This window comes from Bacillus sp. BR3(2024), assembly GCF_039134555.1.
Lineage (GTDB): Bacteria > Bacillota > Bacilli > Bacillales > Bacillaceae_G > Bacillus_A > Bacillus_A cereus.
The window spans coordinates 2,004,487-2,235,172 of record NZ_CP152433.1; the positions used below are offsets into that span (position 1 = coordinate 2,004,487).

Consider the following 230,686-nt stretch of genomic DNA (forward strand, 5'->3'; position numbering starts at 1 on the left):
GCTGTAATTCAAGAAATGGATGCAGTAGCAATCCTAACAAATATTCCGGATACGTTTGGAGCTTAATATCCAGGCGTATTTTTTATGAGAATAAACCCTTTGTTGTTAGGGTTTTGAATGTATACTTTTTTATTATTTTCTTGTTTTTAATAGAAAACGAGATAGAACCAATAAAATCAACAATACGAATGTAAACTTTCATGTAATAGTTTACATTCGTGAAAGGGGTGTTAATTATGAAAGTAGTTATGCTGCGATACGGCGGCACTTACACCGCTTATGGACAAAAGTTTAAGAATGGCCAAGAAGAAACAGTTGCAAATGAAAAAGCTGATTACCTTGTAAGCACTGGACATTTTGAACTTGTAAAATAAGTCGATAAGAAGGAGAAAGAAACATAATGGATATTACCTTGCAGGACATTAAAGACCGCGTAAATGTGCAAAAGATGCCTGATACAGTAATTCAAGAACTAATAGATTACTATGCAGTTATTACTAGAAAGTATTTAAGAGTTAAGCCGGAGAATCCAATGAAAGAAGTCATTCAAACAAGTAAACTAGCGTGGCTTTCTTTTCCTGCTGAATCTATAGCAAAAGTAACTCATGTTAGTTCGAAACAAGATATGACCGATTCTATTACTGTAAATGGGCGGATTGTTTATGGTTTATCCGAAAATCAGTTATATGAATTCGAATATAAGATACAAGATTATGATGATCTGCAGGTACTTATGAAGAAATGTATTATTGATTTGGTTGTTTCTGCAGTAGTTCGTGCTAACTTACAACGAAAAGGTATGAAGACATCGGAGAGTATTGGGGATTATTCGTACCAGATTAGCCCAGAAACGCTAGATGAACCAGCTACAAACAATAAGATACTCAATGGTTTAAAAGGCTTTAGAGCAAGAGTTAAGCCGGTGATGGCCACATGAACGAAATGTATTTCGATGATGGTGGAATGGATGATTTATATATTCATGAGGTAGTTGTAAAACGAAAAAAGAAAAAGAAGCAATCTGCTGGTAACTATGCAGAAGTACCAGAGGACGTTTACGAGAAGATGATTTGCCGTGTAACTACTAATTCTGCTACTGATAATGAGAGATTTAAGCGTGATAAACAGAATTTCGATACAACCTTTAAGATATATGCACCTGCTTCTTACATAATTAAACCCAATGATCTAATTCATTTCAAAAATGAAGATGTGGGTGTTGATTATACATTTGAAGTAAAAGGAGAGCCGCGTAATCCTGCATTTATGAATCATCACATTGAAATTTATTGCGAAAAGGTATGATTCTATATGGCGAATTCAGTAGAAATTGAGTACTTAAGTAATATGGAGCAAGTAAAGACGCATATTAACGCTATGTGTGTTGAAAAAGTCACAGCAGCATCTATTCATTTACAAAATCAAGTTAAGAAGAACCTCACAGGCAGCCGTAGCGGTAAGCAATACAAAATACCTCATACGAGTCGTAAATATACTGCTTCTAAACCAGGTGAAGCTCCTGCTGTTCGTACCGGTGACTTGTTAAATTCGATTAAATACAATGTTAAACGGTCACAATCAGAGGTATTGGGTGCAGTAGGGAGCGATTTGAAAAAAGCAATATGGCTTGAAACTGGTACAAGTCATATGGAAGCCCGTCCATTCCTATTAAAAGCGTTTGAAAAAGAACGTAGAGAACTTAAAAGAATGATGGGAGGGTAATACATGTCTAACGCTATTGCAGCTATTAGAATGCTTGTAGAGAACGATGAAATAATAAAAGATAATCTATCAGAGTATGGTGAAGGCGAGGACAAAGGGCCTGCTCTTTCATTCCAAACTGCACAAGATGATATGGAAATGCCTTATGTAGTGATGAGAATTGAAGCAGATAATCCGGATGATGTTGAAATTATAGATCGTATGATTCTAAATTTCGATGTGTATTGTGATAATGGGGATTATGATAAGGCAAAGTTAATTGCTACACGTATTGAGAAGTTACTAGATAGAGAAGTTGGTTTAAAAGATGATGGGATACTTTCTATACATCGTGCAGGTAAACTGCCGGTACCAGATGAAGACCCATCTATCATTCATATAAATGCAAAATTCCTTGTTCGAACATTTCGAACGGACTTGTATTAGGAGGTAGAACAAATGGCTTGGAAATTGATTAACGGTGTCCGCGAAGGCACGACTGATAATTTTGTTATCGGTCCCGGTGTTATTTACAAAAATTTTAAAAGCATAAAAGAATTAGGCGAAATGGTTGGAGCGACTACCGGCGGAACAAAAGTCGGTTTTGATCGTGAATATTATGATGCAGATATTGATGGTGTCCTTGGTCATTTAGTGCGCGGTAAATGGCTTTTAAAAGATGTACCGCACGTTGAGGTTACATTAGTTGAATTTACAAAAGAAAACCTACAGTTGGCTTTACCTGGGATGACGGTAGATAGCACTACAGAAGAGGATTACGATATTATGAAACCTTCAAATGATATTCCAGATTCAAATTACCATGATATCGCACTAATCGGTATGATTTCGGGTAGTGAATTACCTGTTATTTTCGTAATTCGCAATGCAATGGTAGTCTCATCTATTGAAGTAGATCTAAAAGATGGTAAAGGAACGGTTGGTTTGAAATGTAAATTTATCGGTCATTACAGTGAATCTGCACCATCTACGCCACCGTATGAAATTTATGTACCAAAGAAAAAGAAAACTGCAGCAACTAAAGCGCCGGCTACCGCATAAATGGTAGTCGGTTTTCTATTACATAAAACAAGCTAAATGCTAAAAGGAGGGCACGAAATGAAATCTATTTTAGAAAAAATGATGAATACGGGTACAGAAATCACGATTTTAGGGGAGAAAATATTGATGCGTCGCTTAAATGTAACTGATGTTTGGCGGTTCGCTAAGATTATTTCTAAAGTTGGACGCCATGCAATAGCTGATTTTGCAGATTTCGGTAAAGCTAAAAATGAAATGGATGAACTAACAAAAGCTGCAGAGTCTCTTCCAGAAGAAGAAAAAAACGTTCAGTTAGCTGCACTTAAAGAACAACAAAAACAAAAAGGTTTAGAGTTTGCTTTACGTGTACTAACAATGATCCCGGCTTGTGAAGATGATTTCACAGAGTTCTTTGCAAGTTTACTAAAAGCTAAGAAAGAGGAATTTTGCCAACTCCCTCCCGAAGCAATGGTTTCTGTTATTCAAGGATTACTGGAAAGTGAAGACTTAATGACTTTTTTCAACCAAGTGCAGGGGCTAGTGAAAGTTCAGAGCGAGAAATGGAACCAACCAGCAGCAGCGCCAATCCTAGCGTAAATGAAGACTCAGATGAATATTTAGAGGAAGCAGAACAAAATATGTTACGTGCTTTCGACAAGATACAAAAACGATATGGATGGACAGATGATTATGTCTTATCAATACCGTATTCGCGTTTAATGGACCTGTTTTCTCTAATTGCACGAGAAGAGCAGCAAGAAGAACTAAATGAGTGGAAGAAGATGGCGTTCATTGGTTTTCAAACTCGTCAACTTGAAGAAGGTACTACTTTTAATGATTATCTTCAAGCCTTTGGACTAACTGACACCCAGGACAATAAAGAGTCTTCTTATGAAATGGGTGAAGTATGGACGAAAGATGAGTGTGAAGCACATGTTGAGCAGATTATGGCTCAATTCCAGGAAGACGACGATGAAGAATAAAATGGTTATCGGCCCCAGAAGGGGGTGCGTAAATGTTAGCTGAAATGTTCCAACTGTTCGGAACGATTGGTATTAAAGCAGAAGGCGCTTATAAAGATTTACAACAGTTTGAAGATCGAGTACAAAAGACTGCAAATGGAATGCATGATAAATTCCAAAAAGCAGGGGAATCAATTAGTCATGTAGGTAACAAAATGAAAGATGTTGGTACAAACATGACAACGGGCGTTTCCTTACCTTTAGCTGGTATCGGTGCTGCCGCTGTAAAAGTGGCTTCTGATTTCGATACTTCTCAAAGAAACATCCAATCTTCTTTAGGTCTTACTGAAAAAGGTGCTGAAAACCTTGGTAAAATCGCAAAAGAAACTTGGAAAGATGGATTTGGCCAAAGTATTGAAGAAGTGGATCAGTCTCTTATAAAAGTGTATCAAAATATGAAAGACGTTCCTCACGAAGAATTAGAAGAAGCTACAAAAAGCGCTATGACATTGGGTAAAACATTTGATTCTGATATCAATGAAGTAACTCGTGGTGCAGGGCAGTTAATGAATCAGTTTGGTATTTCTTCAAAGGAAGCATTCGATTTATTTGCTGCTGGTGGGCAAGAAGGTTTGAACTATTCAAATGAAATGTTTGATAATGTGGCCGAATATGCGCCATTGTACAAACAAGCCGGTTTCTCTGCTAACGAGATGTTTACCATTATGGCAAACGGGACTCGTGATGGCAGTTATAACCTCGATTACATTAACGACCTTGTAAAAGAGTTCGGTATTCGGGTACAGGATGGTTCTAAAGGTGTATCTGATGCCTTTGCAGAAATGAGTCCAGCAACTCAAAAGGTTTGGGACAATTTCAATAAAGGTAAAGGAACTTCTGCGGATGTATTTAATGCCGTTTTAGGTGATTTAGGTAAGATGGACGATAAAGTAAAAGCAAACCAACTTGGTGTTGCTGTATTCGGTAGATGATAAATTGTGCCGAATTAAAATCGCGGTATGAAGCAAAGAGGGTGCGAATCCTAATTTGAACCGAAGGATATACAAAGTATAGCCAGGGGCAGAGCATAGAAGGTGAAAAGATATAATCCTTCCACGAGACCGCGACACTTATTAGTGAAAACGTATGCCGAACTTACAGGAAATGAACTGTAAGAAGTAGAGGATAAAAAGCCTTTACGATAACACAATTGACAAAGTGGGAAGACATGGGTGCTCAAGCTGTCTTAGGTCTTAATAATGCAAATGGTGCGTTAGGCGATGTCGAGGGCACAATGGGAAAAATGCAGAAGACGCAGCAAGAAGCTTTTGGTGTTCGTTGGCAAAAGTTAATGCGTACTACAATGGCATCTTTAGAACCATTAGGACAAGCTATTTTAGATATTGCAGAAGTGGCACTCCCTCCAATTATTAAAGCGGTAGAAGTTGCTGCAAAAGCATTTAGTTCTATGCCTAAGCCAATTCAAATTGGTGTTGTAGCAATATTAGGTATGGTCGCTGTATTAGGTCCATTAGTCGCCATGATGGGTTTTATGACAAGTGGAGTTGGAGCATTTGTTGGTTCATTAAGATTCCTAGTACCAATACTTACTAAAGTACCATTATTATTTACAGGTATTCTTAAAGTCGGCCCTAAACTTATCGGTATGTTTGGTGGAATCGGGAAAGCTCTAGCGCTGTTGGGCAGATCCATGATGACCTTACTGATGAATCCCTGGACGATTGCCATACTAGCAATTGTAGGATTAGTATATCTAATTTACAAAAACTAGGATGGCATCGTAAAATACACCAAGAAAGCAGTTAAATGGATTGGCGATGTCTGTTCTAAGGCTTGGAAAGCAACCGTAAAAGGTGCGAAATCTGCTTGGAATGGTTTAGGTAAGTTCTTCTCTGGATTCTGGGAAGGTACGAAAAAAATATTCAGTTCTGCAATGTCATTCATAGGTAAAATATTTTCTAAAGCTTGGGATGGTTATGTAAAAATAGTTAAATGGTATTTTAACTTGTTGAAAAATATAATCGAATTCGGTTGGAATGCTATTAAATTCATCTTCAAATTTGCATTAGATGGATTGAAAAAAATTGTAGATGGCACATGGAAATTCATTAAGAATAGTGTCCAAAAGGCAGTTAACACCTGGAAGAAAATTTTCTCTACTGGATGGAATGCTATTAAAAGAATTTTCTCTATGGCTTTAGCAATAATAAAGCAGTACGTAAAAACCGAATTCGAAAAAATGAAAAATACAATATCCAGTGTTTTTAACACGATTAAGGAAATTGTAAAAAAAGCCTGGGACGCAATTAAATCAACCTTTACTACAGTATTAAAATTCTTAAAAGATTTTGTGAAATCTTCTTGGGAATCTATTAAAGATACAATTTCTAGCGTTATGAACACAATTAAAAATGTGATTCAATCAGCTTGGAATTTTATAAAGTTTACAATCATTAATGCAGTTCGTGAATTTGTTGGGTTTGTAATTACTAATTTCAACAAATTATATAACACAATAACCGATGTTGTTGGCGGTATAAAAGAATTTATTGTTAGTAACTTTAAAACTATAAAGAAAGCAATCACTGGTGCATTTACAGGCATTGTAGATACTGTAAAGGATGTATTCAGTAAAGTTGGTTCTATAGTAAAAAATGTAGCAAAAGATGCAGTTAGCTGGGGAAAAGATATTATTGCTGGTATTGGTGAAGGTATGTCCGGTATGGCAGATTGGCTTATAAAAAAAGCTAAAGGAGTTGTTTCGGGAATACCTAAAGCCGTATTAAAGTTCTTTGGTATCCGAAGCCCATCCCGGTTAATGATGGAATACGGGGGCTATATTACAGAAGGTCTTGGTGTAGGGATGGAAAAAATGATTCCTGCCGTAGACAAAGCTTCTGAACTACTAAATAAAGCTGTCGTTCCACCTAAACCAATGAAACTAGTAACCGATGTATCTAATCAAATTGGACAAATGGGAGCACGTTCTGTTGATTTAATTGGTAAAACTGCACATCCATTTGCTGGACAAACCCACGTTGAGAAGAAAACGGATAATGGCGTAACAATTCAAAATGCTACATTTAAAGTCTCTGTTGAAAAACTACAATCCGCAGATGACTTTGTAAAAATGAGAAAGCTGCTACAAAACGTAGTTGCTGACGATCTAATGGGAATGGCGGTGCGAAATGTATGAGTATATTAAAAACATTACATAGAAGAGCTGGTTCATATCACCTCTTATGGGATGCTACAGAATTAGTAAGTACAATTAAATATACTATTAATTTTTCATGGCCTGGGACATATAACTTTTCTTTTATGTCCCAAGTTCCTATTGGTTCTGATGGTATGTTACCGGATAAACACTTTATTGTTCGGGTAAATGGTATTGAAAAATTTAGAGCAAGAGGTGCTTATGCCTGGGAAGCAAGAGAAATTTTTGTTGGTGCAGGGCCACAAACAATTGAATTTACAACAATCGGTTACGGTTCTTCTGACGTAGCCTATTTGCGTGATGTTTATTATCATGCATACGGACCTATACCTACAATTGCAATGATTGAGCAAACAAAAATGCCTAAATCATTAGACGGATTAAAAAACTATAATATTATGCATGGTTATCCCCGTTTCCAAAGTAACGGGAATAAAGGATGCGAAGTAGAATTCAATGTTTTATTCAACGATATTAGTTATTGGCGTGATTTCATGAAGGAAATATATCGCCCTCATATTATTACTGGGGATTACGGTACCTACGGGGGTATAATTCCGCCAAATGAAGTAGATGCAATAAGAAAAGGAACTCTAGTTATAGCAAAATGTAAATTAATATCTATGTCACAAGCAGGAGTAGGAGTTGATGGAATGTGAGGGAAGGATCTATTTCTTTAATTAGAATGTTGGGGAGCTATTTCCAGGTAGGGAATAACTCCCCTAATTTAATTGTTTATATGAAAAAAAGAGACTCTTCTACTTACGTCCAAATACAACATCGTGTAATGGGACTAGAAGTACAGGAGAACGCAGATCAGTTTGCTAGTACATTTACTATTACTTTTGCGAATGAATACGGTCAAATGGCTCCTGACAACTGGTATGGTAAGTTCTCTTCTATTCAAGAATGGTTTTATAACAGTGAAGTAACAAATACAAACCAGCTATATCCGCAGACTGAATTTAAGGTGTCTATCGGATACGGTGAAGAAGCTTTACCGTATATACATGGTTTTGTATCTGATGTGAAGGTAAATGCCGAAAGTGGGACAATATCCGTCACCTGCACAACATCATATAAAAAGGTTTTACACAAATCCGTTATCCCAACACCAGGATCAGATGAGATCGTAGCACCAACCGGTAACGTTTATGATGTGGTAAGATTCTTCTTTGAAAAAGCCGGAGTTACATTACATGGTAGCAGAGTAAACATTCCTGGTACCAATCAAAGTTGGATTGTTGAGGGAGCAACCGGTAAAAGGTTTCAAAAGTGGGATGAAATTGTACGCGATATTATAGATACAACATTCCATTATATAAAACATGAACCGGATGGAAGTTGCACATTTATGAAGATGCCGGACTATGCAATTAACGAACCTGCAAAATTTAGTTTTAGAGAAGGGGAAAATCTTATCTCTTTAGATATGCAGCTAACTGACCAGGATATAAGTAACAGTATTGTTGTTAAATGCGGAGATTACGCAAACGGATTTCTTAATTCGTTTCTATTAAAAAACGTATCGCAAGGTGATTTACGGGAGGAAATGGTGGAGGTTCCTTGGGCGACAACGTTCTTTGCAAGAAGAGCAGTTGCTGCAGCATATCATTTAAAAGCAATCCAGAAGTTCAGAACGTTAACGGTTGCAGTTGTTGGGGATCCAAGGATTCAATTATTCGATGTTATTTCAGTTTACAATAGAGATTCTGGTCAACAGTGGAATTACTTTGTCAAAGGTATTAATACAATGATTTCTGCAGATGATGGATTCTATCAAACTTTAGATTTAACTGTTAACTATGGGTATGAACCTGCTCCATATACAGATATAACTGGTATTACAGTAAATGTAGATACATTACGATTAAAACTTTGGGACTATGATTATGAAGATGGCGACTTATTAAATATTTATTGCAATGATAAGTTAATAGAGGAAAATTACTTTATACGTAATAATCCTACATACGTTGATATACCACTCGAATACGGTGCAAACATGATTGTTTTCGAAGGGGTACGGACTCCTTTAAAATGGCTTACCGGACGGATACAAGTATTAGATACACAAAATAATATTTTATATGATTATGGTTCTTTACCCGATTTAACATTTAAACGAGTAAATATAGATGAATCAACTGGTTATTATATCAAACGCCCAGCGAAAACTTGGGCTGTCACAAGGGTGAATTAGGGGTGATCTTATGATAATGCAAAAGAATTTATATGATCCGATTATGTATCTAATGAAAGGGTTGATTGACAGGCAAATATATAACGGCGGTAAACCAATGCCTGGAAATGACCCGAACGATGTATTTAAAGAAGGTATGACAGAAGGCTATACCCTTATTCGTGATGGTGCTCGTTTATCCCAAGTTGATGGAGATAAATATCTTCATTACGATCTAGATTTTAATAACCAAGGGATGTTAGACAAGGTTATATTATCCCACAAGATAACAGGAAAGAAGATGGAAATTCAATTAATATACAATGCACAAAAACAATTACAGCGTGTACAACCGCGTTTACTGGATAAAGGCAGCGGTATACTGTCTGATTTACCAATTCCCGATGTGTCATAATGATGCACGGGAATTTTTTAATACAAGAAAGGGTGATTGCTCTTGTTTGAAACAACCTATTTAGCCGGTGGCCGATTAGATCCACCTTTTCATCCAACTAAAACAGAACCATTCATACCAGGTTTCATTATGGATTCATTTTCATTCCAAACAAATGAAACTACATATACTTTACCTGCAGACATGGAGCTGTATGCAATAAGTGTAAGTGCATCTATATATGAATTAGATGATAAATGGAGCTTAATTGTAAACGGCAAAACGATTTGTAAAAACATATATACCAAGGATATTCCCGAAGGTATGCACTTTATGGTTTATAAACCTTTAGCAGCAGGAAGTACGGTTCAATTTTCATTTAAAAATCAAGGAATCCTCGATAAAACAGTATGGTTTGAATTGCATTTTTTATCATAAAGGAGGGGTATCATGAGTTTTGCTGTTACATATATGGCGGGCGGTAGATTTGACGCTCCTTATTTCCCTACAAAAACGGAACCGTATATAGAAGGTAGAAGAATTGGAATAGATGATGCAGTAAAAAAAGATGAATTCTCACTACCATTCGATACAGAGTTAATTGCATTCTCTATAGCTGCATCAAGTTATAGTGATCGTGATTATTGGAATCTATTTATCGATGGAAAACAAATATTTAAAAATGTTTATGTGAAAGACGTACCAGAAGGATTCAATTTTTCTATTATTAGACCTATTCCGGCTAACGCTGTATTAAAGTTCGAATACCACAATATAACTGGAACATCCAAAGTAGTAAAGCTGAATTATCAACTATTAAGAGATTAGGAGCGTGAAACCTATGGCATATATTGAAAAAATAGTATCAGAAGCAGAATTCCATATGGAATTAATAAATACCATGATTGAAAATGGATGGAAGAAAGTAAGTAGCTTTTACAAGGTTATTTATAAAGCTACGAAATCAGATGATCCTGTTCATAATTATTGGGCTGCAAAGCATGTAATTTTAAAAAACAATGATGGTGGTTTATACGGAATTGTTCAAGCTTGGAAGTGGACCGCAAAGTCTCAATTAGACATCGATTTTTCTAAGCCTGATGGTAAAACTGCATTTAAAACATACTTAGAAAACAACCCACAATATAAAGATCGTTCATGTATGTATTTATATATGATTGAAAAACTTCCAAGCTATCAAGAGGATAGTGTGATTATTATGGGAGCAGAAGACAAGAAAGAGTTTCAATCCATTCTAGATGTAGAATTGGCCGAAGTGATAGCTACAGAAAAAACAGAAATACACAACGGAATACCTTATACATATACCGTTTATGACTATACAGATAAGCCTGATTTAATGATGTCGCCTTGGGTTAAATCTACTTTAAGAAACCCTAAATTGCTAAATATAGACGCTGATACGAATTGGTGGCCAGATTCTTTAGTTCGTATTACAGGACAAGTTGATAAAAATAGAGTTGTCCTACTAATACAAGCAGATAAAACGCCAGCATTTGAAAATAATACTGTCCCTGTAACCCCAGTATACATGGGACGCTTAGAAAGCTATGGAAATGACGACACCATAGCAGATGCTCTTTGGGCTGGAACTGCTTATGATGAAGGTGGAGAAAGTTCTTCTCACAGCTTTAATTTTGAAAGTAAAACGCCATTTAGGGACGTATCAAACTATATGCCACGCACAAAGAAATACCCTAAGTCTCCAGGTAATGGCATTGATAATGTAATTATTAAACGTTCCCGTTTTGGTGCAAGATACCAAGCACATTATATCGCGTGGAATATACCAAGTAATATTATGCCGCCGGATCGGAAAGGTGCTAATGGTGGCCAATACCCTACAGCATGGCAAAGCCACGATAATGACGAATATAAGTATCAATTTAATCAATCTTTATATAGCGGCAGAGTTCATACATCTAGGGCTTATATTGTACATCCGGATGAAGGGGTACGTGGTTATATGCCGTATGTTGTACTTCTCTCCCCGTTAGGATTGCTAAATGGAGATAAATTAAAAGTTAGAAAAAATACATGTCCAGATACACATGACATCTACAGATTCTTTACTGTGGATGCAATTTCACCAATTACAAAAATGCCAGCTACTGCATATCGTCCAGCAGGGTTAGGTATTTTCGAGAAAACTATATAGGGGATGAATATAAATGTGGTTCGATAAAATTGTAAATTTACAAACCTTACCTACTGAATTAGAAAAGTTATTTGTAGATCACGGATGGAAACGTGATCTATTTTTCCGTATTCAAAGAGAAAGCAGCAAATTCATAGATGTGCGATTATTCGAATCAACCGGAAGTGATTTGGAGCGTAGAAGATTTGGTTTTGCAGTTGCATACGATACTGCGGATTCTGATTTCGCAGATTCCAGATATGTAGCCACAGAATCACGATTAGGGGATTTTGGAGTAGGCGATGGTAAGAAAACAAACTTCATTATTCCCACTTTTCCAATCATTGCTAGTTCCTTATCTGTTTATATAAATAGTATCTATCAAGAAAAAAACACTTATACAGTGGATGGGAGAACAGGATTAATTAAATTTAATACACCAGTAGCAAAAGGAGCTAGAGTTACGGGGGAATATCGTTTAGCTAACGATGCCTACGAACCAACGAATGATATTATTTTCTTCACTTATACTCGATACTTTATTGAGAAGGAAGTGAAAATGAGTGATCAAGATGCAGATTTAGGAAATGGTAATGGTACAAAAACAGCTTTTAAATTACCATACCCAGATTTTGACGAAAGCCGTTTTGCAGTATACAAAAACGGGACAATTTTAGATGCAAACAACTATACGTTTACAGGGGATACAATTATTTTCAAAGTTGCTCCTGCAAGTGCAGACAACATAAAGATTGCAGGTACACGTTTGCTAGAATCTAGTAACGGTAGCGATGTAACAGAAATACTACCTGCTAAGACGCAATTTACCGTACAGAGCACAAATAGTGTCCTGGCTGAAATTTTTACATCTATCAATTTTGTGAACGCTTCTCCCTATACAGTACTAAGTTTGACACCGGAGCAAAGATTCACAAAGGACTGGAAACGTGATTCCGTTGTTTACATGTACGGTAACGCTCATAAAGATCGTGTTGTAATGTTTATGCGAATTGATCCAACACCAAGCCCTGTACGAGCATTATTTGTTCCATTGTACATCGGAAGAATGTATACATTTGATAATAAACCGCAAAAGAATTTAATAATTATGGGTGGCTGCCGTTCTGGGGAAGAATTCAGCAATTCCACAAAGAAAATTGGTAATGCAAATATGGATTATGGCGAAAATACATCTGGTGGAAATCTTACGCCTGTTTTGTCTCAATCATTAACTGGATCTATGTATCAGCAGCATTACCTTGCCTTTATAACTCATAATGCTGATATCGATAGTGGCCAAGGGAGATTTAATCCTTCTATGTATAGCGGTAAATACCATTTATCACAAATTTATATCGTACATCCTAATGATGGATATGTAGGGAAACTTGATGATGTATACGCAGTACATCCTAAAAATATTCAACAAGCAGATGAACTTGAAATTGAAAAAACTGTAACAGATGAAGTGATTGGTAAAGGAGATGGAACTAAAAAGATATTCCATTTAGAGCACAAACCAAAAGAAAATACATTGAATCTATTCATGGATTGTAAGGAAGTTCCTAAAATTGATTACGATTATAATCCGGAAGATAAAACTGTAACTTTTAAGGAATACCCTGGTGGTGAAATTCTAGCTAATTATCAAATGGCGCAATTATATCGCTACACATTACCAACAACAGCAGTTTCTCCATTCACAAGTAAGTTTTCGCCTTTCAATCCAATTGGCCTAGCAATCTATAAAGAAGATATTTAAACAAGAAAGGGGGAAGGCAAAAGATGAATGAGAAAAATTATTCAATTGCTGCCCCTTCTTTATTTATAAATGAAAAGAATCATATAGTTTCTGTTAGTCCAGGCCTATCGTATGAAAAGACTTATTGTGTTTCTATTTCCGTTGCTAATCCCTTTGGGGAAAACGAGCATAGGTTTCCTGTTAGTATGCCGTCTAATTCAAGGTTTAAGGCTGTTAAAGAGGATAATGCAGATGTATTCGCAACAAAGGTAAACAGAATTAAAGGTGTCTTATCTGATGTGATTAACCGGGCTTCCAGAGACATTATTGAAATTGATGCAAGCATTACAACATTAAACGCTTTCGATATAGATCGTAACGTTAATATAGATATTTCTGAAATGGAAAACCTCACACAATCAAGATGCTTTGCAATAGATATTACAGATGATGAATCAGCGCAGCAACGCAGCCGTATTTTTGATATGGGCCATTTGAAAGAAGAACTTGCAGATAAACCATTTGATACGCATGAAATCACAATCGTAAATGAATCTATTATGTCTAGAACTACAGAAGAATATGAAATGAATGAAATCATAGAAGAAGAGCTTCTTCATAAGAAAATTCGTGAGTTTGCTACAGAATTAGAAGAACTTCCCGAATGGGTGAAAGTAGCTCGTGTATTGTATGGAGAAAAATTTTACGAAAGTATATTGGCAGACCGAAAAGAAAAAGAACTGCAGTCTAATATATTTGAGAATGGCACGGGTGAGATTGTAATTAAAGAGTTAACTGCAGTAACAACACATCCTTTAGAAATGGCAGATAGATGTATTCATGAAGTTACTACTTCTTATGAAGAGTATGATTTATTTAATGATCTAGGAATATCTGTTTATTTACCTGATTATGATCTATTTGCAAGAATCCAAAGAGAATTAAAAGCAGATTATACAAAATTTGATACTGCAGATAGAAATATTATTCAAGTTGACGGAGGTTCAATATCATTCGAATTAGTTGAAAGAGAACAGATAGAAACCATAGCAGCGGTCCCAACAGACGAAACATTTATAAGAAAAAACTTATCTTTGGAACTAGAAACCTTTGATATGGAAGATTCAAAAAGAACTCAAAACGAAGTAATAGCATCCTCTGCACGATATGAACAGGCAAATAAAGTTCACTCATGTCATGAAAGTGAAATTGAAGATGAAACACAATCAATTCGAGTTACAAATGAATTAACTGGGAATTCTATCGAAGTATTGGAATCGATGGATAATAAGGGCCGTGAACTTGCTATTGATGTGGTCAATACTGCAGGTGATTTTGTTTTAACTCGGGATCTTATTGCAGAAAACATCATTGGATTTGATAATGCTACTCGTGAAAAAGAACTGATCCATACCATATTAGATAATGGAACTACTGCTCACAAAGTAGTTCCAGAAGTAATAGCAGATTCCATTGAATCACGGGAGTTAAATAGAAAATCACAGAATATCCTTTCACACATTACAACAGATGAATTGAGCACACGAGAAAATAAACAAATTGATGTTATAGAGGAAGAATTCTCTACAGCAGATAGAAGTGTTATTGAATTAGAAGCCAAAAATGAAGAGATGGATTTATTTGAAGGTATGGGATTACCTGTTTATTTACCCGATTATGATTTATTTGCAAGGGTTAAACGGGAGTTACAAGCAATGACGGTGTTGTCCGATATAATGGATCGTTCCAAAGTTACTATAACTTCTGAAATAGTTGATAGCATTGATATGGAGCGTTGCACCCCAAATATCATTACGGATGTGTCCGGAATAGTAGATTTTAAAAGACCTGTATTAGAATTAGATTCACAAATCGCTAATGATTATGATGCAGCTGACACACCTGCAAAGCAGTCTTTAATACTAGAACTAGATACATTTGATAGAGATGTAAGTGTAGCAACTGATATAGAAGAATTCGAGCGATTTAACAGGGATACTTGCATAGAAAGTTCAGTGGCGGAATTTGAACCAGCGGAGAAAATTCTGGGAATTGATACAGAAATCATCGAAAGTGAACGGTTTATTATTAATAAATTCATTGATACCGAGTGCATACAATTTAATGATTTTATTGTTAATAATATTTACCCTACTGAAATCATTGAAGTTGATGAAAATAGAAAAGTTCAAAAAGAAAAACCGAAACTATGGTTACGTCATAGCCGTTCTTCTTGGTGGACAAATTCGAATTGGAAGAAAACAAGATAGAAGGTGATGAAATGGCTACCATTGGACAAGTGTTAAAGACACCCGAACTGGGGTGGAGAAGATATGACTGTAATTCACAAAATTTCTCACTATTTGATACAGATTTTGACCTAAGTAGCTCTGACCGATTTTACTCCGGTATTACAAATGGTCAATATATACGATTCAAGTTTTTTGGTAAACAGCTACGTGTTATTGCGGAAGTTTCTAATCTTCCTGGACAAGTTTCTATATCGATAGACGGAAATAAAGATTACTTCTCTTTAAATAGCAAAGCAGATGAAAATTATGTTTTAAAATATGAAAAGCAATTCACGGAACAGGCAATCCGTGAGTGTATTATTAAAATCGAAAACAACAATATATCATTCCATAGGTTTAACGCTTTTGATATTGATAGTTCTGGATACTTAATTGATTTCATGAGAAAAGTCTCTTTATATAAAAAAGAAGCAGGGAAAATATTTATAGAGGATTTCGATTCCATAAACCCGGAATGGATTATATCACCTTCTGAATCTTTTAGTATTGCTGCAAGAAAAGGCTTTATAAGATTGAATCATACAGCAGATAAAGATGTAATGTTACTAATCAACAAACCGCAAGGAGATATAGCGATACAAGTCATTGCTGATTATACTCCTGATGTTGAAGGGGATAAGGGCGGATTGATTATATATCAAAACGCTGATAATAAAATAGAATTTCTTGAATCTCATTCTATTAATAGTTCTAAAGAACACAGGGAATGGCTTGCTACTTCTACTGGTGAACAATGGGACTTTTATAGCAAGGTAGATGCTACCTTTGATTATGCAGATAGCGACAAATTAGAAGCGACTAAAATCGGTGTTGTATTAAAGAAAGGTGTCGCAGATCCATACAAGCCGCTAGATATTGATCGTATCATTATTACGAGTGGCCACAAATTAAAGTTAAGACAACTGTTCCCAAATAACAGGGTAATTTTAAGAGATGAAAATGGCACTACAATATCTATTAATCAAGTGGGCAAATTAAATACCGGTATAGATATAAACCTACCATCTTTAGAGTTCCAAGGAACCATTGAAGTTTACGATGAACAAAATAGCCTTATAGCAGAAAAGAAAGCCCTATTTTATGGCGGTGACATCTATAATATGGGTTCTCCTTTGAAAATCATAATGGACTCTAAAGAATTAAACGATACTGATCCAACTAATTTAGGAAATATGATTGAGGGAAAAAGAATCATTAAAATGATGGTCCAAAATGAAAATTCTGTAGCTGTTCATAATCTCAAAATTTCTATTGAGCAATACATGGAAAAGGTGGGATATACGTGGGCAAATATTTCGTTAGATAACTTAGCTTGGGTAAAACAAATTTCAATAAATACATTAAGCGCAAATAGTTCTAGGGAGTTTTGGGTACTGGTAACTAAAGATTTAAACTACATTGGGTTTGAACCTATTTTATTTAACATTAAATTGCAACATGATTGAGGTGTTTACATGGGTACTGAAATGAAAATCAATCGTTACAAAGGAACTGTAGGTGATAGTTCATCACCCGTACTTATCGAAAAATCTGAACAAATACTCGTGCAAAACGGAGAAACTCAATACCTTTCAATAAATATGGAATACAACAAATTTGATATTCGAACTATTCATGTAACAAACGATAAAGATGTTGAATCTATTATTTCGATTTTTGATAAGAAACAAAACGGACTACAAATATATAAGAGTAATCAAGAGAAGAAAACTTACGATATATTAGCAATCCCTTGCGAAGATAAAGATACAACAAGTGCTACTCATGTTTTTATTGAAAACAAAGGAAATGAACCAGCTTTATTTACAATAATCATTAAAGCAGTAAGTTTACAATAAAGGAGTGTCTTCTATGACAGAACATATCTTCAAAAGATTCACACCGTTAAAAAAGAATATATTTAATCTGGTTATTGACGAGATGTTACGTGTTGGTTGGAAACAACTAAATGAAGGAAAACCAACTTCAAATGATGTCTATGTCATGTATTCGAACGGAAATGATGGTAAAAAAAATATCTATATCGAACTTATACCATATGACGGAAGAAACATGGAGGACAGCCCACAAAAATTAGATTTTGATGTGAGATCAACGCTATATTCTGATGCTTTCTTTAAATTTTGTTATGGATATGATAAAGAGAAAGGTCGTGGGACTACTCCGGATCAATCTTGGCCGACTAGTTGGTTCCGTGGAAGGAATTACTCTGATGGTGTTACTTCAAATGGCCCTAAAATTGCTATAGATACTGAGATTGAATTCTATCTATTCGTTGATAAGGAAAAAATTATAACTTGCACAATTCCACCTGCAAGCACAAAATTAGCTCCTGCAGTTACATACATTGGGGTACTAGGAGCATTGATGTTAGAAGAAAAACATGAACCATATACACGCGCTTTAGTTTGGTACGCTAGTGCGTGGAGTGGAAATTATTCAACCGCTAACACCGGGCTTACTTTTAACCGTCCAAAAGGATCTAATGAGACAAGTATCTCGCAATCATATCGTAGTAATTGGTTGCAAATACCTACAGGATTAAATCCAAATATCGATAATACCTTTCTACTAACTCCGTTTTATATTTTATCAGATAGTTATGGTGTGCGTGGGAAATTGGAAGGAATATATCGGACTTCAGATGCAGGTATAGTAAGTGGGGATATATTAGAAATTGAAGTGAATGGGAAAATACAAAAATACAAATACGTATATGCAAGTGGTAGTTATGGTTCCTTACCTGCTCCATTAGCATTTCGTATTGAATGAGGTGATTACCATTACTGTCTTTAAAGGCATTATTTTTGAGCCTGAACTCCTATCATTAAAGAGAAATTCAGTTCAAAGAACCGGAAAAATTATTGAAGATATTTTTTTTATCGGAAGTAGAAAGTCTCTAAAACGAAACGGAATGATTTTTTGTGAGGATTTAATAGTAAATAATGATTCAAAACAAGAGGTGAACTACCCTCGTCAAGAACCATTAGAGCATTCTTGGAAGAGACTAAATACGTAAATTCTAAGCGTACAACAGTAGGCTTTTTTATTTTGACCAAAATTTGAAAGGAGGTGAGAACTTGGAAAGAATTCACGAACTCATCAAGGCTTTGAATATAAGCGATGTTATTACAAGTACTCAATTTAAAGTAGGTGGTGCTATAGGTGGTGGATTAGGAACAATAATTAATTTGTTATACGGTAAAGCGAACTTAATTTGGATATCGATCTATTGCTGGATTATCATGCTCGACTGGATTACGGGTAGTAAAGCTTCAAAGCTAGATGGAACATACTCATCACAGTATGGCATTGAGGGCATCACGAGAACCGTGGTGCTTTTATCATTACCAGCTCTTGCGCATTTATTTGATATTGCTCTTAAACTACCTGATTTCTTTTTCTTCATGGTAGTCGGTGGATTGAGTTATCACATTTTTAATAGTTTCGCAGCAAACTGTGCACGAATTGGCTGGGGAAAATGGATTCCTGCATGGTTATTAGAAAGTGTAGCATCTGAAATACAAGCAAAAATCCAAAGAAGTGATGCACGAAAAGAAAAACATAATACCAAATAAAAAAATACACGCCTTACATAAGGAGAGCATTGTCAAAAGACGGTGCTCTTTTTGTTTGGCAAAAAGGGAAAAATACACAATGAAAAATAAACTATTTAGCTCATTATTTATGACTCTATTACTCTTATTTTCGTTTGCTACGGCTTCTTTTGCCGATAGATTACTAATTATCCAAGACTTACCGAAACAAGCATATCGCTACGGTGTGGGCGCTTATGAGGGCGTTGTTGCTCATAGTACTGCAACACCAGAAGCACCAGCAATTAACATTCGAAATTATGAAGCTAGAACATGGAGAAATGCATTTGTACATTATGCTGTAGATTGGAACGAAACAGTCCAAATTGCTGATACAAAATATGTTGCTTATGGTGCTGGACCAGCTGCAAATAAAAGATTTGTTCACGTAGAACTTTCTGAAACTAGCAACCCAGATAAATTTAAATCTTCTTACGAGCGTTATGTAAAACTATTAGCTAAGATTTTAAAAGATAGAGGAATTCATCCAAGCAAAGGTTTATGGACACATAAAGATATTACTTACAAATTAGGTGGAACTGACCACGAAGATCCGATTGATTACCTTCACAGTCACGGTGTATCAGAATCACAATTCAGAGCGGACGTACAAAAGGCGTATGAAGGCGCAACAGTTACAGTTAAACTAAAACCACAAGAACCATCTCAAAACGTTGTAGGCGAAACAGGAGTAGCTTATATTGAAGGATTTAACGTAAACCTAAGAAGTGGACCATCAACAAATTATGGTGTTATCCGTCAATTAAATAAAGGAGAAGCATATCAAGTATGGGGAAAACAAGGTGATTGGTTAAATCTTGGCGGTAACCAATGGATTTATAACAACTCATCTTATATTAAATATCAAGGGGAACAAACTACTACTTCAAGTTCTGTAGTAGGAAAACGTGTTGTTTCTAAAGTGGACGACCTTCGTTTCTATGACTCTGCTTCTTGGTCTGATAAAGATGTAGCAGGAACGGTAGATGAAGGACTTGGATTTACTATTGATGCTAAAGTATCCGTTAATGGTTCACCACAATACAAGGTACACAACAGTAAAGGCGTAACATACTATATAACTGCAAATGAAGCCTATGTGTATGTGAAGTAGAAAAAAGGGTATGCACAAGTTTGGGCATACCCTTTTTTTGTTTATTTCACGTAAAAAAATGGAGTTTTTTCTATAATTTAGCCTATATTTGGAACCCTTTTCTATAATTCTTATTACATACTAAAAGGAATCTTATTTTCAAAACAGAATAGTTATATTTTAAAATTACTTTTGTATTTTTTTAGAGGAGGTGAATTAATGTTAAAATTTATTTGGGCAATTGCATTCGCTCTAATTATATTCTTTTTAGTGCGCGGTACGTTTATACCATATATAGCTTCTAATGAAAATATTGTAGCTTTATTTGTAATTTTTACCGTAGTTATTATTAATTCATGGATTATTGACTTAATAAATCGTTTATATAAAAAAAGAACCGAACTAGATAAATAATCTAGTTCGGTTCTTTTTTTATTTTGTATATTTCATAACTTTTGTATCAGTATATACTTTCTTACCGTTTTTAATTGTATCCGTTACTGTTTTTACATAATGGTTAACGGCATCGATATCTCTATATGCTTCAGTGTGATAATACGTAATAGAAGGTTGATTAAAATACATTAATCCGCTTGCAACTACTTGTGCTGTAACCTGTACTGGTTTCCAAGGAATATAAGAAGATAATCCATTTACTAAAATAAGTCCTACATTATAACTGTCTTTATTAATTCTATTGCTTGAATCTTTACTACTAGCGTGTTTCCAATTGAAACTACCATCAGCAATAATTACTCCCTGCGTATTACTTGTACGAGTTTCAGTGCCTGAAACCTCTCTATTAATAACGTTTTCATTTTCATCAAATTTTAATGTTTCGCTGTATAACACTTCAAAGTCTGCATTTGAAGTATCCAAAGGTGATGTTACACCTGCAAATTTTGCTGATGAATTAGCAGCTTCAGGTGCTGTAGGCGAATCTGCATATACATTACCTGCGCCCCATCCAGTACTCACTAACATGCCGCCAACTAGTAACATTGGGATTGTCTTTTTCTTTAATAAGTTTTTATAACCCATAATAACATCTCCATTCTTTTAAAAGTTTATGCTAATTTACCGGTATTCACTAGCACAATTCCGATAATAGGCTATAAAATTTGAAAAATAAATAATATTCAGATTAAAAATTTTGCAAAACAATTCGACAAACCCTCTTAAAACTATGTCATTACTGGAGTTATAGCGATTTTTATATAAAGAATTTCATCTTTACAATCTAACGATTTACCGATAATCATACGTCAATTGATAAATTAAAAACCGAATATTCTGAATTATATTTATAAAATCATTTTTTACAACTTATTACAATTAAACTTTGTTATGATTGTTTTTATATAAACTGAATAAAGGAGATTGCGATATGATAATTCTGAATAATGAAAAAGTTACCAAACTATTAAATGAATGGTATAAAGTTATTCTATCTAAGCAAATAACAAAAGCGACAAGAATGAAAGAAGAAGTTGATGAAAAGATTAGTGTCTTAATGGTCGAACAAAACCGAGATCTACAAGATCAAAATCTCTTATTGTATTATTCTCTATTAGATTATAGTTATAAAGTGTTAATAAATAAATCATATGTAACTCGTAGTGATTTTGATGCAGTTGAAAAACTTACAACAAAAACTATAGATGAGTATTTAAAATACTACTACCATTTCTATAAAGCTGTGCATAACACCATGATTGCTAACTATATGGAGGCTATGGAGCAATTTGAAGAAGCTGAACGACTTTTAGAGTATATTCCTAATGAAATTGAAAAAGCTGAATTTAATTATAAACTTGGTGAACTATATTACCATCTTCAACAACCTTTATTAACAATTAAGCATGTAATGAAAGCAAAAGACATATACAAAAAGTATGAAGATTATATAATAAATCAAATTGAATGCGATACAATCCTGGGATTAGCAAGTGTCACTTTAAGTCAGTTTGAACAAGGGGAAGAACTTTTTGTTAAGTGTTTGGATATGGCTAAAAAACATAACTGCACTCGACTAATTACCTTAATTCAGTACAACTTGGGTTTCCTTTATGCAAAACAAGGTATATCCGCAACTGCAATTCGACATTTAATGGATGTATATAAATCTGAAAAACCATATCATAAAACTGTATTCTTACTGGCTCGAGAACATTTCAAAGTAAATGAAATTGAAAAAGCGCAAGAATTTTTGATTCAAGGCTTTGAATTAGCTGACGTTGAATATACACATCATTTACGAATACTTCGAGCACAATACGATGAAAATTATAAGCAAAATCTAGAAACAACGATTGCAGATGGACTAGATTACTTCAAATCCCAAAAACTTTATGGATTTATGGAAGAGTACGCTGGAATTTTAGCGAAAAAACTTTATCAAGAAGGTAATCATGAGAAGGCTAGCCAATATTTTAATATATCTTATGATGCTAAAGAATTACTTCAGAAGGGAAGTGCGTTAAAATGAAAAAAGTACTAATGGGATTTGTTAGTTTTGCTGCTGTTTTAACTATTGGAAGTTTTACTGAATCTTTTACATCACAAGCTGACCATGGTAGACCGCCTGCACCACAAAGACCAGATTATATTTCTAATGTGGCAGATTTTGATCACGGTAGACCACCTGCGCCGGCATATGAATACGGCGATACTTATATTGATCATGGTGAGCATATCTAAAACAAAAAGAGGGCGTGATATATACGTCCTCTTTTTGTTTTATTTTAATTACGACCAAATTATATTTGAAATAATATAAAGGATAATGTTCTAGTATATCAATCCCATCAACATAAATGTCTGGGTGTGGCTTGCTATCAAGAAACTGTCCAAGTGTCAACAGGAAAAAGTGTTAGTTTCTCATATAAATCTCATAATTGAGAATTGCTTTAAATAACCGGTGCAACAACAGCGAAATGCGATTCATATATTTGCACACATTTTGCACACATTTTGTTCACGTACTATATAAAAAAATATGAAAATCTATAAAAATAATTATTTCAATAAAATTTGTTCTAGATATTAAAAAGTGCCAAAACCCTTTTGTTATAAGGGGTTTGACACTTTTTTGTTTTTTATATTTTATCAAATAAACAATCCTAAAATTGTTCATTCTTCTCCCAAGATTCAACGATATAATGAGCAATCGTCGGATTGAAGCCTTTACCAACTAAAAACATAATTGCAGCAACTTCTGTTAATGCGTGTTCGTGTGATGTATGTTTTGCTTCATTTAAACCGTAATCTACCCATGGTTTTACGAAATCTAGTACAGGTTTCTTGAAAGGTAAAAATTGTGTACCGACAACTTGTTGAATTTGTTGTTGTGTTGGTTCAGTAATTGGTCCAGGTGGTAAGATTTGTGGTTGTGTAATGTCTAGTGTTGGTCCGGGCGGTAAAATTTGTGGTTGAGTTGGATCTATTGTTGGTGGTTTAGGTGGTGAGACACGTGCGTCGTAGTTTGGTTGATACATTTGTTGTTGATATTGCGGTTGTTGTGGCTGAGTTGTGTATGGGTTTTGTGGTGCTACATATGGATTTTGTGGATATTGTTGTTCTTGGTTTTGTGGTGCTACATATGGATTTTGTGGATATTGTTGTTCTTGGTTTTGTGGTGCTACATATGGATTTTGTGGATATTGTTGTTCTTGGTTTTGTGGTATTACATATGGATTTTGAGGATATCGCTGTTCTTGATTTTGTGGTGCTGCATATGGATTTTGAGGATATTCATAATTTGGACGTGTGTCATATGGATTTTGTTGAAATTCAGTTTCTTGGTTTTGCGTTGTTGCATATGGGTTTTCGTCATGTTGTTGCTCTTGCTGTTGTAACTCTTGTTCTTCGTATTGTTCTGTGTATCTCTGTTCTTGTTGTTGAGGATACAATGGTTGCCTTGGATAAGGCGGTTGATTATTATAGAACATGTTTATTCCTCCTTCATGATGATGCCTACCACCTAGTGTATGGGCGGACAAGAAAATATGTGATGAAAAAATGCGGGCGTGTTACAATAAGTAACTGGGTGAAGATAAAATGACAAAACAAGAAAAAATTCAAAAAACAATTACTTTTGTAAAACATATTTTAGAAAAAGATGCGAGTGGGCATGATTGGTATCATATTGAACGTGTACATAAAATGGCGATTTCTTTATCTGAGCAAGAAGGTGGAAATCGTTTTATAATTGAAATGGCAGCATTACTTCACGATGTGGCAGATGAAAAGCTAAATGAAAGTGAAGAAGCAGGAATGAAAAAAGTTTCTGATTGGTTAGAAGAGCTACGTGTTGAAGAAGAGGAAAGTAAACATATTCTTCATATCATCGCCAATATGTCTTATAAAGGTGGCCATGGCGGCACAGTAGAGTCACTTGAAGGGAAAATTGTTCAAGATGCCGATCGTTTAGATGCTCTTGGTGCAATAGGAATTGCTCGTACATTTGCATATGGCGGGGCGAAAGGGAGATTAATGTATGACCCAACTATTCCGCCGCGTGAAGAAATGACGAAAGAAGAGTATAGAAAAAATAATGATCCATCTTTAAATCATTTTTATGAAAAACTTTTGAAATTAAAAGATTTAATGAATACGAATGCAGCAAAACAAGAGGCTGAAATTCGTCATCTTTATATGGAACAGTTTATTGAACAATTTATGAAAGAGTGGAATGCACAAATATGAAAATGTTAACTGTGGAGAACTTATCAAAATCATATGGAGAAAAGCCGTTATTTGATGGATTATCATGTAGTATTACAGAAGGACAACGTGTCGGAATTATTGGTGTAAACGGAACTGGTAAATCGACATTATTAAAAATTATTGCGGGATTAGAAACTCCTGATACAGGTGATATGACGCATTCACGTGGGTATACAATTAGTTATTTATCACAGCAACCAGAGTTTGATGAAAAACTGACAGTATTAGAGCAAGTGTTCCATGGCGATACACCTTTAATTCGTCTTCTTCGTGATTATGAAAAAGCACTATTAAATATTGAAAAAGATCCAAGTAATGAAAAAGTACAGGAACAATTATTTGCAGTGCAGCAACGTATGGATGCAATGAGTGCATGGGAAGCAAATGCAAATGCGAAATCTCTTTTAACGAAATTAGGAATTACGGACTTCACTGCAATTGTTGGGAATTTATCTGGTGGACAGAAAAAACGTATCGCAATGGCACAATGTTTTATTGAAACACCGGATTTATTAATTTTAGACGAGCCTACGAACCATCTTGACCACGAGACAGTTGAATGGTTAGAAGAATATTTAGCGAGATATACAGGTTCGGTATTACTTGTAACCCATGATCGTTATTTCTTAGATCGTGTGACGAATCGTATTTTTGAATTAGATAATGGTAAACTATATAGCTACGAAGGAAACTATAGTACATTTTTAGAAGCGAAAGCACTTCGTGAAGAGCAAGAATTGGCACAAGAATCGAAACGCCAAAATTTATATCGTCGTGAACTTGCTTGGATTCGTCGTGGTGCAAAAGCCCGTTCTACGAAACAAAAGGCGCGTATTCAGCGTTTTGATGAGCTAAAGGCACAAGAAGGACCAGCTGCAAAACAGTCAGTTGATATTGCACTAAGCGGAAGTCGTCTAGGAAAGAAAGTACTTGAGTTAAAAGATGTAACGAAAAAATTTGGCGATAAGACGGTATTACATAATTTTAATCATATTGTGAAACCGGGTGATCGTATCGGAATTATTGGGGCGAATGGAAGCGGGAAATCTTCCCTATTAAATATGCTTGCAGGTAAGTTATCTCCTGATAGTGGTGAAGTGGAAGTAGGACAAACTGTAAAAGTTGCTTATTATACGCAAGAAAATGAAGAGATGAATTTAAATCAGCGTATGATTGAATACATTAAAGAGATTGCAGAAGTTATTCATACGACAGATGGAAAAGTAATTGGTGCATCTCAAATGTTAGAACGTTTCTTATTCCCGACGCATTCACATGGTACACCACTTGGTAAACTATCTGGTGGTGAAAGAAGACGTTTATATTTATTACGTATTTTAATGGGAGAACCAAATGTACTTTTACTTGATGAACCTACGAACGATCTAGATACACAAACATTAACAGTACTAGAAGATTATTTAGAAGATTTCCCAGGTGTCGTTTTAACTGTATCGCATGACCGTTACTTCTTAGATAAAGTAGTAGATGAACTGTTCATCTTTACTGGCGGAGGCGAAGTGCGTGAGTTTCTAGGTAGTTATACAGATTATTTAGAAATGGAAAAAACGAGAGAACTTATGGAGAAAGCGGAAGTTCAAAAAGAGAAAAAAGTTGTAGAAGAAGCGCCAAAACAACAACGTAAACGTAAACTTTCATACAATGAACAGCGTGAATGGGAAACGATTGAAGATACAATTGCCGAACTTGAAGAGAAAATTGAGTCAATTGGAGAAGAACTTGCGAAAGTTGGATCTGACTTCACAAAGGCACAAGAATTATCTGAAGCACAGCAGAAAACAGAAGAAGAGCTAGAAAAAAAGATGGAAAGATGGAGTGAACTATCAGACATCGTTGAAGGATTAAAATAAAAACAAGCTGCATATATTGAAAAGTAAAGAGAAAAACTTTACACTATTGGTAGAACCTATTTTAGGAGGGAAAAAATGAGAACATCTAATCCAATGTTGAAAAAAGAGGCATTCCGTAAAGAGGGAGCAAGTGCTTCTGCGATGACGATTGGCGGAACAGTAGGCAAAACGTTCATTATGCTTATCTTGCTACTTGCAACGTCTGTCTATTCATACATACAGATGATGCAGGGGACGATGAAGATGCCAGTATTAATTGGTGCTTTAATCGTTGCGGCAATCATCGCATTTGCGTCTATGTTCTTCCCACGTATTTCACCTTTTGGGGCACCAATCTATGCAGCGGTAGAAGGGGTTGTGTTAGGAAGTATTTCAGCAGTTTATACAATGAAATTTGGCGATTCTATCGTTTTAAATGCTGTATTACTAACAATCTCAATTCTATTTGCAATGTTAGTGTTATATGCAACACGCGTAGTAAAAGTAACGGATAAATTCCGTACAGGCGTGATGGCAGCAACACTTGGAATTATGGTTATGTATTTAGTCGTATTCCTACTAAATATGTTTGGTGTAACTGTTCCATACATTCACCAAGGTGGTACAATCGGTATTATTATTAGTGCAGTTGTTATTGTAGTTGCTGCATTAAACTTATTACTAGATTTCGATTTAATCGAAAATGGTGCACGTAGTCAAGCTCCGAAATATATGGAGTGGTATACTGCGATGGGACTAATGCTTACATTAGTATGGTTATACTTAGAAATTCTTCGTTTCGTTTCTTACTTTACGAAAAATGACTAATAAAAAAATCCTGCATGAAAAATGCAGGATTTTTTTATTTTCAAAGATATATTGAATGTATGGTATAATATGGATGATAGCAACTTGAAGTGAAGGAGATGGAATATGATGAAAGAGAAGAAGGGGATTATGAAAAAACTATTTTCTAAAAGTTTTTTCATAGAACTAGATGAAGCTTTAACGTATCCATCATCAAAAGTTATTACTTCAGCGATTGAAGGATATGCAGCTGAATGCAATGAAAGACTAAAATTTGAGAGTAAAGTTAAACCGATTACTTTCTACTTAGAAAATGCAATGTACCGTGCTGAAATAAAGATGGCTCGCGGAGGATATTACATATCTTGTACTGAAGTGTAATAAATTTTGAAACCATACATGTTTGAACTATGTATGGTTTCTTTTTTTGTTTTGTAAGGTCTAAAATAATACTTTTTACTTACGGATATATCATTTTGTGCTTTTTACCATTCAAACATTTCTCCTTACAATAAAGAAAAACATGTGAGGTGATATAACTTATGATGAATCGAGTTGTATTAATCGGTAGATTGACAAAGGAGCCAGAATTATACTACACAAAACAAGGCGTCGCTTATGCACGAATATGTATTGCGGTGAATAGAGGATTTCGAAATAGTTTAGGTGAACAACAAGTCGATTTTATTAATTGTGTCGTTTGGCGCAAATCGGCTGAGAATGTAACTGAATATTGTAAAAAGGGATCACTCGTTGGGATTACAGGGCGTATTCAGACTAGTAATTACGATGATGAACAAGGCAAGAGAATATATAGAACTGAAGTTGTGATTGAGAGTATTACCTTTTTGGAGAGAAGGCGGGAGGGGGCATCGTAATAAAAGGTGATTTGAAGTAATAGCTTCGGAAAAAATTGTGGAAAGTATTTAAATAAACTTAATGGATAAAAAATAAAAATCATCGGAAACGAAAGCTTTTAAAATCCCGTTCCTAATTTAAAATGTAAAAAGAATGAAATAGTATGGTAGCGGGAAGAAAGTAGTAAAATTAAGCATCCGAGTAGGAGTATAGAGTGATAACATGTTACAATACAGCTAAGAACACGCAATAAAGGAGAGTTTTTTACGTGAAGATTAAAGCAATTGAACCGACGCCAAGTCCAAATACAATGAAAGTTATTTTGAATGAAGTATTACCATCAGGAGCACGTAATAATTATACAAATGAAAATAAAGAACAAGCACCAATGCAAGTGCAAGAAATTTTGAAAATTGAAGGCATTAAAGGTGTGTATCATGTAGCCGACTTTTTAGCAGTGGAGCGAAATGCGAAGTATGACTGGAAAGTTTTATTACAACAAGTTCGTGCTGTTTTCGGCGAAGAAGTATTGGAAGAAAGTGAAGAACAACAACTTGCTCATTTTGGAGAAGTGAAAGTGTTTGTTCAAATGTTCTTTACAATTCCAATGCAAGTAAAGTTAACAGATGGAACGACGGAAGAACGTGTTGGCTTACCAGATCGTTTCAAAGAATCAATTATGAAAGTACAAATGTCTGCACCAAACGTTGTAAAAGAGCGTAAATGGGTAGAACAAAGTACACGTTACGGTAATTTTGAAGAAATTGGGAAAGAAGTAGTGGAAGAGATTGTTGCTGCTTATTCAGAAGAACGTGTAAATGAAACGGTTAAAGAATTATTAAATCAAGCAGGTGCTGTTGAAGTAACGATTCAAAAGCGTGAGCCATATAAAGTAACAGAAGAGATGATGAAAGATTCTGACTGGAAAAACCGTTTTGCAGCATTAGAACAAATGGATCCTACTGAAGAAGATATTCCAGTGTTGAAGATGGCGTTAGATGATGAAAAAGTTTCAATACGCCGCTTAGCAACAGCGTATTTAGGTATGGTAAAAGGTGATGAAGTATTACCGTTATTATATAAAGCGTTGTTAGATCGCTCTGTAAGTGTTCGCCGTACTGCAGGAGATTGTTTATCAGATGTAGGTGATCCGGCAGCGATGTTCGTTATGATTAAATCTCTGAAAGATCCAAGTAAATTAGTACGCTGGCGTGCAGCGATGTTCTTATTTGAACTTGGAGATGAAAGTGCGATTCCAGCATTAAAAGCAGCGCAAGATGATCCAGAGTTTGAAGTAGCCATGCAAGCACGTCTAGCATTAGAGCGTATTGAAGGCGGAGAAGAAGCAAAAGGTTCTGTATGGAAACAAATGACGGAGTCTCGTAAAGGGGAATAATGTATGATTGTTTTCTATGATAGTTGGTGTCCGATGTGTACGGCCGTTGCAGAACGTACGGAAAAATTAGATAAAAAGGGTAAGATGAAATTTGTTTCATTTCGAAATGAAGATGTAGTTGAGAAGTATGAACTTTCTCAAGAACTACAAAGTAAGATGGAACAAAGATTGTATATTTTAAAAAATAATAAGTGGTATGACGGTATTCAGAGCATACATGTATTAGCAAAGGCCGTTCCATCTTATTGGTTTGCTGTTCCTTTTATAAAGCTATCTATCGTACTTGGTTTTGGAAGTAAAGTATACGATTATATCGCTAATAATAGAAAACTTGTTCCAGTGGGGCATTGCCGCGGTGGGGTTTGTGAAATCCCTACAAAAAAATGAAATCATCGTTATCTTTCTTTTGCACCTATTAATAGAGCGTGATATGATGAATTTGGAATGAAAGTTGAAGGAGAGATTACAAGATGTCAAATGCTTATGAAGAATACATGCGCCAAATGGTAATCCCAATGCGCCAAGAGTTAGTGCGTTCTGGGTTTGAAGAGTTAACTACAGAAGAAGCTGTAACAGAATTTATGGAAAATACATCAGGTACAACTTTAGTAGTTGTAAACTCTGTTTGTGGTTGTGCAGCTGGTTTAGCACGTCCATCAGCAGGTCAAGCGGTTGTTCGTGCTGAAAAACAACCTGATCATCTTGTAACTGTATTCGCAGGTCAAGATAAAGATGCTACTGCAAAAATGCGTGAATACTTCGGAGAAATTCCTCCATCTTCACCATCTATGGCATTATTAAAAGGAAAAGAAGTTGTTCACTTCATTCACCGTCATGAAATTGAAGGTGCAACTATGGACGAAATTATTACGAACTTAGAACAAGCTTTCGAAAAGAATTGCTAAAGAAGGGGGAGAGTAAATCTCCCTCTTTTCTTTATATAGAGGTGAAACAATGATCGTAACAACAGCAGGAAGAACGAACAAAGAAATGACAGATTATGCAAACGAGGTAGCAGCAGAATTAAATGCTTCTTTCGTTAAACGTAATGACATACCAGTACATAAGCTACATGAGCAGTATGAACAAGATGTGCTTGTCGTAGGGAAGAACCGATTAGCTATTTATCCAAAAGGTACGGAAGAATCGTTTTTCTTTCATCCGAACTCAGCGATGTTTCGTGTGAAAAGGTTAATGCGTGGAGAACACGATCCGTTTGTACAAGCCATGCAATTAGAGAGAGGAATGACAGTGTTAGATTGTACGCTCGGGATGGCATCAGATAGTATTGTAGCTAGTTATGTTGTTGGGGAAAGCGGAAAAGTAACAGGACTTGAAGGCAATGAGTATATGGCTTATATTATGGAAAATGGTTTGAAAACATGGTCTTCATCCGTTTCTGAAATTGATGAAGCAATGCAAAGAATCCAAGTAAAGCAAACGGAGCATTTTTCATTTTTAGCGCAATGTGAAGACAATAGTTACGATGTCGTTTACCTTGATCCGATGTTTGAAGAAACTGTCATAGAATCCGATGGAATTAAAGGATTAAAACACTTCGCTTTGTATCATGATATTACTGACGAAACAATTGCGGAGGCAAAACGAGTGGCGAGAAAACGTGTCGTTTTAAAAGATCATTTTCGTAGTTCTAGATTTGAAAAACACAATTTTTATGTATACAAAAGAAAAAGTGCTAAGTTTCACTTTGGTGTAATTGACCCTTGCTAATTGTTTGAAAAGATGTATAATAAGCAATAATTAATTAAATATACTGTCTGTGATGAAGAGAGTAGTCTTTTTTAGAAGGAAAGCGAGCTAGGGATGGTGTGAGCCTAGTACGGAAGAAAAAGATGAAGCGCACTTCGGAGATGCTTCTTGAACGAATAGTAGAGAAAGCCGAGGCCCCCTGTCCTCGTTATAAACGGGAAAGTGGTTCGTAACGAACAACAAGGGTGGTACCACGGGTTAAAACTCGTCTCTTTTTTAGAGACGAGTTTTTTGTGTTTTAAAAAATAAGGAGGTTGTATCATGGATTATAAAATGCAGTTTGCGGAAAGTTTATCTAATATTTTCACGAATGAATTAACGCAAAAACAAATTTTAGATTTAATTGAAACACCGAAACAAGATGAATTTGGAGATGCAGCGTTCCCATGCTTTTCATTAGCGAAGCAATATAAAAAAGCACCAGCTCTTATCGCAAAGGAAGTTGCTGAGAAATTCAATGATCCGTTTTTTACGAAAATAGAAGCCGTTGGTCCTTATGTAAATGTATTTTTCAATCGTGAAACTGTAAGTGATGCAGTATTAAAAACAGTTTTAGCGGAGAAAGAAGAGTTCGGTCAAAACCACTTTGGCTGTGAAAAAACAGTAGTAATTGATTATTCCTCTCCTAATATCGCGAAACCTTTTTCGATGGGGCATTTACGTTCTACAATGATAGGAAATTCGCTGAAACATATCGCTGAAAAATGTGGCTATGAAGTTGTAGGGATTAATTATATAGGGGATTGGGGGACACAGTTTGGAAAGTTAATTACGGCTTATAAAAAATGGGGAAATGAAGCAGTAGTTAAAGAAGATCCAATACGTGAGCTATTTAAGTTATATGTTCAATTCCATGAAGAGGTAAAAGACGACGAAGAACTAGAAGAAGAAGGACGTGCTTGGTTTAAGAAACTAGAAGAAGGTGATGAAGAAGCGGTAGAACTTTGGAATTGGTTCCGTCATGAGTCCCTTAAAGAATTTTCTCGCATTTATGAACTTCTCGGCGTAGAATTTACTAATTTTCAGGGAGAAGCATTTTATAATAATTTAATGGAAGATTTTATTGGGATTTTAGAAGAAAATGAGTTGCTTGAACAATCAGAAGGTGCATTAGTCGTTAATTTAGAAGAAGAAGGAATGCCGCCTTGCTTAATTAGAAAATCAGATGGTGCGACGATTTATGCAACGCGTGACTTAACGGCAGCTTTATATCGTCAAAACACTTATGGGTTTGATAAAGCGCTATATGTTGTTGGTCCAGAACAAAGCTTACATTTCAATCAATTTTTCACCGTATTAAAAAAACTTGGCTATACTTGGGTTGATGGTATGGAACACGTACCGTTTGGCTTCATTTTAAAAGATGGTAAGAAAATGTCGACACGTAAAGGAAGAGTTATTTTACTTGAAGAAGTACTCGAAGAAGCAATCGAACTTGCAAAACAAAATATTGAAGAGAAAAATCCAAACTTAAAACAAAAAGAAGTAGTAGCAAAGCAAGTCGGTGTTGGTGCAGTCATCTTCCACGATTTAAAAAATGAGCGTATGCACAATATTGAATTCTCATTAGAAAACATGCTGAAATTTGAAGGAGAAACAGGCCCGTACGTACAGTACACACATGCACGTGCTTGTTCTATTTTAAGAAAAGAAAGTGTAGAATTTGAAACATGTACATTTGCTTTAAAAGACGATCATAGCTGGAGTGTCGTAAAATTACTAAATAAATTCCCGCAAATAATTGGAGCAGCTTTCAATAAAAATGAGCCATCGATTATTTCGAAATATATATTAGATGTAGCACAATCATTCAATAAATATTACGGTAATGTTCGTATATTAGAAGAGAGCAAAGAAAAAGACAGCAGACTCGCATTGGTTTATGCTGTGACGGTTGTATTAAAAGAAGGATTACGTTTACTTGGGGTGGAGGCACCTGAGGAGATGTAACATAGTAGTAAACTGACAAACTGGGTCTAGTATAAACCTGGTTTGTTTTTTTATTGGATATATATTTTTTTGCAAAATCAATTAAAATCTTTTTAGAGAGGGTGATTGATATTGATTCGAACTTTTATTTTACAAATTCCTTGTCATAGAAGATTAGATAGGAGTTTTTTTAAACTACAAAAGTACATACCTTTATGTGCACGTTGTACAGGCATGCTTATTGGTATTTTAATGTTTCCAATTTATTTTTATATGACACCTTCATTTCTTTTGGCAATCATACTATCATTTTTCGCTCAAATTCCGTTACTTATCGATGGGTTCACCCAAAAGTGGAAATGGAGAAATAGCTCAAATTTGCTAAGAATAACTACTGGTGTATTAAGCGGTAATGGTATGGGATTATTCATTTCCTCTAGTGTTATATGGATATTATCTTAAGATATATAGTAATGGAGGTATTTACATAGATGTTCTGGATTTACTTAATTCTAATTTTTATTTCAGGCGGAAGTGGAATTGGTTTTATGACTCAAAATAACTATACAGAAGCAATAATAGCTTTTGTTATTTGTATACTATTGTTTGGGCTACTGTATTATTATCTTAAAAGAAACAAAAGAAAGAGAAAAGCAGATTGTGACGATTTAGACTGTACGGATTGTTTTGATTGTGATTGTACTTGTTAAATTTTTCTTCCAAATAAAAAGCTAGTGTATTATTAAAAATACACTAGCTTTTTTGCTTTGAAATTTTAAGAAAAGTGTAGGAATACGGCTATTATACAGAGAACTTTAGTTTTGTATATAAAAGGAGGCGTTAGATGTTGGAAACATATGATTGGAACAATAAACTAACATATTTAAAAAACACGAGAGATTTATATTACAACGACGATTATGTAAGCTTTTTAGTAAATACAGTTTGGAAGATTACTAAGCCTGTACATATCGTTGATTACGGTTGTGGATATGGTTATTTAGGGTTAGTATTAATGCCATTACTCCCAGAAGGTTCAAAGTATACAGGTATTGATAGTGGAGAAACATTATTAGCTGAAGCCAGAGAGTTGTTTCGTTTACTTCCGTATGATTCAGAATTTCTTGAAGGAGATGTTACAGAAATTGAACTGAACGATAAATACGATATAGCAATCTGTCATGCTTTCTTATTACATATGACTACTCCAGAAACAATGCTACAAAAAATGATACATTCAGTTAAAAAGGGTGGAAAAATAATCTGTTTTGAACCACATTGGATTTCTAATATGGCTTCTTATTTACTAGATGGGGAGAAACAATCGGAATTTATTCAGCTAGGTGTTTTGCAGAAATTATTTGAAAGTGATACGCAAAGAAATGGTAAAGATGGCAATATAGGCATGAAAATACCGATATATTTAAGTGAATTAGGTGTGAAAAATATTGAATGTAGAGTAAGCGATAAAGTGAACTTTTTAGATTCAAATATGCATCACAATGATAAAAACGATTTGTATCAATCATTAAAAGAAGAGGGGATTGCAGGTAATCCGGGTGATAAGCAACAATTTGTAGAACGTTTAAGAGCCAGAGGATTAACATATGATAATGCGCTAGCTCAATATGAAGCTGAACTACGATTTTTCAAGGCATTTCATCTTCATTCTTCTTTAGTATATGCTCCGAATATGAAAATTACATTTGGTGAAATAGAATGTTGAAAGATAGTGATTTATTAAGGATTGCTACCTTCAATATATGGAACCATAATAGTCTTTGGTTGGAGAGATTAGAAGCTATTTGTGAGGAAATTTGAATTATTTCTCCACATATTCTTGCTCTACAGGAGGTTAGAAGTTGTGTTAATTTGAATTCAAAGAAAAATGTTGCACAGTATATAGCGGGTCAAATAGAGTCTCCGTTTTGTATATTTAAGGAGTACCCTGATTTAATGAATGAGAAAAATATCATTTTTTGTTGGTAAGTCGATATTCACCGTATAATCGCCGATATAATTTCATGTACTGTTTTTAACTAACAAAAGATAGGATACACATGTTACGTTATTCTATATAATCAAACAAAATACAGAGAAAGACAATCATTTTTACTATATTTTGTTATAAATTTGAATAATATTAATTAATACCATCCATTATAAGAGATTTTAGTTGAATACATACTATATGGTGTGTAAAATCTAAGCAAGTAGCAGTATAAATATAAATTCGAGGTGAATGCATGCTAGATTTTAAGCAGTTAGAAACTTGTTTAAAAGACAAGAGATTTGTAGATGGATTACAGGAAATAAATAATGAAATTGCATATATAAAAGAAACGAATACTTTATCCTATGTGAAGAATTGGCTTGCCAATATTCCTTCGCATAAGGAGTTCGATATATTAATTCGTCTTACTGATGAAGGGCTTATGCACCAATACAGTTCATTCCTCATTCGTTACGCTTATAAAAAATTCCCAAATATGAGAACGCTCTCTTTATATTGTGATGAGTTAATTGATGAGCGGAAAATTCTTGAAGCAGAGCAGCTGTTAAAAGAAACTTTAGAAGAGAGTAATAAAGAAGAAATAGATGCAGATTTTTTAGCGAAAACATATTTTACGTTAGTACGATGTCTTTTAGAAATGAAACGAAACGAAGAAGCGTTAATGTATATGCAAAAAGCAGAGGAGTACAGTGCACGCGCAGTGTTTGATAAATGGGGCTACGTTTATATGCATACAGGTGAATGGGAGAAAGCGGAAGAACAATTTATTGCTGGCATGCAGCATGAAGATTGTGAAGAGTTATCTACCTATTTATTATCACAATTGTATGCGAATAAAGGAGAACAAAAACGCGCGATACAGTTAATCGATGATGCAATTGTAAAATTCCCACAAGTACCATATTTTCATTTTGAGAAGATAAAGTATTTATTAGATTTAGAGCGATATGAAGAGATGTTAGCGGTAATAGATAACATAAATACTCAGCTGCCGCATCATGCCTATAATACTTACTTTGTACATTTACGTGCAGAAGCACTGTACAAAATGAATAAATTTGCAGATTTACAAAAACTATTAAAAGAAGAAAAGAGTTTAAAAGAATCTTTATATCATAATTTAGAAAAAAATCCGGATGGAAAAAAGGTTCACTTGCCGATAGTTCCTATTGTACAAAAGGATAATTATTGTGTTCCGACAAGTTTAGAGATGATGTTGCGTATATGGGGAGAGAAACGTACACAAGATGAAATAGCAGAGTTTATTTTTGATATGACAGGTTCGAAGTTTTCAGATACTGTTTCTTATTTAGAAGAATTAGGTTATGAATATCGTTATTTTAAAGGGAATGAAGAGAATTATAAGAGACTGATTGACGAAGGAATTCCTGTTTTATTAAGTATAGATATTGAGCATGCTTCACACGTACAAGTTCTATCTGGATATGATGATACATTGCAAGCTTTCTATGTTCAAGATCCAAATTTTATAGAACCAGTTCTTGTGGAATATAGTAAATTACAAGAAAAATATCGTTATACAGGCTGTTTAGCAATCACGTTTGTTCCGAAAGAAAAGAAGGAGCAACTAGCGTTTCTAAGTGAGGAAGAAAATCGTTACTTTAAATCTATTTTTTCTCTTACGGATCATTTAGATGAACATGACAAAGAGGGGATTAGTAACTTAGTACAATTTTTAAAAGAAACGAGTGATAATCCAAATACGTGGTTATATACGATAAAGCACTTAGATGTTGAAGTAGATAAAGAATTTATTTTATATTGTATCGATAAGTTAATGGAAAAGTTTCCGAACTCGGACTTTGTTAAATTGCATGGTGCACAGTGTTTTATTCGTCTTCAAGAAGTAGAGAAAGCGGAGCAAATGCTGACAAGCGTTGAGAAGAAAAATAATCGTGCTTTATATCATTTAATAAACGGAAGATATGCTTTTGAGCAGGAAAGTTATATAGAAGCGATTTCAAGCTTTCGTTCATCGTTACAATTAGACGCAGATCAGCCTATTGCTTGGAGTTTTCTCGCTTTATCCTATATGTATATTGATCAATCTGAAAAAGCATTGCAATACTCTCAAGTTGCGTTAGAGCGTAGTCCTGAAAGGTTCACTTTAACAAATCACGGTTTAATATTAATAGATTTAGAAAGATATGAAGAAGCATATGAAATCTTTAATGACTTGTTAAAAGAGTATAAATATGAAGCGCATGTATGGTATGAACGAGCGAGATGTGCACATCAACTAGGGAAATTATATTTAGCAATAAAAGGGCTTAAAGTAGCGATTCGTTTGGATAGTAATGCACCTTACATTTATACGAAACTTTCGGAAATATACGAATCTGATTTGAAGGATGAGGAAAGTGCGAAAGAAATTTTATTAAACGGTATTGAGAATTGTGATGATAAAGCACCTCTTTACGTAAAATTAGGTGATTATCATTTTCAAAATGATAGCTTGGAAGAAGCAGAAGTATTGTATAAGCGTGCTTTAGAAGAAAATGATGAGGATGTTTATTCTCACTTCGGACTTACACAAGTTTATATGGCAAGAGAACAATATAAGGAAGCAAAAGAATATATACTTGGTCTTGAGAAGCAAATTGAAAAGAGCCAAGATTTCCTCATGAATGCAGGAATGGTTTTATGGGATGCTGAAATTGAACTTGGTGGAAATGAAGAAGGGTTTAAAGTAGCACTATCTAAGTTAGAAAATGGTATAAAGAAAAGTGATTATAATGTAGCAAGTGCGTTAGATGAATATGTGAATCGAATTAAAGGAACGGAATTTGTACAACGAGGTATAGCATTTTTAAGAACGTTACACAAAGAAAGAAATGAAGTAAGTGAGTACGGTTGTTATGCAGGTATTTTATATGAATCTATTGGACAGTACGGCCAAGCGATGAAAAAATATAATAAGGCGATAGAACAAATGGAAACGGCATTACCGTATTACCGAATTGGTGAAACACTTATGGCATTAGGGCAATTGACGGAAGCAAAACAAGCGTATGAAACATGTTTAGAGCTTGATGGGAATTTCGTAGGTGTACATTTACAGCTTGCGGAAATATACGAAAAAGAAGAAAACCGTTCTAAAGAACAAAGTCATATGGTTCAGGCGATGAAAGAAGAGCCGTTGCATATTAATATGGAATATTTAGCACAGCTTTCAGTAGATATGAATCTTCAGGAAGAATTGCTGACTGAACTAGAACAATTAGCGGACGAAGTACCTGAAATATGGCGTTTAGATGCGATTGCATATGTGTACGGCGCGATGAATGAAATAGATAAAGAACAAGCACAGGTTGAATACGCACTACAATTAGATGGTGAGCATATAGAAGTTCTATATCATTATGCAAAAGTATTAGTGAAAAAAAGAAATGTAAAAGCAATTGAAGTTGCAATGAAAGTAATACAAAAAGATTTTGATAATGAACGTATATTTGATGTTTATGTAAAAGCAGTAGAGCAACATAAAAAATTGTCTAACATACGAGATTTTCTTCATACGTTAAAGGTGAAAAAAGCAGAAAGGAGTACAGCATTCATGTATGCTGCAGCTGCGGTTACGGAAATATGGATTGAACGCCAGCTGCATGAACAGCCAAAACGATCTATCATTACGAGAGCTTTTTATCGTATGAAAAATCGTGCGAAAGAAATTTCAATGGTTACTATGATAATTGATTTATATGAAATCTCTTTAAAGTTAAATCCGAAAAATAGTATGGCAGCACAGCGATTTGCGCTATTTTATGAGAATGTAGAGATGAATAAAGAAGCAATAGAGATTCTGCACACGTCACTAGAAAATAAATGGGATTATGACGTAGCGAAGCAACTTGTAAATCTTTTCGTTGAGTGCGAGGAAGAAGATATGTTAAGAGATGCTTTGGAATTAACGAAACAAATGGTTCGAGAACTACCAGATGATTATGATACTCTTCTTCTGCAAGCACAAGTATTTTTTAAAGCAGGGGAAGAAAGAAAAGCAGAAAAGATTATCTTGCAATTAACAGAGCAAACACCGTTTGTAAGTAGAGCATTTCTTGCTTTAGGAGAAATATATCAAAGTCAAGAAAGGTTTGAAGAGGCAATTCATGTATTAGAAAATGCTTCTATACATCATCCAAATGAAACAGCAATTCTTCTTTCTTTAGCATCTTCATATCATGGTGCCGGCCAAACGATAAAGGCAGAAAAAATAACAAATGAAGTATTAATAATTGACGCGAGTGATTTGTTAGCAAGATATGATCGAGCTTGTTATTTAGCACAGTTAAATAGAAATGAAGAGGCGAAGGAAGAGCTTGAATTTGTCCTTCGTGAGGATGAATCGGGATTCTTTGCTGAACTTATTGAGGATGATGAAAATTTAGCAGCATTGCGAGAATTTGAAAAGTAATTGTATAAGAATAGGGAAAAAAGATAAGGATATATTTTGAATTAGTTGACAATTAGTTGCTAAATGGCATAAAATAACTTTTAACAAAGTATACAAATCTGAAGACGAGAAAGAGTAAAATAGTGAGCTGTTCTCCAGAGAGCCGGTATATTGCTGAAAGCCGGTGTGCAGACGTTATTTGAAAATCATCTCCGAGGAGCCGAGGCTGAAAGTAAGTAAGCCCGGACGGATGTCTACCGTTACAAAGAACACGTATGATAGTACGTTGCTAAGTGCTATTAGTGAAAAAGCTAATAGAATTAGGGTGGTATCGCGGGTAAACCCGTCCCTACTTTATAGGGACGGGTTTTTTGTGTGCTTTAAAATATTCAAAGGAGTGATTGTATATGGAAAAAGTAGATGTAAAAGAATCAGCTGTAGGAAGAGAAATGCGAATTCGCAAACAGTGGAACGAACAAAATATTTTCGAACAATCAATTCAGAATCGAGAAGGCGCACAGTCTTTCGTATTTTATGAAGGACCACCAACGGCGAACGGACTACCGCATGTAGGTCATGCACTTGGACGAACAATTAAAGACTTAGTAGCAAGATATAAAACGATGGCTGGTTATAAAGTGTTAAGAAAAGCAGGATGGGATACACATGGTTTACCTGTAGAATTAGGCGTTGAGAAGCAACTTGGTATTTCTGGTAAACATGAGATCGAAGAATATGGCATTGAACCATTTATTCAAAAGTGTAAAGAGAGTGTTTTCACATATGAGAAGCAGTGGCGTGAATTCACTGAAAGTATTGGTTATTGGGTAGATATGGATGATCCATATGTAACTTTAAAGAATCCATATATCGAAAGTGTATGGCATATTTTGGGAACAATCCATGAAAAAGGATTGTTATATAAAGGACATAGAGTTTCACCATACTGCCCAAGCTGCCAAACCTCATTGAGCTCACATGAGGTTGCACAAGGGTATAAAACAGTAAAAGATTTAAGTGCAACTGTGAAGTTTAAAGTGAAAGATAGTGAAAATGAGTATTTCTTAGGTTGGACAACGACACCTTGGACACTTCCAGCAAACGTTGCGCTTGCTGTCCATCCAAATATGGAATACGTTAAAGCAAAACAAGAAAGTCATGTATACATTGTTGCGAAAGAACGTGTACAAGAAGTATTAAAAGAGAATTATGAAGTATTATCTGTTCATAAAGGCGAAGAATTATTAAACACATCTTATACAGCGCCATTTCCGATGAAAGAAGTTACAAATGGTTACCGCGTTATTGCAGCAGATTTTGTAACGGGAGATAGTGGTACAGGACTTGTTCATATTGCTCCAGCATATGGAGAGGACGATTATAGAGTTGTTCAAAGTGAAGGATTGTCATTCTTGCACGTTGTAGATGAAAAAGGTGAGTATACAGAGGCAGTACCATTTTTGAAAGGGAAATTTGTAAAAGATTGTGACGTGGATATCGTTCGTTATTTAGCGAAGGAAGGTTTACTGTATCATAAAGAAAAATATGAACATAGCTATCCGCATTGCTGGCGTTGTGATTCACCACTACTTTATTATGCAGGAGAAAGTTGGTTAATCCGAACAACTGCAATTAAAGATACATTTTTACAAAATAATGATTCTGTTACTTGGTATCCGGATCATATGAAACATGGACGTTTTGGTAAGTTTTTAGAAAATATGGTAGATTGGAATATTAGCCGAAATAGATATTGGGGAACGCCATTGAATGTATGGGAATGTGAAAGTTGTGATCATCAGTTCGCACCGAAAAGCATTGCCGAATTAAGAAAGCATAGTACGAAAGAAACACCAGAAGATTTGGAATTGCATAAGCCTTATGTAGATGAAGTGCAAGTCTGCTGCGGGAAATGCGGAGGCACAATGAATCGTACACCAGAAGTGATTGATGTTTGGTTTGATAGTGGTTCTATGCCATTTGCACAATATCATTACCCATTTGAAAATAAAGAGTTATTTGAAGAGCAGTTTCCAGCGGATGTTATTGCAGAAGGAATTGATCAAACACGCGGCTGGTTTTATAGTTTATTAGCAGTATCAGCACTATATACAGGAAAAGTACCGTATAAACGAGTGTTATCACTAGGGCATGTTTTAGATGAAGAAGGGCAGAAAATGTCTAAAAGCAAAGGAAATGCACTAGATCCAGTTGATTTAGTAGATAAATTTGGTGCAGATGCGCTAAGATGGGCTTTACTTGTTGATAGTGCCCCGTGGAATGCGAAGCGTTTTTCTGAAAGAACAGTACTGGAAGCGAAATCTAAATTTGTAGATACATTAGTCAATGTGTATAGCTTCTACGTTTTATATGCAAATTTAGATGAGTATAATCCGAAAGAAACGTATGATGTAAAGCTTACAAAATTAGACGAATGGGTATTATCAAGATTGCATAGTACAACGAAAAAAGTGAGAACTGCACTTGATGATTATCAATTTACGAATGCAGCTCGTGAAATTGCAGCACTTGTAGATGAAGTGAGTAACTGGTATGTAAGACGCTCACGTAATCGTTTCTGGGAATCTGGTATGAACGCTGAGAAAGCAGCTGCGTATGAGACACTTCATGAAGTGCTTGTAACAATTAGTAAATTAATTGCACCATTTACACCGTTTGTCGCGGAAGACATTCATCTAAATTTAGAAGGAAGCAGCGTTCATTTAGCCGATTATCCAGTTGTAAATGAATCACTACTTCAACCAAAATTAGAAGCGGAAATGGATGCTGTTTTACAAGTTGTTGAACTTGGAAGAAGTAACCGTAATCAGCATTCTTTAAAAGTAAAACAGCCGCTAGCAGAACTTGTATTACTTGAGCATAACGAGAATGATATGGATTGGGAATCTTATCGTGATATCGTTATGGATGAGTTAAATGTAAAAGCGTTCCATGTTGAACTCGATGAAACAAAATACACATCATATCAATTGAAGCTTAATTTTAAAACAGCGGGGCCAAAATTCGGTAAAAATGTGAATGCAGTGAATGGTTGGCTAAAACAATTATCACAAGAAGAAGTACAAAACTTTGTATCAACAGGAAGAGCAGTTTACGAAGCAACACCAGAAGGAGAAGTAGTTGTAACTGCTGAAGATGTGTTAGTTGAGAAAGTTACAAAATCAGGATTCTCTAATACGACTAACGGACAATATACAGTTATGTTAGATACGAATGTAACGGAAGAATTGTTACAAGAAGGAGTAGCGCGTGAATTCATTCGTGCGGTTCAAGAATACCGTAAACAGTTGAATTTACCAGTTAATTTACGAGTCGATATTATTCTTGATACAGAAGAAGAACTACAGCGAACGTTAACGAACCATAAAGATTTATTGGAAGAAAACTTACTCGTTAAACAATTTACATTTGGTCACTTAACGAACGAAGATGATGAACTTTCTTTAGGTGAAACGAAAGTTCGAATTAAATTAAGCGCGGCTCATTAAAGGAGAAGGAAGTTGGAATGATTCCAACTTCCTTTTTGTATGATGGAAATTTATCCGGCTAATTTCCTCATAATCCATTCGATAGGACCTCTAGAAAATTTCTTTCTCCATAATACGCTAAACAAAATGCTGAAAATGAAAAATGCAGTAGCAAATAATAAAACGAATAGTAGTGATTGATTTTCCATTCTATTTAATAGAATTAATGTCCCAATACCGATAAATACATGACTGACATAATGAGTTAATGTTAATTGTCCTGTTTGTACAATGGAAGTGACAAACCAATTATTTCTATATTTTTCAGCGATATAGAGGCAAATGATTAATATAGCAATAGAGGATCCTGTTGCAGATAAAATGTACAATACATTTGGTAAAACGGGTCCTGTATTAAACAAAAATGTAGCAGCTGCTTTGCCAATGTGTGGAATGAAGTAGTACGTGAGCCCTTTTGATAAAAGTTCTATCAGTATGGTGAATGTAATACCGAGCAAGAGCAACCTATCTCTAATCTTTTTATTATGAAGATCTAATCTGCCAATTATCATACCGATTAAGAAGAATGAAAACCATGGGAAAAAAGGGTGATAACCATTAAAGAATAAATTGCGAAGAAAACCGTTAACTGTCCAGAAGTCTACATAGTTTATAAATGGAGTAGGGCCTCCCCAACCTTCGAAAGCATTGAAAGTAAGCTGAAGAGATTGTGCCAAGAGTAGGATAATAATAGATAAGAAGAGTAATGCTTTTTTTCGGACTGTAATGAGTAAGGCAGCAACGAAAAGGTAAACACCATAGTAGTGTAATATATCCCCAGTCCACTCCATTACGTATAAAAGTAATCCTAAAATAAATAAGAATAGTGCCCGTTTCCATATGATCTTTCGGCTATTAGAAATTTTTATTTTTTCATTTCTAGCAACAGAGGATCTAGTCATTAAAGATATTCCAATTCCAGCAAGTATAACAAACAAGGCAGAAGCTCTACCTTCAAAAAGTGACATTAAAGTTATTAAAAATGGGGGACCATTTCCTTCTGCACCTGTTATCACCATAAAATTAACAAGCAGCATACCAAACATCGCCAAGGCCCTAGCAAAGTCTAAGCCGATAATTCGTTTTTTAGTATTCAATTCAATCCCTTCTTTCAAAAATACTGTTTACAGCTTCCATCCATATTTGTCTATAATCTATATCCACATGTAACATCATAAAATTCCCGACATTATCAAGCACTAATGCTAACATATGAGCTTTTGAAAATAGATTTTTATTTTCAATTAATTGCAGCTCATTTGCTTTTGTAAGGAGTGATTCAAACCCTTGTAAATATTCTGTTTGCACAGTTAGTAATCGATCTTTGTACATATCATTTCTTGAAGATAGTAATAAATATTCTTGCAACACACGATTAAAATAAGGATCGTTCTGCTGTTCATCAATTATTTTGAATCCAATTTCAATGCATTTCTCAATAAAATTTTCTTTCGTAAACTCTTCTGTATGGAAGAAGGAAGAAAACTGCATCGCAGCACATAATTCTGTGAAAATACATTCGATTAATGCATCTTTAGATTTAAAGTAATAATAAATGGACGGTTTAGCAATTCCGACTTCTTCAGCAATCATAGAATAGGTCGTTTTAGTAATGCCATGTCCGGCAAACAGTCGATAGCTTGCTTCCATAATTGAAGAGAGTGTTTCTTCACTTTTGCTCATAATAAAGCCTCCTACAAAAAGGTTATATAAATCGTATCATTCATAAATATTTTTTTCAACCTACCGTTAGGTAAAAAAATATCCTGTTTTTTACAAAGTAATTTAAAAAGGTTAAGAGTTATGGAAATACTTTAGAAATATATTTCTAAAGTATTGTGTTCACTTTACACATAAATATTGAGAAAATTTCACTTACCCTAAATGGAAAGGTAATAGAAGTGTTCATAGAGAATTACTCGTAGATTCAATTTTTATCCATCCGTTTTGCGGGGAATGATTGCCTAGTGGTAATGGGATAAGGTTGAGCTACTTTATTAGGGGGAGTGGTTCTATGTTTAATAAAAAAATGGTGGCAATGGCAATGACCGTGCCGTTAGTAATGGGGACGATTTCTACGGTTTCGGCATTGGAAAAACAACAGCAAGTAAAGTTAGAAGCTTATTCGCCACAGAAAAAAGCAACTGAATATTTAAAAGAAAATGCTGCGCAGTATGGATTGAAAACAGATCTTTCAGACTTGCAATATATTTCTACAACAGAAACATCAGTAGCTTCATATGTTAGGTTCCAACAAGTTGTTAATGGTGCACCTGTATTTTCAAAACAAATAACAGTTACTCTTAACGGAGAGGGAAAGGGAGTACTCGCTGTTTCTGATTATCAGCCTGTTACAGGTGTGAAGGAAGTAACGACAAAAATTAGTGAAAAAGATGCAATACAAAAATCAATGGCGTATGTTGGAGAAGCAAGTGAGCAAAATTTATGGGCTCCTACAGATAAAGAGTTCGGATATATTGTTGAAGAAGGAATTGCTCGTCCAGTATATAAAGTTGTAGTCCATTCTAATAATCCATTTGGTGCATGGGAAACATTTATTGATGCAGAAAATGGAAAGTTAATTAAAAAGGTTGATATAAACCGAAAAGCTGAAGGGTCAGGAAAAGTATTTTTACCTAACCCAGTCGTATCTAGCGGTAGTAAAGTAGGCTTAAAAGATAATAACGATGCAGATTCAACAGCTCTAACGAACCAACTGAAAACTGTTACGTTAAAAGGTTTAGATGGAACAGGATTTTTAATTGGAGAATATGTAACGATTTCTTCAAAAGCGAAAACAAAATCTACGAATTTACAATTTAACTATACACGCGCAAATGATAGCTTTGAAGATGTTATGTCGTACTATCATATCGACACATTGCAACGTTACATTCAAAGTCTAGGTTTTAAAAATATTAATAACCGTTCGATAAAAGTGAATGTTAATGGTACAACTGATGATAACTCATTCTATTCTCCATCAACAAAAGCTTTGACTTTCGGTACTGGCGGTGTTGATGATGCAGAAGATGCTGGTATTATCGCACATGAATATGGGCATTCGATTCAAGATAACCAAGTTCCTGGCTTTGGTAGTTCAGCAGAAGGTGGAGCGATGGGAGAAGGATTTGGGGACTTCTTAGGTGCTACATATGAAGATGCAGTATCGACTACTGGATATGGTAAAGCATGTGTTGGAGAATGGGATGCGACAGCTTATTCTAGTTCAGATCCAACATGCTTACGCCGATTAGATAATAATAAAGTATATCCGAAAGATATAACGAATGAAGTGCATGATGATGGTGAAATTTGGGCTCAAGGCCAATACGAAATGGCACAAGCTTTTGGCCGTGATGTAGCAACAAAAATCATTTTACAATCACACTGGTCATTAACACCAAACTCTAAATTCAGTGATGGAGCGAAAGCGATTAAGCAAGCGGATGCTCTTTTATATGGCGGACAACATGCTGCTGATATTGATCGCATTTGGGCAGCGAGAGGCATTAGTACGAATTAATATAAAAAGTCGTGGCGTTTATAAGCCACGACTTTTTAATTTGCTTACGAACTGGTACTAGTAAATAAAGCTATATCAATGATAGTGTGAATATATCCGTATCCCATTTATTTTTTAGCTTCTTTAAAAACAAAATGCTCTTTAAATTTTCTAGACTCAACTTTTTGACCATTTCTCATGGAGCGGAAAGGGTGTTCTTGCCATGTAATAATTACATCAACCTCATCCGCTTTTGTAGCAACAGGTAAATTAGCGTGTTCAAATCCAGTTTTTCCACTTGCCAAACGACTTTCCTTTAGGGAAAAGAGTTCATATTTCGTTTTCTTATTTGGTTCGTTGCGGAATACTTCGACGTTTACATTATATACTTCATTATTCCCGACATTCTTTACTGAAAAATGATATGTTTGAAATTCATCTTTTTTAGCTTGAAGCATATTCTTGTTTGTTTTTTTCGGTTTATCAATATTCACTTGCCATTGATCAGAGTTTTGAGAGATTGGTAAAGATTTTGGTGAATAGGCATACGTTTCGTTTACTACAATTAAGCAAAACAAAAGGAGAAAGAAACTAATTGCTTTTTGCATAAACACACCTCGCTTTAAAATTTTTATTAATATGCGTAAATGAATTAGTTTTTATGTAAAAATTGGAAAATATTAAAGGTGTAATTTTGGATTTAATACATAAGAATATGTATTACAAAATTAACTTTTCACACTTTAGAAGAATCTAGGAGTTAGAAAATCAGAATGTTTTAAAAAAGGCTTGCATTTTATAAAGTAAGGAGTTAGAATACTCTGTAAATATAAAAAGTGATGATCAGGAAAAGTACATGGTGCAAAGATCTACAGAGAGCAGCCGGTTGCTGGGAAGGTTGCGATACCGCATGATGGAAAGACACCTGTGAGTGTTGCTTTGAACGTGATTATTAGTAAAAGCAAACGGTACCTACCGTTATCAGGGCTAAGATGGTCAGTATGACAATTTGGGTGGTACCGCGGAAAAAAATCCGTCCCTATTTATAGGGGCGGATTTTTGTATTCTTTGAAAGGGGGTGAGTGACCGTGGATGATGACGATGACAACAATAACGTAAATAAATATAAAATTACTGGAGGGAAAAATAATGGATTCAATAATGAAGCGTTCACTCACAAAAGAATGTACAAAGCAAAGTGGAAAGGTTGTATTACTTCAAGGATGGGTAAAAAAAATTCGGCACCTTGGAAATGTTAGTTTTTTATTATTACGGGACAGAACAGGAGTAATTCAATGTGTATTAGAAAATGAATTGGCCGGATATAAAGTTGATGTAGAAAGTGTTGTCCATGTAATCGGTGAGATAGTCGAGACATCGAAAACAGAATTGGGTGTTGAAGTACTTGCTCATGAAGTGAAAGTAATAAACGGTGCAGAGCCACTTCCATTTGAAATAAATAAAAAGAAGTTACAAGTTGGCTTAGATCAACTACTTAATGAGCGAGTAATATCATTAAGGCATGAGCGAACCGCAGCGATTTTTAAAGTGAAATCTACACTCGTTCAGAGCTTTAGTGAATTTCTTATAGAGAACGATTTTACACGGATCTTTACGCCGAAAATTGTTTCGCAAGGGGCAGAAGGAGGAGCAAATGTTTTTAAGCTTCCATACTTCCAAAAAGAAGCTTATTTAGCACAATCACCACAGTTTTATAAGCAAATGATGGTGGCAGGTGGGTTAGAACGAGTTTTTGAAATTGCACCTGTATATAGAGCGGAACATCATAATTCTTCCCGTCATTTGAATGAATATATATCGTTAGACGTAGAACTTGGTTTTATTCATGATTTTTATGAAGTGATGCAACTAGAAACGGATGTTTTACGATATATGTTTCAACAAGTAGCGGAAAAATGTGAAATAGAACTACAACTATTACAAATAGAAGTACCTGTTATTACTGAAATACCTAAAATTACATTGTTAGAAGCACAAGAAATTTTGAAAAGTAAGTATCGTAAAGAATCTCCTGTAGGGGATTTAGATACAGAAGGTGAAAAGTTACTAGGGAAATATGTAAAGGAAACATATAATAGTGAATTTGTTTTCATTACACATTATCCGAAAGAAGCGAGACCGATGTATACGATGCAAAATAAAGAGAATCCAGCTATTACTGATTCATTCGATTTATTATATAAAGGGCTAGAAATAACGTCAGGGGCACAGCGAATTCATAATTATGAATTGTTACTCGCTTCGTTTAAAGAAAAAGGATTACATCCAGAGAAATTTCAATCTTATTTAAATACATTCCGATATGGTTGTCCACCACATGGAGGTTTCGGAATTGGGTTAGAAAGGATTGTATATAAACTATTAGAATTAACAAATGTACGAGAGGCTAGTGCTTTTCCGAGAGATTGTACTCGTCTTATACCATAAAAAAAATCTTTGCGATTATCGCGAAGATTTTTTTTTAGTTCGTTTGAAAAGATGAAAATATAGACTCTTTCTTTTGCTAATAAGCTTAGTAAAAGTGAGTTATCAATATGAACCATTTCGACAAAAAATCAATATACCCCTTGACAGTTACAAATATAACCGATATACTTCATATTAATTTCAAAAGAAAATATATTCTAAATATTACAATGTGTTGAATAGGAGTAGTAAGGTCATGTATTTGTACAGAGAGCTATGGGTTGGTGTGACATAGTCAAATGACATCCTGAACTCGCCTAGGAGCAGTAAGGTGGAACGGAATTACATTCTTAGTAAATCTTAACGGTTAACCTTCGATATTAGGTTTGTAATCAAACGATTACTACTAAGGTGGATTCATAATGGAATCAATAAGGGTGGTACCGCGTTAAGTAAATGGCTTAGCGTCTCTTTATATAGAGATGCTAGGCCATTTTTTATTATATGGAAGAAGAAATGGAGGGTTTATTTGAATAGGTTTATAAAATTTGTTTATTTATATAAAAAGATTTAATTAGGAGGAAAATGAGATGAAACAGACGGAGCAATGGACTTCGAAATTAGGTTTTATAATGGCGGCAGCCGGATCAGCAATTGGACTTGGTGCGATATGGAAGTTCCCTTATATCGCTGGGAAGAGTGGGGGAGGAGCGTTCTTTTTAATATTTATATTATTTACTGTTTTAATTGGACTACCGCTACTTATAGCTGAATTTATGATTGGACGCAGTACGCAGAAACAAGCAGTTGGAGCATTTAAAAGTATCGCGCCAAATACAGGATGGCATTGGATTGGACGACTTGGCGTTGGAACATGTTTTATACTACTTTCGTTTTATAGCGTTGTAGGTGGATGGGTGTTAATTTATTTATTCAGAGGAGTAACGGGACAACTTATTACTCCGGGACAAAATTACGGAGCATTATTTACTGAAACAATTGGAAATCCCACTTGGGCGATTATAGGACATTTCGCTTTTATGTTCATTACGATATGGGTTGTATCAAAAGGTGTACAAAATGGAATTGAAAAAGCAAGTAAATATATGTTGCCAGCATTGTTCGTTTTATTTGTCGCTCTTATTATTCGTTCGTTAACACTTGATGATGCAATGAAAGGTGTGAAGTTTTTCTTACAAACAGATTTCTCAAAGATTACTTCGGAAAGTATTTTGTTCGCAATGGGGCAATCATTCTTTGCGATTAGTATCGGGATTTCGATTATGGTCACGTATAGTTCCTATTTAAATAAAAAAGAAAGTTTACCAAAATCAGCAATAACAATTGTTGGATTGAATTTATTTGTTTCTTTATTTGCGGGTCTTGCTATTTTTCCGGCTGTATTTTCATTAGGAATGGAGCCAACAGAAGGACCTGGATTACTATTTATCGTATTACCATCTGTATTTAGTCAAATTCCATTCGGTGGATTTTTCTTAACAGTATTTCTTGCACTATTTACATTTGCGACATTAACATCGGCATTTTCTCTGTTAGAGACAGTTGTTTCAGCATTAGCAAATGGTGAACAAGAAAAGAGAACGAAATTATCATGGCTGATCGGTTTCGGCATTTTCTTAGTAGGTATACCATCAGCGTTATCATTTGGAGTATGGAGTGATATTACGATTTTCGGAAAGAATATTTTTGATGCAGTAGACTTCTTATCTAGTAATATATTAATGCCACTTGGAGCACTATTTATTAGTATTTTCGTTTCATTCAAAATGGAGAAGAAGGTACTAGAAGCAGAGTTTTTTGTAGGTGGAAATTATGGAAAGAAAGTATTTACTTGTTGGGCATTTTTACTTCGATTTGTAGCACCACTTGCAATAATTATCGTCTTCTTAAATGTAATAGGAATTATTTAATATTAAATGTTATAATATTCAGTAAAAAAGGGGTGGTGATCATAAAGGAAAATTTGATAGAAGCAGGGAAATACATGAATATTAGAGGGAAAAAGCTATACGTTGAAACACATGGAAATCCTAAAAATAAGCCAGTCTTATCCTTGCATGGTGGACCAAGAGAAAGTTGTTATGATTTTTCATTTCATCAAGCGGAACGTTTAAAAGATTCTCTATATGTAATTATGATAGATCAAAGAGGTGTTTGTCGATCAGAAGAAATTACTGAAGACGAAGCTTTTGGATTAAATGATTTGATTGAAGACTGTGAGGAATTAAAAAAAGTATTACAAATTGAGAAGTGGTCTATAATTGGACACTCTTTCGGTGGATATGTAGCATTGCTTTATGCGTCGATATATCCAAGTTCAATAGAGAAAATAATATTTGAAGGACCAACTTTTAATTTTGCATTAACAAGTAGGGCTTTGTTACAAAAAACAGGGCATTTATTAAAAAAGTATGGAAAAGAAGAAATAGCAAAAGAATGCTTTGCTTATTCATCTAGCGATGCTAGTTCAGAAGAGTTGTTAGAAGCTTATATAAGATTAAGCGCTGAATTAGAAGAAAAAAGAATGGAGATTTACAATAATAAGGAAGATAGGACAGATGAGAGTTTATACAGTGATGAAGAGTGGGAAATATTTTCAAATCGCTCCAAAATTCACTTTGATAGATTAAAATTAGAGGGAGCATGTCATACATCATTATTATCAAAAATAAAAGATGTACAAAATCTAATGTTATTAATAGTAGGAAAACATGATGTATTAACGTGTGAAGAACAAATTAAAACATTTAATAAAGATGCCCGAAACGGCAAGTATATCATATTTGAAGAGAGCGGTCATTCACCTCATTATGAGGAAGCAGATAGATTTGCAGAAACAGTCATACATTTTTTGAAATGAAGAAAAGGGTGCTTCTATAAATGAGAGGCACCCTTTCTAAATTTCTGGATATGTGATTGTGATGCTAGGCCACTTACTTTGCCAATTCTTTTTTATAACTCTGTTTTTGTACATATGTAATCGTTCTTTCGATTTAAGAAAATGAGCTGTTGGTTTCACTTGTAAGGAAAGGACATCTTCAATACCACATGGGGCTGTTAAGATAACGTTGTTTAGTTCATCAAGTGTAACTCCTAAAGCCGTTGCTGTTTCAGGGAATTTAGATATAGCATTAACAGAAGAAGAATATGGTGGCATATTATTCACTACATGCATACGAGCTTGATTTTTTACAGACCAAGGGATAGTAGCATCAATATTCATTAATTTCGTTTCTAATGATTGTTCGTATATCTCATCTTGATGTAGACTATCATAATAAATCACATCAACATCAGGCATAGCCGTTTTAGCTTCATAGTCATGTAAAGTATCCCAAATTTTAGAACGAACAAATCCGGCACAAATCCACCAATCAGGTAGCTCTAGTGATTTTGCCATTTGTAATACATTCATCATCCATTCGTCGTTTTCTATTAAGCGAATTATATCTTTCTCTGTTTTGATCTTCATTGATAAATTCACCTTTCTAGTAAATTAATGCATCAGTTCAATAATCCATAAAATCCAGTAAGCACCTGGTACAAATAGCAGTTGTGCTAATAATGTGCCGAGAAGTCTAGAAATCATTAGCCAACCATACATTTTACTCATAGATTCAGCACCGCTTTCTGATTGTAGAGCACGTTCTGTTAAAAGAGCAATGCGTGGATCGAGTAATACAGTTAATAAAATAGTGGCGAAACCATTTACAAGGCCAGAAGCTGTACTTGCATTTGTTGCATAATCTGGATTTAAAAAAGAAGCGTAAAGGGCTGAAAGTACCCCTGCTGTATAAATAGCAGTAGCAAACATGTTAATAAGCATAATACGCTTTGGAATACCACCGATACGCAGTCTATGAATCATTTCTAACTTTGGAAAACGGACATATTTTTTTGTGTACTTTAATTTTTGAATGTTATTCGTTTTCATCATTCGAATGAAAGAACCGTCTGTTTCAAAGTTTTGAATGACATATCCAAATAATTTTGTCAAAGTTGGATAAAGAATGATCGCGATTAATGTACCGATAGAAGCCGATAATAGTACGAGTCGTATAATATGCTCTAAATTAATAGAAGAATCTAGTTTTGCTTCATCGACAATACCACCGATTAAAAAGGCTTGTAGTAAGTTTGATGTTCTTGAAATAAGTAACACCATTCCTACAACAGACAAGGCAACCGCAATCTTCTTTAAACGTACTCCAGCTAATCGAATACTATAAGAGCTTGTTTCAACTGCGTGGATTACAATTGTGAAAGCCATTATAAAAATTAACGTAATTGACATTTGTTTCACCAGTTTCTATTAAAATAATTGTAACTTTTTTACTTTATCATATCTATCGTATTTTGTAACTGAAAGTATGTGACATATGGAAATTGATTTTTCGAAAAAATAGATAATGATAGTATAATAGGGAGAAGTGGAAGAGATGTTAGCAGTTATTTATACAGCAAATTAAGTGGAGGAATGAAACATGTATAAAACATTTCTATTTGATTTAGATGGAACTTTAACGGATCCGAAAGAAGGAATTGTAAATTCGGTTTTGTATGCGTTAAAAAAAGTAGGAATTGAAGAAGTACATATAAGTGAGTTAGATTCATTTATAGGTCCTCCTATTCAGCAATCATTCGTAGAGAGATATAATATGAGTGAAGGAGAGGTTGAACGTGCTGTTTTTTACTTCCGTAAGTATTTAAAGCAGCGTGGATTGTTTGAAAATAATGTATACGAGGGGATTCTGAAGCTCTTGCAACAATTAAAAAGTTCAGGGAATCGCATATTCGTAGCAACTTCAAAGCCCACTGTATTTGCGAAACAAGTTATAGAGCATTTTCAGTTAACGAATTATTTCGAAGACATCATTGGAAGTAATTTAGATGGTACGAGAATAAAAAAAGAAGAAATAATTGCTCATATTTTACAAACAAATGAAGAACTAAATAAAGAAGAAATGATAATGATTGGTGATAGAAAGCACGATATAATAGGTGCAAATCAGAATGGAATTGCTTCAATTGGTGTTTTATATGGCTATGGCTGTGAAAAAGAACTGACTGAAGTTAGTGCGACCTACATAGTGAAAGATGTTGAAGAACTGTATCATTTTTGTGTAGAGAAAAATTTAATAAAGCAGTAAATATAGATTCTAGCAATCCCTTTATAACGTATGACGATGAATTCGTTTCTGTTTAAAGGGATTTTTCATATGTAATCGAATAATTATAATTAGACATTTTTAGCATAAAAATTTGTATGAATAAGAGGAGGGATGTCAGAATTAAAAGGTTAGTAGAAATTTATCAATAAAATTTAGAATATTCTGTTTAATGGAGGGGTAAAATTGGAGTTAGTTATTATATTATTAGCACTAAGTTTACTTATGTTCGTAGCATACAGAGGTTTTTCTGTTATTTTATTCGCGCCGATATTTGCATTATTTGCAGTATTTTTGACAGAACCTAGTTATGTATTACCTTTCTTTTCTAATATCTTTATGGAGAAAATGGTTGGATTTATAAAATTATATTTTCCTGTGTTTTTATTAGGAGCAATATTTGGCAAAGTAGTGGAAATGTCAGGAATTGCAGATTCTATCGCAAAAACAATTATTGAGTTAGTTGGTGAAAAACGTACTATATTAGCGATTGTATTAATGGGGGCTATTTTAACGTATAGTGGTGTTAGTGTGTATGTAGTAGTGTTTGCTGTTTATCCGTTCGCAGCTAAGTTGTTTCGACAAGCTAATATTCCAAAGCGTTTAATCCCTGGAACGATTGTTCTTGGAGCAGTAACGTTTACAATGGATGCGTTACCTGGATCACCACAAATTCAAAATGTAATACCTACAACATTTTTTAAAACGGATATTTATGCTGCACCGATACTTGGGATTGTAGGAGCAATTTTTGTTCTTACATTAGGTTTACTATATTTAGAGAGTAGACGTAAGAAGGCAAAAGCGGCAGGTGAAGGATACTTTGGTTTTAATGATGGAAATACTGAAATGGCAGCATCTTTGCAAGTTGAACAAAAAAATATGCCATTAATTAATAACATTGAAATCACAAGAGCACAACAACTTATTGCATTTATACCACTTATTTTAGTAGGTGTAATGAATAAAGTGTTTACTATTATGATACCGAAGTGGTATCCAAGCGGTTTTGATTTTTCTGCAATTGGTATGAAAGCATTTGGAAAAGTAGAATTAAGTGCAGTAGTAGGAATTTGGTCTGTAGAATTGGCACTTATTATAGGGATCTTAACAACGTTATTATTATATTGGAAGCGAGTAGTAACAGGTTTCCAAGCTGGATTGAATACAAGTATTGATGGAGCGCTACTTGCAACGATGAATACAGGAGCTGAGTTTGGATTCGGTGGTGTCATTGCAGCACTTCCAGGTTTCGCAATTATGAGAGATGGCATCTCTGCTACTTTCACAAATCCGTTAGTGAATGGTGCAGTAACGACAAATATTTTAGCTGGAATTACAGGATCGGCATCAGGAGGAATGGGAATAGTATTAAGTGCAATGGGAGATAAATTTATTGCAGCGGCCAATCAATTTGATATTCCATTAGAAGTTATGCACCGTATCGTATCAATGGCATCAGGAGGAATGGATACACTACCACATAACGGGGCTATTATTACTATTCTTACAGTAACAGGATTAACACATAAACAGTCATATAAAGATATATTTGCTATTACAATTTTGAAAACGGTTGCTGTATTTTTAGTTATCGCATTCTATACTTTAACAGGACTCTATTAAAAAATTTGAATCGTAAAGATTCATCAAATCGATAATTTATGTTATAAAATATTAATTAGGATAAGAAGGGGTGGGGGACTTGCAAGAGGTTTCTGAGTTTCGTATGCCAAAGTCGGTATTATATGGAAGGAATTCGCTTGAAAAACTGGGAGAACAATCAAAAAAGTTAGGGAAAAGAGCTTTTATAGTTACTGATACAATTATGGAGAAATTAGGATATGTTGAAAAGTGTATGCAACAACTAAATAAGAAAGGTATTACTGTTAGTACATATAATAAAGTGGATGCTGAGCCTACAAATATACACGTATTAGAAGCGTTATCTCTTTGTAAAGAGGAAAAGTGCGATTTTATTATCGGTATTGGTGGTGGAAGTTGTATTGATGCTGCGAAAGCGGTAGCGGTTTTATATACAAATGGTGGAGAAGTTGAGGATTATGTCCAAAAGGATATTAAAATAGAAAACAATCCACTACCACTTATTGCAATTCCAACAACTTCTGGTACTGGATCGGAAGTTACAAGTGTAGCAGTAATTACGAATAAAAAAACAGATGTAAAAATGATGATGAAGCATCCTAGTTTTATACCGAAAGTAGCAATTATAGATCCAGTTTTGACAAGTTCGTTACCCCCACAAATTACGGCAGCAACAGGAATAGATGCGTTATGTCATGCGATTGAAGCTTATATTTCTAAATTTTCACAACCACTTACAGATGTACTTGCTCTTTCAGCTATTGAAAGTATTATGAAATATTTACGTATAGCATATGAAGATGGACGTAATATGGAGGCAAGAGAAGCGATGATGATTGCTTCCTTACAAGCTGGAATTGCATTTTCTAATGCATCAGTTACATTAGTTCATGGAATGTCAAGGCCAGTGGGAGCATTATTTCATGTACCGCATGGAATATCAAATGCCATACTATTACCTACAGTGTTAGAGTTTACAAAAACAAGTGCAATGAAAAGGTTAGCAAAAATTGGACGTAGTTTAAATAAGGATTTGTATTCGAATTCTGATGAGGAAGTAGCAGACTACACACTTGGTGAAATAAAAAAACTTTGCTTTGATCTTCGTATTCCAAATTTAAAAGAATACGGAATCGATGAAATTAAATTTGAAAATGCTATTTCTAAAATGGCATCAGATGCAATTGAAAGTGGTAGCCCAGCTAATAATCCACGTGTTCCATCATATGATGAAATCAAAGAGCTGTATCGAGAGTGTTTTAATTATAAGTATAAAGAATTTATAAAAACATCAGATTGTTAATTTCAGAATATTCTATAAAAATTTCCTTGGAAATGAAAGTAGAATTATTCTTTATTATTTCCATATTTCCGTAAAACAAGACTTTATATTCCAAACTTAAAGTCTTGTTTTATTATGTATATTATACATAATAAAACATTGTTATTAGTTTTATAAAAATAGTTTAGGTAGGTGTTTATATGAAAACGATAGGTCTTATAGGTGGCATGAGTTGGGAATCAACTTCTGAATATTATCGAATTATTAATGAAGAAATAAAAGAGAGATTAGGAGGGCTACATTCAGCAAAATGTTTGATTAATAGTGTGGATTTTGAAGAGATTGAACGATGTCAGTCTAGCGGAGATTGGGATGGTGCTGGAGAAATTCTAGGGAATGCGGCATATTCATTACAAAAGGGAGGAGCAGACTTTATAATCATTTGTACAAATACAATGCATAAGGTAGTTGAAAAAATAAAGGAGAAAATTGATATTCCAGTCTTACATATTGCTGATGCAACTGCAAAAGAAATTAAAAGAAAAGACATTCAAAAGGTTGGTCTGCTTGGAACTAAATATACAATGGAGCAAGATTTCTATAAGTCACGTATTGAAGAGCATGATATAAAAGTAATAGTACCATCAGGAACAAATAGAGAAAAAGTAAACGAAGTAATATATACAGAATTATGTTTAGGAAAAATAGTAGTTCAATCTAGAGAGTATTATAAAAGGGTTATAGAAGAATTAGTACAAGAAGGAGCACAAGGAATTATATTAGGTTGTACGGAAATAGGTTTATTAATAAAGCAAGAAAACGTATCAGTCCCGATATTTGATACGACCCATATACATGCAATTGAAGCAGTCAAGGTAGCTTTAGATAAATAGATTATAATTATATTATGTAAACTTAATTCGTATATCTGGAAAACATTCAGAAAATACTTTATAATGTAAGTGGTTACATTTAAGGGGGAATGCGTATGTTTTCAGTTCAACCAATCGCATTTGTACATAATGAAAGAAAGGAAATAAAAGATGATGAGTGGGGAGAAGTAAGATCCCGTATAACTTTAACTGAAATGTATGCAGAAAAAAGTATACAAGGGATTGAAGATTTTTCTCATATTGAAGTTGTTTTTTATTTTCATAAAGTAACTGACGAGCAAATTCAGTATTTTGCTAGACATCCTAGAAATAATAAGGATTATCCTGAAGTAGGTATTTTTGCACAGCGCGGGAAAAATCGTCCGAATCGCATAGGTGTAACAATTGTAAAGGTGATCAAAAGAGAAGGTAAATCAATTATTGTTGAGGGATTAGATGCTATTGATGGCACTCCTATATTGGATATAAAACCAATAATGCAAGAGTTTATGCCGACAGAAGAAATACACCAGCCTAAATGGGCAACGGATATAATGAGACAGTATTGGAAGGGGAATGGAGTAAAATGAGAATATATGAGGCAACAATTGCAGATTTAGATGGACTGGCATCAGTTTTTAATAACTATCGCATGTTTTATAGACAAGATTCTGATTTAGAAGGGGCAAAAGTATTTTTACGAAATCGAATTGAGAGAAAAGAGTCTGTTATTTTCGTAGCAGTTGAAGACGACGAATATATTGGATTCACGCAACTATATCCATCATTTTCTTCCATTTCAATGAAAGAATTATGGATTTTAAATGATTTATTTGTACAAGCGGCGAAGCGTGGAGCCGGAACAGGTAAAAAATTATTAGAAGCTGCTAAAGAATACGCATTAGAAAATGGAGCAAAAGGTGTAAAATTGCAAACAGAGATTGATAATTTATCAGCACAACGATTATACGCTGAAAATGGCTATTTGAGAGATAATCGTTATTTCCATTACGAATTAACGTTTTAAAAAATTAAGTTGAAAGAGGCATTTTCAAGAAAAAGAATTTCTTTGTAATGAGAAATTCTTTTTTATTTTTGCCTAAATTAAAAAACATGACAAAAATAAAACGATATTTATTTATTGTTAAACAATAAATGTTGTGATAAAATTATGTTGCCATTAAATAAGTGAGGTATTGTAAATGAATCTTAAACGAAGTTCAACAATGTTCTTAAAAGTAATTATTTTTCTTGCTGGAATTTCAGTGCTTGCTTTATGCATACTTTTAGTGCCGGAAATGGCGAGTTTCGCAGCAAATTTGTATCCTAATATTGCTCCGATGAAATATCTTGTTTTCATTGTGATGTATGGAGCAGCTGTGCCTTTTTACGTTGCTCTTTATCAGGCTTTCAATCTTTTACAGTACATTGATGAGAACACAGCGTTCTCGGAATTATCAGTAAAGGCGTTAAAGAATATAAAGCGCTGTGCAATTACAATTAGTGGTTTGTATGTATTAAGTTTGCCACTTTTTTATTTTATAGCGAAAAAAATGGACCCTCCTATTGGGTTAGTGGGACTCATTATCGTTTTTGCTTCGCTCGTTATCTCCGTTTTTGCTGCTATCCTCCAACGACTTCTACAAGAGGCAATTAACATAAAATCAGAAAATGATTTGACGGTTTGAGGTGGCGGATATGACAATCATTATTAATATTGACGTCATGTTAGCAAAACGAAAAATGAGTGTAACGGAGCTTTCAGAGAAGGTTGGAATTACGATGGCGAATCTTTCTATTTTGAAAAATGCGAAAGCAAAAGCGGTTCGTTTTTCAACATTAGAAGCGATATGTAAAGCTTTGGAGTGTCAGCCAGGGGATATTTTGGAGTATAAAAACGATGAGAATACTCAATAAAAACAGATAACAAATGTAAATAATAGAAGTCAATAAAGAAGGGATAGCCACTAAGCTATTCCTTCTTTACGTTAATTGCTGTTACTAATAAAAAATATAATTTGAATTGCAATGTTTGCGTATCAAAAGGGAACTTGCTACCTTTTGAGGTGATCCGTTTTGTGGAATACGATTATTTTCCAAAAAGGCTATTTTAACTATGTTTTAAATTATTTCGTGTGAATCAAAATTTTCATTTGTATTATAGTTGATTTAAAACCCAGTTTGTTGCATCTTCAAAGTTATCTGCAATGTAGTTTGGTTTAATATGTGCCCATTTGTCTCGGTACGTATGCAAAGCATCATACCCAGCGCCTGTTCGGACTAGAATCGTAGTCGCATTTACTTTTGCTCCTGCAACAATATCAGTCCAACGATCACCAACTACAGCACATTGTGTTAAATTAAGTCCATGTTTTTTTGCTGCTTTAAGCAGCATGCCTGTACTTGGTTTACGGCATTCACAACCATCACCGTGTTTATGAGGACATACATAAATATCATCAAAACCGAAGCCTTCTAATTCTTGTACAAAATCGGCTACAGTTGCTATTCCATCTGCGATACCGGGTTGATTTGTGAAAGAGAAAATTTTTATATTTTTAGCTTTTAGTTTTTGCAAGGATGTTTTTGTGAATGGAAATAATGTAAAAGATCCTGGATAATGTATTGTAGTGTCACCACCAATTGTACCGTCACGATCAATGAAAATTGCTTTAATGTTTGTCATAGTTATAGTCCCTTCACTTTATAAAGTAGTTTAAAAATATTTTACAAATCGGTAGCCATTTACTTCATAACCTAATTTTTTGTAAAAAGGATGAGCTTCTACTCTTTTTGTTCCACTAACTAGCCATGTGCCAATGCAATTATGTTTCTTTGCTAATTGCTCGGCATAATCCATCAAAACTTGTCCAATGCCTTTCCGTCGTATGTTAGAATCAACGCTAATAATTGAAATCTCTCCATAACGTGTTACATCTTCTAAATTTTCACGTATACGAAATCCAAGTAATCCAAATATAGCTTCTTCTTCCTCGTAAACATATAAAAAATCAAACGGACTCATTTGTACGAATTGTAGGCGGTTGTTCATATCTTCATAGGAAATAGAGGAACCTTTTAATTCTTTCGTTAAAGAACAAAGTGCGTCTATATCATCTATCGTTGCTTCACGAATTTGAAAAGACATATTATCAACTCCAATAAAATGTAATCAAACATTTAATATTCTGTTAAAAAATGTTTTTTCCTGCTATGAAAATAAATATTTTATAATGATATATAGATAGTTATATGTTATTCTTTTCCTTGATTGTATTGGAAATGGAAAGAAGGGGAATGCATGTTAAAAGTAAATATCCGCTCAGCTGGATATGAAATAGGCGAAAAAACAATTCATGATATAGCTTTTTCTATCGAAAAAGGTGAACTAGTTGCTCTTATTGGAGCAAATGGTGCTGGGAAGAGTTCGACGATTAAAACGATACTCGGATTACTTGTAAATATGGACGGTGAAATATCATTCGGTGAAAAGAAAAATCCATATGCATACGTACCAGAACATCCAACATACTATGATTACTTGACGCTCTGGGAACATATTGAATTATTAATGGCAGCTCGTGGAAGTGAAATGGGAAGTTGGGAAGAACGAGCGGAACAATTATTACATACTTTTCGAATGAATAAGCATAAACATGAGTATTTATCAAAGTTTTCAAAAGGCATGAAACAAAAGTCTATGCTAATATTGGCGTTTTTAACTGAGCCAGATTTTTATATCATTGACGAACCTTTTATCGGTTTAGATCCAGTAGCTACGAAAGAGTTTTTAAATTATTTATATAAAGAAAAAGAGCGCGGGGCAGGAATTTTACTTTGTACGCACGTATTAGATACTGCTGAAAAAATTTGTGAAAGATTTTTACTCATTTCACAAGGTACATTAGTCGCAGATGGACATTTAGAATCTATTCAAATATTAGCGGAAATGCCGGGTAGTTCATTATTAGACTGCTTTGATGTAATTGTAAGGCGTGAACAACATGATTAAACAACAATTTTATAAGAGATTACGCCATGAACTCCAGCGGAAATGGAAGTCTATACGTTCGGTAACAGATTGGACAGTCGCATTATATATTATTATTCCAGCACTTATATTTATGGGAATCTATTATCGATCGCTATGGATAAATGAATTATCAACGGAAGAGACGATTTATTTCGGATTAGGATTACTCGCATTTTATCTAGTAACATATCCAAGAGGAGTTCGTTCATTTTTTGAGCAAGCGGATAGTTTATTTTTAATTTCGTATGCAACACATATGCGAAAATTAGTCCAGTATGGCATGATGTACACATTTGTTCGAATAGCGATAACGAATATAATAGTAGTCGTTATTATGTTACCAGTGTCGATGAAAAGTATCGAAGTAACAGAGATACAAGTCCTATTATTTTGGGTATTCTTTACTATATTTCGATTTATGTTGTCGTTGTTAACGAGATTTGTTCATGTACATGTGGGGAAACGATGGGTTTTATGGATTGTAAAAAATGTAGTATTTTCTATGAGCGTGTCCTTTTTTGGAATTAGTTTATTTTTTATTTATAAAAATCCGTTGTATTCAATTCTATTTATCGGTCTAGTAATTTTCTTAAGTAGTGTATTAGTAAAAGAGAAAATGAATTATAAAAAGTTCTTTTTTAAAGAAATCGAGAAAGAAAAGGAGGAAAGCATGCGCTGGACGATCGGAATTATGCAAGTTGGTGGTCATGCGGCTAAACCGAGTAGTTCGAATAAAAAACCGTGGATGTTTCCGCGCTCTAAAAGACTTTTAGGGAAAAACGCTGATTCTTGTATTGTCGAATCTTTTTTGAAAGAATTTTTCCGTACAAGTACTGCACGAATATTTTATATTCAAATTGTATGTATCAGTACTGCAAGTATAATTATGACTCCAAGGTGGATTGCAGCTATTGTTCTCGTATTTGCTGTAGTTGCAATTTCTCGCTATGCACGTGATTATTGGAATGAATTTACGAATAAGATGTTTCTTCGTTTATATTGTGATGAAGGGAAATTACTATTGTTAAGATGGAAGGCAGATCGTTATTTACTACTACCAGCAATACTTTTATATGGAATAGTTATACTTTCACAGTTTTATTTATTGCCAGCTGTGGTAGGCAGCGTTGTTTTTATTTTATTAATTGTATGGATTGTATTTGTACCATTAAAAAAGAGCCATTGACGGCTCTTTTTCTAGTCTGTAACACATTGATAAATAAAATATACTAAAACGAGTATACTTGCGGCGGAATACATGACATCTAAAGTCATCTGATCGCCTCCTTATTGTTGTTGTATTTTTATTGTATGAAATCTTACAATTTCATATTCAAGTGAAAAATATGTGAACGTTAACAAAATTGTAAAGTGCAAAAATTACAATCATTTTGTATAATAGAAGAAACCACCGTTATATAAAAAATAATGAGTGAAAGGGGAGGGAACATAAATGCCAAATTGGTTTAGAAAAACCTTAGTCGCATTAATTACCGTGTTTACATTTGGTTTAGTGACGCCTCCTTCCATATTACTTGATAATGCCAAAGCTGCGGACAAGCCTACGAGCACAGCTGGGCAACAAAGTTTGGAGAGCACGTCCTATACATATGAAGAAACGAATGACAGGTTAACCACCGATACTTTTATTACTTATGCAATGCAAGAAGCAGAGAAGCAGTCGATGCAAAAGTTTGGTACTAAAATTGGTCCAGTAATTGAAGATGAGTTTAAAGATGTAATATTACCGAAAATTGAAGAGGCAATTGCTGAGCTTGCTAGTGATGTACCAGAAGATTCACTACGATCATTAGCGATTTCTCAAAAACCAGCTGGTGGAAATAATGAGAAGATTTTTCACGTCTACGATACGAAATCTGGAAATGATTTATTGCGTTTCCATGTAAGAAGAGATCATCCACCGCAAGATGGTTATTATTTTAATTTCCATTACCACCGTTTTGATGATGGATACTCTGGACATCATGAGTTAGGAAATATTTATTGGAATACGAATGTACCACCGAAATGGTTGTCTTAAAAAGAACAAGAGAAAATCTTGTTCTTTTTTATTTTTATAGAAGGGACAGACAACTATGTTGTTGAATAACATAGGTTTAGAAAAAAGAAGCAAAGGGAGTATGGGAATGCAAAAATATATTGTTTTTGACTTTGATGGCACATTAGTAGATTCACAAAATATATTTGTACCGATTTATAATCAACTTGCTGAAAAACATGGGTATAAAGCAGTAAAGGAAGACGAAATTGAACATTTACGTAAATTAACGATGCCAGAGAGATGTAAACAACTTAATGTACCACTGTATAAACTACCGATATTAGCGTTGGAATTTTATAAATTATATCAGCCTGCTATAAAAAATCTCGTTTTGTTCCATGGGATGAAAGAAGTATTAGATGAACTACATAAAAAAGGCTACGGAATTGCAGTCATATCATCGAACTCAGAAGAGCATATTCGGGCGTTTTTACACAAGAATGGTATCGAAAATATTCAAGAAGTGTATTGTTCTAAAAATTTGTTTGGTAAAGATAAAATGATAAAAAGATTTTTGAAATCAAAAAAAATAACAGAGAAAGATATGTTATATGTCGGTGATGAACAGCGAGACGTAGCAGCGTGTAAAAAGGCTGGAGTGAACGTAATTTGGGTATCTTGGGGATATGATGTTATTGAAACAGTGAAAAAAGATGCACCAGATTACATGGTTCATAAGCCGATGGAAATTGTGCAAGTAGTACAAGGAGCGTATTCTTAATATGAATACACTGCGAGCGGGCATTCATCATATTGAATTTTGGGTAGCAAATTTAGAGGAATCCATTTCTTTTTATAATAAGTTGTTTTCCATAATTGGGTGGAGAAAGTTAAATGAAATAGCATATAGCACAGGAGAAAGTGAAATATACTTTAAAGAAGTAGATGAGGAAATTGTAAGGACGTTAGGGCCTAGACATATTTGTTATCAAGCTATTCATAGAGAAGTAGTTGAGGAAGTAGCAGATTTTCTTTCTAGTACGAAAGTGAAGGTAATACGTGGTCCAATTGAAATGAATCATTATTCGGAAGGTTACTATACGATTGATTTTTACGATCCGAATGGATTTATTGTAGAAGTTGCCTATACACCAAATGCAGAAATGTAAGGGGAATAGATATGAAGATAATTACAGCATGGCAAAACAATATACAAATAGTAAAAAATGCAGTGGATATTAAAGAAATTTCTAAAGGTTTTTCACCTGATAAGAAATATATAATTACGAGTGCGAATAATGATAAATATTTATTGCGGACAGGCGATATAAAAGAGTATGAAAGAAAGAAAATAGAGTTTCAAATTTTAAATGAAATGCAAAATCGTAGTGTGCAAGCACAAAAACCAATTGAAATAGGTTTGTTGGCAGAAGAAGGTTTATGCTATGGCATCTTTTCGTATTTAGAAGGGGAAGATGCGAAGAAGTTATTGCCTACGTATTCACCAAAAGAACAATATGATATTGGTATAGAGGCAGGGAAAGATTTAGCAAAAATGCATATATATGAAGCTCCTAATAATATACTTCCATGGTATGAAAGAGCAATGAAAAAACATAGTAAATATTTAGAGGCATATAAAACATGTGGAATAAACATAAAAAATGATGATAAAATCATAAAGTTTATTGAAGAAAATGAAATATCTTTAAAGAACCGCCCCAATCGATTTCAACACGATGATTTTCATTTAGAAAATATAATTGTACGGGATGGAAAATATGTAGGTGTTGTTGATTTTAATGGCTACGACTGGGGCGACCCACTTCATGATTTTGTGAAAATTGCACTGTTTGCAAGGGACATTAGTATTCCGTATTCAATCGGACAAATAGAAGGATACTTTAATAGAAAAATACCAGAGGAATTCTGGAAATTATACACGGTGTACGTTGGTATGACAGTTTTCTCCTCAGTTGTCTGGACATTACGAGCAGCGCCGCATATGTTAGATGATATGTTAGAGCGCCTTACTATAGTTTTAGAGGATCATAATAACTTTGAGTTATCGAAGCCAATTTGGTTTCAACCAGATAAGATCGATATGAAATAGAAAAGGTAGGTGTGATTCGCACCTACCTTTATTTTTTACCATCAAAATACTTATTTAATTTTCTTAAATGTAAGCGGCTGAGTACTTAATGTAGCTGGTACATGTAACTGAAGGGATGGGAATTCACCACTTACATTCATTTCATAAGCGAATAATAAGCTCATTTTCATTTGGAATAAGTCAACTTTTGCAGAGAAGATGTCGTAATGATGATGCCCTAATTGAATATCCATTTCCATAAATTGTACATATAACGAATCATCTCGTTTGTATACTTGTAATGTTCCGTATGCAGGATGTTCAAAAGTACCAGTATAATCCTCTAACTTGTGCGAAGGTGTAGTCCCTTTAATTTGTTCAGGGAGGGATTCAGTTGCTTCTTTCATCATTTCCTTCATTTTTTTAGTATCTTCTACAGCACGTTTATGCCAATCAATGGATTCTAATTCAAGTAGTTCGTCATAAATTTGATTAGCGAGATAAGTAGGAAGTAATGTTCCTCCAGCATTCGTTAAAATGACAAGGCCTATGTTTTCTGTTGGTATGAATGAAACAAGCGCTGAAAATCCATCGATATTACCGCCATGATGAATCACTTTTTTACCACGATAAGCGCTAATAAACCAACCAAGACCGTAACTATTTAATGGAGATTCAGGGAGTGATAAAACCGGTTGGTCTGGAATTGAATTGTGTGGTGTATACATTTGTTGTAATAATTCAGAGGAGATTAATTCATGATCTCCAAATTTTCCTTCATTTAAGTGGAGAAGTACCCAATTTGCCATATCTTCAATTGTGGAATTAATACACCCAGCAGCGCCAACTGTATCGATGTTACGGAATGGAACTGCTTTTATTTCACCGTCATTTTCAATGTAAGGTAAAGCGTAATCATCTGTAGTTTGTGAATCGTTAACAGAGAAGTTTGTATGTCTCATATTTAAAGGTTCTAAAATATGTTCTGTAGTGTATTGCTCCCACGTTTGATTTGTAATGTTTTCAACAATGTAGCTAATTGTTGCATACATTAAATTGTTATATAGAAATGCAGTTCGGAACGGTGCATCAAGTGGTAAATGTTTTATTTTTTCAACGAGATCTTTTCGAGATAAGGAAGAACTGTACCAAAGAGCCTCATGACGACTCACTCCAGTTCGATGAGAAGCTAAATCCCGTCCTGTAACTTGTGAGCTAGCAAGTAGTTCAGATAAAGTAAAGTTAGGTATATAAGACTGGATAGGGGTATCCCAATTAAACTTTTTTTGCTGTGCTAACAAGCTTAATGAAAGTGTGCCAAATGCTTTTGTTGAGGAACCGATTGCGAATCGAGTATTCGGTGTAACAGCCTCTTTTGTTTCTATATTACGATAGCCGAAACCTTCTGAAATAATAACTTCACCGTCTTTTATAACAGCGACAGCAGCACCAGGAACATTTAAATCCTTCATCATTTTTTCAGCCGTTGTTTGTAAAGAAGTCATAACAGGCGTTTCAATTTTAGACATACTTCTAACCTCCAAATATAAATTTTGTTCTACCGCACTATACTTTCGGTAATAGAAAATGAAAACCTTTTTATATTTGGAAAGTTAATAATTTTGTAAGAATTAGCGCAAGAAATTTTATTAATTAGGATTATTAAATTTATCATTTTTCATGTTATGATAAATTGCATATACGATTGAAAGAAGGTTTTCCTACATATGAAACATGCTGAAAATGAATACTTAAATTTATGCCGCCATGTAATGGAACATGGTACGAAGAAAGAAGACCGTACAGGGACAGGCACTGTATCTGTATTTGGATATCAAATGCGTTTTGATCTAAGTAAAGGTTTTCCTTTATTAACAACAAAGAGAGTACCGTTTCGCCTTGTAGCAAGTGAACTGCTTTGGTTTATGAAAGGTGATACAAATATTCGCTATTTATTGCAGCATAATAATAACATTTGGAATGAATGGGCTTTTAAGAGCTGGGTAGAAAGTGATGAGTATACTGGTCCTGACATGACTGATTTTGGTCTTCGCTCACAACAAGATGAAGAATTTAAAGTACAGTACGACGAGCAAATGGAATTGTTTAAAAAGAACGTTTTAGAAGATGATGAGTTCTCAAATAAATATGGTTATTTAGGAGACGTTTACGGTAAACAGTGGCGTGCTTGGAAAACGACAGCTGGTGAGACACTTGATCAATTAAAAGATGTAATTGAAATGATTAAAAAAACACCAGACTCACGTCGTTTAATCGTTTCTGCCTGGAATCCAGAAGATGTACCAAGTATGGCCTTACCGCCTTGTCATACGCTATTCCAGTTTTATGTAGCAGATGGAAAGCTTTCTTGTCAGTTATATCAAAGAAGTGGTGACATATTCCTTGGAATTCCATTTAACATTGCAAGTTACTCACTACTAACACATTTAATTGCACATGAATGCGGACTTGAAGTGGGGGAATTTGTTCATACAATTGGTGATGCACACATTTATACAAATCATTTTGAACAAGTAGAAAAGCAATTGGCACGTGAACCACGTCCATTCCCGAAACTTACATTAAATCCAGATGTGAAATCTGTTTTCGATTTTGAAATGGAAGATTTAACGATTGAAGGATACGATCCGCATCCAGCAATTAAAGCACCGGTTGCAGTATAATTGTAGAGGAGATGAAAAAATGATTGTTTCATTTATGGTCGCTATGGACGAAAATAGAGTAATTGGTAAAGATAATAATTTACCTTGGCGTTTACCGAGTGAATTACAATACGTGAAGAAAACAACGATGGGTCACCCGCTTATTATGGGAAGAAAGAACTATGAAGCGATTGGTAGACCACTGCCTGGAAGACGTAATATTATTGTAACTCGTAATGAAGGGTATCATGTTGAAGGTTGTGAAGTTGTTCATTCTGTAGAAGAAGTGTTTGAACTATGTAAAAATGAAGAAGAGATTTTTATTTTTGGTGGAGCGCAAATTTACGACCTCTTTTTACCTTATGTAGACAAGTTATATATAACAAAAATCCATCATGCATTTGAAGGAGATACATTCTTCCCAGAAATAGATATGACAAATTGGAAAGAGATTTTTGTAGAAAAAGGTTTAACGGATGAAAAAAACCCATATACGTATTATTACCATGTATATGAGAAACAACAATAATAAAAAAGATTGATGTGAGAATTCGCATCAATCTTTTTATTTATATTCACCAATATAAGTTTATAGATGAGATTCGATAGTGCTATAATGATAGGTAGCATGTAAAAATGCTAAAATTTTCAAAAGTACTAATATAGAAAGAGGAGGAGAATCGATTGAGAAAGATATGGGGGATTCTTTTTCTTTGCTTAACATTCATGTTAGTTGGATGTGGTAAAGAAGAAAAACCACAAGAAGCGTTTGATACATATGTAAAAGCGTGGAATAAACAAAAATTTGCAGATATGTATGATCAACTATCAAAAAATGCAAAAAAAGATATTTCAAAGAAAGAGTTTACTGAGAAATATGAAAAAATTTATTCTGGTATCGAAGTGAAAGACTTAAAGGTAGAAACAGGGGAAGTAAAAGAAGATAAAAAAGATGAAGGCTCTGTTCCTTTTAAAGTAAGCATGGATACAGTTGGTGGTAAAATTACATTTGGTCATGAAGCAAAAATGGTGAAAGAAAAAGATGGAGATAAAGAATCTTGGAAAATAGATTGGACTCCTGATTTTATTTTCCCAGGCATGACGAAAGATAGTAAAGTGCGTATGCAGACAACACAGCCAAAACGTGGTGAAATATACGATCGTAATGGAAAAGGTCTTGCAACGAATGGGAAAGCTTCTGAAATCGGATTGATTCCTGAAAAGTTAGGCGATACTGCTCCGCAAACGAAAGAAACAGTAGCGAAGTTATTAAATATGTCTGTAGAAGAAATTGATCAAAAATTAGCTGCTAAATGGGTAAAACCAGGGTATCTCGTACCAATTGGAATTTTGCCTGAAGGGGCAACACAAAATACGTACATTGATTTACCAGGTGTTTCAACAAAACCTGTAAATGTTCGTACATATCCGTTAGGGGAAGCGGCAGCTCATCTGACTGGTTATATTGGAAAGGTAAATGCTGAAGATTTAAAAACGCTACAAAAGAAAGGCTATCAAGCTGATGACCCAGTTGGTAAAGCTGGTTTAGAGCAAGTATTAGAGGAAAAGCTACGCGGTAAAAAAGGTGGCCGTGTTTTTGTAGAAGATGCGCAAGGAAAAGAAATTAAAAACTTGGCAAAAACAGATGCTGTTGATGGAGAAAATGTAACTTTAACTATTGATAGTGTTGTTCAAGAAAAAACGTATAATGAAATGAAGGGCGAAGCTGGTTCAAGTGCAGCAATTAATCCGAAAAGTGGAGAAACAATTGCACTAGTAAGTAGTCCAGCATATGATCCTAATATAATTGCACGAGGGACATCGAAGGCACAACGCGAAGCTTGGAATAATGATCCGAAAAAACCAATGACAAATCGCTTTACACAATTGTCGGTACCAGGTTCTGTATTTAAACCTATTACAGCTGCAATTGGTCTTGAAACGAAAACGATTGATCCAAAAGAAGAGTTGAAAATTGAAGGATTAAAATGGACAAAAGATTCTTCTTGGGGTAATTACTATGTAACGCGTGTGAAAGATGCAAATCCGATTGATTTTGATAAGGCGATGAAATACTCAGATAATATTTACTTCGCACAAGAAGCTTTGAAAATCGGAAAAGACAAGTTTATGAGTGAAGCGAAAAAATTCGGATTCGATGAGAAACTACCAATTGAATATGGATTCCCTGCTTCTAAAATTGCAAATGACGGCATTAAAAATGATATTCAAATGGCAGATACAGGATATGGACAAGGACAAGTATTAATGACTCCTCTTCATTTAGCTTTAACGTATGCGCCAATTGTAAATGATGGAACGATTCCGTCACCGTATATTATTAAAACAGATAAACAACCAAAAGCTTGGAAAGAAAATGTAATTTCTAAAGGAAATCAGGATATATTAAAAACTGCTATGACGAAAGTAATTAATGATCCAGATGGTACAGGGAAAATTGCTAAAATTGATGGTATGACTCTTGCTGGAAAAACAGGTACAGCGGAATTAAAAGTATCAAAAGAGGCCGAAGGAAAAGAACTAGGTTGGTTCGCTGCATTTGATTTAAATTCGCCAGATATGGTCATTACAATGATGATTGAAGATGTAAAAGGTAGAGGCGGAAGTAATATTCCAGCTGAAAAAGTAAAACATGTATTTCAAAAATAATATGTAATAGAAGGCTATCTCTATAGGTTGTAGAGGTAGCCTTTTTATATGAAAGAGTTTGTAATATCTATATACTAAATTTTAAGGAAACAAAGTAAATCATTAACTTACGAAAAAAAAGTAGCTATTTTTTATTGACATTGATTAAAACTTTTTATATTATACTTACATAAGGTAAGTTATTAACTTTTAAAAAACAAATCTTGAATTAAAGATAAAGAGAAAAAAGGGAGAGAATACAATGACAAAAGTACTATTTATTACAGCAAATCCAAATTCAGCAGAAGGTTCTTTCGGAATGGCAGTAGGGGAAGCTTTCATCGAAGCTTATAAAAACGAACATCCACAAGACGAAGTTGTAACAATTGATTTATTCAACACTACAGTACCAGCAATTGATGCAGATGTATTTGCTGCTTGGGGTAAATTTGCAGCAGGTGAAGGCTTTGAAGCTTTAACTGAAGTTCAACAACAAAAAGTAGCAGCAATGAACACAAACTTAGAAACATTTATGAATGCAGATCGTTATGTATTCGTAACTCCAATGTGGAACTTTAGCTATCCACCAGTAGTAAAAGCATACTTAGATAACGTAGCAATCGCAGGTAAAACATTCAAATATACTGAAAATGGTCCAGTCGGCTTATTAGAAGGTAAAAAAGCACTTCACATTCAAGCAACAGGTGGCGTATATTCTGAAGGAGCATACGCAGCTGTAGACTTCGGTCGTAATCACTTAAAGACTGTATTAGGATTTGTCGGTGTGAATGATACTGAATATATTGCAGTTGAAGGCATGAATGCAAACCCTGAAAAAGCACAAGAAATTAAAGAAGCAGCAATTGCTAATGCTCGTGAATTAGCAAAACGTTTCTAATATAGAATGCTTAAAAAGTCCGAACACTTGCTGTTTGGACTTTTTTTCTTCTTTTTCCTTCGTTTGTCTAGTATAATGAAGGTCGGAATGATAATAGGTGGGGGTTCTGTATGATTCAAACGTTTTTTAAAATCTTTTATTTAATTTTAATCGTAATTGCGATTACACCGAGAATGTGGCGTCTTAAAAGACAAGTAAATACGATGGCGCCAAAAGAAAAAGACAATGCTGTGTATAAAACGACAAATTGGTTTGGTAAGAAAATGGTACGTGTAGCTGGAGGGGCAGTAGAAGTGAAAGGACTTGAAAATGTTCCGAAAGACAAGCCAGTACTAGTTGTAAGTAATCACCAAAGTAATATGGATATCCCTGTTTTACTAGGTTACTTAAATAAACCAATTGGATTCGTTTCAAAGGCAGAGATTAAAAAGTTCCCAGTTGTACCAACTTGGATGGAACTTATGAATTGCGTATTTATGGATCGTAGCGATCGTCGTCAATCTCTTCAAGCGATTAAAGATGGAATTGAACTATTAAAGAATGGACATTCTATCGTAATTTTCCCTGAAGGAACGAGAAGTAAGGGCGGCGAAGTTGGAGAGTTTAAGGCTGGTAGTTTTCATCTTGCAGTAAAGTCAGGTGTAGCAATTTTACCTGTAACGTTAGATGGTACATATGAGATGTTTGAAGCGAATGGAAATCGTATGAAGCCAGCTCATGCAACAGTAACAATTTCTAAGCCGATTACACCTGAAGATTATGCGAATATGGATATTAAAGAATTAACGAAGCATACACAGGAAGTTATTGCATCACAATTACATAAGTAATAAAAAAGGATTCAGCTTATCGTAAGCTGAATCCTTTTTATTATGCTGTAGGTAAGACATAAAAGAGTACACAGAAGAACATCATCGCACTACCACCTAAAACGAACAGGTGCCATATGGCATGGTTGAAAGGTAGCTTTTCCCAAAGGAAGAATATAGCTCCGACAGAATATAAAATTCCACCTGCTAAAAGTAGTGAAAAACCATGTCCAGTTAGATTTTCATAAAGTGGTTTAATAGCAACGATTATGAGCCATCCCATTATGATATAACATAGCGTTGATGCCTTAATAAAGCGACGTACAAAGAAAATTTTGAAGACGATACCTCCGATTGCTAGTGTCCATATTATAGCAAGCAACGTCCATCCTAATGGGCCACGAAGTGTAATAAGTAGAAAAGGAGTATACGTGCCAGCAATCAATAAGTAAATGGCTGAATGATCTAAAATAGTAAATATTTTTTCTACTTTAGGATGATGAATGCTATGTAGCAATGTTGAAAACAAGTACAGTAAGAACATACTTACACCATAAACAGTAAATGCAATTACGGCTGATGCGGTACCGTGCTTAGAAGCATGAATAATCAATATGATTAAGGCAGGGATGCTTAAAATGGCACCGATACCATGTGTAATTGCATTTGCAATTTCTTCTTTTACAAATTGGGTCATTCGTGTCATTTTCTCAGTCATAATGCAAATCCTTTCTACTATCATAAAATAATATGTCATTTCCCTTACCATATCATACACAAGAGCAATAGAAAATGAAATTTGTATAATTGATTATATTTTTGAATTTTTTTGACAAAAGACAATGGATTTGTTGACGTTTTCAAACTTTTTTGACAAAATAAAATTATGTAATAGTAGGACAAGGAAACTACTAATAAAGGGGATGGGGAAATGTTTTCAAATATTGGCTTTCCAGGGTTAATTTTAATTTTAGTAGCAGTACTCATTTTATTTGGACCTAAAAAATTGCCGGAAATCGGGAAGGCTTTAGGGGAAACGTTAAAAGAGTTTAAAAAATCAACGAAAGAATTGACAGATGACGCATTTCAAGAAAAGGAAAAGAAAGAAAAAATGTAGTGTATTTTCCTTGTAATGGATAAATAAAGTGTGGTGAACGAGATGGAAAATCGGGAAATGAGCGTAGTAGAACATATTGTTGAGCTTCGAAAAAGAGTAATATATACGGTGTTATCCTTTGTACTATTTTTAATTATTGGATTTACTTTTACAAAGGATATTTATTTTTGGCTTGTAAAAGATTTACCAATGAAATTAACTGTTCTCGGTCCAAGTGATGTATTGTGGATTTTTTTCTCGATTGCTACAGTATTTGCTATCGTTTGTACAATTCCTTTTGCTGCTATACAAATTTGGTTATTTGTAAAACCGGGTTTACATCCAAATGAACAAAAGATGACAATAATGTATATACCGGTATTGTCTATATTATTTATTGCAGGTTTATGTTTTGGATACTTTATTGTAATGCCGTTTCTATTTCACTTTTTAACTACGATAGGTAATGAAATGTTTAATACGATGTTTACGACAGAAAAGTATTTTCATTTTGTACTTAATTTAACAGTTCCATTTGCTGTGATTTTTGAATTGCCAGTCGTTGTAATGTTTTTAACTAGTATTGGAATACTTACGGCGGAATTTTTAATAAAAATAAGAAGGTATGCTTACGTAGCATTAATTATCATTGCATCTTGTATATCACCGCCAGACTTTTTATCTCATAGTTTAGTTGCAGTGCCGCTTATTTGTATTTATGAAGTAAGTATTGCGTTATCAAAGGTTGTTAGTAAGAGGAAAAAGAAAAGAGAAGAAATGCAGTCGAAAAGTGCCTCGTTATAAAGGCACTTTTTTATTTATTTGTTATACTATAGCTATAAACGTATACAATATATAGAAGAAAAAAATTATAGAATCTCCAAAATTTAGACAAACTTTGCGCTTTTATAAGCTTATACTAAATGTATTAAACAATTGATGGATAATGAGATTCCCGTCTCAGAGATATTTAGGACGGGAAGGTGAATTAGGTGGAGATGAATAGAGTATAAATCTTCTAGCCATAAGGACTACAGAAATCATATAAGTCTGATTTTACTCCACTTTAAACAACGTGTTACAGCGCAAAGTAGAGGAAGTTCAAAAATCCAATGAAAAAGAGGATTGATATTGTGATTACGAAAAGTTTTTATTTCACTCATTCAACAGGGGATTGCATTAAAATATTCGAAATCCCTGTCCTACAGGCACAGCATCCATTATCGTTTCTAATTCAGTCTCGTCTTCAATTATTTATTGCAAAAATTCAAAAACAAAAACACCCAAGATTTTCGTATTCTTTCCGTGAATATTTACAAAATTGTTTGAAGTGGAATGATTATTTAAATGTATATAAAACAAATACCCTTGAAAAAAATGCATGATACGAAGTACGGACAGGGTTAGTAAACTCTGTCTTTTTCATTTTAGATATGAAAATATAATTAATTTGATGAAATTTCGTTCCAAATTGTTGAAAGCAATGGGAATACTAGTATAATAACAAGGAGAGCGTATTGGAAAGGGAAGAAGTATAGTATGCAAAAAATTAAAATTGTAACAGATTCAACGGCAGATTTATCACAAGACGTAATCGAAAAGTATGACATTCATGTTTTACCATTATCAATCTCTGTAAATGGACAAACATATTTAGATCGCGTTGATTTACAACCTGACGAATTTATTGAAGAAATGATTAAATCAGAGGAATTACCAAAAACATCACAACCAGCTATGGGTACATTTGTAGAAATGTATGACAAGCTAGGGGAAGATGGAAGCGAAGTCCTTTCTATCCATATGACAAGTGGAATGAGCGGTACTGTAGCAACTGCAAATAGCGCTGCATCAATGACTGATACAAAAGTAACAGTTGTTGATTCTCAATTTATTACACATGCTTTAGCATATCAAGTAATTGAAGCTGCAAAAATGGCAAATGACGGACGCTCACTAGAAGAAATTTTAAAACGTGTAGATGAAGTAAGAAAGAATACTCGTTTATATGTAGTAGTGGATACATTAGAAAACTTAGTGAAGGGTGGACGTATCGGTAAAGGAAAAGCGTTTATCGGTTCTCTACTTAATATAAAGCCAATTGCTAGTCTTGAAGACGGTGTTTATAATCCTGTAACGAAAGTTCGTAGCCAAGGCCAAATTGTAAAAACATTAGCTAAGTTATTTGAGCAAGATACGGCTGGAAAAGTCGTAAAAGCTGTTGCAATTCCGCATGCGAAAGCAATTCCTTTAGCTGAAAGTATGAAAGCGGCGGTTGAAAAAGTAAGTGGATTTGCTCAATCAGAAATTTTCTATACAACGCCTATTATTAGTACTCATACAGGTCCGGGCGCAATCGGATTTATGTATTTAGCAGAGTAATAAAAAAGCTACTTGAAAATATATTTCAAGTAGCTTTTTTATGTAAATAGAAAGTAAGAAATAAGAAGAGCTACACAGGCACTACCGCTAATGATATAGCGAGTCTGTAAATATTCATTCATAGAAAACACCCTTTATCCCGCTATTTGTGGACAGTAAAACTCTCTACCTCAAATTTAGCTGGAGCAAAGAGGTTAGGTAGCGGGCTGCCCGTAAAAGCTTGATTGGTGAAGGCAAATAATCAGTGGGGATGAAGAAAACCCACTAATTAAAGTTTCACTATAGGATTTTCTATATTATATGTTGGATATAGAAAATCAGTCATTACGTTACACATGTAAAGTTTCAATTTTTTCGTTTATTTGCTTATTATTTGTTGCGTTACTATAAATAAAAGTTTGACCTAAAAAGAGTACATGCAGTTGTTCCCACGGTAACATGCGCAAATTCCAATTATTTCGAAGTCTAGTTATTGCTTCACGAGGTGTTTCATCGGCGAGTGCAAAAGCTCCGTAATGCATTGGTATAAAATGTGTAGCGTTTAAATCTAAATAAGCTTGCACGGCCTCTTCAGGTGAAACATGAGATACTTTCATAAACCATTCTGGTTCATAAGCGCCAATGGGCATAAGAGCAATATCAATTAAAAAGCGTTCACCAATTTCTTTGAAACCTTGGAAATAGCCACTGTCACCACAAAAATATATGGTTTCCATAGTCGTTTCATTATCAATAATCCATCCACCCCAGTGAGACGTATTCATATCAAATAAGAATCTTCTCGTCCAGTGCTGAGCGGGTACGAAGTGAAAAGAAACTTCGTTAATTATCGTACTTTCCCACCATTTATACTCTTCTACATGTTTAAATTTCTTACGAGTAAATAATTTTTTTAATCCAATAGGTACAAGATATAGAACATCATCATTCAACTGACGAAGAGTTGAAAAATCTAAATGATCATAATGACCATGTGAAATAAGGACAATATCAATTTTAGGTAGTGCTTCTATAGAGAGTCCAGGTTCTGTAAGTCTTGGAACTAGCTTTAATTTATTAGCCCATACTGGATCTGTTAATATATTAAGTCCATTCGTTTGGATAAGAAAAGTGGAATGCCCAATCCATGTGATAGTCGTTTTTTCAACATTACTTTGCAAAAATGCACTTTGTTTAACGGGTGATTGTTCTACTAAGAAAGAAAAATCTTTTTTGTTTTGCTTTCGTTCTTTATGCCAGCGTAAAAAAGAGCGAATTGATTTTTTTGTACTAACATTATCCATATTTTCATAGCGCTTTGCCATGAACATCACCTCATTTAAAATCGTTGTATTTGTATTGTACCGAAATGTTGTTAAGGAATACAGTGTAAAACATGGATTAATGTTTAAGGAATTGTTAAAAAATAGGGAGAGGTATTTACAAAAGTAACAATAAAATTAGTTTTATCACTTTTATTTAGAGAAATAATAGTAAAAAAATATATTTTGTCTAGTAATTCGCTTGAAATAAAAAAGTAACATACGTAAATTCGTACGATTTCGTGAACAAATGTAGTAAACAATTTTCTCGTAGTGTTAACTTTTGTTATTATAAACATAACCTATTTAAATTTAGGATAGAGAAAAGAGGTTTATAAATGAAGCGTTATCAAAAAATAATTGGTCTTATGGTTGTATTTTGTCTCTTTGTACTTGCTGGATGTAGTGAATCAGGTTCAAAGCTTCGTAAACCATTAAATTGGGATTTAGAAACCTTCCAATTTACAAATCAAGATGGAAAGCAATTTGGTACAAAAGATTTAAAAGGGAAAGTTTGGGTTGCAGATTTTATGTTCACAAATTGTCAGACAGTTTGTCCACCAATGACTGCAAATATGGCCAAGCTCCAAAAGATGGCAAAAGAAGAGAAATTAGACGTTCAGTTTGTTTCATTTAGTGTAGATCCAGACCTTGATAAGCCAGAAAATCTGAAAGCTTTTATTCAAAAGTTTACAGAGGATACTAGTAACTGGAATTTATTAACGGGGTATTCGTTAGAAGATATTACAAAGTTTTCAAAAGATAATTTCCAATCACTTGTAGATAAGCCGGAGAACGGTCAGGTCATGCATGGTACATCATTTTATTTAATTGATCAAAACGGAAAAGTAATGAAAAAGTATAGTGGCATTAGTAATACGCCATACGAAGACATTATACGTGATATGAAGCGATTAGTGGGTTGAAAATAAGGGTGCATAGCACCCTTATTTTTTTGCATTAGTCTATCGATAAAATGTCATGTTGCTGGGGAAGTTTCGGCGCCCGAATTTCTAATACGCCGTTTTGATAAGAAGCTTTTGCCGCTTTTTTATTAATTGAATACGGCAATTTAATCAATCTTGATGCTTCTGAAATGGAACGTTCTCGGCGATAATAGTTATGGGATGTTTGTTCTTCTTCCTCTTCAAGTATCTCTTCTTTTACAGAGACTTTTAAGTATTCACTTTGTATTTCAATTTGGATTTGTTCTTTTTGTATACCTGGTAGTTCAGCTGTAACAACGAGTTCTTCACCAACTTCATATAAATCTACAGGGAATGTTAATAAACGGTTTCCTTTTTGGAAAAAATGATTTAAATCAGCGATTACATTGCGAAGAGGTGTTTGCTCGAAGAAATCATCAATTTGCTTTAAGTAATTACGAACCGGTGGGCGAGAAGAATCTTTTTTTTCTTCACTCATGGTATTCCCTCCTAGAAATCAATTTGCAATATCATATGACAAAAGCGGAGAAAGGTGAGTGCCTAGTTTTCATGTTTTCATAAAAAATTGTTAAAAATGTGAAATGGAGTGATTTTTTTATAGTTTTTGGTCGCCATATTCAGTTGATTATGCTAGTATAAATAGGGTTGATATAGTAGTATAGAGACAGAATGAAAACTGAAAGAGGGTAAGAAGTATGTGTGGTTTTGTAGGATGTTTATGTGAAAACCCTAGAGAGTTTTCAGAAACAGAAAAACATCAATTTGAAAATATGAACACGATGATTTTCCACCGTGGTCCAGATGACGAAGGATATTTTCGTGATGAACATGTACAATTTGGCTTCCGCCGTTTAAGCATCATTGACTTAGAGGCAGGACATCAGCCGCTAACTTATGAAAATGATCGATATGTAATTATTTTTAATGGTGAAATTTACAACTATGTAGAATTACGTGAAATGTTACTTGAAAAAGGTGCAACGTTTGCAACGCAATCTGATACAGAAGTTATCATTGCATTGTATGCACATATGAAAGAAAAATGTGTAGATTACCTTCGTGGTATGTTTGCATTTATGATTTGGGATCGTGAAGAAAAGAAACTTTTCGGTGCACGTGATCACTTCGGTATTAAACCTTTATACATCGCACAACAAGGTGATACTACATTCTTCGCATCTGAGAAGAAAAGTATTATGCATGTGATGGAAGATAAAGGCGTTAATCCAACGTCACTACAACATTACTTTACGTACCAATATGGTCCAGAGCCAGAAACTTTAACAATTGATGTTAATAAAATCGAGCCTGGTCATTATTTCGTAAAAGAAATCGGTAAAGAGATGGAAATCCATCGCTACTGGAAACCTTATTTCAACGCTTCAAGTGCAACGAAAGAGGAGCATATCCAAGCAATTCGTGATGTGTTATATGATTCAGTAAAAGTGCATATGCGTAGTGATGTACCAGTAGGTTCATTCTTATCTGGTGGTATCGATTCATCTATCATCGCTTCTATCGCAAGAGAAATGAATCCAAATCTTTTAACATTCTCTGTTGGTTTTGAGCAACGTGGTTTCAGTGAAGTTGATGTTGCGAAAGAAACTGCTGAGAAATTAGGCGTTAAAAACCATAACGTATTCATTTCAGCGAAAGAATTTATGGATGAGTTCCCAAAAATCATTTGGCATATGGATGATCCTTTAGCTGATCCAGCAGCTGTACCATTGTACTTCGTTGCGAAAGAAGCACGTAAACATGTAACAGTTGTTCTTTCTGGTGAAGGCGCAGACGAGCTATTTGGTGGTTATAACATTTACCGTGAGCCAAACTCACTAAAAATGTTCTCTTACATTCCTAGTCCAGGTAAGAGCGTTCTAAAAGCATTAAGTGGTGCTCTTAAAGAAGGATTTAAAGGTAAGAGCTTCCTAGAGCGTGGATGTACACCAATTGAAGAGCGTTACTATGGAAATGCTAAAATCTTCCGTGAAGAAGAAAAAGCTGAATTAATGAAGTATTACAATGAAAGTGTTAACTATATGGATATCACGAAACCATTGTATAACGAGATTAAAGATTATGATGATGTAAGTAAAATGCAGTACATTGACATGTTCACATGGTTACGCGGTGACATTTTATTAAAAGCTGATAAAATGACAATGGCAAACTCATTAGAACTTCGTGTACCGTTCTTAGATAAAGAAGTATTCGATGTTGCATCTAAAATTCCAACTGAATTTAAGATTGCTAACGGAACTACGAAAGCTATTTTACGTGAAGCAGCACGCGGAATCGTTCCAGATCACGTATTAGATCGTAAAAAACTTGGATTCCCAGTACCAATTCGTCACTGGTTAAAAGACGAAATGCATGATTGGGCTATAAATATTATAAACGAAAGTAAGACAGAGCATTTAATCGACAAACAGTATGTATTAAACTTACTGGAAGCACATTGTGCAGATAAAGGCGATTATAGCCGTAAAATTTGGACTGTACTTGCGTTTATGGTATGGCACCAAATTTATGTTGAGCATAAATACGATACGAATAAGTTCCATGAAGAAACAAAACGTGCGTATAGCTTAGTTTAATTAGAAAAACCTTAAGATCGCATACGGTCTTAAGGTTTTTTTCATAAATAGGAAGTATTATTGATACAATAATAGTAAAAGGATGGACAACATATGATTACGTTTGAGAAAGTTACTGTAGAAAATGAAAGCGTTGTTAAAGAAATGTTTAAATCGCATAGTTTAGGTGAGAAAAAGGTACAGTACTGTGTGAAAGTTGATGATACATATATTGGTGTAATAGATTATAGTGTACAAGAGGAACGGGCTGTTTTATCACAGCTAATTATTCATTTTGATTACCAAGGTTACGGTTATGGTACAAATACGTATTTTACATTTGAAGAAATGATGAAACAAAGAAATGTGAAAGAAATAAAAGTGCTACAAGAGAAATTAACAGAAAAGGCGAAGTCTTTCATAGAGAGTTTTGGTTTTACTTCAGAAGATGAAGAGTATGTAAAGAAAATATAACGATGATTATTTATGCGATACAATAAATATAAGGCAGGTGGATGTATGACGATGACTTCTGGTCTTGTATTAATTGGAGGGTGCTTTATAGTAGCAGAATTATGTCATATAATCATTCGGAAAAGAATGATTAAGAAAAAAAAGCCGTATGAATTACAATACGTCCCTGTCTTTTTCATTATGTTTTGCATGCTTAGTACATTACAAAATCTAATAAACTTTCCACCACTTGTAAATGTTTTTTTAAAGTTCGGTTTACTTTATAGTGGTGTTGGAATAGCACTTTTATTTATTTTATTTTGCATACGTTATGTTCACTATCAATCGTATATATTTATTTTAAATTGGTTAAAGCAAGATGATAGAAACCGCCTTACATAAGGCGGTTTTTTTATTTGCAATTGTAACAGAACTTGTACATTTCACATAAAATAGGACGAGTAGAAATGCAAACATATTACAAGAAAGGGGCGGGGCAATAAAATGAAACTTGTTATAGACGCAGGGCACGGTGGATATGATTCTGGTGCTGTTGGTAATGGTTTAGTAGAAAAAAACTTAACACTTCAAATTGCTAGACGCGTTCGAGACATTTTAACGGTAAATTACCCAATTACAATTAAAATGACACGTGATAGTGATGTGTTTATTTCTTTATCTGAACGTGCTAATATTGCTAATGCTTTCAGTGCGGATTATTTTATTTCATTTCATATTAATAGCGGCGGGGGTACAGGTTTTGAAAGTTATATTTATAATGCGTTATCCAATAGCAGCACTGCATATGCAAAGCAACAAAAAATGCATACAGCTGTCAATCCTGTATTAACAAAATATGGTCTTCGTGATCGAGGAGCAAAAAAAGAAAATTATGCGGTATTAAGAGAAACCGCAATGGATGCAATTTTAACTGAGACTGCTTTTATTGATACAGCTTTTGATGCAAATTTATTAAAAAATCCACAATTTATTGAAGATCTAAGTCAAGCGTATGCAAATGGAATAGCAGCTATTTTTGGAGTAACTCCAAATCCACAACCTCCTAACCCACAACCGACACCTCAAACGAAGGGAATCGCTTATGTTCTTGGGAAAAATGTAAATTTAAGAAATGGTCCATCAACTTCTTCCTCAGTTATTCGTCAATTAAATTCTCCAGAATCTTACGTTGTATATCAAGAAAGTAATGGATGGCTAGATTTGGGGAATGGACAATGGGTGTATAATGATCCTTCTTACATTAATTTTGTAAAGACAAGCAATAGTGATGGAAGCCCGATTGGGGTTGCATATATACAAGGGATGAATGTAAATTTAAGAAGTGGTCCATCAACTACATCTGCAGTTATCCGCCAATTAAATTCTCCAGAATCTTATTTAGTATATATAAATGAAAATGGTTGGTTAAACCTTGGGGGAAATCAGTGGGTATATAATGACTCAGCGTATATTAAGTATACTCAATATTAGGAATTAAAATGATAGTGCAATATGGATGCGTATCCTTGTTATGTATAACAAGGGTACGCATTTTAATAACAACATTTTTTTTCATACTTATGCACTATGTTTTAAAAAGAAACATTAGAAAAGCGGATAGAATCTAAATAGTATATATTAAAAAAGTTTTCTGATATACATTGACAATGTATGTAAGATACATTAATCTTTAAATGTTAATGATAATCGATTTCATCTAGGGAGGACATATGATACATACTAAAAAACTAATTATGTTCTGCATTATGATACTCATGGTTGTAATTGCAGGATGTAGTAAAGAAGAGAAAAAAGAAAATAATATATCAGCGAAAGCAAAAGATTCATATACGGTAAAGCATGCAATGGGTGAAACGACAGTAAATGGCACACCTAAAAAAGTTGTTGTTTTAACAAATGAAGGCGCAGAGGCTCTCCTAGCTGTGGGCGTAACGCCAGTGGGGACTACGAAACCACGTGCTGGTGATGAATGGTATCCTCATTTAGCGAAAGAGTTAAGAAACACGGAAGTTGTAGGAACTGAACGTGATATTAATTTAGAGGCTGTAATGAAGCTTAAGCCAGATTTAATTATCGGAAATAAAATGCGTCATGAAAAAATATATGATCAGCTAAAAGAAATCGCACCAACTGTTTATGCAGAAACATTACGCGGTGATTGGAAAGAAAACTTTACACTTTATACAAAAGCTGTAAATAAAGAAAAAGAAGGGCAAAAAGCTCTTGATGATTATAAAAAACGCATTGAAGGAATGAAAGAGAAGTTAGGCGATAAATTAAATTCTAAAGTTTCTATTATTCGTTTCGTGCCAGGTGATGTTCGTATTTATCAAAAAAACTCATTCTCGGGCGTTGTTTTAAATGATATTGGATTTAAACGACCACCATTACAAGATAAAGATGATTTTGCGATAAAAGGAATTACAAAAGAGCAGATTCCAAATATGGACGGAGACTACTTATTCTATTTCACGTCTGATAAAGATGCAGATAAGAATAATGAAGGAAATTCGTTAGCGAAGGAATGGACAGAAGATCCACTCTTTAAGCAACTACAGGCTTCTAAAAATAATAAAGTATTCCAAGTGGATGAGGTAATCTGGAATACAGCAGGCGGTATTAAAGCTGCGAATCTTATGTTAGATGATATTGAAAAATATTTCCTTAAATAAATGATAAAATACATCACTTTTACGAAGTGATGTATTTTTAGTTTGTGAAAATACAGAAAATTCCTTCTTTCAGGGTGTCATAAGTTGTACAATAAAATCAATCATGTGATAAAGGAGTGGGGAAGAATGAAAGCTACTCATAAAGATTGGATCTTGTTTAATGGGAGAATGATTAATACGAAAGAAGAACAGCCGATGGTAGCATTAGAAGAGAGAGGCTTCCAATTTGGTGATGGGATTTATGAAGTATTTAGACTATACGATGGCAAGCCTCATTTATTAGATTTACATTTGGAACGATTCTTTAACTCTATGGCAGAAATAAAACTAATTCCACCATTTACGAAGGAAGAATTAGTAGAAGAGTTATATCAAATGATTGAAAAAAATCAATTTCAAGAAGATGGGAATGTATATTTACAAATATCAAGAGGTGCACAACCGCGCAATCATGTATATGAATCAGATTTACAACCGACATATTTTGCAAATCTTGTTTCGTTCCCAAGACCAGTTGCTTCAATGGAGGCAGGGATTAAGGTGACAGTAGAAGAGGACATCAGGTGGAAGTTTTGCCATATAAAATCTTTAAATTTGCTTCCTAATATCATGATCAAAAACAAAATAAATGAACAAGGGTATCAAGAAGCAATATTAGTACGAGATGGTATTGTGACTGAAGGGTGTCATTCCAATTTCTTTATCGTGAAGAATAATAAGGTGATTACACATCCAGCGGATTATTTCATTTTACATGGTATTACACGTCACTATGTAATTACATTAGCGAAAGAGTTACATATCGATGTAGAGGAACGAGAGTTTTCATTACAAGAAGTATATGACGCTGAGGAGTGCTTCTTTACAGCGACGCCACTTGAAATATTCCCAGTCGTTCAAATTGGTGATGAACAGTTCGGGGCTGGTGAAAGAGGACCAATTACGAAAAAACTACAAGCTGCATACGAAGAGAGTATTCGTTTGTTTAAAGTGACAAATTAATCATGAAGAAAAAAGCTGGTATTCTTCCGGCTTTTTTTCATGATATAATTCAAGCATAGGATAAGTTTTGAAAACGCTGTAAAAAGGGGATTTAATATATGAATTATGAAGATTTTAAAGAAGTAATTCACGGAAGACGAAGTGTTAGAAAGTTTACAGATCAAGAAGTATCTACTAATGATATAAAAGAAATAATTGATTGTGCTCGTTACGCACCAAGTGATACGAATTCACAAACGTGGGAATTCTTAGTTATCATGAATCGAGAGAAGATTAAAGAAATTGAACAAATGACATGGGATGCATTACATAAACTTGCGGAAAAAGCAGCAGAAAATGGAGAAGAGAAAGCAGGGAAATTACTTACACGTTCTTTCGGACCATATGCAACAGCTTTCTCGGAGGCACCAGTATTAATCGTATGTTTGGCAACACCATATGAATCAAAGTTCCGTGAAAAGATATTTGATCCAATTGCTTTTGTTCCAAATTCAGTTTGGGAAGAAGAAGGCATGAAGAGTAGCTGTTTAGCGGCACAAAACTTAATGTTAGCTGCACATGCAAAGGGACTTGGTACTTGTCCAATGACAGGGCCAGTATTGCTAGCTCAAGATGAACTGCGCCAATATTTACAAATTGAGCCTGAAAAACAAATAAATATGGTTATTTCACTCGGATTTCCGAAAGATAAACCGAAGAAACTTCCAAGAAAAGAAGTAGATGAGATTACAACGTTTGTTTTTTAATTGCTGTATAGAAAAGACATTGAACTAACAATGTCTTTTTATTTTTGAGGGTATGTAATTCATATGTTGGGCTAAAATGATAGATAAGAGGAAATTACTATTTATTTCATAAAAAAAATTAATGTTCTATTAAGGAAAGTATGATACATTAATCGTGAGCAAGATTCTATTTGTTCATGAAAGTGTTGAAAGTAGTCTCAAAATTTAAAAGTTATTTTTGTATAATAAATTATAATGAAGTTACAGGGGGGATGAATTTTGAAAAAATTCATAATCACTGGATTGTCTGTATTGTTATTAGTTGGTTGCGGTGCTCCACAGGAAAAAGAGGACGCGCAATCAAAACAGGAAGAACAAGTTGTAAACGCAAGTGATGAGAATATGGTTGTATTTCCTGAAGGAGCAATGTCAATTGGAGAAGGGAAAGTAAAAGTTATTACTCCAGATGGTACTTCTGAAAACGGCAATATACCGACTGTATTCATCAAAAAGGATACGTTAATTCAGCAAGTTGAATTAGAACTTTCTAATTTTCAAAGTGATAAAGAAACATTCGTATTTGTAGATCAAATGTATACAGATAAACATCAAGTAACTAGTACAACGCAGACAACAGTGCAGTTAAAAGAAAAAACGCTGGAAACAGGTAGTCATACAATTACTGCAGTTCAGTATGAAAACAATGACCCGAAAGGAAAGGTTATTAGTTTTAATCAAGCAACATTTGAGACAAAACCTGCGTCTTAATAAGAATAAAAAGTACATTACTCAAAAAGTAGTGTGCTTTTTTGTTTGGACAGAGTGTGCAAGAGTGAATAACTTATTTCATTTTCTAATACGATTAAATAGGAAGTAATCACTTGTTACTACTATGACAGAGAAAGAGGTTGAATACGTGAATTGGTGTATTCGTATCATTTTGATTAGCCTAATGATGGCAGTAATTTGGTTTACGATACAAGAGTTTATGCAAATAACGCTCAATTATCAAATTCATGACTTGTTAATAGGAGCTATTTGTTTTACCATTGTTTATCTATTATATGATAAACTCGGACTAAGGTAAGTTTCAGAAGAAAAATGTAGGTATTTCATTTGAAATGTCGAATAGTACATACGATGTCGTAATAACAAATTTTCTATTGTTTACTGTGAAACAGAAGAAGGAGAGATAGTGGTTATGAAACGAGCTCTTATTAATATTGATTATACATATGATTTTGTAGCGGAAAAGGGTGCTTTAACTTGCGGGAAACCAGGACAGGAAATTGAGAAGGAAATTGTACATATAACGAAGCAATATATTGAAAATGGAGATTACGTTGTCTTTGCTATTGATAAACATGAAGAAAATGATGTATATCATCCAGAATCAAAGTTATTCCCACCTCATAATATAGCTGGTAGAAGTGGAAGAGATTTGTTTGGTGAATTACAAGATGTGTACGAAACATATAAAAATGCAGAGAATGTATATTATATGGACAAAACGCGATACAGTGCGTTTGCTGGAACGGATTTAGAGATGAAGCTAAGAGAAAGAGGAATAGAAGAAGTTCATCTTGTAGGTGTTTGTACTGATATTTGTGTTCTTCATACAGCAGTAGATGCTTATAATAAAGGGTTTAAAATTGTTGTTTATGAAAAGGCGGTTGCATCTTTTAATGCACAAGGGCATGAATATGCACTTGGACATTTTAAGTCATGCTTACATGCAGAAGTGAAGTGAAAAAAGAGGCCTTTAAAAAAGGTCTCTTTTATTTGTCCATGTTCATTGAAAACAGCTACAGCAACTCCTGTTAGATTGAGTGGTCTTGATCCGACAACTTTTCTAATTTCTTCAATATATCCCATTGTATGTAAGCTCTGTAAGAAAAAATAAGAGCAAATAAACTATTCGTTATTATGTAAATATATTCCTCTTTATAAGGGGAGAGATGACATATAACTTATTTGGTAAAATATACATCAAAAAAGGTCAAACAAAAACTTTGACCTTTTTTGACCAAATGTTATAATAAAGGCAGAAAGAGATAATCTTTCATTCATAAATAATAAGGAGGAAAAAATATGCGTAATTTATTTCTAGAGATAACAAAACGTCAAAATGGCATTTTTGATTTTGGGCCTTCTTTATTAGAAGGGATGACAGATGCTTTCTTTAAGCCACTGAACATGGATACTTTTAAAGTAGATGTTCATGAGCAATCTGGTAAATATACTGTGAAAGCAGATTTACCAGGTTTTCAAAAAGAAAACATTCAAGTTGATTTTGAACAAGATATATTAACGATCCAAGCAACGAATCATAATGAAGTAGACGAAAAAAATGAGAATGGCACATATATTCGTAAAGAACGTTCTATAGGTTCTGTAACTCGACGCTTTAATTTTAAACAAGTTGAGGAAGAAAATGTTAAAGCAAATTATAAAGATGGCGTACTGACAATTGAATTGCCAAAATTGAAAGAAGAAAAAAGTAGTAAGACAACAATTAATATTGAATAAAAGAGCTGATAAATTCAGCTCTTTTTTTACGTAGTTAATGAATAAATGAGTTGAAATCGTAATGAGATGAATAAAGTTTTAACGTATAAAAAAATTTCACGATTTGCTCCCCCTTAGGTTATTAAAAAGGGTATATTTAAAGGGAAAGGAAAAAGAACACCTAGACATACTGTTTAAGGTGAATTAGTAATAGAGTCAAAATACATAGTAAGGATAGTGGCATTTTAGATTAGGATAATAGATTTTTCTGGAACAAACTTAGGCGATTATGAATTTTTTAATTAGTAAGGAAGTGGTTAAATGAGCTTATTAACGTATACTGAAGAATTTTTTAATTATGTAAGAGAGTTTTTACTTTTAAGATTTTTACTATTTGCTTTAGTTTTAATCATTATTTCTTTTGTAATAAACCGTATTATTGATTGGTTTTTTAGGAAATCAAGCTTTTTTGATGAAGAGGTAGAGCAGACGATTCAAAGTGTAATTCGATCTATTTTTAGATATATCATTATCATCAGTCTTATCATATATTTAATTAGCCAATTTGTAGATATAAAAAGTATTATTGCAGGTGCAGGGATAGCTGGAGTTGTCATCGGTTTTGCTGCACAACAGATGCTAAAAGATGTTATATTAGGCTTTGCAAGATTAGCGGACAAAGAGTTTCGGGTTGGTGATTTTGTAACTTTTAACGGAACAAATTCAGGAACTATTGAAGAGATTAGTATTCGTTTTATGCAAATTCGTGAATGGTCAGGAAAACTACTTACCATCCCGCACGGAGAGATTAGAACGATACAAAATTTTAATAAAGGATGGATGCGTGTAATTGAACGCATCACGGTAAGTTATCAGGAAGATCCAACAAGAGTGAAGGAATTGTTAGAAGAAGTATGTGTTATATGCAATGAAGAATTGAATCAAACTCTTTATAGAGTAGAGGATGAGGCTGTTGAACCATTTAAATACGTCGGTGTTACAGACTTAAATCCTAACTTGAAATATGTTGGCTATGAATTTTGTATTACAGGTTTAATAAAGCCAGAAGATTATTTTGAAACTTCTAGACAAGTAAGGTTTGAATTAATGTCTATGTTCCATAAGAATCAAGTGCAAATGCCAGCAGCGAATATGGTTGTTACTACTGAAGGTTTACAGCATATCCATGGTGGACAATCTTTATCGGACAGCTAAAGTAGAATCGTTTGTTAACAAAAATTCTGCTTCCAACATTGGATAGAATAACAATAATAAAATGATTGATATAAAGAAAGGGCTGAAGGAATTCGGTTCTTTTTTTATTTATAGAATTTAGAAATTTCTTAATGTTATAATTGTAGTTGGTGATGAGAATGAACTTTGAAGAAAAAGAGATGCATCGTTTAGAAGCATTAAAAGAAATTGCTGAATTATTAAATGAAGCAACAAACTTACAGGATATGTTAGAAAAAGTGTTGCATACATTGTTACAAGTAATGAATTTACAAACAGGGTGGATATTTTTTATTGATGAAAGTGGAAAGCACAGCATGCTTGTAGACGAAAATTTACCAGAGGCTCTTACGTGGCAAAAGAAGAAGCCGATGTGTGAAGGAAACTGTTGGTGTGTAGAACGTTTTGTGAATGGGAGATTGGAAAAAGCGACTAATATTATTGAATGTAAGCGAATAGAAGATGCAATTGAATATAATTGGGGAGAGACAGAAGATGTTACACATCATGCGACAATTCCGCTTAGGTCTGGATCAGAAAAATTTGGTCTACTAAATGTGGCTGCACCTCATAAGACTCATTTTTCTGAGGAAGAGTTAGCGTTATTAGAATCAATTGCATTTCAAATTGGAACGACAATACAACGTATTCAATTAGTTGAGAAAGAACGTAAATATGTAGTGGTAGCGGAAAGAAATCGACTTGCACGTGATTTACATGATTCAGTAAAACAATTGTTATTTTCTATTATGCTAACAGCGAAAGGTACTCTGAATATGACGCAAGATAGAGAATTGCAAGAGATGTTAAGTTATATTGGGGAATTATCACAAGAAGCATTACAAGAGATGACGCTATTAATTTGGCAATTAAGACCTGAAGGATTGGAGAAAGGATTAGCAGAAGCAATTCAAAATTACGGGAAGTTATTAGGAGTTCAAGTGGAAGTTCGAATTGATGGGATGGTTTCAATTGGGGATGAAATAGAAGAAGTTTTATGGCGTATTAGCCAAGAGGCGCTACATAATTGTAAAAAGCATGCTTCGTGTGAAAAGGTACATATTCTTTTGAAAATAGAAAATAACCAGTTACATTTTTATATAGAAGACAATGGAATAGGATTTATACAAGAACAAGTAAGGGAATCAGCACTTGGCCTGAAAAGTATGAAGGAACGTATTCAGTTAATGAAGGGATCGTTTCAAATTATAACAGAGCTGAAAAAGGGTACAAAAATAGAAATTCAATTGCCGATTTGAAGGGGAGAATAAGGTTGAAGATTAAACTGCTACTAGTTGAGGACCATCATATCGTTCGAAGAGGACTTGTATTCTTTTTGAAAACGAGAGAAGAATTTGAAATTATTGGGGAAGCGGAAAATGGCGAAGAGGCATTACATTTCATGCAAAAAGAAAGACCAGATGTCGTAATAATGGATGTATCGATGCCGAAAATGGATGGAATTGAGGCAACAAAACGTCTAAAGCAATATGATGAGACAATAAAGGTACTTATATTAAGTAGTTTTTCAGAGCAAGATTATGTTATACCAGCACTTGAAGCTGGAGCAGATGGTTATCAATTAAAAGAAGTACAACCTGAGCAACTTGTCGCTTCTATTATTGCAGTACATCAAGGAAATGCGAATTTTCACCCGAAAGTAAAACCTGCATTAATGGGGCGTTCTGCAGTAAAGAAGGAAGTAGAAAATCCTTTTTCAATGTTAACGAAAAGAGAGCAAGAGGTACTTCGCGAAATTGCGAAAGGAAGAAGCAACAAGGAGATTGCAGCAGAACTTCATATTACAGAACAAACTGTGAAAACACACGTTTCAAACGTTTTAGCTAAATTGGAAGTGGATGATCGTACGCAAGCCGCATTATACGCAGTGAAACATGGAGAGAATTATTCATAAGCATGAATAATTCTGTTATATCGTATGACAGAATACATAGGAGCAATTAAAATTTATAGTAATCCCTAATATAGGTTTTTCTTCTTTCGATAATTAGGTACAATAAAGTGAAACTCTAATCAGTGGGGGACCATCCCCACTGATGATTAGTTTAACTAATCGGTTTTTACAGGATAAAGCTACGATGGAAGGGGAGGATATGCTATGCCTGGTACAAGAAGTGGGATTGGAAAGATTCAGGCTTCGTTAAATGGTTTATCACCGAAATTGCGAAGTATTGCCGAACATATTTTGAAACATCCACAAGATGTTGTACATAAATCTATTACAGAATTAGCTGAAGTTACGAATAGTTCCGAAGCTACGATATTCCGCTTATGTAAAAACCTTGGTTTGCAAGGTTTTCAAGATTTAAAGATTACATTAGCTCGTGAAATTGTACATACACCGATGCAAAATATTCATGAAGAGGTATCAGCGGAAGATAGTATGGTAACTGTTGCTAAAAAAGTTTTTCATTCGCATATTACAGGACTGCAAGATACTTTACATTTGCTTAATGAAACGGCACTTGAGCAGGCTGTACGAGCCTTACAAGAAGCAAGTCGAATTGAGTTTTATGGAAATGGTGGCTCTGGTATTATTGCGATGGATGCGTATCATAAGTTTATGAGAACGGGTATTTCTTGTATCGCTCATACTGATTCGCATTTTCAAATTATGGGAGCAGGTTTACTCTCAGAAAATTCAGTTGTTATTGGTATTTCTCATTCTGGTAGCAATAAAGGATTACTTGAAGCGTTAGAAGTAGCGAAAGCAAGAGGAGCCAAAATTATTGCGATTACGAGCTATAAGAAATCAGCATTAAGTCAACTTGCTGATATAACGTTATATACATCAACACGTGAGACTGAATTCCGCACAGAAGCAAGTTCATCACGATTAGCACAGTTAAGCTTATTAGATACTTTGTATGTAGGGTTGTCGTTGCAGCGACAAGAGGAAACTCTAAAAAATTTACAAAGTATACGTGAAACGATTTCGATGAAGCGAATATAAAAAAAGCTCTTCAAATGAAGAGCTTTCAGACTGTAGACAAACTATTTTTGGAGAGTTCAAATGCTAAAAATAGTTTGTTTCTTATTTTAGGGATAATTTATCCAATGGAATTTATATGTAGTGCTTTCTATACTATAATTTACTATAAGTGAGGAAGATGTCTTATGAAAATATCTGTTTATGTTGCAAGTGCATTTAGCAAGGAGCATAAAGGCGGAAATAAAGCAGGAGTGGTATTTATTGAGAATACAAATACATTGACCACTACTCAAAAAATGGAAATAGCCAAACAACTGGGTTATGCGGAAACCGCATTTATATCAGAATCTGAAATTGCTGATTATAAATTTGAGTATTTTACTCCAAAAGAAGAAGTTGATTTATGTGGTCATGCCACAATTGGCTCTTTCGCGATACTGATGCATTTAAATAAACTTTTCAGGAATCGCTATACGATTGAAACGAACAGCGGTGTTCTTACTATCACTATAAAAGATGACATCATATTCATGGAACAAAATAAACCGAGATTCTATGATGTTGTATCTCCAAACGAGTTCACCGACTGTTTTGATAGTAAAGATATAGACAATAAATACCCAATTCAAATTGTCTCCACTGGCTTAAAAGATATTTTAATTCCTATAAAAAGCGAAATACAATTACATGCACTGCAACCTAATTTTGAAAAAATTAAAGAAATCAGCAAGTATTATAATGTTGTCGGGATGCATTTATATACTTTTAATGACAATCGAATTATATGCAGAAATTTTGCTCCACTATACGACATTAATGAAGAAGCAGCGACTGGAACTTCAAACGGTGCATTAGCTTGCTATCTTTATGAACAGCACTATTTGCAAAAAGAAGTCTATGTATTTGAACAAGGTTATTCTTTACACTCGCCTTCCGAAATATTAGTTAAATTAGCAACCAATAGCAAGAATAAAATAGAAAAAGTTTATGTTGGTGGCAAAGGCTATTACTGTGAAACTAAGTGTTTAAATATAGAAAATATTGAGTGAAGAGCTTTTTTATCGATGAGAAGTTTGTTACTTTATTTTCTTTTAGAAATGTATGACTTACTTATAGTCAGTGATAAACTCTCATTTTTAAAAATTTAAAATAAAGACCGATTTATGTAATAATTCAAATATTGTTCATAATTTCACAAATTGTTTATGAAGTGTCATGTTATGATGAAGATGTAATGATGATTGAACACTTAAATTTGGTACAATAACTAGCCAAAGTAGTGAAGAAAGTAGTTGTGAGATAAACTCATTAAAATGCTAAAACACTAAAGGGGAGATCACATATGAAAGCAGTAGTGGTTAATAAAAACAGCAAAGCAAACATCGAAGTGATTGAAAAAGAATTACGTCCGTTACACTCAGGTGAAGCGTTAGTAGATGTAGAGTATTGTGGAGTTTGCCACACTGATTTACACGTTGCGAATCATGATTTTGGTAACACTGATGGCCGTATTCTTGGTCATGAGGGTGTAGGTATTGTTACGAAAATAGCTGATGATGTTACTTCACTAAAGATAGGTGACCGTGTAAGTATTGCATGGATGTTCCAATCTTGTGGACGTTGTGAATATTGCGTAACTGGTAGAGAAACATTTTGCCGTGAAGTTAAAAACGCTGGTTATTCAGTGGATGGTGGTATGGCTGAACAATGTATCGTTACAGCTGATTATGCGGTAAAAGTACCAGAAGGATTAGATCCTGCTCAAGCATCATCAATTACTTGTGCTGGTGTAACTACATATAAAGCTATTAAAGTATCAGATATTAAACCTAGTCAACCTATTGTAATCTATGGCTGCGGTGGATTAGGTAACTTAGCTATCCAATATGCTAAAAATGTATTTGGTGCAAAGGTAATCGCAGTAGACATTAATGACGATAAATTAGCCTTAGCGAAAGAAGTTGGTGCTGATATGACTATCAATCCAATTTCTCAAGGTCCTGCTGATAAAATTGTGCAAGAGAAGTTTGGTGGCGCTTATGCTGCGGTAGTAACAGCAGTCTCTAAAGTAGCCTTTAACTCAGCAGTTGATGCAGTACGTGCTTGCGGTAAAGTAGTTGCAGTAGGGCTACCAGTAGAAACAATGGACTTAAACATCCCACGACTTGTACTGGATGGAATTGAAGTAGTTGGTTCTCTAGTTGGTACTCGTAAAGATTTGGAAGAGGCGTTTATGTTTGGGGCAGAAGGAAAAGTAGTGCCGGTTGTTCAAACTTGTTCGCTAGATAAAGTACAAAATGTATTCGAAGAAATGGAACAAGGTAGAATTCAAGGGCGTATGGTAATTGATTTTAAAAAACATAATTGTGATTGCAAATAATTCACTTTAAATATAAAAAACATGAGTCTAGCAAAGGACATGTAAAAAAGTTAGACAGCATAAGAAGATGATCCCTGTATTTAATAGGGATCATCTTCTTTATTTTCTACTAATATCGATGCCAATTAATACTTCATTAATGAGAAATGATTAAAGGTTTACTTTATTTGCAAACGAAAAGGAATCTTTATGTTTAACAAATTTTTTATGATCTGGAACGTTTTGAATTGCTACAATTTGCGAATCTCTTGCTTTCAGTGCATCTTGAATCCCGATGGTCATAAGCTTAATAAATAGAATCGTAATAAAGAATGAAGCGAGAGTATAAAAAATAATCCACCATGAAAGATTCATTTCATTACGATTTAATCCAATAAGACCTGCCCAATCATTAGATAGAGAAACAGGTTTGAGCACTCCGTCATAGAGTTCACGCATTTGTATGCCGCCAATTACAATGTTAAGCAACGCTAAATGGATAACGAGTATGAGTGTTTGGACGATATGTTCCATAAATAATACAAATAAGCGGTCAAGTAATAAGACTCGTAAGTGTTTTTTTATAATATGAAAACGACTAGCCCCCAGTAATTGTGAACTTAAGATGTAATCTTGTTTCATAAATTCATCAACCTCTGAGGATATGTATAAAGAAAGTGTAGGCAGAGCGACGAAAATAAGTACGAGTACTTGATAAAACGTAAATGAAATATTTGGATCTACCCCATCAGCATTTGATGTGATTATAATATTAACGGGCGTGATGAGTATGAATGCGATAAATAGAGTTGGAATGTAATAAAAAACTTCTGAGCATGACTGGAAAAATCTCTTGAGTTTTGGAGCAAATAAACTTAAGAGGATTCCTATACATGTTCCGCATAAAATTCGAAAGAAGCTAATTGCCATGGCTAATAAAATAGTGAATTTTGCTCCTTCTACAATTTGTAAGAAAACAGACTCTCCAAAACGATCAGATCCAAAAGGTGGAATTAACGATGGCGGAAAGGGGGCCTTTCCAAGTAATTCGTTATTGTCATTGTAAAGTAACTGAGGAGGTTTTGGAATGTTATCTTTAAAGAACCAACTATAAATAAAACTAGCTGAAATAAGTATGAATAGATAAGTAAAGCCGATTAAAAAGCGTTTTGATTTCCAAATAGATTTCATAATGATACTCCTTTCAATTGTTTTTTCCATCTATTCATCATGAATGAGACTATTTGGAAAATAGCATAAAATGGTAAAATAATCATAACAAGTATGATAAATGCAGCTGGAGGTGAAACAAACGCCTTATTAAATAAAAATTGAATAATGCCTTCCATATTAAAAACAAATTCTAAAATGAATAAATTAGAAAGTAAGAAAACAAAAATTGTTTTTAAATGGTGGAAGAAGTGGATAGATATATTTTTGAATAAATGAATGCATAGTATATAACTTGATGAAAGGCCTTTTCCATATGCAACCTCTACGTAATGTTTTCCTTGCTCTTCTTTTATGTATAACACCATCATCCGAAACATTTGTAATGTAGGTAAGACAGCTAATGATAAAATAGGGAGTAAATAAGCTCGATTTTCATTAAAGGAAATAATAGTGACAGGAGATTCCCCAAATTTCTGAAGTACCCATATGAAAAAAATTTGCAAACAAATCATCATCATCATATCAGGGACAGCTTCTAATATGAACACAATTCGGTTTATCCATTTTTTTATATAATCTTTTGCTAAAAAATAAAAAAATGCCATGCTAGATGATAAAAAGAGAGCAAGAAAAAAGGCTAAAAATAATATAGTAAATGAATATAGGTAAGGTTCTAAAACAGTTGGAAATAATGGTGTTTTTTTGAAATGGCCAAACTTCGGGTCTGATCCTATAATCACTAATGATTCAGGGGAAAAAACCTGTTTTAACATAGTAACGGTCTGATTAAAAAAATAAATTGGTTGAAAGGTAAATCCTTGTTGAGTGATAAATAAATAAGGTAAATTTAATAATAGTAAGAGTGATAAAAGAATTGATGAAAGCTTAATTGTGAATTGAGATATTTTATTTAACATTAAATCCCTCCGACATCTTTTTACAACATTATACAATAAATTTCGTGTTATTGTTTTTATTTTTCTGAAAAATAAAAATACTTTTCGGTTTTATAGTATGCAAGATATATTTACAAGATAAAAAAGTGATAGTAGGGGGCCACGCTCTATGTTTATCAAGATAAAAGACTAGTGAACCTAAAACAATAAATATGAGTAAAATGCACAGAATTCTCATTCTGCGGTTAGTTACTTTTCTTGGCTTGATGGTGATGTTACGTGACCGCTAAAAATGAATATTGCTTTTCAACTTTTTCTTCAAGCAAATAAGTAGAACGTATGGAGGATTATGTATGTGTTGTTAATGAGAGGAAAGAGTGTATTGCGTAACGAATATAACGTAATTTTACCGCATGGAAAAGCTAAATTTAGTATATAAGTGAAATGGAATGAGGGGATTTATTTTTGGTATGAAAAAAATTTTCTTTTTATAACTTGATAAATGAAAAAATATTTTATATACTAATTCATGTAAACGGTTTACTAAATCGTATTTTGCTAGTAATGAAGGGAAGATTCGCATGGAAACAAGGGGGAGAGTAATCGGGATTGATATCGGTACCACAAGTACAAAAACGGTTGTGTTCACAGAAAAAGGAAAAGTCATTGCATCACATGCAATCGATTACCCAATTATTCAACCGAATGTAGGATGGGCTGAGCAAGATCCTGATGTAATATGTGCCGCTGTATACAAAAGTGTAAGCGTTGCCATTGGAAAAGGTAATGTATTACCAGAAGATATTTCTTCAATCGGTATTAGTACAGCTATGCACGCATTAATTGCAGTAGATGAAAATGGTGCGCCATTAACGCGTTCTATCATTTGGGCAGATAATCGAAGTACGAAGCAATCAGAAAAATTATTACAACAAATGAATGGGCATGAAATTTATAGACGTACAGGTACACCGATTCATCCGATGTCACCACTTTCTAAATTGTTATGGATGAAAGAAGAGGAACCAGAGTTATATACAAGTGCCTATAAATTCATTTCCATTAAAGAGTATGTGATTTACCAATTATTTTCACGCTACGTAGTTGATTATTCGATTGCTTCTGCTACAGGGTTATTTAATTTAGAAACATTAAACTGGGATGAAGATGTTTTAACTATGTTACATATGTCACCAGAACAATTATCAACCCCTGTACCAACTACATATATTTTATCAGGTATGAAGCCAGAGTTAGCACAGAAGATGGGGATAAGTGCAGAAACACCAATTGTCATCGGAGCAAGTGATGGGGTTCTTGCAAATGTAGGAGTTGGTGCGATATCACCGGGTGCGGCTGCAATTACGATTGGAACGAGTGGTGCGGTTCGAACAATCTCATCAAATATAAATACAGATGAGAAAGGGAGAACGTTTTGTTACGCATTAACAGATGAGCACTGGGTAATCGGTGGTCCAACGAATAACGGCGGAATATTACTGAGATGGTTACGTGATGAATTTGGTAGTCCAGAGCAAGAAGTAGCAAGAAAGCTCGGCATTGATCCTTATGATTTATTAATTAAATATGCAGAAAGCGTACCAGCTGGAGCGGATGGGCTATTGTTCTTACCTTTCTTATCTGGAGAACGCGCACCTTACTGGAATGCAAATGCTCGTGGTACATTCTTTGGAATCAATCTTCAACATAAGCGAGAACATTTTATACGTGCAGTGATGGAAGGTGTTTGTATGAGTGTATATTCAGTAGCACTCGCAATCAGGGATTGTACAGGGCCACTTACTGAAATACGAGTTTCAGGAGGGTTTGCAAAATCTGCATTTTGGAGACAAATGTTGTCCGATATGATGGGAAAAGAATTGCTTGTACCTGAAAGTCATGAAGCATCTGCGCTTGGGGCAGCGGCAGTTGCTTTATATGCTGTAGGAAAAATTGATTCTCTTGAAGAGGTAAAGGATTGGATTGATATTGTCCATCACCATGTACCGAATAAAGAAAATACGGCTATATATTTAGAAATGTTTTATATGTATGAACGACTTTACAATCGCTTGAAAGAAGAATTTGATTGTATAGCTGCTTTCCAACGTAAACAATAGGGGGATTGGGAGAAATGGTAGTTGGGATCGTACTAGCGGCAGTTGTCATACTACTTTTACTTATTACGGTAGTAAAATGGCATCCATTTGTCGCATTAATTTTAACAGCAATTGGTGTAGGATTAGCAATGGGAATGCCTTTAATTGGAACTTCACCAAAAGATCCAGGGATTATTGATTCTATTAAACTAGGGCTTGGTAATACATTAGGGTTTTTAGCAATAGTTTTAGCACTAGGAACGATGCTTGGAAAAATGATGGCCGAATCTGGTGGTGCTGAACGTATCGCTAACACATTAATTAATCGTTTTGGGAAGAAACGAGTTCACTGGGCGATGATGTTCGTTGCATTTTTAGTAGGGATTCCGGTATTTTTCCAAGTTGGATTTGTACTATTAATTCCGTTAGTATTTACAATTGCGTTAGAAACTGGGGTATCACTTATTACAATTGGTATTCCGCTAGTAGCAGGACTGTCAGTCGTACACGGACTTGTTCCACCGCATCCAGCGGCAATGGCGGCAGTTGGTATTTTTAAAGCAGATGTAGGGAAGACAATTTTATATGCGTTAATTGTCGGACTTCCAACTGCAATTATTTCAGGTCCACTTTACGGGAAATGGATTGGTGCTCGTATACATAAGAAAGTACCATTAGATATAGCGGAGCAATTTGTTGAAAAAGATAATAAAAAAGAGCTTCCTAGCTTTTGGAATACATTGTTTACAATTTTACTTCCAGTATTTCTTATGCTTGGTGCATCAATAGCAGAAGTTGCATTAAATAAAACGAGTCAACTAGCACAAGTATTACACTTTATTGGAGATCCGATTGTGGCTTTATTAATTGCAACCATTTACTCTTTCTTTAGTCTTGGATATGCAAAAGGTTTCTCAAAAGATAAAGTGTTACAATTTACAAATGATTGCCTTGGACCTATTGCAAACATATTGTTAGTGATTGGTGCAGGCGGCGCATTTAATAAAGTATTATTAGATTCTGGAATTGGAACGACAATTGCAGATATGGCGAAAGAATCACATATTTCACCGATATTATTAGGGTGGGGAATTGCGGCACTAATCCGAATTGCAACTGGATCGGCAACTGTTTCTATGATGACAGCAGCTGGTATTGTTGCGCCGATTGCCGCAAGCACACCAGGTGTAAATGTTGAATTATTAGCACTTGCAACTGGTGCAGGGTCATTAATTTTATCACACGTGAATGATTCAGGATTTTGGATGATTAAAGAGTATTTCGGAATGACTGTGAAAGAAACATTATTAACATGGACTGCAATGGAGACTATATTATCTGTAGTAGCACTTGGGCTAATTTCGATATTAAATATATTTGTATAGAATAGGAGATTGATTAATATGAAACTAGGTTTAATTGGATTAGGAAAAATGGGATTTCCATTAGCTGAACACTTATATGAAGACAAGCATGAAGTAGTTGTATACGATGTAAATAAAGAGCTTGTTGAAAAGGCAGGAAAACTAGGAATTACTGCACGTCATACATTAAAAGAAATGATTGCTGAACTAGAAGCTCCTCGTACAATTTGGGTAATGGTGCCTGCAGGAGAAGTTGTAGAGTCAGTACTAAAAGATGTATATCCATTATTAGATGAAGGTGATATCGTTATTGAAGGCGGAAATTCATTCTATAAAGATACGTTACGCCGTGCTGAAGAAGCAAAAAGCTTCGGATTACATTATGTAGATATCGGTACATCAGGCGGTGTAGAAGGAGCTAGATACGGTGCTTGCTTAATGGTTGGTGGAGAAAAAGAAATTTACGACCAATTAGAACCTTTATTTAAAGATTTAGCAGTAGAAAATGGCTATTCTTATGCTGGCCGTGTTGGTAGTGGTCATTTCTTGAAAATGGTTCATAACGGTATTGAGTACGGCATGATGCAAGCAATCGCTGAAGGATTTGAAGTACTAGATAAGAGTGACTTTGATTTCAATTATGAAGATGTTGCAAAAGTATGGGCTAACGGATCAGTTATCCGTGGTTGGTTAATGGACTTAACTGAAAAAGCATTTGCAGAAGATCCGAAACTAGATGGCATTAAAGGTGTAATGAACTCTTCAGGAGAAGGAAAATGGACTGTTGAAACTGCACTTGAACTTCAAGCTGCAGCACCAGTTATCGCTATGTCATTATTTATGCGCTATCGTTCTCAGGAAGATGATACATTCCATGGAAAAGTAGTTTCAGCATTACGTAATCAGTTCGGTGGACATGAAGTTGTGAAAAAATAAGGATGTTTTTAAAAAGAAACTTGTGTATAAGCGCAAGTTTCTTTTTTATAGTTTAAGAAATTACTAATTTAAAAATACCAATCAATCATCGTTTTTTTGTCACAAATGATAGCTTCAACGTTCATTGAATGAACAATATATTCTATATTTTCTTCTTTAGCTAATAATAAGGTTGTAAAGGAATCGTATATACTCATAAACGCATACTCATTATCTTCGCCAGTAATAATTAACTCATTATTGCTAATGTCCCAAATATCTAATGGAGTAGTATTATTTACCTGTAATAATCCGTTTGTATCAAGAATTGGTTCAGAGAAATATAGATTTTTTGCACCTTTAGAACCGAGGAGTTTAAGTAATTTGTGTAATAAAAATATAGATGTATAATCTTCTGTTGGATAATAAAGATCTTTTTTTAAGTTTGAATGTAGCTTTTTAGCTAAATCCTCTCTTTTATATTCTTCTGAAAGGGCACTAATGGAAGTCAACATGGCCATTGCTAGGTCTGCGTATGAATGTAATCCACTACAAGACATCATTTCCTTCCAAGAAACGGATTTCCCATTATAAATGATTTCTTCAGCGCTAGGATAGATGTGCTCATATGGTCTTTTTCTCACAGACTTTTCCCATCCTAAAGGCATTTGGATAAAAGGATGTAGCAATATAGCTGCAGATTTAAAGTTTCTTGGTAGTTGTTCTAAAATTGGTGATTTGTCATCTAGCCAAATGTAATCCAACAAAATATAACCTCCTCTTAGACTTTGAAATGTACGGATTCCCGTATTATGTTTTTTGTATTGATTGTATCAAATATAAAGCGAAGCATGAAATATGTCCCAACATAAAAGTAAGAATAAATAAAATGAAGTTTTCATAAATAGTAAAAGGGTGCTTATGTCATCAGTATAGCTAAGAAATGTTGTTACATATGAGAAGAGCGTGTTAATAAAATATGAGGTGGTTAAATGGGAAATGAGCAAGTGAAGTCTGTAAAGGAAGAAAAAAAGTTATGTCTTTGTATGATCGTTAAAAATGAGTCTAGAATTATGGAAAGATGTTTAAATGCAACAAAATCAATTGTAGACTTTGTTTCTATTTGTGATACTGGATCGACGGATAATACGCCTGAAATTATTGAAAATTGGTGTAAGGAAAATGAGATACCTGGGACGGTTCATCATGAGCCGTTTAAAAACTTTGGTTATAACAGAAGCTTAGCTGTTTCGTTAGCGCAAAAAACATACCCAGAAGCAGATTATTTATTAATATTAGATGCGGATATGATTTTAGAGGTTGATCCGAATTTCGATAAAACGAGCTTAACGGAAGATCATTATCTTACATTACAATATGATGTTCATATTAAATATTGGCTTACGCGTCTTTTAAAAGCTTCTTTACCATGGAAATCTGTCGGTGTTACTCATGAATATTGGGATATAGATCGTTCAAAAGTTGGAGCGAATTACAATACGAGGGTAGCTCGGTTAGAGACTCTTGTCGTGAATGATCCCGGAGATGGCGGGAGCAAAGCTGATAAATTTGAAAGAGATGAGAGGTTGTTGTTACAGGGAATAAACGACCCAGAAACAACGCCAGATTTGCATATAAGATATTTATTTTATTTAGCTCAGACTTATTTTCATTTAAGTCAATTTGAGAATTCAATTAAATGGTATAAAAAACGAGTGGAAGCAGGAGGATGGGTTGAAGAGGTATTCTATTCGTTATTGCGAATAGGATTTTGTTATGAGCAGTTAGCAAATCGTTCAGCAAATAAACAAAATGAAGTGACAGATGCTGATGAAAAAGAAACTGTTAAAGGGCAAGAAGAGCAATATTTAGCATTAGCTGTTTTTTATTTCCAAAAAGCTTGGGAATATAGACCAACCCGGGCTGAACCATTATACCAACTTGCAAGGTTGTATCGATTACGATCTCAAAACAATATTGCTTTGATGTATGCTCTGCAAGGGAAGGAAATTCCTTTTCCAAAGGATGATCTACTATTTGTAGATTATCATGTGTATGATTACTTATTTGACTATGAAATTTCTATTAGTGCTTTCTATATACCTCATAAAAAACATTTAGGGGCGGTGTCGCAAAAGTATTTGGAATCGATAAAAGAAAAGATTCCATTTCATATAGCAAATATAGTAGAGAATAATGCGAAATTTTATTAAATACATTTTCGATTAAAGGAGTAGTGGAGTAATCATGGAATTAATACGATGGGCGATTGAACTAGGAGAATCGGTGCATGGAAATACGTATGAAGAATTGATGCCACTACTAGACTATTATTATGATCGTGATCATTTAAAAGCGTATTGTATCGCAAATCTTCTTTTAAACATGGATGTATTAGATGAGGACCGGGAAAGAATCGAATTAAGAAGATGCATCGCTGCTTATTATGCTGGATTATATAAAGTAGCAAGAAAACATGCAAATGAGTTGGTACTTAAACATCCGGATGTAGATCTATATAAAAATAATTTAAGATTAATGGAAGTTTATTTGAATAAAGAATATGATTATTGTCTTTTTATATGCCCAAAGACATACGGTAGTTTCATAGATGTTGCGCGAGCTTTAAAGTGGAGGTTGGAGCAGGAGGGAAATACAGTAATTATATCAGAAACAATACTGGAAAATGTAAAGAATACAGTTGTTTTTGGAGCACATACATATGCATATAACCCGAACCTTCTTCCGAAAGATGCAATTGTTTATAATTTAGAACAGCTATACGAAGGAAGTCCATATGCGCACCCCCTTTATTTAATATTATTAAAAGATAGAGTGATTTGGGATTATAGTAAACAAAATATAGAATGGCTTAAACAAAAAGGGGTAGGAAAAGAAATAAAACATGTAGAAATGAACTATGCTCCAACTTTGGAAATAAAAAAAGATGCGTTTGAAGATGAAATTATTGAAGATATTGATATTCTGTTTATAGGTGCTCTTAATCCGAGGCGACAAGCTATTTTTGATCATCTAAAAGCGATTGCCCCGAATTTAAATATAGTTTTTAAAAATAATGCGTGGGGAATTGTTAGAAATGAATTGATTGCTAGAGCTAAAATTATATTAAATATTCATTTTTATTTATCAGGAATTCTTGAAACACCTCGCGTGTCTTATGCAGTCGCAAATAAGAAATTTATTATTTCCGAAAATAGTAATCCAGAAGATGAGGTAGAGTGGCCAGGAATTGTGTTTACTCCGTACGAAAAAATAATTGAAAACGTAATGAAATATATAGAATTACCAGAAGAACGGAAAAGATTAGCGGAAAAAGCATATAATCATTTTGAAGCAAATGAAAGTTTAGGTACATTGAGCATGAGAGATGAAACAAAGTAATTGTACAAAACTCATACGAAAGTATGAGTTCTTTTTTGTTTATCATACTATTTTATGAAACAAGTTAACTCTTTATATTGTGTTTTGTATAGAAATTTCTGATAATATATAAGTAGAACTTGAAAACAAAGGGGAGAAATAATCATGAAACTAGTCGTTATTAACGGTACACCAAGAAAATTTGGTCGAACTCGTGTGGTGGCAAAATATATTGCGGATCAATTTGAAGGGGAATTATATGATTTAGCAATTGAGGAGTTACCTTTATACAATGGAGAAGAGTCACAACGTGATTTAGAGGCAGTAAAAAAATTAAAAACGTTAGTGAAAGCTGCGGATGGGGTTGTATTATGTACACCAGAATATCATAATGCGATGAGCGGTGCGCTGAAAAACTCTTTAGATTACTTAAGTAGTAGTGAATTTATTCATAAACCAGTTGCATTGTTAGCGGTTGCTGGTGGCGGTAAAGGTGGAATAAATGCATTAAACAGCATGCGAACGGTCGCTAGAGGTGTTTATGCAAATGCAATTCCAAAACAAGTTGTGCTTGATGGATTACATGTGCAAGATGGTGAACTTGGAGAAGATGCAAAACCATTAATTCATGATGTAGTTAAAGAATTAAAAGCATATATGAGCGTATATAAAGAGGTGAAAAAACAACTAGGAGTGGAATGATATGTCCTCACTTTATCATGATTCTCGCTTGTATTACATTCTAGGAGCCAATAGTCTATCTGCTATTGGTTCCGGAATTGTTATGATAACGATTCCTTGGCTGTTAATTAAAGAGAGTGGAGGAGAGACAACATTTGGTTATGTTTCTATCATTGCAACCCTCATTATGTTTTTATTAACACCATTCATTGGGCAAAGTATTGATCGTTTTTCAAGAAAATCTTTATTGCTATGTAACGAAGGAATCGGAATAGCCGTAATCGGAATAATGGTTATATGGGGATTTGCTGGGCAACCTTATCATTCTATTCACTATATTCTTATTTATATAGCCGGATCATTCTACTATTTATTGTTTTATCCTACAATATTTGCGTTCAACCAAGAGATATTTCAAGCAGAACATTATAAAAGTTTAAGTGGAACGATGGAAATACAAGGACAGTTAACACAAGTTATTTCTGGAGCGGCTGCGAGCTTCTTAATTGAAATTGTATCTTTGAAGTGGATTTTGTTAGTAGACATGTTAACTTTTGCTGGAGCATTTTTTCTTTTCTTATGTATACCGTACGTAAAGAAAAAAGAAGTGAAAAGAAAAATAACATTTAAGAAGCAATTGTTTGAAGGAATTCACTTTATGAAAAAACGTCCTAAGCTCTTTTGGTTCTTACTGGCCACTTATATGCCGTTTATAGGCGTTATGATGGCAAATTATTTAATACCAGTTTATATTTCGGATATACTTAAAGCCAATGCCTCTGTATACGCAATAGAGGGCACGATGTACGGTGTCGGAGCGGTTGTTGCAGGAATCTGTATTCCACTCATAATGAAATATGTAAAAACAGAAGTTTCAATCGTTATGACGATGTTCATTTATGTAATTTCAATTACCGCAATGATTATTGAACCTTCCGTAATTTTCTTATATGGACTTGCAATTTTTCATGCAGTTGGAAATGCGGGTACAAGAGTGGCGAGAAATGTATTGATGATGGAGGAAATTCCAAACGAAGTAATGGGACGTGTAGACAGCTTATTTCGCCTAATTGGTACTGGAATACGAATTGTATTATTAATGCTGTTTACAGCGGGTGTATCTAAAGCCGGAGTAATGCTTCCGTTTTACGTATTAAGCTGCATATTGATCTTCTCATTAGGAATCGCTATTTATTATGTACTATCACAACGTAAAGTAGCGGCGAATGTTTCTAATAAATCAATCGTTTAAAAAACACTTCTGCCGCCCTTTCTTTTTCTGTATAATAAAAAGAAAGGGAGTGCAAACTTATTTATGAACAAATGGATCTATCTTATCATTTTATTATTACCGCCACTATACATCATTTATATGACGTTTAGAATGAACAAAGTTGCTCGTGAAAAGTTGAGCTATCACTCTCCGTACGTTCTTATACTGGGTGCAAAGTTATTTGGAGATAGACCGTCTTTATCTCTTCAAAATCGTTTGGATGTAGCGGTGGAGTATTTATTTTCCCATCCTGAAGCGAAAGTAATTGTTTCAGGTGGTCAAGGAGAAGATGAAGATATACCGGAAGCTCACAGCATGAGAAACTATTTAATGGTACACGGTATAGATGAGAGTCGTATTTTAATAGAAGATCAATCTACAAATACGTATGAAAACTTAAAGTTTAGTATGGATTTATATAATGTGAAACATGCAGTAGTTGTAAGTAATACGTATCATTTATATCGAACGAAAATAATTGCAAAGCGTTTAGGAATGAAGATGGAGGCACTAGCTGCTGAAACACCAATTCGTTCTAAGAGAAAAATGTATGTTCGCGAATATGCTGCTATTATGAAAACAATATTGTTCGACCGTTAGAGCTCAAATGTGAGCTCTTTTTTAATTTAAAAGCGTATCATTTGAAATGAATGCCATATTCCATCAAAATAAAGGAAACAACATTAAAGGAGTTGTATTTGTGATTCAATTTAATCATGTGTCAAAATCGTATGAAGATGGCACGAAAGCAGTGGATTTATTGCATTTAGAAATTAAAAAGGGAGAATTTTTTGTTCTCATCGGTCCGAGTGGATGCGGTAAAACAACGACAATGAAAATGATTAATCGTTTAATCGAAACGACTGAAGGATCGCTTTTAATCGATGGAAAAGATATTCAACAATATAATATAAACGAATTACGTTGGGATATAGGATACGTGTTGCAACAGATTGCTTTGTTTCCTCATATGACAATTGCTGAAAATATTGCAATTGTTCCTGAAATGAGGCAATGGAGCAAAAAAGAAATTAAAGCACGCGTCGATGAATTGTTACATATGGTTGGATTAGATCCGGATATTTATCGAAATCGTATGCCTGATGAATTGTCAGGAGGACAAAAACAACGTGTCGGTGTCGTGCGAGCATTAGCTGCAAACCCGAAAATCGTTCTTATGGATGAACCATTTAGTGCGTTAGATCCATTAAGTAGGGAACAGCTTCAGAAGGATATTGTACAGTTGCAAAAAAAGATTCAAAAAACAATCGTATTTGTAACACATGATATGCAAGAAGCATTATCACTTGGAGATCGCATTTGTATTATGAAAGAAGGAAAAGTTGTTCAACTAGATACACCAGAAGGAATTATACATAATCCGAAAAATGAATTTGTAGAGGAGTTTATTGGAAATCGCGGACGAACTTGGTATCAGGGGAAAAGTATAGCAGATGTATTGCCGCTTGATCAAAGTGTGCAATTAGAAGGGCAGGCGCTATCATTACATTCTTCTTTACAAGAAGCGTTAGTTCGTGTGCGTGATGAGAAGGTCGTTCCAGTTGAAAAAAACGGTCAATATATTGGAGCGTTAACAAGTCGTCATATTGTCAATTACATTGTTGAACAAATGAAGGAAAGAGGCTAAACAGTGACTAATTTTATACAAACGTTCCAAGAACGAAAAATAGAATTACTAACTGCATTAAGTGAGCATTTACAAATATCGCTTATTTCATTATTTTTTGCAGTAATTATAGCGGTGCCACTTGGCATCTTATTAACAAGAAAAGAACGAATGGCTGAATTTATAATAGGAACTTCTGCAGTAATGCAGACAGTGCCATCACTTGCATTACTCGGACTATTAATTCCATTAGTAGGAATCGGAAAACTTCCAGCGATTATCGCATTAGTTGTGTATGCACTATTACCTATTTTACGAAATACATATACAGGAATAAGGGAATTAGATGAATCTCTAATAGAAGCCGCGAAAGCTATGGGGATGAATAGTTGGAGAAGATTGTGGAAGGTAGAACTTCCTCTTGCATTGCCTATCATTATGGCCGGTATTCGTACAGCGATGGTATTAATTGTTGGAACGGCTACATTAGCAGCTCTCATTGGTGCTGGTGGGCTCGGTAAGCTTATACTATTAGGTATAGATCGAAATGATCATGCACTTATCATTTTAGGGGCCGTACCAGCCGCGTTACTCGCTTTATTCTTTGATATAGTACTTCGCATACTTGAACGACCGAAACGCTCTTCTAAGCGTGTTATATTGACGATATGTATTGTTTGTATAATGATTGCTTCTCCATTTCTTTGGAGTACAGAAAAGAAAGATATTGTTATTGCGGGCAAACTTGGATCAGAACCTGAAATTTTAATTCAAATGTATAAGCAGCTTATTGAACAAGATACAGATTTACACGTACAATTAAAACCAGGTCTTGGAAAAACAGCATTTGTATTTGAAGCGTTGAAATCAGGGGAAGTAGATATATATCCAGAATTTTCAGGAACAGCTTTATCTACTTTCGTGAAAGAAGAACCAAAGAGTACAAATCGTGATGAAGTATATGAGCAGGCTCGCATTGGAATGGAAAAGAAATATAATATGATTATGTTGAAGCCGATGGAGTATAACAATACATATGCACTAGCTATGCCGAAAAAAATAGCAGATCAAAAGAATATAAATACAATTTCTGATTTAGGGAATGTTGCACAGGAAGCCAAAATAGGATTTACATTGGAATTTGCTGATCGTGAAGATGGTTATAAAGGAATGCAAAAATTATATAACTATAAGTTCTCGAATGTTAAAACGATGGAGCCGAAGCTGCGTTATAGCGCAATTGAATCTGGAGATGTTAACGTAATTGATGCATATTCAACAGATAGTGAATTGGAGCAATACGGACTGAAAGTGCTGAAAGATGATAAAGGGTTATTCCCACCTTATCAAGGAGCACCATTATTAAGAAAAGAAACGTTACAGAAATATCCTGAACTTGAAAAGGTATTAAATAAATTATCTGGAAAGATTACAGATGAAGAAATGCGAAAAATGAATTATGAAGTTAACGTAAATGGTAAAAGTAGTGAAGAAGTCGCAAAACAATTTTTACAAAAAGAGAAGTTACTTCGTTAAATTTACAAGAAATATACAAATTTATATGTTTGAAATGACCGTTCATTACAAAATGAGCGGTTTTTTTGTGCATACTTATACATTTTTTCAAAAAAGTATTCCATTTTTGTTCATTTTCTTTTAGAATAAGTAATGTTTTCCTGAAAAAATATAAGAGAAACGTCTATTAGAGAAAAAGGTGACTTTAATAGTTGAACGAACATAACACCTAGAATGACAGATGGGGTGGTACAAATAGAAAAGAAGTTAGGATTTTTTCCATTAATCGCATTAGTAGTTGGAACAATGGTTGGTGGCGGTGTTTTTAGTTTACCGCATGATTTAGCAGTAGGAGCAAACAGTGGTGCAATAATAATTGGCTGGTGTATTACAGCGATGGGAATGATTCCACTTGCGCTCGTATATCAAACGTTAGCAAGACAAAAACCGGAACTTGAAGGTGGAATTTATAGTTATGCACGTGCTGGTTTCGGTGAATATATTGGATTTAATAGTGCTTGGGGATATTGGCTAGCAGGAATCTTAGGTAATGTCGCAACAATTATGTTACTGTTTAGTACATTAGGTTATTTCTTTCCAATTTTCAAAGGAGGAAATAATGTTGCGTCTATCGTTGGGGCATCACTTTTATTATGGACACTTCATTTTTTAATTTTATTTGGAATCCGTGAAGCTTCTATTATGAATGTGATCGCAACAATAGGGAAGTTAGTTCCAATCGTTTTATTTATTGTTGTAATGGTAACAGCCTTTCGCTGGGACACATTTACACATGATTTTTGGGGAGAAGGAACGATCTCACTTTCCGCTATACTTGGTCAAGTGAAAAATACAATGCTTGTAACACTTTGGGTTTTCATTGGAGTTGAAGGAGCGGTTGTATTATCTGGAAGAGCGAAGAATAGTCGAGATGTTGGTAAGGCAACAGTATTGGGACTTATTTTAGTAATGTCCATTTATATTTTAATTTCTGTCCTGTCAATGGGAGCTATGACAAGAGGCGAACTTTCTGTGTTAGAAACTCCGTCCATGGGACATGTATTAGAGCACGTTGTTGGTCCATGGGGTGCAGTTGCGATTAACATCGGATTAGTTGCTTCACTTGTCGGTACATTAATTGGCTGGTTTTTACTTGTTTCTGAAATTTCTCATGTAGCAGGAAAAGATGGCGTATTTCCGAAAGTCTTTACGAAAACAAATAAGAAGCAAACACCGCACATGGCATTATGGATTTCAAATGGTGTTGCCCAAATTATATTTATCATCGTTTTGTTTTCGGAATCAACATATCAAATTATGTATTTCATTGCATCAACATCAATTTTATTACCATATTTATTATCAGGGTTATTCCAATTTAAATTAGTCATTACAAACGAACTAAAAGACGCTAAATTAAAAAACGGAGCGTTAGCTTTAATTGCTTCTATTTACTCTGTATGGCTTCTTTATGCAGCTGGTTTAAAGAATTTACTACTCGTTTCAATTGTGTATGGAATTGGAATTATTGTTTACACGTTTGCAAGAAAAGAACAAGGGAACCGTTGCTTTGTAGGTGCAGAGAAGTATGTGATGTGGGCAATTATTGTTGCGGCTATCACATCAATATATATGTTATTAACTGGAAATATAAAAATGTAAAAAGTCCTTTTCATTTAAAGGGCTTTTTTCTTTGTTTAGAGAATATTTACTACATAAGATATTCAGGAGGGATGAGAATGGAAGAAAAAGAACAGTTGTCTAGAATAATTGATTTAGCTAGTGAGTTAAGGAAAGTATTAGTGCAAGAATCTTTTTTTAATCATCATCCTGAACTAAGAGGAGTCATTGAAAATTTAGCAAGTTCTGTTGAAAATTTGGCGGAATTACAAATAAGTAAAGATGAAAACGCTGAAGATCGATTACGTTACGTACTTGCGAAAATGAAAATTGCTCATAATGCAATTTTACAAGAGAAAAAAGCATTTCCTTCTCATTAATATAAGTTTTTATTTTGAACCTGGCGGATAACGTCAGGTTTTTTATTTCTAGTTTTTCGTTTCTTTCATACACTAAGAATAGTATGAAAAAAGAAGGTGACTAAGGTGAAATTACATAAAGCTCTTCAGCCAAGTTTTATAAAACGAATGTACTATATGAGATTTTTAGGGAAATTTACAAAAGCTGAGAAAGAGAAGAGTGGAGAGAATTTCTTTGTACACTGCTTATCGCCAATACCATTCACTTTACAGGAACAATTTACAAATGAACCATATGTATTTGAAGGGTTATGTAGCAATAAAAAGAATGAAAAAATCTTTTCGGAATTAAAGAAGAGGAAATTAGAAAAGCAATTAGTAATGTTTCGTCTTTATTATGAAAGAGGAAATGTATACGTGGAGTTAATATGTACAGAAGAACCGAAAGAAATAGCAAGCAGCTATAAAATGATTCCGGCACCTAAAGTTACAAATCATAAAAAAAGAGAATCTTTAGAGCGAAAACTTAGCAACGGTTATTTATCATTTCTTATGCCAAAATTTCCGAAAGACTTTGAGCCTCCCGAATTATTGTGGCACGATGGAAGACTGTACGGAAACATATCCCTAAAGTCATCAATTAGCTCAATCGCCTATTTTGAACAGAAACGTGAATGTAAATATATAAACTGCAGTGACTGGACGAAGTATGTAGAAATAGCGGTAGAAGATCAATTATATTTTGTAAGTGATTATGTATATGAGCAATTAAAAAAACGAATGCATGAAGAAGGTAAGCTAGTTGAAGTAGAGGATATAAAAATACAAAAAGATGAATGGGAATGGGATGAGCGTGAATCGTCCTTTTTACAGTATGTACAAAGTATGGTGCATAATAAAGGGTTATATTTGGATGAAACGGATATTTATAATTTCCATATAAGTGTAAAAACAAATATGTTAACGATTCTTGGTGGTATACCGGGCGTTGGGAAATCACGTTTTGTGCAAACTTATGCAGAAGCATTAGGGTTACAGTATGGGGAAGAGTTGGTTTGGATTCCAATTTCGCCATCGTATCAAGAACCACATGATTTACTTGGTTACCTTCATCCAAATGGTACTTTTATTGAATCTGAAGCGAAGTTAGTTAGGACGTTAATGAAGGCGAAAGAAAATCCAAATCAACTGTATATAATCGTTTTTGATGAAATGAACATGTCTCATATTGAGCATTGGTTTACTCCGTTTCTATCTGTTCTTGAACTTGAAACAAAAAATCGTATTTTAAACTTGTATGAGGGTGTACAGGACATAGAGAATTCAATTCCATCAACAATTGAAATTGGAGAAAATATTATATTTGTAGGTACTGTAAATTTTGATGAAACAACGAAAGAGCTCTCTGATCGATTATTAGACCGAACGAACCTAATAACGTTACAGAAAATTCCGTTTTGTGAGATGGGCATGGAACAGGCGAAAGTCGTATTACATCCACCTTTGAAAGTAACGGCGGGAGAATTTCGGATAAATTGGATGAGAAATAAAGCGATGATTGAAGTGTTTTCTGAAGAAGAATTAGAGCTATTAGATAAGTTGCATGTCGTATTGTCATCACATGACGCGTCTAAGGGAATTTCTTTCCGATGTGCAAATGCAATTGCGACTTATTTGCAAAACATACCGTTTCAAAATAACCATACCTATATGATTAGTAGAGAAGAGGGGTTTGATTTACAAATAAAGCAGCGTGTATTGACGAAAATCAGAGGGACCGAAATGATGGTTGGGCCTTTACTTTCTGAAGAAGCAAAAAGGGGGGCGACCTTAGTACCTCTTTTGCAATCTACACTTGCAAACAGAGTATCTACATTTGAACACTCTTTAGCATATATACGAGAAAAACGTAGAGAACTGGAGTTGTATGGATATGCAAAATGAAGGGCGTTATGAAACAAAAATCGTTGATACGAATGAAACGCTCCCTTTTGTATTAAAGTTAATCATTGGAAATGAGGGGAAAGGAGATTATATTTTATTAAATCGTCTTTGTACATCTACTACAGCATTAGTTCAATGTATTTATAAAGTACAAGAATTAAAACCAATAAGATTGCAGTACAATTATGAAATCCCAATGAATATTACTTTTATATGGAATAAAGTATATGAGGGACAGAAAAATATAAAAGAGGCTCAATATGAAATAAATGAAAAAAAACAAAGAGTATTAATATATGAACACGGGAAAACAGAATTCTTTTATCCATGGCGCTGTGGTCTATACCATTTTGAAGTGCGTATAGAAGATACAACGTATTATGGCGCATTTCAAATCGTACCGAAAAACTTTTTTGATGATCAATTTGAAATGATTCAAGACTATGTGAAGTCAATTTTAAATGAGTTGATTTTGGATAGAGGTTACTATAAAAAAACCTTCTCTGCACTTAGCGATATTGAGGATTCTTCTTATTTAGTGTTACTTAGAAAGTTACCGCAAAAAATGAAAATGATAAAGCAAATCTTTAAGAAAATAGAATCAAGCTCAAAATTTATAAATGAATATAAATGGGAAGGAAAAGAGCGAAAGCCAACAAGAAAAGGAACTATAGTGGCAGAACGAAAACCTTATGCCAAACATTATAATCGTAAGTTTATGGAACAAAAAAATAGTAAGGAAAATGCATTTCTTAAATATAAAGCGATGCAATTTTATCATTATTTAATTGAAGCTAAAAGTTTTTTACGTCAAACAATTGAAATATTAGAAAGAGAAAAAAAGAAAAAATCAGAAGAGTTTCAAGCTGTAAAAATGATTATACAAACAATTGAGCGTAATGGATCAGTAACCGATAGAGAGAAGCAAAAATATAAAAATATACATTTACTAAAAGAAGCCGATTTACGAAAGAGCTCAATGAAAATACAAGAATATAAAATATTGGCGCATATTGTGCATGAAAATGTACAATACTTTCAAATGTTAATGCACTCTTCATTTTGGAGGGAAGTTACTGAAACAAGTAACATGAACTTACATGATTTACCGATACCACATCAACAATTACTACATCATTTAGAAGTACTCCCGCAATATACGGATCAATCTCCATCATTATTATTTGTTTATAAGCCAACGTTTTTAGTGTATGAATATTACGCTTTTTTTATCGTTATTTCACTTTTAGAGCAAATTGGTTTTGAGGCTAGAAACTCCATCCGTGAACAAATACAAGAACATTTTTATGTAGATGGATTACAAGATGGAACGACAGTAGTTTTAGAACGAGATGATATAAAGGTGCATGTCGCATTTAATGACTTAATTGAAACACATCCTCTTATTGCATTAAGTAAAGGTAGTAATTTTTACAATGGTGAGGATACGAAGAAGCCAGATATTCGCTTAGACTGTTATGTAAAAGAAGATGGGAAATACGTATATAAATCTTCTATTATTATTGAAGTGAAGTATAGTCCAATGTACAATATTTTTCAGCACGTCGGAAATACGAAAGCAACTGAGCAAATGTATAAGTACTGGTCTATAAAGTATGTAGAAGAACAGGATGGAAAGCGAGTCTATTATCGAAGGTCAATTTATGAAGTCATTTGTGTATATCCAGGAAGCCATATGCATAGTAAAAAAATTGAGTCTGGATGCGGTGTTTTCTTGCAGTTATATCCATATAAGACGAAACAAGGGGAAGAGAAATTAGCTGGAAAACATGGGATGGTACAAATTTTTGAAAAATGGCTAAAAAGCATTAAGAAGTAAAAGAAATCCTTTTTCATAAAGGATTTCTTTAGATTAAGAAGAATTATATGCTGTATGGAAAGAAACGTAGTGTAATTTAGATTTGAAAAGTGCTACAAATGTGTTATTAAAAGGAATGTGAGCGCGGGATAAAAGTCGATTAAATTGGAATCTAATTCATTTTGCAGAATATAATAAGTCATAAATATTTTTAGTTGCATACGAAGATTTGTTCTTATATGATAGATAGTGAAAGCGTTATCAAAAAAACAGAGCGGCGATGGGAAAGGCGGTTAAATATGTTCCAGCGTGTTCAAACAAAGGAAGAACATTTTGGGTTCGAGCAACTATGGGGAGATTTTTGTGAAGAAAGAAACTTAATGTTCGTAGAACGTAATTTAAATCCATCACGATTTTTATTAATAGAAGATGAACATCCTATTGGTACAGTAGAATGTATTAAGTATACGGTACCTGAACAATCGAATTCTGAGTTTTTCTATCCGTTTTCTAAAAATGATTTAGTAAAAGATTTGAAGAATGTATATGAAATAGGCAAGTTAAGTATTTCGAAAACGTCTCGTGGAAGAGGACATTTCAAAAGGCTAACAGCTATTTTATTTATACATGCGTTAGAAACAAAAGCTGAATGGTACATTGCAGCAGTAACAAAAAGAATGTATATGTATTTACTTACACTTGGTTTTCCAATTGAACCAATAGATAATCCTTTTCAGTTTCATGATACTTTACAAGGTGTACCAGTAAGAATTCATGCTCGAAAAGGGGTTACGCATTTGTATTCTTTAAAAGAATTTCGTGATGTGATTCAAGGGAATGCTCATGCACAGGCATTAATTACAGAATACAGTAAAAATATTATGTTAACGAAATAAAGCGAAGTGAATATGTATAATAAAGAGAATAATATTTGTATAGGATATAACTCTTCATTAAAAAAGACCCTTATTATTTTAATAAGGGTCTAAAAATTATAATCCAAATATACTAAAAATCATTTTGCGGCGCTTCGGTTTCTTTTCTCGTTCATATGTTGGTTTTGAATCCGGAGTAATATAAATGGGTTCTTCTTTCGTTAGGGCAGCTTCTAACTTTTGAATTCGCTCTAACATTTCCTCCATTTCACGACGGTGTTGTAAAAGTTGGTACGTGACGACATCATTTGCCTTATCTTGCATTTGTTCTTCCATTCGATCAAGTCTTCTCGTAATAGTGTTTAATTGATTAGCTAATTGCTCAAAATCATTCGATGATATGTTTTGAACAATTGTATTAACTTGAGTTTTTAATTCCTCAACTTCATTTGAGGAAGCCTTTTGAGTAGATTGAGAATTTTGAGATTGCTCTATTTGAAATCGATGGTGTTCTAACATTTGATCGACATCCTCTTGTGTGAAAATAAAGTGGCCATATTTGTTTTTCTCTATCGTAAGATTTAATTGTTGCGCGATCCGGACAACAGCCTTTGGGCTAACACCTAATTTCTTTGCGATAAATGGTGTTTTATATTCCAAAATAATCCCCCCTATATATATCCTGTTGAATGATTTCGAGCTATGAAGTAAGTTCCCTTCTAGTGCGACAAAAGAAGTGTGGAATCGGCAAAGAAAGTGTTTTTTCACGAAATTGAGTTGAGGAGAATAGTTCTTTTAAATAAAAATGTCTTATCGTAACATTTAGAATAATTTGACGAGTGTAAATGAATTAGATTATCATAATGATAAATATCTTTTTTATGTATGCATATAATATATAAAAAGGTGGTTGCTAATGTAGAATTTTGTTAGAGTATTAGAATGCTTACTTCACTTGAATAAAATTAAGTAGGAGGTGGCTTCCTTGCTTACAAAGTAAGTAAGGAAAAGTATTTGGACATATATAGTATAAGTATAGTGATTGTTTTAATTGCCTTAACGGCATTTTTCGTTGCAGCAGAATTTGCAATTGTTAAAGTGAGAAGTTCACGAATTGACTATTTAATTGCAGAAGGAAATAATCGTGCAACATCGGTCAAAACAGTCATTACAAACTTAGACGAATATTTATCTGCTTGTCAGTTAGGAATTACTGTTACAGCTTTAGGAATTGGGTGGTTTGGTAAACCTGCGTTAAAGCAAATGTTTGATACGCTTTTTGCAAATTGGAATATCTCTACTCAACTAGCAGACATTTTTGCTGTAACTTTAGTATTTTTGTTAATTACTTTTTTACATGTTGTAATAGGGGAATTGGCCCCAAAAACATTTGCAATTCAAAAATCTGAACAAGTGAGTTTGCTTGTTTCTAAGCCGTTAATTTTCTTTTATCGTATTGCATTCCCATTCATTTGGCTATTAAATGGTTCAGCTCGAATCATTACGAAGCTGCTAGGGCTGAAACCGCCGAAGGGGCATGATGAGGTTCATTCAGAAGAAGAATTACGGTTGTTAGTTTCAGAAAGTTATAAAAATGGTGAGATTAATCAATCTGAATATAAATATGTAAATAAAATTTTTGAATTTGATGATCGGATTGCAAAAGAAATAATGGTACCTCGAACTGAAATGAATATTATAAGTAAAGAAATGCCTGCTGAAGAAGCTTTGCAAAAAATGTCTCGCGAAAAATATACAAGGTATCCAGTTGTTGATGGCGACAAAGACCACGTAATAGGTTTTGTGAATTTTAAAGATATTTTTACTGAGTTTGTACAACATAAAGCTGTTAATAAGAAGACAGTAGAGCAATATGTGAGACCAATTATTTTAGTTATCGATTCTATTCCAATTCATGATTTGTTTTTAAAAATGCAAAAAGAAAGAACACATATTGCTATATTGATAGATGAATATGGTGGGACATCTGGACTTGTTACTGTTGAAGATATTTTGGAAGAAATTGTTGGAGATATTCAGGATGAGTTTGATACGGATGAGCAGCCAGAAATTCAAAAGGTTAGTGAAACGAAGACGATACTAGAGGGAAAAGTACTTGTTAGTGAAGTGAATACGTTATTTGGTTTAGGGATTGATGATGATGGTGTTGATACAATCGGTGGTTGGATTTTAACGAAGAATATAGAGATTGCTGAAGAGGATTCCATTGAAATTGAAAATTATAAGTTTTGTGTGAAAGAATTAGATGGACATTATATAAAAAGATTAGAAGTTACAAAGATAGTAGAATCGATTGTTATTTTAGAAGATGAAAAACAAATTTCGTTACAAGAGCAAATTAGCTCGTAAACTCTGCTATATAGCAGAGTTTTTTTGAGCATAATGTTTTTTGAGGGATAGGGGCTATGATACAATGACATAAGTTGAACCTTTCACTAGGTGAAGTATTGTTGTATACATATATTTGGAAGGAGAAGAAGTATGAAAAAGCATTTATATATAAACGGAAGTTGGAAATCTGTAAACACGTATAAACCATTATACGCACCATATTCTGAAGAAACATTAGCGGAAATTGCACAAGGAACGGAAGAAGATGTAAAAGAGGCTGTTACTGCTGCAAAAAATGCAATGACAAAAATGAATAAATTATCTGCATATGATCGTGCGACTATTTTAGAGAAAGTTGCACAAAAAATGGATGAAAGAAGAGAAGAATTTGCAGAGATTATTGCAAAAGAAGCTGCAAAACCAATACGTGCTGCAAGGGGAGAAGTAGATCGTACTGTTCAAACGTACAAATTTGCAGCTGAAGAAGCGAAGCGTATATATGGTGAGACATTGCCATTAGACGCCGCACCTGGTGCAGATGGGCGTATTGCATATACAATCCGAAAGCCGATTGGGGTTATAGGGGCTATTACACCATTTAATTTCCCATTAAATTTAGTAGCGCATAAAGTTGGACCAGCAATCGCTGCCGGAAATACAGTTGTATTAAAGCCAGCTGATCAAACGCCATTATCATCTTATGCATTAGTTGAGTTATTTGAAGAGGCAGGATTGCCAAATGGAGCTTTAAATATCATTTCTGGCCCTGGCCCCACGGTTGGTGAGGCAATCGTCAAAAATGATTACGTTGCTTCTATTACTTTTACCGGAAGTCCAAAAGTTGGAATCGGAATAAAACAAAAGGCTGGGCTAAAACGAGTTACGTTAGAACTAGGCTCAAATGCTGCTGTTATTATTGATGAAGATGTAGAGTTAACAGATGAAATAATTGAACGTGTAAAATGGGGAGCATTTGTTAATAATGGGCAAGTTTGTATTTCAGTACAACGTGTTTTTGTACATGAAACGAAAATACATGAATTTCTCTCAAAGCTAAAGAAAGCGATGGAATCAGTTGTTGTTGGTGATCCATTGCTTGAGGAAACGGATGTATCAGCTTTAATTTCAAAAAAAGATGTAGAGCGAATTGATATGTGGGTTCAAGAAGCAATTAAGGAAGGAGCAACTGTTTTATGTGGTGGTAAGAAGCAGGATGCAAGAATTTTTGAACCGACTGTATTAACAAATGTTCCAGATCATGTATCTGTGCAGTGCCAAGAAGTATTCGGTCCACTCATGACAGTAAATACATTTAAAGAATTTGATGAAGCGATTGAGCAAGTAAATAATTCGCGTTACGGCTTACAGGCAGGAGTATTTACAAATAATTTATTTAAAGCAATGCGTGCAATTGATGAGCTAGAGGTTGGTGGTGTCATGATTAATGATATTCCAACGTTCAGAGTAGATCATATGCCTTATGGTGGTGTGAAAGAAAGTGGCACGGGACGCGAAGGAATTAAATATGCAATAGAAGAAATGACAGAAATGAAATTAGTATGTATTAAAAAATAAAGTGGAAAAACTTAAAACTTGCACTAAAAAACGAGTAGGAAATGTTTACGATTCCATACTCGTTTTTTACGCTTCTAGTAACTATTTAATTAAGTGTAACTTTTACTTCATTTCTTGTTTGAAAATAGTATCTTCTACATAAATTTGTTCTTTATCTATAGCAGTAGCATGAGTTAATACTAAACCGATTGGTGTTTTTGTATCTTTATTTTGAACAATTGTAAAAGGAACATTTTTTTCGTTTGCTAATTTAATGTATTTTGATAAATGTGGGTAAGCAATGCCACCATTTAGGAGGAGTTGTAATGATTGAGAAGAGCGCATGCTACCCGCCACTTCAGAGTATACATTACTTTGCATTACTTGACCGATTGTTAAAGCGATTTCCACACGCTCACGTAATGTAGTTAAATACATATTACGTTCTTCTGGTTTGTTTTGCTTTTGGCCGTAAATGCCTTCTTGGAGATAATCTTCCACATTTTTATTTACCATATTTTTCACACCTTTCATTTTCTATTGTACGCAAGAATTAAAAATGATGCAAAAAAAAGTCGTTTTGACTACGGAAATAATGAAAATATGTGAAGGAAAAAGGGGATTTGTATACAATTAGTTAAATAAGAAAGAAAAAATAATTTTATCAACAGAAATTAACAAAATGTGACAAAAATCTATTAACGAATCGTATTTTTTGTGTTAATATTCAAAATATAAAGGGTATTCGTCGTATGGAAATGGAGGGAATGGAGGTTTTTCCAATCGATAAGGATATTAAAGAAATATTTTGTTCACACTTGAAAAACAATAGGCACCAATTCGTAGAGAACTGGAAAAACAAAATGATAATTTCCGAAAAAGATCCATTTAAACTAGAAGTAGTTCAAAATGGAGAGGATTTACTAGAGTTAATTATCGAACTTACTATGGAAGATAAAGATATAAATTATCTTCAACCGTTATGTGAGAAAATTGCTATTGAACGTGCTGGAGCAGATGCGAATATTGGAGATTTTGTTTATAACGCAAACGTGGGAAGAAATGAACTTTTCGAAGCGATGTGTGAATTAGATGTTAGCGCTCGTGAATTGAAACCAATTATGGCAAAAATACATACTTGTTTTGACAAATTAATTTATTATACCGTTTTAAAATACTCGGAAATTATATCGAAGAATTTAGAGGAAAAACAGCAATATATTAACGAAACACATAAAGAAAGGCTGACGATTTTAGGGCAAATGTCAGCTAGTTTTGTACATGAATTTCGTAATCCGCTTACTTCCATTATGGGGTTTGTTAAATTATTAAAGGCGGATCATCCGAGTTTATCGTATTTAGATATTATTTCTCATGAATTAGATCAATTAAATTTTCGTATTTCGCAATTTTTACTCGTATCGAAAAAAGAAATGTGGAATGAATCGGAACGGTTTTGGCTTAATGACTTGTTTCAAGACATTATACAATTCTTATATCCGAGTTTGGTCAATGCGAATGTTTTGATTGAAAAGAATTTACCGTATCCAATTCCGCTTGTTGGTTATCGGAGTGAAGTGAGACAAGTATTTTTAAACATATTAATGAATTCAATTGATGCTCTTGAATCAATGAAAGAAGAACGAAAAATTATCATTGATGTATTTGAAGAAGATCAAGCTATTCGAATTGTGATAAAAAATAATGGACCAATGATTCCAGCTGAAAATGTAGAAACGATTTTTGAACCATTTGTAACTACTAAAAAGTTAGGAACTGGTATTGGATTATTTGTATGTAAACAAATTGTGGAAAAACATAATGGATCCATTATGTGTCGATCAGATAACGATTGGACAGAATTTCAAATTGCATTTCAAAAATAAACAGTCTACACCAAATGAATGGTGTAGACTGTTTTAATTTGTGAGTATAACGGCTTCTAATTTAGGATCTTTAGTTGAATAACCTACTATTGAAATTGTATAAATAACATTTGGTTCAACATTGAATTTTGGTATAGTCAATAAAACGTTTTTATTATCTGCGAGTGAAATTTCAATATCTGCTGTACCAGGGCTAACTTGCAAAAAATCTGTTATTTGTTTAAAGAGTACATTTTCAAATAAATGATCCCCATCTTTTAAATCTACGTTTACAACAGGGGTATCTAGAGAGAAATGTGCAAACCGTATTTTGGCTTGACCAGCTGGTAAATGTGTATTATCAAGTATAGGCTGTAATTGTAGGTGATTATCACTATTTATTGCAGCAAGAGTATAAGTATGATTTCCCATTATTGGTACCAACGCTGAAAAGATTGGAGTTTCATTTCCGACAGGAACAATATCTATACGGTATTTACCTTGCACTAATGATAAATAAGGGCTGAATTGCTTAAATGAAATATTTTTAATAACCTTTTGTCCGTTTACTAAAATGTCAACCGCTGGTATATTTGGATCGGCATGAAAAATTCTTATATGTGACGGTAAAGCAGCTTCTTGTGAGTCTCTTGTTTCATACGCCTGTACAAGTTTTGATAGTGCATCGTAATATTTCATATATAATTCTATATATTTTTTAGGATTACGAAACTGATAGTAACGTGCGAGTTGTTCGTATTGTGTAACTTCTTGTCCATATTTTTCGATTTCAGATTGAGACATGAACATTCCTCCTTTGTCATCATTAAAACTATATGCGAAGCAAGAAAGCGGTTATGCAAAAAAAATGATTTTATAAAGGGAAAATTAAAAATTGACAACAAATATGTTTTCATAAAGAGGTGCTGGTGCTTACGAGAATTTCGCAGAGTAAAGCAGTACATATGACTGTACGAAAGTAAAATAAATGTCAAATTGAAAGTGCATTTCAATTAACATATTGAATACATGTCCAAAAATCGCTAGAAAACTAGGGATTTTTTTAATTATAGGCAAATACACATACAAAGTGATAATTGTCCTACATAAATTATAAAGGAAAGATACTTTGAATCTGAGGAAAGGAGTGCCACTTCGGGATAGGGATATCCCGATAGTAATTGTGAATGAAGTTATGAAAAGGTTTTGTGTTATAGGCTGTAGGATGAATTTGTAAACTTCATTTTTCTATTTATTTTAGCAATTGACAGTATTAACCCATAAGAGAGCGTCATGACGAACTGATTAGTGTGGTTAATCGGTTCTTTTTTTATAGTTTAAAACTGAAAAGTTTACATAATGAATAGGAATCTGAATTGATTAGTAAGGTGGGTGTCGAAATTTGTTTTAAAATATGCAATTTAAAGTAGGATAATAGGAAGGAGTTTAACGGGAGTTCCGTCGAAGTGTACAGAATGTCGGCATTTAAGGACAGTTGGCATTATGCTATAAAAACATTTGGTGATGTAGTCATTTCATATAAAAAGGAGGGTTATTTGGGCGTATAGAAAAGGGTTGGTCTTCGGTTTTTTAGTTCTGAATTTTCTGTTTTATAAAAATTTTTAAGCACTCATTTGTATATTTTATAATAGTTTTTTGATAAATTCACTGCTTTTGCAGAGGATTCTTTTTTATGAAAGAAACGTCAATTTTCTTCATATATATACAAATTGGAGAAATGGGGGAGCGCTATGCGCGATTACTTAATTAAACCACTTGTTGGTCAGCCGTATCCAATGATTTCACATGGAAAAGGTGTTTATTTGTATGATCAAAATGGCAATAAATATTTTGATGGTTCGTCAGGAGCAATTACGGCAGGTATTGGGCATGGCGTAAAGGAGATTGCAGACGTTATTAAAAAGCAAGCTGAGGAGATTGCTTTCGTTTATAGATCACAGTTTACGAGTGAACCAGCTGAAAAATTAGCGAAGAAGTTAAGTGATTTAAGTGTAGGAGATTTGAACTGGAGTTTTTTTGTAAATAGTGGCACGGAAGCGAATGAAACAGCTATGAAAATTGCAATTCAGCATTTTCAAGAGCGAGGTATTCAAGGGAAACATAAAATTTTATCAAGATGGATGAGTTATCACGGTATTACGATGGGTGCTTTATCGATGTCTGGGCATCCACTACGTAGACAACGTTTCGTATCTATTTTGGAAGATTATCCGACTATACCAGCTCCATATTGTTTCAGATGTCCTGTTCAAAAGGTATATCCAACTTGTCAGCTGGCATGTGCGACTGAACTAGAAAGATCAATTGAAAGAATTGGTGCAGAGCATATTGCTGCTTTTATTGCTGAGCCGATTATCGGAGCAGCTGGAGGCGCGGTTGTTCCGCCGAAAGACTATTATAAAGTCATTAAAGAGATTTGCGACCATTACGATATTTTATTTATTGCGGATGAAGTAATGACTGGGCTCGGTCGTACTGGAGCATGGTTTGCGATGGAGCATTGGGGCGTAGAGCCGGATATTATGACACTTGGTAAAGGGTTAGGAGCGGGATATACACCGATGGCAGCGACAGTTGTAAGTGATCGTGTTATGGAACCAATATTACGTGGATCACGTTCAGTAATGAGCGGTCATACGTTAAGTGCAAATCCATTGTCTGCAGCAACGGCTTTAGCTGTTATTGAATATATGGAGAAACATAATCTTCCTGAAAAAACAGCAGAAAAGGGAGAGTATTTAATAAAAGGCTTACAGAAAGTTCAGCAACAATCGACAATCATTGCTGATGTGCGCGGAAAAGGGTTGCTAATCGGGGTAGAATTGCAACCGTTTACAAAAGCGTCAGAGCTTATTTCAGTTGCAGCTAAAAATGGTCTGCTGTTATACCAAGCAGTTTCAGGGCAAGCAGGAAAAGAAGATAGTGCACTGCTTGTAGCACCGCCAATGACAACTACATATTCCGAGTTAGATGAATTACTTTCAATTTTCTCTAAAAGTGTGGAAGAGATGATGCAAAAAGGAGGGCATAGTATCGCATGACAACTATTACAAATACATTCGGTAAATTAAAAGAAATTGAGGAAGTAATTTCTTTGTTCCATGATGATATGACATTGATGTTTGGGGGATTTGGAGGGATTGGATCCCCTCCATCTTTAATACAGGCAATTTTAGAAAAAGGCGTTACAAATTTAAATTTAATTGGAAATGACACTGGATTTCCTGATGTAGGTATCGGTCGTCTTGTTACAAATGAAAGAGTTAAATCAATAATTACTTCTCACATTGGCTCCAATCCAAATGCAGGAAGGCAACTAAACGAGGGAAGGTTACAAATTGAGTTTTCTCCGCAGGGAACATTAGCAGAGCGTATTCGCGCTGGTGGCGTTGGTCTTGGTGGTGTTTTAGTTGATGTTGGTGTTGATACGATTGTGGAAGAGGGAAAACGAACAGTTGAAATGAATGGTAAGACCTACTTAGTTGAAACAGCATTAACTGCTGAAGTTTCAATTGTATATGCGAAAAAGGCAGATCCGTTTGGTAACCTTGTATTTGACAAAAGTGCACGAAATATGAATCCCCATGTAGCTATGGCTGGGGATATAACAATTGTAGAAGCAGAAGAAATAGTCCCGCTTGGAAGTTTAGATCCAGAGGAAATTGTCGTTCCAGGTGTTTTCGTAAATTATATTGTACCGTCGGAAGGAGTGAACTGGAAATGGGTATGGGCGTAGAAGTGAGGGATAAGATTGCTAGGCGTGCGGCGAAAGAAATACAAAATGGTATGATTGTAAATTTAGGTATTGGCATACCATCGCTTGTACCAAATCATTTGCCTGAAGATATAAATGTTATGTTTCATGCGGAAAATGGAATCGTCGGCATGGGACCAACGCCAAGTAAAGGGAATGAAGATGAAAATTTGTGTAATGCAGCAGGTTTACCAACTTCTCTTATAACAGGAGCGAGTTATTTCGATAGCTGCACAGCGTTTGGGATGATTCGAAAAGGTTTGCTAGACATAACGATTCTTGGTTCATTACAAGTAAGTGAAAATGGTGATTTAGCAAACTGGATTGTACCTGGAAAACGTGTTCCAGGTATTGGTGGAGCAATGGATTTAGCACAAAAAGCGAAGCGGGTCGTTGTTGTGATGAATCATGTTGATAAGTACGGAAATGCAAAAATTGTTTCAGAGTGTACATTGCCATTAACTTCAAAGAAATGTGTAGATTTAATTATTACTGATATGGCAGTCATGGAGGTAACTCCGAGTGGACTTATATTACAAGAATTAATGAGCCCATACACAGTAGAAGATGTAAAACGACATACAGAAGCTGATTTTCAAATTAGTTCTAACTTACTAGTAATTGAATGAAGGGAGATGTAATATATGGAGCAATTAAAAAAGCAAGTTTGTGATTATATTGAGAGCCATGAAGAGGAAAGTGTGAAATTTTTAAAACGATTAATTCAAGAAAAGAGCGTATCTGGTGATGAAAGCGGTGCGCAGGCAATTGTGATTGAAAAATTACGTGAATTAGGTTTAGAGCTCGATATATGGGAGCCTTCTTTTTCTAAAATGAAAGATCATCCTTATTTTGTATCACCCCGTACAAGTTTTTCAGATAGCCCAAATATTGTAGCAACTTTAAAAGGAAGTGGCGACGGGAAATCTATGATATTGAATGGGCATATTGATGTAGTTCCAGAAGGGGATGTGAATCAGTGGGAACATCATCCTTATAGCGGTGAGAAAATCGGAAATCGTATATATGGCCGTGGAACGACGGATATGAAGGGCGGAAATGTCGCACTTATGCTTGCGATGGAAGCGATTATTGAATCTAACATTGAATTAAAAGGAGACATCTATTTTCAAAGTGTAATAGAAGAGGAAAGTGGCGGAGCAGGGACATTAGCAACTATATTACGAGGATATAAGGCAGATGGTGTCATTATTCCGGAGCCTACTAATATGAAGTTTTTCCCGAAACAACAAGGTTCCATGTGGTTTCGTCTACGTGTAAAAGGGAAAGCTGCACACGGTGGAACGCGCTATGAAGGGGTTAGTGCAATTGAAAAAAGTATGTTTGTTATAGAACATGTAAGAAAGCTAGAGGAGAAAAGAAATAGTCGAATTACAGATCCGTTATTTAAAGAAATTCCGATTCCAATTCCAATTAACATTGGGAAAATTGAAGGAGGGAGTTGGCCAAGTTCTGTTCCCGATGAATTAATTTTAGAAGGAAGATGCGGTGTTGCGCCGAATGAGACTATAGAGGCGGCAAAAGAAGAGTTTGAGAATTGGATTGCTGAATTAAATGATGTGGACAATTGGTTTGTTGAAAATCCAGTAGAAGTAGAATGGTTTGGAGCGAGATGGGTTCCTGGTGAACTAGAAGAGAATCATGAACTCATTACGACACTTCATCACAACTTTGTTGAAATCGAAGGGAACGAACCAATTATTGAAGCATCTCCGTGGGGGACTGATGGAGGTTTATTTACACAAATTGCAAACGTACCAACAATAGTATTTGGTCCAGGAGAGACGAAAGTAGCACACTATCCAAACGAATATATAGAAGTTGATAAAATGATAGCTGCCGCAAAAATTATTGCATGTACATTACTAGATTGGTGTGAGGTGAAAAAATGAAATACTATGAATCTTTTAGAGAACAGACGAATTGTTATACAGTAGAAGGTGTTTTAGATTATTTTAATAAGCGTATTCGGGTAGATCACTATACAGGAAATGTTGAAAGTATTATACAGACAATTGACGAACTAGCAGAGAAACATTCTTTCACTAAATGTATTATTAAAGGAAAGGGAGAGCATGTTTCAACATGGCTCTCTTTCGGTTTTTTGTTGGAAGCAACGATACCTCATTATTTTCAAGGACACGATGCATACTTTTTTGTGAAATATAATAATGATGAAAGACGAAATAGTATGCATTGGATTGAGGAAGATACTATATTAAGCGGTGTAAAAGGAAAAGAAATAAAAGAAAAAGTAGTTCCAGAGAAATTTTTGCTGAGAAAAGCGACTGAAGAAGATGCAGAAGAATTAGCAACTGTATTCGGAAAAGTATTTGAAGTGTATCCGACACCTTTAAATGAAGCGAGTTATGTATTACAGACGATAAAAGAAGACGATACAATTTACTATGTGTATGAATTTGAGGGGAAAATTATTAGTACAGCATCTGCAGAAATGAACATAAAGGAAGGGAATGCAGAATTAACGAATTGTGCTACTTTACCTGAATACCGTAAACATGGATTTATGAAAAGTTTACTAATTAAATTAGAGGAAGAACTTCAAGAAAGATCTATTTTCTGCTCCTATACAATTGCTCGATCGCTTTCTTTCGGAATGAATGCTGCCTTTCATCAATTAGGCTATACGTATACAGGAAGACTGGCGAATAATTGCTACATTTTCGATAAGTTGGAAGATATGAATATATGGGTGAAAGATCTATCTAGCTATTCGAAAGCAGTAAAACTTCCGCCTCAAAATTTGGCTGTAAAGCAAAACAGTTAGGTGGAGCTGGGTGTTTGAAAAAGCCGTACTAATTAGAGTTTCGAGTTATCTAATGAAAATATGAAATTGATTAAAATTATAGAACGGAATCGTCATGCTTACAATCGCACATAGGTGTGCCGAAAATTCGGCATGTAATTGCTGGATTTTCGGCAAGAGGGGGGATGACATTGCTAGCAGTTTCGACACAAGAAGTCATTGAAGCGATTTTGGGCAGTATTGATGAGGCTATACACGCTGTAGATGAAAATGGAATTACAATATTTTATAATTCTGTAGCTGCAAAACACGATGGATCGAAGATTGAAAAAGTGTTAGGGAAACATCTGTTAGAAGCGTTCCCGTCTTTATCAAGGGAAACGAGTACATTGATGAAAGTACTAGATACAAAAAAACCTATCGTACATCAGGTACAACATTATCAAAATTTAAATGGTGAAGATGTTTGTACAGTAAATACGACGTTACCTATTTTTATAGATGGGAATATTGCTGGGGCTGTTGAAATTGCAAAGGATTACTCTACAATTCAAAAGCTTACTGACACAATTGTTGACTTACAGTCGAAAATAAAGCGATCATCTAGAAAAAAAGTGATTAAAAAGCACGCTGCATTTGAGACGATAGTGACAAATGATACGCGGTTTAAACAGACGAAAGAGTTAGCACAAAAAGTAGCACCAACAGACGCGAATGTTTTAATATATGGTGAAACAGGAACAGGAAAAGAACTGTTCGTACAAGCAATTCATGAAGCTTCTAAAAGAAAAAACAAGCCATTTATTGCACAAAACTGTGCAGCTTTACCAGAGTCGCTATTAGAAAGTTTATTGTTTGGAACGACAAAAGGAAGCTATACGGGAGCGATTGAAAGAGCTGGGCTATTTGAACTTGTTGATGGTGGTACATTATTTTTAGATGAACTGAATTCAATGCCTCTTGATTTGCAGGCAAAAATGTTACGAGTGTTAGAAGATGGAGTCATTAGAAGAATTGGTGATAATAAGACGAGAAAAGTAGATGTTCGTGTTATTACCGCGATGAACCAGCCTCCAGAAATATGTTTACGAGAGAATAAAATTCGCACTGATTTATATTATCGCTTAAACGTATTTTCATTATATATCCCACCGCTTCGTGAAAGAACTGAGGATGTACTATTATTAGCATCTTATTTTTTGAAAGAATATAATAAAAGTTATAAAAAAGGTGTACTTCAAATTGATGAGGAAGCGAAAGATAGACTGCAAGCTTATCAGTGGCCTGGAAATGTACGGGAGTTAAAACATACGATTGAACATGCTGTTATTATTGCAGAAGGGAATACATTAACAGCCAATTGTTTACCACGTACATTTCGGAAAGAGAAGTTTTCGAAGAAGAAGGGTATAATGCCACTTAGAGAAGCACTTCATCAAACAGAAAAAGAATTAATAGATCAAGCGTTGATTGAAACGGAAGGGAATATATTACAAGCCGCAAAAATGTTGGGTATCCCTCGTCAAACGCTTCAATATAAACTGAGCAAGTACGACAAAACCGCCGAATAATCGGCGGTTTTTGTGTGTTTGCACCAATAAAAGAGCGTTTACATATATAAAAAGTAATGAATATGATGTTAAGTATTGATTTCATACAACGCTTAAAAATATTTTTTCGCTTATGTAATAGGGTTCTCCGCACATTTACTTATCAACAATGTAAAGTTGGCATAACTATTGCTTATATAAAGGATGAGCGTATAAAAAGGGGGAATAGCAATGTTACATGATGTATACAAACCAAATCGTCACTGGAAGGATATCGAATTATGGAAAGATGTTACTGAAGAGCAATGGAATGATTGGGTTTGGCAATTAACGAATACGATCAAAACGTTAGATGACTTAAGAAAAGTAATTAACTTAACACCTGAAGAAGAAGAGGGCGTTAAAATTTCAACGAAAACGATCCCGTTAAACATTACACCGTACTATGCTTGGCTAATGAATCCTGATGATCCACGCTGTCCGATTCGGATGCAATCAGTACCGATTTCGGAAGAGTTATATAAAACAAAATATGATTTAGAAGACCCACTTCACGAAGACGAAGATTCACCAGTTCCAGGGCTAACACATCGTTATCCGGACCGTGTACTATTCTTAGTAACAAATCAATGTTCTATGTATTGTCGTTACTGTACACGTCGTCGTTTTAGTGGACAAATTGGAATGGGTGTACCGAAGAAACAATTAGATGATGCAATTGCTTATATTCGTGAAACGCCACAAGTACGAGATGTATTAATCTCCGGTGGTGACGGACTTCTAATTAACGATAAAATTTTAGAATATGTATTAAAAAATTTACGAGAGATTCCGCATGTTGAGATTATTCGTATCGGAACGAGAGCACCAGTAGTATTCCCACAACGTATTACAGAAAACTTATGTAACATTATTAAAAAATACCATCCAGTATGGTTAAATACACATTTCAATACATCTATTGAAATTACTGAAGAATCGAAAAAGGCATGTGAAATGTTAGCGAATGCTGGTGTTCCAGTCGGAAACCAAGCAGTAATTTTAGCTGGTATTAACGACAGCGTTCCAATTATGAAAAAACTTATGCATGACTTAGTAAAAATCCGTGTACGTCCATACTACATTTATCAATGTGACTTATCTGAAGGTATCGGTCACTTCCGTGCACCAGTATCTAAAGGTCTTGAAATTATTGAAGGTTTACGTGGACACACATCTGGTTATGCTGTTCCGACATTCGTTGTTGATGCGCCAGGTGGAGGCGGTAAAATTGCACTTCAGCCAAACTATTTAATCTCACAAAGTGCAGATAAAGTTGTGCTTCGTAACTTTGAAGGTGTTATTACGACGTATCCAGAGCCAGAGAGCTATATTCCAGGAAGAGCGGAAGGATACTTTAAAGAGATTTATCCGAACTACGAAGAAAAACGTTCAGATGTTGGTATCGCAGGTCTTATGAGCGATAAGAAATTTAACCTCGTTCCAGACGACTTACAGCGTATGAACCGTCGTAAAGACTACGAAGATAATGATACTCATGCATCTTTAAAAGATAAACGTGATAAGCGCGATCAATTAAAAGATAAAAAATATCAAGCACAAATGGCTAAGTTAGAAGAAAACGACAAAAAAACTGAGGGTGATGCAGTATGAATTGTATGTGGTGTGACAGTACAGAAGCGAAAGAAAGCTTGAATACTGTATATTGGGAATTACCAGATGGTACGAAAGCCATTGAAATCCAAGAGACACCATGTATTTCTTGTTCCTCGTGCGGGATGGACTATCAATCAGACCATACAGTAAAAGAAATTGAAGATCAATTATTCTTAATTTACACGAAAGATTTACCAAAACAACTAACATATGAAGAATTAATGGGAAGACCGCGTCTATTAAAAAGAAATTATTTCGACTTTTAACCAGCTTTTATGCTGGTTTTTTTCTTTTTTGCCTTGTATAATGTACCCAAGTTAGAAAGGTAGGGAATATTTTTGAAAAAGACATTTTACCATTATATGATGAAGCATCGTGCAGCTTTATTTAGAAATGAAATTTCAGATTTAGCAGAGGCGATGTATGATGATTTAAGTTTTCCGAAGCAATCTGAAGACTATGATGAAATTAGTTCATACTTAGAGTTGAGCGGAATGCTAGAAAGTATGTCTATATTTGATGAAGCCTGGGATTTATACATACAAGATAGATAAAAACTATTTGAAAACATACAGAATACATTACTTTATTTAAAGTGAAGTATTCTGTATGTTTTTTATTATGAAATTTGTTGATTTGAAGCTAGTCTAGTTACTAGCTTTTTTTTGAGTGCAATGTAAATTTTATAAGATTATATTTTTTATTGAAAAAATTTATGAATATAAGCTTCTGTGATAAGCGTTTTTATGTAGGTTGCATATACTGATATCAAAATCACGACGTCAAAAAAAGGAGAGATAGAGATGGCAAGAAAAAAACAACCTAAATACAACGTAGGGGACATAGTCGTGATTACGCTATATGGAACCGTTGGGAAAATCACAAATATGAAGGTTTTAGATGGAGTTTATGTATACGAAGTCAATAATCACGATGGATTTTACGTAGAGCAAACATTGCAGCACGTTACAGAGCAAGATATGAAAAAGGGCGATACGGAGTGGATTGAATTAAATTATAATTTCACGTTTGGTGATCTTGTGCAAGTAACTGGATATGATAAAGATGTTTTCCGTATTGTTGGTTTTCGTACAGAAGTATGGAGATATAAGAATGACGCATGGGAAGATACAATTTATGAATTGTCACGGATTACGGATGGTGAATGGTTAGAAGCGGATGAATCAGATTTAACGTTACTCGCCAATGCTCAAACGGCAAATGCAATTTTGAAGAAAATGAAACAAGATAAAGCAGGTATGAATAAATTAGATTTAGGAAAGTTAAAGTCAATTAACAACTCGAAAAAAGTGAGTGTTAAGACGAATCGTCAAGAAATCATTGATGGATTACTTGATATTTATAACGATTATCAATTATTGTTCGATACATTTAAAGATGAAGAATATAAAATTGTAATGGATGTTGTTCATAATTATTTAGTTAAATTGACAGAGAAAAAATAGTTAACTAGAAAGAGAGAATAAATTGAACAACAACATATGCAGTATAAGGTATGCCTACAACTATTAAAAAAATAAAAAGCCACTTTATAAGAGAGTCTGCCCATTGATCTTCATGCATGAACTCTTCTTTTGTTTGTCCTACTTCATATTGATTTTCCATTATTATTTCCCCCTTTGAATAGCTTGTACTACAATCGTATGCATCTCGTCCAAAGCTTATGACCTATAAAAAAATAAAATCTATTTTTCTAATCTCATATACATAATTTTGAGATTTTTTCATAAAACAGAAATAAAGGAGTGATGCTCATGAAGGAAATTGAAGTCGTGATTGATACGGAAGAGATTGCGGAGTTTTTTTATGAGCAACTAATTGAAAGAGGGTACGTCCCAAAACGAGAAGAAATTGAAGATCTCGCAGATATTACATTTGAGTATTTATTAGAGAAATGCATGATTGATGAAGTTTTTGATGAAGAGGATGAATGAAAGTAACGACGGGCATAACTCGTCGTTTTTTACTCTTTACAAACCTGTCACAAATATAGTCAATAATTATTGGTATAATGAAAAGGAAATTTTACTCAAGAGGTGAAGGAATGTTCAAAAAAATTATTGATTCTTTATTAGGAAAGAAAAAATATCGTTCGTATTCAAGTAGTGATTATCGTCGTAGAGGGCGCTCGTATTCAAGTAGCGATTATAAACGACGTTCATCTGGTTATGGACATCAACATTATAAAAGAAAACGTAAAAGCCGTAGCTTCTTTTCAAGTAGCTGATGAAATGGCGTCGTGTACTAGCATTATTTGATAGACCACTGCGAAAAAATACAATTGTTGCAGAGCGTTATAAAATTGAATCAGTAATTGGAATGGGCAGTTATGGGGTTACATATGTCGTTAATGATTTACAAATAAATAGATATAAAGTCTTAAAACAATTAAGACAAAGTAAACAAAGATATGAGTCTGGTAGAAAATCATTTGAACAAGAGAAAATGATTTTACAAACATTAAATCATCATGCAATTCCTAGTCTATATGATCATTTCCTATGGGAGAAAAAGAGCTTCTTTGTGATGGAGTACATGCCTGGTAAAAATTTTGAAGATTATATTTTCATAGATGGGTATGTATATACAGAACGCGAAGTTTTTGAGATTTTATATGAAATATTAGAAATTGTATCGGTGTTTCATAGTGAAGGCATTATTCATCGAGATTTACGCATTCCAAACATACTAATGAAAGAAAATCAAATTAGTATTATCGATTTTGGATTGGCTAAATGGAAAGGTGAAGATGATGAGCGAGCTACAACTTACGAAGGTGAACAAGCTTTGATGCGAGAAGTTCACTTTCGTAGCGACTTTTATGCGCTCGGTCATTTCTCATTATTTTTATTATATGCAGGATATGAATCTAATGAAAAACAGGAAAAACCATGGTACGAAGAATTAACTTTGGAACATTATAATCGTGAAATGCTTATGCGAATGTTACAAATAAAAACGCCGTACTATGAGAATGTACAAGATTTAAAACAAGATGTAGCTTCTGCTTTAGAAAGGATGGAGACTCCATGTTTCAAAAGTTTTTAGCAAGCGTTGGTATTGGAAGTGCAAAGGTAGATACTGTTCTTGAAAAAGATGAGTATATTGTTGGGGAAGAAATAGTTGGAAAGGTTCATATAACTGGAGGTTCAGTTAGCCAACAAATTGAAAGCATTTACTTAACATTATCGACGTCGTATGTACGAGAAGTGGATGATAAAAAAGTAACAGCAACATATGATTTAGAGCGAGTACGCTTAACAGAACCTTTTTCTGTAGAACCGAATGAAAAAGTTGAAATTCCATTTTCTTTTCCAATGCCAATTGAAGCACCACTTACACTTGGTATGAAAACGGTTTGGATTCATACAGGTCTTGATATTAAACATAGTATAGACCCAAGTGACCGCGACTACGTTCAAGTGTTACCCAATGCATTATTAAGTAGTGTTTTAGATAGTGTAAATGAATTAGGGTTTAAAGCACGTCATATAGAATGTGAAGAATTACCGCATCGATTACGTAAGCAAGTTCCATTCGCACAAGAATTTGAGTTTATTCCGGTTTCTGGAGAGCATTATGGGAAATTAGATGAATTAGAATTATTAATCTTGCCACGTGCATACGACCGACTAGAAATTATTATGGAAGTAGATAGAAAATCCCGTGGTTTAGCTGGATTATTCGCTGAGGCGCTTGATCTTGATGAGAAGGTGATTCGTTTTACCGTAACAAGAGAAGATATCCCTGAGATGAAGCAAAAAATTAATAATTATATTTTTTAATAAACTATGCATAAAAAAGAAATGGAGAGGAAAACTAAAACAACCGCTCCATTTTTTTGCATAGTGAGGTTATGTATGTGAAACGATATCGACATTTATACTTGCTAAGTTTTACGTTACTCATTTGTTTTGTCGTATTATCACTTTCGTATCATACCGCTTGTATTGAGAACTTTGACAATATAGTCGCACATTTTATTCAAAGCTTTCGAAACGATTATTTAACGACCTATTTTACTTGGGTGTCTTTTATCGGTTCCAAAAGAATATATTTTCCATTACTCATTATTCTTGTAATGTATTTTCTCGTTAGAAAAAAGTTGCTTAGTGCGTTACTTCTAACAATTAATTACTACGGATCTCGTTATTTAAACAGTATGCTTAAACTATGGTACGAACGAGCAAGACCTGATGTTACGCAGCTTGTTACTGCAACTGGATATAGTTTTCCGAGCGGTCATACGATGAATGCTACTGCTTTTTTAGGATTTATTGCATACGTCACAATTACTGAAGAGCGTATTTCGTTGCATAAAAAATTGTTAATTATTCTTATAGCAAGCTTTGTTGTATTATCTATTTCAGTTAGCCGAATATATCTTGGCGTGCACTATCCATCTGACATATTAGCAGGATGGGCAGCTGGCGGTAGCTGGCTCGTTTTATGTGTTATATTCCATAAAACGTTCATAAAAAAAGAACCTATGTCATAATAGGTTCTTTTTTCATTGGCTCAACATGAATGTGTGCATGGTAAATTCCAAATTTTTTGCGCAGCATAGCTTCGATGTTGTCGGTAATACAGTGACTTTCTCCAACATCCATGCGAGCATCTACTTCAATTGTAATATCAACGTACGTTTGATTCCCATACATACGTGCTCGAATATCTACAATGTTTTCCACACCGCCAATATGCTCAATAGCATCAGCGTATTCTTCCATTTTATCAGGATCAATTCCATCTGTTAGCATATGAGAAGATTCTACGAAAATCTCCCATGCAGTTTTACAAATAATAAGACCGACAATTAAAGCGGCAATAGGGTCTAAAATAGGCATTTGGAACTGAGAACCGACAATACCTACTACGGTACCAATGCTTACGAGTGCATCTGATAAATTATCCTTTGCAGCGGCTTCTAATGATTTACTTTTTGTTCGTGCTGCAATTTTTTTCGTATACAAATACACGCAGTACATAACGACAGCAGAAAATAAAGCAACCCATGCAGCGAGTACATTAGGCGCTGCTTGTTTCGGATTTAAGAAAGATTGAATGGCACTAATAACAACTTCTAATCCGACTGTTGCCATAATGAAGGACGCAACAAGTGATGCGATTTGTTCGGCACGCGAATGCCCATACGGATGATCTGGGTCACGAGGTTTACGAGATATTTTTAGACCAATTAATATCGCTAAAGAAGCACCGATATCCGTTAAGTTATTTAAACCGTCAGCGCGTAATGCGCTAGAGAGGGTAATATAACTGATGATGATTTTCATAGAGGATAAAAATATGTAGGCCATAATGCTGACAATAGCACCTTTATCAGCTTCTTTATGAGAAAGAGTATCCATTTTAATCACTCACCTTTCTTTAAAGGAATTTCTTTCTATAAATAGAGTATCAAACGAAAGTCGTGTGGGTCTATACAAACATTGTTGACGTTTTATAGCTTTTTAAGAAGGGGATAACAAAGTTTCGTAAAGGAAAAATATGTTGAAAAGTACAAAGTCAAGGTGTGAACCTAATTGGAGTTTATTTACTAAAGAGATAGGAGGGTAGATGGATGAGGAAACGAATACTTTTCTTACTACGTATTATTCTTATCATGACAAGGTGTAATTCATTAAACGATGAAAAAATTCAAAAGATAATTGTGAAAATAGATGAAAACCCTCTGAAAAATATTTTCCAGAGGGCTTTCATTTTAGTATGCTTCTAAAAACTCAGTAACTTGCTCTTCTGTTTTTGCATTAGCACTATGTAAGTGGCCTAGCTTCTCACCGTTTTGGTATACAAGTAAACTTGGAATACCCATTACTTGATACTCTTCAGCGATACTTGGAAACTCATCTTTATTGATAGAGTACCATTCAAATTTATTGAACTCTTCCATTACATCTCCGATAAAGTTGTCCATACGTACGCAATCTGGGCACCATGTAGTAAAGAACTTAACAACTACAGGCTCCTCGCTTGCGATGATGTCTTTGAATTCTTGTTCTGTTTTAATTTCTTTCATAAGTAAAACTCCTTTCAATATCACACGAATTTATATGCAAAATTCGTATTTGCAAACATGTTGCAAACTTATTATTTGTTTTTTAGTTTTGTAGTTCGTTCACACTTATAAAATTGTATGTAACATGACTGCGCTACTAAGTGTGAAAATAACGAAACCTCACTTTTCTTTATAAGCTTTTTCCAGGATTGTGTCAAACTTTTGAATTTTATACAGAAATTAAAGAAGCCCACACTTTGATTGAGTATGGGCAGAGGGACTAAAATTAATCGCTTATTAATTTCGAATAGATATTTAAATCGATAAGCTTTCCAGCTGATTTTTCGCTCTTTCTCAGAGTACCTTCAAAAGTAAAGTTTAATTTTTCTAATACTTTTATGGAATTTACATTTGCAGGTTCAACTTTTGCTTCAACACGATTTAGTTTTAGATGTGTAAAAGCATAATCTAATAAAGAGGATATTGCTTCAGGTGCATATCCTTTACCCCAAAATGTTTTTGAAATATCATAGCCAATCTCAGTCTTTGAGTTTTCAAAATCTAAGGAATTATAGCCACATGAACCGATAATATGATTAGATTCTTTTTCAATAATAGTAAAACGTATAGCTTTATTATTTTGAGCGAGTTCGTTAAGGAATTGAATCATATCTTTTGCCTGGTTCTCATCAGTGAAATTACTTATATTCATGAATTTAGTAACATCAGGATCAGACCATATTTTAAACATACTTAGTGAATCAGATGCTTTCATTTTCCTTAAATATAATCTCTGTGAGTGTAGTTCTGTAATCAATACTTTTACCTCCGTTATGTTGTAATGATAGGTAGATTAAAAATATTGATATCTGCGCATAAGTCAGTCCCTTCTAGATTAATTAACTTTTATTATACAAGAAAATTACTACATTGAACAAAGGCGTTAATTGGAGGTAACGAAATGACAAACTCATCAATTGAATATTGCGTTCAGTGTGATTAAGAAAGTGGTGTATAAAGATGGGACGAGATGAGAGTTACTTCCAAACTAAAAAAAGAGTAGATAATTTAAAAACATTTTACATTCATTTAACCATCTACATACTAGTCAATCTGATGCTTTTTTTACTTTTTAAGTAGTGAATTAGCTATTTTTTATTTTAATTACAAAAATTGAATAAGGTTAGAAATTATATGGTTGTAATGGGAATTAAGGGATATGGATAAAAAAAATTATCCCGCTATTTGTCGGGCAGTAAGATCCAAACCTCAAAATTCAGCGGAAGCAAAGAAGTTAGGTGGAGTCGGGCTGCCCGTAAAAGCCCGATTGGTGAGGGCTGATTAAAGTTTCACTTTATTAGGGATTTGCCTTAAACATTTATTACAGTCAAGAATATTTATAATAATATGAACTAAAAAAGGTCCAATTTTTGTAATGTTGGAGGGGATTATTGTGGACATAACTCAAAGCGTATCAAGAATAGTGGTTAATGGGAAAGACCTTTCTTTCACTTCAGTTCAAACCTCTGCATGGAATCATGGACCTGTAAATGATTTAATCGTTACGACGAATCAGAGAGTGAATGAGCTTTATCAATTCATGTGGTCACAAGTACCGGTTACGATTTCGGTATATTTCCTTCAAGGAGCGGATTTACTTAGGTTCGTTAGGGTTGCGGGAATTAATGAGCGCGTAACAGGAGAATATGTATATCATTTCATTTGGTGATAAGATGGAGTCAAAGTAGTCTAGCAGCTACTTTTTTATTTTGTCATTTGAATATAAGCGAGCGAACTAGCTTTATAGTACCCACTGAAATAAAGAATCATAATATAATTTGTAATGACTTATACGGAAGTGAGTTGAAAATCATGTTTTATTCATATTTTAATTCTGAAACTGGTATGCGACCAGCGTATGGTACATCTATAACGTATAGTGGAGCACAAAGTACAGTCCAAGCTATTCAACAAGCATTGCAAATGCAACAACAATTGCAAATGCAGCAGCAAGGTGTACAACCGTATTATTCATCCGTAGAGTATTTTTACCCAGTACATCAAGTTACACCGTACGGAAGTTCTTTTCTGACTATTCCATATGGGACTGTATACAACTTATAACTAGTAAGGAATGAAGTGGTGTATATAAATAAGGGTGCAGGTTAATAGCGCCCTTATGAATAATAAAAATAGCTAGTCCAAACCTTATAAATCAATCTTACATAATATATAGTAATAAGTTTGAAAGGGGAATCAGTATGTCTTGTTATTACTACTGTAAGTATTGTAAGGAGTATAAAAATAAGCATCATGATTGTTGTAAGAACACTAGTAAGTGTCATGATAACAAGGACAATCTTGTTAGAGCATCGGCATTTAGAGCTAGAAATACTGTGAATCAAAATGTTCCTGCTAATACTTTTGTGAAAGTGTTATTTCAAAATGAACAATTTGATTTAGCGAATGAGTATAATCCAGCAACATCTATTTTTATGCCGAAGACTAAAGGTGTATATTCTATTATTGGAACGATTGGTTTCTTTCCAAACGATCCAACTTTAAATTATAGAGCGCGTGTAGAAATTCGTGTGAATGGAAACGCAGCGATAGCTATAGATAATGACTTTTTTGGTCCAATAAGTTTTGGAAATGTCGTAAGTGTTTCGACGATTGTTCAATTGAATGCAGGGGATGAAGTTGAGATTTATGCACAAAGTAGTATAGATGGAGTTTTAAGTCCTTTAGAAGATGGTGCACATTTTGAAGCAGCAAGATTTCCTTCTCCAATTAAATAAAGTCATTAAACAATGAGTTTGCAGAAGCTTAAAGGTAAACCCTCACCGAAATGGTGAGGGTTTTTTAATCTATTAAAAATAGTAACAGGTCGTCCAAGCTATTCTAATCTATATAGCATACTATGTAAAAATAAGTGTAAAGGGGGACTCACTATGTCTTATTATTACTGTAAGTATTGTAAAGATTACAAAAAGGAAAGTCATGATTGTTATAGGAAAAGTAGTAAATGTGATAGGAAGTATGTAAAGGTGAAGTGTTGTGATGATAAGAAAGAGGAGCTTGTAAGGGCATCGGCATTTAGAGCTGTGAATACAGTTAATCAACCTGTTCTAGCAAATACTCCTGTTAAAGTATTATTTCAAAATGAACAATTTGATCTAGCGAATGAATATAATCCAGTAACGTCGATTTTTACTCCGAAAACTAGAGGGGTATATAGTGTATTAGGAAATATAACATTTTCTCCAAATGATTTTAATGTAAATTACAGAGCTAGAGTAGAAATTCGTGTAAATGGCAATCCGGCAATAGCGATAGATAATGATTTCTTTGGAACAGGAGTATTTTTTAATAATGATGTTTCCGTAACTACTATTCTTCAATTAGAAGCAGGAGATTTAGTTGAAGTTTTTGCAGAAAGTAGTATTGCTGGCGTAATTGTACAAAATGTTAATGGTGTAAATACGGTTCACTTTGAAGCGGCAAGATTTCCTTCTCCAACTAAATAAAACTGATTATTAAATGTTTTTTAGTAGGTTTAGTTAATCCCCTTACCAAATGGTGGGGGATTATTATTGTTTTTCTAAAATATATAAGTAAATAGGTAAAGCGTAGTTTAATTTGTAGGGGCTTCAACCTTCTTCAGATAATAAACAGAATAATAAGTAACATGCTTGTAAAAACGCATTGTTAGTAAGTTTACTAGTTTTCTTATAGAACAAGAAAGACGGAATACATAAAAGATCGTATCATTATGTTTTTTCTTTACCATATAGAAATTATATATTGAACATAGATTTGTGTAGGGAATGCTAATACACTGAAAAGAATAGCATAAAGGCGATTACACTATATAAAAACAAAATCAATCCTAAGATGAGTAGTATTGGATGCAACTTGAACATATTTGACCTCCTTGAGTATATAAAGAATTTTAATATATTGTTGGTCAATTTAGAAGGGGAACGGTTACATAAAAAAAGAGCATACATAAAAAGTACGCTCCAAAGAAAGATAGGTTTTATGAGTGGATAATCTCCATACGATAATATATGTTCTTTTCATAAAAACGTGTAAAAAATCAATGAATTATCAATGGAATATCATAACATGAGTAATTTTAGTCTAGGAATGCAGTTATTTTCTTTCTCGGTTATTTTAGGTAATAAAGTTGTGAAAATCGTGCATTATGCGGACTAACAACGGGATAGCGATCGTACTTCCGTTACATATTTCTGAAAGTCTGGGTATTGCGTGATAGTTTGACATTTAGGGGTGCATAGTTGATTAATTATAGACACATTTGTAATTACTTCGTTACAAGGACCGAAAAATGTAATTTTTAGCTTTGAATTTGGTGGGATTTTGAACACGATAGGTTTTTTTTCCATGAAATCAGCTCCTAATATTGAGTATTATAATTTAATGGATATAGAGTCGTATTAGTATAATATGAAATTTCAGTGGATTTGCTTATAATAAAGAATTTTATAGTAGTAAAAGTGCTTAAAGATGTAAAGGGGAAATTGAGAATGGAAAATAAAATGTTTAATTAATATAATCAATAAATACGCAAATGGTTAATATAACTAATGCATTTTTTTGTTTGTTACATATTATGTTAGTAAGAATGGTATAAGGGGGTAGTATAAAATAGTGGAAGAAAATGTACAAGCTCAGCTTTCGCCACCGTGGATCACATATTTTAATGAATTAAAAAATTCAATAGGTGCTGATCCAACTGTTACAGTTGGGCCGCTTATTCCTGTTGGTGGTAATTATATTATTTTAGTGCATGCGTTAAGCAACGAAAAAGCGAGAGCATTAGCAACGCTTTTAAAATCTTTTGTACAATTTGGGAATGTAAGTGTGACAGTTATTGTAACGAATAATGAGAATGAAATTGTAAATCCATTTCCTTGTCCACTAGATGCATTTGAAATAGCTCATTTATTTCAAGTAGCACTAGAAAATAATCCTTATTTTGAACAAGTTGTGGTACAGCCTCAGTTCCCTGGCGGACCGAATGTTGTTTTTCCGGTTTTCGCTGCGGAAGTCATTCAGTTTTTCAATGACGATATTTCTAACTTATGTCAAACGTTTACAGGTGTTGCTGCCAATGTGTTTCGTGATGTAATGAATGATGAGGTTTGTGGTATCCCAATTCTATTTTCCACAAGTTGTGTTATGAGCAGTGAAAACTCACAATTACAAAATACAGATTTAGCACCAAAGTTGTTTTATTAAACTGTAAAAAGACATTTTCAGTAATAGAAAATGTCTTTTTTATGCACCAATAGTGTTCAGGTTGGAAAATTGCAATTTAATAGGAGTAAACTTCAATTAATTAAAATTTTTCTAAATCTCAAATTTCATGTAGAGGTAGTAATTTTGACTTAAGAATATATAGAAAATGAGGGATGAAATTTTTTAGTTGAAAGGAAATCGATACTGAAAGTTATAATTTAATAATACAGGAGATTTTTTTTAATATCTGTAAAAATGATTGATAGGACGAGATTACATAATAAATGAATAGTAGGGTATATTTCGAATGTTTTATGTGGCATACATGTTAAAGTTGATAGAAATATTTCTGAAAGAGAATATATTTTGAAAAACAGTAAAGATTCTTTTTATTTATATTATAGATAGCTAGTTTTAGAGAGAGGAGGCTTGCAATAAAACAAGCTATGAATAAGACATTCAAAAGGAGCTGGAATGTATGGGGTATATTGTAGATATTTCAAAATGGAATGGAACTATTAATTGGGATATTGCAGCATCTCAGCTAGATTTAGTGATTGCTAGAGTTCAAGATGGCTCTAATACGGTGGATTTTATGTATCAAAATTATGTTAGTGAAATGAAAAAGCATAGTATCCCATTCGGTAATTATGCTTTTTGCCGTTTTATATCTATTGCTGATGCAAAGAAAGAGGCACAAGATTTTTGGAATCGTGGTGATCAATCTGCTAAGTTTTGGGTAGCGGACATAGAAGTTCAAACGATGGTAGATATGCAAGGCGGGACACAGGCATTTATTGATGAATTACGCCGTTTAGGTGCGGAAAAAGTAGGATTATACGTAGGGCATCACACGTATTTATCATTTGGAGCATGTAATATTGAAGCTGATTTCGTATGGATCCCTCGTTATGGAGGGAATAAGCCAGCATATCCATGCGATATGTGGCAATATACGGATTCAGGGAATGTTCCTGGGATTGGGAAATGTGATCTGAATCGATTAGTAGGAAATAAGTCACTTTCTTGGTTTATAGATTCCAACAAAGCAAATCAATCTAACATAGTGTATACACAGCAACCGAATGGCATTGGTATTGCAGTTTCGAAATATCCTGATGGATACGGAATAAATTTATATGAAACTCCCATGACCCCTCAATTTACAGGTGCACTCACTCAGAAAATTCCATATTTAATCTTAACAGGTTATTGGGGAGGCGGTGAGCAAGATATGATTTGTTTAGAGACCGATAAGCAGTGGGCATATTTAAAACATTTTAATGTGAAATGGTTTTATGCAACTTCGAAATATCCTGTCGGTTACGGAGTAAATTATTATGAAGAGCCTGAATGTATGAATTATAAAGGGAATATAGATGGATCGACATCTTTTCGAGTGTGGGGTAGAGTGGGAAATGCGGTAGATATCGGGCAGAATAGTTGGATACCTGAAAAACATGTAATTATTAAGTAACTATAGCGGCAGTATTGTTTTTAAGGAGTATGTAAAGAGTCTTCTTACTATACATAATAGTAAGAAGACTCTTTACGTTTAAAAATGAAAATACATGATACATAGTCTACTCATATGAAATGAATTACATGTAGAAAACACACTGTTTTCACAATGACTGTGTATAGTTAATTTGTATAATGATAAAAGTGAGGTATTTGAATTGAAAAAGAAAAAAATATTTATTGGAACAATTATTTCATGCGTGATGCTAGCATTATCTGCATGTGGTTCCTCAGACAACGTAGTAACATCAAAAGTAGGGAATGTTACAGAGAAAGAATTAAGTAAAGAATTACGACAACAATATGGAGAAAGTACTTTATATCAAATGATGTTAAGTAAGACATTGTTAGATAAATATAAAGTTTCAGATGAGGAAGCAAAAAAGAAAGTAGAAGAAGCAAAAGATAAAATGGGTGAGAACTTTAAATCGACTTTAGAACAACTTGGATTGAAAAACGAAGATGAATTAAAAGAAAAAATGAAGCCAGAAATTGCATTTGAGAAAGCGATTAAAGCAACAGTTACAGATAAAGATGTGAAAAATAACTATAAACCAGAAATGAAAGTAAGTCACATTTTAGTGAAAGATGAAAAAACGGCTAAAGAAATAAAGGAGAAAGTAAATAATGGTGAAGATTTTGCTGCCTTAGCAAAACAGTATTCAGAGGATACTGGTTCAAAGGAACAGGGCGGGGAAATATCTGGTTTTGCTCCTGGGCAAACAGTGAAAGAATTTGAGGAAGCTGCGTATAAATTAGATGCAGGCCAAGTAAGTGATCCGGTTAAAACAACTTACGGTTACCATATTATTAAAGTGACGGATAAAAAAGAATTGAAGCCATTTGATGAAGTAAAGGATAAAATTCGTAAAGATATAGAACAACAAAGACTACAAGATACGACAGGTAAATGGAAACAACAAGTAGTCAATGATTTATTGAAAGATGCTGATATTAAAGTGAATAATAAAGAATTTAAAGATACATTTAAATTTCTAGAAAAGAAATAATGACTGTAATCATAATTAGAAAAGGGAACTCATATAGAGTTCCCTTTTCTAATTAGTGTGTGAGTTATAAATAGATAGTAAGACAATACAATATTACATTTAAATATTAAGAATTACAATGGAAAATTATGGTTTATAATTATTTCAACGAAAGTGGATATTCTACGGTTTTCATTATGCAAGTTTATTACATATATTTACTCTTTAATAATGAATATCGAACATAATTTAAAAAATAATACATATAATGTTTTTGAATAAATATTTAACATGGATAATTAGTAAAAAGCTGAGCATTCGATTGGAAAGGATGTTCTTTTTGTTGTGAAAATTTTAGGATAAAGAATGAATCGTTTTAAACGCATCATTTACCACATCAATAAATTAAGGTGGGGAGAATATATGAAAGTAATCTTTCAAGGAGAGGGCGGAGCGAAAATTTTTGAGTCATATGATGAAAATATAAGTGATTTATTAGTTATATTAAAAGAAACGAAAGGGATTAAAATTGGGATGGTTGAGTATAAAGTGTTAAAGTACGAACTTAATTATTTTCGTCATCCGAAAAAAGCGGATACAGAGAGAGAGTTACATATAATAGTACAACCTAAGTATATGTAATAAAATATAATAATAAAAATCACTGATTCAGTTTTGTAAAGTTCCATAGAGTATGTAAGAAAAGAGAGTGTTGTAAATGCTCTCTTTTCTTATGCTTTGTGAGTTCGTTCATCATAGTATATGTTTTCAGTTATAGATGGTTAATAAACGATAAAAATTTAAAACTTTTTCGTTTAGGCAGGGATTTTATATTTGAGTAAATAAATATACTATGAAGTATTTTTTATACGAATATTGAAGGAGTATAAAATGAGTTTAGCAAGTTACATAGGCTGTAATGTAGAAATTCCGTTAACGGATCCAGATTCTAATGATGTAATTGTTTTTGGACCGTGTTTTTCAGATGAAAGTATGCTTGAAATTGTACAAGATTATCAATTCCAAACAAATTACACATATGAGGTTTCAACTAATTGGGGAATTGAACTTGTCGAGTGGCAAAATGTAAAGGAAAAAAAAGAAGCGAAAGAAAAACTTTTAACTTTATGCAAGATTATGGAAAGTTATTTGGAAGATGGAGACTATTTCGAATTATTTAGTTGTTGGGTTGGTGATGAAGATAAGGAACGAGTAGGGGAATTGAACTTAAAAATAAATCATTTTAATATAGATGAATTATGTATTCCAGAAAGAACATTAGTTAGGATAGAAAAATAAGCTTTGAATATTTTTTAGAAAAAGGCGATTTCACTTTGTGTGAAGTCGCCTTTTAGTTTTTATATGCATTTTATATAAGAAATGAAAAGTTTATTTGATAAAGGAAAAAATATGGAGATAAATAAAATTATGTTTTTTGTTAAGAAATAATAAGTATAGCTCTTCTCAAAGGAACGTAAGTTCGTGTATAATAAGAACGAATGTTCTTTTGAGAGGTAACCTAATTATAGTTTAGAAGTAAATTCGAGTTTAGTAAGTATTAAAAATAACTAAGGGATAGCATGAATAAATAAATGTATAAATGATCAAGGAGATAAAAAATGAACGATGTAAAGATACAAAAAGAAGAAAGAGAGTGGGTTCCGTTTACAGTAATGTCCGAACAACTTTTAAATATGAGAAAGATTATTGGAGAGAAATTAAAAGTACAAAAACCGCTTTTAACAAATGAAGCAAAAGAGAGGATTTCTGATAAATTATTAACGTCATTACTGTCTGAGAAAGAAATATTGGTAACATATTTTGAAGATGGTTACATATTAACAAGCTACATGACTGTTGTACATATCAATCCGGTAAAACAAATTGTAATTTGTACAGACGCCTTTTATAAAACTTACGTATTTAACGCTATGGATATTATTGAAATAATGTAAAAGAAGCTGAATATTTAAATGGCAGCTTTTTTTATTTCTGATTTATGAGACAAATAATATAAGAAAAAGCAGCTAGCTTTGTGCTAGCTGCTGAGCCCCAGGGAAAGGGAGAAAAAGATAGGGTACTCCAAAATCGATAAGAGCTGTCAAACAGCCTGATTATAGTATAGACAAATTAAAATTTTCTATACAAAAAGTTGAACATAAGATTAGGCTGTACCCACTTGGTTTTGATCTGCAAGGTCAGAATCAAATGTATTGGTCGCGCTAACACCGCTAAAAGTATTAACAACAAAACCAACGTTTGATGCGCCGGAACCATTATAAGCTTTCGTATTTTCTTTCGGAGAAACGTTGTAGAAATCACCTAAGTTAAATGATCCATTACTATTTTGTACAACTAAATTTCCTACAACTGATGGCATAATTTTCACCTGCTTTATAATAAGTTGTTAACATTACTATATGGAGTTATAGTCCAGATGGTTCATATAATAAAAATTGTGGAATAGTAAAACGTTTGGAGCATGGATTTCAATAAAAGTGTGTTAAAATTAATATAATAAAGTTGAGTAATTTTTTAAAAAAATTTGTATAATCGATATATATGAAAATAAAGGAGGCAAAATGTAATGAAAGATATTATGAAAAAAGTTGATTTAACAGATGCCAAATCAAGTAATCTTGTTGCACTAATTTATAGTAATGAAGTTATATTAGTTGAAGACGCATTTTGTCCAAATGAAATAAAATTAAAGTTTAATGAAATTGCAATTTTATCTGCAATTAAAACAGCTCATATTGCGAAAGTGTCTATTAGGAAAGAACTTGAAGCGCTTTTTCATGATACGGGTGTTATATTAGTGAAACAAAATGTTGATTATGGTAGTAGCCAATCTATTACCATGCATTTTGAGCAATTTAAAAAGTTGCAAGATGAGATTGAACATTTAAATAAAAGTATGTAATAAAGCAGCTAAATAAAGGTTCTATCATAAAGGTGGAATGTGTTGTGTTGAAAAAGTGGTTTAAAAATTATTTGGGTGAATCGCATTGTAAACATAAATATGTTTTTATTAAGATGCAGGATAATGAGGATTTTAAAAAAGGTACATTAGGTGTAGTTTATATTTACCAGTGTGAGAAATGTGGAAAAGAGAAGTTGAAATGTAAAAACAATAATGAAATAAACAATGAATTTTTAGATATATAGCAAAAAGTAACCATGATGGTTACTTTTTTGGTTTATGTATACAATATCAAAACCATTACTAAAGTATGAGTTGAGTTGATACTATAGTAAATCGCTGAATAAAAATGAAGAGAGTAAGATATAGGAAAGGAGGATGAGAGAAATGAAGCGAAAAGAAATTAGTAAATCTGTAATTATTACAGGCGTGACACAAGGGTTAGGGCGTGCGATGGTTGATCGATTTCATGAATTAGGGTGGAACATATATGGTTGTGGACGTTCAAAAGATAAAATTGAAGAACTAAAAAAACAGTACAGTAAAATACATGATTTCCAAGTAATTGATGTTTCAGATTCTCAGCAAGTTAACAATTGGGCAAATTATATACTTAATACACATACAGCTCCCGATATGATAATAAATAATGCATCGATTGTAAATCAAAATGCACAACTTTGGAAAATTACGGCTCAAGAATTCGAAAATGTAATGAATGTAAACGTGAATGGTGTAGTAAATGTAATAAGAGCATTTGTTCCAGCGATGGTAGCTAGGAAAGAAGGAATTATCATTAATATGAGTTCTAGTTGGGGGAGAGAAGGTGAGGCTGAGCTTGCGCCATATTGTGCCTCGAAATTTGCTATTGAAGGTATCACTAAATCTATGGCCCTGGAATTACCCCATGGCATGGCTGTAGTTGCTTTAGATCCTGGAGGGAGTATTAGTACTCCAATGCTGAAGTCATGTGCGCCACAATATATAAATGAATCGCCTACACCTGAAACTTGGTCACATAAAGCAATTGAATATATATTGAATATAACAATAGATAAAAATGGAGATTCATTGACATGCCCAGCATGCATATAAAAAGCACCTTTAAGGTGCTTTTATATTAGTAGCACATTATATCATTCACAAAATTACATCTAAAAAATAAAATAAAAGATTAAGGGTGAGATTTGTTTGTTTTGAAAGCTTTAGAAAATATTTAAATAGGTGATAAAAATGAATCCAAGCAGTTTAAAAGTGACAGGGGCATGGTTTCAAGTGGGAGGGAATCTTACAGCTGCTATTGGAACGACAAGAGGATTTATTGGAGAAGAGAAAGTTGAATCGGATCTTGTTATTGTAGGAAGCTCATTACAAGCCCTCGGATATATATTACAAATCATTGCGAGCAATTATGATGATGGGGAAGAAAAAAGAGAAAATCAAAATATAGGCTTAGAGAATCAAAGTAAATTACTTGATCAAATAGGAATTGAGTTATTAGCATTAGGCAATATATCAAATGTAATAGGAACATATTTTAATATAAATGAACAATTGAAAGAAAATGATTATCTTATCATTACAGGGAACAGTTTACAATCGATCGGTGCTTTTTTAGGAGTAGAAGCAGCTTTGTTGGATATAAATGTATTACAGAAAATTATTATACTGGGTAACTCCATGCAAAGTTTAGGGGCTGGATTACAAGCGTATCAAGGTGTTTCAAATGTATTGAAAGATGAGAGAGAAAATGAAGATAGTATTTTTGATAAGAAGGATGAGAGAATCATTGCACTCATTGGTATTTGGATACAAGCGATAGGAACGTTAATTTCTGCAATTGGAGTAACTGCAATAGAGGAAGAAAATAGGCTAGAAAACAATAAAAAGTCTGAAATACTTATTTAAATAGAAGGAGATACATTGATTTTAGAGGTAGGTTAAGATTAAAATGGTAGTAGGTTTTTTTGCGTATATTTTGAAAAGTGATATATAAAATACAAAATAAGGAGTTTTCAAGGGATGATGTATTTATTAGCAATTCTTCTTCCACCTGTTGCTGTATTATTTTGTGGAAAACCAATTCAGGCAATCATAAATTTCATATTAACATTAATATTTTGGGTTCCAGGAGTTATACATGCAATTCTTGTAGTGCATGATAAAAAAGCTGATCGGCGTTTGAAAAAACAAATTCAAGCATATGATGAAATTAATAAGAGGAATCGAAGATAATTCATCTGCAAAATGTTTTTAAAAGAAAGGAGGATTAACCTCCTTTCTTTTTTAGTGGGTGTTAAGTTTAGATTTTTGTGTGGCGGAAAGAATTTTTAATGTAAGTATTATGATAATAACTTTTAGATTGTGCATGTAATAGGCCAGTATAAATACTTTCTGGTACATTAAAGAAATCGTACATACCATTCTTTAATTGGATTCGCAAAATCATAGAAAAAGGATTATAACCAACAGCAACTATATTTTTTGAAATTACGGGAGATAGCTTCATCATTACGCAACTCCTCACTTTTTATTTTTAATACTTTTTTGTAGATGTTGAGGTTGTGATGTTGAAATCCTTATAATTTAAGAGGTATTATACTTATATGCAATATATTAAATGTTTGTTATACGTAATTATAAGGAAGTTCACACGAAGTACATATCGTTGTGCTATTTTTATTTCACCTTTGATTTATAAATAAGAAAATATTGACCATTTGAAAAAAAGGTATATTATTTATACGAGGTATTAAAAATTCACTTTTTACATTCTATGCTTCAAGGGGCAGCGTTATTAGGAAAAATAGAAGTGAAAATAGTTTGTATAAGAAGTATTCTAAAATTTATAATCTGTGAATTGGGAAAATATTGAATGCTCCAGGTCAATATACTTTCTTAATCAAATTTATTTTAGAAAGTGACCTCAATATTTTTAAGTAAATCAACGGGAGAATTGAAAGGCAGGAGAAAGTAACATGTCAGAAAATTATCGTTCTCGAGAGGAACGACGACAAGTTAAAAAGAAAAAACAACCAGCTTCTAAAACACAAAAGCCAAAAGGTAAAACATCATTCTTTCGCAAGTTTTTAATTACTTGTTTATTACTTGGTATTGTTGGTTTAGTGGCAGGGGTTGCTACCTTTTTCGTAATGATTAAGGATGCACCAAAACTTGAGAAAGCAAAACTTGTTAATCCGTTATCCTCAAAAATTTATGATAAAAACGGGGATTTGGTATATGAATATGGAAAAGAAAAAAGGACGAATGTTACGTATGAGCAAATACCTAAATTAGTAGAAAATGCATTTTTAGCGACAGAAGATTCACGTTTTTATGAGCATAGCGGAGTAGATTTTAAAGGTACTGCCCGTGCTGTTCTAGTAAGTCTTAAAGGGGATTATGGTTCTCAAGGTGGAAGTACGATAACACAGCAAGTTATAAAAAACTACTTCTTATCAATGGACAAAACACCAAAGCGTAAGGCGCAAGAAATATATTTAGCTTATAAGCTAGAACAACAGTATTCAAAACATGAAATATTAGAGATGTACTTAAATAAAATTAACTTAGGAAACCGTTCATATGGGATCGCAACAGCAGCACAAAACTACTATGGTAAAGAATTGAAGGACTTAACATTACCAGAAGTTGCGATGCTTGCAGGTTTACCGAAAGCACCGAATAACTATGATCCAACGAAAAAAGAAAATGTTCAAAAAGCAACAGAAAGAAGAAATGTTGTTCTAAGTTTAATGAACCGACATGGATATATAACAAAACAGGAAATGGAAGAAGCATCAAAAGTTGACGTAGAAAAGGGGCTTAAGCCTGCAGCTCAACTACAAACAATGCCATACCCTGCATTTATGGATGCAGTTGTGAAAGAAGTAGAAAAAGAATTACCAGATGCTAATATCGGTTCTGACGGTTTAGAAATTTATACAACGTTAGATCCGAAAGCACAGAAACTTGCTGATAATATTTTAAATAATAATATCATTGATTATCCGAACGATAAATTCCAAGGTGCATTCACATTTATGGATACGAAAACAGGAGAAGTTCGTGCTATAGGTAGTGGCCGTGGAGAAAATAAAGCTGTATTTAAAGGGCATAATATGGCAATTGAATTAGATCGTGCAGCTGGTTCAACGATGAAGCCGATTTTCGACTACGCTCCTGCAATTGAATATTTAAAATGGGCTACGTACCATCAAATTGATGACTCTCCATTTAAGTATTCAACGGGACAAGAAGTACGAAATGCAGATAGAAGTCATATGGGTCCAATTACAATGCGTGAAGCATTAAAAATGTCGCGTAATATTCCTGCAATTAAAACTGCAAAAGAAGTAGGGATTAGTAAATCGAAAGAATTCTCTGAGAAACTAGGTATTACATTTAATACAGCACCGACAGAATCGACAGCGATTGGTACAAATGAAGTATCGCCAACTGAAATAGCGGGTGCTTATGCGGCATTTGGTAATGAAGGTAAATATACGAAACCGCATTTTGTTAAGAAAGTCGTTTATCCAGACGGTAAGTCACAAAGTTTTGGACAAAAACCAAAACAAGTTATGACAGATTCTACAGCATACATGATTACTGATATGCTTCGTTCTGTAGTTACATCAGGTACTGGTACATCGGCAAATGTAGGCTCTTTAGATGTAGCTGGTAAAACGGGTACGACAAACTATTCATCAAAGCAATTAGCTCAATATAAAATTCCAGAAAGTGCAACTCGTGATAGTTGGTTCGCTGGATATACACCGCAATATACGATGGCAGTATGGACTGGGTATATGAAAGATGGTAAAGACGAGTATATTAGTAGTAAAAATACGAAAATTGCACAGTTGATCTTTAAAGAAATGATGAGCGAAATGGCTACAGATAAATCACGCTTTAAAATGCCAAGTAGTGTTATTCAAGAAGGTAGTGAGCTACGTATAAAAGGTGAAAAACGTGATTCATCGCCAAATACTAGCGTACCGGATACAACGGAGCAACCAAAACAAGATCAACAGCAAAAAACTGAAGAAGAGAAAAAGCAAGAAGAATTAAAGAAACAAGAAGAACTGAAAAAACAAGAAGAACAAAAGAAACAAGAGGAACTTAAGAAGCAAGAAGAACAAAAGAAACTAGAAGAGCAAAAGAAACAAGAAGAACAAAATAATGGAAATGGCCAAGGAACGACACCTCCAGCAAATAACGGAGGAGGTCAAGGAAATACGACACCTCCAGCAAATAATGGAGGAGGTCAAGGAAATACGACACCTCCAGCAAATAATGGAGGAGGTCAAGGAAATACGACACCTCCAGCAAATAATGGAGGAGGTCAAGGAAATACGACACCTCCAGCAAATAACGGAGGAGGTCAAGGAAATACAACTCCACCAGCGACCACACAACCAGAGACTGGCGGTAATGCAGGAGAGACCCCTGCTAATAATGGGCAATAAGAAAAATTTATAAAAAATATTAAAAAGCACTTAAGATTTGTGAAAATTACAATCTTAAGTGCTTTTTTCGTTTAAATGTAGTAGCTATGAAATGATGTGTTTTAAATGTTAAACGTACCATAAAAATTTTGAAAATAAATTGATGGGAAATGATAAAAGACTTGAGCCTGAGGTAGTGGAGCGTGGCTAGGATGATAAAAGGTAGTGCTACTTGGATGGGCACCATGATGCCAAAATGAAGGGGTAGCTTGACCTGGTGATTGGTATTGTTGCCAAATTGCTGGAAGTTCAATGCCGACATCGGAACTTGCTGTATGAACGGCGGGGGCATGTATTTCGGGTATCGAAGGAACCGCGACAGTTACTCTTGATGATAATACCCACATAAAATAATCACTCCTAAGTTGTGATAATAAATTAGTATATTCTTTTCACACGTATAAAGGTACATATATAGGACTTTCGTTTAAAATATGCGTACAAAGTCTTAAGACTAATGTAAGCTGATGGTGGACTATTTAATATGAAAAGATACGTCTATTTGCGGAGGGAAAAGAGATAAAAAAAATATACAATGAGGGTGTTAATCGTAATATTTTACGAGTGTATGGAGGTATTTTTATGGAACGATTATGGACGAAATCATTTATTCAAATGACTTTCGCAATGTTATTTTTATTTACAGGATTTTATTTACTTGTTCCAACGCTCCCGCTCTTTATTAAAGAGATAGGTGGCAATGAATCGCAAGTTGGACTTATGATGGGGATGTTTACAATAGCTGCTGTTGTAATACGACCGATTATTGGAGGAATGTTAGATCAATATGGTAGAAGATCCTTTATTATTTTCGGACTCATCTTTTTTGGCTTAACGATGTATTCCTATAATATAGCATCGACTATTGTCCTTTTAGCTGTTTTACGTGTTATTCACGGAGTAACATGGGCTGTTTCTACAACAGCTGTTGGAACAGCAATAACGGATATTATTCCAGATTCACGCCGCGGTGAAGGTATGGGTTGGTACGGGATGGCGATGACAATTGCAATGGCGATCGGACCTATGATTGGATTATGGGTTGTGCAAAATTATTCATTTGATGGTCTATTTTTATTAGCGACGTTGTTATCTTTTATGGCAGTCGTATTATCATTAATAACGAAGATCCCATTTACGCCACAAAAAGAAAAAGGGAAAATTCAGCTATTTGAGAAATCCGTATTAACAATCACGATTGTAGTATTCTTTTTATCGTTTGCATATGGAGGAATAACAACCTTTTTACCGTTATTTGCATCATCAATTCATGTAAACCCGGGAACTTTCTTTCTTGTATATGCAATTGCATTAACAATTGTAAGACCAATTTCAGGGAAACTATTAGATAAGTATGGAGAAGTATTCATTATACTTCCAGCATTATGTATTACTATTTTAGCTATAGTTGTTTTAACTATTTCAAATGGTTTGATAGGTGTAATTATCGCAGCAACATTATACGGTATTGGATTTGGTTCAGCGCAGCCAGCTTTGCAAGCGGCAATGCTTACAATTGTCGATCCGAGTAAAAGAGGAGTTGCAAATGCTTCATTTTTTACAGCGTTTGATTTAGGAATCGGGTTAGGTGCTATTTTACTTGGAGTTGTTTCACAAATGTTTGGTTATCGTATTTTATTTTCAGGGAGTGCAATTTCAGCATTGATAGCCTTAATTATTTTCGTCTTCTTTGTAAAACAACGATTAGGAAAAAAAGAGTTTGCGTAAACTGGAGGAATAAAGATGAGAATTTCAATTGATCGTAAAGCTCTGCAATGGTTCCAGGAAGAATTACGTATAAAGCACGGTGAATCTGTACGTTTTACTGTAAGGTACGGAGGGGATAGTTCAATTCAGCCCGGATATTCTTTAGGGGTTGTTGCTGAGAAACCCGATGGCGAAATAGTGTCAGTTGAGAAGGAAGGTATTATATTTTTTGTAGATTCTGATGATCTTTGGTATTTTCAAAACTATGATTTATTTGTAAGTTATCATGAGGAAATGGAAGAAATTCAATTTAATTATGTAAAATAATAACTTTATTAAAAATGAATAAGTTTTATATAAAAATTATATTTAAGAGATAGTGAAATAAATATCATATAGTAACGAGCTGTATTTATGTACAGCTCGTTTTTTCTATTTCTCAAATAAAATTAGAATAATTGTATATTTGGCGGTGTTATATGAAAAATCTTTATATCTTGTTTTTGAAAATACGCAAAGAAGTCTATCCTTTCTTTATAAAATATAAGAATTATTTTCAAAAAATTGTATTGTTACAGTAAGAAAAGTGTAGGAAACTTATCATTATAAAATAAATTGAAATCTTCTAAAAACTCTGATACATTGAAATAGAAATGTAGTTTCACAATATTGTAAAGGCTTACAGTTATGTGCACGAAGATCTATTAGGATTGGAGGAAATAATGATGAAAGCTGAAGAGAAATTTTCCCCGGGATTAGATGGTATAGTGGCAGCGGAGACGAAAATCTCGTTTCTTGACACAGTAAAAGGTGAAATTGTAATTCAAGGGTATGACTTAATCGAACTCTCAAAAACAAAAGAGTATTTAGACATTGTGCACCTTTTATTGGAGGAACACCTACCGAATGAAGATGAAAAAGTAACACTTGAAAAGAAATTAAAAGAAGAATATGCAGTACCAGAAGGTGTATTCAACGTACTAAAGGCATTGCCTAAAGAGACGCATCCCATGGATGGATTACGTACAGGTGTGTCAGCGTTAGCTGGTTACGATAATGATATCGAAAACCGCTCGTTAGAAGTGAATAAAAGCCGAGGGTACAAGCTGTTAAGTAAAGTGCCAAACATTGTAGCGAATAGCTATCATATTTTAAATAATGAGGAGCCAATTGAACCTCTTAAAGAATTATCTTATAGTGCGAATTTCTTCTATATGTTAACTGGTAAAAAACCAACTGAACTTGAGGAAAAGATCTTTGATCGTTCCCTTGTTTTATATAGTGAGCATGAAATGCCAAACTCTACATTTACAGCTCGCGTTATTGCATCAACACAATCAGATTTATACGGTGCTTTAACAGGTGCAGTTGCATCTTTAAAAGGAAGTTTACATGGCGGTGCAAATGAAGCGGTTATGTACATGCTTTTAGAAGCTGGTAATGTTGAGAAATTTGAAGAGTTATTACAGAAGAAACTATATAACAAAGAAAAAATTATGGGCTTTGGACACCGTGTTTATATGAAGAAGATGGATCCAAGAGCACTTATGATGAAGGAAGCTTTAAAACAGTTATGTGATGTAAAAGGTGATTATACACTATATGAAATGTGTGAAGCTGGAGAAAAGATTATGGAAAAAGAAAAAGGAATTTATCCAAATCTTGATTATTATGCAGCTCCAGTATATTGGATGCTAGGTATTCCAATTCAACTTTACACACCAATCTTCTTTAGCTCTAGAACAGTGGGGTTATGTGCGCACGTTATTGAGCAACATGCAAATAATCGTTTGTTCCGTCCACGTGTAAATTATATTGGCGAGCGACATGTACTTAGTAAATAAGAACAACTGGGGAGTTGTTAGCGCCGCCCGCCAGATGGGTGTTTGACCGACACCCATCATTAATAATAACGAATTTTCGACAGAAAGGGAAGAATAGCATGATTAAAACAAATGAAATTAAGCAAAAAGATGCATTATTAGAAGAGATTACCGATTATGTATTAAATAAAGAGGTTACTAGTGCAGAAGCATTCAGTACAGCTCGTTACGTATTACTTGATACACTTGGATGTGGAATTTTAGCACTGCAATATCCAGAATGTACGAAATTACTAGGACCAGTTGTGCCAGGAACAATCGTGCCAAATGGTACACGTGTACCAGGTACGTCTTATGTACTAGATCCAGTAAAAGGTGCATTTAATATCGGATGTATGATCCGTTGGTTAGACTATAACGATACTTGGCTTGCAGCAGAGTGGGGACATCCATCTGATAACCTAGGCGGAATTTTAGCAGTTGCAGATTATATTAGCCGTGTTCGTATTTCAGAAGGAAAAGAAGCTTTAAAAGTACGTGAAGTATTAGAAATGATGATTAAAGCACATGAAATTCAAGGCGTGCTTGCTTTAGAAAACAGCTTAAACAGAGTTGGTCTTGACCATGTATTATATGTAAAAGTAGCAACAACTGCAGTAGTTGCGAAAATGCTTGGCGGAACACGTGAAGAAATCTTTAATGCATTATCACATGCGTGGATTGATAATTCTAGTCTTCGTACATATCGTCATGCTCCAAATACGGGCTCACGTAAATCATGGGCTGCAGGTGACGCAACGAGCCGCGGTGTTCATCTTGCAATGACTGCTCTAAAAGGTGAAATGGGTTATCCAACAGCATTATCTGCGCCAGGATGGGGATTCCAAGATGTATTATTCAATAAACAAGAATTAAAATTAGCAAGACCACTAGAGTCATATGTAATGGAAAATGTATTATTTAAAGTGTCATATCCAGCAGAATTCCATGCACAAACGGCTGCAGAATGTGCAGTGAAGTTGCATCCGGAAATTAAAGAGAGATTAGATGAAATTGACCGTATTACAATTACAACTCATGAATCAGCAATTCGTATTATTGATAAAGAAGGTCCATTAAATAACCCAGCTGATCGTGATCATTGCTTACAATACATTACGGCAATTGGTTTATTAAAAGGAGATATCGTTGCAGACGATTATGAAGATGCAGTAGCAAACGATCCACGTGTAGATGAATTACGTAATAAGATGGTTGTTGTTGAAAACAAACAGTACAGTTTAGATTACCTTGACCCGAACAAGCGCTCAATCGCCAACGCTGTTCAAGTTCACTTTAAAGATGGCACAGTAACAGAAAATGTGGAATGTGAATATCCGCTTGGTCACCGCTTCCGTAGAGACGAAGCAATTCCAAAAGTTGTTCAAAAATTCACTGCAAATATGGCAGGTCATTATTCTAGTAAGCAACAAGAACAAATTCATGAAGTTTGTTTAAATGAAGAAAAACTAGAAAATATGAATGTAAACGAATTTGTAGATCTATTCTTAATTTAATAATAGGGGGGAATTTAGAATGGCTTGGGTTGTGAAAAAACAGTCAACACAAGAGGAGCTTGCGAATCGATTCCGAGCTTTAGTAGAAGCAAATGAAATTTTGCAAATTCCAGGTGCTCATGATGCAATGGCAGCTCTTGTTGCGAAAAATACAGGTTTTTCAGCTCTTTATTTATCAGGAGCTGCTTATACTGCAAGTAAAGGTTTACCAGATTTAGGTATCGTGACGTCTACTGAAGTGGCTGAGAGAGCAAGAGATTTAGTAAGAGCTACAGACTTACCTGTTCTTGTTGACATTGATACAGGATTTGGTGGTGTACTAAATGTGGCGAGAACAGCTGTAGAAATGGTGGAAGCGAAAGTAGCAGCTGTCCAAATTGAAGATCAGCAATTACCAAAAAAATGTGGACATTTAAATGGTAAGAAACTTGTTACTACAGAAGAATTGGTTCAAAAAATTAAAGCGATTAAAGAAGTTGCACCGAGCTTATACATTGTAGCACGTACTGATGCTCGTGGCGTTGAAGGATTAGATGAAGCAATTGAAAGAGCAAATGCATATGTAAAAGCAGGTGCAGACGCAATTTTCCCTGAAGCGCTTCAATCAGAGGAAGAATTCCGTCTATTTAATAGTAAGGTAAATGCACCTTTGCTTGCGAATATGACTGAATTCGGAAAAACTCCATATTATAGTGCAGAGGAATTTGCGAATATGGGTTTCCAAATGGTTATTTATCCTGTAACTTCACTTCGCGTTGCAGCGAAAGCGTATGAAAATGTGTTTGCTTTAATTAAAGAAACAGGTTCTCAAAAAGATGCACTTTCTAATATGCAAACGAGAAGTGAATTATACGAAACAATTTCATATCATGACTTTGAAGAGTTAGATACTGGTATTGCAAAAACAGTATTATCAGAAGATCAATAGATAAAGCAGCGAAGGCGATGAAAATACATCTTTGGCAAAATAAAATGCTTGATGTGAAAAATCATCGCCTTCTATTTTCAAAAAAGATATTCCACTCATCGTAGACGAGCATAAGCAAAAAGCTATGAAAGCCGAATGATAGGGGGATACATATGGAGAAAACGAAGTTACCATGGGATGAATTCTTTTCACTTAATAAAGATATAAATCATACTTACTTTACACCAGAAGATTTTTCAGGTGATGAAGATTTAATCGCAAAAACGACAGAACAATTCGTTAAACAAGAAATTGTTCCACAAATGGAGAATATTGAACAACATAACTATAAAGTTTCTCGTCAATTATTTGAGAAAGCTGGGGAACTTGGATTATTAGGCATTGAGGTACCAGAAGATTATGGCGGGTTCGAGTTAGGAAAGGCTGTCTCAGGTCTTGTAGCAGAGAAAATGGGTTACGCTGGTGCGTTTAGCGTTTCTTTTAATATACACGCTGGTGTCGGTACATTGCCTTACATATATTATGGAACGAAAGAGCAAAAAGAAAAATATTTACCGAAAATCGCATCGGGAGAATGGATTGGGGCTTATGCTTTAACAGAGCCAAATGCTGGTTCGGATGCATTAAGTGCAAAAACAAGCGCCGTATTGAATGAAGAGGGAACAGCTTGGAAGTTAAATGGTGAGAAGCAATGGATTACAAATGCTCATATGGCAGATGTATACGTTGTTTTTGCGAAGACAAATAAAGGAATGACAGCGTTTATTGTCGAAAGAACATGTGAAGGTGTATCTATTGGATTAGAAGAAAAGAAAATGGGGATTAAAGGTTCTTCAACAGCGACTCTTATTTTAGAAGATGTTGTCATCCCTGCTGAAAATGTTTTAGGGGAAGTTGGGAAAGGGCATCACGTAGCCCTTAATATTCTTAACTTTGCTAGACTTAAACTTGCTTTTGGAAATATTGGAACAGCAAAACAAGCAATTGGTTTGTCGGTTCAATATGGAAAAGAGCGAAAACAGTTCCAAACGGAATTAGTAGACTTTACGATGATTCAAGAGAAAATTGCAAATATGATCATTGCTACATATGGAGCCGAAAGTGCAGCTTATCGTACGGCAGGTGTAATCGATGAAGCAATTCATGAGAGCGATGAAGATCTTATGAAGAAAATGTCCCAATTTGCAATTGAATGTGCACTGAATAAAGTAAATGCTTCTGAAACACTTGCTTATATCGTAGATGAAGCTGTACAAATTCATGGTGGTTACGGTTATATGCAAGAGTATGAGGTAGAACGATTATATCGTGATGCTAGAATTAGTCGTATTTTTGAAGGAACGAACGAAATTAATAGATTAACAGTTGCCAAAATGTTAATGAAGCAAATCGAACAATTAGAAGATACTGAAGTAGAAAGTGATGTAGCAAATGTAGAAAGAAACCATCGTTACATTTTATTAGCGAAAAAATTGTTGAAACAATCTTTGAAAACGCTCTCTAAAACTCCAGGCCTAAAAATTGACCAAGAACAAGAATATTCACGTGTAATTTCAAATATGTTGACGGACGTGTACGTCATGGAATCAGCGTTTTTACGTACGAGAAAAGCGGTAAGTAAAAATGGTGAGGAAAAAGAGCGTACGAAGCAATTAATAACGGATGTTATTTGTGAAGAAGGATACCGTAAAGTAGAAGAAGCGGCGATTTCTGTACTTTCAGCGGCTGTCACAGAAGAACAAGATAGACATGTGATTTTAGCTGAAATCCGTCAATTATTAGTGCCTTTATACACGAACGTATTTACGAAGAAGAGAGAAATTGCGAAAGCTATTATAAATCGCGGGAAATATATTGTGTAAATAGGAGGAAAGCGATATGAAAAAGATTGGTTTTATCGGTTTAGGTAACATGGGCCTTCCAATGTCAAAAAATCTAGTTAAATCAGGTTACACAGTATATGGCGTGGACTTAAATAAAGAGGCGGAAGCGTCCTTTGAAAAAGAAGGCGGAATTATCGGTCTATCAATCTCAAAACTAGCAGAAACATGTGATGTAGTTTTTACAAGTTTACCTTCACCTCGCGCTGTTGAAGCGGTATATTTTGGAGCAGAAGGATTATTTGAAAATGGTCACTCGAATGTAGTTTTCATTGATACAAGTACGGTATCGCCGCAGTTAAACAAACAGTTAGAGGAAGCTGCAAAGGAAAAGAAAGTAGACTTTTTAGCAGCACCTGTGAGCGGTGGTGTAATAGGAGCCGAAAACCGTACATTAACGTTTATGGTTGGTGGATCAAAAGACGTATATGAGAAAACGGAATCTATCATGGGCGTACTAGGCGCGAACATTTTCCACGTTAGTGAGCAGATTGATAGTGGTACAACTGTTAAGTTAATTAATAACTTATTAATTGGTTTTTATACAGCTGGTGTGAGTGAAGCTTTAACATTAGCGAAAAAGAATAATATGGATTTAGATAAAATGTTTGATATTTTAAATGTAAGTTACGGTCAAAGTAGAATTTATGAACGTAATTATAAAAGTTTTATAGCACCTGAAAACTACGAGCCAGGATTTACTGTGAACTTATTGAAGAAAGATTTAGGATTTGCAGTTGACTTAGCTAAGGAAAGCGAACTCCATTTACCGGTAAGCGAAATGTTATTAAACGTATATGACGAAGCGAGTCAAGCTGGATATGGTGAAAACGATATGGCTGCTTTATATAAGAAAGTTAGCGAGCAATTAATTTCTAATCAAAAATAAATTATACAAAGGAGAGAATACAATGATTACAACTGAAATTAAACGAGTAAAAAATCACATTAACGGTGAGTGGGTTGAATCGACAGGTACGGAAGTAGAAGCAGTTCCAAATCCAGCGACTGGAAAAATTATCGCTTACGTTCCACTATCTCCAAAAGAAGATGTTGAAAAAGCTGTTGAAGCGGCAAAAGCAGCATTCGAAACATGGTCTAAAGTACCAGTTCCAAATCGTTCAAGAAATTTATATAAATATTTACAGCTATTACAAGAAAACAAAGATGAGCTTGCAAAAATCATTACGCTAGAAAATGGTAAGACGCTAACGGATGCAACAGGTGAAGTACAGCGTGGTATTGAAGCGGTAGAACTTGCAACATCTACGCCAAATTTAATGATGGGTCAAGCACTTCCGAATATCGCTAGCGGAATTGATGGATCGATTTGGCGCTACCCAATCGGAGTTGTTGCTGGTATTACACCGTTTAACTTCCCGATGATGATTCCGTTATGGATGTTCCCACTTGCAATTGCTTGCGGTAATACATTCGTATTAAAAACATCTGAAAGAACGCCACTTTTAGCGGAGCGACTTGTAGAATTATTCTATGAAGCAGGTTTCCCAAAAGGCGTATTAAATTTAGTGCAAGGCGGAAAAGATGTTGTAAATAGCATTTTAGAAAATAAAGATATTCAGGCTGTTTCGTTCGTTGGCTCTGAGCCGGTAGCTCGTTACGTATATGAAACAGGTACGAAACACGGAAAACGTGTACAAGCATTAGCAGGTGCGAAAAACCATGCGATTGTAATGCCAGATTGCAATCTTGAGAAAACAGTACAAGGTGTAATTGGATCTGCATTTGCAAGTAGTGGAGAGCGCTGCATGGCATGCTCAGTAGTAGCAGTAGTGGATGAAATTGCTGATGAATTTATTGATGTATTAGTAGCAGAAACGAAAAAATTAAAAGTAGGCGATGGCTTTAACGAAGATAACTATGTTGGACCATTAATCCGTGAATCTCATAAAGAGCGCGTTTTAGGCTATATTAATAGCGGTGTAGCAGATGGGGCAACTTTATTAGTAGATGGCCGTAAAATTAATGAAGAAGTTGGAGAAGGTTACTTTGTAGGTGCGACAATCTTTGATGGCGTGAATCAAGAAATGAAAATTTGGCAAGATGAAATTTTTGCTCCAGTATTAAGTATTGTACGTGTTAAAGATTTAGAAGAAGGTATTAAACTAACAAATCAATCTAAATTTGCAAATGGTGCGGTTATTTATACGTCAAATGGTAAACATGCACAAACATTCCGTGATAATATCGATGCTGGTATGATTGGTGTAAACGTAAACGTTCCAGCACCAATGGCATTCTTCGCATTTGCAGGAAATAAAGCTTCATTCTTTGGTGATTTAGGTACAAATGGTACAGATGGCGTTCAATTCTATACACGTAAAAAAGTTGTAACTGAGCGCTGGTTTTAATATAGAGTAAACAACCAAATCAGTTATTAGATGAAAACCACCACTATTAATAGTGGTGGTTTTCGTCTTGTTAATTATTTTTTTCAAAAGCTAGTTTAATACCAAATCCAATTAGGACGACTCCTGTTAGCCCTTGAATATAACGTTGCGTCTTCGGTTTTTTCATAAAAGCACTAATTTTATCAATTAAAAATATATAAAATGCAAACCAAATGACTGTTAAAACGAGGTAAGTAAGGCCCATTACAAGAAGTTGAATAAATGTATTATGATTTGGATTTAAAAATTGTGGTAAAAAAGTTAAAAAGAAGACTGCTACTTTAGGATTTAATAAATTTGTAAGAAATCCTTGGCGAAAGCAAGAAGTATGTTCGTTTTCATTATTCAAAGATAGATCATTTGTATCTAAGTTTTCTTTGTTTCTTACTGCTAAAAGGGCTTTAATACCGATATATATTAAATAGAGAGCCCCAACGTACTTGAAAATAGAAAATAAAAGAGCTGACTTTACAATAAGTGCAGAAAGACCAATTACAGCAGCTAAAGTATGAATTAATAGTGCAATACATGTACCAAACACTGTTTTCACTCCACCGACTTTACCAGCAACCAATGTATTTTTCGTAGCCATTGCTGTATCTGGACCAGGTAAAATGATAAGGCAAATAGACATAATGATGAAAAGAAGATAATTTTCTATCATAGCCGCCCCTCCTTTTTATTTTTAGAATATTTGATTAAAATCAGTGTAGCACAAAAATGGATTTAATAAAATTAAATTTTATTAAAAATAATTAAATAAAAAAGGCTATATAGTAGCTGTAATTACACTACTATATAGCCTCGATTTTATACCGCTATTTGCGGGTAGTAAGATTTTCACCACACAAGATTTAGCTGAAGCAAAGAAGTTAGGTGGGGGATGAAAAAAATATCCCCTCATGACAATTTCATTTTATGCATTAAGTAAGTTAAAGAAACGATTCACATCTTCTTCTGAAACGTCACTTAACTGTTTATATTTATAATTCGGATTTTGATCTTTATCAACGACAACGGAGCGTACTCCTTCGAAGAAATCTTCATGTCTCATGAAGTTTTTAGCAAGTATAAGGTCCGTAGCGAAACATTCTTCAACGGATTTATCTTGTCCATCAATAAACTGTTTTAATGTTACTTTTAGTGAAATAGGGGATTTTGATAACAGTGTTTCTTTCGTTTTTAGAGCAAAGGAACTTTCATCTTTCTCCAATGAATGGATGATTTCTTCAATTGTATCGAAAGCAAAATGTGAATTGATTACTTCTAATGAAGGAGCGAGCTCGCTTTCTAAGTTTGGAGCAGTTGCAAATGTACGAATAACTTCTTTTAAATTAGTATGTACATCATCTTCTTTATGCCAATTTACACTTTCAAGTTCAGTAAGAAACTCTGGTAATGAATCAGATGTCATAAAGTAATCTGCAGCATTAATAAATAATACGTCAGAAGCTTTTAAAATAGATGCTGTTAAAGCAACGAATCGTCCTGTATATCCAGGCGCTTTATTTAAGAAATATGCAGCTCCGACGTCTGGGAAGAAGCCGATATTCATCTCTGGCATTGCCCATTTCGTACGCTCAGTTACAATGCGATACTTCGCACCATTTGTAAGACCGACACCACCGCCCATTACAATTCCATCTAAACAAGCAATAATCGGTTTTGTATATTGATAAATATATGTATCAATTTCATACTCTTCTTCAAAAAAACGTTCTGCATGTTGCAATGCCACTTCATTGGAACGCGCTTCATAAAGAGTTTTAATGTCGCCACCTGCACAAAAACCTTTTGTGCCAGCTCCTTTTAACACGATAAGTGCAATACGCTCATCGTGTTCCCACTCTTTAAGTTTTTGTCCGATAGGTTGTAACATGTCATAAGATAAAGAATTAAGTGCTTTTGGACGGTTTAAAGTAATTGTCGCAACGCCGTTTTCACTAACAGAAAATAAAACTTGTTCAGTCATAATGCATCCTCCCTTACATATCTTCTTATTCTTAATTCTTGATATGTACTGAAATGTCCTTTATAAATTTTGTCAAAAGTTGACGGTAAATATTAATTTGGTCACTGCATATTTTGACGAGTTATCTTTGCAGGATTTCAGAGACTGAGGGGGAATATTACAACATTACTGTAAGTGTAATTATTTGAAGTTATAATGATAAAAGCGCTATTATATAGGTGTGAAATGTTCATTATCAATTCTAAAAGTGTGTTTGAAGAAAAAATAAATCGTACAATTGTAATAAAAAATTTTACATTGAATTAGAAATAGAGAAAGGAGAAATCGGAATGCCAGGACCTTTACTATTGTCGGTTATTATTTTGTCTTTTTTAATGATAGGAATAACGCAGTATTTTCATCATACAGATACGACAGAAGAAGTGAAGGATAAAGTACGTCTCGTATTTCCGATTTTTATAATATCTATTTCATTCTGTATTTTATTAAATAAAGATGGCTACATTGTCGCAGTGTTCTCATTTTTCGTCGCAATCGTCTTAATTACCGTTTTATATTATGTAATGAAAGACTTTATACAAAAATAAAGATGTCACAATAGGCATTTTTATTTTGGGGGAAATGTAAAATTTCACATACCGTATTTTATATAAAATACATAAAGCATATAACAATAGAAAAGTGTGTACTTTGCTGTGTATGTACTTGTCAATCTTGCATAGCCACTATACTATTAAAATGTAGAGATTATAAAAAGGGGTTGTATCTATCATGAAATTTGAGATGCACACAAAAATTATTTCAAATGAAAAAGAAGTAAGATTACATATTGAAGAAAATATATTTCAATTAATATTGGATGGTTACCACTTATTTACAATTAAAGAAATATTGCCTTTATATAAATCAAATGAAGAAAGAATTGGAAGTGCAACGATATTGAAACTAGAGTGGGAGAACGGAAAAACTACAATAAACTATCAACTCGTTTCACTAAAATCAGTAAATTAAAAGGAGTAGAAAAATATGAAGTTATTTCATACAGCGGATTGGCATTTAGGAAAGCTTGTTCATGGCGTGTATATGACTGAAGACCAAAAGATTGTATTAGATCAGTTTGTACAGGCTGTTGAAGAAGAAAAACCAGATGCTGTAATTATTGCAGGGGATTTATATGACCGAGCAATTCCACCTACAGAAGCAGTAGACTTATTAAATGATGTGCTGCAAAAAATAGTTATTGATTTACAAACACCAGTTATTGCAGTAGCTGGTAATCATGATAGTCCGGATCGTATCCATTTTGGAAGTAGTTTAATGAAAAAACAAGGATTACATATTGCAGGTCAATTTCAATTCCCGTACGAACCTGTTGTACTAAATGATGAATATGGAGAGGTTCACTTCCATCTAATACCGTATGCAGACCCAAGCATGGTTAGACACGTGTTGAAAAATGAAGACGTACGTTCTCATGATGATGCGATGCGCATTTTTATGAATGAGCTCTCTGAAACGATGGATAAAGAAGCTAGACATGTATTTGTTGGACATGCATTTGTAACTTCTTCAGGAGAAGCGGAGGAGAATACAAGTGATGCAGAACGACCACTTTCAATTGGTGGTGCTGAATATGTAAATAGTCATTATTTTGATAAGTTTCATTACACAGCGCTTGGACATTTACATCAAGCGCATTTCGTACGTAATGAGACCATTAGATATTCAGGTTCACCACTTGCCTATTCAATTTCTGAAGAGAAACATAAAAAAGGTTATTACATTGTAGAACTGAATGAAACTGGTGAAGTAGCAATTGAAAAAAGGTTACTTTCACCACGTCGTAAAATGCGAACAGTAGAAGCGAAAATAGATGAATTATTACAGCACCCAGTAAGTGAAGATTACGTATTTGTAAAATTATTAGACGAAAACCCTGTCTTACAGCCAATGGAGAAAATACGATCTGTATATCCAAATGCAATGCACGTTGAAAGAGCGATGCAAAGGCGAGAACTCACAGATACAAATGAAGTAACGGTTTCAAGACATAAAACGGATGATTTATCTCTTTTAAAGGCTTTCTATAAAGAAATGAAAGGGTTAGATTTATCAGAAGAGAAAGAACGCCTATTTATAGATGTATTACAAACAGTGCAAGAACGGGAAGGTGAACGAGGATGAGACCGATTCAGCTTATTATGACAGCATTCGGGCCATATAAACAGAAAGAAGTAATCGATTTTGAAGATCTTGGAGAACATCGTATTTTCGCTATTTCTGGGAATACGGGAGCTGGAAAAACAACGATTTTTGATGCGATTTGTTATGTGTTATATGGTGAGGCTAGTGGAGAAGAACGTAGTGATACGAGCATGCTTCGAAGTCAATTTGCTGATGATAATGTTTATACAAGTGTTGAATTAACCTTTCAGTTAAAAGGGAAACGCTATGAAATAAAACGACAACTTGGACATAAAAAACAAGGGAATAAGACCATTACAGGACATGCAGTAGAATTATATGAAGTTATTGATGGAGAAAACGTTCCAGCCGTCGATCGTTTTCATGTAACAGACGTAAACAAAAAAGTGGAAGATTTAATTGGGTTAAGTAAACATCAATTTAGCCAAATTGTTATGTTACCCCAAGGGGAATTCCGAAAACTATTAACATCTGAGACGGAAAACAAAGAAGAGATTTTACGTCGTATTTTTAAAACGGATCGTTATAAATTAATGCGTGAGTTACTTGATCAAAAGAGAAAACAATGGAAAGATGTCTTGCAAGAAAAACAAAAAGAGAGAGAGCTCTATTTCCGTAATGTTTTTAAATTACCAATCCGTGATGGAGCATTATTAGAGACATTAGTGGCACAAGAACATGTAAATACGCATCAAGTAGTAGAAGCGTTAGAACAAGAAACAACCGTGTATAAGGCAGAGGTTGAGCAATTACAAGTAGAACAAGATGTTCAAACGAAGCAATTAAAGGATGCAGAAACACGTTTTCATGCAGCAAAATCTGTAAATGAGAAATTTATAGATTTACAACAAAAGAATGAGAAATATAACACTTTACAAGAGAACCGTGCAGCAATTGAAAGGAAAGAAAAATCCTTTAAACGTGCGGAACAAGCAAAGCGCTTATTACCATTTGAACAATGGTATGAAGAAGCGATGGAAAATGAGCAGAAAGCTGAAAGTTTGTTAAAACAGATAAGCGTCAAACAAGAACAGATAATGAATAGCTTTGAACTTGCTCAGGAGAAGTATGAAGTAGTAAAGAATAAAGAAGCTGAGCGAGAAGAGGCTAAAAAACTTGTTCAAAGATTAGAAGAGTTACAAGCGATTATTGAATCATTAGCTGAGAGAAAGCTGAATTTACAAAATACCGAAATCCAAATAGGGAAATTAAAAGAAAGTATGCAAAAGTTAGATCAACAACTAGAAGAGCATACAAACAAAAAACAGAGAATGTCTGATGAATTGCAGCAATTAGAACAAGCACTTGAGCAATATGTAGCTAAAGTAGAAGAACTAACGAATATGCGAGAAGATGCAAAAGTTTTAAAGCAAGCATATGATGTTTGGCAAGAAAAACAAAAATTCGAGCAAGAAAAAGAAGCGGCAAATAATAAAATGCAAGTGGCAGTTCGTGCATATGAAAACATGGAGCGCCGCTGGTTAAGTGAACAAGCTGGTATATTAGCTCTTCATTTACATGACGGTGAATCTTGTCCGGTATGTGGTAGTACGAATCATCCGCAAAAAGCTACAGAACAAAGTAATGCGATCGATGAAAAAGAGTTAAACGATTTAAGAGATAAGAAGAACATTGCTGAAAAATTACATGTGCAAGTAGAGGAGAAATGGAATTTCTATCGACTACAATATGAACAAGTGATAGAAGAAGTTGTGAAGCGCGGCTACAACTCGGAAAAATTAGCTGAAACATATAGTGCACTTGTTCAAAAAGGAAAACAATTAGCTGCAGACGTTAATACGTTAAAAGCAAGTGAAGAAACACGTAAGCAGATTGCTGCGAACATGAAAAGCGTAGAAGAAAAAATAGAAGAACTTCAGAAACAAAAACGAGAAGTGGAAACAATGCAGCACCGTACAGAAATGGAGTGTATGCAACTTCGTACGTCATATGAACATGATAAACGAAATATTCCAGAAAACTTACAAACAGTACAAGCCTGGAAAGCACAGTTTGACCAAGCTATGCAGGAACTTAGGTTAATGGAGGACGAATGGAAGAAAGTGCAGGAAGCGTATCAGCATTGGCAAAATGAAAATATACGTATTCAAGCAGAACAAAAAGGTGCTTCTAATCAATTTGAAAGTGCAAAATTAAAGAAAGAAGAGACTTTCGCACGCTTTATGAAAGAGCTAGAACAAAGCGGGTTTACAGACGAATTCACGTATAAAGAAGCCAAATTAAGCGATCACGAGATGGAAATGTTACAAAAAGAAATTCAAGGTTATTATTCATCGCTTGAAGTGCTTGCAAAACAAATTGAAGAGTTACAAGCTGAATTAAAAGATAAAGAGTATATGGATATTACAGCGTTAGGTGAACACATAACAGAATTACAAATTAATCTCGATATCATTAAAGAAAAACGTCAACGTGCGCAAAATGCGGTAACATATATTTCTGATTTACATGAAAACATTAGACGTATTGATGAGCAAATTCATGAGGAAGAAAAAGCCTTCCAAGAACTTGTTGACTTATATGAAGTAATGAAAGGTGATAACGAGAGCCGTATATCATTTGAACGTTACATCTTAATTGAGTATTTAGAACAAATTGTTCAAATTGCAAACGAACGATTACGTAAATTATCAAACGGACAATTTTATTTAAAACGAAGTGAACGAGTTGAAAAGAGAAATCGTCAAAGTGGATTAGGCTTAGATGTGTACGATGCATACACTGGCCAAACGCGCGATGTAAAAACATTATCCGGCGGAGAGAAATTTAATGCATCACTTTGCTTAGCGCTAGGAATGGCAGATGTCATTCAAGCATATGAAGGTGGTATTTCCATCGAAACGATGTTCATCGATGAAGGGTTCGGTTCATTAGATGAAGAATCATTAACGAAAGCAGTAGACGCCTTAATTGACTTACAAAAATCAGGTCGATTTATCGGTGTCATTTCACACGTACAAGAGCTGAAAAACGCAATGCCAGCTGTATTAGAAGTAACGAAGCAGAAGGATGGGTGTAGTCAGACTAGGTTTGTGGTGAAGTAAGCTTAGAGAATGGAGTAGGGAATCTACCGATACTTTTAGTGTCATATGTATGAATCATAAAACGTCGTCTCTTCATATTAGAGGCGACGTTTTATTTTATAAAATATCTATGAATTATCTGTAGAAGGCGGCGTATTCTCCAAACGATTATAAGCTTTAAAAGCTGAAATTGCCGATATAACCCCGCCTACTAAAAATAAAGTCGATCCTCCAACTAAGATGATACGACTGACATATGTTTCCCGTGCTTCTTCGACTTCTTCTTGTAACGCTGTAGGCATATGAATCCTCCTTTATAAAAGTTGTTTTATAAATAGTATATACAAACGCCTAAAATGTGTTAAAATAACTGATGATTTTACGCAGTGAGTAATTAGATGAGTAGGATGCGAGTGGCTAAGTAAATCTTCATCACAAATTTATGTGAACTTCACATAGAGCACATATTAACATTGTATTATGTATATGTACCAAATAAATAAATAAAGTGAATGTAAGTTCTGTTTTCAAAAATTTAAAATCCTTTTATTTCTATATGAAAGTTTTAATCAAGGGTTTTAAAAAATTTGGAAATAGATCTTATGAATATGGAATTCATATAAAAGGGGAATGTCTTATGACAACATATACGAGTGAAATGAGAAAAACTTTAGTTTCAGAAGAAGATGTAGATATTTTAAAAATTATGGCGCATCCAATCAGACTGCAAATTGTAAATGAATTAAGTACGAGAAAAACTTGTAATGTAACACAATTAACAGAGTTACTGAATATTCCGCAATCTACTGTTTCACAACATTTATCAAAAATGAAGGGTAAAGTGTTACGAGCAGAGAGAAGAGGTTTAGAAATTTATTATCATATTAACAATTTAAAAGCGAGTAAGATTGTTAATGTTTTAGGGTATATAAACTAGTGAAATATTTTTATATAAAATAGCCCCTGCTGTTGAGCAGAGGCTATTTTGTGTTGTTTTATGTATTTGTATTTAAAACTTTATAGTTTTTATGATTTACAATTGTTCGATCAAATTCAAAAGTACCACCGCTTACATTTGTAATTTCAACTAAGACCGATTCAGTATAAAGTTTTAATACAGATCCTGTAATCTTTAAATTATTTCGTTGAAAAAGTATAGTATCCCCTACGTTTGCTTTCATAGTACCTCCTTATTAAAGACAGAAATATTTTTTTATTATATATATTAAACCACGGATAGATATATTAGTGAATATTTAGTTTTATTTATTGGGAAAAAATTTGTTCTCTAATAGAAGAGTATAAAGTACTCTTATGTTAAAAGTTATATTTTATTTAAGTTTATCCCGCTATTTGCTGGGCAGTAAGACCCCCACCTCAAAATTCAGTGGAAGCAAAGAAGTTAGGTGGGGGCCCTGCTGCCCATAAAAGCCCGATTGGTGAGGGTTGATTAAAGTTTCACTTTATTATAAGTAAATTGTTTTCAGCATTAGCGAAACAATATTTCTATGTAAATACTGCAGAGAAGCAAATTATTCAAAAAACAGACACTATGTAGCCCAAAACGTAAAGTAGATAAGTAAAGTTTTTTTCAGGAGTATAAGAAAAATATACGTTTATTAATAAGATCTCTAATTGGTAGAATTCCAATTAAAAACATAGAAAAACTTTAATATAAAAAGGTAATCAATTACAAATGGAGAAGTAATATATACGAAAGGAGAGATTTATATGAATAAAGGGAAAAAACAAGTTAGTCAACTTAGTTTTCTGGTGAATTTTATGAACGACAAGGGGAGTCTTGTGAAAATTTAATAGTATTATAGTATCCCCTTGTGAAAAAATGGTTGGGGGAATATATAAATGATAACAGAAATGAATATTAAAGTAGTTTGTGAAGAATCGTTTTCAAAAAGAGAAATAAAAATTTTAGAGACGTTTCTTTCAACTTTATCGGGGCATTCTAATGCTCTCGTTACAAAAGAGGGGATGTTTTTAAACCCATTAAGTAAAGAGAAGAGTGTGATTTATTATCACAACTTTGTATTTGTAAAATCACTTACAGAAGAAATGTGTGCAGAATTAAAAGAAGTTTTAACAAGACGTATTAAAAATGCTTTCATTATGATGGAATTTGTAGAGCCAATTGTTACATTTGAAGAAACAATTATAAACGTATAAAAAAAGTCAGGCTTATGAATTGAGCTAATAAAACCGTCTCTTTAATAAATAGTAAAGAGACGGTTTTATTGTTTCACTTTTTAAAAAAGAGTTCAAAAATAAATGTAAATCGATCTTATACAAAAACTACTTATTAAATAAGTGTTACGTATTTAATAAGTAGTTTTTGTATTTCATCCTTCGTTTTTTGTAACTGATTCTACGTTTTTGACGCTCTGTCTTGTAAGTGCTTACAAAAACGAAAACATCTTATACAATGAAGGTGTCAAATCAAAAGAGGTGACCAAAATGAACATAAAAAAAGTAAATTTAGCGAATAGCATTGAAATAGAAAGAGGAGGCGGAAAGGTATGAAAAAATCAACTGTTAATCCATGGTTTGTTGTCCTTGGCACAGTTATAGTACAAATGGGGCTTGGGACGATATATACATGGAGTTTATTCAATCAGCCCTTAGTTAGTAAATACGGTTGGAGTCTTAACGCTGTTGCGATAACTTTCTCAATTACTAGTCTTTCTTTAGCATTTTCAACTTTATTTGCGAGTAAATTGCAAGAAAAATGGGGACTTCGTAAACTTATTATGATAGCTGGATTAGCATTAGGACTAGGATTAATACTTAGCTCACAAGCGTCCTCATTAATATTACTTTATGTACTAGCGGGAGTTGTTGTAGGTTATGCAGATGGTACAGCATATATCACTTCACTATCAAATTTAATAAAGTGGTTTCCAGAGCGTAAAGGTTTAATTGCTGGTATTTCTATCTCTGCATATGGTTCAGGTAGCTTAATCTTTAAATACGTTAACGCACAGTTGATTGAATCAGTTGGTGTATCGCAAGCATTTATATACTGGGGTTTAATTGTTACAGCTATGATTGTAATTGGTGCTTGTTTAATCCATCAAGCTGCAGATCAAGGAGCAGTTCATGAAACAAAAACTAAGGAATACACAACGAAAGAAATGTTAGGCACAAAACAAGTATACTTATTATTTATCATGTTATTTACATCATGTATGAGTGGCTTATACTTAATTGGTATGGTAAAAGACATTGGTGTTCAACTTGTAGGACTTAGCGCAGCAACAGCAGCTAATGCGGTGGCTATGGTTGCAATCTTCAATACATTAGGTCGTATCATTTTAGGACCGTTATCGGATAAAATTGGGCGTTTAAAAATCGTTACTGGTACTTTTGTTGTTATGGCGAGTTCAGTCTTAGTTCTAAGTTTTGTAGATTTAAATTATGGTATTTACTTCGTATGTGTAGCAAGTGTAGCGTTTTGCTTTGGTGGAAATATCACTATTTTCCCAGCTATTGTTGGTGATTTCTTCGGTATGAAAAACCATAGTAAGAACTACGGAATTGTGTATCAAGGATTTGGATTTGGGGCGCTTGCAGGTTCCTTTATCGGTGCACTTCTAGGTGGATTCAAACCAACGTTCATGGTGATCGGTGTATTATGTGTCGTGTCATTCATTATCGCAATTTTAATTCAAGCACCTAAACAGAAAAAAGAACAAGAAGAAGAGTATCGCAGCGTAGCATAAGTATACAAATCTTCTATAACACTATGATTACGAAAAAGCATCCTATTCTATTAATTAGGATGCTTTTTTATGAGTTATTTTAACAAGGTTAAATTACTTTTGTGATTTTTATAGATGTAAAAATGAGTGGAATACCCATTTGGAATATAATAAATTGATACATCATATTCGAAATATATATTAAATCTTAAATGATAAAGAAGACATTCATTAGTATTTGTAAGATATATTTTCAGAAAAATATTGAGAAAATATATACTTGAGTTTTTCATAAAGCATTGTAAATGAACGTATCTCTAGTTTATCTTCTTCAATTTTAAAAAGAGGAGTTTGAATTTTATTTATAATATAAGTACATTTAATGCGTTTAGGTATGATTTTATTAAGAAGCATTAAAATACTTTATCTGAAAAATAAAAAAAGATTGACAAGTTTATTGAGAAACATTATCATTTAGGTGTAAGATAGTAAATGAAAAACATTATCAATAAAATGGATTTTAAAGTAATGCGCACTTGACCAATTAGTTTAGTAAGTGTATTATTTTTTACAACATCAATGATAATGAAAATCAATATCATTTATGTTACTTAATGAAATTAATGTTTATGTGAAAGGATAGAGAAAATGAACTTAGGGGAATTTGATGGGCAAACAGTTTTAGTAACAGGTGCAGCACAAGGCATAGGCAGTGTTGTTGCCAAAATGTTTTTAGAAAGAGGAGCCACAGTTATTGCGGTTGATCAAAATGAAGAGGGGTTAAATGTACTCTTAAATCAAAATGAATTAAATAAAACACGTATGAAAACGTTTCGTTTAGATGTGAGTAATAGCGCTGCTGTTGAAGACATGGTAAATCATATTGCAAATGAAATAGCGCCAATAGATATTTTAATAAATGTTGCAGGGGTTTTACGTATGGGACCAATTCATTCGTTAAGTGATGAAGATTGGAATAAAACATTCTCTGTAAATACTACAGGGGTTTTCAATATGTCCCGAGCGGTAAGTAAAAATATGATGTTAAGAAAATCAGGGGCAATTGTTACAGTCGGTTCAAATGCGGCAAATACGCCGAGAATGGAGATGGCTGCGTATGCTGCGTCAAAGGCTGCAACGACGATGTTTATGAAATGTTTAGGACTAGAGCTTGCGGCATACAATATACGCTGCAACTTAGTTTCTCCAGGTTCTACTGAAACTGAGATGCAAAGATTACTATGGGCTGATGAGAATGGAGCTAAAAATATAATTGCTGGTTCTCAAAATACATATAGACTCGGAATTCCATTACAAAAAATTGCACAACCTTCAGAAGTTGCTGAAGCCGTGTTATTTTTAGCCTCAGATAGAGCAAGTCATATTACAATGCACAATTTATGTGTCGATGGCGGTGCTACGTTAGGAGTTTAATCAAAATTCAGGAGGTTATTATATTATGAATGAACATATAGCTGTAAAGGAATTGTCAGAAAAACTTTTAGAAGATTATAAGACTGAATCTTCATTCTTTTTTGCTTCACCAACTCGAACGATATTAGCAGAAGGAGAGTTTACTACAGTAAAGCATCGTGAAATTGAAAATTTCCCAGAGCTTGTGCAAGCGACATTAAGTAATGCGAAACAAGCTGGAAATCCAAATCCTATCGTTGTGGGTGCTTTGCCATTCGATCGTAGAAAAGAAGTCCAACTTATCGTACCAGAATATAGTAGGATTTCTGAGCGTTTACAATTGGATACAACAAATCAGCTTGAAACAAATGAGAACGTAACATTTGAAATGACGCCAATGCCAGACCCTGAAGTTTATATGAATGGTGTGAAGCAAGGAATTAAAAAAATACAGGACGGTGATTTAAAGAAAATCGTTCTATCTAGATCGTTAGATGTTAAATCTTCGGAAAAGATTGATAAGCAAAAACTTCTGCGAGAATTAGCAGAGCATAATAAGCATGGTTATACATTTGCTGTGAATTTACCGAAAGATGAAAAAGAGAACAGTAAGACGCTAATTGGAGCAAGTCCTGAATTACTTGTTTCACGTAATGGTATGCAAGTTATTTCTAACCCGTTAGCTGGTTCAAGGCCACGTAGTGAGGACCCAGTAGAAGATAAAAGAAGAGCAGAGGAATTACTTTCTTCTCCAAAAGATTTACATGAACATGCGGTAGTAGTGGAAGCGGTTGCCGCTGCACTTCGTCCGTATTGTCATACATTACATGTTCCAGAAAAGCCATCAGTTATTCATAGTGAAGCGATGTGGCATTTGTCTACAGAAGTGAAAGGTGAACTGAAGGATCCAAATACTTCTTCTTTACAATTAGCAATTGCCCTTCATCCTACGCCAGCAGTTTGCGGAACTCCGATGGAAAAAGCAAGAGAGGCTATACAGCATATTGAGCCATTTGACCGCGAGTTCTTTACAGGAATGCTAGGATGGAGCGATTTAAATGGAGATGGAGAATGGATTGTTACAATTCGTTGTGCTGAAGTACAAGAAAATACACTGCGTTTATATGCAGGAGCTGGAGTTGTTGCTGAGTCAAAACCAGAAGATGAGTTAGCAGAAACATCAGCTAAGTTCCAAACAATGCTAAAAGCTTTAGGGTTAAGAGATAGTTCACTTAATGAAAAATAGGGGGAAGAAAGAATGCTAGTAGGTTATACAGAATGGCCCAAAGAATTTGCCGATCGTTACCGAGAAGAAGGATGTTGGCTTGGTGAAACATTTGGAGGAGTGTTAAGAGAGCGGGCTGAGAAATATGGAGATCAAATCGCGGTTGTAAGTGGTAAGAAGCATATAACATATAGTGAACTTAATAAAAAGGTAGATCGTTTAGCAGCAGGTTTACTGAATTTAGGAATAAAGAAAGAGGACAGAGTTGTAATCCAGTTACCTAACATTATCGAGTTTTTCGAAATATGTTTTGCACTATTTCGAATTGGAGCGCTTCCTGTCTTTGCACTGCCGTCACATCGAAGCAGTGAAATTAGTTATTTTTGTGATTTTGGCGAGGCGAGCGCTTACGTTATTTCAGATAAGGCTCTCGGTTTTGATTATCGAAAACTAGCAAGAGAAGTGAAAGAGAAAGTGCCAAATTTACAACATGTAATTGTAGTGGGAGAAGAAGAAGAGTTTGTGAACATAAATGATCTGTATATGGATCCCGTCTCATTACCAGAAGTTCAGCCAAGTGATGTTGCGTTTCTCCAATTATCAGGAGGCACAACAGGTCTTTCTAAATTAATTCCTAGAACACATGATGACTATATTTATAGTTTACGTGTTAGCGCTAAAATTTGTAATTTGAATGCAGAAAGCGTCTATATGGCAGTTCTTCCAGTAGCACACAATTACCCAATGAGTTCTCCAGGGACATTTGGAACTTTCTATGCGGGTGGAAAAGTGGTATTGGCAACTGGTGGTAGTCCAGATGAGGCATTTGCTCTTATCGAAAAAGAAAAAGTTACAATTACAGCGCTCGTTCCGCCATTAGCAATGATTTGGCTTGATGCTGCATCTTCTCGTAATACCGATTTATCGAGCCTAGAGGTTATTCAAGTAGGTGGTGCTAAGTTTAGTGCTGAGGTAGCAAGACGTATACGCCCTACATTTGGATGTACGTTACAGCAAGTATTCGGTATGGCGGAAGGATTAGTGAACTATACAAGATTAGACGATCCGGAAGAAATTATTATTCATACACAAGGTAGACCAATGTCTGCACTCGATGAAGTACGAGTTGTTGATGAAAATGACAACGATGTACAACCGGGCGAAGTAGGTAGTTTATTAACACGAGGTCCATATACAATTCGTGGTTACTATAAAGCCGAAGAGCATAATGCACGATCATTTACAAAGGATGGATTTTATCGCACAGGTGATCTTGTAAAAGTAAATGAACAAGGATACATCATTGTAGAAGGAAGAGATAAAGATCAAATTAACCGTGGTGGTGAGAAAGTTGCTGCAGAAGAAGTTGAAAATCATCTATTAGCACACGATGCGGTCCATGACGTAGCAATTGTATCTATGCCTGACGATTATTTAGGTGAACGCACCTGTGCTTTTGTTATAGCTCGCGGACAAGTTCCGGCAGTAAGTGAATTAAAAATGTTTTTAAGAGAACGTGGTATAGCGGCTTATAAAATTCCAGATCGAATTGAATTTATTGAATCATTTCCGCAAACAGGAGTCGGAAAAGTCAGCAAAAAAGAACTACGTAAAGTCATTGCTGAAAAACTTATTACAGTAAAACAATAATAAAAACCGGAAGGAAGTGATTAGATGGCTATTCCATCTATTTCAGTATATAAAATGCCAATTGAATCAGAACTACCGAAAAATAAAGTGAATTGGACACCAGATCCGAAACGTGCAGTACTTTTAATTCATGACATGCAAGAATATTTTCTTGATGCATATAGCGATAAAGAATCACCAAAAGTAGAACTTGTTTCAAATATTAAAATGATAAGAGAAAAATGTAAGGAACTTGGTATACCAGTTGTTTATACAGCACAACCTGGTGGGCAAACGTTAGAACAACGAGGTTTATTACAAGACTTTTGGGGTGACGGTATACCTGCTGGACCAGATAAAAAGAAAATTGTTGATGAACTTACTCCTGATGAAGATGATATATTCCTAACAAAATGGAGATATAGTGCATTTAAAAAGACAAATCTATTAGAAATTTTAAATGAACAAGGAAGAGATCAACTCATTATTTGCGGTATTTATGCGCATATTGGCTGTCTTTTAACAGCTTGTGAAGCATTTATGGATGGTATAGAGCCGTTCTTTGTAGCAGATGCAGTTGCTGATTTTTCACTAGAGCATCATAAACAAGCATTGGAGTATGCATCTAATAGATGTGCAGTAACGACATCAACAAACCTACTGTTAAAAGATTTACAAAGTGTAAAAGGTGATGAGGGTGAAGGAATCACTATACAGGAAGTGCATGAACTAGTTGCACAACTACTTCGTGAGCCAGTAGAGAGTATTGATATTGATGAGGACTTATTAAATAGAGGGCTTGATTCGGTCAGAATTATGAGTTTAGTAGAGAAGTGGCGTCGTGAAGGGAAAGAAATCACTTTTGCAGATTTAGCAGAACGTCCAACTGTTGCAGGTTGGTACAGTTTACTATCTTCACAAACAGCACAGGTGCTGTAACAAATAGACTACATAATAAAGGGGTAGTAAAGAATGCCTAACAGTCAAAAGATTCGTCATTCGTTATCATCTGCGCAGTCTGGTATGTGGTTTGCGCAACAATTAGATCCGCTTAATCCAATTTATAATACTGGGGAATATGTAGAAATAAACGGAAATATTCATCAAGACATTTTTGAATTAGCTGTACGTAAAGTTGTAATGGAAACAGAAGCACTTCATGTTCGCTTCGAAGAGGATGAAATTGGCCCATGGCAAGTTATTGAAGAATCACAGTTTCATATGCATTTTATTGACGTTCGTAAAGAAGAAAATCCTGAAGAAGCTGCTAAAGTATGGATGAAAAATGATTTATCTATGCCAGTCGATTTGAAAAAAGATACTTTATTTACTGAAGCACTTATTCAAGTTGAAAATAATCGTTTCTTTTGGTATCAGCGCATCCATCACATTGTGATGGATGGCTATGGATTTTCACTTCTTAGCCAAAAAGTAGCGAATGAGTATACATCACTTATAGAAGAAACAAACAAGAATGAAAAACCATTTGGTTCTCTTGCAAAAGTCGTGCAAGAAGATATTGAGTATCGTGAGTCTAAACAATTTCAGGAAGATCGTACTTTTTGGTTAGAAAAGTTTGCAGATGCCCCAGAAGTTGTAAGTTTGGCAGAACGAGCACCGAGAACATCAAATGGATTTTCACGAGAAACAGCTTATTTATCTAGTTCTAGCACGAAAACTTTACTAGAAGATATCAATATTTCGTTAACAAGTTGGCCGGAATTCATTGTGGCTGTAACAAGTATTTATATGCATAAATTAACAGGTGAAAATGATATTGTTTTAGGTTTACCGATGATGGGACGTCTAGGTTCTGTATCTATTCATACACCAAGTATGGTAATGAATTTAGTTCCACTTCGTATTACAGTAACTCCAAATATAACTCTTGCGGAATTATTGCAGCAAGTTTCTAAAGAAATCCGAGATGTACGTCGCCATTATAAATACCGTCATGAGGAATTAAGAAGAGATTTAAAGTTACTAGGTGAAAATCAAAGGTTGTTTGGACCGTTAGTGAATGTTATGCCTTTTGATTACGGGCTTAATTTTGCTGGAAATCGTGGTATTACGCATAACTTATCAGCAGGACCTGTCGATGATTTATCGATAAATGTATATAAACGTTTTGATCAAAATGAGATAATGATTCATTTTGATGCAAATCCTGAAGTATATAATAACGCGGAGCTAGCATTGCATAAAGAAAGATTTATGAATCTATTTGAATTAGTAATAAATAATTATGAGAAAAACGAGTCGATTGGAAAAATAAACATTACTCTGCCTGAAGAAAATCATAAAGTTTTATTGGAATGGAATGAAACGAAGGAAGACGATGAATTAATCAGTCTGCCTATATCATTTGAAAAACAAGTGAAAAAAAATCCCAATAAACTAGCGATTACTTGTGACGGTGTAATCCTTACGTATAAAGAGCTAAATGAACGAGCGAATGAACTAGCACATTATTTAGTAGAAGAAGGAATACGACCAAATCAGTTTGTAGCTTTAGTATTCCCTAGATCAATAGAAATGGTAGTTAGTATGCTAGCAGTCTTAAAGGCTGGTGCAGCGTATTTACCAATAGATCCAGAATACCCAGCAGATAGAGTTACTTATATAGTAAATGATGCAAAACCAGTTTGTATCATAACACATTCATCTGTTTCATCTAAGTTAGTTATAGAAAAGGATATGAAAAAAATTGTATTAGATGACGAAGAAACGAAACTAGCGTTACATACATATTCTCGTATGAATATAGCATGTAAGAATGATGTATCACTGTTAAACCCAGCCTATACAATATATACTTCAGGCTCAACAGGAAACCCAAAAGGTGTAATTGTTCCTATGAGAGGTTTAAGTAACTTTTTAATGGCTATGCAACAAAAGTTTTCATTAAATGAAAATGATCATTTATTAGCAGTTACAACGTTTGCATTTGATATTTCTGCACTAGAAATTTATTTACCTCTTATTAGTGGTGCAAGTTTAACAATTGCGCAAAAAGAAGACATACAAGAGCCTTCTGCATTAACGACACTTTTACATGAAGAAAGAGTGACCATTATGCAGGCTACACCGACGCTTTGGCAGGCGTTAGTAACTGATTATCCAGAGAAGCTACAAGGGCTAAGCATACTTGTTGGTGGTGAAGCTCTTCCAGCGCATTTAGCAAATAAATTACGAGAATTAGGTTGCTCAATAACTAATTTATATGGACCAACTGAAACGACGATTTGGTCTACTTTCATGAACATTGATGAAGGTGAAAAGGGCATACCTCCTATTGGAAAACCAATTTGCAATACAGAAGTGTATGTATTGGATGCAGGGTTACAACCAGTGCCACCTGGAGTTATTGGGGAATTATATATTGCAGGGGAAGGACTTGCAAGCGGATATTTAGGAAAACCTGAGTTAACAGCTGAACGGTTTGTTGCAAATCCTTATGGAGAATCAGGGAAGCGCATGTACCGTACAGGAGATCTTGTGAAATGGCGTAGTGATGGTGCGTTAGAGTACATTAGTCGCGCAGATCATCAAATTAAAATTCGTGGATTCCGAATTGAATTAGCTGAAATTGAAACGGTATTACAACGACATGAAAATATTCAACAAGCGGTAGTAATGGTACGAGAAGATCGTGCAAATGATAAACGCATCATTGCGTATATCGTTGCAGAAGAAAAGGAACCGATTAATCTTTCAGAAATTCGTTCTTATGTTTCAGAAAGTTTAGCGAATTATATGATACCATCGACATTTGTTGTGCTAGAAGTATTACCATTAACGCCAAATGGTAAGGTTGACAGAAAGAAATTACCTGCTCCTGATTTTAATGGAATGAACAATGAGAGAGTTGCTAGAAATCCGAAAGAAGAAATATTATGTGATTTATTTGCAGAAGTACTTGGTGTTTCTCGAATTGGCATTGATGATAATTTCTTTGAAATGGGTGGACATTCACTTCTCGCATCTCGTTTAATGGCAAGAATTCGTGAAACGTTAAGTGTGGAATTAGGAATTGGGAAACTATTTGAATCACCAACTGTTGCCGAACTGGCGAAACAATTAAACCATGCAAAAAGCGCAAGACCAGCTATTCAGAAAGCAAGTAGGCCAAATGAAGTTCCACTTTCATTTGCACAGCGCAGGTTATGGTTCTTAAATTGTTTAGAAGGTCCAAGTCCTACTTATAATATTCCGCTAGTCATTCGTATGAATGGAATATTGAATCGGGAAGCATTACAAGGTGCTTTTTATGATGTAGTTGAGAAACATGAAACACTTAGAACAATTTTCCCTAACGTATTAGGTAGTTCCTATCAGAAAATTTTAGATATGGAAAACTTAAATTTAGAAATGGTTATAACTAATACATGTAAAGATGAATTAGAAAGTGTACTTTCAGAGGCGGTAAGATATAGCTTTAACCTCGATTTTGAGCCGGCAGTTCGTTTGCAACTTTTTACAATGAGTGAAAACGAACATGTATTATTAATTCTATTACATCATATTGTAGGTGATGGCTGGTCATTACAGCCGTTAACGAGAGATTTTACAGCGGCGTATAAAGCGCGAAGTCAAGGTGACAGAGTTCAGCTGGAGACACTACCAGTTCAATACGCAGATTATGCACTTTGGCAACAGCAATTGCTAGGTGATGAAACGACACAAGAGAGTCTTATTTCAACACAATTAGATTTTTGGAAAGAAGAACTTAAAGGTTTACCAGACCAAATGGAGTTACCTACAGATTTCCAGCGTCCAATTGAGACGAGTTACCGCGGGGAAACAATTCATTTTCATATAGATGAAGGTATGCATAGTAGGTTAGTAGAGCTTGCACGTAAAAATGGAGTTAGTTTGTTTATGGTATTGCAAGCAGGGCTTAGTGCACTATTTACAAGATTAGGTGCAGGCACTGATATACCAATTGGAAGTCCGATTGCTGGAAGAAATGATGATGTACTTTCAGATATTGTTGGTTTATTTGTAAATACATTAGTGTTACGTACAAATACTTCAGGAGATCCAAGTTTTAAAGAATTATTAAATAGAGTGAAGCAGGTAAATCTTGCAGCTTATGAAAATCAAGATGTTCCATTTGAAAGGCTTGTTGAAGTATTAAATCCAGTACGTACTCGAAACAGCCATCCGTTGTTTCAAGTTATGTTAGCTTTTCAAAATACACCAGAAGCAACGTTTCATGTACCAGATTTAGAAGCGAGCCTTGAAATTCAAAGCGTTGGTTCTGCAAAATTTGATTTAACATTTGAAATTAGTGAGAGTAACGGGGTTGATGGTACTCCGAACGGTTTACATGGATTACTAGAGTTTAGTACCGATTTATATAAACGTGAAACGGTTCAAAAACTAATAGAACGATTCATTTTGTTATTAGATGATGCAACTACAAATCCAGATCAATCCATTGGCAGATTAGAAATATTAACTTTAGCAGAGAAAAATACAGTGTTAGAAAAGTGGAATGGTGGTTTTCAAATTGCACCAGAAATGACATTGCCACAATTGTTTGAAAAGCAGGCTCATATAAATCCAAATTCTATTGCTGTTGTCTTTGAAGATAAGAAATTAACTTATGAAGAGTTAAATAGAAAAGCAAATAAAATAGCTCGATTCCTAATAGCAAAAGGGATTGGTCCTGATCAACTCGTTGCTTTAGCGATGCCAAGATCATTAAACATGGTTGTAAGCTTATTAGCTGTTCTTAAAGCTGGTGCTGGATACCTTCCGTTAGATCCAGATTACCCAGCAGACCGTATTTCATTTATGCTACACGATGCGAAACCATCATGTGTTTTAACGAATTCAGAAGTGGAAATTGAATGTAATGAGGCACTAAAAGTTTTAGTTGATGATGTGAAAGTAATAGCAGAGGTTGAGAAATATAGTGAAGACAATATTGATGAAGTGGAACGAATTAAGCCATTATCTCCATCACATATTGCTTACGTTATTTATACGTCAGGGTCAACGGGCAGACCGAAAGGCGTTATGATACCTCATCAAAATGTAGTGAGACTTTTAGGAGCAACTGATCATTGGTTCCAGTTTGACGGAAACGATGTTTGGACGATGTTCCATTCATATGCTTTTGATTTCTCGGTTTGGGAAATTTGGGGACCTTTATTATACGGAGGGCGTTTAGTTGTAGTCCCACATACTGTAAGTCGCTCGCCGAAAGAATTTTTACAGCTTCTTGTTAAAGAAAAGGTTACGGTTTTAAACCAAACTCCATCAGCGTTCTACCAATTGATGCAAGCAGATCGTGAAAATGAAGAGATTGGCCAAAAATTATCTTTACGATATGTTGTTTTTGGAGGAGAAGCACTTGAGCTAAGTCGCTTAGAAGATTGGTATAGTCGACATCCTCATAACGCACCAAAGCTTATTAATATGTATGGTATTACAGAGACGACAGTACATGTTAGTTATATTGAATTAGATGAAACTATCGTCTCTTTACGGGCAAATAGTTTAATTGGGTGCAGTATACCTGACCTTAAAGTGTATGTGTTAGACAACTATTTACAACCAGTCCCACCTGGAGTAGTTGGAGAAATGTATGTTGCAGGTGCAGGACTTGCGCGTGGATATTTAGGAAGAGCAGGATTAACGGCTGAACGCTTTATCGCAGATCCATTTGGCAAGCCAGGTACAAGAATGTATCGTACAGGAGACTTAGCTCGCTGGCGTAATGATGGGACGCTAGATTATATAGGACGTGCAGATCATCAAATCAAAATTCGTGGATTCCGAATTGAATTAGGAGAAATAGAAGCAGTCATAATGAAGCACCCTAAAGCTGAGCAAGTAGCCGTTATTGTACGTGAAGATCAACCAGGGGATAAACGGTTAGTTTCTTATATCGTTGCATCAAATAATGAAGCAATTGATACGAATGAAATGCGTCAGTTTGCTAGTGGTAGTTTACCAGATTATATGGTTCCATACGCTTTTGTAGTAGTAAATGAGTTACCTTTAACTCCAAACGGTAAATTAGATAGAAAGGCATTGCCAGCCCCAGCATTTATCGCATCATCTTCTAGTCGTGGTCCAAGAACACCGCAAGAAGAAATGTTATGTGACTTGTTTACAGAAGTGCTAAGTGTACCTCAAATTGGAATTGATGACGGATTCTTTGATCTTGGTGGTCATTCACTCCTTGCAGTGCAGCTTATGAGCCGCATGAAAGAGGCGCTTGGAGTGGAACTAAACATTGGTACTTTATTTGCAGCACCGACTGTTGCAGGGTTAGCTGAAAGACTTGAGATGGGGAATGGTCAAAGTGCACTTGATGTGTTGCTTCCATTACGAGCAAGCGGGGATCAATTACCACTATTTTGTGTACATCCAGCAGGTGGATTAAGTTGGTGCTATGCAGGACTTATGAAATCTTTAGGAACAGATTATCCAATTTATGGTGTGCAAGCACGTGGTATTGCTAAAAATGAAGAACTTCCAAAAAGTTTAGAGGAGATGGCGGCGGATTACTTGAAACACGTTCGTGAAGTACAGCCTCATGGACCATATCGTTTATTAGGTTGGTCGCTTGGAGGAAATGTTGTGCATGCAATGGCGGCGCAATTACAAAATGAAGGGGAAGAAGTAGAATTACTCGTTATGCTTGACTCTTATCCTGGACACTTCTTACCGAATACGGAAGCGCCTACTGAAGAGGAAGCGTTAATTGCATTACTTGCTTTAGGCGGATATGACCCAGATAACATGGATGGTAAACCACTTACAATGGAAAGTGCAGTTGAAATCCTTCGTAAAGATGGAAGTGCATTAGCAAGTCTTGAAGAAGAGACTATATTGAACTTGAAAGAAACATATGTAAATTCAGTAGGGTTGTTAGGGAAATATGTACCGAAAGTTTATAACGGAGATATCCTGTTCTTTAGATCTACTGTTATACCAGACTGGTTTGATCCTATTTCTCCAAATACGTGGCTAAATTATTTAGACGGGCAAATTGTGCAGCACGATATTGATTGTAGACATAAAGATCTATGTCAGCCAGGTCCGCTTACGGAAATTGGACAAGTATTAGCGAAATATTTGCAGAATAAGAAAGGGGTAAGTAGAGTATGACGAATCCATTTGAAAATGATAATTACACATATAAAGTATTAATAAATGAGGAGGGCCAGTATTCTCTCTGGCCTGCTTTTCTCGATGTACCTATTGGCTGGAATATCGTATATGAAGAAGCTAGTAGGCAGAGCTGCTTAGAATATGTTGAATATAACTGGAAAGATTTGAATCCAAAAAGTAATCAAGTTCGCGAAAAAACATTAGCAGGAAAACGATAATGAAAGAAAAACTAAATCCAAAAGTAGTTGTAAGTATCGTTTATATAACTGCGATGTTTATGGCTGCGATGGACGCAACGATTGTAAATGTAGCACTGCAAACGATAAGTAGAGAACTACAAGTACCTGCATCTGCAATGGGGACGGTTAATGTTGGGTATTTAGTTAGTTTAGCTGTTTTCCTTCCGATTTCTGGTTGGTTAGGAGATCGATTTGGTACGAAAAGAGTATTTTTAATTGCTCTTTTCGTATTTACAATTGCCTCTGCTTTATGCGGAATGGCTAACGATATTACTTCATTGAATATTTTCCGTATTATTCAAGGTGCTGGTGGAGGGCTTTTAACGCCGGTCGGAATGGCAATGTTATTTCGAACATTTTCACCAGAGGAAAGACCGAAGATTTCTCGGTTCATTATACTTCCAATTGCTGTAGCACCAGCAATTGGTCCTATCATCGGTGGTTTCTTTGTAGATCAAATGTCTTGGCGTTGGGCATTTTATATTAATCTACCGTTTGGAATCGTTGCATTGCTATTTGGACTTCTATTTTTAGCAGAGCATGTTGAAAAATCAGCTGGTCGCTTTGATTCGCTCGGCTTTATTTTATCAGCACCAGGATTTGCGATGCTCATATATGCGCTCAGCCAGGGACCATCAAAAGGGTGGATTTCTCCAGAAATTATGAGTACTGGGATAGCTGGGGGGGTATTCATTACATTGTTTATAATCGTAGAACTGAAAGTAAAGCAACCGATGTTAGATTTACGTTTATTAAAAGAACCAGTGTTTAGAAAGATGAGTCTTATATCATTATTTTCATCAGCTGGTTTACTAGGAATGTTATTTGTTTTTCCACTTATGTATCAAAATTTGATAGGAGTTTCCGCGCTGGAATCAGGACTTACGACATTTCCAGAGGCGATTGGATTAATGATTTCTTCACAAATTGTGCCATGGTCATATAAAAAATTAGGAGCGCGAAAGGTAATTTCTATTGGATTAATTTGTACCGTGGTTATCTTTGTTTTATTAAGTTTTGTAAATCACGATACGAATCCGTGGCAAATCCGCGCATTATTGTTTGGTATCGGTATTTTCTTAGGTCAATCTGTCGGTGCGGTTCAATTTTCTGCCTTTAACAATATCACGCCGCCTTCTATGGGGAGAGCTACTACTATATTCAATGTGCAAAATCGATTAGGTTCAGCAATAGGAGTAGCTGTTTTAGCTAGTATACTAGCTGGTTTTGGAAGTAATAACGCTCAATCCGATTTTTTACCATATCAAGCAGCATTAATTGGATCAGCAATATTTTTGCTCATAGCACTACTATTTTCTTTACGTATTTCCGATAAAGAGGTAATGTCAAAGAAGAAAGAAAAAACATTATCTGTATCAGAAAAAGAGAAAGTACTTGTCAATGAATAACAATATACGCATGCTTTCTTATGAAAATTGATATTCGTTGAATAAAGGAGAGTTTACATGATAGAAAGTAAAGTTGTAGATTCTATTCCAACTTTGAATGAGAATGATTGTCAAATATGGTGGGCAAGAATTTCGGATTTACAATCATGGCATTACAATTTACTAAATGATATAGAGCGAGAGAAAGCAAATTCGTATCATCATTCGGCAGATCGAGCTCGTTTTATAATAGGTTGCGTAATAAGTAGATTAGTTCTCGGTAAGATACTTTCTATGTCACCAGTCCAAGTACCAATTGATCGAATGTGCTCAGTATGTAAAGTGCAGCATGGAAGACCACAATTACCAGAAGGTATGCCGCAATTATCCGTTTCGCATTCAGGTGAGTGGGTTGTCGTTGCTTTTACAAAATCTGCACCTGTTGGCATAGATGTAGAACAAATGAATCCAAATGTAGATGTTATGAAAATGGCAGAAGGTGTATTAACAGACATTGAAATAGCGCAAGTTATGAAACTGCCAAATGAACAGAAAATAGAAGGATTTTTAACATATTGGACTCGAAAAGAAGCGGTGCTGAAAGCGACAGGTGAAGGACTAATGATTCCGCCAGTACATATTACAGTATCAGCTCCAAATGATCCTCCAAACTTGTTGGTTTTTAAGGATAGACAAGAGTTATTAAATAATACAATGATGGAAGATGTAAAGCCTAGTTTAGATTATAGGGCCTCTGTTGCAATATTCAGTAAGGAAGTAACTGAAATTACGCAATTAGATGCGGCAGCACTTTTAAATCTTAAATAAAAAAATTATAGAAGAGGTGTTCCTCATGTTAGTAGCGGAAAATAGAAAGAATGAATTCACTTATAACGTACAAGCAATTAAAAATATTTTATTTTCTGGAGATACATCATCTATTCATGCTTTAGAAAAGCTTTTAAATGATACAGTTCAGTTTGATGTTCTTGAACAAGAGGCACTTGGTAGACAGTACATTCCGAAAGAAGCAAAGAATTTCTTTGATAAAGATGGAACATTTCTTTACCGTGTATCTAATGTTAGTTATAAAGGCAAGGTGTTATCTGAAAATCTAATTTTTGCAGACACTTCGTTTTTACCGGACGCAATAAAGAGTGAATTAGAGAGTGGAAATATTCCTGTTGAAAAGCTTATAGAAAAGATGGAAGTAAGAAGAAATGTATTATATGAAGGATATCAGCCATCTGGAAATATTATCGAATTGTTTGATGGATGTTCTGTTACAGCGAATGTGTATCCAACTAGAAAGTATCAAATTGTAAGTAAATGCAAATGTGTATTTTATATTTGTGAAGTGTATCATGCAGAGAATATAAAGCAATTGCTTAAATAAAAACAAGAAACCAGCCTATAAAATGGCTGGTTTCTTGTTTATTTAACAGCTTCTTTTAATTCTTTACCTGCTTTAAATGCAGGAACTTTACCAGCGGCGATTTGAATTTCTTCGCCAGTTTGCGGATTACGTCCTGTACGAGCAGATCTTTCGCGCACTTCAAAAGTTCCAAAACCGATTAGTTGAACTTTATCTCCAGATTGTAATGCATTAGCAATTGTGTCAAATACGGATTGTACAGCTGCAGAAGCGTCCTTTTGAGAAATATCAGCTGATTGAGCTACGTTTTTAATTAATTCTGTTTTGTTCATGTTTTCACCTCATAAAAAAATTTTTGGAATGAATGTTTTAGTATAATAGATAGTAAAGATAAAGCTATCACTATGATTAGATAGAATACTATATAATTATGTTAATTTCGTTGCAAGAGACTGAATCCCTTCTATTATTTAGGGATTAATTAAGAATCGATGCATATAAAAAGCTTTAGTATGAGGATGAGGGGGAGTATATGAATGATTTTTCGTGAAAAAAATGAGAAGGAAAGTATATTAATTCGTCAACATGACCATGGTTTTTTAGCTGGAGAGATTGCAAAACATATAAAAGAAGACTTTTTTGAAAGTAAAACATATTTAAAAGAAACAGTTGATGCAATATATGAGCATGACAGAGGATGGATAGAGCTTGATAAAGTACCAATTTTGAATGATGCTAAAAATATTCCATATACATTTATGGATTGTCCAAGCCCATTACGTTTTGTTTTTTATACGATTGGTTTGAATGAAATTGAAAATTCTAATCCATACGGGGCATTGCTTTGTAGTAAACATTTTTTATCATTTCCACTAAACGAGGAAGATGAAGAGATGATGTCATTTTATAAACATGAATTAGAACGACAAAAAAGAATCTTGAAAACGTTAACAAAAGAACAGTTTGCGATGTTCGATAAACATTATAAATTATTAAAGTTTTGTGATGAACTTTCTTTATACGTATGTATGAATAAGCCTGGTGTCAAAAAGAAAGATGAAATTGATTTATTTAAAGATGGTTTTGAAGGAACAGAAATGTTTAATAGTGAAGAGGAGAAACTTATTCAAGCTGAATGGGTGGACGAGGAAACAATTCGGATTACACCATTTCCATTTCAAACGGAATTTTATACGTATGTAAAATATAAAACGATAAATAAGCATGAAATGAAAGAAAAAGGGATTGCAAAGGCTGATAGAGAATCAGAAATGAAGAAACAAACCATTCGTTTCATACAATAAGGAGGTAATATAAATTGAAAGATTATATATTAAAACAGTGTGATTATCATGCTTGGGCCAATACAAGATTATTCAATCGATTAAAAGAGTTACCAAACTATGAGACGATTTTTAATGAGCAGATACAGAGTGTATTCCCATCCATTAAGGATACTTTTGTGCATATTTATATTACAGATCAAGTGTGGTTACATATATTGCATGGTAAAAGTATGAATGAAGCAATACAAGACCGAGAAGATTTACGAAAACAAATTGAAACTAAATCGTTACATGAATTAGAAAAAATGTTTGAAAACATGGCAAATCAATATAAAGATTTTTTAATTACAATACAAGATGTGAATGCTGTATTTGTTATTGAGAATCCATATGTAGGGAAATTAGAAACTTCGATTTTAGAATTAGTGCAACATGTCGTAAATCATGGTACATATCATAGAGGAAATATAACAGCGATGATCCGTCAACTTGGTCATTCGTCGACAATGATGGATTTTGTACTGTATTTACATATGGTTAAAAAGCAGGGAGAGTAATATAGTTTGTAAGAAGGAGAGGCTTTAATTATAGAAGTCTCTCCTTCTATTTTATTCCGCATTCATGGTAGATCGACTGATTAAAGTTTTCTTAAGAAGCTTTATTTTCTTGTAATTGCTTAGCGTATTGTACAGCCTTATATGCATTGACTCTACCGTTTTTCCAGTACGTACCTGTACCACTAATTTTATCAGAAGTTGACTCAATAATTTGGCGAATTTGTGTATTACTATATCCTTGATTTGCTAAAAGAGCAGCGACTCCTGCAACATGAGGTGTTGCCATAGATGTACCACTTAATGATTGATACGTGCTTCCTTTATATGTTGAATATATATTTGAACCTGGTGCTGCAACATCTACCCAGCTACCATAAGTAGAGAATGAAGATTTTCTATCTGATTGATCTGTAGAACCAACTGCAATTACTTCGCTGTAATAAGCAGGGTAATTAGCTTTTGTATTTCCAGCATTTCCAGCAGCTGCAACTATAACAGAGCCTTTATTCCATGCATATTGAACGGCTTGTTGTAATGCTGTACCACCATTTGGAGCTCCTAAACTTAAACTAATTACTTTTGCACCCGAATCAGCAGCTTCTCGAATACCTTGCGCTACAGCATCAAGAGTACCACTTCCTTGATTATCTAATACGCGGACAGCATAAATTGAAGTTTGTGGGGCAACACCAGCAATTCCGACGCTGTTATTCGTAAGTGCTCCAGTAATTCCAGCGCAATGTGTACCATGACCATTACCATCATCAGATGTATTGTCGTTATCAACATAATCATGCCCGTAAATTACTTTCGAAGCCAGATCAGGGTGTGAGCCTTGAACTCCTGTATCAATAATAGCTACTTTTACACCCGGATCACTTCGTTGGCTATCCCAAGCTTGTGGAGCTTGAATCTTTTGTAATCCATATTGATTATTAAAATATGGGTCGTTTGGAGTCCAAAAGGCGTGAACGTAATAATTTGGTTCTGCATATTCCACATCTGGATTATTTTTATAACTCTTTATTTTTTCTTTTACAGTACCTTTTGAAAATTGTACGACTTCAAAACCTAACTTATCATCTTTAGATAAGACATTAGCTCCGACAGATTTATGAAAAGATTGCACATTACTTAAAGATGCATTTTGTTTGAACTTAACGATTAATTGGTTAGGAACATAATCAGTAGATGATGTTTCAGCACTTGAAGTATTCGTGTTAAAGAAGAAACCACCAATAATAAATGATAAAACAGATAGGAAAACAATGATTTTGTTTTTCAAAAGATTTTTCCTCCCTTTTCTTGGATGAGTTTTTCAGCGACACTTTAATGTCGCATTCCTTTTCAACTATATAGTTAGACCATACGATTTATGACATTTATGTGAAAAACTTTTGGAGGAATAAAAAGGAGTAAATATTGATATAAATATATTTTTAATGATAGTAATTAAGTAAAAGAAGGGATGAAAAAAGGAATGCTCATCATGTATGAGTCATTCCTTTTTTCATAGATTAACTTGCCTGTTTTTTATTATTTTCTTTCAATTTCTCTGCTTGTAAAAAGCGATTCGTTTCAGCAACAACAATACTACTTAATCCAATCAGACCAATCAAGTTTGGAATTGCCATAAGTCCATTTGCAATATCAGCAAATGTCCATACGATTCCTAGCTTTAAATTAGCACCAATTGCAATCATGAAAATAAAGATTGCTTTATAATATTTAACTGCACTTTCTCCGAATAAATAAGCTACACATTTTTCTCCATAATACGACCAGCCTAAAATAGTAGAGTAGGCAAATAAAATAATTGCGATACCGAGAATCATACTACCAGCAGTACCGAATACAGATTGGAATGCAAGTGTTGTAGCCTCAACACCAGTTTTACCTGATTTCCAAGCGCCTGTAGTAATTAATACTAGTCCTGTAATTGTACATACAATAAACGTATCTAGAAAAGTACCAGTCATTGAAACTAAAGCTTGCTTTGCAGGCGAATCGGTTTTTGCCGCCGCCGCCGCAATTGGTGCACTCCCTAAACCAGCTTCGTTCGCAAATACACCACGCGCCATTCCGATTTGGATAGCTGATGCAACTGTTGCCCCAATAAAACCACCAGCAGCTGCTGTACCATTAAATGCACCAGAAAAAATAAGTGAAAATGCTTCTGGAATTTGGTCGTAGTGATAGAAAATAATTATAAGACCAGCAATTATATAAAAGAAAGCTTTAATAGGAACGACATATCCCGTCACTTTCCCGATTTTTTTTACACCGCCTAAAATAACAATTGCGATTAAAAATGACATTACTATACCAGTTAAAGCAGGAGGGAAAGAGAAATTAATTCGCATTGCCTCTGCAACTGAGTTAGATTGCACCATATTACCAATACCGAAAGAAGCAGTTGTACCAAATATAGCGAATAATATAGCAAGCCATTTCTTACCTAAACCACGCTCTAAATAATACATTGGTCCACCTGAATATTCACCATTTTCATTACTAACACGATATTTCACTGCAAGTATTGCCTCTGCATATTTTGTTGCCATACCGAATAAAGCGGTAATCCACATCCAAAATATTGCACCAGGACCACCAATTGTAACCGCTGTTGCAACACCGGCTATATTACCCATACCAATCGTTGCGGCCATAGCTGTCATGAGTGCTTGGAAGTGACTAATATCTCCAGAAGAAGAAGTATCTTCTGATTTTTTAAACGCTAGTTTGTGAGCGTATAATAGTTTACTAAACTGTAAACCTTTCAAACGCACTGTGAGAATGATACCTGTTCCAACGAGTAGCAACAAAGTTGGTAATCCCCACACGTATTGATTTAGTTGTTCTAATACTTTACTTACTGTCTCCATCTTTATTCTCCTTTTTTAGAAAAAATAAAAACCACTTCAAGTAAATGAAATGGTCTCTGGAGAAACAAGGGATAGAAAAATAAACCGATACAATCGGCTTTTTCTTTCGCTTGTCTCTGTCCTTTTACCTGAGAGATTATCCGCTAAAGTAGCGGATTTGCTCCTTCGGTGCTCGTTTTCCTCCGCGCTCTATGAAAGCGAGAGGGAGTCTCTCCAGAGATTCGTCCCCATGCAGTTCTACTTGTAACCAAGACCTGAGAGTTTCAAAGTTGGTATAACAACTTTTTGCCCCGTCGGTAGATCAATAGACCTTCTCCTGAATGGTTCATCCGAATTATAAAATTTATAAACACATTGATTGTAAATCAATAAAAACATTATAGACATACAAATTGTGAATTGCAATCATTTTTTATTTTAAAATAGTAAATAGTTTTATTTTTTTGTAAGTCCTAATTTATCTTCAACTTCATTTAAAGTAGATAAAGCGATGACAATATGTTGATCCGCAAGTCCTAAAGCTTGTTTTGTTTTTTCAATAGTTTCATTGGTTGAAGTAGAGTTATTTGCTCCGTCTATAATCAAATTTGCTGCATTTTTCATGAAATTTGATGCGGATTTAAACTGAGTTGTGAATTGAAGTAGTTGTTTTTGTATATCTATATCTGTTATGTTTTCTTCAATTTTAAGCGTGTCTATTTCGTTCATAATTGTTTCGTACTGTTTGGAAACAGCACTCATTGTAACTAATAGTTTATTTCGATCTACTGAATCTCCATTCGTGTTAATCTCTTCCCAGGCAGGTAACCAATCTTTTTCGATGATGTCATTATAATGAGTAGTCAATTCATGAATTTTAGGTTGTAATTTCGTTTTGAAAGTTTTTGTCTCCGCTGTTTCTACAGTTGCTTTTTCGTTGTTATTTTTAACATTAGTAACATAGAAAATCGTACCGAAAATGATGAAAATAGAAATAACAACTGTCCATTTAGTAAAAAGTAATTTCTGCAATATGTAACGCCTCCAAAATTTAAAAACTTATAATTATAATATATAACAATAATGTTGTTTAAAGTAGAGAAAATAGGTTAGAAATAATTTGAATTATGTCTTTTCTATACATGAATAATTAAATTTAGTAAAATGATGAAAGTTATATGCGAGAAGAGAGGGTTTTTAGTGAAAATGAATAGAAGAAAACTGGTTTTAAGTATTTCAATGGCTATGTTATTAGTTGGTTTATTTGCACTCATATGTGTAGACAAAGAATCTAAAATTAAAGATTTTCCAGTGCCAATGTCAGCAATCTATATTAACGATGATAATGAAGAGGACTATCAATATATAAGTGTAATGCCTATTACAAAAGCAAATGGATGGGAGAACTTAGGGGAAAACGGGCATACTGTTAGTTTTAAAAAAGGGGAAAGGAAGGTAGCAGTAGTACATTATCCGGGAGAAATTACGTATTATTTATTTGAGAAAAAGATGAATAAGGGAGATTAGCTAAAGATGTAATTCATTAAGAGTTACATCTTTTTTTATTCTGAATCATTTGAAATTAAATTCGATAGATGTTTTGATAGATGTAGTGATAAATATGATTAGTTCTATATGCCTATAAAGAGTATTAGGGTGATTATAAAAATATTATGTGAACTAATTATTGTGAGAAGAAGATAAATTATATGCTAAAGGGGGAATTAAAAATGTTACTAAAAACAATCTACTGTAAGGTGGAAGAAGAGAAAAAGAAATTGTTTTCAAATGCGCAAGAAAAATGGAGTGATATACGGCATCTAGATGGTTTTCATGGACAATTTGGTGGATGGTATGAAGATGAGGCATGTGTATTTACTTTATGGGAAGATAGAAGTACATATCAATCATTTATGAATGGTGCTCACGATACAATTTATTTAAATAGTAATCAAGAGGATACGTTTCTTTCGTGTGAAATTGAATTATTTCAAACGTTGTATGATATAACTGATACGCATTTGAAAGACGTTGTTACAGAAGGATCATTCGTAAGAGTTGCTATATGTGATGTAAAGGTGGAAAAGGAAAAGTATTTTTTACAGAAGCAAGAAACAATTTGGAATAAAGGAATGGAAAAAGCAAAAGGAATGTTAGGTGGAGTAGTTGGGAAGTCTTTAAAAAATGAAAATCGTTACATAGTGTTAACATATTGGAAAGATGAACAGACGCATCAAAATTATGTGGAAGAGATTTTCCCAGATTTATATAAATTAGCTAATATTCATGAAGATATAGAAGAGATAAAAGGAAAACAAGCTGTATGTAAGGAAGAATGGCTTGTATATTAAACGCTGAAAAAGTGTATAAATGAATGTATAATAAAGATATTTTCTTATAAACAAGTAATTAATAGAAGACGTTATATACCCTTTCATGTTAATATATTTAAGTTATAATAGGAGGCTTACCCTTTTGTATTGTACGGTAGAAGCAGTGTGAGCTTGAAATTTTTTTAGAAAAGGATGTGCCTAATTTGCGTATCAATAAATTTATTAGTGAAGCTGGAAAAGCGTCTCGACGTGGAGCGGATAAACTAATTAATGAGAGAAGAGTAATTATTAACGGTAAGGTTGCAAAAATTGGTGACCAAGTGAACCCAGGTGATGATGTACGAGTAAATGGAGAGCAGCTTCGAATTGCTCGAGATCACGTATATATCGCTTTAAATAAACCAGTAGGTATTACATGTACGAGTGAAAAAGCTGTAAAAGGTAATATTATCGATTTAGTGAACCATCCTTTACGAATTAGTCACATTGGACGTCTTGATAAAGACTCAGACGGTTTAATTTTGTTAACGAATGATGGTGATATTGTTAATGAAATTTTACGTGCTGAAAACAAACATGAGAAAGAATATATCGTTTCAGTAGATAAGCCAATTACACCTGATTTCTTAGAGAAAATGGCAGCGGGTGTTAAAATTTTAGGAACAAAAACGCTTCCTTGTGAGGTTACACAGTTATCAAAATATGAGTTCCAAATTATTTTAACACAAGGGCTAAATCGTCAAATTCGCCGTATGTGTGAAGCTTTAGGTTATCAAGTATACACGTTAAAACGTACGAGAATTATGAATATTGAATTGAATAATTTACCGGTTGGGCAGTGGAGAGATTTAACAAAGAAAGAGAAAAGACGTCTATTTGCAGACTTAAATTACGAACCACAAGATTGGTAAAATTGTGAAGTGAAACCAAAAAAATTTGGTTTCACTTTTTTAATTAAATAAATAATTTTTTTAAACACTTGCAAAAATAAAATGAATAAGATATATTAAATAACAATAAATGGATGTTTTACAAAAAGCACAGAAAAGGACACGAGTTATTTTACCCGGTTATACAGAGAAGGAAGGAAAGCTGAGAACTTCCTAACGCAGAAAAATAACTTACCACCTTAGAGCTGCACTAGGGAAATTAAGTATCTAGTGCCGTGTATGCGACGTTATCGCAAAAGAAGCCATTATGTTTTTTGTGATGGGAATCTGGGTGGAACCACGGATATAAGCATATTCGTCCCTATATTTAGGGATGAATATGCTTTTTTGCATTCAATTTCATAATAAGCGAAGAAAAGGACACGAGTTATTTTACCCGGTTATACAGAGAAGGAAGGAAAGCTGAGAACTTCCTAACGCAGAAAAATAACTTACCACCTTAGAGTTGCACTGGGGAAATTAAGTATCTAGTGCCGTATAAACGACGTTACCGTAAAAGAAGCCATTGCATTTTGTGATGGGAATCTGGGTGGAACCACGGGTAAAAGCACGCTCGTCCCTATGTTAGGGATGAGTGTGCTTTTTATTATGAAATGGAGAGATGAAAAATGAAAGAACAAATGATTGAAATTAAATTTCCAGATGGTAGCGTGAAAGAATTTGTAAAAGGAATTACTTTAGAAGAAATTGCGGGATCCATTAGCAGTAGTTTGAAAAAGAAAGCAGTCGCGGGGAAAGTGAATGATGGGTTATATGATTTACGCCGAAAGATTGAAGAAAATGCGGAGGTAGAAATCATTACTATAGATTCAAATGAAGGTGTAGAAATTACAAGACACTCTGCGGCACATATTTTAGCGCAAGCTGTAAAAAGAATGTATGGTGATATAAATCTTGGGGTGGGGCCTGTTATTGAAAATGGATTTTATTATGATATGGATCTTCCAAGTAGTGTAAACGTAGAAGATTTACGAAAAATCGAAAAAGAAATGAAAAAGATTATAAATGAAAATATAAAGATAGAACGAGTTGAGGTTTTTCGAGAAGAAGCAGCAAAACTGTTTCAAGAAATGAACGATCGCTTGAAATTAGAACTTTTAGAAGCAATTCCTAGTGGGGAAAGTGTAACACTATATAAACAAGGTGAATTTGTAGATTTATGTAGAGGGCCACATTTACCATCAACAGGTTATTTGAAATCATTTCAATTAACTCACGTTTCCGGTGCATATTGGCGAGGTGATAGTAATAACCAAGTGCTTCAGCGCATATATGGTGTTGCATTCTCTTCTCAAAAAGAATTAGAAGAGTATTTACATTTCGTTGAAGAAGCAACAAAAAGAAATCATCGTAAGTTAGGCAATGAGCTTGAGTTATTTATGTTTTCTGAAGAGGCTCCGGGAATGCCGTTTTATTTACCGAAAGGACAAATGATTCGTAACGAATTGGAAGCATTTTTAAGAGAAATTCAAAAAGAGTACAATTATCAAGAAGTACGCACTCCGTTCATGATGAACCAAGAAGTATGGGAGAGATCAGGGCACTGGGGACATTATAAAGATAATATGTATTTCTCTGAAGTAGATAATAAAAGTTTTGCATTAAAACCGATGAACTGTCCAGGGCACATGCTTATGTTTAAAAATAAATTGCATTCTTATCGTGAATTACCGATTCGTATGTGTGAATTCGGTCAAGTACATCGCCATGAATTTAGTGGTGCGTTAAACGGATTATTAAGAGTACGTACTTTCTGCCAAGATGATGCACATTTATTTGTAACTCCAAAACAAATTGAAAATGAAATCAAATCCGTAATGGCGCAAATTGATTACGTATATAAAACTTTTGGATTCGAATATGAAGTAGAGCTTTCTACTCGTCCAGAAGACTCAATGGGTGATGATAAATTATGGGAGCAAGCAGAAGCAGCATTAGAAAATGTATTACAATCGCTAAATTATAAATATAGACTAAATGAAGGTGACGGTGCATTTTACGGGCCGAAAATTGATTTTCATATTAAAGATGCTTTAAATAGAAGTCACCAGTGCGGAACAATCCAGCTTGATTTCCAAATGCCAGAGAAATTTGATTTAAATTATATAGATGAAAATAATGAAAAGAAAAGACCAGTTGTTATTCACAGGGCAGTTTTAGGGTCATTAGATCGCTTCTTAGCAATATTAATTGAGCACTTTGGAGGTGCGTTCCCGGCATGGGTGGCACCAGTTCAAGTGAAAGTAATTCCAGTTTCAAATGCAGTACATGAACAATATGCCAATGAGATTGCACTTAAATTAGCACAAGCTGGAGTTCGTGTTGAACAAGATGCACGAGATGAAAAATTAGGATATAAAATAAGAGAAGCACAAATGCAAAAAGTACCGTATGTTCTTGTTATTGGAGATAAGGAAATGGAAAACGGAGCTGTAAATGTACGTAAATATGGGGAAGAGAAGTCAGAAGTTATTGCACTAGATGTATTTGTGGCAACTATTGAAGAAGAAATAAAGAATAGAAAATATTGATTGTAAAGAAAACACACTATTAGAAATTAGTGTGTTTTCTTTTTTATCTTACAAAAATGTAAGGTAAATGTAAGCGAAATCGAGGGAACGAGTTGTAGAAAAATGAGAATATGAAGTAGGAAATAGGTTCATGTTACAGGTGTAACTCTTATTGAATGAATAATTAAAAAAATCTTAAGGATTTACATGACAAAATAATAAGAAATATGTGAGAAATTAATTTTATACAAAAGGGATGGAGTGAATGAGATGTCAACAAATGTAGTTACTGTAGAAAGTGTAGAAAAAACGTATGGAAAAAGAAATGAGAATCAGTCAAAAGCATTAAGGGGTGTATCGTTAAGTATTAAAGAAGGAGAATTTGTCGGGATTATGGGTCCTTCTGGGTCTGGAAAAACGACTTTACTTAATGTGATAAGTACACTTGACCAAGCGACAGGTGGTAGTGTGACGATAGCTGGTACAAATATTACTTCTATGAAGGGCAATGCGTTATCTGATTTTCGCTCTCAAAAATTAGGTTTCATTTTTCAAGATTTTAATCTACTAGAAAACTTATCAATTTATGAAAATATAGCTTTACCACTTTCTCTGCAAGGCGTACCATCAAGTGAGATTACTGGAAAGGTAAATGACGTTGCGAAGAAATTAGGAATTACTGAAATTTTAACAAAATATCCAACTGCTGTTTCTGGTGGACAAAAGCAAAGAACAGCGGCGGCAAGAGCTTTAGTACATAATCCAGCAATTGTATTAGCAGATGAACCGACAGGTGCGCTTGATAGTAAAAACGCAAAAAGTTTATTAGAAGCAATGCAAGATTTACATGAAAATCACAATGTAAGTATTTTGATGGTTACACATGATGCATTTAGTGCAAGTTATTGTGAGCGTATTTTATTTATTCAAGATGGTCTTCTTTATAAAGAATTAAATCGTCAAGGCACTAGAGAGAATTTCTATCAAGACATTTTAGGTGTGCTCGCTCATATGGGCTCAGCTGCTGAGTCTAAGTAGGGGGCGAAACTATGTTATTTAAATTATCACGTCATAGTATGAAAAAAATGTTAAAAGATTATATGGTTTTACTTATTGGCCTCGTTATTAGTATTAGTATTTTCTATATGTTCCAAACGATGGCGATGAATAGCGAATTTACGAAAGATAATAGCCTAATTAGTAGTATTAGACTCGTCTTTTGGGTAGGTGCAATACTATTATCTTTCATTACTGTATTTTATATTATATATGCCAACTCTTTCTTACTCACGTTAAGAAGAAAAGAACTCGGTATGTACATGATGCTTGGTGCAAAAAAGAAAAAAGTAGCACAGTTATTATTTATTGAAACATTCGGTATGGGTATTGTCAGTATTATTATCGGTATTTTAGTAGGGATGTTACTTGCAAGTGTAGCAGGAAACTTTTTAATGAATGGAATGGAAATTTCAGCAAAAGGTAGTTATGCATCTGTATACACACCAGCAATTTTAGTTACAGCTATTTTCTTCTTAATACTATTTTTCATTACTGGCTTAATGAACAGTGTCCGATTGTTACGTAAAACTGAACTAGAGTTAATTCGTGAAGATGAAACACTAGATGAAGTGAAGAAAAGTAAAACTCGCATTATTATAATGACAGTACTTGGTGTATTACTAGTAAGTATAGGGTACTATTTTATGATCAATGTAAAAATATATGCTGAATTAGGTTTTATTATAGCAACCATCGTTACAACACTTGGAACATATTTTATCTTTAGTTCATTACTCCCATTTTTTGTGATGAAAATTAAGGGGAATAAAAAACGAAATGAAACTGGTCTAAATAGTTTTACATATGCACAGCTACGCTTTCGAGTAAATAGTTTATCGAGAGTATTAGGTACTGTAGCGATGTTAATTGCATTAGGCGCAGGTGCGATGACGGCAGGTATGGCTTTCCAAAAAAATGTAGGTATTATGACAGACTTTTCTCGTGTATATGATGTTGTAATTCATGATCCGAATGATCAAGACAAAGCTGCCTTAAAAGAAATGGAAATTGTTGAAGAAAGCAAGTACAAATATAAAGTAGATGGAGAAGCCGTTTATTATTTACGTAACGACTTAACTGCGAAACCACCACTTGTTTCAGACCATTTTGATACAAAAACGTTAAAAGAGCCTGTTCGTAAACGTGTGACTGAACCTTTAACAGAACCTGTATATTCAGCTTTAGAGGCTCCTGAATTAGCAAAATTCCCTCGTATGCCAAAGGATTGGGAAGACGCAGTTGTAAGAGAGATACAAATTACGCATAATCAATTTAACGGAAAACCAGTAAGAATTGCAGACGAAGAGCATTATAAAGGAATTCAAGGAACAGAACACACTGTAACATTAGCAAAAGTAGATGATATGAAAAAATATAAACCGTTATTGATCGAAATAGACAAGAGACAAAAAGCACAAATTGAAAAAGCAACAGGTGAAAAGGTAGACTTATTTACGAAAATGACAATTTATCAGTTTATGAACAGCTTCATGAGCGGAACAATGTTTATGGGATTTTTCCTCGGAATTGCCTTTTTAGCAATGATGGCAAGTTCCCTTATGTTCAAGATATTAACAGGTGCTTCTCGCGACATACGCCGTTATGAAATGTTACGAAAAATTGGTGTGAGACGCAGTATGTTAACGAAAAGTATATATAAAGAAATTTCATATTTATTTATCTTCCCAGCAATCATTGGCATTTCTCACGTTTTAGTAGGGCTTAACTTATTCAGCTTTATATTAGTTGACCCGTTTGTAAAAGTGTGGGTGCCAATTGGGATATTCTTAGTCATTTATTTCATCTATTACTGGATAACTGTTCAACTTTATAAAGGTATGGTAATGCCGAAAGAAGAGGTAGCTAAATAGTTTATCCTGCTATTTGCCGGGCAGCCCGATTGGTGAGGGCTGATTAAAGTTTTATTTTATGAAAAGAGTCCTTGTTTTGAAAATAGGGGCTCTTTTTTATGTTTTTTATAAAGAAGGAAAAGATTGGATAATGGTCGAAAAATATAATGTAACTTCCAAGAAATGACTAAAATAATACTATTTTGTCGAGAGGAAGGATACGAAGTATGAAAGAAATGCTACAGTTATTTCGCAACAAAGTGTATGCACGTTTTTTCTAGCAAATATTTTAGAGCGACTCGGTTCTATGATTGCTGGAATTTCTTTAATGTTTTACTTGTTAGATCAATACGGAAAACAACCAGTTTACGCAACGATGACAAAAATTATGATTGCATTACCTGCATTAATCTTTTTTCTATTAGTAGGGACAGTAGTGGATCGATTTGATAGACAACGTATTTGTACAGTAAGTAACATATGTTGTTCGCTCTGTAATATTGGAATCCTAATTTCGCTTTATTACGGGATGATTATACTTGTCTTTATATTTTTATTTTTGGAAAATGCATGTATACAATTTTTCTCTCCATCAGAACAATCGATGATACAGGGAGTAGTTGAATCAGACCAATATGGTGCAGCAGCGGGTATTAATCAAATGGTAAATAGTTTGTATGCTTTATTTGGTGTAGGAATTGCAACGATGGTGTACTGAACTTTTGGAATTTACGGGAGCATTTTAGTAAATACGCTCACTTTTATTATGAGTGGTATTTTGATTCAAACAATCTCCATTCCAGAAAAAGTTTGTTTACCAAATGGTAGAACAAAATGGAAAGAAGTTAATTTGAAGATGTTAATAACAGAGTTTAAAGAAGGGATTAGGTATATATACCTAAATGAAACTTTTAAAAAATTACTTTTGGGATTTATCGTGTTTGGTTGATTATTTTTTCTTACGTGTTTATTCCAAGCTATTTTACTAAGTGGGAAAAAGCGAATTCAAGGTATGGTTGAAGAGGTTTGTTTTTTCTGAATATTCTTTTTTAAAGGGGTGATAGTTATGTTGATGCGAACTGCTAAGTGGTGTGGGATTACTTGTTTACAATTATTCGCTACAATTCTATGTATAATCTGTTTAGGTGCGCTCCCTCGATTATTTAAGGGATTACAAATTGATTTAATTGGTTTTTGGAACACGATTGTGTTTATTGGAGGAAAGTTACTCCAACCTTGGGAAATTACATATGGATTTCGAGATTCGAGGAAATTATTTCCGCAAATATGGATTCATTATTTAGAGACAATGTTTGTATTTATTTCGGCATTTTTACTGTCATTACTTATTGCGTATGTTCTCGTTGTGTGGGTATTACAACGGTCTCAATCAAAGCAACGAATGTGGAATGGGATTTTTGTCGTACTTGAAAGCATCCCAGATATTTTAATAATTTTATTATCGCAACTTCTAGTCGTAATAATCTTTCAAAAGACAGGCTTTATGCCAGTAAAACTAGCGGGGATTGGGGAGGAAAGGGCTCGCCTATTGCCAATAATATGTCTAACTTTGCCTACAACACTATTATTTATTAAGCTACTACTATTACGTTTCAGAGAAGAATTAGAGAAAGATTATAGTATATTTGCTAAAAGTAAAGGGCTTAGTTTACGACATATTTTAACAAATCATATTTCAAGAAATGTTTTGTTAACAACAATCTATTATGCAAAAACAAATATTTTATTTATGTTATCAAATTTATATATTATTGAATGGATATTTAATACGTACGGTATGTTTGTTTTTGTAAAAGAAAATTCGAAATTAGAAATATTTACAGTAAGTTTAATTATATTATACGTACCGCTTTTTATACTATTTCGTTTATTACATACGTTTTTACAAAATGTAATAAAGGAGCGTGTTTAGCATGTGGCAAGTTGTAAAAAGAGATGTGAGATTTTGGTTTGGTGTTACTTTTTTAAGCGTACTTATGATTATTAGTATTGGAAATACTTTATTTTTCGATGGGAATATCCGTGAACTTACGATGATGTATAACGAAAAAGGAGAACTAGAGGCTGCTCCATTTTCACCGTCGAATAAATTTTGGTTCGGTAGTGATGAGAAAGGATGCGATCTTTTCCAGCTAATAATAGAAGGAGCGAAATGGACAGTTGGTGCGAGCGTAATTATAGCGATTCTACGAGTTATAGTTGGAGGAGGTATTGGTTTGCTTCTTGGTATGTATAGCAAACGTTCTTTTCCAGTTATAGCATCTTTTTTTGATCCGTTCAGCATTGTACCTATGGTTATGATCTCTTTTTTTGTGTTAAAGGAAGTTTTAGTGTTTGAAAATGGGACAGTACCAGAGCCGTTTCATTTAAGGGTAATATTTCAAATGGTTATCCTTACATGTTTAGCGGTACCAACAATTATGTTATATACAGCGCAGGAAGTCCGTCGGATAAAAAGAGAAGAATTTATGATGGCAGCAACTGTGCTTGGGGGCAGTAAATGGCATAGAGTGAAAAATCACGTATGGCCACACGTATTACCATCATTTTTTTTACTTGTTGCTCAACAATTTGTGAGTACTTTATTACTTCTCTTGCATCTTGGCTTGTTAGAGTTATTTTTTGGTGGAACAATTATCTTTGGTACAGAGGCAGATAGTGTAACAAAAGAATGGACCGGCCTAATTGGTCAAAACTTCCGTCATTTAACTACTCATACATGGATTGTACTTATACCGATTGCTTTTTATAGTATGACAATTTTAGCTGGAAATCTAATTAGTAATAGCATGCAAGATGCGATTAAGTTAGGAAATGTGAGAAAGCTAGAGAGGGAAAGTAAAGAATTACAAGTAGAGAAACGAGTACAACCAACTATGGATGATTTTTCTTTTTATAGAGAGATACAAAAATAAAAAAGATAGCTGAAGACAAATTGTTTTCAGCTATCTTTTTTCGCTTAAAGTGGTGGTAAATCAATCTTACCTTCTTCAAATAATTCTTTTATCATATGCCTCGTATAACCAGCGGCTTGACCAAATGTGATTTTTGCTGGCATTGGTGCTTCGTTAGCATCTACAACTACATCAATAATACATGGTTTATTTTGTTTTACTGCATTTTCGAAAGCGGGAAGTAGTTCATCTAAATTCTCAACACGGTATCCAATACCTCCACACGCCTCTGCATATTTTGCAAAATCAGGGTTCGTTAAGTCTGTTTCGAATTCGATATTACCCATAACTTCTTGCTCGAATTTAATCATCGCAATTTTATTATTGTTTAATACGACGACAACGATTGGTAATTTATATTTTACAGCTGTTACGAAGTCATTCATCGTCATTCCAAATCCGCCATCACCACAAACTGCAAATACTTGTTTATCCGGGAATGCAATTTTTCCAGCAAGAGCACCAGGTAAACCGCAACCAAGTGTTGCGAGCCAGCTAGAAATAACAAATTGCTGGTTTGTCATACGGAAGTGCCTTGCGGTCCATACTGTTACATTTCCGACATCGACTGATAGAATTGCGTCATCATGTGCTACTTGCTGCAGAGCATGCATAACGCGTTGTGGTTTAATTGGAATAGAAGAATCTTCTTCTTGCTCGTGTAATTTTTCTTCCCACTTTTTCATCATTTCTTGGTGATGTTCTAAGAAGGAATGGTCTGTGTGTTTTTCAACATTTTCAATTAACCATCGCAATGTTTTATCAGCATCACCAGCTAAACCAATATCTGTCGCATAACGTTTCCCGATTTGGGCAGGATCTGTATCGATATGAATTGTTTTTGCTTTTTCAGGTAAGAAGCCGGTGAACGGATAAGAAGTACCGACCATAATTAAAGTATCTGCATGCTTCATTGCTTCATAAGAAGGTTTCGTGCCAATTAATCCTAATCCACCAATACAAAGAGGGTGTTCATCAGGAATAATTCCTTTAGCTGGCAATGTAAGTACGATTGGAGCACCAATATGTTCTGCCAATGCAAGTAAAGATTCTCTCGCATGTTTCGTACCTTTTCCAGCTAAAATAACAGGCTTTTTCGCTTCATTAATTGCGAGTTTTGCAGCATCTAAATCTTCTTCTTGAGGAAATAAAACAGGTAATGTAAAGGAAGTATTTGTAACTCGAGCACCACTTTTTACTTCGAATTTCGGAACATCATCAGGAATTGTAAGAACAGAGCCCCCTTTTTTCGTATAAGCCATTCGAATCGCTTGATTCACGACAGCAGGTATCTGTTCTGCTGACATAATGCACTGGTTATAAACCGCAACATCATCAAACATTCTTTCTAAATTTACTTCTTGGAAAAAATCCGTTCCAAGTAAATCGGTTTCTACTTGACCTGAAATTGCTAGAACAGGGGCTTTATCGAGTTTCGCATCATATAAACCATTTAATGAATGAATAGCACCAGGTCCTGCAATTGCCATACAAACGCCAAGTTTTCCTGTTAATTTCGCATAGGCCGCCGCTGCTAATGCACCAGCTTCTTCATGGCGAACTTGAATGAATTTAATTTTATCTTGTTTTTTTCTTAAAGCTTCAATGATAGAATTGATGGAATCTCCAGGCATATCGTATATGTGTTCTACTCCCCAGTCAATTAATAAATCAACTAATGCTTCACCGGCTGTTTTCCCAAACATAAGTGTTCCTCCTTATAATAGGTAGATAACATTATGTTTTGGATAAAAAGGAAAATATACAAATAAGAAAATTTGTCTGGTTATTTGTAATCTAAGAATCAGTGTGGGAGGAACAAAAGTTTCACTTTAGTAACTTTAATGATGACCAGCGAATAAAGTGAACACTGTTATTAGTAAAAAACCACTAGTTGCCCACATTAGAAATGTAAGGAAAGAGAGCTGTTTCTTAGCTTTCCAAAGCATTTCATGAATTGTGACATATCCAAGTGAACCAATAGCACTTCCCATAATGAGGCCTTGCAGGTGAAGAGCTTTTCCTTCCATCAAAATGCCAAAAACTGTGCCAGTACCGAGAATAAGAGAAAGTAATAAAGTCGTTAATAAAAAGGAAATATATTTATGTTTTGTAAAAAGAAATGGAATAATTAAAGCTAGTCCTTCTGGAATATGGTGAACGACGATTGCTATTAAAAAGGGAATGGCAGAGTCATTATGATTTATAAAAGCTGTACCTAACGCAAATCCACTCGGTATATTATGAATAAATATAGCGAAAGAGAGAAAAAGAAAGGTTTGCCATGCTTGTTGATCTTTTTTATGTATCATTGGATGGTGACAATAGTTATCTAATAAGCCCATAACTAAAATACCGATAGCTATACCAAGTATAGGTCCAATCATTTCATAGCTTGAAAATGTTTCAGGAATAATTTCAAGTGACAATAACCCAAACAAAATACCGCCACATAATGCGTATAAACGATGCATCTTTTCTTCAATGAGTTGGCGTGTTGCTACTCCAACAGCACCGCCTAATAGTAATCCACCGAACGAAAAAAATGTTACAATCATTGGAATCCATAATCGTTCCATAGTATCACACTCCGATTCTTCCACTTATTTTTAGCTTACGAAAAGGAAAGTTAGAATAGTCCAAGTAATTGTGTTTGAGTATAGAGAAAAAAGTAGTGATTCTTTATAATCTATATATTAAACTTAAGTGAGTAAATGAAAAGGGGAATTGGTTATGCAACAAATTAAAAAAATAGGAAACTCATTTTGGTATATGACACCTGTTTCTGAAACAGATAGACCTATCTTAGGAATGGTCGTTGGACAAGAAAAAACGTTAATGATTGATGCAGGGAATTCAGAAGAACATGCACAATTATTTTTAGAAATGTTAAAAGAACAAAATGTATCGAATCCAGATTTCGTAGCACTAACCCATTGGCATTGGGATCATATTTTTGGATTGCCTGTACTACAAGATGCATTGTCTATTGCACATTCTGAAACGAAAAAAGAGATACGTACACTTGTTTCTTATGAATGGACAGATGAAGCTTTGGACGCACGCGTAAAAGAGGGTACTGAAATTGCATTTTGTGCGGATTGCATAAAAAAAGAGTTTGAAGAAAAAGCGAGAAATATTAACATTATTCCTCCGACCTTAACGTTCCAGAATCAAATGGAATTAGATCTTGGTGAAGTGACATGCGTGTTAAAACATGTGGGCGGAGATCATGCACATGATTCAGTTGTTATGTACATAAAAGAAGAAAAGATATTGTTTTTAGGGGACTGTATATATGCAGATATTTTTTCCTCGAAGTGGAACTATACGACGAAAAGAACGTTTGCATTAATAGATGAATTAGAAAAATTTGATGCTGAGACATATATTCTTTCTCATGGGGAAGCGATAAATCAAGAGGAGTTTTTACAAGAGATTCGCATGTTAAAAGCAGTAGGAACTTATACAGAAGCTCATAAGGGCGATGAAGAGAAGATAAAGGCAGCGTACAAACAAGAACTAGATAGAGAATTAAATGAAGATGAGTTAGAAACAATAACGTATTTTGTCAATGGTTATGAAATGAATAATCTGTAAGACACTACATTAATCAAATATAATTAAATTGCACAAAAAGAGTATTGAAATTTAATTCAATACTCTTTTAAATATTAAGTCCCAAGCAATTTCTAAATTTTTTGGCTGGTTCATCATCTGGATTTATACCACTTTCAAAACTGGTAGTGAAAGGTAACCACTGCCAATCTTCGCATCCTACAAAAGCTACTCTTGACCAATTCTCAATGAATTCAATGAAATTATTCGCAATCTTATACCCATGTCCTTCTCCATCGTCGTGGCTTAGGTAAATTATTGGAGCATCTATATCATCTTTCATATCAAATGCTAAATAATCTCCATTTCCCACTTCACAAAATGCTAATTTGTTGTGCCAAACTACATCATATTCATCATCTAGATTTGAAAAAAACTCGTCAACCAAGTCTTTACGTTCTTTTTCGAATCTAGAAAGACTTTCTAAACTCCAGTGGGGTGTTCCGCAAAAAATATCAGTAAATTCACTTGGTAGCTCTACATCGTCAGATAAAAACCAGCGTAAGCTAAAATTTCCTGAGAACTCTAAAAGTACTTTTTTGAAGCTATTTGGTAGTTTAATATCCAGTTTTTCTTCTACTTGGATTATTTGTTCAAGGGAAGATGGTTCATCTATACAAACTTCTTGAACTTCACCACCTATGTATTTAATTCTAGAAGTTATAATTTCTATTCGTTCTTTTAGTAACTCATAATCCATCTTATCACCTCATGTTATATTAATTAAAGTATATCATTCTTAATAAATTTTTTTCGTGTTATTGAGGTTTCAAGTAGCAGCTTTTTTAGCTAATTTAGTAATATATTCAAAGAAAACATCGTGTTTTACATCGTAAACGACATTTACAGGTCGTCCATCAGCAGTTTCCTCTGTACGTCCTTGGCTTGGTCCGTATGTATGAACAATACTATTAATTGTTTCAGTTTTTGCAAGGTTAGTGTTTCCGACAAGCGCGGTAGTTAGTACATCCCATAAATAGTAGGTAGAGTTCGTTGAGAAGTGAACGAGAGGGGGAACCATTGCATAGCATTGACCAAGGAAATCCATACCAATATACTTTCGTTCTTTTGCCCATTGTTCACGTATGTCTATAGTTAACGGAACTTGGTTTGTACTTTCTAGTGTCACTAAGTCGATTTTAATTTTTGCATCCCATACACGAGCCACTGCTTCAGGGTCCCAAAACGAATTCCACTCAGCTGTTCCATCATGCTCTGGTTCATGTACATTGCCTGCTGTAAGAAATGTACCACCCATCCAAACGAGACGTTCAATTTTATCTTCGATTATGGGAGCTTCATATAATGCACGAGCAAGGTCAGTTAGGGGCCCAGTAAATAATAAAGTTGTTTTTCCTTCCGTTTGTAGAAGCGTTTCTATTAAATGGTGATTCGCGGGTTTTGCCACCACGGGTGTTACAACTTTTCCAGACTCATTTAAAATTGGTAGAGCATCTACATAAAATGCATGCATCCGCCAGTCTTTTGGAAACGGGTTTTGCCCGCGAGAGTTTGAAGCGGCTACTGCAATATTACCTTTGCCGAAGCGATCAATAATTTTACGACTTGCAGACATTGCGGGTTCTAAATAGCAGTCTGCTGGGATAACAGATACACCGGTAAGTTCAACGTTTTCCATTTGAAGTAATAAAAATAATGAAATTAAATCATCTACGCCGCCATCATGATTGAAGTACACTTTTTTCTTCATTGTAATCTCCATCCTATATGATTTAGTTAGAAATTAAATATGAATTGAGGAGAAGTCATCAATAATTTCCACCACTTCAATTTCTCCATTAATCAGTAGCTCAGGAAGTTCATTTCTAATATTTCCTTTCCAATACTTTCTAGCTTGTTCGATTTTTTGAGAAAAAGGAATACCATCTTCTTTTGGTAAAAGATTCCCGTCACCTTCAAAAGAACTTCCGATTACTCGTAGTTTAACAATCTGTAAAACTTCTCGATTGTAAGAATCAAATAATGCTTTCCATTTTAAAGCATCTTCATAGCTTTTTGCAGCGTATAAACAAGATAACCTGGAAGGATATTCAGGGAATTCTTGTAGTCTAACCATTTCTACAATGGTTTCTCTAGCTGCTCTAATTGTTTGATTCATATAACTCATGACTACTTTAGCATTTTCATTATTTATATGTAATTCGTTATTTTTATAGTGTTTATTTAAAATTTGTATGCCATCTTCACCACTAGCATTTAATTGTTCTCTTTCAAAAAAGAAGTGATATAGAGTATTGTGTTGATTTTTGTTAAAAGGAATCATTTGTCCGATATGCATTTTTTTCCTTGTTACGATGTGATATGCGTAAAATTCTGTTTCATTCATGGTTATCCTCCTAGTAATAATGTAATGCAATGTTAAATTTAATAATTCAACATTGAAATATATAAAACCTTTATAAGTAAAAGTGAGAATTTGAGTTGAAAGTAAAGAAAATACATGAAAACGTTTTAAATTTGTTCACAAAATGTTCACTTACGAAGGGGGTTCCAATGTCAATATAATGACAAAGACTCAAAGAGAGAGGATGATGAAATTTGCCAACAACAAGAAAAGAAAACCTCCAATTTGGCATGATGATGTGCCTTGGAATGGTTATCGTAATGACGTTTTACAATTTACTAATGAATGAAACAGGAGGAACAATTTATATTAAAGAGATTGCATTAGAACTATTAATTGGCTTTATTATTGCGCTATTAATTGAAATAAGTATAGTTGGACCTTGTGCGAAAAAAATTGTATTCATGTTGCCATTTGATAAATCTAAGAAAATAAATATTATCGTTGCAATGTCGACAACTATGGTAATCGGAATGGTGTTCTTTATGTCATTTTTCGGTATGGCTATGATGCATTTACATGGTGGACTACAAGGAGATTCATTTGTTTCAATTTATTTTTCGATTTATATTAAAAATTTCATAATGGCATATCCATTACAATTAATTATTATGGGACCGCTTGTACGTTTCTTATTTGCAAAGTTTGTTATGAAAAAGAAATCTTTTAATGTAGCGTAATTTTCATTTATAAAACCTTATATACAAATAAAAAACACATCTCGCATTTTTGAGGTGTGTTTTTTTTATTCCAAGTTATTTTCATAGTGATGTGACATTTGTCCTTTTGCCATTATAGGATGATGGTTTTTAATTAAGTCAGAAATAAAGGATGAGGAGATGATTTTTTGAAAGGTATTCTATTTGCTGTTTTTGCGGGGATATTTATAACACTTCAAGGAACCTTTAATGCGAAACTTAGTTCACATATCGGTATATGGTCGACGAGTATTATAACCCATTTAATTGGATTCATTATTGCAACAACTGTATTTTTGTTAAAGAAAGAAGAGAAAGTAACAGATTTAAAGAGTGTGAAAAAAGTATATTTAGCAGCGGGTGCATTTGGTGGACTCATTATTTGTGCAGAAACGATGTCGATATATTCACTAGGAGTTACATTGACAGCTGGCACACTAATGGTTGCTCAATTGTTAACTGCAACAGTTATTGAAATGAAAGGACTGTTTCATATAAAAAAGATACAGATGGAGAGATATCATATTGTGGGAACAATAGTAATGATTATAGGTATTGTTGTATTTAATATGTAAATGAAAGGAGAAATGAATATGGAGAATAGATCAAGTTTAATTACGCATTATTTGAGAATCAATAAAACGCTCGAGATTTTTTCAGAAATAGATACAGCTTATTTTCAATTAAATCACTTTGAAAAAGGCGAGCTTATTTGCAATATAGATGACGAAATGGATCGTTTATATTTTGTTGTTAAAGGTAAAGTAAAAGTTTACACGATTACACCTGAAGGGAAGAAACTAATCCTTCGCTTTATTAATCCATTGGCCATTGTTGGTGATATTGAATTAATTCAAAATAGCAAAGCACATAATGTCGTTGAAGCTTGTTCAGATGTTGTAGCAATCTCTATTTCTAATACGGTTATTAGAAACAAGTTATTACATGATCCTATATTTATGAAGTTCTTGCTTGAAAACATTGCGAACACGTTAAAAATATCGACTCGTTTTACTGCTCTTAATTTACTGTATCCTGTAGAAGTACGTGTAGCTAGTTATTTACTTTCAATTTCAACAGATAGTAACGGGAATATGTATAAAGGGGATTTGAATGCAACTTCGGTAACGAGTATTGCAGATTTTATAGGGGTAAGTTATAGGCACGTAATTCGGGTATTACAAAGATTTTATAATGAAAAACTAATTGAAAAGAGTAATGGAGTTATTGTAATTAAAGATTTTTCTAGAATGAAGGAAGTCGCTAAAGATAATATATATGAGCAATGAAAGGGAGAGGAAGATTTTGATTGGATTTAGTTTAGCTATATTAGCAGGAATATTAATTAGCGTACAATCTGTTTTTAATGCAAAAGTAAATGAAAATGTAGGACAGTGGTTAACAACTACATGTGTCCTTGGAATAGGTCTCATTAGTTCTATTCTATTTTATATCATTACAGAAAACAGTATTAACATTAAAGTGTATACTGCAAATTATTTGTTTTATGTAAGTGGGTTGTTTGGTATCGGGTTAATTATTTGTATAATGGGTGCAATAAAGAGTTTAGGCCCAGCATATACGGTGCTAATTAGTCTTATTACTCAATTGGTCGTTGCGTTATGCATTGATACATTTGGATTATTTGGAATGGAGAGCATTCCATTACAAATAAATAAATTAATTGGTATAGGTTTATTAATTGTGGGAGTAGGAATTTTTAAAAATCTATTTTTGAATAAGAAAGCTATTCATATAAATGAGGATAGTGTCTAAAGAATATAAAGGGAAAAAGTGTAAATAGTCAGAACTTATACATTTAGATAGTAATAAGTGAGCGATGAGGAGAGAGGATAAATGAATCAGTTAATGTTGCAAGATGGTATACACTATTTGAAAATCAATGGGATTATGCATTGGTGTAAAGTTGCAGGGACAGCTCATAATACAGTCCCTCTTATTATAGTACATGGTGGTCCAGGTGGTAATCATTATGTATTCGAAAGAACGCTTGGTTTGAAGTTAGAAGGAAAAATGACTGTAGTTTATTACGAACAAAGAGGTTGCGGACGAAGTGAGGCACCACAAGATGACGGTGAGTACTCAATCAATACTCTAGTCGAAGATTTAGAGGAATTAAGAAAGCAATTACATGTAGAGAAGATAAATTTGTTAGGATATTCTTTTGGTGGACAACTTTGTTTAGAGTATGCTTTGAAATATCCAAAAAATGTTGAACAAATGGTATTACAAGCACCATCGTTAGATGATTTTAATGATATGTATACTGTGCAGATAGAAGGTTTTCTACAAGTAACGAAAGGGGAAATGAAAGAACAAATATTGATAATAAGTAAGTCAGAAATTCCTTTAAAAGAAAGGTATAATCAAGTTTGGAGTATAGTTGATACAAAAGCTGTAGATCGACTATTGTTTAAAAATGAAGAATTTGCAAAGCTAAATAGAAGGTTTTGGGAGGAAAGTCAGTTAAGTAATACAGGGAAGATGAGCAAAGTTATTTTTGGAACAAAAGCATCTTTACCGCTTATTGAGCGTATTAAAGGTTTAGAAATTGATACGTGTGTCATAGTTGGAGCGCATGACTATAACACGGGTGTAGGAATGAGTTATAGAATAACGAGACAATTGAAAAATGGTAAACTTGTTATATTTGAAAATAGTGGACATTTCCCAGATATCGAGGAGATGGATAAAGTCTGTGAAACGATTATTGAGTTTTTGGAATAAAAGGGAGATATTAAGGTCGAACCGAATTAATAGAGTTGAATTGGCTATTGGGATATTAAATCATGTAATATGCTAATTGTTTACTTGTAACTGAGGAAGAATCAATTAGTGTATTTGGAAAATAAGTAAAAAAGATCTCGTAAGGTGGAGGTCTTTTTTACTTATTATTTAATATTTTGAACTTATATGAACTGAAGTAGAAGAGTATGATAAGCACTTTCAGGGAACGAGAATATAACCGAATATAAAATATTACTAAACGTATATAACTAATGAATACAATGTCTTTTTCAGTTATTAAGTTGTAAATCATTTTATGATAAAATCTTTTACATAATTTAATAAAGGGGTAGTATTCAATGGGTTATTTCTCAAATGGTTTATTAGTTTTGTTTGTGCTAATCGTATGCAGTTGTATATTTTTTGGTTGATAATATAATGAGAGTCTTATATAAAAGAAGTTATCTTAAGTGAGATAACTTCTTTTTACTTTATATTGAGAAGGAATTCTATCTTTCTTATTGAAGTTTGTTCTAGTTATTTTTACATCAATCAGATTTGTGTAAAGGGAATTTTATGAAATATAAACAAGCCAGAGAATAGGGAGTATTTACATGGAAAATAGTATACGCTACATAAGTGAACATCCTACAGATTTTAATGGATTATTATCCTTATACGAATCTTTAGGATGGAATTCTCTTAAATTAACGGTTAACGAGTTAGAACGAATGTGTAAGCAAAGTTGGTATGCAATTTATGTTTTTGATGATAAGAGGTTAGTAGGGATGGGGCGTGTCATATCAGATGGAGTCATAACAGGCATTATTTGTGGAGTTGGTGTATTGCCAAAATATCAGTCTAGTGGCATCGGAAAAGAAATAGTGAAACGATTAATCCAACACTGTGAACAAAACAAGGTTATTCCACAACTTATGTGTGTAGAAAAATTGCAATCTTACTATGAATCTATAGGGTTTGAAGCATTCTCTATTGGGATGACAAAACATATTATAAGATAGAGGTGCTTTATCCCGCTATTTGCCGAGTAGTAAAAGCCCCACGGATTAAAGTTTCACTTTATATTTTCAGTTTACTCGTACATATTTTCAAACTTCAACATAAAGGAGAATGGCTGTATGGAGATTGCTAAAGGGATAGAAATGTTACAACTTGAATTTCAAGAATTTGTTATTCATCCAATTCTTTTATGGGATGATGAAATGGCAGTATTAATAGATACGGGTTTCCCAGGACAAATTGAAGATATACAAGTAGAGATGGAAAAGGTTGGGGTATCATTTGATAAGTTAAAAGTCGTGATTTTGACGCATCAGGATATTGATCATATAGGTAGTCTTCCGGAGTTGTTGCAGCGCTGTCGAAGTAATATTAAAGTTTATGCGCACGAACTAGATAAGCCATATATCGAGGGGGATTTACCTTTATTGAAGGACGGAAATGTAGAGAACCGACCAAAAGGAAAAGTGAGTGATACTATGATTGACGGGCAAGAACTTCCGTATTGCGGTGGAATACTAATTCTTCATACTCCAGGGCATACCCCGGGTCATATTAGTTTATATTTGAAACAAAGTAAAATTCTTGTTGCAGGAGACTCTATGTATAGTGTGAATGGGATGTTAGGAGGAATTCACGCCCCAACAACTATAAATATTAAGGAAGCACAGCAGTCTTTGAAGAAGTATTTAAATCTAGATATTGAATCTGTAGTTTGTTACCATGGGGGATTAAGTAAGGGGAATATAAAGATTCAACTTCAAAATTTATAAAAGTCGAAGATAATAATTTTTAGATAATGGATGCTAAATTATAAAAAAACATGTTTGAAAAAAATTCAAACATGCTTTTTTATTAAAGGAAATCTGTTTAATATGAATGACCTAATCCGTTCCAATAAAAAGAAACGATTTCTTGTGCTAATTCATCTATATTTGCAAGAATAGGATTGTGATTTTCATCTTTAAAATTCCCAATAGATAATAAAGATACGAAAGCATGAGCCGCAAATTTAGCGTTTCCTTTCGGAATTTCTCCGATGTGCATAGCATTATCGAGTGCTTTTTCTAGTACTTCATACATATTATCTTCAGCATTTTTTAATTGTTTCAATTGTTCTTCAGATAACGACAGTTTTGCATCTTTCATAAAATTTTTCATATCAATATCCATCGTTGCGTGTAAGTAAACTTTAGCGAAGTCTAATAATCTTTCTTCTAAAGTTTTGTTTGTAGAGAGTATTTGAGACATATTCTCACGTATACGTACCATCATTTCGATCATAGTAGCGGTAAATAAATCGGCTTTTGTTGAATAGTAATAGTAGACAGTTGCTTTCGTAACACCACAAACTTTTGCGACCTCATCCATAGAAACGACTTGATAATTTTGTGTAAGAAATAAGCGGGTTGCTACTTCTAAAATGTTTTCTTTTGTAGATTTTGTATTTTTATTTTGACGCGGCCTTCCGATAGGACGTTGTTTTTGTTCCAAATACATTCGCTCCTGACATTTATGATTGAGATAATTATAACATAATTTTCAATCATTCTTGATTAATTAACCGACCAGTATATATAATTAATAATGGAGGAAAAAAGGAAGGTGGGTTTTTATGAAAAAGCACCCGTTACATATGTTAGGGAGGCTTGTAGCAGGGAGAAATACGCGGTGGATCACTTTATCGGTGTGGGTTCTTATTACATTATTACTTTCATTTACGTTACCACAAGTAAACAGTACGAAAGAACCGAATCCGAAAAATTTACCTGAAACAGCTATGTCACAGCAAGCGGAAGCACTTATGAAAAAAGAGTTTCCGAATAATGCAGGGAATCCTTTGTTAGTAGTATGGTATAGAGATGGTGGATTACAGTCACAGGATTATAAACTCATACAAGATGTTTATAAAGAGTTAAAATCTGGTCCTTTAAAAGAACAATCAACGTTACCACCATTTGATACAATTCCAGAGCAAGTATTATCAAAAAGTGCGTCAAAAGATGGTACATCATTTGTTACACCGGTATTTTTTAATAAATCTGCTGGTACGGATATATTAAAAGGAAATCTTGAAGAGTTTAGAAAAATAGTGAATAGTAAGGTGGATGAAGATCCATTTAAACAAAAAATAAGTGAATCTGGTTTACATGTTCGATTATCAGGACCTGTAGGTATTCAAACGGATGCAGTTAGTTTATTTAGTCAAGCAGATGTGAAATTGTTAGTGGCTACTGTACTACTAGTGTTAGTTTTGTTAATTTTACTGTATCGTTCACCAATTTTAGCGATTTTACCTATACTTGTTGTTGGCTTTGCATACGGTATTATTAGTCCTACACTCGGTTTTTTAGCTGATCACGGATGGATTAAAGTAGATGCCCAAGCGATATCAATTATGACAGTATTATTGTTTGGCGCTGGAACGGACTATTGTCTATTTTTAATTTCGAGATATAGAGAGTACTTGTTAGAAGAAGAAAGTAAATATAAAGCATTGCAACTTGCGATTAAAGCATCTGGCGGTGCAATAATAATGAGTGCGTTAACTGTTGTACTTGGATTAGGAACATTACTACTTGCTCATTATGGTGCCTTTCATCGATTTGCAGTACCATTTAGTGTTGCTGTATTTATAATGGGAATCGCGGCTTTAACGATTTTACCAGCACTATTATTAATTTTCGGTAGAATTGCATTTTTCCCGTTTATACCGAGAACAAATTCAATGAATGAGGAGTTTGCAAGAAAGAAAAAGAGGGCTGTAAAAGTTAAAAAATCAAAAGGCTCCTTTAGTAAAAAACTTGGAGATATTGTAGTACGAAGACCATGGACAATAATTATGCTAACTGTATTTGTATTAGGCGGATTGGCTTCATTCGTACCACGTATTCAATACACATATGACTTATTAGAGTCGTTTCCAAAGGATATGCCTTCTCGTGAAGGGTTTACGTTAATTAGTGATCATTTCTCAGCTGGTGAACTAGCACCAATAAAAGTTGTTGTTGATACGAAAGGAAAAGAGCTTCCTATTAAACAAGAACTAGAGAAATTTTCTTTCGTAAATACAGTAAAAGAGCCAAAAGAGGGAAAAGAAAATAAGCAAATACAAATGTATGAAGTTTCTTTAGTGGAAAATCCATACGCAATTGAAGCATTAGATCAAATTCCTAAATTGAAAAACAGTGTAGAAAAAGTATTAAAAGATGCTGGGATTAGTAATGCTGAAGAGCAATTGTGGATTGGTGGAGAAACAGCTTCATTATATGATACAAAGCAAATTACTGAACGTGATGAATCAGTAATTATTCCAGTAATGATTAGCATTATCGCTTTACTATTACTTGTCTATTTACGATCGGTTGTTGCAATGGTTTATTTAATTGTAACTGTTGTCTTATCATTCTTCTCAGCGTTAGGAGCAGGATGGATATTACTTCATTACGGTATGGGAGCGCCGGCCATTCAAGGTGCGATACCGTTGTACGCATTCGTATTTTTAGTTGCTTTAGGTGAAGATTATAATATCTTTATGGTTTCAGAAATATGGAAAAACAGAAAAACACAAAATCACTTGGATGCAGTAAAAAATGGTGTAATACAAACAGGTAGTGTTATTACATCGGCAGGTTTAATTTTAGCAGGAACTTTTGCAGTGTTAGGTACACTTCCAATTCAAGTATTAGTTCAATTTGGTATTGTAACTGCAATTGGAGTATTATTAGATACGTTTATCGTAAGACCGTTACTTGTACCCGCGATTACAGTAGTTTTAGGCCGATTTGCTTTTTGGCCAGGTAAACTTTCAAGAAAGAGTGAAGAAATACAAAAGGTGGATGCATAGTTAAAAAAGCCAAGGATATTTTCCTTGGCTTTTTTCAATGTAGTTAATTAATTTTTTGAAGTCAAATCATCAGCTGCAGCGTGATCAGCATCTTCAATTGTTGTTTCGGGCATCCCGTATAAGCCGTTCATTGCTTGTTCTTCGATAGTAAGATTTGCAGTATTATTATTTTGAATAGATGTAGTGTTTTCAGTAACATTTTCTTTTTTATTCATATTTTTGTTATTCATGTATGGATCCTCCAAATTTCATTTGATTTATCTATAGTATGTGGATGGATTTCCAGAAATATGTGAATTGATTCTTACATATGTTATATAATTAAATAAATAATTAGGGTGAATTGTAAACTGTTAGGAGTGAACAATTATGGTGAAAGCAAGGGAATTAGCCTTCTAAAATAAAAAGAAAATTTTAGGAGGCTATTAGAATGAAGTTTCATGTAATTGATAGAGAAGATTGGAATAGAGAGCGGTATTTTGAGCATTATTTAAAGTTGAAATGTACATTTAGTATGACTATGAATGTTGATATCACGATGTTATTAGAGGAAGTATATCAAAAGGGAATAAAATTTTATCCCGTTTTTATATATTTAATTTCTAGAGTAGTAAATAATCATAAAAAATTTCGAACATGTTTTAACGATGAAGGAGTTTTAGGCTATTGGGAGGAAATGATACCGAGTTATACAATCTTTCATAAAGATGATAAGTCTTTTTCAAGTATATGGACGGATTATTCAGGTGATTTCCGCACTTTCTATAAAAATTATGAAGACGATATGAGATGCTATGCTAGTGTTCATGGTTTTTTCACGAAAGAAAATATTCCGCCTAATGTATTTCCAATTTCTAGCATACCTTGGACTAGTTTTACTGGATTTAATCTTAATATTAATAATGATGAAAATTTTCTATTGCCAATTATAACTTGTGGGAAATATTTTAACGAAGGAAACAAGGTTATGCTACCAGTTTCATTACAAGTACATCATTCGGTTTGTGATGGATATGATGCGAGTCAATTTATAGAAGATTTACAGCAGTTAAGTAATACTTGCAACGAGTGGCTTAAGTAATATCTAATTTTTAATTATATAAAGTGAAACTTTAATCAGTGGGGTGTCAGCCCCCGCTGATTATTAGCCCGAACCCCACCTAATTTCTTTGCTTTCGCTGAATTTTGAGGTGGGGGTCTTACTGCCCGGCAAATAGCGGGATAAAATTGAAAATGAATAAAAGAAGAGAACATGTTTATATTACATGGTCTCTTTTTATTATTCATTAATACTAAGTAATCGTGGAAAATATAGGGTGATTTGTAGTTTAATAGTAAAGAGGGTGATTAGTGTTAATTTTCTTTGTTTTTAAAAATTTAAGGATATAAATGTTTTAATAGGGGGTAATAAAGTGAAATTCATAAGCATTGAAAAAGATGAGATCCTAATTGGGAATATGGCAAATTTGTATTGTAAAGTATTTGAGAAAACAAATTTCAATGAAATGATCGAGCGAATGAATAGGCATATAGAATATACAGGTTTTAAAGGTATAGTAGCAATAAATGATGAAAATGAAGTAGTTGGTTTTACTTATGGTTATCGCTCAATCGAGTGACAGTACTATAATCAATTAATGAGAGAAGCGTTACATCTAGAGCAAGTAGACGAATGGTTACAAGATTGTTTTGAATTTGTAGAGTTAGCAGTCCACCCACAATATCAAAATGAAGGTCTTGGAACGAAATTACATAATGAATTACTAGAAGGGATTCCAAATAGAACGAGTGTTTTAACAACACAAATAAACAATGAAAAAGCACGTTCGTTATATGAAAGATTAGATTGGGTAAATGTATTAGAACCATTTCATCCAAGTAAAAATGATGTTCCATATGTAATAATGGGAAAAGCATTAAAAACAAAAGTGAATTGATAATTATGCCATTCACAAAAATGGTTGGTTTGTAATAATGAAGGGGAAAACGAAAATGACGAAAATATCTATAGAAAAAGCTACAATTTTAGATGCTGAGAAATTAACAGAAATAATGAAAAGAACATTTGATGCAGAAGCAAAACAATGGCTATACGGCCAAGATGATGTCATTGATTATAACATTCAACCGCCAGGATATTCTTCAGTTGAAATGATGGAATATTCCATTGAAGAATTGGATTCTTTCAAAGTTGTAATGGATAAAGAAATAATCGGAGGGATAATAGTTACGATTTCTGGTAAGTCGTACGGTCGAATTGATCGTATTTTTGTAGATCCTGTTTATCAAGGAAAAGGAATTGGATCACATGTTATGAAATTAATAGAAAAGGAATATCCGAACATAAAGATTTGGGATCTCGAAACATCTAGTAGACAAATTAACAATCATCACTTTTATAAAAAGATGGGTTACCAAATGATTTTTGAATCGGAAGATGAGTATTGTTACGTGAAAAGAATAAAAACAAGCTCAAACAAAGCCAGTGTAGTTACAAATAAAGATATGAAAAATAGTCAATACGAAAACTGTAATTTAGCAAATACAGAGTATTATCAAGTGAATTTAAAAAACAGTTCATTTGTTGGTAGCAATATAATGAATATGAATATGAGTAATTGTAATGTAAGTCAATCCAAGTTTAGAAATATAAATTTTAGAAGGTCATCATATGCAGATTTAAATCTTTCTGGCAGTAAATTTAATTTGGTGACTTTAGGTGGAGTGCAATTTAAAAATACAAGTCTCGGAGATGAGAAGGAACCTATTGTATTCGATAAATGTGATTTGGAATGTAGCACTATAAGTAATAGTAATCTGAAAAATATTGAAATAGAAAATTGTGATATAGTCGGCATGAAACTAAATGGTATTTTGATTGAAAATTTGCTTGATTTATATAACAAGGTGAAAAGTTAACCAAATCCATATCCATATAGTCTTTAATCTTTTTGGAAATTAAGTATTATATCGAAATAATTATGTAAAAATGACATAAAGAAATCCGGGCGAGAAGGTCATTCGTGAACGTTTCTAGAATACACACAAATATATTGTTATTTATATGGAGGAGAGAAAGATGGGAATCAACGTTAGAGCAGTAGAAATACAAGATGCTAGAGCAATTCATCGTATATGTATACAGGATGATGTTTTACCGTATATGGTTTTCTTACCTAGCATGCGTGTAGAGGCTATGGAAAATAGAATTCGAAATTTAGCACCAAATCAATTTGAATTTGTTGCAGAATATGATGGAGAAGTTGTTGGGTTTGTAGGTTTAACACAAAGTCCGGGCCGAAGATCTCATTCAGGCGATTTATTCATTGGGGTAGACAGTGAATATCATAATAAAGGAATTGGGAGAGCACTTCTTACGAAGATGCTTGATTTGGCTGATAATTGGTTAATGTTAGAGAGAGTAGAACTAGGTGTGTTAGAAACGAATCCAAAAGCAAAAGCAAAAGCTTTATATGAAAAATTTGGATTTGTAGAAGAGGGAGTAAAGATAGGGAATTTGAAAGCTCATGGAAAGTTTATTAATGAAATTATGATGAGTCGTTTTAGACCGAATGGTTTAATTGTACATAATGAATAGTTAAAAGCATGACAGTATACTGTCATGCTTTTTTATTAGAACTTGGCTGCAATAAAAATAATACTAAACCAATAAAAATAACGGTAATTCCTAGTCCTTGTTGTAAAGAAATGGTCTCATGTAATATAAAGTACGCTAGTATACAAGTGCCAATTGTTTCACCTAAAATACTCATTGAAATTACAGTAGCACTTATCCATTTTAATAACCAATTAAAAATGGTTTGTCCTAAAATTGTAGCAATGAAAGCTAATCCAATAAAGCACAACCAAGTTTGTGTAGAGTAATGGATGAAAGATTCTTGTTGCGTGAAAGCAAATATGCCAAGAAAGCCAGCACTACTTCCATAACTAATTACTGAATAGGGTATAAGTGACAAATCTTTACGAACGTGTTGGCTAATGAAAAAATAAGCAGTAATGATACCGGCAGCAATAAATGCTAAAATATCTCCATATAAAGCTTCTCCACTAATTTGGAAATCTTGCCAGCCAATGATGATACTACCTGAAATAGCGATGAGGCAACCAATAACCGCTCCTTTCGTAAATCTTTCCTTAAATAAAAAATAACCACCAATCATTGAGAACAAAGGTTGTAACGTTACGATAACTGTAGAGCTTGCTACAGAAGTATATTGTAATGATTCAAACCATAGTACATAATGTGCAGCTAAAAATAGCCCAGATATGAATCCGAATGTCCATTGTTTTTTCGTTAAAGTTTTTAGCTCATTTCGACTATTTTTATTAAATAGTAATAACGGTAACAGGATCAGTGTGGCAAAGAATAATCGGTAAAAAGCAATGATTGTCGCAGGAGCATCTGCCAATTTTACAAAAATAGCTGAAGTTGATAAGGCGAATACACCAAAAAATAAGATGCAATATGAAAGAATAGGTGATTTCAAAGTTTGTCCCTCCGATAGAATGTTTATTATAATGAACTTAATACGATATAATGTACAAAGGTAAGTATATAAGTCCCGGAGATAATAGGAAAGGATTATTTGCCTTTGTTTAGTATGTCAGCACAAAGACAATGAAATATGCATTATGATGGATGAAAGGAAGTTTTACTATGATACATGATAGGCTTGGACAAACAGTATTAAGTTATCGTAAGAAAAATAATATGACAATTCGTGAATTCGCTGATTATGCAGGAATTAGTACATCACTAATTAGCCAAATTGAAAGAGGACATGCTAATCCTTCTTTAAATGTTTTGGAGTTAATTGCAAAAGCATTAAATGTACCGCTGTTTACACTTTTTATTAACGATATCGATACAGATTCGCTCATTTCTAAGAAAAAAGATCGAAAAAAAGTATATCGGGAAAACAATGATCACATTGTATATGATGTATTAACACCTGATTTTATGAAAGCACGTATTGAAATGTTAATGATGGATTTAAATAAACGAGCAAACACAACAGAAAGCCATTATTCCCATGAAGATAAGGAAGAGATTGCTGTTATTATGAAAGGGGAAGTGTATGTGGAATTGGAGGGAAAAGAATATTATTTAGAAGAAGGCGATGTTGTACGTATTCCACCGAATGTGAAGCATCGATTTTTGAATAAAAGTGATGAATCGAATCACATTTTATTTGTACTGACACCATCTTTAGGATGAAAATATAGTGATTTTTAATAGGGGAGAAAGAAAATGGAAAAAAGTATTTTGAAAGGCGGTCTTTCAATTATTTCTCAATGTAAAAAAGAAACAAATGATATTTGGCATGCACATTTTGGAGCAGCTGCAATTGCTAGTTATTTTTTTATGAAAGATAATAATATTGATGAAGAAACAGCTCGTAATATGTATTCGCAAACAAGGATGATGCTGAACAAGAAAAAAATTGGTGAGATGATTGATGATAAAAAAGAAATAGATTTTAAAATTGCGGAAAATATGATTATAAAATCTTTAGAACAAACGATTGATGAGCTTCATTGGGTGGGGCATAACGTCATTTATGCGTCATTAAGTTTATTAGCTATGAAAGAGCTACAAAAATGGGGTGATAATCAAGCAATTGAAGGGATTACTACTCTTATTTTATCATTTCGAAAAACAATTCCAGGTAGATCGTGGATTGGTTATACGACGAAAGAAGTAAAACAATTAAGTTTTGAAGAGGAGATACAAAGTGAATTGAGTAATCCAACACAAGTATCTCAGTTCATTTTAAATGAGTTATCGAAATTTAATAGTATTTATCGAGCGGAATCACATCATGATTTAATTGGGCATTTGCTTACATACTCCCACGCAATTAATATAATGTACGATTTAGGACATATAGATATATTTCAACGAGGGATACGTCCGCTGTTAAAACTAGTATACGTACTAAGAGCTAGCCAAAAGCTCAAGCTGAATACGGAAATAACTTTACACTCACCTATAGATCGATTACCTTTAATTCAATCTAAACGTGCAAATATTTTACCAACTGAAAATATATTTTGGATAAAAGACTATAGTGAATTCGATTGGGATTTTGGTCATGTATTTAAATTCTCATATAGTTATTTAAATCATATACAGAGAGCTCCAAATTATAAAGATATCACATTAGAAAAATTCCGTTATGTTATTCATTCTTAATGAACGTTAATGATCTGTAAAAGGATGTTTAATCTAGTTTCTTTTTTGTTAGTAGTATATTATTTTTTCAAATATGTAAGATTTTACATGCGTATTTTACTTTTACTAATTATGTAAGTAGGCTATACTGAAATACATACATTTTATTTTTGGAGAGATGTAAAACGACATGGAACTAGCGAAATTGGAAAAAGTAATTGAAATAAAAAAAGAAGAACTTTTATATTTAGTATCGGATTATGGAATTCAACATGAAAAAGTATTGGCATTGAGTCAAGAACTAGACAAATTAATCAATTACTTTATGTTTTTAAAATAAAGAGAACTATGACGGGGTTTGTAAATGTTATAGTTCTTTTTTATTAGGTAATTTGAAAATATATTAAAATATATTGTCTAATTTCTTACAGAATGCGCAACTTGCTAGTCGAATATAAGGACTTTTGGTTATAATAAAAAGGAATTATTAATTGTATCGGTTAGGAGCGCAGCACATATGAAAACAGTTGTTGTTATCGGTGGAGGTATAACGGGACTTTCTACTATGTTTTATTTAGAAAAATTAAAAAAGGATTATAATATCGATTTAAATTTAATTCTTATTGAGAAAGAAGAGTATTTAGGTGGTAAAATCCATAGTGTGGAAGAAAAGGATTTCATTATGGAGTCAGGGGCGGATTCAATCGTTGCTCGTAATGAACACGTTAGGCCACTTGTAAAAGATTTAAATTTAGAAGATGAAATGGTATATAATGAAACAGGTATTTCTTACATATATTCTGAAAACATGTTACATCCGATTCCTTCTGATACTATATTTGGGATACCGATGAGCGCCCAGTCGTTGTTTAGCAGTACGCTAGTCTCAACGAAGGGGAAAATCGTAGCTTTAAAAGATTTCATAACGAAAAATAAAGAGTTTACGAAAGATACATCACTTGCTTTATTTTTAGAAAGCTTTTTAGGGAAAGAGTTAGTGGAAAGACAAATTGCTCCTGTGCTTTCAGGCGTATATTCTGGTAAATTGAATGAGCTTACAATGGCATCTACATTACCGTATTTACTGGATTATAAAAATAAGTATGGAAGTATTATTAAAGGTTTTGAAGAGAATAAAAAACAATTTCAATCAGCAGGAAATAAAAAATTCGTATCATTTAAAGGTGGACTATCTACGATAATTAATCGCTTAGAAGAAGTGCTGACTGAAACTGTCGTAAAAAAAGGTGCTATAACGACGGCTGTAAGTAAACAAGAAGATCGATATGAGATTTCTTTTGCAAATCATGAAACAATACAAGCTGATTATGTTGTTTTAGCAGCTCCACATGATATTGCACAAACTTTATTACAGTCTAATGAGTTAAATGAGCAGTTTAATACATTTAAAAACTCATCTCTTATAAGTATTTATTTAGGATTTGACATACTAGATGAACAACTACCAGCTGATGGTACGGGGTTTATTGTAACGGAAAACAGTGATTTACATTGTGATGCTTGTACATGGACAAGTCGAAAGTGGAAACATACATCGGGTAAACAAAAATTATTAGTTAGAATGTTTTATAAGAGTACCAATCCGGTATATGAAACAATCAAGAATTACAGTGAAGAAGAATTAGTACGAGTCGCTTTATATGATATTGAAAAGAGTCTCGGAATTAAAGGTGAACCAGAAGTAGTTGAAGTTACAAATTGGAAAGATTTAATGCCGAAATATCATTTAGAACATAATCAAGCGGTTCAAGCATTACAAGAGAAAATGACGAATCTTTATCCAAATGTATATTTAGCTGGTGCCTCATATTATGGTGTTGGAATTGGTGCGTGTAT

At 34.0% G+C, this 230,686-nt stretch carries 227 protein-coding genes, 6 pseudogenes, 1 riboswitch and 5 other annotated features (2 of these 239 running past the window's edge); of the genes and pseudogenes, 189 read left to right on the forward strand and 44 right to left on the reverse strand.

The features are described from left to right. The 25 genes and pseudogenes from V7S45_RS10435 to V7S45_RS10555 form a co-directional block, all read left to right on the forward strand. Positions 1-66: the final stretch of a phage major capsid protein gene (locus V7S45_RS10435; RefSeq protein WP_342761789.1), read on the forward strand. 921 nt of this gene lie to the left of the window's left edge; 66 of the gene's 987 nt are visible here — the last part of the coding sequence; its start codon lies beyond the left edge, outside the window; it ends in the stop codon at positions 64-66. A gap of 170 nt (positions 67-236) precedes the next feature. Continuing rightward, entirely contained in the window at positions 237-374 is a 138-nt protein-coding gene (locus V7S45_RS10440) for a YqbF domain-containing protein (protein ID WP_342761790.1), read from the forward strand. Positions 375-400: 26 nt separating this feature from the next. Next, positions 401-937 carry a hypothetical protein gene (locus V7S45_RS10445; RefSeq protein ID WP_342761791.1) on the forward strand — a complete coding sequence of 179 codons (537 nt, stop codon included), beginning with the start codon at positions 401-403 and terminating at the stop codon, positions 935-937. Further along, positions 934-1,305 (forward strand): hypothetical protein, encoded by a 372-nt coding sequence (locus V7S45_RS10450; protein ID WP_199670458.1) that lies wholly within the window; start codon positions 934-936, stop codon positions 1,303-1,305. The genes V7S45_RS10445 and V7S45_RS10450 overlap by 4 nt, the downstream gene beginning before the upstream one ends. Before the next feature lie 6 nt (positions 1,306-1,311). Then, on the forward strand, positions 1,312-1,722 hold the full coding sequence (locus V7S45_RS10455) for an HK97-gp10 family putative phage morphogenesis protein (protein WP_342761792.1): 411 nt from the start codon (positions 1,312-1,314) through the stop codon (positions 1,720-1,722). 3 nt (positions 1,723-1,725) lie between these two features. Next, positions 1,726-2,148, forward strand: a complete 423-nt coding sequence (locus V7S45_RS10460) for a hypothetical protein (protein WP_086389807.1) — start codon at positions 1,726-1,728, stop codon at positions 2,146-2,148. A gap of 12 nt (positions 2,149-2,160) precedes the next feature. Then, complete coding sequence (locus tag V7S45_RS10465; RefSeq protein WP_000312356.1) at positions 2,161-2,763, forward strand: hypothetical protein; 603 nt, start codon at positions 2,161-2,163, stop codon at positions 2,761-2,763. Between the two features lie 57 nt (positions 2,764-2,820). Next, positions 2,821-3,339 carry a hypothetical protein gene (locus V7S45_RS10470; protein WP_000836018.1) on the forward strand — a complete coding sequence of 173 codons (519 nt, stop codon included), beginning with the start codon at positions 2,821-2,823 and terminating at the stop codon, positions 3,337-3,339. After that, positions 3,303-3,725: a hypothetical protein gene (locus tag V7S45_RS10475; protein WP_070183786.1), complete on the forward strand. Its 423-nt coding sequence runs from the start codon at positions 3,303-3,305 to the stop codon at positions 3,723-3,725. The genes V7S45_RS10470 and V7S45_RS10475 overlap by 37 nt, the downstream gene beginning before the upstream one ends. Positions 3,726-3,757: 32 nt before the next feature. Continuing rightward, positions 3,758-4,690 (forward strand): annotated as a pseudogene (locus tag V7S45_RS10480) (phage tail tape measure protein); the annotation flags it as partial. A 224-nt stretch (positions 4,691-4,914) separates the two neighbouring features. Continuing rightward, a pseudogene (locus V7S45_RS10485) lies at positions 4,915-6,921 on the forward strand (hypothetical protein). Further along, on the forward strand, positions 6,918-7,601 hold the full coding sequence (locus V7S45_RS10490; RefSeq protein ID WP_088346016.1) for a hypothetical protein: 684 nt from the start codon (positions 6,918-6,920) through the stop codon (positions 7,599-7,601). The pseudogene V7S45_RS10485 and the gene V7S45_RS10490 overlap by 4 nt, the downstream one beginning before the upstream one ends. Further along, entirely contained in the window at positions 7,598-9,145 is a 1,548-nt protein-coding gene (locus tag V7S45_RS10495) for a hypothetical protein (protein WP_098852123.1), read from the forward strand. The genes V7S45_RS10490 and V7S45_RS10495 overlap by 4 nt, the downstream gene beginning before the upstream one ends. Before the next feature lie 10 nt (positions 9,146-9,155). Further along, positions 9,156-9,539 (forward strand): hypothetical protein, encoded by a 384-nt coding sequence (locus tag V7S45_RS10500; RefSeq protein WP_021727719.1) that lies wholly within the window; start codon positions 9,156-9,158, stop codon positions 9,537-9,539. Between the two features lie 42 nt (positions 9,540-9,581). Next, positions 9,582-9,956, forward strand: a complete 375-nt coding sequence (locus V7S45_RS10505; protein ID WP_088346020.1) for a Low copy number virion structural protein — start codon at positions 9,582-9,584, stop codon at positions 9,954-9,956. Between the two features lie 12 nt (positions 9,957-9,968). Then, positions 9,969-10,346 carry a hypothetical protein gene (locus V7S45_RS10510; protein ID WP_017673856.1) on the forward strand — a complete coding sequence of 126 codons (378 nt, stop codon included), beginning with the start codon at positions 9,969-9,971 and terminating at the stop codon, positions 10,344-10,346. Positions 10,347-10,359: 13 nt separating this feature from the next. Then, entirely contained in the window at positions 10,360-11,697 is a 1,338-nt protein-coding gene (locus V7S45_RS10515) for a hypothetical protein (protein WP_342761793.1), read from the forward strand. Positions 11,698-11,710: 13 nt separating this feature from the next. After that, complete coding sequence (locus tag V7S45_RS10520; RefSeq protein WP_342761794.1) at positions 11,711-13,438, forward strand: hypothetical protein; 1,728 nt, start codon at positions 11,711-11,713, stop codon at positions 13,436-13,438. A gap of 23 nt (positions 13,439-13,461) precedes the next feature. Then, positions 13,462-15,687 carry a hypothetical protein gene (locus tag V7S45_RS10525; RefSeq protein WP_342761795.1) on the forward strand — a complete coding sequence of 742 codons (2,226 nt, stop codon included), beginning with the start codon at positions 13,462-13,464 and terminating at the stop codon, positions 15,685-15,687. Further along, positions 15,669-17,174 carry a cell adhesion protein gene (locus V7S45_RS10530; protein ID WP_342761796.1) on the forward strand — a complete coding sequence of 502 codons (1,506 nt, stop codon included), beginning with the start codon at positions 15,669-15,671 and terminating at the stop codon, positions 17,172-17,174. Before V7S45_RS10525 ends, V7S45_RS10530 begins: the two co-directional genes overlap by 19 nt. A 9-nt stretch (positions 17,175-17,183) precedes the next feature. Then, positions 17,184-17,567: a hypothetical protein gene (locus tag V7S45_RS10535; protein ID WP_342761797.1), complete on the forward strand. Its 384-nt coding sequence runs from the start codon at positions 17,184-17,186 to the stop codon at positions 17,565-17,567. Positions 17,568-17,580: 13 nt separating this feature from the next. After that, positions 17,581-18,501, forward strand: coding sequence for a hypothetical protein (locus V7S45_RS10540; RefSeq protein WP_342761798.1), 921 nt, complete (start codon positions 17,581-17,583; stop codon positions 18,499-18,501). A 308-nt stretch (positions 18,502-18,809) separates the two neighbouring features. Beyond that, positions 18,810-19,307 (forward strand): phage holin family protein, encoded by a 498-nt coding sequence (locus V7S45_RS10545; protein ID WP_342761799.1) that lies wholly within the window; start codon positions 18,810-18,812, stop codon positions 19,305-19,307. A gap of 79 nt (positions 19,308-19,386) precedes the next feature. Beyond that, positions 19,387-20,439, forward strand: coding sequence for an N-acetylmuramoyl-L-alanine amidase (locus tag V7S45_RS10550; RefSeq protein WP_342761800.1), 1,053 nt, complete (start codon positions 19,387-19,389; stop codon positions 20,437-20,439). A 198-nt stretch (positions 20,440-20,637) separates the two neighbouring features. Continuing rightward, positions 20,638-20,832, forward strand: a complete 195-nt coding sequence (locus V7S45_RS10555; RefSeq protein WP_000911201.1) for a hypothetical protein — start codon at positions 20,638-20,640, stop codon at positions 20,830-20,832. An 18-nt stretch (positions 20,833-20,850) separates the two neighbouring features. On the opposite strand, the gene V7S45_RS10560 is transcribed toward V7S45_RS10555, so the two are convergent. Next, complete coding sequence (locus V7S45_RS10560; protein WP_000540835.1) at positions 20,851-21,459, reverse strand: hypothetical protein; 609 nt, start codon at positions 21,457-21,459, stop codon at positions 20,851-20,853. Positions 21,460-21,805: 346 nt separating this feature from the next. Here V7S45_RS10560 and V7S45_RS10565 point away from each other — a divergent pair, with 346 nt between their 5' ends. Both V7S45_RS10565 and V7S45_RS10570 read left to right on the forward strand, forming a co-directional pair. Continuing rightward, a complete protein-coding gene (locus V7S45_RS10565) occupies positions 21,806-22,906 on the forward strand; it encodes an aspartate phosphatase (protein ID WP_342761801.1) in 1,101 nt (366 codons plus the stop codon). Beyond that, a complete protein-coding gene (locus V7S45_RS10570) occupies positions 22,903-23,118 on the forward strand; it encodes a hypothetical protein (protein WP_000757098.1) in 216 nt (71 codons plus the stop codon). Before V7S45_RS10565 ends, V7S45_RS10570 begins: the two co-directional genes overlap by 4 nt. 422 nt (positions 23,119-23,540) lie before the next feature. Here V7S45_RS10570 and V7S45_RS10575 read toward each other — a convergent pair whose 3' ends face one another. Beyond that, positions 23,541-24,368, reverse strand: a complete 828-nt coding sequence (locus tag V7S45_RS10575) for a hypothetical protein (protein ID WP_025709741.1) — start codon at positions 24,366-24,368, stop codon at positions 23,541-23,543. A 109-nt stretch (positions 24,369-24,477) separates the two neighbouring features. Here V7S45_RS10575 and V7S45_RS10580 point away from each other — a divergent pair, with 109 nt between their 5' ends. The 15 genes from V7S45_RS10580 (at position 24,478) to ileS (ending at position 43,693) form a co-directional block, all read left to right on the forward strand. Beyond that, positions 24,478-25,125 carry an HD domain-containing protein gene (locus tag V7S45_RS10580; RefSeq protein ID WP_000165965.1) on the forward strand — a complete coding sequence of 216 codons (648 nt, stop codon included), beginning with the start codon at positions 24,478-24,480 and terminating at the stop codon, positions 25,123-25,125. Next, positions 25,122-27,017 (forward strand): ABC-F family ATP-binding cassette domain-containing protein, encoded by a 1,896-nt coding sequence (locus tag V7S45_RS10585; RefSeq protein WP_000783169.1) that lies wholly within the window; start codon positions 25,122-25,124, stop codon positions 27,015-27,017. The genes V7S45_RS10580 and V7S45_RS10585 overlap by 4 nt, the downstream gene beginning before the upstream one ends. Positions 27,018-27,092: 75 nt before the next feature. Next, on the forward strand, positions 27,093-27,824 hold the full coding sequence (locus V7S45_RS10590; protein WP_025687369.1) for a Bax inhibitor-1/YccA family protein: 732 nt from the start codon (positions 27,093-27,095) through the stop codon (positions 27,822-27,824). 105 nt (positions 27,825-27,929) lie between these two features. After that, complete coding sequence (locus tag V7S45_RS10595; protein WP_000975137.1) at positions 27,930-28,184, forward strand: DUF4318 domain-containing protein; 255 nt, start codon at positions 27,930-27,932, stop codon at positions 28,182-28,184. Positions 28,185-28,345: 161 nt separating this feature from the next. Beyond that, entirely contained in the window at positions 28,346-28,681 is a 336-nt protein-coding gene (locus V7S45_RS10600) for a single-stranded DNA-binding protein (protein ID WP_000982013.1), read from the forward strand. Between the two features lie 248 nt (positions 28,682-28,929). Continuing rightward, on the forward strand, positions 28,930-30,057 hold the full coding sequence (locus tag V7S45_RS10605; RefSeq protein WP_000692564.1) for a conserved virulence factor C family protein: 1,128 nt from the start codon (positions 28,930-28,932) through the stop codon (positions 30,055-30,057). A 3-nt stretch (positions 30,058-30,060) separates the two neighbouring features. Then, positions 30,061-30,444 (forward strand): DUF393 domain-containing protein, encoded by a 384-nt coding sequence (locus tag V7S45_RS10610; RefSeq protein ID WP_089607459.1) that lies wholly within the window; start codon positions 30,061-30,063, stop codon positions 30,442-30,444. Positions 30,445-30,527: 83 nt separating this feature from the next. Then, complete coding sequence (locus V7S45_RS10615; protein WP_000063706.1) at positions 30,528-30,962, forward strand: BrxA/BrxB family bacilliredoxin; 435 nt, start codon at positions 30,528-30,530, stop codon at positions 30,960-30,962. 49 nt (positions 30,963-31,011) lie between these two features. Continuing rightward, the gene (locus V7S45_RS10620; RefSeq protein WP_000637456.1) at positions 31,012-31,788 is read left to right on the forward strand and encodes a class I SAM-dependent methyltransferase; all 777 of its coding nucleotides are present in this window, start codon (positions 31,012-31,014) and stop codon (positions 31,786-31,788) included. 40 nt (positions 31,789-31,828) lie between these two features. Further along, positions 31,829-32,043 (forward strand) — a binding site (T-box leader). 45 nt (positions 32,044-32,088) lie between these two features. After that, positions 32,089-33,777: an arginine--tRNA ligase gene (argS, locus tag V7S45_RS10625; RefSeq protein WP_025687371.1), complete on the forward strand. Its 1,689-nt coding sequence runs from the start codon at positions 32,089-32,091 to the stop codon at positions 33,775-33,777. A 111-nt stretch (positions 33,778-33,888) separates the two neighbouring features. Continuing rightward, the gene (locus V7S45_RS10630) at positions 33,889-34,218 is read left to right on the forward strand and encodes a DUF2085 domain-containing protein (RefSeq protein WP_000621474.1); all 330 of its coding nucleotides are present in this window, start codon (positions 33,889-33,891) and stop codon (positions 34,216-34,218) included. A 29-nt stretch (positions 34,219-34,247) separates the two neighbouring features. Then, entirely contained in the window at positions 34,248-34,466 is a 219-nt protein-coding gene (locus V7S45_RS10635) for a hypothetical protein (RefSeq protein ID WP_000498606.1), read from the forward strand. A gap of 134 nt (positions 34,467-34,600) precedes the next feature. After that, a complete protein-coding gene (locus V7S45_RS10640) occupies positions 34,601-35,482 on the forward strand; it encodes a class I SAM-dependent methyltransferase (RefSeq protein ID WP_088346074.1) in 882 nt (293 codons plus the stop codon). 520 nt (positions 35,483-36,002) lie between these two features. Beyond that, on the forward strand, positions 36,003-40,205 hold the full coding sequence (locus V7S45_RS10645; protein WP_025687373.1) for a bacteriocin-processing peptidase family protein: 4,203 nt from the start codon (positions 36,003-36,005) through the stop codon (positions 40,203-40,205). A 92-nt stretch (positions 40,206-40,297) separates the two neighbouring features. Continuing rightward, positions 40,298-40,538: a binding site (T-box leader), on the forward strand. 53 nt (positions 40,539-40,591) lie between these two features. After that, positions 40,592-43,693 carry an isoleucine--tRNA ligase gene (gene ileS, locus V7S45_RS10650; protein ID WP_025687374.1) on the forward strand — a complete coding sequence of 1,034 codons (3,102 nt, stop codon included), beginning with the start codon at positions 40,592-40,594 and terminating at the stop codon, positions 43,691-43,693. Positions 43,694-43,743: 50 nt separating this feature from the next. Here ileS and V7S45_RS10655 read toward each other — a convergent pair whose 3' ends face one another. Both V7S45_RS10655 and V7S45_RS10660 read right to left on the reverse strand, forming a co-directional pair. After that, positions 43,744-44,829 carry a heparan-alpha-glucosaminide N-acetyltransferase domain-containing protein gene (locus tag V7S45_RS10655; protein WP_025687375.1) on the reverse strand — a complete coding sequence of 362 codons (1,086 nt, stop codon included), beginning with the start codon at positions 44,827-44,829 and terminating at the stop codon, positions 43,744-43,746. A 1-nt stretch (position 44,830) separates the two neighbouring features. Next, on the reverse strand, positions 44,831-45,415 hold the full coding sequence (locus V7S45_RS10660) for a TetR/AcrR family transcriptional regulator (RefSeq protein ID WP_025687376.1): 585 nt from the start codon (positions 45,413-45,415) through the stop codon (positions 44,831-44,833). A 331-nt stretch (positions 45,416-45,746) separates the two neighbouring features. Between V7S45_RS10660 and V7S45_RS10665 the strand changes: the two genes are divergently transcribed. Then, complete coding sequence (locus V7S45_RS10665) at positions 45,747-47,258, forward strand: M36 family metallopeptidase (RefSeq protein WP_000482273.1); 1,512 nt, start codon at positions 45,747-45,749, stop codon at positions 47,256-47,258. 107 nt (positions 47,259-47,365) lie between these two features. Here the strand turns inward: V7S45_RS10665 and V7S45_RS10670 are convergent, their stop codons facing one another. Further along, positions 47,366-47,845, reverse strand: coding sequence for a hypothetical protein (locus tag V7S45_RS10670; RefSeq protein WP_001167906.1), 480 nt, complete (start codon positions 47,843-47,845; stop codon positions 47,366-47,368). 222 nt (positions 47,846-48,067) lie between these two features. Continuing rightward, positions 48,068-48,281: a binding site (T-box leader), on the forward strand. A gap of 105 nt (positions 48,282-48,386) precedes the next feature. Between V7S45_RS10670 and aspS the strand changes: the two genes are divergently transcribed. The 3 genes from aspS to V7S45_RS10685 all read left to right on the forward strand — a co-directional run bounded on the left by aspS (position 48,387) and on the right by V7S45_RS10685 (position 52,545). Beyond that, positions 48,387-49,685 (forward strand): aspartate--tRNA(Asn) ligase, encoded by a 1,299-nt coding sequence (gene aspS, locus V7S45_RS10675; protein ID WP_025687377.1) that lies wholly within the window; start codon positions 48,387-48,389, stop codon positions 49,683-49,685. 205 nt (positions 49,686-49,890) lie between these two features. Further along, positions 49,891-50,139, forward strand: a binding site (T-box leader). Positions 50,140-50,254: 115 nt separating this feature from the next. After that, positions 50,255-51,595 carry a sodium-dependent transporter gene (locus tag V7S45_RS10680; protein WP_025687378.1) on the forward strand — a complete coding sequence of 447 codons (1,341 nt, stop codon included), beginning with the start codon at positions 50,255-50,257 and terminating at the stop codon, positions 51,593-51,595. Between the two features lie 74 nt (positions 51,596-51,669). Continuing rightward, on the forward strand, positions 51,670-52,545 hold the full coding sequence (locus tag V7S45_RS10685; protein WP_342761802.1) for an alpha/beta hydrolase: 876 nt from the start codon (positions 51,670-51,672) through the stop codon (positions 52,543-52,545). Positions 52,546-52,581: 36 nt separating this feature from the next. On the opposite strand, the gene V7S45_RS10690 is transcribed toward V7S45_RS10685, so the two are convergent. Next, positions 52,582-53,157 carry a nucleotidyltransferase family protein gene (locus V7S45_RS10690; RefSeq protein WP_025687380.1) on the reverse strand — a complete coding sequence of 192 codons (576 nt, stop codon included), beginning with the start codon at positions 53,155-53,157 and terminating at the stop codon, positions 52,582-52,584. A 24-nt stretch (positions 53,158-53,181) separates the two neighbouring features. Further along, positions 53,182-53,979 carry a lipid II flippase Amj family protein gene (locus tag V7S45_RS10695; RefSeq protein WP_000028915.1) on the reverse strand — a complete coding sequence of 266 codons (798 nt, stop codon included), beginning with the start codon at positions 53,977-53,979 and terminating at the stop codon, positions 53,182-53,184. 190 nt (positions 53,980-54,169) lie between these two features. Here V7S45_RS10695 and V7S45_RS10700 point away from each other — a divergent pair, with 190 nt between their 5' ends. The 8 genes from V7S45_RS10700 (at position 54,170) to V7S45_RS10735 (ending at position 60,529) form a co-directional block, all read left to right on the forward strand. Continuing rightward, the gene (locus tag V7S45_RS10700) at positions 54,170-54,835 is read left to right on the forward strand and encodes an HAD family hydrolase (protein ID WP_342761803.1); all 666 of its coding nucleotides are present in this window, start codon (positions 54,170-54,172) and stop codon (positions 54,833-54,835) included. A 204-nt stretch (positions 54,836-55,039) separates the two neighbouring features. Then, on the forward strand, positions 55,040-56,479 hold the full coding sequence (locus tag V7S45_RS10705; RefSeq protein WP_089607463.1) for a GntP family permease: 1,440 nt from the start codon (positions 55,040-55,042) through the stop codon (positions 56,477-56,479). 79 nt (positions 56,480-56,558) lie between these two features. Further along, a complete protein-coding gene (locus tag V7S45_RS10710) occupies positions 56,559-57,761 on the forward strand; it encodes an iron-containing alcohol dehydrogenase (RefSeq protein WP_025687382.1) in 1,203 nt (400 codons plus the stop codon). A 179-nt stretch (positions 57,762-57,940) separates the two neighbouring features. Further along, positions 57,941-58,633: an aspartate/glutamate racemase family protein gene (locus V7S45_RS10715; protein ID WP_000848563.1), complete on the forward strand. Its 693-nt coding sequence runs from the start codon at positions 57,941-57,943 to the stop codon at positions 58,631-58,633. Positions 58,634-58,728: 95 nt separating this feature from the next. Continuing rightward, positions 58,729-59,202: an SAM-dependent methyltransferase gene (locus V7S45_RS10720; RefSeq protein WP_025687383.1), complete on the forward strand. Its 474-nt coding sequence runs from the start codon at positions 58,729-58,731 to the stop codon at positions 59,200-59,202. Next, on the forward strand, positions 59,199-59,639 hold the full coding sequence (locus V7S45_RS10725) for a GNAT family N-acetyltransferase (RefSeq protein WP_001223868.1): 441 nt from the start codon (positions 59,199-59,201) through the stop codon (positions 59,637-59,639). Before V7S45_RS10720 ends, V7S45_RS10725 begins: the two co-directional genes overlap by 4 nt. A 175-nt stretch (positions 59,640-59,814) precedes the next feature. Continuing rightward, the gene (locus tag V7S45_RS10730; RefSeq protein WP_025687384.1) at positions 59,815-60,300 is read left to right on the forward strand and encodes a DUF2975 domain-containing protein; all 486 of its coding nucleotides are present in this window, start codon (positions 59,815-59,817) and stop codon (positions 60,298-60,300) included. A gap of 10 nt (positions 60,301-60,310) precedes the next feature. After that, on the forward strand, positions 60,311-60,529 hold the full coding sequence (locus tag V7S45_RS10735; RefSeq protein ID WP_000152532.1) for a helix-turn-helix transcriptional regulator: 219 nt from the start codon (positions 60,311-60,313) through the stop codon (positions 60,527-60,529). Between the two features lie 241 nt (positions 60,530-60,770). Here the strand turns inward: V7S45_RS10735 and V7S45_RS10740 are convergent, their stop codons facing one another. After that, positions 60,771-61,298, reverse strand: a complete 528-nt coding sequence (locus tag V7S45_RS10740; RefSeq protein ID WP_089607464.1) for an HAD-IIIA family hydrolase — start codon at positions 61,296-61,298, stop codon at positions 60,771-60,773. A gap of 30 nt (positions 61,299-61,328) precedes the next feature. After that, complete coding sequence (locus V7S45_RS10745; protein WP_000009777.1) at positions 61,329-61,760, reverse strand: GNAT family N-acetyltransferase; 432 nt, start codon at positions 61,758-61,760, stop codon at positions 61,329-61,331. A 153-nt stretch (positions 61,761-61,913) separates the two neighbouring features. On the opposite strand from V7S45_RS10745, the gene V7S45_RS10750 reads away from it, so the two are divergent. From V7S45_RS10750 to V7S45_RS10775, 6 genes are all read left to right on the forward strand, one after another. Next, positions 61,914-62,624 carry an ABC transporter ATP-binding protein gene (locus V7S45_RS10750; RefSeq protein ID WP_025687386.1) on the forward strand — a complete coding sequence of 237 codons (711 nt, stop codon included), beginning with the start codon at positions 61,914-61,916 and terminating at the stop codon, positions 62,622-62,624. Beyond that, the gene (locus V7S45_RS10755; protein ID WP_342761804.1) at positions 62,617-63,831 is read left to right on the forward strand and encodes an ABC transporter permease; all 1,215 of its coding nucleotides are present in this window, start codon (positions 62,617-62,619) and stop codon (positions 63,829-63,831) included. The genes V7S45_RS10750 and V7S45_RS10755 overlap by 8 nt, the downstream gene beginning before the upstream one ends. A 267-nt stretch (positions 63,832-64,098) precedes the next feature. Beyond that, positions 64,099-64,686, forward strand: coding sequence for a YpjP family protein (locus V7S45_RS10760; RefSeq protein ID WP_025687388.1), 588 nt, complete (start codon positions 64,099-64,101; stop codon positions 64,684-64,686). A gap of 106 nt (positions 64,687-64,792) precedes the next feature. After that, positions 64,793-65,428 carry an HAD family hydrolase gene (locus V7S45_RS10765; RefSeq protein ID WP_025687389.1) on the forward strand — a complete coding sequence of 212 codons (636 nt, stop codon included), beginning with the start codon at positions 64,793-64,795 and terminating at the stop codon, positions 65,426-65,428. Position 65,429: 1 nt separating this feature from the next. After that, positions 65,430-65,816 carry a VOC family protein gene (locus V7S45_RS10770; RefSeq protein ID WP_001094664.1) on the forward strand — a complete coding sequence of 129 codons (387 nt, stop codon included), beginning with the start codon at positions 65,430-65,432 and terminating at the stop codon, positions 65,814-65,816. Positions 65,817-65,827: 11 nt separating this feature from the next. Continuing rightward, positions 65,828-66,760, forward strand: coding sequence for an aminoglycoside phosphotransferase family protein (locus V7S45_RS10775; RefSeq protein ID WP_025687390.1), 933 nt, complete (start codon positions 65,828-65,830; stop codon positions 66,758-66,760). Positions 66,761-66,810: 50 nt separating this feature from the next. On the opposite strand, the gene V7S45_RS10780 is transcribed toward V7S45_RS10775, so the two are convergent. Beyond that, the gene (locus V7S45_RS10780) at positions 66,811-68,268 is read right to left on the reverse strand and encodes a serine hydrolase (protein WP_000034322.1); all 1,458 of its coding nucleotides are present in this window, start codon (positions 68,266-68,268) and stop codon (positions 66,811-66,813) included. Between the two features lie 198 nt (positions 68,269-68,466). On the opposite strand from V7S45_RS10780, the gene V7S45_RS10785 reads away from it, so the two are divergent. The 5 genes from V7S45_RS10785 (at position 68,467) to V7S45_RS10805 (ending at position 73,779) form a co-directional block, all read left to right on the forward strand. After that, the gene (locus tag V7S45_RS10785) at positions 68,467-69,423 is read left to right on the forward strand and encodes a thymidylate synthase (RefSeq protein ID WP_000679609.1); all 957 of its coding nucleotides are present in this window, start codon (positions 68,467-68,469) and stop codon (positions 69,421-69,423) included. 19 nt (positions 69,424-69,442) lie between these two features. Next, positions 69,443-69,931 (forward strand): dihydrofolate reductase, encoded by a 489-nt coding sequence (locus V7S45_RS10790; RefSeq protein ID WP_000637205.1) that lies wholly within the window; start codon positions 69,443-69,445, stop codon positions 69,929-69,931. A gap of 155 nt (positions 69,932-70,086) precedes the next feature. Continuing rightward, the gene (gene pbpC, locus V7S45_RS10795) at positions 70,087-72,072 is read left to right on the forward strand and encodes a penicillin-binding protein 3 (protein WP_025687391.1); all 1,986 of its coding nucleotides are present in this window, start codon (positions 70,087-70,089) and stop codon (positions 72,070-72,072) included. 241 nt (positions 72,073-72,313) lie between these two features. Further along, positions 72,314-72,949 carry an FMN-dependent NADH-azoreductase gene (locus V7S45_RS10800; protein WP_000170025.1) on the forward strand — a complete coding sequence of 212 codons (636 nt, stop codon included), beginning with the start codon at positions 72,314-72,316 and terminating at the stop codon, positions 72,947-72,949. A gap of 110 nt (positions 72,950-73,059) precedes the next feature. Further along, positions 73,060-73,779 (forward strand): lysophospholipid acyltransferase family protein, encoded by a 720-nt coding sequence (locus V7S45_RS10805; RefSeq protein ID WP_025687392.1) that lies wholly within the window; start codon positions 73,060-73,062, stop codon positions 73,777-73,779. A gap of 40 nt (positions 73,780-73,819) precedes the next feature. Here V7S45_RS10805 and V7S45_RS10810 read toward each other — a convergent pair whose 3' ends face one another. Then, positions 73,820-74,476 carry a hemolysin III family protein gene (locus V7S45_RS10810; RefSeq protein ID WP_025687393.1) on the reverse strand — a complete coding sequence of 219 codons (657 nt, stop codon included), beginning with the start codon at positions 74,474-74,476 and terminating at the stop codon, positions 73,820-73,822. A 213-nt stretch (positions 74,477-74,689) separates the two neighbouring features. On the opposite strand from V7S45_RS10810, the gene V7S45_RS10815 reads away from it, so the two are divergent. The 4 genes from V7S45_RS10815 to V7S45_RS10830 all read left to right on the forward strand — a co-directional run bounded on the left by V7S45_RS10815 (position 74,690) and on the right by V7S45_RS10830 (position 77,236). Beyond that, complete coding sequence (locus V7S45_RS10815) at positions 74,690-74,875, forward strand: twin-arginine translocase TatA/TatE family subunit (RefSeq protein ID WP_000492443.1); 186 nt, start codon at positions 74,690-74,692, stop codon at positions 74,873-74,875. A 42-nt stretch (positions 74,876-74,917) separates the two neighbouring features. Next, positions 74,918-75,658: a twin-arginine translocase subunit TatC gene (gene tatC, locus V7S45_RS10820; protein ID WP_000431523.1), complete on the forward strand. Its 741-nt coding sequence runs from the start codon at positions 74,918-74,920 to the stop codon at positions 75,656-75,658. 329 nt (positions 75,659-75,987) lie between these two features. Then, positions 75,988-76,239: a DUF2535 family protein gene (locus V7S45_RS10825; protein ID WP_000629012.1), complete on the forward strand. Its 252-nt coding sequence runs from the start codon at positions 75,988-75,990 to the stop codon at positions 76,237-76,239. Between the two features lie 154 nt (positions 76,240-76,393). After that, complete coding sequence (locus V7S45_RS10830; protein WP_001169470.1) at positions 76,394-77,236, forward strand: DegV family protein; 843 nt, start codon at positions 76,394-76,396, stop codon at positions 77,234-77,236. 329 nt (positions 77,237-77,565) lie between these two features. Here the strand turns inward: V7S45_RS10830 and V7S45_RS10835 are convergent, their stop codons facing one another. Next, positions 77,566-78,540 (reverse strand): MBL fold metallo-hydrolase, encoded by a 975-nt coding sequence (locus tag V7S45_RS10835; RefSeq protein WP_025687394.1) that lies wholly within the window; start codon positions 78,538-78,540, stop codon positions 77,566-77,568. Between the two features lie 335 nt (positions 78,541-78,875). Between V7S45_RS10835 and V7S45_RS10840 the strand changes: the two genes are divergently transcribed. Next, positions 78,876-79,463: an SCO family protein gene (locus V7S45_RS10840; RefSeq protein WP_000833335.1), complete on the forward strand. Its 588-nt coding sequence runs from the start codon at positions 78,876-78,878 to the stop codon at positions 79,461-79,463. A gap of 34 nt (positions 79,464-79,497) precedes the next feature. Here V7S45_RS10840 and V7S45_RS10845 read toward each other — a convergent pair whose 3' ends face one another. Then, positions 79,498-79,962 (reverse strand): Hsp20/alpha crystallin family protein, encoded by a 465-nt coding sequence (locus V7S45_RS10845; protein ID WP_001288085.1) that lies wholly within the window; start codon positions 79,960-79,962, stop codon positions 79,498-79,500. Between the two features lie 217 nt (positions 79,963-80,179). Between V7S45_RS10845 and asnB the strand changes: the two genes are divergently transcribed. From asnB to V7S45_RS10895, 10 genes are all read left to right on the forward strand, one after another. After that, complete coding sequence (gene asnB / locus V7S45_RS10850; protein WP_000333816.1) at positions 80,180-82,081, forward strand: asparagine synthase (glutamine-hydrolyzing); 1,902 nt, start codon at positions 80,180-80,182, stop codon at positions 82,079-82,081. Positions 82,082-82,174: 93 nt separating this feature from the next. Beyond that, a complete protein-coding gene (locus V7S45_RS10855) occupies positions 82,175-82,534 on the forward strand; it encodes a GNAT family N-acetyltransferase (protein WP_000627523.1) in 360 nt (119 codons plus the stop codon). A 51-nt stretch (positions 82,535-82,585) separates the two neighbouring features. Then, positions 82,586-82,915, forward strand: a complete 330-nt coding sequence (locus V7S45_RS10860; protein ID WP_000200455.1) for a hypothetical protein — start codon at positions 82,586-82,588, stop codon at positions 82,913-82,915. Positions 82,916-83,017: 102 nt separating this feature from the next. After that, complete coding sequence (locus tag V7S45_RS10865; RefSeq protein ID WP_000779892.1) at positions 83,018-84,004, forward strand: N-acetylmuramoyl-L-alanine amidase; 987 nt, start codon at positions 83,018-83,020, stop codon at positions 84,002-84,004. Between the two features lie 239 nt (positions 84,005-84,243). Next, complete coding sequence (locus tag V7S45_RS10870) at positions 84,244-85,206, forward strand: iron-siderophore ABC transporter substrate-binding protein (RefSeq protein WP_025687395.1); 963 nt, start codon at positions 84,244-84,246, stop codon at positions 85,204-85,206. A 126-nt stretch (positions 85,207-85,332) separates the two neighbouring features. After that, the gene (gene dat / locus V7S45_RS10875) at positions 85,333-86,208 is read left to right on the forward strand and encodes a D-amino-acid transaminase (RefSeq protein ID WP_088346068.1); all 876 of its coding nucleotides are present in this window, start codon (positions 85,333-85,335) and stop codon (positions 86,206-86,208) included. 98 nt (positions 86,209-86,306) lie between these two features. After that, a complete protein-coding gene (locus V7S45_RS10880) occupies positions 86,307-86,954 on the forward strand; it encodes a nitroreductase family protein (protein ID WP_025687397.1) in 648 nt (215 codons plus the stop codon). A 258-nt stretch (positions 86,955-87,212) separates the two neighbouring features. Further along, complete coding sequence (locus tag V7S45_RS10885) at positions 87,213-87,701, forward strand: hypothetical protein (protein ID WP_000713496.1); 489 nt, start codon at positions 87,213-87,215, stop codon at positions 87,699-87,701. A 124-nt stretch (positions 87,702-87,825) separates the two neighbouring features. Next, positions 87,826-88,020: a hypothetical protein gene (locus tag V7S45_RS10890; protein ID WP_025687398.1), complete on the forward strand. Its 195-nt coding sequence runs from the start codon at positions 87,826-87,828 to the stop codon at positions 88,018-88,020. Between the two features lie 114 nt (positions 88,021-88,134). Next, positions 88,135-88,683 (forward strand): isochorismatase family cysteine hydrolase, encoded by a 549-nt coding sequence (locus V7S45_RS10895; RefSeq protein ID WP_025687399.1) that lies wholly within the window; start codon positions 88,135-88,137, stop codon positions 88,681-88,683. Positions 88,684-88,712: 29 nt separating this feature from the next. Here the strand turns inward: V7S45_RS10895 and V7S45_RS10900 are convergent. Beyond that, positions 88,713-88,808, reverse strand: a pseudogene (locus V7S45_RS10900) (DNA mismatch repair protein MutT); the annotation flags it as partial. 216 nt (positions 88,809-89,024) lie between these two features. Between V7S45_RS10900 and V7S45_RS10905 the strand changes: the two are divergent. The 7 genes from V7S45_RS10905 to adhP all read left to right on the forward strand — a co-directional run bounded on the left by V7S45_RS10905 (position 89,025) and on the right by adhP (position 96,007). Continuing rightward, positions 89,025-89,462 carry an Hsp20/alpha crystallin family protein gene (locus V7S45_RS10905; RefSeq protein WP_025687400.1) on the forward strand — a complete coding sequence of 146 codons (438 nt, stop codon included), beginning with the start codon at positions 89,025-89,027 and terminating at the stop codon, positions 89,460-89,462. Between the two features lie 300 nt (positions 89,463-89,762). Beyond that, positions 89,763-90,656 (forward strand): mechanosensitive ion channel family protein, encoded by an 894-nt coding sequence (locus tag V7S45_RS10910; protein ID WP_000055427.1) that lies wholly within the window; start codon positions 89,763-89,765, stop codon positions 90,654-90,656. Positions 90,657-90,835: 179 nt separating this feature from the next. After that, positions 90,836-91,933 carry a two-component system sensor histidine kinase CasK gene (gene casK, locus V7S45_RS10915; protein WP_179206959.1) on the forward strand — a complete coding sequence of 366 codons (1,098 nt, stop codon included), beginning with the start codon at positions 90,836-90,838 and terminating at the stop codon, positions 91,931-91,933. Positions 91,934-91,947: 14 nt separating this feature from the next. Next, positions 91,948-92,589 (forward strand): two-component system response regulator CasR, encoded by a 642-nt coding sequence (gene casR / locus V7S45_RS10920; protein ID WP_342761805.1) that lies wholly within the window; start codon positions 91,948-91,950, stop codon positions 92,587-92,589. Between the two features lie 204 nt (positions 92,590-92,793). After that, positions 92,794-93,648, forward strand: coding sequence for a MurR/RpiR family transcriptional regulator (locus tag V7S45_RS10925; RefSeq protein ID WP_001119646.1), 855 nt, complete (start codon positions 92,794-92,796; stop codon positions 93,646-93,648). 164 nt (positions 93,649-93,812) lie between these two features. Next, on the forward strand, positions 93,813-94,676 hold the full coding sequence (locus tag V7S45_RS10930; RefSeq protein ID WP_025687402.1) for a PhzF family phenazine biosynthesis protein: 864 nt from the start codon (positions 93,813-93,815) through the stop codon (positions 94,674-94,676). Between the two features lie 293 nt (positions 94,677-94,969). Further along, a complete protein-coding gene (gene adhP, locus V7S45_RS10935) occupies positions 94,970-96,007 on the forward strand; it encodes an alcohol dehydrogenase AdhP (protein ID WP_000649120.1) in 1,038 nt (345 codons plus the stop codon). A gap of 150 nt (positions 96,008-96,157) precedes the next feature. On the opposite strand, the gene V7S45_RS10940 is transcribed toward adhP, so the two are convergent. Beyond that, complete coding sequence (locus V7S45_RS10940; RefSeq protein ID WP_000836565.1) at positions 96,158-97,177, reverse strand: ABC transporter permease subunit; 1,020 nt, start codon at positions 97,175-97,177, stop codon at positions 96,158-96,160. Continuing rightward, positions 97,174-98,076 (reverse strand): ABC transporter permease subunit, encoded by a 903-nt coding sequence (locus tag V7S45_RS10945; protein ID WP_000932683.1) that lies wholly within the window; start codon positions 98,074-98,076, stop codon positions 97,174-97,176. The genes V7S45_RS10940 and V7S45_RS10945 overlap by 4 nt, the downstream gene beginning before the upstream one ends. 560 nt (positions 98,077-98,636) lie before the next feature. Here V7S45_RS10945 and gntK point away from each other — a divergent pair. From gntK to gnd, 3 genes are read left to right on the forward strand one after another with little or no spacing between them, the layout of a single operon-like run. Continuing rightward, a complete protein-coding gene (gene gntK, locus V7S45_RS10950) occupies positions 98,637-100,175 on the forward strand; it encodes a gluconokinase (RefSeq protein ID WP_016117742.1) in 1,539 nt (512 codons plus the stop codon). 14 nt (positions 100,176-100,189) lie between these two features. Beyond that, on the forward strand, positions 100,190-101,539 hold the full coding sequence (locus V7S45_RS10955; protein ID WP_157797743.1) for a GntP family permease: 1,350 nt from the start codon (positions 100,190-100,192) through the stop codon (positions 101,537-101,539). Between the two features lie 18 nt (positions 101,540-101,557). After that, positions 101,558-102,454, forward strand: coding sequence for a phosphogluconate dehydrogenase (NAD(+)-dependent, decarboxylating) (gnd, locus tag V7S45_RS10960; protein WP_000765995.1), 897 nt, complete (start codon positions 101,558-101,560; stop codon positions 102,452-102,454). A gap of 68 nt (positions 102,455-102,522) precedes the next feature. Here gnd and V7S45_RS10965 read toward each other — a convergent pair whose 3' ends face one another. Next, positions 102,523-103,200 (reverse strand): DUF2711 domain-containing protein, encoded by a 678-nt coding sequence (locus V7S45_RS10965; protein ID WP_088346064.1) that lies wholly within the window; start codon positions 103,198-103,200, stop codon positions 102,523-102,525. A gap of 225 nt (positions 103,201-103,425) precedes the next feature. Here V7S45_RS10965 and V7S45_RS10970 point away from each other — a divergent pair, with 225 nt between their 5' ends. The 12 genes from V7S45_RS10970 to V7S45_RS11025 all read left to right on the forward strand — a co-directional run bounded on the left by V7S45_RS10970 (position 103,426) and on the right by V7S45_RS11025 (position 117,548). Then, a complete protein-coding gene (locus tag V7S45_RS10970) occupies positions 103,426-104,646 on the forward strand; it encodes a glycosyltransferase (protein WP_000526219.1) in 1,221 nt (406 codons plus the stop codon). A 34-nt stretch (positions 104,647-104,680) separates the two neighbouring features. After that, entirely contained in the window at positions 104,681-105,835 is a 1,155-nt protein-coding gene (locus V7S45_RS10975; protein WP_000420431.1) for a hypothetical protein, read from the forward strand. Between the two features lie 144 nt (positions 105,836-105,979). Further along, positions 105,980-106,516, forward strand: coding sequence for an NADPH-dependent FMN reductase (locus tag V7S45_RS10980; RefSeq protein WP_000780355.1), 537 nt, complete (start codon positions 105,980-105,982; stop codon positions 106,514-106,516). Position 106,517: 1 nt separating this feature from the next. Continuing rightward, a complete protein-coding gene (locus V7S45_RS10985; RefSeq protein ID WP_000097165.1) occupies positions 106,518-107,747 on the forward strand; it encodes an MFS transporter in 1,230 nt (409 codons plus the stop codon). Between the two features lie 63 nt (positions 107,748-107,810). After that, positions 107,811-108,368: a YdcF family protein gene (locus tag V7S45_RS10990; protein ID WP_025687404.1), complete on the forward strand. Its 558-nt coding sequence runs from the start codon at positions 107,811-107,813 to the stop codon at positions 108,366-108,368. A gap of 100 nt (positions 108,369-108,468) precedes the next feature. Further along, positions 108,469-109,416: an ABC transporter ATP-binding protein gene (locus tag V7S45_RS10995; RefSeq protein WP_089607467.1), complete on the forward strand. Its 948-nt coding sequence runs from the start codon at positions 108,469-108,471 to the stop codon at positions 109,414-109,416. A gap of 3 nt (positions 109,417-109,419) precedes the next feature. Further along, on the forward strand, positions 109,420-110,931 hold the full coding sequence (locus V7S45_RS11000; RefSeq protein ID WP_342761806.1) for an ABC transporter permease/substrate-binding protein: 1,512 nt from the start codon (positions 109,420-109,422) through the stop codon (positions 110,929-110,931). 213 nt (positions 110,932-111,144) lie between these two features. Next, positions 111,145-112,572, forward strand: coding sequence for a basic amino acid/polyamine antiporter (locus tag V7S45_RS11005; protein ID WP_000129447.1), 1,428 nt, complete (start codon positions 111,145-111,147; stop codon positions 112,570-112,572). Between the two features lie 77 nt (positions 112,573-112,649). Further along, positions 112,650-112,910 (forward strand): hypothetical protein, encoded by a 261-nt coding sequence (locus tag V7S45_RS11010; RefSeq protein ID WP_000391445.1) that lies wholly within the window; start codon positions 112,650-112,652, stop codon positions 112,908-112,910. Between the two features lie 105 nt (positions 112,911-113,015). Continuing rightward, positions 113,016-114,833, forward strand: coding sequence for an AAA family ATPase (locus tag V7S45_RS11015; RefSeq protein ID WP_025687406.1), 1,818 nt, complete (start codon positions 113,016-113,018; stop codon positions 114,831-114,833). Continuing rightward, positions 114,823-116,673, forward strand: a complete 1,851-nt coding sequence (locus V7S45_RS11020; protein ID WP_089607469.1) for a hypothetical protein — start codon at positions 114,823-114,825, stop codon at positions 116,671-116,673. Before V7S45_RS11015 ends, V7S45_RS11020 begins: the two co-directional genes overlap by 11 nt. A 278-nt stretch (positions 116,674-116,951) precedes the next feature. Continuing rightward, on the forward strand, positions 116,952-117,548 hold the full coding sequence (locus V7S45_RS11025) for a hypothetical protein (RefSeq protein ID WP_000487796.1): 597 nt from the start codon (positions 116,952-116,954) through the stop codon (positions 117,546-117,548). Positions 117,549-117,644: 96 nt separating this feature from the next. Here V7S45_RS11025 and racA read toward each other — a convergent pair whose 3' ends face one another. Beyond that, positions 117,645-118,187 (reverse strand): chromosome-anchoring protein RacA, encoded by a 543-nt coding sequence (gene racA / locus V7S45_RS11030; protein ID WP_000456023.1) that lies wholly within the window; start codon positions 118,185-118,187, stop codon positions 117,645-117,647. A gap of 354 nt (positions 118,188-118,541) precedes the next feature. Here racA and V7S45_RS11035 point away from each other — a divergent pair, with 354 nt between their 5' ends. Both V7S45_RS11035 and V7S45_RS11040 read left to right on the forward strand, forming a co-directional pair. After that, entirely contained in the window at positions 118,542-119,897 is a 1,356-nt protein-coding gene (locus V7S45_RS11035; protein ID WP_000356254.1) for a hemolysin family protein, read from the forward strand. Positions 119,898-120,029: 132 nt separating this feature from the next. Beyond that, complete coding sequence (locus tag V7S45_RS11040; RefSeq protein ID WP_065382285.1) at positions 120,030-121,454, forward strand: aldehyde dehydrogenase family protein; 1,425 nt, start codon at positions 120,030-120,032, stop codon at positions 121,452-121,454. 102 nt (positions 121,455-121,556) lie between these two features. On the opposite strand, the gene V7S45_RS11045 is transcribed toward V7S45_RS11040, so the two are convergent. Continuing rightward, complete coding sequence (locus V7S45_RS11045; protein WP_000247558.1) at positions 121,557-121,949, reverse strand: YueI family protein; 393 nt, start codon at positions 121,947-121,949, stop codon at positions 121,557-121,559. A gap of 236 nt (positions 121,950-122,185) precedes the next feature. On the opposite strand from V7S45_RS11045, the gene V7S45_RS11050 reads away from it, so the two are divergent. Next, positions 122,186-123,319 (forward strand): BA2291 family sporulation histidine kinase, encoded by a 1,134-nt coding sequence (locus V7S45_RS11050; protein WP_000425086.1) that lies wholly within the window; start codon positions 122,186-122,188, stop codon positions 123,317-123,319. A 33-nt stretch (positions 123,320-123,352) separates the two neighbouring features. On the opposite strand, the gene V7S45_RS11055 is transcribed toward V7S45_RS11050, so the two are convergent. Beyond that, the gene (locus tag V7S45_RS11055; protein ID WP_342761807.1) at positions 123,353-124,102 is read right to left on the reverse strand and encodes a DUF4397 domain-containing protein; all 750 of its coding nucleotides are present in this window, start codon (positions 124,100-124,102) and stop codon (positions 123,353-123,355) included. Between the two features lie 947 nt (positions 124,103-125,049). Between V7S45_RS11055 and V7S45_RS11060 the strand changes: the two genes are divergently transcribed. The 10 genes from V7S45_RS11060 to V7S45_RS11105 all read left to right on the forward strand — a co-directional run bounded on the left by V7S45_RS11060 (position 125,050) and on the right by V7S45_RS11105 (position 134,533). Further along, positions 125,050-126,360: an aspartate aminotransferase family protein gene (locus V7S45_RS11060; protein ID WP_001205882.1), complete on the forward strand. Its 1,311-nt coding sequence runs from the start codon at positions 125,050-125,052 to the stop codon at positions 126,358-126,360. Then, positions 126,357-127,055 carry an acetate CoA-transferase subunit alpha gene (gene atoD, locus V7S45_RS11065; RefSeq protein WP_000208102.1) on the forward strand — a complete coding sequence of 233 codons (699 nt, stop codon included), beginning with the start codon at positions 126,357-126,359 and terminating at the stop codon, positions 127,053-127,055. The genes V7S45_RS11060 and atoD overlap by 4 nt, the downstream gene beginning before the upstream one ends. Next, a complete protein-coding gene (locus V7S45_RS11070; RefSeq protein WP_000525293.1) occupies positions 127,040-127,702 on the forward strand; it encodes a CoA transferase subunit B in 663 nt (220 codons plus the stop codon). Before atoD ends, V7S45_RS11070 begins: the two co-directional genes overlap by 16 nt. Before the next feature lie 15 nt (positions 127,703-127,717). Beyond that, on the forward strand, positions 127,718-128,986 hold the full coding sequence (locus V7S45_RS11075) for a peptidase (protein ID WP_000436698.1): 1,269 nt from the start codon (positions 127,718-127,720) through the stop codon (positions 128,984-128,986). Then, the gene (gene ablB, locus V7S45_RS11080) at positions 128,983-129,882 is read left to right on the forward strand and encodes a putative beta-lysine N-acetyltransferase (protein ID WP_000878593.1); all 900 of its coding nucleotides are present in this window, start codon (positions 128,983-128,985) and stop codon (positions 129,880-129,882) included. The genes V7S45_RS11075 and ablB overlap by 4 nt, the downstream gene beginning before the upstream one ends. A 164-nt stretch (positions 129,883-130,046) precedes the next feature. After that, the gene (gene rocR, locus V7S45_RS11085) at positions 130,047-131,432 is read left to right on the forward strand and encodes an arginine utilization transcriptional regulator RocR (RefSeq protein WP_011110073.1); all 1,386 of its coding nucleotides are present in this window, start codon (positions 130,047-130,049) and stop codon (positions 131,430-131,432) included. 210 nt (positions 131,433-131,642) lie between these two features. Further along, positions 131,643-133,064 (forward strand): lysine 2,3-aminomutase, encoded by a 1,422-nt coding sequence (ablA, locus tag V7S45_RS11090; protein ID WP_000902142.1) that lies wholly within the window; start codon positions 131,643-131,645, stop codon positions 133,062-133,064. After that, entirely contained in the window at positions 133,061-133,333 is a 273-nt protein-coding gene (locus V7S45_RS11095) for a YokU family protein (RefSeq protein WP_000995763.1), read from the forward strand. The genes ablA and V7S45_RS11095 overlap by 4 nt, the downstream gene beginning before the upstream one ends. A 72-nt stretch (positions 133,334-133,405) precedes the next feature. Beyond that, on the forward strand, positions 133,406-133,621 hold the full coding sequence (locus V7S45_RS11100) for a YozE family protein (protein ID WP_000750717.1): 216 nt from the start codon (positions 133,406-133,408) through the stop codon (positions 133,619-133,621). A gap of 249 nt (positions 133,622-133,870) precedes the next feature. Next, positions 133,871-134,533, forward strand: a complete 663-nt coding sequence (locus V7S45_RS11105) for a hypothetical protein (RefSeq protein WP_000101499.1) — start codon at positions 133,871-133,873, stop codon at positions 134,531-134,533. Positions 134,534-134,537: 4 nt separating this feature from the next. Here V7S45_RS11105 and V7S45_RS11110 read toward each other — a convergent pair whose 3' ends face one another. Further along, positions 134,538-134,693, reverse strand: a complete 156-nt coding sequence (locus tag V7S45_RS11110) for a DUF3930 family protein (RefSeq protein WP_000431486.1) — start codon at positions 134,691-134,693, stop codon at positions 134,538-134,540. A 149-nt stretch (positions 134,694-134,842) separates the two neighbouring features. On the opposite strand from V7S45_RS11110, the gene V7S45_RS11115 reads away from it, so the two are divergent. From V7S45_RS11115 to V7S45_RS11135, 5 genes are all read left to right on the forward strand, one after another. Further along, positions 134,843-135,022, forward strand: a complete 180-nt coding sequence (locus tag V7S45_RS11115; protein ID WP_000658451.1) for a YozD family protein — start codon at positions 134,843-134,845, stop codon at positions 135,020-135,022. A 110-nt stretch (positions 135,023-135,132) separates the two neighbouring features. After that, positions 135,133-135,315, forward strand: coding sequence for a hypothetical protein (locus V7S45_RS11120; protein ID WP_000473371.1), 183 nt, complete (start codon positions 135,133-135,135; stop codon positions 135,313-135,315). Next, a complete protein-coding gene (locus tag V7S45_RS11125; RefSeq protein ID WP_000872063.1) occupies positions 135,315-136,136 on the forward strand; it encodes a protein kinase in 822 nt (273 codons plus the stop codon). Before V7S45_RS11120 ends, V7S45_RS11125 begins: the two co-directional genes overlap by 1 nt. Further along, positions 136,118-136,873, forward strand: coding sequence for a sporulation protein (locus tag V7S45_RS11130; RefSeq protein ID WP_000486622.1), 756 nt, complete (start codon positions 136,118-136,120; stop codon positions 136,871-136,873). Before V7S45_RS11125 ends, V7S45_RS11130 begins: the two co-directional genes overlap by 19 nt. A gap of 77 nt (positions 136,874-136,950) precedes the next feature. Next, positions 136,951-137,586 carry a phosphatase PAP2 family protein gene (locus V7S45_RS11135; protein WP_000833370.1) on the forward strand — a complete coding sequence of 212 codons (636 nt, stop codon included), beginning with the start codon at positions 136,951-136,953 and terminating at the stop codon, positions 137,584-137,586. Here V7S45_RS11135 and V7S45_RS11140 read toward each other — a convergent pair. From V7S45_RS11140 to V7S45_RS11150, 3 genes are all read right to left on the reverse strand, one after another. Continuing rightward, entirely contained in the window at positions 137,576-138,457 is an 882-nt protein-coding gene (locus V7S45_RS11140) for a cation diffusion facilitator family transporter (protein ID WP_000380385.1), read from the reverse strand. The genes V7S45_RS11135 and V7S45_RS11140 overlap by 11 nt on opposite strands. Before the next feature lie 353 nt (positions 138,458-138,810). Beyond that, positions 138,811-139,125, reverse strand: a complete 315-nt coding sequence (locus V7S45_RS11145; RefSeq protein ID WP_000658787.1) for a thioredoxin family protein — start codon at positions 139,123-139,125, stop codon at positions 138,811-138,813. 265 nt (positions 139,126-139,390) lie between these two features. Then, positions 139,391-139,921: a GNAT family protein gene (locus V7S45_RS11150; protein ID WP_000627261.1), complete on the reverse strand. Its 531-nt coding sequence runs from the start codon at positions 139,919-139,921 to the stop codon at positions 139,391-139,393. A gap of 203 nt (positions 139,922-140,124) precedes the next feature. Here V7S45_RS11150 and V7S45_RS11155 point away from each other — a divergent pair. The 5 genes and pseudogenes from V7S45_RS11155 to V7S45_RS11175 all read left to right on the forward strand — a co-directional run. Continuing rightward, positions 140,125-140,235, forward strand: a pseudogene (locus tag V7S45_RS11155) (2TM domain-containing protein); the annotation flags it as partial. A 322-nt stretch (positions 140,236-140,557) separates the two neighbouring features. Further along, a complete protein-coding gene (locus V7S45_RS11160; RefSeq protein ID WP_000355695.1) occupies positions 140,558-140,833 on the forward strand; it encodes a hypothetical protein in 276 nt (91 codons plus the stop codon). A 143-nt stretch (positions 140,834-140,976) separates the two neighbouring features. Next, complete coding sequence (locus tag V7S45_RS11165) at positions 140,977-141,228, forward strand: DUF3947 family protein (protein WP_000500098.1); 252 nt, start codon at positions 140,977-140,979, stop codon at positions 141,226-141,228. Positions 141,229-141,365: 137 nt separating this feature from the next. After that, complete coding sequence (locus tag V7S45_RS11170; RefSeq protein ID WP_002182716.1) at positions 141,366-141,902, forward strand: hypothetical protein; 537 nt, start codon at positions 141,366-141,368, stop codon at positions 141,900-141,902. A gap of 153 nt (positions 141,903-142,055) precedes the next feature. Further along, entirely contained in the window at positions 142,056-142,631 is a 576-nt protein-coding gene (locus V7S45_RS11175; RefSeq protein WP_000122943.1) for a hypothetical protein, read from the forward strand. A gap of 687 nt (positions 142,632-143,318) precedes the next feature. Here the strand turns inward: V7S45_RS11175 and V7S45_RS11180 are convergent. After that, positions 143,319-143,513 (reverse strand): hypothetical protein, encoded by a 195-nt coding sequence (locus tag V7S45_RS11180; protein WP_342761808.1) that lies wholly within the window; start codon positions 143,511-143,513, stop codon positions 143,319-143,321. Positions 143,514-143,778: 265 nt separating this feature from the next. Here V7S45_RS11180 and V7S45_RS11185 point away from each other — a divergent pair, with 265 nt between their 5' ends. From V7S45_RS11185 to V7S45_RS11210, 6 genes are all read left to right on the forward strand, one after another. Next, positions 143,779-144,369 carry a hypothetical protein gene (locus tag V7S45_RS11185; protein ID WP_000392281.1) on the forward strand — a complete coding sequence of 197 codons (591 nt, stop codon included), beginning with the start codon at positions 143,779-143,781 and terminating at the stop codon, positions 144,367-144,369. 478 nt (positions 144,370-144,847) lie between these two features. Then, positions 144,848-145,846 carry a glycoside hydrolase family 25 protein gene (locus tag V7S45_RS11190; RefSeq protein WP_342761809.1) on the forward strand — a complete coding sequence of 333 codons (999 nt, stop codon included), beginning with the start codon at positions 144,848-144,850 and terminating at the stop codon, positions 145,844-145,846. Positions 145,847-146,048: 202 nt separating this feature from the next. After that, a complete protein-coding gene (locus V7S45_RS11195) occupies positions 146,049-146,900 on the forward strand; it encodes a peptidylprolyl isomerase PrsA (RefSeq protein ID WP_000727354.1) in 852 nt (283 codons plus the stop codon). Between the two features lie 402 nt (positions 146,901-147,302). Next, the gene (locus V7S45_RS11200; protein ID WP_000864275.1) at positions 147,303-147,521 is read left to right on the forward strand and encodes a hypothetical protein; all 219 of its coding nucleotides are present in this window, start codon (positions 147,303-147,305) and stop codon (positions 147,519-147,521) included. 249 nt (positions 147,522-147,770) lie between these two features. Next, entirely contained in the window at positions 147,771-148,178 is a 408-nt protein-coding gene (locus V7S45_RS11205) for a hypothetical protein (RefSeq protein WP_000050503.1), read from the forward strand. 320 nt (positions 148,179-148,498) lie between these two features. Beyond that, positions 148,499-148,834, forward strand: a complete 336-nt coding sequence (locus V7S45_RS11210) for a YolD-like family protein (protein WP_002024004.1) — start codon at positions 148,499-148,501, stop codon at positions 148,832-148,834. A gap of 209 nt (positions 148,835-149,043) precedes the next feature. On the opposite strand, the gene gerPF is transcribed toward V7S45_RS11210, so the two are convergent. Next, positions 149,044-149,259, reverse strand: a complete 216-nt coding sequence (gerPF, locus tag V7S45_RS11215; protein ID WP_001141569.1) for a spore germination protein GerPF — start codon at positions 149,257-149,259, stop codon at positions 149,044-149,046. Positions 149,260-149,466: 207 nt separating this feature from the next. On the opposite strand from gerPF, the gene V7S45_RS11220 reads away from it, so the two are divergent. The 5 genes from V7S45_RS11220 to V7S45_RS11240 all read left to right on the forward strand — a co-directional run bounded on the left by V7S45_RS11220 (position 149,467) and on the right by V7S45_RS11240 (position 152,037). Next, positions 149,467-149,802 (forward strand): hypothetical protein, encoded by a 336-nt coding sequence (locus tag V7S45_RS11220; protein ID WP_000651907.1) that lies wholly within the window; start codon positions 149,467-149,469, stop codon positions 149,800-149,802. A 44-nt stretch (positions 149,803-149,846) separates the two neighbouring features. Then, the gene (locus V7S45_RS11225) at positions 149,847-150,047 is read left to right on the forward strand and encodes a hypothetical protein (RefSeq protein WP_000915148.1); all 201 of its coding nucleotides are present in this window, start codon (positions 149,847-149,849) and stop codon (positions 150,045-150,047) included. 142 nt (positions 150,048-150,189) lie between these two features. Further along, entirely contained in the window at positions 150,190-150,897 is a 708-nt protein-coding gene (locus V7S45_RS11230) for an SDR family oxidoreductase (protein ID WP_000823062.1), read from the forward strand. 138 nt (positions 150,898-151,035) lie between these two features. Further along, on the forward strand, positions 151,036-151,710 hold the full coding sequence (locus V7S45_RS11235; RefSeq protein WP_001070038.1) for a hypothetical protein: 675 nt from the start codon (positions 151,036-151,038) through the stop codon (positions 151,708-151,710). A gap of 114 nt (positions 151,711-151,824) precedes the next feature. Further along, the gene (locus V7S45_RS11240; RefSeq protein WP_000990233.1) at positions 151,825-152,037 is read left to right on the forward strand and encodes a YqaE/Pmp3 family membrane protein; all 213 of its coding nucleotides are present in this window, start codon (positions 151,825-151,827) and stop codon (positions 152,035-152,037) included. Between the two features lie 67 nt (positions 152,038-152,104). Here V7S45_RS11240 and V7S45_RS11245 read toward each other — a convergent pair whose 3' ends face one another. Beyond that, positions 152,105-152,314, reverse strand: coding sequence for a KTSC domain-containing protein (locus V7S45_RS11245; RefSeq protein ID WP_000977081.1), 210 nt, complete (start codon positions 152,312-152,314; stop codon positions 152,105-152,107). 466 nt (positions 152,315-152,780) lie between these two features. On the opposite strand from V7S45_RS11245, the gene V7S45_RS11250 reads away from it, so the two are divergent. After that, the gene (locus V7S45_RS11250; RefSeq protein WP_001293963.1) at positions 152,781-155,273 is read left to right on the forward strand and encodes a PBP1A family penicillin-binding protein; all 2,493 of its coding nucleotides are present in this window, start codon (positions 152,781-152,783) and stop codon (positions 155,271-155,273) included. A gap of 101 nt (positions 155,274-155,374) precedes the next feature. On the opposite strand, the gene V7S45_RS11255 is transcribed toward V7S45_RS11250, so the two are convergent. Then, the gene (locus V7S45_RS11255; RefSeq protein WP_000270101.1) at positions 155,375-155,659 is read right to left on the reverse strand and encodes a hypothetical protein; all 285 of its coding nucleotides are present in this window, start codon (positions 155,657-155,659) and stop codon (positions 155,375-155,377) included. Positions 155,660-155,894: 235 nt separating this feature from the next. On the opposite strand from V7S45_RS11255, the gene V7S45_RS11260 reads away from it, so the two are divergent. The 8 genes from V7S45_RS11260 (at position 155,895) to V7S45_RS11295 (ending at position 165,578) form a co-directional block, all read left to right on the forward strand. Then, entirely contained in the window at positions 155,895-157,040 is a 1,146-nt protein-coding gene (locus V7S45_RS11260) for an MFS transporter (RefSeq protein WP_000440662.1), read from the forward strand. A 15-nt stretch (positions 157,041-157,055) separates the two neighbouring features. Then, the gene (locus V7S45_RS11265) at positions 157,056-157,346 is read left to right on the forward strand and encodes an iron-sulfur cluster biosynthesis family protein (RefSeq protein ID WP_001222842.1); all 291 of its coding nucleotides are present in this window, start codon (positions 157,056-157,058) and stop codon (positions 157,344-157,346) included. A gap of 395 nt (positions 157,347-157,741) precedes the next feature. Beyond that, positions 157,742-158,863: a citrate synthase gene (gene mmgD / locus V7S45_RS11270; protein ID WP_002041090.1), complete on the forward strand. Its 1,122-nt coding sequence runs from the start codon at positions 157,742-157,744 to the stop codon at positions 158,861-158,863. Positions 158,864-158,961: 98 nt separating this feature from the next. Beyond that, entirely contained in the window at positions 158,962-160,398 is a 1,437-nt protein-coding gene (prpD, locus tag V7S45_RS11275; RefSeq protein WP_000598123.1) for a 2-methylcitrate dehydratase, read from the forward strand. A 19-nt stretch (positions 160,399-160,417) separates the two neighbouring features. Further along, entirely contained in the window at positions 160,418-161,326 is a 909-nt protein-coding gene (gene prpB / locus V7S45_RS11280; protein WP_000312639.1) for a methylisocitrate lyase, read from the forward strand. 152 nt (positions 161,327-161,478) lie between these two features. Continuing rightward, positions 161,479-163,188: an acyl-CoA dehydrogenase family protein gene (locus V7S45_RS11285; protein WP_000415995.1), complete on the forward strand. Its 1,710-nt coding sequence runs from the start codon at positions 161,479-161,481 to the stop codon at positions 163,186-163,188. Positions 163,189-163,204: 16 nt separating this feature from the next. Beyond that, positions 163,205-164,095: an NAD(P)-dependent oxidoreductase gene (locus tag V7S45_RS11290; protein ID WP_000719409.1), complete on the forward strand. Its 891-nt coding sequence runs from the start codon at positions 163,205-163,207 to the stop codon at positions 164,093-164,095. Positions 164,096-164,117: 22 nt separating this feature from the next. Continuing rightward, positions 164,118-165,578, forward strand: coding sequence for a CoA-acylating methylmalonate-semialdehyde dehydrogenase (locus V7S45_RS11295; protein WP_000633344.1), 1,461 nt, complete (start codon positions 164,118-164,120; stop codon positions 165,576-165,578). A 70-nt stretch (positions 165,579-165,648) separates the two neighbouring features. Here V7S45_RS11295 and V7S45_RS11300 read toward each other — a convergent pair whose 3' ends face one another. Then, positions 165,649-166,281 carry a LysE family translocator gene (locus V7S45_RS11300; RefSeq protein ID WP_000572360.1) on the reverse strand — a complete coding sequence of 211 codons (633 nt, stop codon included), beginning with the start codon at positions 166,279-166,281 and terminating at the stop codon, positions 165,649-165,651. A gap of 252 nt (positions 166,282-166,533) precedes the next feature. Next, entirely contained in the window at positions 166,534-167,589 is a 1,056-nt protein-coding gene (locus V7S45_RS11305; RefSeq protein ID WP_000139777.1) for an enoyl-CoA hydratase/isomerase family protein, read from the reverse strand. Between the two features lie 329 nt (positions 167,590-167,918). On the opposite strand from V7S45_RS11305, the gene V7S45_RS11310 reads away from it, so the two are divergent. From V7S45_RS11310 to V7S45_RS11325, 4 genes are all read left to right on the forward strand, one after another. Further along, positions 167,919-168,176, forward strand: coding sequence for a hypothetical protein (locus tag V7S45_RS11310; RefSeq protein WP_001119404.1), 258 nt, complete (start codon positions 167,919-167,921; stop codon positions 168,174-168,176). Positions 168,177-168,360: 184 nt separating this feature from the next. Next, entirely contained in the window at positions 168,361-168,600 is a 240-nt protein-coding gene (locus tag V7S45_RS11315) for a DUF2584 family protein (protein WP_000667342.1), read from the forward strand. Positions 168,601-168,615: 15 nt separating this feature from the next. After that, positions 168,616-169,773 carry an exonuclease SbcCD subunit D gene (locus V7S45_RS11320; RefSeq protein ID WP_025709708.1) on the forward strand — a complete coding sequence of 386 codons (1,158 nt, stop codon included), beginning with the start codon at positions 168,616-168,618 and terminating at the stop codon, positions 169,771-169,773. Further along, positions 169,770-172,859: an SMC family ATPase gene (locus tag V7S45_RS11325; protein WP_001247465.1), complete on the forward strand. Its 3,090-nt coding sequence runs from the start codon at positions 169,770-169,772 to the stop codon at positions 172,857-172,859. The genes V7S45_RS11320 and V7S45_RS11325 overlap by 4 nt, the downstream gene beginning before the upstream one ends. A 107-nt stretch (positions 172,860-172,966) precedes the next feature. On the opposite strand, the gene V7S45_RS11330 is transcribed toward V7S45_RS11325, so the two are convergent. Beyond that, positions 172,967-173,140, reverse strand: a complete 174-nt coding sequence (locus tag V7S45_RS11330; protein WP_001141668.1) for a hypothetical protein — start codon at positions 173,138-173,140, stop codon at positions 172,967-172,969. A 335-nt stretch (positions 173,141-173,475) separates the two neighbouring features. On the opposite strand from V7S45_RS11330, the gene V7S45_RS11335 reads away from it, so the two are divergent. After that, positions 173,476-173,775 (forward strand): metalloregulator ArsR/SmtB family transcription factor, encoded by a 300-nt coding sequence (locus V7S45_RS11335; protein WP_000214801.1) that lies wholly within the window; start codon positions 173,476-173,478, stop codon positions 173,773-173,775. A 58-nt stretch (positions 173,776-173,833) separates the two neighbouring features. Here V7S45_RS11335 and V7S45_RS11340 read toward each other — a convergent pair whose 3' ends face one another. Further along, positions 173,834-174,019, reverse strand: a complete 186-nt coding sequence (locus tag V7S45_RS11340) for a YkvS family protein (protein WP_000646793.1) — start codon at positions 174,017-174,019, stop codon at positions 173,834-173,836. 682 nt (positions 174,020-174,701) lie between these two features. Here V7S45_RS11340 and V7S45_RS11345 point away from each other — a divergent pair. The 11 genes from V7S45_RS11345 (at position 174,702) to V7S45_RS11395 (ending at position 191,974) form a co-directional block, all read left to right on the forward strand. Then, on the forward strand, positions 174,702-175,019 hold the full coding sequence (locus tag V7S45_RS11345) for a hypothetical protein (RefSeq protein ID WP_000627302.1): 318 nt from the start codon (positions 174,702-174,704) through the stop codon (positions 175,017-175,019). Between the two features lie 350 nt (positions 175,020-175,369). Continuing rightward, positions 175,370-176,572, forward strand: a complete 1,203-nt coding sequence (locus tag V7S45_RS11350; RefSeq protein WP_342761810.1) for an OFA family MFS transporter — start codon at positions 175,370-175,372, stop codon at positions 176,570-176,572. 627 nt (positions 176,573-177,199) lie between these two features. After that, positions 177,200-177,985 (forward strand): 2,3-dihydro-2,3-dihydroxybenzoate dehydrogenase, encoded by a 786-nt coding sequence (gene dhbA / locus V7S45_RS11355; RefSeq protein ID WP_001048437.1) that lies wholly within the window; start codon positions 177,200-177,202, stop codon positions 177,983-177,985. 25 nt (positions 177,986-178,010) lie between these two features. Next, entirely contained in the window at positions 178,011-179,210 is a 1,200-nt protein-coding gene (dhbC, locus tag V7S45_RS11360; protein ID WP_001002068.1) for an isochorismate synthase DhbC, read from the forward strand. 12 nt (positions 179,211-179,222) lie between these two features. Beyond that, a complete protein-coding gene (locus V7S45_RS11365) occupies positions 179,223-180,839 on the forward strand; it encodes a (2,3-dihydroxybenzoyl)adenylate synthase (protein WP_000960125.1) in 1,617 nt (538 codons plus the stop codon). A 24-nt stretch (positions 180,840-180,863) separates the two neighbouring features. Continuing rightward, a complete protein-coding gene (locus V7S45_RS11370; protein WP_001007283.1) occupies positions 180,864-181,757 on the forward strand; it encodes an isochorismatase family protein in 894 nt (297 codons plus the stop codon). Between the two features lie 33 nt (positions 181,758-181,790). Continuing rightward, a complete protein-coding gene (locus tag V7S45_RS11375; protein ID WP_001133911.1) occupies positions 181,791-188,948 on the forward strand; it encodes a non-ribosomal peptide synthetase in 7,158 nt (2,385 codons plus the stop codon). Beyond that, on the forward strand, positions 188,945-189,169 hold the full coding sequence (locus V7S45_RS11380; protein ID WP_000184055.1) for an MbtH family protein: 225 nt from the start codon (positions 188,945-188,947) through the stop codon (positions 189,167-189,169). The genes V7S45_RS11375 and V7S45_RS11380 overlap by 4 nt, the downstream gene beginning before the upstream one ends. Further along, complete coding sequence (locus V7S45_RS11385; RefSeq protein ID WP_000660188.1) at positions 189,169-190,599, forward strand: MDR family MFS transporter; 1,431 nt, start codon at positions 189,169-189,171, stop codon at positions 190,597-190,599. The genes V7S45_RS11380 and V7S45_RS11385 overlap by 1 nt, the downstream gene beginning before the upstream one ends. 57 nt (positions 190,600-190,656) lie before the next feature. Further along, positions 190,657-191,406, forward strand: coding sequence for a 4'-phosphopantetheinyl transferase Sfp (sfp, locus tag V7S45_RS11390; protein ID WP_000573004.1), 750 nt, complete (start codon positions 190,657-190,659; stop codon positions 191,404-191,406). A 25-nt stretch (positions 191,407-191,431) separates the two neighbouring features. Continuing rightward, on the forward strand, positions 191,432-191,974 hold the full coding sequence (locus V7S45_RS11395; protein WP_000959125.1) for a hypothetical protein: 543 nt from the start codon (positions 191,432-191,434) through the stop codon (positions 191,972-191,974). Positions 191,975-192,012: 38 nt separating this feature from the next. On the opposite strand, the gene V7S45_RS11400 is transcribed toward V7S45_RS11395, so the two are convergent. After that, complete coding sequence (locus V7S45_RS11400) at positions 192,013-192,285, reverse strand: HU family DNA-binding protein (RefSeq protein WP_001043905.1); 273 nt, start codon at positions 192,283-192,285, stop codon at positions 192,013-192,015. A 204-nt stretch (positions 192,286-192,489) separates the two neighbouring features. Between V7S45_RS11400 and V7S45_RS11405 the strand changes: the two genes are divergently transcribed. After that, positions 192,490-193,257 carry a DUF3891 family protein gene (locus V7S45_RS11405; RefSeq protein ID WP_000577296.1) on the forward strand — a complete coding sequence of 256 codons (768 nt, stop codon included), beginning with the start codon at positions 192,490-192,492 and terminating at the stop codon, positions 193,255-193,257. Positions 193,258-193,271: 14 nt separating this feature from the next. Further along, positions 193,272-193,796 carry a DinB family protein gene (locus tag V7S45_RS11410; protein ID WP_000656267.1) on the forward strand — a complete coding sequence of 175 codons (525 nt, stop codon included), beginning with the start codon at positions 193,272-193,274 and terminating at the stop codon, positions 193,794-193,796. A 91-nt stretch (positions 193,797-193,887) separates the two neighbouring features. Here the strand turns inward: V7S45_RS11410 and V7S45_RS11415 are convergent, their stop codons facing one another. The 3 genes from V7S45_RS11415 to V7S45_RS11425 all read right to left on the reverse strand — a co-directional run bounded on the left by V7S45_RS11415 (position 193,888) and on the right by V7S45_RS11425 (position 197,692). Then, positions 193,888-195,081: a S8 family peptidase gene (locus tag V7S45_RS11415; protein ID WP_000790938.1), complete on the reverse strand. Its 1,194-nt coding sequence runs from the start codon at positions 195,079-195,081 to the stop codon at positions 193,888-193,890. Positions 195,082-195,313: 232 nt separating this feature from the next. Continuing rightward, on the reverse strand, positions 195,314-196,681 hold the full coding sequence (locus V7S45_RS11420) for a sodium:alanine symporter family protein (protein WP_000451037.1): 1,368 nt from the start codon (positions 196,679-196,681) through the stop codon (positions 195,314-195,316). 106 nt (positions 196,682-196,787) lie between these two features. Continuing rightward, a riboswitch (glycine riboswitch) is annotated at positions 196,788-196,908 on the reverse strand. 208 nt (positions 196,909-197,116) lie between these two features. After that, positions 197,117-197,692: a hypothetical protein gene (locus V7S45_RS11425; protein WP_033696325.1), complete on the reverse strand. Its 576-nt coding sequence runs from the start codon at positions 197,690-197,692 to the stop codon at positions 197,117-197,119. A gap of 132 nt (positions 197,693-197,824) precedes the next feature. Between V7S45_RS11425 and V7S45_RS11430 the strand changes: the two genes are divergently transcribed. The 9 genes and pseudogenes from V7S45_RS11430 to V7S45_RS11470 all read left to right on the forward strand — a co-directional run bounded on the left by V7S45_RS11430 (position 197,825) and on the right by V7S45_RS11470 (position 208,298). Next, positions 197,825-198,187 (forward strand): hypothetical protein, encoded by a 363-nt coding sequence (locus V7S45_RS11430; protein ID WP_342761811.1) that lies wholly within the window; start codon positions 197,825-197,827, stop codon positions 198,185-198,187. A 203-nt stretch (positions 198,188-198,390) separates the two neighbouring features. Beyond that, positions 198,391-199,011: a YdbC family protein gene (locus V7S45_RS11435; protein WP_025687526.1), complete on the forward strand. Its 621-nt coding sequence runs from the start codon at positions 198,391-198,393 to the stop codon at positions 199,009-199,011. Positions 199,012-199,196: 185 nt separating this feature from the next. Further along, a complete protein-coding gene (gene rluF / locus V7S45_RS11440; RefSeq protein ID WP_001222162.1) occupies positions 199,197-199,904 on the forward strand; it encodes a 23S rRNA pseudouridine(2604) synthase RluF in 708 nt (235 codons plus the stop codon). A 121-nt stretch (positions 199,905-200,025) separates the two neighbouring features. Next, positions 200,026-200,249 (forward strand) — a binding site (T-box leader). A 302-nt stretch (positions 200,250-200,551) separates the two neighbouring features. Next, positions 200,552-202,474, forward strand: coding sequence for a threonine--tRNA ligase (gene thrS / locus V7S45_RS11445; protein ID WP_025689671.1), 1,923 nt, complete (start codon positions 200,552-200,554; stop codon positions 202,472-202,474). Between the two features lie 249 nt (positions 202,475-202,723). Then, positions 202,724-203,491 carry an ABC transporter ATP-binding protein gene (locus V7S45_RS11450; RefSeq protein WP_000106426.1) on the forward strand — a complete coding sequence of 256 codons (768 nt, stop codon included), beginning with the start codon at positions 202,724-202,726 and terminating at the stop codon, positions 203,489-203,491. An 11-nt stretch (positions 203,492-203,502) separates the two neighbouring features. Then, complete coding sequence (locus V7S45_RS11455) at positions 203,503-205,383, forward strand: ABC transporter permease (RefSeq protein WP_000897854.1); 1,881 nt, start codon at positions 203,503-203,505, stop codon at positions 205,381-205,383. 206 nt (positions 205,384-205,589) lie between these two features. After that, positions 205,590-206,308: pseudogene (locus V7S45_RS11460) on the forward strand (MFS transporter); the annotation flags it as partial. 120 nt (positions 206,309-206,428) lie between these two features. Next, a complete protein-coding gene (locus V7S45_RS11465) occupies positions 206,429-207,295 on the forward strand; it encodes an ABC transporter permease subunit (RefSeq protein ID WP_000929107.1) in 867 nt (288 codons plus the stop codon). Between the two features lies 1 nt (position 207,296). Next, positions 207,297-208,298 carry an ABC transporter permease subunit gene (locus V7S45_RS11470; RefSeq protein ID WP_342761812.1) on the forward strand — a complete coding sequence of 334 codons (1,002 nt, stop codon included), beginning with the start codon at positions 207,297-207,299 and terminating at the stop codon, positions 208,296-208,298. Positions 208,299-208,342: 44 nt separating this feature from the next. Here the strand turns inward: V7S45_RS11470 and V7S45_RS11475 are convergent, their stop codons facing one another. Then, positions 208,343-210,043: a pyruvate oxidase gene (locus tag V7S45_RS11475; RefSeq protein WP_342761813.1), complete on the reverse strand. Its 1,701-nt coding sequence runs from the start codon at positions 210,041-210,043 to the stop codon at positions 208,343-208,345. Positions 210,044-210,178: 135 nt separating this feature from the next. Beyond that, entirely contained in the window at positions 210,179-210,916 is a 738-nt protein-coding gene (locus tag V7S45_RS11480; RefSeq protein ID WP_000440615.1) for a ZIP family metal transporter, read from the reverse strand. A 154-nt stretch (positions 210,917-211,070) separates the two neighbouring features. Between V7S45_RS11480 and V7S45_RS11485 the strand changes: the two genes are divergently transcribed. Next, positions 211,071-211,937 (forward strand): MBL fold metallo-hydrolase, encoded by an 867-nt coding sequence (locus V7S45_RS11485; protein WP_342761814.1) that lies wholly within the window; start codon positions 211,071-211,073, stop codon positions 211,935-211,937. A gap of 67 nt (positions 211,938-212,004) precedes the next feature. Here the strand turns inward: V7S45_RS11485 and V7S45_RS11490 are convergent, their stop codons facing one another. The 3 genes from V7S45_RS11490 to V7S45_RS11500 all read right to left on the reverse strand — a co-directional run bounded on the left by V7S45_RS11490 (position 212,005) and on the right by V7S45_RS11500 (position 214,302). Continuing rightward, positions 212,005-212,655, reverse strand: a complete 651-nt coding sequence (locus V7S45_RS11490) for an SMI1/KNR4 family protein (protein ID WP_025689659.1) — start codon at positions 212,653-212,655, stop codon at positions 212,005-212,007. Between the two features lie 69 nt (positions 212,656-212,724). Then, positions 212,725-213,678 carry a nucleoside hydrolase gene (locus tag V7S45_RS11495; protein ID WP_342761815.1) on the reverse strand — a complete coding sequence of 318 codons (954 nt, stop codon included), beginning with the start codon at positions 213,676-213,678 and terminating at the stop codon, positions 212,725-212,727. A gap of 21 nt (positions 213,679-213,699) precedes the next feature. After that, complete coding sequence (locus V7S45_RS11500; protein ID WP_086402013.1) at positions 213,700-214,302, reverse strand: DUF2441 domain-containing protein; 603 nt, start codon at positions 214,300-214,302, stop codon at positions 213,700-213,702. A 212-nt stretch (positions 214,303-214,514) separates the two neighbouring features. Between V7S45_RS11500 and V7S45_RS11505 the strand changes: the two genes are divergently transcribed. The 7 genes from V7S45_RS11505 (at position 214,515) to V7S45_RS11535 (ending at position 219,559) form a co-directional block, all read left to right on the forward strand. Then, complete coding sequence (locus tag V7S45_RS11505) at positions 214,515-215,000, forward strand: DUF2798 domain-containing protein (RefSeq protein WP_342761816.1); 486 nt, start codon at positions 214,515-214,517, stop codon at positions 214,998-215,000. 167 nt (positions 215,001-215,167) lie between these two features. Then, positions 215,168-215,593 carry a DMT family transporter gene (locus V7S45_RS11510; protein ID WP_000676262.1) on the forward strand — a complete coding sequence of 142 codons (426 nt, stop codon included), beginning with the start codon at positions 215,168-215,170 and terminating at the stop codon, positions 215,591-215,593. Positions 215,594-215,611: 18 nt separating this feature from the next. Then, a complete protein-coding gene (locus V7S45_RS11515) occupies positions 215,612-216,307 on the forward strand; it encodes a Crp/Fnr family transcriptional regulator (protein ID WP_025689651.1) in 696 nt (231 codons plus the stop codon). Positions 216,308-216,323: 16 nt separating this feature from the next. Further along, a complete protein-coding gene (locus tag V7S45_RS11520) occupies positions 216,324-216,794 on the forward strand; it encodes a DMT family transporter (RefSeq protein ID WP_342761817.1) in 471 nt (156 codons plus the stop codon). Positions 216,795-216,875: 81 nt separating this feature from the next. Continuing rightward, positions 216,876-217,766: an alpha/beta fold hydrolase gene (locus V7S45_RS11525; protein ID WP_088345771.1), complete on the forward strand. Its 891-nt coding sequence runs from the start codon at positions 216,876-216,878 to the stop codon at positions 217,764-217,766. Positions 217,767-218,380: 614 nt separating this feature from the next. Beyond that, positions 218,381-218,788, forward strand: a complete 408-nt coding sequence (locus V7S45_RS11530) for a GNAT family N-acetyltransferase (protein ID WP_000431726.1) — start codon at positions 218,381-218,383, stop codon at positions 218,786-218,788. Between the two features lie 117 nt (positions 218,789-218,905). Further along, entirely contained in the window at positions 218,906-219,559 is a 654-nt protein-coding gene (locus tag V7S45_RS11535) for an MBL fold metallo-hydrolase (RefSeq protein WP_000401476.1), read from the forward strand. Between the two features lie 97 nt (positions 219,560-219,656). Here the strand turns inward: V7S45_RS11535 and V7S45_RS11540 are convergent, their stop codons facing one another. Next, a complete protein-coding gene (locus tag V7S45_RS11540; RefSeq protein WP_000435995.1) occupies positions 219,657-220,280 on the reverse strand; it encodes a TetR/AcrR family transcriptional regulator in 624 nt (207 codons plus the stop codon). A 121-nt stretch (positions 220,281-220,401) separates the two neighbouring features. Between V7S45_RS11540 and V7S45_RS11545 the strand changes: the two genes are divergently transcribed. Then, positions 220,402-222,633 (forward strand): MMPL family transporter, encoded by a 2,232-nt coding sequence (locus V7S45_RS11545; RefSeq protein WP_342761818.1) that lies wholly within the window; start codon positions 220,402-220,404, stop codon positions 222,631-222,633. A gap of 47 nt (positions 222,634-222,680) precedes the next feature. On the opposite strand, the gene V7S45_RS11550 is transcribed toward V7S45_RS11545, so the two are convergent. Then, positions 222,681-222,863 (reverse strand): DUF4021 domain-containing protein, encoded by a 183-nt coding sequence (locus V7S45_RS11550; protein ID WP_001060657.1) that lies wholly within the window; start codon positions 222,861-222,863, stop codon positions 222,681-222,683. Positions 222,864-223,063: 200 nt separating this feature from the next. Here V7S45_RS11550 and catA point away from each other — a divergent pair, with 200 nt between their 5' ends. The 4 genes and pseudogenes from catA to V7S45_RS11570 all read left to right on the forward strand — a co-directional run bounded on the left by catA (position 223,064) and on the right by V7S45_RS11570 (position 226,231). Next, positions 223,064-223,714: a type A chloramphenicol O-acetyltransferase gene (gene catA / locus V7S45_RS11555; protein WP_000668542.1), complete on the forward strand. Its 651-nt coding sequence runs from the start codon at positions 223,064-223,066 to the stop codon at positions 223,712-223,714. A 331-nt stretch (positions 223,715-224,045) separates the two neighbouring features. Continuing rightward, positions 224,046-224,570, forward strand: a pseudogene (locus V7S45_RS11560) (GNAT family N-acetyltransferase). Between the two features lie 37 nt (positions 224,571-224,607). After that, a complete protein-coding gene (locus V7S45_RS11565; protein ID WP_002025754.1) occupies positions 224,608-225,552 on the forward strand; it encodes a GNAT family N-acetyltransferase in 945 nt (314 codons plus the stop codon). A 160-nt stretch (positions 225,553-225,712) separates the two neighbouring features. Beyond that, positions 225,713-226,231: a GNAT family N-acetyltransferase gene (locus tag V7S45_RS11570; RefSeq protein ID WP_342761819.1), complete on the forward strand. Its 519-nt coding sequence runs from the start codon at positions 225,713-225,715 to the stop codon at positions 226,229-226,231. A gap of 22 nt (positions 226,232-226,253) precedes the next feature. On the opposite strand, the gene V7S45_RS11575 is transcribed toward V7S45_RS11570, so the two are convergent. After that, complete coding sequence (locus V7S45_RS11575) at positions 226,254-227,141, reverse strand: DMT family transporter (RefSeq protein ID WP_025689859.1); 888 nt, start codon at positions 227,139-227,141, stop codon at positions 226,254-226,256. A gap of 170 nt (positions 227,142-227,311) precedes the next feature. Between V7S45_RS11575 and V7S45_RS11580 the strand changes: the two genes are divergently transcribed. The 4 genes from V7S45_RS11580 to V7S45_RS11595 all read left to right on the forward strand — a co-directional run. Further along, positions 227,312-227,872: an XRE family transcriptional regulator gene (locus V7S45_RS11580; RefSeq protein WP_000581032.1), complete on the forward strand. Its 561-nt coding sequence runs from the start codon at positions 227,312-227,314 to the stop codon at positions 227,870-227,872. A gap of 33 nt (positions 227,873-227,905) precedes the next feature. Further along, positions 227,906-228,850, forward strand: coding sequence for a hypothetical protein (locus V7S45_RS11585; RefSeq protein ID WP_342761820.1), 945 nt, complete (start codon positions 227,906-227,908; stop codon positions 228,848-228,850). A gap of 169 nt (positions 228,851-229,019) precedes the next feature. Further along, a complete protein-coding gene (locus V7S45_RS11590) occupies positions 229,020-229,169 on the forward strand; it encodes an aspartyl-phosphate phosphatase Spo0E family protein (RefSeq protein WP_000417698.1) in 150 nt (49 codons plus the stop codon). Positions 229,170-229,346: 177 nt separating this feature from the next. Then, positions 229,347-230,686, forward strand: partial view of a protoporphyrinogen oxidase gene (locus tag V7S45_RS11595; RefSeq protein ID WP_342761821.1) — the 5' portion only. It continues 52 nt past the right edge of the window; the window shows 1,340 of its 1,392 coding nt (coding positions 1-1,340); it begins with the start codon at positions 229,347-229,349; its stop codon lies off the right edge, out of view.

What these genes read in the sequence shown, in the direction of transcription:
- V7S45_RS10465 (WP_000312356.1), top strand. Translation starts at nt 2,161, where the DNA reads ATGGCTTGGAAATTGATTAACGGTGTCCGCGAAGGCACGACTGATAAT.
- V7S45_RS11245 (WP_000977081.1), bottom strand. Translation starts at nt 152,314, where the DNA reads ATGATGAAGCTATCTCCCGTAATTTCAAAAAATATAGTTGCTGTTGGT.
- V7S45_RS10685 (WP_342761802.1), top strand. Translation starts at nt 51,670, where the DNA reads ATGAATATTAGAGGGAAAAAGCTATACGTTGAAACACATGGAAATCCT.
- V7S45_RS10770 (WP_001094664.1), top strand. Translation starts at nt 65,430, where the DNA reads ATGAATACACTGCGAGCGGGCATTCATCATATTGAATTTTGGGTAGCA.
- argS (WP_025687371.1), top strand. Translation starts at nt 32,089, where the DNA reads ATGGATTATAAAATGCAGTTTGCGGAAAGTTTATCTAATATTTTCACG.
- V7S45_RS10905 (WP_025687400.1), top strand. Translation starts at nt 89,025, where the DNA reads ATGCGTAATTTATTTCTAGAGATAACAAAACGTCAAAATGGCATTTTT.
- V7S45_RS11250 (WP_001293963.1), top strand. Translation starts at nt 152,781, where the DNA reads ATGTCAGAAAATTATCGTTCTCGAGAGGAACGACGACAAGTTAAAAAG.
- V7S45_RS11400 (WP_001043905.1), bottom strand. Translation starts at nt 192,285, where the DNA reads ATGAACAAAACAGAATTAATTAAAAACGTAGCTCAATCAGCTGATATT.
- mmgD (WP_002041090.1), top strand. Translation starts at nt 157,742, where the DNA reads ATGATGAAAGCTGAAGAGAAATTTTCCCCGGGATTAGATGGTATAGTG.
- V7S45_RS10990 (WP_025687404.1), top strand. Translation starts at nt 107,811, where the DNA reads ATGAACAAATGGATCTATCTTATCATTTTATTATTACCGCCACTATAC.
- V7S45_RS10510 (WP_017673856.1), top strand. Translation starts at nt 9,969, where the DNA reads ATGAGTTTTGCTGTTACATATATGGCGGGCGGTAGATTTGACGCTCCT.
- V7S45_RS11435 (WP_025687526.1), top strand. Translation starts at nt 198,391, where the DNA reads ATGTTACTAAAAACAATCTACTGTAAGGTGGAAGAAGAGAAAAAGAAA.
- V7S45_RS10580 (WP_000165965.1), top strand. Translation starts at nt 24,478, where the DNA reads ATGACAAAACAAGAAAAAATTCAAAAAACAATTACTTTTGTAAAACAT.
- V7S45_RS11180 (WP_342761808.1), bottom strand. Translation starts at nt 143,513, where the DNA reads ATGGAAAAAAAACCTATCGTGTTCAAAATCCCACCAAATTCAAAGCTA.
- V7S45_RS10785 (WP_000679609.1), top strand. Translation starts at nt 68,467, where the DNA reads ATGAAACATGCTGAAAATGAATACTTAAATTTATGCCGCCATGTAATG.
- V7S45_RS11070 (WP_000525293.1), top strand. Translation starts at nt 127,040, where the DNA reads ATGGGTATGGGCGTAGAAGTGAGGGATAAGATTGCTAGGCGTGCGGCG.
- V7S45_RS11120 (WP_000473371.1), top strand. Translation starts at nt 135,133, where the DNA reads ATGTTCAAAAAAATTATTGATTCTTTATTAGGAAAGAAAAAATATCGT.
- V7S45_RS10720 (WP_025687383.1), top strand. Translation starts at nt 58,729, where the DNA reads ATGTTTTCAGTTCAACCAATCGCATTTGTACATAATGAAAGAAAGGAA.
- V7S45_RS10895 (WP_025687399.1), top strand. Translation starts at nt 88,135, where the DNA reads ATGAAACGAGCTCTTATTAATATTGATTATACATATGATTTTGTAGCG.
- V7S45_RS10745 (WP_000009777.1), bottom strand. Translation starts at nt 61,760, where the DNA reads ATGTCTTTTCAAATTCGTGAAGCAACGATAGATGATATAGACGCACTT.
- V7S45_RS10585 (WP_000783169.1), top strand. Translation starts at nt 25,122, where the DNA reads ATGAAAATGTTAACTGTGGAGAACTTATCAAAATCATATGGAGAAAAG.
- catA (WP_000668542.1), top strand. Translation starts at nt 223,064, where the DNA reads ATGAAGTTTCATGTAATTGATAGAGAAGATTGGAATAGAGAGCGGTAT.
- V7S45_RS11235 (WP_001070038.1), top strand. Translation starts at nt 151,036, where the DNA reads ATGAATCCAAGCAGTTTAAAAGTGACAGGGGCATGGTTTCAAGTGGGA.
- V7S45_RS10955 (WP_157797743.1), top strand. Translation starts at nt 100,190, where the DNA reads ATGGTAGTTGGGATCGTACTAGCGGCAGTTGTCATACTACTTTTACTT.
- V7S45_RS10860 (WP_000200455.1), top strand. Translation starts at nt 82,586, where the DNA reads ATGACTTCTGGTCTTGTATTAATTGGAGGGTGCTTTATAGTAGCAGAA.
- V7S45_RS10635 (WP_000498606.1), top strand. Translation starts at nt 34,248, where the DNA reads ATGTTCTGGATTTACTTAATTCTAATTTTTATTTCAGGCGGAAGTGGA.
- V7S45_RS10595 (WP_000975137.1), top strand. Translation starts at nt 27,930, where the DNA reads ATGATGAAAGAGAAGAAGGGGATTATGAAAAAACTATTTTCTAAAAGT.
- V7S45_RS10735 (WP_000152532.1), top strand. Translation starts at nt 60,311, where the DNA reads ATGACAATCATTATTAATATTGACGTCATGTTAGCAAAACGAAAAATG.
- V7S45_RS11350 (WP_342761810.1), top strand. Translation starts at nt 175,370, where the DNA reads ATGAAAAAATCAACTGTTAATCCATGGTTTGTTGTCCTTGGCACAGTT.
- V7S45_RS10835 (WP_025687394.1), bottom strand. Translation starts at nt 78,540, where the DNA reads ATGGCAAAGCGCTATGAAAATATGGATAATGTTAGTACAAAAAAATCA.
- V7S45_RS10610 (WP_089607459.1), top strand. Translation starts at nt 30,061, where the DNA reads ATGATTGTTTTCTATGATAGTTGGTGTCCGATGTGTACGGCCGTTGCA.
- V7S45_RS11485 (WP_342761814.1), top strand. Translation starts at nt 211,071, where the DNA reads ATGCAACAAATTAAAAAAATAGGAAACTCATTTTGGTATATGACACCT.
- V7S45_RS11325 (WP_001247465.1), top strand. Translation starts at nt 169,770, where the DNA reads ATGAGACCGATTCAGCTTATTATGACAGCATTCGGGCCATATAAACAG.
- V7S45_RS10725 (WP_001223868.1), top strand. Translation starts at nt 59,199, where the DNA reads ATGAGAATATATGAGGCAACAATTGCAGATTTAGATGGACTGGCATCA.
- V7S45_RS11500 (WP_086402013.1), bottom strand. Translation starts at nt 214,302, where the DNA reads ATGAATGAAACAGAATTTTACGCATATCACATCGTAACAAGGAAAAAA.
- V7S45_RS11230 (WP_000823062.1), top strand. Translation starts at nt 150,190, where the DNA reads ATGAAGCGAAAAGAAATTAGTAAATCTGTAATTATTACAGGCGTGACA.
- V7S45_RS10555 (WP_000911201.1), top strand. Translation starts at nt 20,638, where the DNA reads ATGTTAAAATTTATTTGGGCAATTGCATTCGCTCTAATTATATTCTTT.
- V7S45_RS10700 (WP_342761803.1), top strand. Translation starts at nt 54,170, where the DNA reads ATGTATAAAACATTTCTATTTGATTTAGATGGAACTTTAACGGATCCG.
- V7S45_RS11060 (WP_001205882.1), top strand. Translation starts at nt 125,050, where the DNA reads ATGCGCGATTACTTAATTAAACCACTTGTTGGTCAGCCGTATCCAATG.
- V7S45_RS10925 (WP_001119646.1), top strand. Translation starts at nt 92,794, where the DNA reads ATGCCTGGTACAAGAAGTGGGATTGGAAAGATTCAGGCTTCGTTAAAT.
- ileS (WP_025687374.1), top strand. Translation starts at nt 40,592, where the DNA reads ATGGAAAAAGTAGATGTAAAAGAATCAGCTGTAGGAAGAGAAATGCGA.
- V7S45_RS11005 (WP_000129447.1), top strand. Translation starts at nt 111,145, where the DNA reads ATGACAGATGGGGTGGTACAAATAGAAAAGAAGTTAGGATTTTTTCCA.
- V7S45_RS10780 (WP_000034322.1), bottom strand. Translation starts at nt 68,268, where the DNA reads ATGTCTAAAATTGAAACGCCTGTTATGACTTCTTTACAAACAACGGCT.
- V7S45_RS10490 (WP_088346016.1), top strand. Translation starts at nt 6,918, where the DNA reads ATGAGTATATTAAAAACATTACATAGAAGAGCTGGTTCATATCACCTC.
- V7S45_RS11020 (WP_089607469.1), top strand. Translation starts at nt 114,823, where the DNA reads ATGCAAAATGAAGGGCGTTATGAAACAAAAATCGTTGATACGAATGAA.
- V7S45_RS10805 (WP_025687392.1), top strand. Translation starts at nt 73,060, where the DNA reads ATGATTCAAACGTTTTTTAAAATCTTTTATTTAATTTTAATCGTAATT.
- V7S45_RS10775 (WP_025687390.1), top strand. Translation starts at nt 65,828, where the DNA reads ATGAAGATAATTACAGCATGGCAAAACAATATACAAATAGTAAAAAAT.
- V7S45_RS11025 (WP_000487796.1), top strand. Translation starts at nt 116,952, where the DNA reads ATGTTCCAGCGTGTTCAAACAAAGGAAGAACATTTTGGGTTCGAGCAA.
- V7S45_RS11140 (WP_000380385.1), bottom strand. Translation starts at nt 138,457, where the DNA reads ATGGATACTCTTTCTCATAAAGAAGCTGATAAAGGTGCTATTGTCAGC.
- V7S45_RS11330 (WP_001141668.1), bottom strand. Translation starts at nt 173,140, where the DNA reads ATGCCTACAGCGTTACAAGAAGAAGTCGAAGAAGCACGGGAAACATAT.
- V7S45_RS10870 (WP_025687395.1), top strand. Translation starts at nt 84,244, where the DNA reads ATGATACATACTAAAAAACTAATTATGTTCTGCATTATGATACTCATG.
- V7S45_RS11495 (WP_342761815.1), bottom strand. Translation starts at nt 213,678, where the DNA reads ATGGAGATTACAATGAAGAAAAAAGTGTACTTCAATCATGATGGCGGC.
- V7S45_RS10565 (WP_342761801.1), top strand. Translation starts at nt 21,806, where the DNA reads ATGATAATTCTGAATAATGAAAAAGTTACCAAACTATTAAATGAATGG.
- V7S45_RS10940 (WP_000836565.1), bottom strand. Translation starts at nt 97,177, where the DNA reads ATGAAATCTATTTGGAAATCAAAACGCTTTTTAATCGGCTTTACTTAT.
- V7S45_RS10890 (WP_025687398.1), top strand. Translation starts at nt 87,826, where the DNA reads ATGACAGAGAAAGAGGTTGAATACGTGAATTGGTGTATTCGTATCATT.
- V7S45_RS10910 (WP_000055427.1), top strand. Translation starts at nt 89,763, where the DNA reads ATGAGCTTATTAACGTATACTGAAGAATTTTTTAATTATGTAAGAGAG.
- V7S45_RS10445 (WP_342761791.1), top strand. Translation starts at nt 401, where the DNA reads ATGGATATTACCTTGCAGGACATTAAAGACCGCGTAAATGTGCAAAAG.
- V7S45_RS10760 (WP_025687388.1), top strand. Translation starts at nt 64,099, where the DNA reads ATGCCAAATTGGTTTAGAAAAACCTTAGTCGCATTAATTACCGTGTTT.
- V7S45_RS11490 (WP_025689659.1), bottom strand. Translation starts at nt 212,655, where the DNA reads ATGGATTATGAGTTACTAAAAGAACGAATAGAAATTATAACTTCTAGA.
- V7S45_RS10665 (WP_000482273.1), top strand. Translation starts at nt 45,747, where the DNA reads ATGTTTAATAAAAAAATGGTGGCAATGGCAATGACCGTGCCGTTAGTA.
- V7S45_RS10845 (WP_001288085.1), bottom strand. Translation starts at nt 79,962, where the DNA reads ATGAGTGAAGAAAAAAAAGATTCTTCTCGCCCACCGGTTCGTAATTAC.
- V7S45_RS11310 (WP_001119404.1), top strand. Translation starts at nt 167,919, where the DNA reads ATGCCAGGACCTTTACTATTGTCGGTTATTATTTTGTCTTTTTTAATG.
- sfp (WP_000573004.1), top strand. Translation starts at nt 190,657, where the DNA reads ATGATAGAAAGTAAAGTTGTAGATTCTATTCCAACTTTGAATGAGAAT.
- V7S45_RS10945 (WP_000932683.1), bottom strand. Translation starts at nt 98,076, where the DNA reads ATGTTAAATAAAATATCTCAATTCACAATTAAGCTTTCATCAATTCTT.
- aspS (WP_025687377.1), top strand. Translation starts at nt 48,387, where the DNA reads ATGGATTCAATAATGAAGCGTTCACTCACAAAAGAATGTACAAAGCAA.
- V7S45_RS10520 (WP_342761794.1), top strand. Translation starts at nt 11,711, where the DNA reads ATGTGGTTCGATAAAATTGTAAATTTACAAACCTTACCTACTGAATTA.
- V7S45_RS10980 (WP_000780355.1), top strand. Translation starts at nt 105,980, where the DNA reads ATGAAACTAGTCGTTATTAACGGTACACCAAGAAAATTTGGTCGAACT.
- V7S45_RS11200 (WP_000864275.1), top strand. Translation starts at nt 147,303, where the DNA reads ATGAAAGTAATCTTTCAAGGAGAGGGCGGAGCGAAAATTTTTGAGTCA.
- V7S45_RS10815 (WP_000492443.1), top strand. Translation starts at nt 74,690, where the DNA reads ATGTTTTCAAATATTGGCTTTCCAGGGTTAATTTTAATTTTAGTAGCA.
- V7S45_RS10525 (WP_342761795.1), top strand. Translation starts at nt 13,462, where the DNA reads ATGAATGAGAAAAATTATTCAATTGCTGCCCCTTCTTTATTTATAAAT.
- thrS (WP_025689671.1), top strand. Translation starts at nt 200,552, where the DNA reads ATGAAAGAACAAATGATTGAAATTAAATTTCCAGATGGTAGCGTGAAA.
- dhbC (WP_001002068.1), top strand. Translation starts at nt 178,011, where the DNA reads ATGAATGAACATATAGCTGTAAAGGAATTGTCAGAAAAACTTTTAGAA.
- V7S45_RS11170 (WP_002182716.1), top strand. Translation starts at nt 141,366, where the DNA reads ATGTCTTGTTATTACTACTGTAAGTATTGTAAGGAGTATAAAAATAAG.
- ablA (WP_000902142.1), top strand. Translation starts at nt 131,643, where the DNA reads ATGTTACATGATGTATACAAACCAAATCGTCACTGGAAGGATATCGAA.
- V7S45_RS11295 (WP_000633344.1), top strand. Translation starts at nt 164,118, where the DNA reads ATGATTACAACTGAAATTAAACGAGTAAAAAATCACATTAACGGTGAG.
- V7S45_RS11530 (WP_000431726.1), top strand. Translation starts at nt 218,381, where the DNA reads ATGGAAAATAGTATACGCTACATAAGTGAACATCCTACAGATTTTAAT.
- V7S45_RS11370 (WP_001007283.1), top strand. Translation starts at nt 180,864, where the DNA reads ATGGCTATTCCATCTATTTCAGTATATAAAATGCCAATTGAATCAGAA.
- gerPF (WP_001141569.1), bottom strand. Translation starts at nt 149,259, where the DNA reads ATGCCATCAGTTGTAGGAAATTTAGTTGTACAAAATAGTAATGGATCA.
- V7S45_RS10695 (WP_000028915.1), bottom strand. Translation starts at nt 53,979, where the DNA reads ATGTCAATTACGTTAATTTTTATAATGGCTTTCACAATTGTAATCCAC.
- casK (WP_179206959.1), top strand. Translation starts at nt 90,836, where the DNA reads ATGCATCGTTTAGAAGCATTAAAAGAAATTGCTGAATTATTAAATGAA.
- V7S45_RS10840 (WP_000833335.1), top strand. Translation starts at nt 78,876, where the DNA reads ATGAAGCGTTATCAAAAAATAATTGGTCTTATGGTTGTATTTTGTCTC.
- V7S45_RS10540 (WP_342761798.1), top strand. Translation starts at nt 17,581, where the DNA reads ATGACAGAACATATCTTCAAAAGATTCACACCGTTAAAAAAGAATATA.
- V7S45_RS11285 (WP_000415995.1), top strand. Translation starts at nt 161,479, where the DNA reads ATGGAGAAAACGAAGTTACCATGGGATGAATTCTTTTCACTTAATAAA.
- V7S45_RS11475 (WP_342761813.1), bottom strand. Translation starts at nt 210,043, where the DNA reads ATGTTTGGGAAAACAGCCGGTGAAGCATTAGTTGATTTATTAATTGAC.
- V7S45_RS11470 (WP_342761812.1), top strand. Translation starts at nt 207,297, where the DNA reads ATGTGGCAAGTTGTAAAAAGAGATGTGAGATTTTGGTTTGGTGTTACT.
- V7S45_RS10730 (WP_025687384.1), top strand. Translation starts at nt 59,815, where the DNA reads ATGAATCTTAAACGAAGTTCAACAATGTTCTTAAAAGTAATTATTTTT.
- V7S45_RS10450 (WP_199670458.1), top strand. Translation starts at nt 934, where the DNA reads ATGAACGAAATGTATTTCGATGATGGTGGAATGGATGATTTATATATT.
- V7S45_RS11450 (WP_000106426.1), top strand. Translation starts at nt 202,724, where the DNA reads ATGTCAACAAATGTAGTTACTGTAGAAAGTGTAGAAAAAACGTATGGA.
- V7S45_RS10865 (WP_000779892.1), top strand. Translation starts at nt 83,018, where the DNA reads ATGAAACTTGTTATAGACGCAGGGCACGGTGGATATGATTCTGGTGCT.
- V7S45_RS11420 (WP_000451037.1), bottom strand. Translation starts at nt 196,681, where the DNA reads ATGGAGACAGTAAGTAAAGTATTAGAACAACTAAATCAATACGTGTGG.
- V7S45_RS11260 (WP_000440662.1), top strand. Translation starts at nt 155,895, where the DNA reads ATGGAACGATTATGGACGAAATCATTTATTCAAATGACTTTCGCAATG.
- V7S45_RS11455 (WP_000897854.1), top strand. Translation starts at nt 203,503, where the DNA reads ATGTTATTTAAATTATCACGTCATAGTATGAAAAAAATGTTAAAAGAT.
- V7S45_RS10800 (WP_000170025.1), top strand. Translation starts at nt 72,314, where the DNA reads ATGACAAAAGTACTATTTATTACAGCAAATCCAAATTCAGCAGAAGGT.
- V7S45_RS10985 (WP_000097165.1), top strand. Translation starts at nt 106,518, where the DNA reads ATGTCCTCACTTTATCATGATTCTCGCTTGTATTACATTCTAGGAGCC.
- V7S45_RS11365 (WP_000960125.1), top strand. Translation starts at nt 179,223, where the DNA reads ATGCTAGTAGGTTATACAGAATGGCCCAAAGAATTTGCCGATCGTTAC.
- V7S45_RS11050 (WP_000425086.1), top strand. Translation starts at nt 122,186, where the DNA reads ATGGAAATGGAGGGAATGGAGGTTTTTCCAATCGATAAGGATATTAAA.
- V7S45_RS10590 (WP_025687369.1), top strand. Translation starts at nt 27,093, where the DNA reads ATGAGAACATCTAATCCAATGTTGAAAAAAGAGGCATTCCGTAAAGAG.
- V7S45_RS11315 (WP_000667342.1), top strand. Translation starts at nt 168,361, where the DNA reads ATGAAATTTGAGATGCACACAAAAATTATTTCAAATGAAAAAGAAGTA.
- V7S45_RS11255 (WP_000270101.1), bottom strand. Translation starts at nt 155,659, where the DNA reads ATGTGGGTATTATCATCAAGAGTAACTGTCGCGGTTCCTTCGATACCC.
- V7S45_RS11320 (WP_025709708.1), top strand. Translation starts at nt 168,616, where the DNA reads ATGAAGTTATTTCATACAGCGGATTGGCATTTAGGAAAGCTTGTTCAT.
- dat (WP_088346068.1), top strand. Translation starts at nt 85,333, where the DNA reads ATGAAAGCTACTCATAAAGATTGGATCTTGTTTAATGGGAGAATGATT.
- V7S45_RS11240 (WP_000990233.1), top strand. Translation starts at nt 151,825, where the DNA reads ATGATGTATTTATTAGCAATTCTTCTTCCACCTGTTGCTGTATTATTT.
- V7S45_RS11345 (WP_000627302.1), top strand. Translation starts at nt 174,702, where the DNA reads ATGATAACAGAAATGAATATTAAAGTAGTTTGTGAAGAATCGTTTTCA.
- tatC (WP_000431523.1), top strand. Translation starts at nt 74,918, where the DNA reads ATGGAAAATCGGGAAATGAGCGTAGTAGAACATATTGTTGAGCTTCGA.
- V7S45_RS11340 (WP_000646793.1), bottom strand. Translation starts at nt 174,019, where the DNA reads ATGAAAGCAAACGTAGGGGATACTATACTTTTTCAACGAAATAATTTA.
- V7S45_RS11385 (WP_000660188.1), top strand. Translation starts at nt 189,169, where the DNA reads ATGAAAGAAAAACTAAATCCAAAAGTAGTTGTAAGTATCGTTTATATA.
- V7S45_RS10790 (WP_000637205.1), top strand. Translation starts at nt 69,443, where the DNA reads ATGATTGTTTCATTTATGGTCGCTATGGACGAAAATAGAGTAATTGGT.
- prpB (WP_000312639.1), top strand. Translation starts at nt 160,418, where the DNA reads ATGGCTTGGGTTGTGAAAAAACAGTCAACACAAGAGGAGCTTGCGAAT.
- V7S45_RS10680 (WP_025687378.1), top strand. Translation starts at nt 50,255, where the DNA reads ATGAAACAGACGGAGCAATGGACTTCGAAATTAGGTTTTATAATGGCG.
- V7S45_RS11380 (WP_000184055.1), top strand. Translation starts at nt 188,945, where the DNA reads ATGACGAATCCATTTGAAAATGATAATTACACATATAAAGTATTAATA.
- V7S45_RS10455 (WP_342761792.1), top strand. Translation starts at nt 1,312, where the DNA reads ATGGCGAATTCAGTAGAAATTGAGTACTTAAGTAATATGGAGCAAGTA.
- V7S45_RS11075 (WP_000436698.1), top strand. Translation starts at nt 127,718, where the DNA reads ATGGAGCAATTAAAAAAGCAAGTTTGTGATTATATTGAGAGCCATGAA.
- V7S45_RS10615 (WP_000063706.1), top strand. Translation starts at nt 30,528, where the DNA reads ATGTCAAATGCTTATGAAGAATACATGCGCCAAATGGTAATCCCAATG.
- V7S45_RS10645 (WP_025687373.1), top strand. Translation starts at nt 36,003, where the DNA reads ATGCTAGATTTTAAGCAGTTAGAAACTTGTTTAAAAGACAAGAGATTT.
- V7S45_RS11125 (WP_000872063.1), top strand. Translation starts at nt 135,315, where the DNA reads ATGAAATGGCGTCGTGTACTAGCATTATTTGATAGACCACTGCGAAAA.
- V7S45_RS11550 (WP_001060657.1), bottom strand. Translation starts at nt 222,863, where the DNA reads ATGAATAACAAAAATATGAATAAAAAAGAAAATGTTACTGAAAACACT.
- gnd (WP_000765995.1), top strand. Translation starts at nt 101,558, where the DNA reads ATGAAACTAGGTTTAATTGGATTAGGAAAAATGGGATTTCCATTAGCT.
- V7S45_RS10500 (WP_021727719.1), top strand. Translation starts at nt 9,156, where the DNA reads ATGATAATGCAAAAGAATTTATATGATCCGATTATGTATCTAATGAAA.
- V7S45_RS11580 (WP_000581032.1), top strand. Translation starts at nt 227,312, where the DNA reads ATGATACATGATAGGCTTGGACAAACAGTATTAAGTTATCGTAAGAAA.
- V7S45_RS11115 (WP_000658451.1), top strand. Translation starts at nt 134,843, where the DNA reads ATGAAGGAAATTGAAGTCGTGATTGATACGGAAGAGATTGCGGAGTTT.
- V7S45_RS10600 (WP_000982013.1), top strand. Translation starts at nt 28,346, where the DNA reads ATGATGAATCGAGTTGTATTAATCGGTAGATTGACAAAGGAGCCAGAA.
- V7S45_RS11055 (WP_342761807.1), bottom strand. Translation starts at nt 124,102, where the DNA reads ATGTCTCAATCTGAAATCGAAAAATATGGACAAGAAGTTACACAATAC.
- V7S45_RS11105 (WP_000101499.1), top strand. Translation starts at nt 133,871, where the DNA reads ATGGCAAGAAAAAAACAACCTAAATACAACGTAGGGGACATAGTCGTG.
- ablB (WP_000878593.1), top strand. Translation starts at nt 128,983, where the DNA reads ATGAAATACTATGAATCTTTTAGAGAACAGACGAATTGTTATACAGTA.
- V7S45_RS10765 (WP_025687389.1), top strand. Translation starts at nt 64,793, where the DNA reads ATGCAAAAATATATTGTTTTTGACTTTGATGGCACATTAGTAGATTCA.
- V7S45_RS11465 (WP_000929107.1), top strand. Translation starts at nt 206,429, where the DNA reads ATGTTGATGCGAACTGCTAAGTGGTGTGGGATTACTTGTTTACAATTA.
- V7S45_RS10810 (WP_025687393.1), bottom strand. Translation starts at nt 74,476, where the DNA reads ATGACTGAGAAAATGACACGAATGACCCAATTTGTAAAAGAAGAAATT.
- V7S45_RS11210 (WP_002024004.1), top strand. Translation starts at nt 148,499, where the DNA reads ATGAACGATGTAAAGATACAAAAAGAAGAAAGAGAGTGGGTTCCGTTT.
- V7S45_RS10930 (WP_025687402.1), top strand. Translation starts at nt 93,813, where the DNA reads ATGAAAATATCTGTTTATGTTGCAAGTGCATTTAGCAAGGAGCATAAA.
- V7S45_RS10715 (WP_000848563.1), top strand. Translation starts at nt 57,941, where the DNA reads ATGAAAACGATAGGTCTTATAGGTGGCATGAGTTGGGAATCAACTTCT.
- V7S45_RS10755 (WP_342761804.1), top strand. Translation starts at nt 62,617, where the DNA reads ATGATTAAACAACAATTTTATAAGAGATTACGCCATGAACTCCAGCGG.
- V7S45_RS11565 (WP_002025754.1), top strand. Translation starts at nt 224,608, where the DNA reads ATGAAGGGGAAAACGAAAATGACGAAAATATCTATAGAAAAAGCTACA.
- V7S45_RS11220 (WP_000651907.1), top strand. Translation starts at nt 149,467, where the DNA reads ATGAAAGATATTATGAAAAAAGTTGATTTAACAGATGCCAAATCAAGT.
- V7S45_RS10550 (WP_342761800.1), top strand. Translation starts at nt 19,387, where the DNA reads ATGAAAAATAAACTATTTAGCTCATTATTTATGACTCTATTACTCTTA.
- V7S45_RS10560 (WP_000540835.1), bottom strand. Translation starts at nt 21,459, where the DNA reads ATGGGTTATAAAAACTTATTAAAGAAAAAGACAATCCCAATGTTACTA.
- V7S45_RS11145 (WP_000658787.1), bottom strand. Translation starts at nt 139,125, where the DNA reads ATGAAAGAAATTAAAACAGAACAAGAATTCAAAGACATCATCGCAAGC.
- V7S45_RS10880 (WP_025687397.1), top strand. Translation starts at nt 86,307, where the DNA reads ATGAATTATGAAGATTTTAAAGAAGTAATTCACGGAAGACGAAGTGTT.
- V7S45_RS10855 (WP_000627523.1), top strand. Translation starts at nt 82,175, where the DNA reads ATGATTACGTTTGAGAAAGTTACTGTAGAAAATGAAAGCGTTGTTAAA.
- V7S45_RS11535 (WP_000401476.1), top strand. Translation starts at nt 218,906, where the DNA reads ATGGAGATTGCTAAAGGGATAGAAATGTTACAACTTGAATTTCAAGAA.
- V7S45_RS11405 (WP_000577296.1), top strand. Translation starts at nt 192,490, where the DNA reads ATGATTTTTCGTGAAAAAAATGAGAAGGAAAGTATATTAATTCGTCAA.
- V7S45_RS11480 (WP_000440615.1), bottom strand. Translation starts at nt 210,916, where the DNA reads ATGGAACGATTATGGATTCCAATGATTGTAACATTTTTTTCGTTCGGT.
- V7S45_RS11265 (WP_001222842.1), top strand. Translation starts at nt 157,056, where the DNA reads ATGAGAATTTCAATTGATCGTAAAGCTCTGCAATGGTTCCAGGAAGAA.
- V7S45_RS10740 (WP_089607464.1), bottom strand. Translation starts at nt 61,298, where the DNA reads ATGACAAACATTAAAGCAATTTTCATTGATCGTGACGGTACAATTGGT.
- V7S45_RS11570 (WP_342761819.1), top strand. Translation starts at nt 225,713, where the DNA reads ATGGGAATCAACGTTAGAGCAGTAGAAATACAAGATGCTAGAGCAATT.
- V7S45_RS11095 (WP_000995763.1), top strand. Translation starts at nt 133,061, where the DNA reads ATGAATTGTATGTGGTGTGACAGTACAGAAGCGAAAGAAAGCTTGAAT.
- V7S45_RS11335 (WP_000214801.1), top strand. Translation starts at nt 173,476, where the DNA reads ATGACAACATATACGAGTGAAATGAGAAAAACTTTAGTTTCAGAAGAA.
- gntK (WP_016117742.1), top strand. Translation starts at nt 98,637, where the DNA reads ATGGAAACAAGGGGGAGAGTAATCGGGATTGATATCGGTACCACAAGT.
- V7S45_RS10575 (WP_025709741.1), bottom strand. Translation starts at nt 24,368, where the DNA reads ATGTTCTATAATAATCAACCGCCTTATCCAAGGCAACCATTGTATCCT.
- V7S45_RS10670 (WP_001167906.1), bottom strand. Translation starts at nt 47,845, where the DNA reads ATGCAAAAAGCAATTAGTTTCTTTCTCCTTTTGTTTTGCTTAATTGTA.
- V7S45_RS10830 (WP_001169470.1), top strand. Translation starts at nt 76,394, where the DNA reads ATGCAAAAAATTAAAATTGTAACAGATTCAACGGCAGATTTATCACAA.
- V7S45_RS10640 (WP_088346074.1), top strand. Translation starts at nt 34,601, where the DNA reads ATGTTGGAAACATATGATTGGAACAATAAACTAACATATTTAAAAAAC.
- V7S45_RS10515 (WP_342761793.1), top strand. Translation starts at nt 10,360, where the DNA reads ATGGCATATATTGAAAAAATAGTATCAGAAGCAGAATTCCATATGGAA.
- V7S45_RS11040 (WP_065382285.1), top strand. Translation starts at nt 120,030, where the DNA reads ATGAAAAAGCATTTATATATAAACGGAAGTTGGAAATCTGTAAACACG.
- V7S45_RS11175 (WP_000122943.1), top strand. Translation starts at nt 142,056, where the DNA reads ATGTCTTATTATTACTGTAAGTATTGTAAAGATTACAAAAAGGAAAGT.
- atoD (WP_000208102.1), top strand. Translation starts at nt 126,357, where the DNA reads ATGACAACTATTACAAATACATTCGGTAAATTAAAAGAAATTGAGGAA.
- V7S45_RS10750 (WP_025687386.1), top strand. Translation starts at nt 61,914, where the DNA reads ATGTTAAAAGTAAATATCCGCTCAGCTGGATATGAAATAGGCGAAAAA.
- V7S45_RS10440 (WP_342761790.1), top strand. Translation starts at nt 237, where the DNA reads ATGAAAGTAGTTATGCTGCGATACGGCGGCACTTACACCGCTTATGGA.
- V7S45_RS11045 (WP_000247558.1), bottom strand. Translation starts at nt 121,949, where the DNA reads ATGGTAAATAAAAATGTGGAAGATTATCTCCAAGAAGGCATTTACGGC.
- rocR (WP_011110073.1), top strand. Translation starts at nt 130,047, where the DNA reads ATGACATTGCTAGCAGTTTCGACACAAGAAGTCATTGAAGCGATTTTG.
- V7S45_RS11300 (WP_000572360.1), bottom strand. Translation starts at nt 166,281, where the DNA reads ATGATAGAAAATTATCTTCTTTTCATCATTATGTCTATTTGCCTTATC.
- V7S45_RS11165 (WP_000500098.1), top strand. Translation starts at nt 140,977, where the DNA reads ATGTTTTATTCATATTTTAATTCTGAAACTGGTATGCGACCAGCGTAT.
- V7S45_RS11590 (WP_000417698.1), top strand. Translation starts at nt 229,020, where the DNA reads ATGGAACTAGCGAAATTGGAAAAAGTAATTGAAATAAAAAAAGAAGAA.
- V7S45_RS10470 (WP_000836018.1), top strand. Translation starts at nt 2,821, where the DNA reads ATGAAATCTATTTTAGAAAAAATGATGAATACGGGTACAGAAATCACG.
- V7S45_RS11585 (WP_342761820.1), top strand. Translation starts at nt 227,906, where the DNA reads ATGGAAAAAAGTATTTTGAAAGGCGGTCTTTCAATTATTTCTCAATGT.
- V7S45_RS10690 (WP_025687380.1), bottom strand. Translation starts at nt 53,157, where the DNA reads ATGAAGATCAAAACAGAGAAAGATATAATTCGCTTAATAGAAAACGAC.
- asnB (WP_000333816.1), top strand. Translation starts at nt 80,180, where the DNA reads ATGTGTGGTTTTGTAGGATGTTTATGTGAAAACCCTAGAGAGTTTTCA.
- V7S45_RS10660 (WP_025687376.1), bottom strand. Translation starts at nt 45,415, where the DNA reads ATGAGCAAAAGTGAAGAAACACTCTCTTCAATTATGGAAGCAAGCTAT.
- V7S45_RS11290 (WP_000719409.1), top strand. Translation starts at nt 163,205, where the DNA reads ATGAAAAAGATTGGTTTTATCGGTTTAGGTAACATGGGCCTTCCAATG.
- V7S45_RS10475 (WP_070183786.1), top strand. Translation starts at nt 3,303, where the DNA reads ATGGAACCAACCAGCAGCAGCGCCAATCCTAGCGTAAATGAAGACTCA.
- adhP (WP_000649120.1), top strand. Translation starts at nt 94,970, where the DNA reads ATGAAAGCAGTAGTGGTTAATAAAAACAGCAAAGCAAACATCGAAGTG.
- V7S45_RS10535 (WP_342761797.1), top strand. Translation starts at nt 17,184, where the DNA reads ATGGGTACTGAAATGAAAATCAATCGTTACAAAGGAACTGTAGGTGAT.
- V7S45_RS10620 (WP_000637456.1), top strand. Translation starts at nt 31,012, where the DNA reads ATGATCGTAACAACAGCAGGAAGAACGAACAAAGAAATGACAGATTAT.
- V7S45_RS10975 (WP_000420431.1), top strand. Translation starts at nt 104,681, where the DNA reads ATGGAATTAATACGATGGGCGATTGAACTAGGAGAATCGGTGCATGGA.
- V7S45_RS10460 (WP_086389807.1), top strand. Translation starts at nt 1,726, where the DNA reads ATGTCTAACGCTATTGCAGCTATTAGAATGCTTGTAGAGAACGATGAA.
- V7S45_RS11525 (WP_088345771.1), top strand. Translation starts at nt 216,876, where the DNA reads ATGAATCAGTTAATGTTGCAAGATGGTATACACTATTTGAAAATCAAT.
- V7S45_RS10970 (WP_000526219.1), top strand. Translation starts at nt 103,426, where the DNA reads ATGGGAAATGAGCAAGTGAAGTCTGTAAAGGAAGAAAAAAAGTTATGT.
- dhbA (WP_001048437.1), top strand. Translation starts at nt 177,200, where the DNA reads ATGAACTTAGGGGAATTTGATGGGCAAACAGTTTTAGTAACAGGTGCA.
- V7S45_RS11375 (WP_001133911.1), top strand. Translation starts at nt 181,791, where the DNA reads ATGCCTAACAGTCAAAAGATTCGTCATTCGTTATCATCTGCGCAGTCT.
- V7S45_RS11205 (WP_000050503.1), top strand. Translation starts at nt 147,771, where the DNA reads ATGAGTTTAGCAAGTTACATAGGCTGTAATGTAGAAATTCCGTTAACG.
- V7S45_RS11130 (WP_000486622.1), top strand. Translation starts at nt 136,118, where the DNA reads ATGTTTCAAAAGTTTTTAGCAAGCGTTGGTATTGGAAGTGCAAAGGTA.
- V7S45_RS11545 (WP_342761818.1), top strand. Translation starts at nt 220,402, where the DNA reads ATGAAAAAGCACCCGTTACATATGTTAGGGAGGCTTGTAGCAGGGAGA.
- V7S45_RS10570 (WP_000757098.1), top strand. Translation starts at nt 22,903, where the DNA reads ATGAAAAAAGTACTAATGGGATTTGTTAGTTTTGCTGCTGTTTTAACT.
- V7S45_RS11395 (WP_000959125.1), top strand. Translation starts at nt 191,432, where the DNA reads ATGTTAGTAGCGGAAAATAGAAAGAATGAATTCACTTATAACGTACAA.
- V7S45_RS11110 (WP_000431486.1), bottom strand. Translation starts at nt 134,693, where the DNA reads ATGGAAAATCAATATGAAGTAGGACAAACAAAAGAAGAGTTCATGCAT.
- V7S45_RS11430 (WP_342761811.1), top strand. Translation starts at nt 197,825, where the DNA reads ATGATGAAAGTTATATGCGAGAAGAGAGGGTTTTTAGTGAAAATGAAT.
- V7S45_RS11305 (WP_000139777.1), bottom strand. Translation starts at nt 167,589, where the DNA reads ATGACTGAACAAGTTTTATTTTCTGTTAGTGAAAACGGCGTTGCGACA.
- V7S45_RS11515 (WP_025689651.1), top strand. Translation starts at nt 215,612, where the DNA reads ATGGAGAATAGATCAAGTTTAATTACGCATTATTTGAGAATCAATAAA.
- V7S45_RS11190 (WP_342761809.1), top strand. Translation starts at nt 144,848, where the DNA reads ATGGGGTATATTGTAGATATTTCAAAATGGAATGGAACTATTAATTGG.
- prpD (WP_000598123.1), top strand. Translation starts at nt 158,962, where the DNA reads ATGATTAAAACAAATGAAATTAAGCAAAAAGATGCATTATTAGAAGAG.
- V7S45_RS11010 (WP_000391445.1), top strand. Translation starts at nt 112,650, where the DNA reads ATGGAAGAAAAAGAACAGTTGTCTAGAATAATTGATTTAGCTAGTGAG.